The 193535-nt window shown below is 45.8% G+C and carries 158 protein-coding genes, 7 tRNA genes, 1 rRNA gene and 1 riboswitch (1 of these 167 only partly in view); of the genes, 138 read left to right on the top strand and 28 right to left on the bottom strand.

The features are described from left to right. A protein-coding gene (locus FYJ66_RS06705; protein WP_154572745.1) for a LysR family transcriptional regulator crosses the window boundary here: on the bottom strand, positions 1 to 349 show its start. It extends 614 nt beyond the left edge of the window; only the first 349 of its 963 coding nucleotides appear in the window; the start codon lies at positions 347 to 349; the stop codon falls past the left edge of the window. Positions 350 to 475: 126 nt separating this feature from the next. Here FYJ66_RS06705 and FYJ66_RS06710 point away from each other — a divergent pair, with 126 nt between their 5' ends. Next, the gene (locus FYJ66_RS06710) at positions 476 to 1513 is read left to right on the top strand and encodes a YeiH family protein (RefSeq protein WP_154572746.1); all 1038 of its coding nucleotides are present in this window, start codon (positions 476 to 478) and stop codon (positions 1511 to 1513) included. Between the two features lie 7 nt (positions 1514 to 1520). On the opposite strand, the gene FYJ66_RS06715 is transcribed toward FYJ66_RS06710, so the two are convergent. Further along, positions 1521 to 2468, bottom strand: a complete 948-nt coding sequence (locus FYJ66_RS06715; RefSeq protein ID WP_154572747.1) for a LysR family transcriptional regulator — start codon at positions 2466 to 2468, stop codon at positions 1521 to 1523. A gap of 247 nt (positions 2469 to 2715) precedes the next feature. On the opposite strand from FYJ66_RS06715, the gene pckA reads away from it, so the two are divergent. Both pckA and FYJ66_RS06725 read left to right on the top strand, forming a co-directional pair. Continuing rightward, positions 2716 to 4317 (top strand): phosphoenolpyruvate carboxykinase (ATP), encoded by a 1602-nt coding sequence (pckA, locus tag FYJ66_RS06720; protein WP_154572748.1) that lies wholly within the window; start codon positions 2716 to 2718, stop codon positions 4315 to 4317. 158 nt (positions 4318 to 4475) lie between these two features. Further along, positions 4476 to 5045, top strand: a complete 570-nt coding sequence (locus FYJ66_RS06725; protein WP_154572749.1) for a hypothetical protein — start codon at positions 4476 to 4478, stop codon at positions 5043 to 5045. Positions 5046 to 5146: 101 nt separating this feature from the next. On the opposite strand, the gene FYJ66_RS06730 is transcribed toward FYJ66_RS06725, so the two are convergent. Beyond that, complete coding sequence (locus FYJ66_RS06730) at positions 5147 to 5974, bottom strand: hypothetical protein (RefSeq protein WP_154572750.1); 828 nt, start codon at positions 5972 to 5974, stop codon at positions 5147 to 5149. 1605 nt (positions 5975 to 7579) lie between these two features. On the opposite strand from FYJ66_RS06730, the gene FYJ66_RS06735 reads away from it, so the two are divergent. Then, on the top strand, positions 7580 to 8152 hold the full coding sequence (locus FYJ66_RS06735) for a nitroreductase family protein (RefSeq protein WP_154572751.1): 573 nt from the start codon (positions 7580 to 7582) through the stop codon (positions 8150 to 8152). A 357-nt stretch (positions 8153 to 8509) separates the two neighbouring features. Beyond that, on the top strand, positions 8510 to 9463 hold the full coding sequence (locus FYJ66_RS06740) for a ketopantoate reductase family protein (RefSeq protein WP_154572752.1): 954 nt from the start codon (positions 8510 to 8512) through the stop codon (positions 9461 to 9463). Positions 9464 to 9495: 32 nt separating this feature from the next. Here FYJ66_RS06740 and FYJ66_RS06745 read toward each other — a convergent pair whose 3' ends face one another. Genes FYJ66_RS06745 through FYJ66_RS06755 form a run of 3 tightly spaced genes read right to left on the bottom strand, consistent with a single transcriptional unit; the run spans position 9496 to position 11461 of the window. Then, positions 9496 to 10002, bottom strand: a complete 507-nt coding sequence (locus tag FYJ66_RS06745; protein WP_235897385.1) for an HD domain-containing protein — start codon at positions 10000 to 10002, stop codon at positions 9496 to 9498. 2 nt (positions 10003 to 10004) lie between these two features. Then, positions 10005 to 11003 (bottom strand): putative ABC transporter permease, encoded by a 999-nt coding sequence (locus FYJ66_RS06750; protein WP_154572753.1) that lies wholly within the window; start codon positions 11001 to 11003, stop codon positions 10005 to 10007. Positions 11004 to 11023: 20 nt separating this feature from the next. Continuing rightward, on the bottom strand, positions 11024 to 11461 hold the full coding sequence (locus FYJ66_RS06755) for an RrF2 family transcriptional regulator (RefSeq protein ID WP_154572754.1): 438 nt from the start codon (positions 11459 to 11461) through the stop codon (positions 11024 to 11026). Positions 11462 to 11980: 519 nt separating this feature from the next. Between FYJ66_RS06755 and FYJ66_RS06760 the strand changes: the two genes are divergently transcribed. The 3 genes from FYJ66_RS06760 to FYJ66_RS06770 all read left to right on the top strand — a co-directional run bounded on the left by FYJ66_RS06760 (position 11981) and on the right by FYJ66_RS06770 (position 15444). Further along, positions 11981 to 13282 (top strand): O-acetylhomoserine aminocarboxypropyltransferase/cysteine synthase family protein, encoded by a 1302-nt coding sequence (locus FYJ66_RS06760; RefSeq protein WP_154572755.1) that lies wholly within the window; start codon positions 11981 to 11983, stop codon positions 13280 to 13282. Between the two features lie 142 nt (positions 13283 to 13424). After that, positions 13425 to 14390 carry a cysteine synthase A gene (cysK, locus tag FYJ66_RS06765; protein ID WP_465250562.1) on the top strand — a complete coding sequence of 322 codons (966 nt, stop codon included), beginning with the start codon at positions 13425 to 13427 and terminating at the stop codon, positions 14388 to 14390. 169 nt (positions 14391 to 14559) lie between these two features. Further along, complete coding sequence (locus FYJ66_RS06770) at positions 14560 to 15444, top strand: DUF1002 domain-containing protein (protein WP_206157023.1); 885 nt, start codon at positions 14560 to 14562, stop codon at positions 15442 to 15444. A gap of 144 nt (positions 15445 to 15588) precedes the next feature. On the opposite strand, the gene FYJ66_RS06775 is transcribed toward FYJ66_RS06770, so the two are convergent. From FYJ66_RS06775 to FYJ66_RS06785, 3 genes are read right to left on the bottom strand one after another with little or no spacing between them, the layout of a single operon-like run. Next, positions 15589 to 16062 (bottom strand): C-GCAxxG-C-C family protein, encoded by a 474-nt coding sequence (locus FYJ66_RS06775; protein WP_154572758.1) that lies wholly within the window; start codon positions 16060 to 16062, stop codon positions 15589 to 15591. Positions 16063 to 16106: 44 nt separating this feature from the next. Next, the gene (ppk1, locus tag FYJ66_RS06780) at positions 16107 to 18338 is read right to left on the bottom strand and encodes a polyphosphate kinase 1 (RefSeq protein ID WP_154572759.1); all 2232 of its coding nucleotides are present in this window, start codon (positions 18336 to 18338) and stop codon (positions 16107 to 16109) included. Then, positions 18311 to 19213, bottom strand: coding sequence for a Ppx/GppA phosphatase family protein (locus tag FYJ66_RS06785; protein ID WP_154572760.1), 903 nt, complete (start codon positions 19211 to 19213; stop codon positions 18311 to 18313). The genes ppk1 and FYJ66_RS06785 overlap by 28 nt, the downstream gene beginning before the upstream one ends. Positions 19214 to 19377: 164 nt before the next feature. On the opposite strand from FYJ66_RS06785, the gene FYJ66_RS06790 reads away from it, so the two are divergent. The 9 genes from FYJ66_RS06790 to FYJ66_RS06825 all read left to right on the top strand — a co-directional run bounded on the left by FYJ66_RS06790 (position 19378) and on the right by FYJ66_RS06825 (position 34475). Then, positions 19378 to 21504 (top strand): CocE/NonD family hydrolase, encoded by a 2127-nt coding sequence (locus FYJ66_RS06790; protein WP_154572761.1) that lies wholly within the window; start codon positions 19378 to 19380, stop codon positions 21502 to 21504. Between the two features lie 2040 nt (positions 21505 to 23544). Continuing rightward, entirely contained in the window at positions 23545 to 24723 is a 1179-nt protein-coding gene (locus FYJ66_RS06795; RefSeq protein WP_154572762.1) for an MGDG synthase family glycosyltransferase, read from the top strand. After that, positions 24713 to 25441 (top strand): polysaccharide deacetylase family protein, encoded by a 729-nt coding sequence (locus tag FYJ66_RS06800; protein WP_154572763.1) that lies wholly within the window; start codon positions 24713 to 24715, stop codon positions 25439 to 25441. The genes FYJ66_RS06795 and FYJ66_RS06800 overlap by 11 nt, the downstream gene beginning before the upstream one ends. 64 nt (positions 25442 to 25505) lie before the next feature. After that, on the top strand, positions 25506 to 25979 hold the full coding sequence (locus FYJ66_RS09415; protein ID WP_338071172.1) for a response regulator transcription factor: 474 nt from the start codon (positions 25506 to 25508) through the stop codon (positions 25977 to 25979). Positions 25980 to 25985: 6 nt separating this feature from the next. Next, positions 25986 to 26264: a winged helix-turn-helix domain-containing protein gene (locus FYJ66_RS09420; RefSeq protein WP_338071186.1), complete on the top strand. Its 279-nt coding sequence runs from the start codon at positions 25986 to 25988 to the stop codon at positions 26262 to 26264. Positions 26265 to 26269: 5 nt separating this feature from the next. Then, positions 26270 to 27892 (top strand): HAMP domain-containing sensor histidine kinase, encoded by a 1623-nt coding sequence (locus FYJ66_RS06810; RefSeq protein WP_154572764.1) that lies wholly within the window; start codon positions 26270 to 26272, stop codon positions 27890 to 27892. Positions 27893 to 28333: 441 nt separating this feature from the next. Beyond that, entirely contained in the window at positions 28334 to 30991 is a 2658-nt protein-coding gene (locus tag FYJ66_RS06815; protein WP_154572765.1) for a calcium-translocating P-type ATPase, PMCA-type, read from the top strand. 1018 nt (positions 30992 to 32009) lie between these two features. Beyond that, positions 32010 to 32699 carry a response regulator transcription factor gene (locus tag FYJ66_RS06820; protein WP_154572766.1) on the top strand — a complete coding sequence of 230 codons (690 nt, stop codon included), beginning with the start codon at positions 32010 to 32012 and terminating at the stop codon, positions 32697 to 32699. 24 nt (positions 32700 to 32723) lie between these two features. Then, a complete protein-coding gene (locus FYJ66_RS06825; protein WP_154572767.1) occupies positions 32724 to 34475 on the top strand; it encodes a HAMP domain-containing sensor histidine kinase in 1752 nt (583 codons plus the stop codon). Between the two features lie 11 nt (positions 34476 to 34486). On the opposite strand, the gene nadA is transcribed toward FYJ66_RS06825, so the two are convergent. Beyond that, positions 34487 to 35404, bottom strand: coding sequence for a quinolinate synthase NadA (nadA, locus tag FYJ66_RS06830; RefSeq protein ID WP_154572768.1), 918 nt, complete (start codon positions 35402 to 35404; stop codon positions 34487 to 34489). A 253-nt stretch (positions 35405 to 35657) separates the two neighbouring features. On the opposite strand from nadA, the gene FYJ66_RS06835 reads away from it, so the two are divergent. The 5 genes from FYJ66_RS06835 (at position 35658) to FYJ66_RS06855 (ending at position 40097) form a co-directional block, all read left to right on the top strand. Further along, the gene (locus FYJ66_RS06835) at positions 35658 to 36977 is read left to right on the top strand and encodes an L-aspartate oxidase (RefSeq protein ID WP_154572769.1); all 1320 of its coding nucleotides are present in this window, start codon (positions 35658 to 35660) and stop codon (positions 36975 to 36977) included. Between the two features lie 84 nt (positions 36978 to 37061). After that, positions 37062 to 37919 carry a carboxylating nicotinate-nucleotide diphosphorylase gene (nadC, locus tag FYJ66_RS06840; protein WP_154572770.1) on the top strand — a complete coding sequence of 286 codons (858 nt, stop codon included), beginning with the start codon at positions 37062 to 37064 and terminating at the stop codon, positions 37917 to 37919. 64 nt (positions 37920 to 37983) lie between these two features. Next, positions 37984 to 38538 carry a transcription repressor NadR gene (locus tag FYJ66_RS06845; RefSeq protein ID WP_154572771.1) on the top strand — a complete coding sequence of 185 codons (555 nt, stop codon included), beginning with the start codon at positions 37984 to 37986 and terminating at the stop codon, positions 38536 to 38538. Positions 38539 to 38835: 297 nt separating this feature from the next. Beyond that, the gene (locus tag FYJ66_RS06850; RefSeq protein WP_465250563.1) at positions 38836 to 39867 is read left to right on the top strand and encodes an SPFH domain-containing protein; all 1032 of its coding nucleotides are present in this window, start codon (positions 38836 to 38838) and stop codon (positions 39865 to 39867) included. Between the two features lie 32 nt (positions 39868 to 39899). Next, a complete protein-coding gene (locus FYJ66_RS06855; protein ID WP_154572772.1) occupies positions 39900 to 40097 on the top strand; it encodes a type II toxin-antitoxin system antitoxin in 198 nt (65 codons plus the stop codon). A 143-nt stretch (positions 40098 to 40240) separates the two neighbouring features. On the opposite strand, the gene fba is transcribed toward FYJ66_RS06855, so the two are convergent. Both fba and FYJ66_RS06865 read right to left on the bottom strand, forming a co-directional pair. Next, positions 40241 to 41182, bottom strand: a complete 942-nt coding sequence (fba, locus tag FYJ66_RS06860) for a class II fructose-1,6-bisphosphate aldolase (RefSeq protein ID WP_154572773.1) — start codon at positions 41180 to 41182, stop codon at positions 40241 to 40243. A 420-nt stretch (positions 41183 to 41602) separates the two neighbouring features. After that, positions 41603 to 42451, bottom strand: coding sequence for a YitT family protein (locus FYJ66_RS06865; RefSeq protein WP_154572774.1), 849 nt, complete (start codon positions 42449 to 42451; stop codon positions 41603 to 41605). 194 nt (positions 42452 to 42645) lie between these two features. Between FYJ66_RS06865 and FYJ66_RS06870 the strand changes: the two genes are divergently transcribed. The 5 genes from FYJ66_RS06870 to FYJ66_RS06890 all read left to right on the top strand — a co-directional run bounded on the left by FYJ66_RS06870 (position 42646) and on the right by FYJ66_RS06890 (position 47389). Next, on the top strand, positions 42646 to 44328 hold the full coding sequence (locus tag FYJ66_RS06870) for an AMP-dependent synthetase/ligase (RefSeq protein WP_206157024.1): 1683 nt from the start codon (positions 42646 to 42648) through the stop codon (positions 44326 to 44328). Positions 44329 to 44422: 94 nt separating this feature from the next. Beyond that, positions 44423 to 44827: a nucleoside-diphosphate kinase gene (gene ndk, locus FYJ66_RS06875; RefSeq protein ID WP_154572776.1), complete on the top strand. Its 405-nt coding sequence runs from the start codon at positions 44423 to 44425 to the stop codon at positions 44825 to 44827. A gap of 210 nt (positions 44828 to 45037) precedes the next feature. Next, entirely contained in the window at positions 45038 to 45859 is an 822-nt protein-coding gene (locus tag FYJ66_RS06880) for an amino acid ABC transporter substrate-binding protein (protein WP_154572777.1), read from the top strand. Between the two features lie 68 nt (positions 45860 to 45927). After that, entirely contained in the window at positions 45928 to 46575 is a 648-nt protein-coding gene (locus FYJ66_RS06885) for an amino acid ABC transporter permease (RefSeq protein WP_154572778.1), read from the top strand. 58 nt (positions 46576 to 46633) lie between these two features. Next, positions 46634 to 47389: an amino acid ABC transporter ATP-binding protein gene (locus FYJ66_RS06890; protein WP_465250565.1), complete on the top strand. Its 756-nt coding sequence runs from the start codon at positions 46634 to 46636 to the stop codon at positions 47387 to 47389. Between the two features lie 12 nt (positions 47390 to 47401). Here FYJ66_RS06890 and FYJ66_RS06895 read toward each other — a convergent pair whose 3' ends face one another. Further along, complete coding sequence (locus FYJ66_RS06895) at positions 47402 to 48460, bottom strand: threonine aldolase family protein (RefSeq protein WP_154572780.1); 1059 nt, start codon at positions 48458 to 48460, stop codon at positions 47402 to 47404. Positions 48461 to 48622: 162 nt separating this feature from the next. Between FYJ66_RS06895 and FYJ66_RS06900 the strand changes: the two genes are divergently transcribed. The 12 genes from FYJ66_RS06900 (at position 48623) to FYJ66_RS06955 (ending at position 62117) form a co-directional block, all read left to right on the top strand. After that, positions 48623 to 49546, top strand: coding sequence for an alpha/beta fold hydrolase (locus FYJ66_RS06900; protein ID WP_154572781.1), 924 nt, complete (start codon positions 48623 to 48625; stop codon positions 49544 to 49546). A gap of 171 nt (positions 49547 to 49717) precedes the next feature. Further along, positions 49718 to 51034 (top strand): uracil permease, encoded by a 1317-nt coding sequence (gene uraA / locus FYJ66_RS06905; protein ID WP_154572782.1) that lies wholly within the window; start codon positions 49718 to 49720, stop codon positions 51032 to 51034. Positions 51035 to 51064: 30 nt separating this feature from the next. Further along, entirely contained in the window at positions 51065 to 51571 is a 507-nt protein-coding gene (locus FYJ66_RS06910) for a hypothetical protein (RefSeq protein ID WP_154572783.1), read from the top strand. 277 nt (positions 51572 to 51848) lie between these two features. Further along, positions 51849 to 52736, top strand: coding sequence for a 2-hydroxy-3-oxopropionate reductase (gene garR / locus FYJ66_RS06915; protein ID WP_206157025.1), 888 nt, complete (start codon positions 51849 to 51851; stop codon positions 52734 to 52736). A gap of 1 nt (position 52737) precedes the next feature. After that, positions 52738 to 54159, top strand: a complete 1422-nt coding sequence (locus FYJ66_RS06920) for a four-carbon acid sugar kinase family protein (RefSeq protein WP_154572785.1) — start codon at positions 52738 to 52740, stop codon at positions 54157 to 54159. Positions 54160 to 54184: 25 nt separating this feature from the next. Beyond that, positions 54185 to 55489 (top strand): four-carbon acid sugar kinase family protein, encoded by a 1305-nt coding sequence (locus tag FYJ66_RS06925; protein WP_154572786.1) that lies wholly within the window; start codon positions 54185 to 54187, stop codon positions 55487 to 55489. Between the two features lie 45 nt (positions 55490 to 55534). Then, a complete protein-coding gene (gene pdxA / locus FYJ66_RS06930; protein WP_154572787.1) occupies positions 55535 to 56533 on the top strand; it encodes a 4-hydroxythreonine-4-phosphate dehydrogenase PdxA in 999 nt (332 codons plus the stop codon). A gap of 46 nt (positions 56534 to 56579) precedes the next feature. Beyond that, positions 56580 to 57992, top strand: coding sequence for a GntP family permease (locus FYJ66_RS06935; protein ID WP_154572788.1), 1413 nt, complete (start codon positions 56580 to 56582; stop codon positions 57990 to 57992). A gap of 68 nt (positions 57993 to 58060) precedes the next feature. Next, the gene (locus tag FYJ66_RS06940) at positions 58061 to 58900 is read left to right on the top strand and encodes a class II fructose-bisphosphate aldolase (RefSeq protein ID WP_154572789.1); all 840 of its coding nucleotides are present in this window, start codon (positions 58061 to 58063) and stop codon (positions 58898 to 58900) included. A 2-nt stretch (positions 58901 to 58902) separates the two neighbouring features. Beyond that, complete coding sequence (locus FYJ66_RS06945) at positions 58903 to 59430, top strand: HD domain-containing protein (protein ID WP_154572790.1); 528 nt, start codon at positions 58903 to 58905, stop codon at positions 59428 to 59430. A 426-nt stretch (positions 59431 to 59856) separates the two neighbouring features. Further along, positions 59857 to 61347, top strand: a complete 1491-nt coding sequence (locus FYJ66_RS06950) for an APC family permease (RefSeq protein WP_154572791.1) — start codon at positions 59857 to 59859, stop codon at positions 61345 to 61347. Positions 61348 to 61469: 122 nt separating this feature from the next. After that, on the top strand, positions 61470 to 62117 hold the full coding sequence (locus FYJ66_RS06955) for a GntR family transcriptional regulator (RefSeq protein WP_154572792.1): 648 nt from the start codon (positions 61470 to 61472) through the stop codon (positions 62115 to 62117). A gap of 146 nt (positions 62118 to 62263) precedes the next feature. On the opposite strand, the gene mnmA is transcribed toward FYJ66_RS06955, so the two are convergent. Next, complete coding sequence (gene mnmA / locus FYJ66_RS06960) at positions 62264 to 63361, bottom strand: tRNA 2-thiouridine(34) synthase MnmA (RefSeq protein WP_154572793.1); 1098 nt, start codon at positions 63359 to 63361, stop codon at positions 62264 to 62266. Positions 63362 to 63487: 126 nt separating this feature from the next. Here mnmA and FYJ66_RS06965 point away from each other — a divergent pair, with 126 nt between their 5' ends. The 3 genes from FYJ66_RS06965 to FYJ66_RS06975 all read left to right on the top strand — a co-directional run bounded on the left by FYJ66_RS06965 (position 63488) and on the right by FYJ66_RS06975 (position 66802). Next, positions 63488 to 64867, top strand: coding sequence for an aldehyde dehydrogenase (locus FYJ66_RS06965; protein WP_154572794.1), 1380 nt, complete (start codon positions 63488 to 63490; stop codon positions 64865 to 64867). 79 nt (positions 64868 to 64946) lie between these two features. Beyond that, positions 64947 to 65705: a tRNA (N6-threonylcarbamoyladenosine(37)-N6)-methyltransferase TrmO gene (tsaA, locus tag FYJ66_RS06970; protein WP_154572795.1), complete on the top strand. Its 759-nt coding sequence runs from the start codon at positions 64947 to 64949 to the stop codon at positions 65703 to 65705. Next, positions 65705 to 66802 carry a pyridoxal phosphate-dependent aminotransferase gene (locus FYJ66_RS06975; protein WP_154572796.1) on the top strand — a complete coding sequence of 366 codons (1098 nt, stop codon included), beginning with the start codon at positions 65705 to 65707 and terminating at the stop codon, positions 66800 to 66802. Before tsaA ends, FYJ66_RS06975 begins: the two co-directional genes overlap by 1 nt. A gap of 96 nt (positions 66803 to 66898) precedes the next feature. On the opposite strand, the gene FYJ66_RS06980 is transcribed toward FYJ66_RS06975, so the two are convergent. Further along, positions 66899 to 67417 (bottom strand): GtrA family protein, encoded by a 519-nt coding sequence (locus FYJ66_RS06980; RefSeq protein ID WP_154572797.1) that lies wholly within the window; start codon positions 67415 to 67417, stop codon positions 66899 to 66901. Between the two features lie 306 nt (positions 67418 to 67723). On the opposite strand from FYJ66_RS06980, the gene feoB reads away from it, so the two are divergent. After that, the gene (feoB, locus tag FYJ66_RS06985; protein WP_154572798.1) at positions 67724 to 70090 is read left to right on the top strand and encodes a ferrous iron transport protein B; all 2367 of its coding nucleotides are present in this window, start codon (positions 67724 to 67726) and stop codon (positions 70088 to 70090) included. Between the two features lie 167 nt (positions 70091 to 70257). On the opposite strand, the gene FYJ66_RS06990 is transcribed toward feoB, so the two are convergent. Next, a complete protein-coding gene (locus FYJ66_RS06990) occupies positions 70258 to 72039 on the bottom strand; it encodes an aminopeptidase P family protein (RefSeq protein WP_154572799.1) in 1782 nt (593 codons plus the stop codon). Positions 72040 to 72359: 320 nt separating this feature from the next. Here FYJ66_RS06990 and FYJ66_RS06995 point away from each other — a divergent pair, with 320 nt between their 5' ends. From FYJ66_RS06995 to FYJ66_RS07010, 4 genes are all read left to right on the top strand, one after another. Continuing rightward, positions 72360 to 72926: a MarR family winged helix-turn-helix transcriptional regulator gene (locus FYJ66_RS06995; RefSeq protein WP_206157026.1), complete on the top strand. Its 567-nt coding sequence runs from the start codon at positions 72360 to 72362 to the stop codon at positions 72924 to 72926. Then, the gene (locus FYJ66_RS07000; protein WP_235897386.1) at positions 72923 to 75247 is read left to right on the top strand and encodes an ABC transporter ATP-binding protein; all 2325 of its coding nucleotides are present in this window, start codon (positions 72923 to 72925) and stop codon (positions 75245 to 75247) included. The genes FYJ66_RS06995 and FYJ66_RS07000 overlap by 4 nt, the downstream gene beginning before the upstream one ends. Next, positions 75247 to 77109: an ABC transporter ATP-binding protein gene (locus FYJ66_RS07005; RefSeq protein ID WP_154572801.1), complete on the top strand. Its 1863-nt coding sequence runs from the start codon at positions 75247 to 75249 to the stop codon at positions 77107 to 77109. Before FYJ66_RS07000 ends, FYJ66_RS07005 begins: the two co-directional genes overlap by 1 nt. 407 nt (positions 77110 to 77516) lie before the next feature. Next, positions 77517 to 77831 carry a hypothetical protein gene (locus FYJ66_RS07010; protein WP_154572802.1) on the top strand — a complete coding sequence of 105 codons (315 nt, stop codon included), beginning with the start codon at positions 77517 to 77519 and terminating at the stop codon, positions 77829 to 77831. 175 nt (positions 77832 to 78006) lie between these two features. Here the strand turns inward: FYJ66_RS07010 and FYJ66_RS07015 are convergent, their stop codons facing one another. Together FYJ66_RS07015 and FYJ66_RS07020 are read right to left on the bottom strand one after the other, a co-directional pair. Next, positions 78007 to 80568 carry a glycogen/starch/alpha-glucan phosphorylase gene (locus FYJ66_RS07015; RefSeq protein WP_154572803.1) on the bottom strand — a complete coding sequence of 854 codons (2562 nt, stop codon included), beginning with the start codon at positions 80566 to 80568 and terminating at the stop codon, positions 78007 to 78009. A gap of 48 nt (positions 80569 to 80616) precedes the next feature. Further along, the gene (locus tag FYJ66_RS07020; protein ID WP_235897387.1) at positions 80617 to 82269 is read right to left on the bottom strand and encodes a glycogen synthase; all 1653 of its coding nucleotides are present in this window, start codon (positions 82267 to 82269) and stop codon (positions 80617 to 80619) included. Positions 82270 to 82535: 266 nt separating this feature from the next. On the opposite strand from FYJ66_RS07020, the gene glgB reads away from it, so the two are divergent. The 5 genes from glgB (at position 82536) to FYJ66_RS07045 (ending at position 90807) form a co-directional block, all read left to right on the top strand. Next, positions 82536 to 84563: a 1,4-alpha-glucan branching protein GlgB gene (glgB, locus tag FYJ66_RS07025; RefSeq protein WP_154572804.1), complete on the top strand. Its 2028-nt coding sequence runs from the start codon at positions 82536 to 82538 to the stop codon at positions 84561 to 84563. 13 nt (positions 84564 to 84576) lie between these two features. Continuing rightward, positions 84577 to 85764: a glucose-1-phosphate adenylyltransferase gene (locus FYJ66_RS07030; RefSeq protein ID WP_154572805.1), complete on the top strand. Its 1188-nt coding sequence runs from the start codon at positions 84577 to 84579 to the stop codon at positions 85762 to 85764. 12 nt (positions 85765 to 85776) lie between these two features. Beyond that, complete coding sequence (gene glgD / locus FYJ66_RS07035) at positions 85777 to 86904, top strand: glucose-1-phosphate adenylyltransferase subunit GlgD (protein WP_154572806.1); 1128 nt, start codon at positions 85777 to 85779, stop codon at positions 86902 to 86904. Between the two features lie 116 nt (positions 86905 to 87020). Beyond that, positions 87021 to 89060, top strand: coding sequence for a glycoside hydrolase family 13 protein (locus FYJ66_RS07040; RefSeq protein WP_206157027.1), 2040 nt, complete (start codon positions 87021 to 87023; stop codon positions 89058 to 89060). 16 nt (positions 89061 to 89076) lie between these two features. Then, the gene (locus FYJ66_RS07045; RefSeq protein WP_154572808.1) at positions 89077 to 90807 is read left to right on the top strand and encodes a phospho-sugar mutase; all 1731 of its coding nucleotides are present in this window, start codon (positions 89077 to 89079) and stop codon (positions 90805 to 90807) included. A gap of 123 nt (positions 90808 to 90930) precedes the next feature. Here FYJ66_RS07045 and malQ read toward each other — a convergent pair whose 3' ends face one another. Continuing rightward, positions 90931 to 92544, bottom strand: coding sequence for a 4-alpha-glucanotransferase (malQ, locus tag FYJ66_RS07050; protein WP_154572809.1), 1614 nt, complete (start codon positions 92542 to 92544; stop codon positions 90931 to 90933). Positions 92545 to 92687: 143 nt separating this feature from the next. Between malQ and FYJ66_RS07055 the strand changes: the two genes are divergently transcribed. The 23 genes from FYJ66_RS07055 to scfB all read left to right on the top strand — a co-directional run bounded on the left by FYJ66_RS07055 (position 92688) and on the right by scfB (position 120736). Next, a complete protein-coding gene (locus FYJ66_RS07055) occupies positions 92688 to 93926 on the top strand; it encodes a glucose-6-phosphate isomerase (protein ID WP_154572810.1) in 1239 nt (412 codons plus the stop codon). A gap of 15 nt (positions 93927 to 93941) precedes the next feature. After that, entirely contained in the window at positions 93942 to 95072 is a 1131-nt protein-coding gene (gene msrA, locus FYJ66_RS09520; RefSeq protein WP_154572811.1) for a peptide-methionine (S)-S-oxide reductase MsrA, read from the top strand. Between the two features lie 12 nt (positions 95073 to 95084). After that, positions 95085 to 95933, top strand: a complete 849-nt coding sequence (locus FYJ66_RS07065; RefSeq protein ID WP_154572812.1) for a patatin-like phospholipase family protein — start codon at positions 95085 to 95087, stop codon at positions 95931 to 95933. A gap of 68 nt (positions 95934 to 96001) precedes the next feature. Continuing rightward, the gene (locus FYJ66_RS07070; protein ID WP_154572813.1) at positions 96002 to 96514 is read left to right on the top strand and encodes a ferritin; all 513 of its coding nucleotides are present in this window, start codon (positions 96002 to 96004) and stop codon (positions 96512 to 96514) included. A 249-nt stretch (positions 96515 to 96763) separates the two neighbouring features. Further along, positions 96764 to 99196, top strand: a complete 2433-nt coding sequence (gene secA / locus FYJ66_RS07075) for a preprotein translocase subunit SecA (protein WP_154572814.1) — start codon at positions 96764 to 96766, stop codon at positions 99194 to 99196. A gap of 148 nt (positions 99197 to 99344) precedes the next feature. Then, complete coding sequence (gene tnpA, locus FYJ66_RS07080; protein ID WP_154572895.1) at positions 99345 to 99761, top strand: IS200/IS605 family transposase; 417 nt, start codon at positions 99345 to 99347, stop codon at positions 99759 to 99761. Then, positions 99742 to 100881 carry an RNA-guided endonuclease TnpB family protein gene (locus FYJ66_RS07085; RefSeq protein WP_154572815.1) on the top strand — a complete coding sequence of 380 codons (1140 nt, stop codon included), beginning with the start codon at positions 99742 to 99744 and terminating at the stop codon, positions 100879 to 100881. The genes tnpA (FYJ66_RS07080) and FYJ66_RS07085 overlap by 20 nt, the downstream gene beginning before the upstream one ends. A 376-nt stretch (positions 100882 to 101257) precedes the next feature. After that, positions 101258 to 104497, top strand: a complete 3240-nt coding sequence (locus tag FYJ66_RS07090; RefSeq protein WP_154572816.1) for an LPXTG cell wall anchor domain-containing protein — start codon at positions 101258 to 101260, stop codon at positions 104495 to 104497. Positions 104498 to 104880: 383 nt separating this feature from the next. Then, positions 104881 to 105489, top strand: a complete 609-nt coding sequence (locus tag FYJ66_RS07095) for a class I SAM-dependent methyltransferase (RefSeq protein WP_154572817.1) — start codon at positions 104881 to 104883, stop codon at positions 105487 to 105489. Positions 105490 to 105534: 45 nt separating this feature from the next. Next, on the top strand, positions 105535 to 106401 hold the full coding sequence (locus FYJ66_RS07100) for a YwaF family protein (RefSeq protein ID WP_154572818.1): 867 nt from the start codon (positions 105535 to 105537) through the stop codon (positions 106399 to 106401). A gap of 82 nt (positions 106402 to 106483) precedes the next feature. After that, positions 106484 to 107620, top strand: a complete 1137-nt coding sequence (locus tag FYJ66_RS07105; protein ID WP_154572819.1) for a metal ABC transporter substrate-binding protein — start codon at positions 106484 to 106486, stop codon at positions 107618 to 107620. A 10-nt stretch (positions 107621 to 107630) separates the two neighbouring features. Beyond that, entirely contained in the window at positions 107631 to 108362 is a 732-nt protein-coding gene (locus FYJ66_RS07110; protein ID WP_154572820.1) for a metal ABC transporter ATP-binding protein, read from the top strand. After that, positions 108362 to 109213: a metal ABC transporter permease gene (locus FYJ66_RS07115; RefSeq protein WP_206157028.1), complete on the top strand. Its 852-nt coding sequence runs from the start codon at positions 108362 to 108364 to the stop codon at positions 109211 to 109213. Before FYJ66_RS07110 ends, FYJ66_RS07115 begins: the two co-directional genes overlap by 1 nt. Positions 109214 to 109405: 192 nt before the next feature. Next, complete coding sequence (tnpA, locus tag FYJ66_RS07120) at positions 109406 to 109822, top strand: IS200/IS605 family transposase (RefSeq protein ID WP_154572897.1); 417 nt, start codon at positions 109406 to 109408, stop codon at positions 109820 to 109822. Continuing rightward, positions 109803 to 110942, top strand: coding sequence for an RNA-guided endonuclease TnpB family protein (locus FYJ66_RS07125; protein WP_154572821.1), 1140 nt, complete (start codon positions 109803 to 109805; stop codon positions 110940 to 110942). The genes tnpA (FYJ66_RS07120) and FYJ66_RS07125 overlap by 20 nt, the downstream gene beginning before the upstream one ends. Before the next feature lie 279 nt (positions 110943 to 111221). Continuing rightward, positions 111222 to 112301 carry a [FeFe] hydrogenase H-cluster radical SAM maturase HydE gene (gene hydE / locus FYJ66_RS07130; RefSeq protein ID WP_154572822.1) on the top strand — a complete coding sequence of 360 codons (1080 nt, stop codon included), beginning with the start codon at positions 111222 to 111224 and terminating at the stop codon, positions 112299 to 112301. 56 nt (positions 112302 to 112357) lie between these two features. Then, positions 112358 to 113479, top strand: a complete 1122-nt coding sequence (locus FYJ66_RS07135) for an Ldh family oxidoreductase (protein WP_320592769.1) — start codon at positions 112358 to 112360, stop codon at positions 113477 to 113479. A gap of 101 nt (positions 113480 to 113580) precedes the next feature. Beyond that, positions 113581 to 114594: a type I glyceraldehyde-3-phosphate dehydrogenase gene (gene gap / locus FYJ66_RS07140; RefSeq protein WP_154572823.1), complete on the top strand. Its 1014-nt coding sequence runs from the start codon at positions 113581 to 113583 to the stop codon at positions 114592 to 114594. Between the two features lie 149 nt (positions 114595 to 114743). Beyond that, positions 114744 to 116180 carry an acetate--CoA ligase family protein gene (locus tag FYJ66_RS07145; protein WP_154572824.1) on the top strand — a complete coding sequence of 479 codons (1437 nt, stop codon included), beginning with the start codon at positions 114744 to 114746 and terminating at the stop codon, positions 116178 to 116180. 213 nt (positions 116181 to 116393) lie between these two features. Then, a complete protein-coding gene (locus FYJ66_RS07150; RefSeq protein ID WP_154572825.1) occupies positions 116394 to 117464 on the top strand; it encodes a response regulator transcription factor in 1071 nt (356 codons plus the stop codon). A gap of 15 nt (positions 117465 to 117479) precedes the next feature. Then, positions 117480 to 119051, top strand: a complete 1572-nt coding sequence (locus FYJ66_RS07155) for a universal stress protein (RefSeq protein ID WP_154572826.1) — start codon at positions 117480 to 117482, stop codon at positions 119049 to 119051. Positions 119052 to 119091: 40 nt separating this feature from the next. Beyond that, the gene (gene scfA, locus FYJ66_RS07160) at positions 119092 to 119241 is read left to right on the top strand and encodes a six-cysteine ranthipeptide SCIFF (protein WP_154572827.1); all 150 of its coding nucleotides are present in this window, start codon (positions 119092 to 119094) and stop codon (positions 119239 to 119241) included. A 100-nt stretch (positions 119242 to 119341) separates the two neighbouring features. Continuing rightward, on the top strand, positions 119342 to 120736 hold the full coding sequence (scfB, locus tag FYJ66_RS07165; protein WP_154572828.1) for a thioether cross-link-forming SCIFF peptide maturase: 1395 nt from the start codon (positions 119342 to 119344) through the stop codon (positions 120734 to 120736). Between the two features lie 87 nt (positions 120737 to 120823). On the opposite strand, the gene FYJ66_RS07170 is transcribed toward scfB, so the two are convergent. Together FYJ66_RS07170 and FYJ66_RS07175 are read right to left on the bottom strand one after the other, a co-directional pair. Beyond that, on the bottom strand, positions 120824 to 121429 hold the full coding sequence (locus tag FYJ66_RS07170) for an NfeD family protein (protein WP_206157029.1): 606 nt from the start codon (positions 121427 to 121429) through the stop codon (positions 120824 to 120826). A gap of 196 nt (positions 121430 to 121625) precedes the next feature. Beyond that, complete coding sequence (locus tag FYJ66_RS07175; RefSeq protein ID WP_154572830.1) at positions 121626 to 122576, bottom strand: AEC family transporter; 951 nt, start codon at positions 122574 to 122576, stop codon at positions 121626 to 121628. 188 nt (positions 122577 to 122764) lie between these two features. Here FYJ66_RS07175 and rdgB point away from each other — a divergent pair, with 188 nt between their 5' ends. The 6 genes from rdgB to FYJ66_RS07205 all read left to right on the top strand — a co-directional run bounded on the left by rdgB (position 122765) and on the right by FYJ66_RS07205 (position 129928). Then, positions 122765 to 123355 (top strand): RdgB/HAM1 family non-canonical purine NTP pyrophosphatase, encoded by a 591-nt coding sequence (gene rdgB, locus FYJ66_RS07180; protein ID WP_154572831.1) that lies wholly within the window; start codon positions 122765 to 122767, stop codon positions 123353 to 123355. After that, positions 123348 to 124559, top strand: coding sequence for a YihY/virulence factor BrkB family protein (locus tag FYJ66_RS07185; protein WP_154572832.1), 1212 nt, complete (start codon positions 123348 to 123350; stop codon positions 124557 to 124559). The genes rdgB and FYJ66_RS07185 overlap by 8 nt, the downstream gene beginning before the upstream one ends. A 2-nt stretch (positions 124560 to 124561) precedes the next feature. After that, entirely contained in the window at positions 124562 to 125497 is a 936-nt protein-coding gene (locus FYJ66_RS07190; protein WP_154572833.1) for a diacylglycerol/lipid kinase family protein, read from the top strand. Between the two features lie 78 nt (positions 125498 to 125575). Beyond that, positions 125576 to 126067, top strand: coding sequence for a large-conductance mechanosensitive channel protein MscL (mscL, locus tag FYJ66_RS07195; protein WP_154572834.1), 492 nt, complete (start codon positions 125576 to 125578; stop codon positions 126065 to 126067). Between the two features lie 612 nt (positions 126068 to 126679). Continuing rightward, positions 126680 to 128062, top strand: coding sequence for a peptide MFS transporter (locus FYJ66_RS07200; RefSeq protein ID WP_154572835.1), 1383 nt, complete (start codon positions 126680 to 126682; stop codon positions 128060 to 128062). A gap of 75 nt (positions 128063 to 128137) precedes the next feature. After that, entirely contained in the window at positions 128138 to 129928 is a 1791-nt protein-coding gene (locus tag FYJ66_RS07205; RefSeq protein WP_154572836.1) for an aminopeptidase P family N-terminal domain-containing protein, read from the top strand. A gap of 115 nt (positions 129929 to 130043) precedes the next feature. Here FYJ66_RS07205 and FYJ66_RS07210 read toward each other — a convergent pair whose 3' ends face one another. After that, positions 130044 to 131183: a 3-phosphoglycerate dehydrogenase gene (locus FYJ66_RS07210; RefSeq protein WP_154572837.1), complete on the bottom strand. Its 1140-nt coding sequence runs from the start codon at positions 131181 to 131183 to the stop codon at positions 130044 to 130046. A gap of 277 nt (positions 131184 to 131460) precedes the next feature. Here FYJ66_RS07210 and serC point away from each other — a divergent pair, with 277 nt between their 5' ends. The 35 genes from serC to FYJ66_RS07385 all read left to right on the top strand — a co-directional run bounded on the left by serC (position 131461) and on the right by FYJ66_RS07385 (position 170168). Next, complete coding sequence (gene serC, locus FYJ66_RS07215; RefSeq protein WP_154572838.1) at positions 131461 to 132552, top strand: 3-phosphoserine/phosphohydroxythreonine transaminase; 1092 nt, start codon at positions 131461 to 131463, stop codon at positions 132550 to 132552. Next, positions 132539 to 133960 (top strand): D-alanyl-D-alanine carboxypeptidase family protein, encoded by a 1422-nt coding sequence (locus tag FYJ66_RS07220; RefSeq protein WP_154572839.1) that lies wholly within the window; start codon positions 132539 to 132541, stop codon positions 133958 to 133960. The genes serC and FYJ66_RS07220 overlap by 14 nt, the downstream gene beginning before the upstream one ends. A 19-nt stretch (positions 133961 to 133979) precedes the next feature. Then, the gene (uvrC, locus tag FYJ66_RS07225; protein ID WP_154572840.1) at positions 133980 to 135926 is read left to right on the top strand and encodes an excinuclease ABC subunit UvrC; all 1947 of its coding nucleotides are present in this window, start codon (positions 133980 to 133982) and stop codon (positions 135924 to 135926) included. Between the two features lie 116 nt (positions 135927 to 136042). Continuing rightward, the gene (locus tag FYJ66_RS07230) at positions 136043 to 136330 is read left to right on the top strand and encodes a DUF1292 domain-containing protein (RefSeq protein WP_235897388.1); all 288 of its coding nucleotides are present in this window, start codon (positions 136043 to 136045) and stop codon (positions 136328 to 136330) included. A gap of 103 nt (positions 136331 to 136433) precedes the next feature. Further along, on the top strand, positions 136434 to 137813 hold the full coding sequence (locus tag FYJ66_RS07235; protein ID WP_154572841.1) for an NAD(P)/FAD-dependent oxidoreductase: 1380 nt from the start codon (positions 136434 to 136436) through the stop codon (positions 137811 to 137813). 180 nt (positions 137814 to 137993) lie between these two features. Further along, positions 137994 to 138079, top strand: a tRNA-Leu gene (locus FYJ66_RS07240). A gap of 75 nt (positions 138080 to 138154) precedes the next feature. Next, positions 138155 to 138955, top strand: coding sequence for a glutamate racemase (murI, locus tag FYJ66_RS07245; RefSeq protein WP_154572842.1), 801 nt, complete (start codon positions 138155 to 138157; stop codon positions 138953 to 138955). A gap of 222 nt (positions 138956 to 139177) precedes the next feature. Further along, positions 139178 to 139810, top strand: a complete 633-nt coding sequence (locus FYJ66_RS07250; protein ID WP_154572843.1) for a CYTH domain-containing protein — start codon at positions 139178 to 139180, stop codon at positions 139808 to 139810. A gap of 134 nt (positions 139811 to 139944) precedes the next feature. Continuing rightward, positions 139945 to 141279, top strand: coding sequence for a trigger factor (gene tig, locus FYJ66_RS07255; RefSeq protein WP_154572844.1), 1335 nt, complete (start codon positions 139945 to 139947; stop codon positions 141277 to 141279). Between the two features lie 127 nt (positions 141280 to 141406). Further along, positions 141407 to 141988, top strand: a complete 582-nt coding sequence (gene clpP / locus FYJ66_RS07260) for an ATP-dependent Clp endopeptidase proteolytic subunit ClpP (RefSeq protein WP_154572845.1) — start codon at positions 141407 to 141409, stop codon at positions 141986 to 141988. 36 nt (positions 141989 to 142024) lie between these two features. Beyond that, positions 142025 to 143287 (top strand): ATP-dependent Clp protease ATP-binding subunit ClpX, encoded by a 1263-nt coding sequence (gene clpX / locus FYJ66_RS07265; protein WP_154572846.1) that lies wholly within the window; start codon positions 142025 to 142027, stop codon positions 143285 to 143287. Between the two features lie 59 nt (positions 143288 to 143346). Next, the gene (lon, locus tag FYJ66_RS07270) at positions 143347 to 145809 is read left to right on the top strand and encodes an endopeptidase La (RefSeq protein WP_154572847.1); all 2463 of its coding nucleotides are present in this window, start codon (positions 143347 to 143349) and stop codon (positions 145807 to 145809) included. Then, a complete protein-coding gene (gene yihA / locus FYJ66_RS07275; RefSeq protein ID WP_154572848.1) occupies positions 145809 to 146414 on the top strand; it encodes a ribosome biogenesis GTP-binding protein YihA/YsxC in 606 nt (201 codons plus the stop codon). The genes lon and yihA overlap by 1 nt, the downstream gene beginning before the upstream one ends. A 142-nt stretch (positions 146415 to 146556) precedes the next feature. Continuing rightward, the gene (locus FYJ66_RS07280; RefSeq protein ID WP_154572849.1) at positions 146557 to 148182 is read left to right on the top strand and encodes an EAL domain-containing protein; all 1626 of its coding nucleotides are present in this window, start codon (positions 146557 to 146559) and stop codon (positions 148180 to 148182) included. 166 nt (positions 148183 to 148348) lie between these two features. After that, the gene (locus FYJ66_RS07285; RefSeq protein ID WP_154572850.1) at positions 148349 to 148996 is read left to right on the top strand and encodes a TetR/AcrR family transcriptional regulator; all 648 of its coding nucleotides are present in this window, start codon (positions 148349 to 148351) and stop codon (positions 148994 to 148996) included. A 5-nt stretch (positions 148997 to 149001) separates the two neighbouring features. Next, positions 149002 to 149451, top strand: coding sequence for a flavodoxin (locus FYJ66_RS07290; protein ID WP_154572851.1), 450 nt, complete (start codon positions 149002 to 149004; stop codon positions 149449 to 149451). A gap of 59 nt (positions 149452 to 149510) precedes the next feature. Then, positions 149511 to 150680: an iron-containing alcohol dehydrogenase gene (locus FYJ66_RS07295; RefSeq protein ID WP_154572852.1), complete on the top strand. Its 1170-nt coding sequence runs from the start codon at positions 149511 to 149513 to the stop codon at positions 150678 to 150680. A 232-nt stretch (positions 150681 to 150912) separates the two neighbouring features. Then, positions 150913 to 151497, top strand: a complete 585-nt coding sequence (gene hpt / locus FYJ66_RS07300; protein WP_338071179.1) for a hypoxanthine phosphoribosyltransferase — start codon at positions 150913 to 150915, stop codon at positions 151495 to 151497. Between the two features lie 72 nt (positions 151498 to 151569). Then, positions 151570 to 152379 carry a PHP domain-containing protein gene (locus FYJ66_RS07305; RefSeq protein ID WP_154572853.1) on the top strand — a complete coding sequence of 270 codons (810 nt, stop codon included), beginning with the start codon at positions 151570 to 151572 and terminating at the stop codon, positions 152377 to 152379. Beyond that, positions 152369 to 154096, top strand: coding sequence for an MBL fold metallo-hydrolase RNA specificity domain-containing protein (locus FYJ66_RS07310; protein ID WP_154572854.1), 1728 nt, complete (start codon positions 152369 to 152371; stop codon positions 154094 to 154096). Before FYJ66_RS07305 ends, FYJ66_RS07310 begins: the two co-directional genes overlap by 11 nt. Positions 154097 to 154314: 218 nt before the next feature. Then, entirely contained in the window at positions 154315 to 154656 is a 342-nt protein-coding gene (locus tag FYJ66_RS07315) for a hypothetical protein (RefSeq protein WP_154572855.1), read from the top strand. A 342-nt stretch (positions 154657 to 154998) separates the two neighbouring features. Continuing rightward, a complete protein-coding gene (locus FYJ66_RS07320) occupies positions 154999 to 155535 on the top strand; it encodes an NUDIX hydrolase (RefSeq protein ID WP_154572856.1) in 537 nt (178 codons plus the stop codon). Continuing rightward, positions 155536 to 156414 carry a tyrosine-type recombinase/integrase gene (locus FYJ66_RS07325; RefSeq protein WP_154572857.1) on the top strand — a complete coding sequence of 293 codons (879 nt, stop codon included), beginning with the start codon at positions 155536 to 155538 and terminating at the stop codon, positions 156412 to 156414. A 172-nt stretch (positions 156415 to 156586) separates the two neighbouring features. After that, the gene (gene rplS, locus FYJ66_RS07330; protein ID WP_154572858.1) at positions 156587 to 156937 is read left to right on the top strand and encodes a 50S ribosomal protein L19; all 351 of its coding nucleotides are present in this window, start codon (positions 156587 to 156589) and stop codon (positions 156935 to 156937) included. Positions 156938 to 156997: 60 nt separating this feature from the next. Continuing rightward, positions 156998 to 157840, top strand: coding sequence for a ribosome biogenesis GTPase YlqF (gene ylqF, locus FYJ66_RS07335; RefSeq protein ID WP_154572859.1), 843 nt, complete (start codon positions 156998 to 157000; stop codon positions 157838 to 157840). After that, the gene (locus tag FYJ66_RS07340; protein WP_235897389.1) at positions 157840 to 158523 is read left to right on the top strand and encodes a ribonuclease HII; all 684 of its coding nucleotides are present in this window, start codon (positions 157840 to 157842) and stop codon (positions 158521 to 158523) included. Before ylqF ends, FYJ66_RS07340 begins: the two co-directional genes overlap by 1 nt. Positions 158524 to 158534: 11 nt before the next feature. Then, entirely contained in the window at positions 158535 to 159191 is a 657-nt protein-coding gene (locus FYJ66_RS07345) for a ribonuclease H1 domain-containing protein (RefSeq protein WP_154572860.1), read from the top strand. Positions 159192 to 159384: 193 nt separating this feature from the next. Next, on the top strand, positions 159385 to 160257 hold the full coding sequence (locus FYJ66_RS07350; protein ID WP_154572861.1) for a bifunctional 5,10-methylenetetrahydrofolate dehydrogenase/5,10-methenyltetrahydrofolate cyclohydrolase: 873 nt from the start codon (positions 159385 to 159387) through the stop codon (positions 160255 to 160257). Between the two features lie 24 nt (positions 160258 to 160281). After that, positions 160282 to 160959 carry a GTP pyrophosphokinase gene (locus tag FYJ66_RS07355; protein ID WP_154572862.1) on the top strand — a complete coding sequence of 226 codons (678 nt, stop codon included), beginning with the start codon at positions 160282 to 160284 and terminating at the stop codon, positions 160957 to 160959. Between the two features lie 119 nt (positions 160960 to 161078). Further along, positions 161079 to 163763, top strand: coding sequence for a valine--tRNA ligase (locus FYJ66_RS07360; RefSeq protein WP_154572863.1), 2685 nt, complete (start codon positions 161079 to 161081; stop codon positions 163761 to 163763). Between the two features lie 229 nt (positions 163764 to 163992). Further along, positions 163993 to 165264, top strand: coding sequence for a serine hydroxymethyltransferase (locus tag FYJ66_RS07365; RefSeq protein ID WP_154572864.1), 1272 nt, complete (start codon positions 163993 to 163995; stop codon positions 165262 to 165264). 119 nt (positions 165265 to 165383) lie between these two features. Next, the gene (locus FYJ66_RS07370; protein WP_154572865.1) at positions 165384 to 165806 is read left to right on the top strand and encodes a hypothetical protein; all 423 of its coding nucleotides are present in this window, start codon (positions 165384 to 165386) and stop codon (positions 165804 to 165806) included. Between the two features lie 177 nt (positions 165807 to 165983). After that, positions 165984 to 166871 carry an Hsp33 family molecular chaperone HslO gene (gene hslO / locus FYJ66_RS07375; RefSeq protein ID WP_154572866.1) on the top strand — a complete coding sequence of 296 codons (888 nt, stop codon included), beginning with the start codon at positions 165984 to 165986 and terminating at the stop codon, positions 166869 to 166871. 4 nt (positions 166872 to 166875) lie between these two features. Beyond that, entirely contained in the window at positions 166876 to 168222 is a 1347-nt protein-coding gene (locus tag FYJ66_RS07380; RefSeq protein WP_154572867.1) for a DNA methyltransferase, read from the top strand. A gap of 38 nt (positions 168223 to 168260) precedes the next feature. Beyond that, positions 168261 to 170168 (top strand): aminopeptidase P family N-terminal domain-containing protein, encoded by a 1908-nt coding sequence (locus FYJ66_RS07385; RefSeq protein WP_154572868.1) that lies wholly within the window; start codon positions 168261 to 168263, stop codon positions 170166 to 170168. A 136-nt stretch (positions 170169 to 170304) separates the two neighbouring features. Here FYJ66_RS07385 and FYJ66_RS07390 read toward each other — a convergent pair whose 3' ends face one another. From FYJ66_RS07390 to lgt, 3 genes are all read right to left on the bottom strand, one after another. Then, positions 170305 to 171378, bottom strand: a complete 1074-nt coding sequence (locus FYJ66_RS07390; RefSeq protein ID WP_154572869.1) for a ribonuclease H-like domain-containing protein — start codon at positions 171376 to 171378, stop codon at positions 170305 to 170307. 494 nt (positions 171379 to 171872) lie between these two features. Continuing rightward, complete coding sequence (ychF, locus tag FYJ66_RS07400; RefSeq protein ID WP_154572871.1) at positions 171873 to 172964, bottom strand: redox-regulated ATPase YchF; 1092 nt, start codon at positions 172962 to 172964, stop codon at positions 171873 to 171875. 129 nt (positions 172965 to 173093) lie between these two features. After that, positions 173094 to 174536, bottom strand: a complete 1443-nt coding sequence (lgt, locus tag FYJ66_RS09525; RefSeq protein ID WP_154572872.1) for a prolipoprotein diacylglyceryl transferase — start codon at positions 174534 to 174536, stop codon at positions 173094 to 173096. A 292-nt stretch (positions 174537 to 174828) separates the two neighbouring features. On the opposite strand from lgt, the gene FYJ66_RS07410 reads away from it, so the two are divergent. From FYJ66_RS07410 to FYJ66_RS07435, 6 genes are all read left to right on the top strand, one after another. Continuing rightward, positions 174829 to 174905 (top strand) — tRNA-Met (locus tag FYJ66_RS07410). 4 nt (positions 174906 to 174909) lie between these two features. After that, a tRNA-Val gene (locus FYJ66_RS07415) sits at positions 174910 to 174985 on the top strand. Positions 174986 to 174991: 6 nt separating this feature from the next. Beyond that, positions 174992 to 175068: transfer RNA gene (locus FYJ66_RS07420), tRNA-Asp, on the top strand. Between the two features lie 6 nt (positions 175069 to 175074). Beyond that, positions 175075 to 175150, top strand: a tRNA-His gene (locus tag FYJ66_RS07425). A 38-nt stretch (positions 175151 to 175188) separates the two neighbouring features. Further along, positions 175189 to 175263 (top strand) — tRNA-Gln (locus tag FYJ66_RS07430). A gap of 2 nt (positions 175264 to 175265) precedes the next feature. Beyond that, positions 175266 to 175339 (top strand) — tRNA-Cys (locus FYJ66_RS07435). Positions 175340 to 175541: 202 nt separating this feature from the next. On the opposite strand, the gene FYJ66_RS07440 is transcribed toward FYJ66_RS07435, so the two are convergent. From FYJ66_RS07440 to purR, 3 genes are all read right to left on the bottom strand, one after another. Further along, positions 175542 to 176363 carry a PHP-associated domain-containing protein gene (locus FYJ66_RS07440; RefSeq protein ID WP_154572873.1) on the bottom strand — a complete coding sequence of 274 codons (822 nt, stop codon included), beginning with the start codon at positions 176361 to 176363 and terminating at the stop codon, positions 175542 to 175544. 122 nt (positions 176364 to 176485) lie between these two features. Beyond that, complete coding sequence (spoVG, locus tag FYJ66_RS07445) at positions 176486 to 176794, bottom strand: septation regulator SpoVG (RefSeq protein WP_154572874.1); 309 nt, start codon at positions 176792 to 176794, stop codon at positions 176486 to 176488. A gap of 331 nt (positions 176795 to 177125) precedes the next feature. Beyond that, on the bottom strand, positions 177126 to 177941 hold the full coding sequence (gene purR, locus FYJ66_RS07450) for a pur operon repressor (RefSeq protein WP_154572875.1): 816 nt from the start codon (positions 177939 to 177941) through the stop codon (positions 177126 to 177128). Between the two features lie 181 nt (positions 177942 to 178122). On the opposite strand from purR, the gene murC reads away from it, so the two are divergent. The 16 genes from murC to FYJ66_RS07530 form a co-directional block, all read left to right on the top strand. Further along, positions 178123 to 179505 (top strand): UDP-N-acetylmuramate--L-alanine ligase, encoded by a 1383-nt coding sequence (murC, locus tag FYJ66_RS07455; protein WP_154572876.1) that lies wholly within the window; start codon positions 178123 to 178125, stop codon positions 179503 to 179505. Positions 179506 to 179584: 79 nt separating this feature from the next. Continuing rightward, positions 179585 to 180292, top strand: a complete 708-nt coding sequence (locus FYJ66_RS07460) for a DapH/DapD/GlmU-related protein (RefSeq protein ID WP_154572877.1) — start codon at positions 179585 to 179587, stop codon at positions 180290 to 180292. Positions 180293 to 180386: 94 nt separating this feature from the next. Next, a complete protein-coding gene (locus FYJ66_RS07465; RefSeq protein WP_154572878.1) occupies positions 180387 to 181340 on the top strand; it encodes a ribose-phosphate diphosphokinase in 954 nt (317 codons plus the stop codon). A gap of 117 nt (positions 181341 to 181457) precedes the next feature. Continuing rightward, positions 181458 to 182033, top strand: coding sequence for an aminoacyl-tRNA hydrolase (gene pth, locus FYJ66_RS07470; protein ID WP_154572879.1), 576 nt, complete (start codon positions 181458 to 181460; stop codon positions 182031 to 182033). A gap of 44 nt (positions 182034 to 182077) precedes the next feature. Beyond that, positions 182078 to 185446 carry a transcription-repair coupling factor gene (gene mfd / locus FYJ66_RS07475; protein WP_154572880.1) on the top strand — a complete coding sequence of 1123 codons (3369 nt, stop codon included), beginning with the start codon at positions 182078 to 182080 and terminating at the stop codon, positions 185444 to 185446. Beyond that, positions 185436 to 186740 carry an amidohydrolase gene (locus FYJ66_RS07480; protein WP_154572881.1) on the top strand — a complete coding sequence of 435 codons (1305 nt, stop codon included), beginning with the start codon at positions 185436 to 185438 and terminating at the stop codon, positions 186738 to 186740. The genes mfd and FYJ66_RS07480 overlap by 11 nt, the downstream gene beginning before the upstream one ends. A gap of 151 nt (positions 186741 to 186891) precedes the next feature. After that, positions 186892 to 187170 carry an HU family DNA-binding protein gene (locus tag FYJ66_RS07485; RefSeq protein ID WP_077389506.1) on the top strand — a complete coding sequence of 93 codons (279 nt, stop codon included), beginning with the start codon at positions 186892 to 186894 and terminating at the stop codon, positions 187168 to 187170. Between the two features lie 198 nt (positions 187171 to 187368). Beyond that, positions 187369 to 187477: riboswitch (TPP riboswitch) on the top strand. Positions 187478 to 187594: 117 nt separating this feature from the next. Next, on the top strand, positions 187595 to 187789 hold the full coding sequence (gene thiS / locus FYJ66_RS07490) for a sulfur carrier protein ThiS (protein ID WP_154572882.1): 195 nt from the start codon (positions 187595 to 187597) through the stop codon (positions 187787 to 187789). Between the two features lie 3 nt (positions 187790 to 187792). After that, positions 187793 to 188419, top strand: coding sequence for a sulfur carrier protein ThiS adenylyltransferase ThiF (gene thiF / locus FYJ66_RS07495; protein ID WP_338071183.1), 627 nt, complete (start codon positions 187793 to 187795; stop codon positions 188417 to 188419). A 123-nt stretch (positions 188420 to 188542) separates the two neighbouring features. Further along, positions 188543 to 189325 carry a thiazole synthase gene (locus FYJ66_RS07500; protein WP_417281405.1) on the top strand — a complete coding sequence of 261 codons (783 nt, stop codon included), beginning with the start codon at positions 188543 to 188545 and terminating at the stop codon, positions 189323 to 189325. A 9-nt stretch (positions 189326 to 189334) separates the two neighbouring features. Further along, positions 189335 to 189940, top strand: coding sequence for a thiamine phosphate synthase (locus FYJ66_RS07505; RefSeq protein WP_154572883.1), 606 nt, complete (start codon positions 189335 to 189337; stop codon positions 189938 to 189940). A 104-nt stretch (positions 189941 to 190044) separates the two neighbouring features. Continuing rightward, a complete protein-coding gene (locus FYJ66_RS07510) occupies positions 190045 to 190737 on the top strand; it encodes a ferredoxin--NADP reductase (protein ID WP_154572884.1) in 693 nt (230 codons plus the stop codon). Between the two features lie 199 nt (positions 190738 to 190936). Then, a complete protein-coding gene (locus FYJ66_RS07515; protein WP_154572885.1) occupies positions 190937 to 191215 on the top strand; it encodes an HU family DNA-binding protein in 279 nt (92 codons plus the stop codon). Between the two features lie 117 nt (positions 191216 to 191332). Then, positions 191333 to 191575 (top strand): RNA-binding S4 domain-containing protein, encoded by a 243-nt coding sequence (locus FYJ66_RS07520; protein ID WP_154572886.1) that lies wholly within the window; start codon positions 191333 to 191335, stop codon positions 191573 to 191575. 203 nt (positions 191576 to 191778) lie between these two features. Further along, positions 191779 to 192276 (top strand): LytTR family transcriptional regulator DNA-binding domain-containing protein, encoded by a 498-nt coding sequence (locus tag FYJ66_RS07525; RefSeq protein WP_154572887.1) that lies wholly within the window; start codon positions 191779 to 191781, stop codon positions 192274 to 192276. Between the two features lie 517 nt (positions 192277 to 192793). Next, positions 192794 to 193535, top strand: a 16S ribosomal RNA gene (locus FYJ66_RS07530); the annotation flags it as partial.

Genomic DNA, 193535 nt, shown 5'->3' on the forward strand with positions numbered 1-193535 from the left:
GGTGTCTGGCCAGATATGCCGAAACAGCCGGTACAATGGCGTATTCTCCTATGGTCATGGTGACACCTACTGAAACAAGTTCCTTATCTTCGGTGATTGAGGCTAGTTCCTCCTGAATTTTTTCCTCGTCATTAGTGAGAGAGGTCAGCCGCTCATAAAGAATCCGGCCTTCCCTGGTAAGAGAAAGCTGTTTCTTCTGGTAGCTGAAAAGGGAAACACCGTAGTGATCTTCCATGAATCTTATGTGCTGTGTAACGGCAGGCTGAGTTATCCCCAGATGTTTTGCGGCCTTTGTAAAATTCATGTCCCTGCAGACGGTCAGAAAAGTTTCAACTCTGTAATCCAGCATGGCCAGGTCTCCTGTTAATCATAATGAAATTTTATCGATAAATAATAAATGATAATTATACATTTTCGCCGGCCTCCAGTATAATCCCTTCTGGACGAGTAAACAATATATTCTTTGAGGTGAAAAATGGTTAGTATCAGGAAAAAAATACCGGGGGTTATTGTGTGCCTGGCAATTGCTGTGCCTGCGTGGCTGCTGGGAAAGGCGGTGCCTATAATAGGGGGACCTGTATTCGGAATTCTGATTGGAATGGTAATAGCTCTTTTCTGGGAAAACAAGGGTTCAAAGGCCGAGGGAATAAAATGGACTTCCAAGTTCATCCTTCAGGCAGCTGTAGTTCTTCTGGGCTTCGGAATGAATCTTGGAGTTATTCTCCAGACTGGAAAAGAATCCCTGCCTATAATCATATGCACCATATCTACGTCTTTAATACTGGCGTGGGTTCTCCATAAAGCCCTTAAAATTCCGGGAAATATTTCTACACTGGTAGGAGTTGGATCTTCCATCTGCGGCGGTTCTGCAATTGCTGCAACAGCTCCTGTTATTCATGCAGATGACGATGAAGTAGCTCAGGCTATATCCGTAATTTTTTTCTTCAACGTGCTGGCCGCAGTGTTCTTCCCTATGTTTGGACACGCCGTGGGTTTTGATACAACTAGCGGAAACGCCTTCGGCATCTTTGCAGGAACAGCTGTAAACGACACATCTTCCGTAACTGCAGCCGCATCTACCTGGGACAGCATGTGGAACCTTGGTACACAGACCCTGGACAAGGCTGTAACCGTAAAGCTCACAAGGACTCTGGCCATAATCCCAATTACCCTTGTGCTCAGCTTCATCCAGGCAGGAAAAAATAAAGAAGACTCAAAAGAGGCTGGGGGATTCAGCCTGAAAAGAGCCTTCCCTATGTTCATCCTTTATTTCATTATTGCAGCGGTGATCACCACTGTGGCAGCAGGTGCCGGTGTTCCCCTTTCCGTATTCGAACCGGTAAAAAACCTTTCAAAGTTCTTTATTATCATGGCTATGGCAGCCATCGGCCTTAACAGCAACATGATAAAGCTTATTAAAACCGGGGGAAAGCCTATTATCCTGGGAGCGGTCTGCTGGATGGGCATAACAGGAGTAAGCCTGTTAATGCAGCATGTAATGGGCCTCTGGTAAATGGTGACTACAGCTTCGTTTCATAAATAATATTCTTTGCAAATTCTTCCATGGCCCGGCTGATGTACCGGGCTTTTTTCCAGTAAAAATATATGTTTCTGGTTGCGTGTTCACTGTCCAGCTTGTAGAAATACAGGTTGTTTTCGGAAGGGGCTCTAGATAAAAGGAGCTGTCCCACAAAGGCAATGCCGGCACCGGAGCTGGAAATGTTATATGCCGTTTGCTGCTGGTCCAGAACGAAGGCGATGTCAGGGTGGAAGTTCAGTTCCTTGCAAATTCTCATGGCCCTGGAGCCAGTGTCGTTAACTGTTCGCAGGATGATAAAAGGATAGTCCTTGAATTTTCCCAGAGGAACTGGCTGGTATGAAGCTTTTCTGTATGAGCCGTCCCGTATGGCATCTATGGGTATCTGGTATCTGACCAGGTCCTGGTTCACACTGAATGATTCCGGCACTGTGAGGAGAAGCTGTTCTTCTCCTATGCAGTACCTGTCAAAAACTGCTGTGTCCAGCTCCTTGTTGTCCAGTAGAAAATCAATCTTTCCGTCTTTCAGCATGTCCACTAGAACTGCAGATTTTGCCTCGGATAGTGAAATGTCCAGGGCAGGATATTTCATGGAAAACTGGCTGATCATTGGAGGCAGAACCCAGGATGAGAAAAAACTGCTTCCTCCGATTCTCAAACTTCCTGTGTGCAGCTCTCCCATGTCGTTGATGAAAGCCTCAAAATCCTTTTCAATACTCATGATCTGCTCAACTGCGTGTATGTATCTTCTGCCTACAGCAGTCAGGCTGAGAGGCTTGGTGCTCCTGTCAAAAATCGGGTATCCCGTTTTCTCTTCAACACGCCGCACGTTGGCGCTCAGTGAAGGCTGTGAAATATATAAGTTTGCCGCTGCTTTGGAAAAACTTTTTTCCTTGTAAACTTCGTAGACGTATTCCATTCCTCTGAACATATTATCCTCCAGGAATTCTCCAGGCATTCTCCAGCTTATCTGAAAACTTATTATCTGATATATGTTGTCACTTTCAAATTATATAGGTTTGAAGCTATATATACAATAGAAATATATATATTAGCCTATATTAGTACAAGCGAATATACTATATCCGGTTATATAAGATGGTTTTCGGTGGCTGCGGCAAGGGGCTTTTCAGGTAATAGCTGTTGCTGCATACCATTTTCCTGGGGAGGATATTTCAATGTTTTCAACAATTTTCAATAATCTTGAGTCATCGGCGGTTCACCATAATGAAAGTGCCCCGTTTCTGGTAGAAAAAGCTCTGATGAGGAAAGAAGGGGATCTTACGGATACCGGTGCACTGGCTGTCAGAACGGGAAAATACACAGGCCGTTCTCCAGAAGACAAGTATATTGTGGACACAAAAGGAGTTCATAACAAAATCCACTGGGGTTCTGTGAACAGGCCGGTTTCCAGGAAGGTTTTCCGTGAAATCAGAGATGAGATGGTTGATTATCTCCGGGAAAAAGAAGTTTTCGTATTTGATGGTTTTGCAGGGGCTGATCCAAGATACAGGAGAAAGTTCAGAATTATCAATGAGAAGGCATGGCAGAACCTGTTCATACACAACCTGCTCATCAGACCTGATGAGGAAGAACTAAAAGAGTTCGGAGAGCCTGACTTCACCATCCTTTCTGTTCCAGGTTACAAGTGTGATCCGGAGAGATTCGGGATCCATTCTGAAGTTGCTGTGATTATCGACTACGAGGCCCACGAGGCAATTATCGCTGGAACCGCATATGCCGGCGAGATCAAGAAAACTGTTTTTTCCATAATGAACTATGTGCTTCCAGTGGAAGACGGTGTCCTTCCAATGCACTGCTCTTCTAACATGGACCCGGTCACAGGGGAAACTGCGGTGTTCTTCGGCCTTTCAGGTACGGGAAAAACCACACTGTCTGCAGATCCTTCCAGGAAGCTTATTGGAGATGACGAGCACGGATGGTCAAGAGAGGGCATTTTCAATATTGAAGGGGGATGCTACGCAAAATGCATTGATCTGAAGGAAGATGAGCAGCCTGAAATTTTCCATGCAGTAAAATTCGGTGCAGTTACGGAAAACGTAATCGTCGATCCAGATACTGGAGTTCCTGATTTCAGCAACAGAAATCTCACTGAAAATACCAGGGTTGGCTATCCTCTTGATTTCATAAGAAATTCTGAGAAGAAGGAAAGAGGCGGGATCCCTAAAGCTGTAATATTCCTGACTGCAGATGCATTCGGTGTGCTGCCGCCCATTTCCAGGCTTTCAAAAAAGGCTGCCATGTACCAGTTCGTTACAGGCTTTACTGCAAAACTGGCAGGTACAGAACGGGGAGTCAAGGAGCCTCAGCCTACTTTCTCGACTCTCTTTGGGGAGCCTTTCATGCCCCTGAAGGCGGAGGTTTATGCTGAAATGCTGGGCGAACGCCTTGAAAAATACGGCACCAAGGTATATCTGGTAAATACCGGCTGGTCCGGCGGCCCATACGGAGAAGGCCACAGGATGAAACTGGCTTATACAAGAGCCATGATCAGGGCCGCACTTTCAGGAAAGCTGGACAATGTGGAGTACATCCACGATGATCTGTTCAACCTTTTCATTCCGAAGACCTGCCCGGGAGTTCCAGAGGATATCCTTAACCCAAGAAACACCTGGAGAGACAAAACATCCTATGACAAACAGGCCATAGAACTGGCTTCCATGTTCGAGGATAATTTCAGAGAAAAATACCCTGATATGCCTGGCGACATTGCAGCTGCAGGGCCTCATACAGAACAGATGGAATCAGCTGCAGTCTGAAGATCTCAGCGGCTTTTGGCGATATTGACAAAAAACAATTCAATTATTATAATCATAAACAGTTTTATTGCGATTGTCATCGCAGTTTATTACTGGACTTTAAGGCGATAACGGGAAGACATCATCCTGGTTTCGCCTTTTTATTTAAGGGGGTATGTATGGACAAGCTGACACTTGAGGAAGCTAAGAAAATCAACGGAACCATGGTCACAGAGGACCATCTGATATTGCATGCGGCAAATGTTTCTGCTGCCATGGGGGCCATGGCACGTCATTTCGGCCAGGATCCAGAGGAGTGGGAGGCCGTGGGCTGGCTTCACGACTATGATTATGAGAAATATCCTGAAGAGCACCTGGCTCACACAGAAGAGCCCCTTCGCCAGCTAGGTGTACCGGAGGAAGATATCAGGGCAATCCTTGCTCATGGATACTCAATTTGCAACGAGGTTGAGCCTCTTACAGACATGGAAAAAAGCCTGTTTACCGTAGATGAGCTGACGGGCATAGTTCAGGCTGCGGCCCGCATGAGACCTAACGGCATCGTTGACATGGAGCTTAAAAGCTTCATGAAAAAGTGGAAGGACAAAAGATTTGCTGCTAAATGCAACCGTCCCCTGATCCTTCAAGGGTGTGAGATGCTGGGAATGGACATCAAGGAAGTTGCATCAATTGTAATCGATGGTATGAAAGCCCACGCAGAGGAACTGCAGCTTACAGGCAGTAACTAAAGCAATTGACCAATGTTTGGAGCTGGTGTGCTTGAAGTTGGTGCTGCATTGTCTACGCACGTTTAACACTAGACAACATTGAATAAAATCAAAAATAAACGTTAGAAATAGGCCGCTGAGATCGGACTTTCCTTTAATTCTTTTAGTCGCATGGAAATTGTCCTGGAGTCCAGCGGCCTTCGCATTGTTTCGAAGGTCATGACCAGATTCTTCCCCAGAATAATGCCGTTTTTTTCGTAAGATGACAGTTTATCAAATACTTTTTTTGCATATTCACCGTCGTTGACAAGACCGAAATGTTCCCAGTAGGTTACTTGCCGCGTCTTTTTATCATAGATTGTAAAATCAGGAAAAACCTTTCCATATCCTTCTAAAAACACGGGCATTTCATAGTGGTAATCGATTCCAGCATCTTCAAAGATATTCCCCGTATCTCTCTCCGCCTTAGAACGCACACGAACACCTTTTTTTGTATATATTTCAGGATCATCAGGTTTAAATGGCAAGCCTGAATACTTAATGTTCTTCCACTCTTCCAAAGCCTGGTCTGCAGGTGTAACAACTGGATTCACCAGACTTCGTATTCCATCAGGGATTCCGTAAAAAACCGTGTCCGGATCAAACATTCCTTTATCAATCAGGCTCACAATTTTTCTGATGTTGTCCAGCGCTTTCTTCGCCTGCTTCAAAATTTCATCATCATAACGGCGCTGAGCAAGCTGCCGGGCGTACTCAACATTACATTTCTTGATATATCTGAATTTCTCGTCCCCATCAACACGGGCATAATACTGGAAGCCTTTTCCATGAGAATTCGCCTTTACAGTACCAGCAGGAGCCTTCTTAACTTCTTCTTCCTTCATTTCTACCAGCCTGTCCAGCTCGCTGATAACATTCTGAAAATATTCAACAATCAAACTAATATCCATAAACACCCACATCCCTTTCAAAATCAACGTTTAAAAATTTAAACACATCCACCTGCATAGCCCGGCAATAGCCACTCAATTGTCCTCCAATTTCCAGTCAAATCGTTGTTAACGCCATTGTGCAATAGCTTTCATCTGATTTCAATAGCGGAATAAAATTGTGCATTTTAATGTCGGATAAAGGGATTTTTTGGAAAATGTACGCCCACCTGGCGGGCTGCATCTGTGCGGCGTCTGTGCGGCGCCTGTGCTGCGTCTGTGCGGCGTCCATGCGGCGTCCAGATTTGGGATGTGGGGCGGAATGGACGCCATGTGCTGGAGTGGGCGGCGTCCAGATTTGGGATATTGAGAGGAATGGACGCCATGTGCTAGTGAGGGCGGCGTCCAGATTGGTGATGTTGAGAGGAATGGACGCCATGTGTTGGAGTGGGCGGCGTCCAGATTGGTGATGTGTGGCGGAATGGACGCCATGTGCTGGAGTGGGCGGCGTCCAGATTTGGGATGTGAGGTGGAATGGACGCCATGTGTTAGTGATGGTGGCGTCCAGATCAGGGATGTGGGGCGGAATGGACGCCATGTGCTGGAGTGGGCGGCGTCCAGATTGGAGATTTGGGGAGGAATGGACGCCATGTGCTGGAGTGGGCGGCGTCCAGATTTGAGATGTTAGGCGGAATGGACGCCATGTGTTAGTGAGGTCGGCGTCCAGATTGTGGATGTGAGGTGGAATGGACGCCATGTGAGAGTTGGTGTGGCGTCCAGATTGGGGATGTTGAGAGGAATGGACGCCATGTGAGAGTTGGTGTGGCGTCCGGATTGGGGATGTGGGGCGGAATGGACGCCATGTGAGAGTTGGTGTGGCGTCCAGATTGTGGATGTGAGGTGGAATGGACGCCATGTGCTGGAGTGAGCGGCGTCCAGATTTGGGATGTTGGGTGGAATGGACGCCATGTGCTAGTGAGGGCGGCGTCCAGATTTGGGATGTTGGGCAGAATGGACGCCATGTGCTGGAGTGGAGGGCGTCCAGATTGTGGACGGAGGGAGGAATGGACGCCATGAGCTGATGTGGGTGGCGTCTGTGCGGCGTCCAGATTGTGGATGTGGGGCGGAATGGACGCCAGTGTGGTGATGAGGTGGCGTCCAGATCGGGGGTGTGAGGCTGATTGGACGCCATGTGCTGGAGTGAGCGGCGTCCAGATTAATGTTTGAACGAAAATACAATATTCATAATTAATAGATGTTGAAATTATACTAAAATGGTATTAATATAATGCTGTAATATTTAATATTACAGCATTGACAATATAATTTAGTATTAATATTTATAACACGAAGGCCCGGGCGGCAAACCGAAGGCCCGGGCGGCAAGCCTAGGCCCGGGCGGCAAACGAAGGCCCGGGCGGCAAACCGAAGGCCCGGGCGGCAAGCCTAGGCCCGGGCGGCAAACCGAAGGCCCGGGCGGCAAACGAAGGCCCGGGCGGCAAACGAAGGCCCGGGCGGCAAACCGAGGCCCGGGCGGCAAGCCGAAGGCCCGGGCGGCAAACAAAGGCCCGGGCGGCAAACCGAGGCCCGGGCGGTATTTCAGATTTTTTAAAGGGGAGGATTGTTATGGGAATTTTGAGTTCACTTGGGAAGAGGAGAAGTGTTTATCAGATTAATAAGAATCTGCCGGTTTCTGAGGATGAGGTGATCAAGATTATAAAAGAGGCAGTTGTTCTTGTTCCGGATGCTTTTAATATGCAGAGTGCAAAGGTTGTAGTTGCGCTGGGGGATAAGCAGGATCAGCTGTGGGATGGAATTTATGACGCATTTGGCGGCAAGGTAAAGAGGGAGAAAATTGACGGGTTTAAGGCCGGTGCTGGAACCGTTTTGTATTTTGTTGATGAGGATGTGGTAAAGGGTTTGCAGGAGCGGTTTGCTTCATATGCGGATAATTTCCCTATATGGGCGCAGCAGGCAAATGGAATGCTGCAGATTTCTGTATGGACAGCTTTGAGAGAAGTTGGTGTGGGAGCAAATATTCAGCATTATAATCCGGTGATTGATGAGATGGTGAAAAAAATGTTTGATGTTCCTGACAGCTACCGGCTTGTAGCTGAGATGCCATTTGGCGGTATTTCTGCAGAGCCGGATCCGAAGCCTGAGCAGGATCTTGAAGCCAGGACAAAGGTTTTCAGATAGACTTAAATAAATTCAGATAAACTCAAATAAAACCGGATAAACGATATATTCAAATAAATAGAAGATGAACGGTGCAGCAGGATGGGATATTCCGCTGCATCTTTTTGATAGAAAAATTAGTTCGGGTATTCTGGAACAGCTTCGCCGGGCTCTGATAAGGAATATGTGAATTGAGGGGATGATGTGTGGTATTATAATTGGCAAAATATGGGATAAGCTTGTTGAAGAATTCCATGGGAAAGATGGAGGGATGCTGTAGGGACGTTGGAGATATTCCGGAATGTGAGAATTTCCATGGAATCAGGATGCAGTTGAATTGCCTGACCAGGTAATTTGATAAGAAGGGACGGGAGAGAGATGAAATACATGATTGCAGGAGCCGGCGGAACAGGAGGAACAATTGGATTTTTTCTGTCGAAGGCGGGCAGGGATTGTACTGTTATAGCCAGAGGGGAACATCTTCAGGTGATGAGAAAAAAAGGCCTTACTTTACGACGCCTTTGGGATGGGTCTGAAGAGACAGTAAAAGTAAGTGCCATGTCTATGGATGAGTACCTGGCAACTTTAAGAAATCCGGCTGCAGCAGGGCAGGGAGCACCGGATGTGATCTTTGTCTGTGTTAAAGGCTATTCTCTGGAAGGGATGATTCCGTTTATCAGGGAGTGTGCCGGTCCTGATACAGTGGTGATTCCTGTGCTGAATATTTTCGGAACAGGAGCTGCCATGCAAGAAGAACTGCCGGGGTGTTACGTTACGGACGGGTGCATATACGTGTCTGCGGACAGAGAGGCTCCGGGACGCATAGTGCAGCACGGGCCCATACTTCGCATACTTTTTGGAGCAAGAAAGGGACAGGAAGAGCGGAAAATCCTTGATGATATTGCTGAGGATCTGAATGAGTGCGGAATCACAGGCATTAATTCCCGGAATATTGAGAGGGATGCTCTTGGAAAATTTTCTTATGTTTCACCTGCGGGAGCTGCCGGCCTGTATTACCATGGAGTTGCCCGGGATTTTATGCATGAGGGAGAAAAAAGAGACCTGTTTGTTGAAATGATACGGGAAATAGAGAAGCTGGCAGAGGCAATGGGATTCCCTTTTCAGCAGGATTATGTGAAGCTGAATCTGCAGATTATGGACGGGCTGTCTGAAGATGCCAATACGTCAATGCAGAGAGATGTTGATGCAGGGAGACCATCTGAAGTGGACGGCCTGGTTTATCAGGTAGTGAGAACAGGAAAAAAATATGGAGTTTCTCTTCCTGCATATGAAAAAGTAGCGAAAGAGCTGATGAGGCGGGGACTGAAGTAAATCTGCACTATGCGGTGAGAAAAATGATGGTTCTATTTGCGCATGCGCAGGGTCTCGTCCAGAGAACAGAGCTTATCAGCAATACATATTATGGCCGCCTCCTTTGATGCAGGCGGCCTTTTTATGTTCAGGGGCCACATGTGGGTGCGGATGCACTCCTGTTCCTTCTCACTTACATGAAAGTCCCTTGCTGCATTTTCTGCTGCAATGAAGGGGTGGTGATATCCGTGGAGATGGTCTCCGTGACCATGCCAGTCGTACAGATAATAGTCGTGGAGAAGGGCTGCCCGCACCAGAACCTCTTCGTCGGTTTTCAGGTGAAAAAAACGTGAGATGGCAAGGCTCATGGCAGCCACTCTTTTTACGTGCTGGTATGAAGTGACCTTTCCGTGCTGAATGTAGTTGTTCATCTGTAAAATTTTCGGATCACTGAGCATGGAATCCATTAAGGAGTCTGCTGGATTCAGTAATCCCTTGTCCGGTTCGGCAGAGTGTTCTGGTTCACCGGTGGTTTCCTTTGACGATTTGAAAAGTCTCATTGTTAATCTCTTTTTGACTCGGTACGCTGTTCTGTTTGATTTTCTTTATGCGTTTTTGCTTCGGTGCTGTGTTTTTTTAGTTCATCCCGTAAGGCGCTGAGAATTTCTGGGTGGTCTCTGTGGGTCATGTCAGGAAAGGCTCTCAGGAGACGGCCGGTTCCCATGATGCGGTGAGCACTGGCTTTTGCAATAAGTTCCGACCTGCGCAACTTGTACTCCTCTTCCAGCTCCTGCCGCCGGTGGTCAGCAGAGGCTCTAAGCTCACTGCTTTTTTCATAAATATCATCCCGAAGCTGGGCTTCTGCAAGGGCTCCCTGAACTCTTGCTTCGTCCAGGTGCCTGGCAGTACTGATGCTGCTTTCGGCAAGGACATTTGTAAGGCCGTCGCTGAATTTCCGCATTTCTTTTTTTGCTGAATCCAGTTCTCTGATTCTCTTGTTCAGGCCTGCCATAATGAGAACGGATACTATTATATCTGCCAGCAGGCAGCAGTAGAAAACAGCAATGGCAATCCAGCCGTATTTACGGGGAATAAGTGAATTTGTGGCGTCAGCCATGGCGGGCTGGACTATGCGGACAATCAGCAGGATGCCGATGCCCCACAGAATGCTGAATTCGGGACAAATGTAGCCGTTAAGATTAAAGGGCTTGTCGCTGTAGTCCCACCATCTGGCGTGGAAAATTTTGTCCAGGGCGAAGCCACCTATGAGTTCAATCAGGGTGGAGAGAACAACTCCTCCAAGGAAGATAGCAAGGGCGCTGACCTGTCCAATGTCCTGGCTAAGCATACCGTCTTTGTTGGTGGAAAGAAGATGCACCATTATGAAGATTGAAACTACACCGAATCCATAGATAGGACACACAGGTCCGTTGAGGAAACCTCTGTTTACGATCATTCCCTTAGAAACAGCGTGGTATACCACTTCCAGACACCATCCCAGGAAGGAATAGATCATAAAAAACTCAAGCATTTCATAGGTTTCCATACCGAAAATAATCATCGCAACCTCCGGATAGATGTTTAAATATAGGCACCTTCAAAAAACGGCTGAGGAAGATCTGCCAGCTGTCCTATAGTAATAGATGAAAAATACTCTTCTGTAAGATGACCCCATTCCTTCCACATAGAGACAGTAGGACATTTATCTGCCCGAGGACATTTTTCAGAATCAGGCTCCAGACATGCTACAGGGGCAAGATCGTCTGCTTCCAGAATGGAAAGAACATCCCAGACCGTGTAGGCATAGGGATCGCGGGAAAGCTTGTATCCGCCGTTCTTTCCTCTTTTTCCTATTAAAAGACCTTCCCTGACAAGAACCTTGGTGATGGACTCCAGGTATTTTTCAGAAATATCCTGACGCTCAGCAATCTCTTTCAGAGGAGTATAATTGTTATCTCCATGTTGTGCAAGGTCTACCATTTCTCTTATGGCGTACCTGCCTCTAGTTGAAATTTTCATAGAACACCTCTTGCTTATATTCTTTTACTAAAACTAAATAATTTTTTTATGAAAAAACGAAATTACCTATTGACACAGTAGGTTATTACGTTTATTATACCAATAACATACCAAGCGGGTGGGTAATTGTAAAGACCCTACAGGTAAATATTCATAATTTGTTTACAAAACATAAAGGTATGTAGATGTTTATTCAATTAATTGCTGACTGGGAAGGAGAAAGGATCATGCAAGTTATATTTACAAAACTGCTTAGATCAAATTACAGATTTGGACGAATGTTAAGCTCTCGTTCAGATGAGATGGCGAGAAGCTCAATGGAATCCTGTCCTTCCTGTTGTCAGGATCAAGATCGCCCTTAGTCTGTCCGGGAGAAATAACTGACGGAACGTCTCCGCAAAAGCAGCAGGCTACGGACGATGTTTTTTACAAAAGAAAACAGGATACAAAATTTGCATATATTAACAATTCTATGATCAACAGATAGAATGATCAAGATCAAATAATGAGGAGACAACAATGAGCAACAATAACTATAGATTCGAGACACTTCAGCTTCACGTAGGACAGGAGCAGCCTGATCCAGCTACAGATTCAAGAGCAGTTCCTATTTACCAGACAACATCCTATGTTTTCCATAATGCACAGCATGCTGCAGACAGATTCGGTCTGAGAGATGCAGGTAATATTTACGGAAGATTGACAAACTCCACAGTTGATGTATTTGAGAAGAGAATCGCAGCACTTGAAGGCGGTGTTGCCGGCCTGGCAGTTGCATCTGGTGCAGCAGCCATTACATATACTATAACAGCTCTGGCTAAGGCTGGGGATCACGTAGTTGCACAGAAAACAATTTACGGCGGATCTTACAACCTGCTGAAGCACACACTGGCAGACTTCGGAATTCAGACAACTTTCGTAGACGCCCACAATCTTCAGGAAGTTGAAGATGCCATTCAGGATAACACAAAGCTGGTTTACATCGAAACTCTGGGAAATCCAAACAGTGATATTCCGGATGTTGACAAGATTTCAGAAATCGCACATGCTCACGGCCTGCCGGTAGTTGTTGATAACACTTTCGGAACACCATATCTGTTCAGACCTCTTGAGCACGGAGCTAACGTAGTTGTTCACTCTGCTACAAAGTTCATCGGAGGCCACGGAACAACACTGGGCGGAATCGTAGTAGACGGAGGAAACTTCGACTGGGAGGCCAGCGGCAAGTATCCTCAGCTGACAGCTCCAAACGAAAGCTATCACGGCGTATCCTTCGTAGGTGCTGCAGGACCTGCAGCTCTGGCAACATATATCAGGGCAATCATTCTGAGAGATGAGGGTGCTACACTTTCTCCATTCAATGCATTCCTGCTGCTTCAGGGAACAGAGACACTGTCTTTGAGACTGGACAGACATGCAGAGAATACAAAGAAGGTAATCGAGTACTTGGTAAACGAGCCTCTGGTAGAGAAGGTAAATCATCCGTCTCTCCCTGATCATCCGGATCACGAACTTTATGAGAAGTATTTCCCTAATGGAGGAGCATCTATCTTTACATTCGACATTAAGGGCGGACAGAAAGAGGCATTTGAGTTTATCGACAACCTGGAGCTTTTCTCACTGCTGGCAAATGTAGCTGATGTTAAGAGCCTTGTAATTCATCCTTATACAACAACTCACGCAGAGCTTACTCCTGAGGAGCTGGCTGAGCAGGATATCAAGGAAACAACTATTCGTCTGTCCATTGGAACAGAGCACATTGATGACATCATCGGAGATCTGAAGAAGGGCTTCGATGCTGTAAGAGCACTTCAGAAATAGAAGAAATAGATAAGAAATAAGAGAATCAGGGATTTTTATAAACAGGGGTATTTGGACTAGAGTTAATAAAAAATTGTTATATGATGGGTTTGTATAACAGAATTCATATTTTTAGATAATTAAGCAGGGGATGCGCAAATACATGAGTGCATACAAAAGAAAGGAAGTAATCAAAATGGCAAAGGTATATACATCAGCAGATCAGCTTATTGGAAAAACACCACTTCTGGAGCTGACAAATATTGAAAAGGAGCTGGGACTGCAGGCTAAGATTCTGGTAAAGCTGGAGTACCTCAATCCTACAGGTTCTGTAAAGGACCGTATTGCAAAGGGAATGCTGGACGATGCTGAGGCAAAGGGCAAGCTTAAGCCAGGCTCCACAATTATCGAGCCAACAAGTGGAAACACTGGAATTGGACTGGCATCAGTTGCAGCTGCCAGAGGCTACAAAATTATTATCGTAATGCCTGAAACAATGAGTGTTGAGAGAAGACAGCTGATGAAGGCTTATGGTGCTGAGCTGGTTCTCACAGAAGGTTCAAAGGGAATGAAGGGAGCTATTGCAAAGGCAAATGAGCTGGCAGAGCAGATTGAGGATTCATTCATCCCAGGTCAGTTCGTAAATCCGGCAAACCCTGAGTATCACAAGGCTACAACTGGTCCTGAAATCTGGGAAGATACAGATGGCCAGGTAGATTACTTCGTAGCAGGAGTAGGTACTGGCGGAACAGTAACAGGAACAGGAGAGTATCTGAAATCTCAGAATCCTGATGTAAAGGTAGTAGCTGTTGAGCCAAAGGATTCTCCTACACTTTCAGAAGGAAAGGCAGGGCCGCACAAGATTCAGGGAATTGGCGCAGGATTCATTCCTGACACACTGGATACTTCCGTATACGATGAAGTAATCACAGTTTCAAACGAAGAGGCTTTTGAAGGTGGCAGACTGATTGCAAAGAAGGCCGGCGTCCTGGTTGGTATTTCCTCAGGTGCAGCTCTTCAGGCAGCTATCGAGATCGCCAGAAGAGAAGAGAACAAGGGCAAGACAATCGTTGCTCTGCTTCCAGATTCTGGAGACAGATACCTGTCAACACCACTGTTCGAGGCTTAATATAGATCTGGTTGCAAAACCCGGCGGCTTTTTTCTAAAGTTGCCGGGTTTTTACATTGGCAGATAAATCTGTTAATATACACCAATGGTGGTTCATTGTTGAGGGAACCATCTTGACTATTATTGCGAAATCAATATGTCTTTTGAATACAATACAGGAGGAAAGGACATGCCATTGAAAAAAACTGCAGCTATTATTTGCAGCACACTTCTGATCTTTGCTGTAGCCGGATCTGCAGGACTTCCGGCCTATGCTGGACTGATCTCAGGAGATAAACCATATCTGTCCCTAGGTGCAGACCTGACCAGTTCAGAGAAACAGACTGTTTACCAGCTTCTGGGAGTGGACAGCGACGATCTTGACAAATACGGTATTTCGACTGTTACAAACCAGGAAGAACACAAGTATCTGGACAGCTACGTTTCTTCTTCAGCAATAGGAACAAGGGCTCTGTCATCTGTTCTTATTGAAAAGGGAGAGAAGGGAAGCGGCATCCAGGTGGAAACCAAGAACATCACCTACTGTACTGAGGGAATGTACCAGAATGCTCTGGCAACAGCAGGAGCAAAGGACATAAAGGTTACTGTGGCAGGACCAACCCAGATTTCCGGAACAGCTGCACTGGTTGGAGCTATTAAGGCTTATTCAGAAATGACAGGAAAGCCGGTTAACGACAAGACCATAGATGGTGCAGTAGATGAGCTTACCACAACAGGGGACCTGGAGAACAACACGGATGCTGATCCATCAGCAGTTGAGGGAATGATGGCAGACCTTAAGCAGCAGGTAGCTTCCGGCGATGTAAATAAGGAAGATATACCTCAGGCCATTACAGATGCAGCAAATAAGTACGGTGTCAGCCTTACAGACCAGCAGAAGCAGGAGATTCAGGCGCTGCTGGAGAAGCTGTCCGGACTGGATCTGAACCTGAGCGCTCTCAAGAGCCAGGCTTCTCAGCTCCTGGACAAGCTGGGAGACCTGGGCGTCAATAAAGAAAATGCCGGAAACCTGTGGAACAGATTCCTGGCATGGATAAACAGCATTTTTGCTTAGGAAAATTAGTGTGATTCTTACATAGCTTTCAGGCAGAAGAAAACTCCGGAGACCCCCTGAACCCAAGAAAATCCAGAATGATTGACACATTCCCGGGTCGGTTCAGATGAGGTACTCCGGAGTTTTGCGTTTTTGATTAACGAATTACTCTTCCAATATTGAACGGCCTGTTTCTATGGCTGCTATGACCATAGGTGCGCAGACCTTCAGCATCAGCTTTCTTGATTTTATAACTTCCAGATCCTGAGGGTTACCGGGATCATAGTCCATCAGAAGCTCAGGGCAGTTACAACTTCCGAATCTGCTGACAAACTTTTGAAGAAATTCCTTCCTCTTATCAAAAAGAACTGCACGCTGATCCATCTGGTCAGGTTTGAAGTTGCCGTATTTGCATCCTATGGCCATGAGGGCTCCCGTAACACAGCCGCATGTGCCGCCGCAGGTCATGCCGGATCCGAAACAGGAGGCGATTTTCCTGGCCTGGTCAGGATCAATACCGCAGTATGGGGCCAGAGCCCCGAAAACCTGGGCAGCGCAGCAAATTCCTTTTCCAAAATTATTAAATATTTCTTCTTCCTTGCTATCAGTTTTTTCTGGTATTTCAGTTACTTCTTTCATCGCACAACCTCTGTTAATCTGGCCGGCCTCAGGAGCAATAAGACCTAGGACCAAAGTTTTGAGAAATAGTTATCAGTTTCAGGAGAATCTGATTCATTATGAATGGATTTTACCATGAATTCATCCTGGCTGCTGCATATACTTCCTGAGTTGGAAGTGCCGGAACTCCTTGCTGCATTTATTGATGCACCTTGAAGGGTGGTAGAAGGGAGGAGAGCTTTTTTTTCATATGTACCGTCTTTTCTCATTGTGCGGGCTTTTACATTGTCCCTGAGCTGGGTGTCAAGGATGGTCAGAAGCTCTTTCCTGATATACGGATCAGCAACGGGACAGGCTACTTCCACCCGCCTGTTCAGGTTACGGGTCATCAGGTCCGCCGAGGAAATAAACAATTTTGCATTTTCTCCTCTGCCAAAACAGTAGATCCTGCCGTGCTCCAGGTATCTTCCCACTATACTTGTAACATGAATGTTATCTGTATATCCGGGAACTTCAGGAAGCAGGCAGCATATTCCACGGATGATAAGCCTTATCTCAACACCGGCCATGGACGCCTGTGCCAGGGCGTCAATTATTCCCCTTTCAGTTACTGAGTTAGCCTTGATGCAGATGTAGCCCTCCTTTCCAAGGCGAGCCTGCTCATTGATCATGCTTATCAATGAAGATTTTATGCCCAGAGGAGATACCAGAAGCCTTGAATATGTTCCATTTATCCGGGACTCCATAATATTCCGGAAAAAATCATCTGCGTCCTTGCCAATTTCACGGGAGGCGGTCATGAGGGACAGGTCAGTATAAAGCCTGTTGGTGACTTCGTTATAGTTACCGGTTCCTATCTGGGTAATATAATGAATCTCGCCCTCTGTGTTCATGGAAATCAGGCAAAGCTTGCTGTGGCATTTGTATTTTTCCAGCCCATAGAATACCTTGCATCCCGACTGTTCCATTTTTTTTGCCCAGAAAATGTTGTTTGCCTCATCAAACCTTGCTCTCAGTTCCATGAGTACGGTAACATCCTTACCATTTTCTGCTGCTCTGCACAGAATTGATGCGATGCGGGATGGATTGGCCAGCCTGTATATGGTGATCTTTATGGAAAAAACATCAGTCCGGTTACAGGCTTCCACCAGGAGATTCAAAAATGGATCTACGGAATCGAATGGGAAAAAGAGAAGTCTGTCTTTTTCCATGATCTGCTCTACCATGGACTTTGATGTACTAATATCAGAAGGCCACACAGGATCGTATGGCCTGTACAGCAAGGTGTTTCTGTCCTGGGCCGGCAGGAGGCGGATAAGAGCAGATGCGTAATCGGGCTTAATAGGACATTTTTCAATGAAAATCTGTGTGTCTATAATATCAAAAGTTTTTTTAAGCTGAGCAATCATCTGGCTGGAAACAGGCCAGGACACTTCAAGCCTTACTACTGACAGCATGTTTCGCTTGTGGAGAAGGCGGGAAAATTTTTCAAGAAAATCATCGTCGCTGTCATCGAATTTCTCGTCATCAAAACTGAGATCCGCATTTCTGGTAACGGATAAAATACAGGATTCCAGCACTTTATATTTCTTAAAAATCACCTGAGCCATGCCGCAGAGAATATCCTCTGTCAGAATGTACCGTATTCCTTCTCCAGGAAGTCTTACAAATCTTTCGATATTGTCCGGAAGTTTTATAACACCAGTGGAGTGGTGCCCGTTTTTCTCCAGACGGGATGCTACATATAAATCCTTGCTTTTAAACTCAAGGGTATCAGACCCATCCTCCAGAATACCTGAGGAAGCTGCCGGAAGAATGTGCTGTAGAAAATAGTTCCTGACAAAAATCATGTCGGTATTTGTCAGGCCGGCAAATGAAATCCTGGAAATCCCCCAGTCATCAAGCTCTCTGCACAGTCTCTCGTACCTTGAGTACTTGGCCGGCATCATCCTGTGAACCGTCTCATAAATGAGATCCAGCTGTTCGCCTGCATTCATGCCTGTCTTGTTATCTCTTTCATGGGGTGACAGCTGTGCCATGTCTACCAGGCTGCCAACTCTGACCATGAAGAATTCATCCAGGTTGCTGGAGAAGATGGAAAAAAATTTTATTCGTTCCATCAATGGAACGGCTGGATCGCAGGCTTCATCCAGAACCCGCATGTTGAAGCGGAGCCAGCTGATCTCACGGTTTTGAGTATACTTGCACTTATGCCCTTTGGCTTCTGGTATTTTAGATCCCGGGACTTTTTCTTCAGAAGGAGTACAATCTATTTCTGGTGCATTAATCTCTGACATAAATATCCCTCTCTCACACCGTATTTTCCAATTACAATCTCATCAGCATCTAGTCTTTCCACAACGTGCTGAAGAATCATTGTCCCTGGAATTAAGGTGTGTATTCTTTCTGGTTCTGTTTTCAGAATCAGGTCTCTTACAGGGGTACGGCCTTTCACGAAAAAAGCACAGATTTCTTCCAGCTGTTCCCTGGACATAGAGTTGCAGTCAGAAGAGAGGTTGAAGTAGTTCCTTGCTGTTTTCATCAGGGCCCTTGAAGTTCCTCCAGTACAGAGAATCTTTTCTTTATGTGTAAATGGGAAATTACCTTCTTCATCTATGCGCAGATGAAGTTCTTTCTCCATCCTGTCGAAAGACCCCAGCCCGGGAAGTATTTTTTTTACACAATTCTTAAACAGATAAAGAGATCCTACAGGGAAGCTTGCGGAATGTTCAAGGTTACCATTGCTGTAGGTGACCACTTCAGTACTTGCTCCTCCGATGTCAATGTAAGCACCGTCTGAAATGTCATGGTCCAGCATTGCGCCGTAATATCCCAGAGCAGCTTCTTCCCGGCCGCTAATAACCTCAATAGGGTAGCCGGTGGCTCCTTCAATAAAGTGAACTGTTTCTTCTGTATTGCTGATGTTCCTGAGAGAAGCGGTGGCAAAGACCTTCGTGTTCTGAATTCCCAGACTGTTCAGGGTGTTCCTGAATTCTGAAAGACCGCTGCATGCTTTAAGGATTCCCGGACCTGTAAGGCGGCCGTCCTCCACGTATCCCGCAAGACCAGCCATGTATTTCTGCTTGAAAAGTACTTTGAAATCATCATTGCCAAGCTCGTATACTGTGAGCCGCATTGAGTTTGATCCGATATCTATAAGAGCCTGCTTCATGGTAGTGTCTCCTTTCGTTAACACATGATAATAATAGTATATTGCTTTTGTTAAATATGGAAAACAAGTAAGGTTAATTATTAGTAAAAATTTGCTGCCTTTAAGGGAATTTCAGATATAATTGAAGCCGTGGGCCACTACTTGTTTTTATGGAGGTTTATAAAATGGACAATTCATATCTGCAGCTGAAACCTGTATTTGAAAAGGGGCTGGCACAGCCTGTGTTTCCTTTTACTGACGGTAAAACCGGAGAGGACTATGCTCCAGAAAAATCAGCTGTTGTCAGATATTGTGTTTATGTGGAAACAGATTTCGATATGGACGGAGACGGCAAGAAAGACCTGGTAAAGGCGTTTGTGCAGGTACCTGCAGCAGCTGCCGCCGGAACATACAAGGCACCGGCACTGTTTGAGGCCAGGCCTTACACTACAGGAACAAACGATGATGGATATGATCACATGAAAGAAGTGGATCATGGCAATTTCAAACCATTTCAGATGGAAAACCTGAAGAAGGCCTGTGCTGGAAGGAAGGCTGAAAAAGTTGTTTCCGCCTTTGAAGCTGCTGCTTCTGCTGATCCTTCCCAGTGGTATTATCCGGATAAGGGAGGAGATGGAACCAGGCACGGTTATGACAATATTGATGCCTATGATTACTATCTGGTAAGAGGATATGCTGTTGTTGAAAGCTCAGGTATTGGAACCCTGGGTTCAGAAGGGTTTGAATACACAGGCTCCACCTATGAGAGAGATAGTTTCAAAGCTGTGGTGGAATGGCTCCACGGTGACAGAATCGGTTTTGCAGACAGAGAAGGAAAGCTTGAGACAAAGGCAGACTGGTGCAGTGGAAAAGTTGGCATGACCGGAAGATCCTATGCGGGAACAATGCCATTTGCTGTTGCAACTACAGGAGTTGAAGGCCTGGAAACCATCGTTCCAATTGCAGGAATATCTGACTGGTACAGTTTCCTGAATCAGCAGGGTGCCCAGAGATACTGGCCAAAGGAAATGCTGATGAGTTTTCTTTCGTATTTCTGTTCAAGCCGGTACAACGATCCGGAGCTTACTGAGGAAGGGAAAAACAGCATCCTCCAATTCCATAATCAGTTCACCATGGATCAGCTGAAGTGCGGATTCGACTACGACGAGAAATTCTGGGGAGAGGGGAATTACACACTGAACTGGAAAAACCTGAAGTGCAGTGCTCTGATCATCCACGGCCTGAACGACGAAAACGTTTCAACAAAACAGTTCGAGATGATGATGGATTCCTTCCAGAAGGCCGGACAGAATGTAAAGGTCATCCTCCATCAGGGACCTCACTTCACTCCGACCATGGCAAACAAGGGCTACGGAATTTCCGTAGACGGTCAGAACTACGACGACATAGTTAACAAGTGGCTGTCTCATTATCTTTTCGACCAGAAAAACGGTGCATGCAAAATGCCTGCAGTCCTGGTGCAGGACAACAATGACCAGCATCACTGGATAAAGGAAGACCAGTGGCATACAGGTCTCCACACAAAGCTGATATCAGACTCGGAAGGCATGGGCGTAATAGACACAGACTGGGAAAAAGCCTCTCTTACCCCGGAGAACTTCGACCAGAGAATGTCACTTTTTTCCACTAACATGAACCTGCGCCTTGCCACAAAAACCCTTGAGTCACCACTTACGATCCAGGGAACACCAAGAATTGACTTCCGTGGCGCCCTGAAGACAGGGGACGCTGAAAAATCCTTTGAGGGTGAGAACGTCAACGATGCAGATGCTCTGACCTTCAACCTTGGAACTGCTTCTGGAAAAATGGACGACATAAAGCTGACTCTTCTCCTCTGCGATGTCAGCGATGAGCCGTTTAACAGCGTCAGAACTACAGACCCGGAGAGAAATGTGATTCCTGTAAATGTTGTTGAGAAAGACGCCATTGACAACGGTCCAGGCCTGGAAAAATTCGACAGAGTTGAATTCGACGAAAAATCTGCAAATTACAGAATCATTACTAGAGCATATATGGACCTCTGCAATCCGTCCTCAGCCTATGAGCCGGAAACTGCAGCAGAGAGCATTCAGCTGGTTCCGGGAGATTTCCACGATTATCACTGCTACCTGAACGCCACAAGATATACAGTCCAGAAGGGTCACAGGCTGGAACTGGTAATTGGCACAGAGGATCCGGTAAACTGCCTGATTCACAAAAAATATTCAGTTGAACTGGATCTGGGATCTGTGGGCGGTGAGCTGCCAGTAAGCGGAGAAGCAGCAGACTCTTGCAAAATCCAGGTGTTGTAGCTGTATTGTCCAGGGCAGCCGGTTACTAAGGGGATGACCGGAACAACCGGAGTAACTGGTACAATCGGAATAATCGGTACAACCGGATTCTGCGGAATGACCGGTATTACGATATAGCAGAAGTTCACGGATCAATTGGTATTACTGAATTAAGATTAACTTTGGAATGTAGCAAAAGGGGATTCCGGACAGAAGCCCCTTTTGTGTGCGTAAAATAACGGACTCAGGCCCTCACATCCTATGAGTGGAAATGTTGTGGACGCCTCTTTGTAAGACTGCAGGCGTCCAGATGAGCTAATAAGTTTGGAGTGGACGCCAGTCAAATATTGCAGTGGCGTCCATTCCGCCTCAGCCCGTAAGTGGCGTCCAATCCGCCATACAACCCAAATCTGGACGCCACGCCAACACCCAACAGGCGTCCAAATCAGCAACCACCAAGAATCTGGACGCCACGTCGACACCCAACAGGCGTCCAAATCAGCAACCACCAAGAATCTGGACGCCGCCCCAGCCCGTAAGTGGCGTCCAATCCGCCCTACACCTCAAATCTGGACGCCACGCCAACACCAAACAGGCGTCCAAATCAGCAACCACCAAGAATCTGGACGCCGCCCCAGCCTGTAAGTGGCGTCCATTTCGCCCTAGAACTCAAATCTGGACGCCACGCCAACACCAAACAGGCGTCCAAATCAGCAACCACCAAGAATCTGGACGCCACGCCAACCACCGACTGGCGTCCAATCCGCCATACAACCCCAATCTGGACGCCGCGCAAACCATCGACTGGCGTCCAATCCGCCATACATCTCCAATCTGGACGCCGCCCCAGCCCGTAAGTGGCGTCCAATCCGCCCTACACCCACAATCTGGACGCCACGCCGACACCCAACAGGCGTCCAAATCAGCAACCACCAAGAATCTGGACGCCGCGCCAGCCCGTAAGTGGCGTCCAATCCGCCCTACATCTCCAACCTGGACGCCGCCCCAACCACCCACTGGCGTCCATTCCGCCCTACATCTCCAACCTGGACGCCACGCCGACACCCAACAGGCGTCCAATCCACCATAAATCCCAAATCTGGACGCCGCGCCGACACCCAACAGGCGTCCATTCCGCCATAGATCCCAAATCTGGACGCCATCATAATCCCCAACAGGCGTCCAAATCACTCTATAAACGCAATCTGGACGCCGCGTCAACACACAACAGGCGTCCAAATCAGCAATCACCAAGAATCTGGACGCCACGCCGACACCCAACAGGCGTCCAAATCAGCAACCACCAAGAATCTGGACGCCGCGCCAGCCCGTAAGTGGCGTCCAATCCGCCCTGGATTCCCAATCTGGACGCCACGCCAACCGCCCACTGGCGTCCAATCCGCCATACAACCCAAATCTGGACGCCACGCCAACCACCCACTGGCGTCCATTCCGCTATACAACCCAAATCTGGACGCCGCGCCAACACCCAACAGGCGTCCAAATCAGCAACCACCAAGAATCTGGACGCCGCCCCAACCACCCACTGGCGTCCAAATCAGCAACCACCAAGAATCTGGACGCCGCGCCAACACCCAACAGGCGTCCAAATCAGCAACCACCAAGAATCTGGACGCCACGCCAACCACCGACTGGCGTCCAATCCGCCATACAACTCAAATCTGGACGCCGCCCCAACCACCCACTGGCGTCCAATCCGCCATACATCTCCAATCTGGACGCCACGCCAACCGCCCACTGGCGTCCAATCCGCCCTACACCTCCAATCTGGACGCCGCCCCAACCCGTAAGTGGCGTCCTCCAACCAATCCCGTACCCGCCAGTCCCTCAAGTGTCATCACTTAAACCGCCAGTCCCTCAAGTGTCATCACTTAAACCGCCAGCCCCTCAAATTTGAATACCAGACCCGCCAGTCCCCCAAATGTCAATACTTAAACCACCAGAAACTGGTTTTTAAATAATCTTAAGAATCTTGCCAGTCCCTCTTAAGAATGGAACCGTATACTTGTACAGGATAAAGATGACGGGGAGGCATAGGCCATGAATATATTGATACTTACTGCCAGGTTTGGGATGGGTCATATCAAGGCCGCAGAGGCAGTTAAGGAACAGCTGGATGAGGACAGCAGATATGATGAGGTTAAGGTAATAGATTTTGTTGAGTATTTGTTTCCGCATTTAAGCGCATGGATATACAGGAGTTTTAACAGGCTGGTAATGAATCAGACCGGCCTTTATAACAAGGCCATTTCTTTTACGGATAATGTGAGCCTTCTGCCAATGAAGGCATATATTTCCTGGAAAATCGGCCGGTTGATTGAAAGCAGTAATGCCAGCGGGGTGATAGCAATTTTTCCATGCTGTTCCAGGTATATTTCTGTATATAAGGAGTTCACCGGATCAAAGATCCCTCTGTACACTTGCATTACAGACATTCATCCCCATAGTGAATGGGTTGCAGAGGACACGGACGGATATTTTGCGGGAAGCCAGGAGACTGTGCAGCAGCTGGTGAATAAAGGGGTTCCTCGCTCCAGGATTTTTGTTACCGGCATACCGGTGAAAAAAGCGTTTTGCCATGGAAATCAGGAAAATCCGTATGACCGCAGGAACGTTGAAAATGCACCAGAAATTCTGGTAATGGGCGGAGGCCTGGGCCTGGCTTCCAGCAGCCATAAGCTGAACGAACTTCTGGAATCGGCTGCAAAGGATTACGGTGCCAGGGTTACAGTGGTGTGCGGTAGTAACGAGAAGAGAAAAAAAGAACTGGAGGCTGCTCATCCGGAATTTAAGGTAATGGGGTTTGTAAACCATGTGGACCGGCTCATGAAAGACGCTGATGTTTTAATAACGAAGCCTGGGGGCATAACATTGTTCGAAGGAATTTCTTCAGAGACTCCTCTGTTTTTTCTGGAGCCCCGCTTGAATCAGGAAGTTTACAACGCAAAGTTTGCGGAGAAAAACCACGTGGCAAAGGTCATCTGGTCTGCAGAGGATGCAGATACAAAGGAGCTGATGGAATTCATATCAGATAAAGATGAAATCCGCCATATGAAAGAGTCTATGGCAACCTTGAAAAAAGACTGCTACGGCAGCAGAATTGGGGACATCATGTACCTGGACATAAAGAAGAAGCATCATCAGTCCGTAATGGACGGCAGAAATACAGACAATATAGACGATAGAAACAGTGTGGGAATTTTCAGCTATGAGTGTTAGTAAAAAAAATAAAATTCTGGTTGCAGGTATGGCTGCGGCAGCAGGGCTGGGATATTACAGCGTTTTGCCTACTGTGAGAGAGAAGTATCCGTATATGCTGAGAAACAAAATTGCCTGGAGAATGGAGAAAACAGGTGAAATGGAAGCAGGAAAGAAACCTGTTTTCCTGACCTTTGACGACGGCCCCGGACCCCATACAATGGAACTGCTGGATCTCCTTGAACAGTATGATGTGAAGGCAACTTTTTTCATAGTTACGTCCTTTGCTGAAAAGTATCCAGAAACCATAGAACGCATGAAAGAAGAGGGCCACGAAATAGGGCTCCATTCCTATCTCCACAAGAGCGGGCTTTTTGCCAGTCCTGTTTTTACAAGAAAGACATTCCGGCGGTCCCTGGAGATCATGAACAAAATGGATGTACATCCAACGCTTTACAGAGCACCCTGGGGTGAGATCAACCGGGAAACTGTAAGGCAGACTGATAGAATGAACCTCAAGAGAGTGTACTGGACAGTAATGGCAGAAGACTGGAGAGGGGGCCAGAGCTGTCAGGTGACAGCAGAAAAGCTTTTTGCAAGAGTCCATCCTGGAGACGTTATCTGCATACATGATGGACGGGGGAAAAATGACGCTCCCGCAAGAACCATCGAGGCCCTGAAAATGGTGCTGCCAGTGTGGAAGTCCATGGGATACACATTTGAAACTATGAAAAAATAGTTTTTACCTGGCGGAGGTTACGGAAGTAGTTGTTGTAATATAATATAGAAAGCGGTGGTAGTTTATGGCAACTGAAGGCAAAATCCTGCCTGATGGAGGAAGGAATATGAATTACAAGGTTCTGGTTGCAGAAGACGATAAAGATATAGCCAATCTTTTAAAGCTGTATCTTAACAGCAGCGGATATGATGTGAAAATAGCTTCCAATGGGGAAGAGGCATATGACATGGCACTTGAGTGTCCCCCTGACATCGGAGTTTTTGATATCATGATGGACAAGATGGACGGCTACGAGCTGACCATGAAGCTGAGGCAGAAATATACTTTTCCAATAATCTTCCTTTCAGCTAAAAATCTGGATACAGATAAGATCCTGGGCCTTGACCTGGGAGCAGACGATTACATGACCAAACCCTTCAATCCACTTGAAGTAGTTGCACGGGTAAAGTCTAATCTGAGAAGGTATTATCAGTTCAACGATGGTTCCGAACAGGAAAAACAGGAAAAATCCAAGGACGGAGATGTTTACCAGGTATAGGATTTGGTGCTGGACAATGAGGGAAAGACGGTTACCCAGGATGGCCGCCTTGTGGAGCTGACTTCCACCGAATTCAAGATCCTGGCGCTGTTTATGAAAGACCCGGGAAGGGTTTACACAAAACAGCAGATTTGTGAAAACGTAATGGGTGACTATTTTCAGTCAGACGACAACAGCATTATGGTTCATATTTCCAATTTGAGAGACAAACTGGGAGATGATTTCCGCCATCCAAAATACATTAAGAACATAAGAGGCCTTGGATATAAAATCGAAAAGGAATAGCATTCATGGATGTAAGCAAAAAACCGGAACTGCCTATAAAAAGAGGAAGCTTCGTTGCAACAATAATAAGGAATCATATACTTTTTTCGGTGTTCCTGGTGGTCCTGATTTATGTGGTAGTGGTTCTTGTAACCATAAATACCTTTGATTCCAGCATTAACAAGAATGTCAAGAATCTGGCCTCAGATTATTCTGAATCTGCAGAGTTTAAAAATGTGAATATACACAGATATCTGAATGGCAACAGCGGAGCGGTGATCCTGGACAAAAATGGAAAGACTGTTTTTCATACTGGAAGATGCCCGATCAAAGAGTTTACTCCTGATGGACTGAAGCTGATTCCAGCCAGAGACCAGATCGTAGATATAAGTGTAAAAAAAGCTGAAAACGACGACGGACAGCAGGTTATCTTCGTGCGCCGGATATGGACAACTGATCTGTACACGGATTATGTGGATTTTGGTGATGTTGATGTGCTGGATTCAGATCACAATGTAATATATTCCACTAAGTTTTCTGATAAAACCCGATATTCTCCAGATGAATACAAGCTGCTTACTGGAAAACTGGGAAAGGATATCAGCGTAAGAAAGACGGGATTCAAGAAAACATCAGAGAGCACAGGAAAAAGTGAGAAATACACACTGGTTGCATTCAGCCAGCCGGATTCTGTGTCTGCCATGAACAGGCGGGAGAGAAACAGCATCTTCATCATTCTTGGAACAGTGGCCGCATACTTCGCACTTCTGATGATTTTTTCCCTGATAATCTCAAGAAAGGTAAAAACACCTATACATGCCCTGGAGCAGGCTATGAGTGATGTGAGCAGGGGAAAAACCGGCGGTATTATCGTCTATGAAGGACCTACTGAGTTCATGGATATGTGCCACAGTTTTAACACCATGTCAAAGAAGCTGCAGGTGTCAGAAAATGAAAATCAGGAAATGCGGGAAGCCCAGCAGAGGATGATTTCCGGTGTAGCTCACGATCTTAAAACACCTATAACGGTTATACAGGGATATGCCAAGGCCATCAACGACGGAATTGTGGCACCTGAAGATCAGAAAAAATACCTGCAGACCATCGAGGAGAAAAGCACCCAGCTGACGGAGCTGATCAACGAATTTCACCAGTATGCAATGATGAACAGGCCGGAGATGAAATTCGACCTGGAGAAGGTCAATATCTGCGAGTTTACAAGGGAATACCTGGCAGGAAGGTATCAGGAACTGGATATTGAAGGAAGAGAGCTGGAACTGGATATTCCTGATGAGGAAATCATGGTTTCCATAGATCAGTCCCACTTTACGAGGGTTTTCGACAATCTGGTTAATAATTACCTCAGGTATTGCGGCGAAGGGTCTACGCTTTTCTGTTCTATTAAACAGCGGGATGACAAGGTGCTGGTCATCATGGGAGATAACGGACCGGGAGTCAGCGAAAACGTCATATCCACAATCTTTGATCCTTTTGTAAAAGGCGATTCTGCCAGGGCGTCAAGAGGCTCTGGCCTGGGACTGTCAATTGTGAAGGAGGTCATCGAAGGCTGCGGGGGCACCATAGTTTTAACAAAACACCCGAGAAAGCCTATGAACACGGAATTTATTATTACGCTGCCAGTAAAATAGCCGGCCTGTGGCCGGTTGCCTGGGGCGGGTTCAGTGGCTCTCCGCTGTAGTTTAATTCATGAGTACACATCCCGAAAAACTGAGTATACAAAAAAATCACATATTTCTGATAATTTTCATACTTCTTGGTCTGATGTCATGGTACAATATCACCCGTACAAAACGATATTTTTCTAAAATGTCATCAGATAAAAGGGAGTAGTTGGCCGGAGACAGGATTGCTTTCCGGTGGCTGCATTCGTCAGGACGCCGTTTTACGGCCGGGTGCAGCAGTGTTCCAGGCATTCAGATGGATAGCAACGAGACTTTATTGCAGACATGTCTGTGGTGAAGTCTCGTTTTTGTATGTTCTCAATGATGTTAACCATATGTTTTCGTCATGGGAAGAAGGAAAATTACTGGAATTTTGAAGGTTTACTAGAAAGGAAGATTGGGTTAAGCATGGAAGATAAGAAATTTTATCTCGAAAGCTCTGAACAGGTGCTGTCTGACCTTAAGTCCTCACCTGAAGGACTGACCGCCAATGAAGCGGAAGAACGGCTCACCAGGTTCGGACCGAACAAGCTTAAAGAAGAAAAGAAGGAGCCTGCCTGGAAGCGTTTTCTGGCACAGATGAAGGATCCAATGATCATCATCCTCCTGGTTGCAGCATTTATTTCAGCAGTCCTGGATGTTTATCAGGGAACAGTTCCCTACGATACGTTCATAATTCTCTTCGTAGTCATCGTTAATGCCATCCTGGGAGTGGTTCAGGAAAGCAAGGCGGAGGCTGCCATTGAGGCGCTGAAAAAAATGGCCGGGGCCACTACCAGAACTGTCCGGAATGGAGAGACAGTAATCATTCAGAGCACTGACCTGGTGGCAGGAGATGTGATTCTCCTGGAGGCAGGAGACGCTGTACCAGCTGATGGGAGAATCCTGGAATCAGCAAGCCTGAAGGTGGAGGAAGCGGCATTGACAGGTGAATCTGTTCCTGTTGAAAAAATATCTGATGTTCTTTCTGACAAGGGAGAGGATGTGGCTCTGGGAGACAGAAGGAACATGGTTTTCATGGGAAGCACTGTTGTATACGGCCGTGCCAGAGCAGTTGTTACTTCCACAGGTATGGATACCGAAATGGGAAAGATAGCAGATGCTATTTCCCAGGCAAAAGAAGGCCTTACTCCTCTTCAGATAAAATTGGCCCAGCTCAGCGGAATCCTGACAAAGGCCGTTGTGGGAATCTGCGTATTTATTTTTGCCTTTGACGTAATCAGATCCCTGGTGACAGGTCAGAGTCTGGGCATCCAGAACATTCTCAGCTTCTTCATGATTGCTGTTTCCCTTGCGGTTGCTGCAATTCCTGAGGGACTTGTGGCAGTTGTCACAATCGTTCTTTCCATTGGTGTAACCAAGATGTCTGAAAAGAGCGCTATCATCAGGAAGATGTCTGCTGTTGAAACCCTGGGATGCACTCAGATTATCTGTACAGACAAGACAGGTACACTTACAAAAAACCAGATGACCGTCACAAAAACTTATTCTTCTGATGATGACCTTCTTGCCGCTGCTATGGGACTGTGCAATGACGGTGAAATCCAGGCAGATGGAGAAAGTGTAATAGGAGAACCAACAGAAGCTGCCCTTGTGGTCTTCGGAATTAAACAGGGATGTCCTAAGAATGAACTTGAAAAGACCCAGCCGAGAGTTGGAGAGATTCCCTTTGATTCCGGAAGGAAGATGATGACTACAGTTCATCGTAAAGATGGATGCTTCATTCAGTACACTAAAGGCGGTCTTGATGAAATCATGAGCAGATGTACCACAGCTCTTGTTGATGGAAAGGTGGTTCCGCTCACTGACGAAATAAGAGATCAAATTGTAAGAGAAAACAAGAAAATGGCAGACCAGGCCCTGAGAGTTCTGTCCTGTGCCTTCAGGTCTTACGATGAAAAGCCTGAGACATGGACAAGCGATGCCCTGGAAAATAACATGACTTTCATCGGAATGTGCGGAATGATCGATCCGGTTCGTCCGGAAGTTCAGGCTGCCATTCAGGAGTGCAGAAATGCAGGTATTACCCCTGTAATGATAACAGGAGACCACAAGGACACTGCAGTAGCAATTGCAAAAGAACTTGAGATTATTACCGACAGCAGCCAGGCCGTCACTGGCGCTGAACTGAGCAAAATGGATGATGAAGAGTTCAAAAAACGCATCAAAAACATCCGTGTATATGCCAGAGTTCAGCCTGAACACAAGACCAGAATAGTCAAGACCTGGCAGGAGCTGGGCTACGTTACAGCGATGACAGGTGACGGAGTAAATGATGCTCCTTCCATAAAAACAGCTGATATCGGTGTTGGAATGGGAATCACCGGAACAGACGTTACAAAGAACGTTGCCGACATGATCCTGGCCGACGACAATTTTGCAACTATTGTTGCAGCAGTTGCCGAGGGCAGAAGAGTATACGACAACATCAGAAAAGCAATCCAGTTCCTGCTCAGCTCCAACATGGCAGAAGTTCTGTCAGTGTTCTTCGCTTCAGTAATGGGATTCACAGTGCTTCTGCCTACCCATCTTCTGTTCATCAACCTGATTACAGACTGCTTCCCGGCACTGGCTCTGGGAGTTGAAGAACCAGAGAAAAACATCATGGATCGTGAACCCCGGAAAAAGAACGATGGAATTTTTGCCGGCGGAATGGCCTTTGACACAATATACCAGGGCGTAACCGTCACCGTTCTTACCTTGATCGCTTACTTCATTGGAAAATCCGGTGATGCTTCCATCACCGCCAGCGGCTACAGCAGCCTTGGGGTCACAATGGCATTCTTCGTAATGTCAATGTGCGAGATCTTCCATTCCTTCAACATGAGATCAAGAAGAGAAAGCATCTTCAGACTGGGAAAACTTAACGTTCCCCTTCTCCTGGCAATGCTGGCTTCTCTGGCACTCACAACACTGATCGTTGAAGTACCGGCCCTGGCCGCAATGTTCCAGTTCAGATCAGGCGGCCTTGACCCGGTTCACTATGCAATCTCCTTCGGACTGTCAATCCTGGTAGTCCCAGTAGTAGAAATAGTTAAACTGATACAGAGAAAAACCGGCAAATAATAACTCCAACAGCAGGTTCCAGGACAGACAATATCCAAACAAGATTCGTAGAAGGTTTATTCCCTTGGGAGAATAAACCTTCCACATTAAAGAGATGAAGGCAACTGCCCGCTTTCCAGAATTATGGAAAGCCAGGCAGTTGCCTGTTTTATTTTGCGGAATTCCGGGGATATTGGTGGGTGAATTCTGATGTAGCATGGCGTCCAAATGTTGCATGGCGTCCAAATGTTGCATGGCGTCCAAATGTTGCATGGCGTCCAAATGGCGATGAAAGCGTAGATTGGACGCCACATGTTGACTGACGAGGCGTCCAGATTGGAGAAGATGTGCGGAATGGACGCCATGTGATTGAGTGGGTGGCGTCCAGAATTTTAGAGGCGATGGAAATGGACGCCACATTTTGACTGACGAAGCGTCCAGATTAGAGAGAACGGAAAGACTGGACGCCATGTAATCTGGCAAGTGGCGTCCAAATTATGGAGAGCAGCAGGAACAGACGCCGGCGTCCGAGTTGAGTGGCGTCCAGATTGGAGAAGCTGTGCGGAATGGACGCCATGTGACTATGTGTGAGGCGTCCAAATGGCGATAAGAGCGTAGAATGGACGCCAGCGGTGAGTGTGTGAGGCGTCCAAATCGGGGAAGCTGAGCAGAACGGACGCCGTGTGATTGTGCGTATGGCGTCCAAAACATGATAGGCGTGCAGAACGGACGCCACATGTTGACCGACGAGGCGTCCAGAATTTTAGAAGCGAATGAAATGGACGCCACATGTTGACTGTACGCCCACCGATAATTCTTACCTGGCGTCCAGATCTCAATGCCGCCATCTTTAGACGGGTGAAGATATTTTTTTACAAGAATACCGTGTATTTAGTACAATAGCGGAGGCGGGCTTTTGGAAAATTACAGAAGCCGGTGTATTTTACTGTAAGCTTTAAACTTAATAATTTAATAAGAAATTCAACCCGGTTTCCTTAATGGCTGCCGGTTATCCTGTATACATCGAATGGAGGCAGAAATGAAGATACTGATTTGTGACGATGACAAGGAAATTGCCAGAGCAATAGGAATTTATCTGAGAAATGCCGGGTATGAAACTGTTGAGGTCCACGATGGAAAGTCAGCGGTGGACGCGGCAGGGGATCCGGATGTGCAGCTTATAATGATGGACATTATGATGCCTGGAATAAACGGAATTCAGGCAACAGAGGCCATCAGGAAGATCAGGAATATTCCTATAATAATGGTTTCTGCAAAGGGTGAGAGTTATGACAAGGTCAGCGGGCTGGACAGCGGTGCGGATGACTATATTACAAAGCCTTTTGATCCGGTGGAAATGGTGGCCAGGGTGAAGGCGTGCCTGAGAAGATATACTTCTCTGGGAAGTAAGGAAATACGGCCGTCAGTTCTGAAGACAGGAGGACTGGAGCTGGATACGGAGACCAGAGAGGTTCGGGTTGATGGAGAGCCTGTGGTGCTTACGCCAAAAGAATTCGGTGTTCTGGAATACCTGATGGAACAGCCGGGAAGAATTTTTTCGATGGAGCAGATTTACGAGGCTGTCTGGAAAGAACCGGCATACAATTTTGAAAATACTGTTGCAGTTCATATTCGCCACATTCGCGAAAAAATCGAGATTGACCCGAAGAATCCCCGCTATCTGAAGGTGGCCTGGGGTGTGGGTTACAAGATCGAAAAACTAGATTAAGGCTGCTTTGGGAGGCATGATGATATGGATGAAAATATGAATGAGAATGCCAATGAGAATACGAATGAAATTATGAATGAAAACATGAATGAAAACATGAATGAAAACATGAATGAAAAAACTTCTTTTTCGCGGAGGACGGTGGTTTGGGCGGTGTCCAGCATTGCAGCAGTGGCAGCGTTTTTTACTACAATCTGGTTTGCCATGGAGGCGGCTGTAACAGACTGGCTTTTTTCACTGTCATACGATCATTATGAACAAGGGACGGCTGATGTGGTTAAAAATACACTGAAATCCTTCAGCAGGGGAAATAGTGTAAAGCAGATGATACAAATTGCTGTAGTGATGGGAATAGTCACATTGGCAGCAATTGTGGTTTCAATAATCACTTCAGGAAAAAAATCTGAGGGGAAAGTCAGACTGGCTCCTGGAGACCGGTGTTTTGGAGAGATACAGGTTTTTGGAGGAATACTGGCAGGCTGTGCTTACTATCCGGCGGTTCTGCTGATGATTGCCGGAATTACCGGGGCTCAAAAATTCCTGCCTGGAAGGATAACCAGAAGTCTCATTGACAATACAGCTTCCCTGGACGGGGGGATAACCTGGAATCAGATTGTTGACAGGACTGGAGGAATAACAAAGATTGTATCTCCATGGTTTGCCCTGACAATGGGAATACTTATGGTAATTGCCATTACGGTATTTGAACTCTGGGTGATACAGAGCATCACAAGAAAGCTGAAAAACCGCAGCTTCTGGAAGAATACAATAATAGGAAAGCTGCTGTTTGCAGGTAGAAATCTTTTCCAGAGGAGCACGAAGACTCAGCTTAAAATAATGGGGCTGGCCCTGGCAATGATAATTCTTTCCGCTGTTTTCCCCGTAGGAACAATAATTGCAATTGTGCTTGTAATGTGGCAGCTGCCTAAGTATCTGAAAAGATTCAGCGACATTGAGAAGGCAGCAGAACAGACTGCATCAGGAGATCTGACAGTTGAAATGCCCCGGCTGTATAACGGAGATGAGCTGGACAGGCTGTCGGCAAGCATAAATTCAATATCAGATGCTACCAAAATCGCAGTGGACAAAGAGCTGAAGAACCAGAAGATGAAAACAGATTTAATTACCAACGTTTCTCACGATTTGAAAACTCCCCTCACATCAATGGTAACCTATGTGGATCTCCTCAAAAATGAAGGGCTCCAAAGTGAAAATGCAGAGGAATATCTGGATATCATAAGCCAGAAAACCGAAAGGCTCAGAAGACTGACACTGGACCTTTTTGATGCAGCAAAGGCATCAAGCGGGGATCTGCCTGTGGAAATAGGCAGAGTGGACCTGGCATCCCTTGCCAGTCAGAGCGTAGGAGAATTTTCCGATGATTTCCAGTCCAGAAACCTTCAGGTTATCATGGGTGGAGAGGACAGCGTAAATGTAATGGCAGACGGAAGATATCTGTGGAGAGTTATGGAGAATCTTCTCAATAATATAAGGAAATACGCCATGGAGGGAACGAGAGTATATATCGACCTTTCATCGGAAGGAGGAATGGGAAAAATTTCTGTAAAAAACATGTCATCTACTCAGCTTAATGTACCGGCTGAAGAGCTGGTTCAGCGTTTTGCAAGGGGTGACGAATCCAGAACTACAGAAGGCAGCGGGCTGGGCCTGGCCATAGCAAAGGACCTGACAGTACTTATGAAAGGGCAGCTGAAAATTACAGTAGACGGAGATCTTTTCAAGGCTGAGGTAATGCTGCCCCTGGCAGAAGATTAGCTTACGGCTTATTAGCCCCCGAGCTGGATCATGCGGTCAATCGGTTTCCTGGAGAGGGTGATAACTTCTTCTGGAAGCACGATTTCTTCTCCGCCCTTTCCGGCAACGGCATTGTAAACATCCATCAAAGTGGTCATCTTCATGTTGTAGCAGACGCAGTTCTCGGATAAGAGATAGAACTGTTTATCCGGATACTGGAACTGAAGGTGCTGGACAATGCTGGCTTCCGTTCCGATGATGAACTGGCTGGCATCACTTTCTCCGGCGTATTTCATGATTCCCGTGGTGCTTCCCACGTAATCGGCCATTTCTACAACAGAAGGCCTGCATTCCGGGTGAACGAGAAGGAGAGCATCAGGATGGGCAGCTCTCATCCTTTTTACATCGGAGGAGCCTGTTCTCATGTGGGTAGGGCATCCGCCGTTATAAAACTTAAAATTCTTTTCAGGGCACTGCTTCTGTACCCAGTCTCCCAGGTTAGGATCAGGTATGAACAGAATGTTTTTGTCAGGAAGGGCCCTGATAATCTTAACTGCTGAAGAAGATGTAACCACCACATTGACGGCAGTCTTAAGCTCAGCTGTAGTATTGATATAGGCCACTGTAGCGTATCCCGGATTCTCTTCCTGCATTTTAAGGACGTCTTCTCTGTTCATTTCCATAGCCATAGGGCAGCCTGCCACAGGATTAGCCAGGATAACCTTTTTATCTGGAGAAAGAGTCTTGCAGGTTTCAGCCATGAATCTTACACCTGACATGACGATGGTTTTCTGAGGAGTGGCGGCAGCTTTCTTGCTGAGAGCAAAAGAATCGCCGATGAAATCGGCAACTTCCCATATATCCTGGCTCTGATAAGCGTGGGCCAGGATACACACGTCGTTTTTCTTTTTCATCTCTATAATCCGGTCCTGCAATTCTCTAGTGTTCATTTGGAAAAATCCTTTCACAGTTTGTTATTTTACGGCAGATCGTAGTTCTTTTGATATGCATTTGTTATGCGACATTTGTCAGTATAGTTTTACAGATGGATACTGTCAAGACATGTGTATATATTTTCTTTACACCTGTCTTGACAGTAAACTTTTGCAGCAATATAATACGTGACAGTTCAGCGGGAAAGTTTGTACCGGATACCCGCAGACCTTAGAGAAATGGATAATGTTTTTAAAGGAGATACAGAAAATGAAAACTGAAGTCCTCATTATCGGCAGCGGATGTTCCGGCCTCTATGCTGCACTGCAGCTGCCTGGTCACAGGAAAATTACCGTAATAACCAAAGAAGATCTGGAAAGCAGCGATTCCTATCTGGCTCAGGGCGGCATATGCATGCTGAAGAATGACGAAGACTACGACAGTTATTTTGAAGACACCATGAAAGCCGGGCACTACGAGAATGACCGGGAATCTGTGGATATTATGATCCGGTCTTCCCAGGACGTAATTAAAGACCTGATCAATTATGGAGTGAGATTTCAGCGCAATGAAGACGGAACTCTTGATTACACCAGAGAAGGAGCCCATTCACATAAGAGAATTTTGTACCATGAGGACATTACAGGAAAGGAAATAACCAGCCATCTCCTGGAACAGGTCCGTAAGCTTCCAAATGTTCAGCTGCTGGAATATACCACAATGATAGATATCATTGAGAAAAACAACACCTGCTACGGTGCCGTTGTCCGTAAGAAAGACGGCTCTCTGTTCAAGATTGAGGCCGGTGTTACCATAATGGCTACAGGAGGAGTAGGAGGACTTTTTGCCCACTCCACAAATTTCAGACACCTTACAGGTGATAGCCTTGCCATAGCCATTAAGCACGGTATAGGTCTGAAAAACATAAACTATATTCAAATTCATCCTACAACCTTCTACTCGGAGAAGCCGGAGGACAGAAGCTTCCTCATCTCTGAGTCAGTAAGAGGTGAAGGAGCAAAACTTCTGGACAAGAACGGAAACCGTTTTACCAATGAGCTTTTGCCAAGGGATTTGCTGACCCAGGAGATACGGAAGCAGACCAGGAAAGACGGAACGAAGTTCGTGTGGGAGGATCTGCGGCCAATTCCACGGGATGTGCTGGAAAACCACTTCCCTAATATTGTGGAGCACTGCAAGGAAAACGGCTACGACCCGTTTACACAGCCGATTCCAGTGGTGCCTGCCCAGCATTATTTTATGGGCGGCATAAAGGTAGACCATCAGAGCAAGACTACAATGAACCAGCTGTATGCAGTAGGAGAAACGGCGTGCAACGGCGTTCACGGCAAGAACAGACTTGCCAGCAATTCACTGCTGGAGAGCCTGGTGTTTGCTAAAAGGGCAGCCCTTGATATTGAAAACAACTGGAATAAGAACAAGCTTGACCATGAAGCTGTGGAAAAAACAGATCTGGGAGAATACCAGGACGTAGATGCACTGGAGGAGACATATACAAAACTGGTTCAGGATGCAATTGACGCAGCAAATAACGGAAAGCCATCAGGAGCTGAATACAGAACAGCGTAACACCGGGGAATTCCCTATATCCCGGAAAAGGAAATTGATTTTTTCATAAATAACAAAAGAAGAACGGCGAGAGGACAAAAGGAAATGTACGATCCTGTAACTATGAAATTAAACGTTGAACCCCTTATAATATCTGCCCTCAGAGAGGACATTACCAGTGAAGATGTTTCCACCAACTGCGTGATGCCCGGATACAAGGAGGGAACTGTAGATCTGATATGCAAGGAGGACGGAGTGATCTGCGGCCTTCAGGTTTTTGAGAGGGTGTTCACACTTCTGGATGAGAAAACAGAGGCGGTATTTTCCGTTAGTGACGGGGATCTAGTTGAAAAAGGACAGAAGATCGGCACCATTAAGGGGGATATACGGGTGTTGCTTTCTGGGGAGAGGACGGCACTCAATTTTCTGCAGCGGATGAGCGGTATTGCCACCAGCACACGGCGCATGGCTGAACTCCTTGAGGGAACAGGGATAAAGCTGCTGGATACCCGCAAGACCACGCCAAACAACAGGATTTTTGAAAAATACGCAGTCAGAACCGGCTGCGGCAATAACCACCGCTACAACCTGTCAGACGGAGTGATGCTGAAGGACAATCATATCGGAGCTGCAGGGGGAGTTGCTCAGGCCGTGAAAATGGCGAGAGATTATGCCCCATTTGTGCGGAAGATCGAGGTGGAAGTGGAGAATCTGGACATGGTAAGAGAGGCTGTTCAGGCAGGGGCTGATATTATCATGCTGGATAACATGGATCACCAGACTATGGCTGAGGCTGTAGAAATCATCGGAGGACGGGCTGAAATAGAAATTTCCGGAAATGTCACTGCCGAGAAGGCTGGGTCAATAAGGGATCTGAAGGTGGACTTCGTTTCAAGCGGCGCGCTGACTCACAGCTCGCCAATACTTGATCTTTCTCTGAAACATCTGAAACCAGCAGAATAATTGAAAGATGGGTTTCCGGGTATTAAAATAAGATCAGGTTACAGGTTGCATTCTGGAGGTTAGGATGAAGGGAGAAGAGAGAAGAGAAAAAATATTAAAGGCTCTTCGGGAAAGCCGGGATCCCATTTCGGGCGGACGCTTTTCGGAAGCCCTTGGAGTCAGCCGCCAGGTGATCGTCCAGGACATAGCGCTGCTGAGAGCTGGAGGATGTAATATTTATTCCACCAGCAGAGGATATGTTCTGGAGGAGAAGAATCTGGCAACCAGGGTGTTCAAGGTAAGGCATACTGATGAGCAGGTGGAAAAAGAGCTTACAACAGTAGTAGACAACGGCGGTGCAGTGGAGGATGTCTTCGTATATCACAGGGTATACGGGGTAATCCGGGGACAGCTGAACATCCATTCAAGACGTGATATTGCCGAGTATCTGCAGGATATTGAAAATGGCCAGTCCAGGCTTCTGTCCAGGGCCACAAACGGATATCATTATCATACGGTTACCGCAGACAGTGAGGAGATTCTGGACTTAATTCAGGAGAAACTTCAGGAAGAAGGGTTTCTGGCAAAGCTCCAGGATTATGAGCCTGTGGACTTCTGGAACAAGGCAGGGAATATATGATCCAGGGTTGCTGGCATTTGGATGCAGACAGGAAGTAAATAAACAGTAATGATTTAATAAGATTTAATAAGAGACCGGGCAGGTTCGTTGTTTCATAACAACCTGGCCAGTTTTTTTGTTGTTTGGCATTTCTCATGGAATCATGGTTTTAGTGGAGCAAATAGGAGTGAACCGGCTGCAGAATGGATATCTGAAGAAAATGAGAATAAATGATTGACAATATGATATCTGATTGATATCATTCAGATATAAACACAGGGGCTATTATTATAAAGAATTAATTTGAGGAGTAAGGTCATGGAGGAGAAAAAAATGGAAGAGAAGATCTATAAGAGCCGCCGTCTTGGCATGCCAGTGCTGATCCTTGTTCTGGTTCTTTATGGAGCAGCAATCTTTTATGTGGTATCTGTTGCCATTTCAGGTGGCAATGATCATTCCCCACTGTTCATTCTGAGTATACTGTGGATGTGCTTAGGCTGGATGCTATTTATGGGTCTCAGGGTAATCAGACCTCAGGAGGCAGCTGTTCTCACGCTCTTTGGTAAATATGTGGGGACTTTAAAAGAACCTGGGTTCTATTTTGTGAATCCTTTCTGCACAACCTTCAACCCTGCAGCAGATACAAAGCTGAACCAGAGCGGGGATGTAGATGGGGGAAAGAAAAGCATTTTCAAAGCAAAAGGAATCAATGACGAAGGGGCGCAGGCCGGCGGAAGCAAGAAGATTTCTCTTAAGATAATGACCCTGAGCAACAACAGGCAGAAAATAAATGACTGTCTGGGAAATCCGGTGGAAATCGGCATTGCCGTAATGTGGAAGGTAAATGACACCGCTAAAGCCGTGTTTAATGTAGATAATTACAAAGAATATCTTTCCCTTCAGTGTGACGCAGCACTTAGAAATATTGTAAGGATTTATCCATATGATATTGCACCGGGAGTTGACACAACAGGAGATGGTATGGCAGATGAGGGAAGCCTGAGAGGATCCAGCGAGGAGGTTGCACTCCGCATACGCAATGAGATCCAGTCAAGAGTGGAATTTGCAGGACTGGAGGTAATTGAGGCCAGAATAACATATCTGGCATATGCCCCTGAAATTGCGGCAGTAATGCTTCAGAGGCAGCAGGCTTCTGCTATTGTTGATGCCAGGAAGATGATCGTTGATGGTGCAGTGGGCATGGTTGAAATGGCTCTTGAGAGACTCAACGAAAATGGGATTGTAGACCTTGACGAGGAACGGAAGGCAGCGATGGTATCTAATCTGCTGGTAGTCCTCTGCGGAAATCATGATGCCCAGCCGGTGGTAAATTCCGGATCATTATATTAAAATAATATTAATTCTAGGACGGGAAGGTGCAGATGAGTTCTAAAAAGCAAATTCCATTGAGAATAAGTGAGAAACTGTATGATGCTATTGCAGCCTGGGCAGAGGACGACTTCAGATCTGTTAACGGACAGATAGAATATCTTCTTACTGAGTGTGTAAGGCAGCGGAAGAAAAACGGGAAATACGTTTCTGAGCATCTGGACGAACCGCCAGAACTGGATATTAAGTGATATGTACGGTAAAGTGACGGTATTAGATTGATATAGCACCACAGTTAATAAGGAACCAAAAAATAGAACAAGCTCCGGTATCTGATCGATTCAGATACCGGAGCTTGTTAAATTTCGTTTTAATTCTTTCGCTTTAATGCTGCCTAAAAAGCCTTTCCTTCACAGCCCAGAACGTCTTTGATCTTGTGGGCTACGATAGCTTTTACATTTGCTCTTCCAACTTTCAGGTAAGTTCTCGGATCGAACACAGAAGGGTCTTCTGCCAGAGCCTGTCTTACTCCTGCAGTCATTCCCAGGCGAAGATCGGAGTCGATGTTGATCTTGCATACTGCTGATCTTGCTGCTTCTCTCAGCTGATCTTCAGGAACTCCCAGGGCGTCTTTAAGGGCACCGCCGTGTTCGTTAATAATCTTTACATATTCCTGTGGAACTGAGGAAGCTCCGTGGAGAACGATAGGGAATCCAGGAAGTCTGTTTTCTACTTCGTGGAGAATGTCAAATCTCAGGTGAGGATCCGTTCCCGGCTTGAACTTATATGCTCCGTGGCTGGTGCCGATGGCAATGGCCAGAGAGTCAACTCCAGTTCTTTCTACAAATTCCTGTACATCATCAGGGTTAGTATATGAGGAATCTTCAGCACTGACTTTCACATCATCTTCGATTCCTGCCAGAGTTCCCAGCTCTGCCTCTACTACTACGCCACGTTCATGAGCATAGTCAACAACCTGCTTTGTAATAGCAATGTTTTCGTCGAAAGGCTTGCCGGAAGCGTCGATCATTACAGAAGTAAATCCATTGTCTATACAGTCCTTGCAGAGCTCAAAGCTGCTGCCGTGATCCAGGTGAAGTGCAACCGGAAGCTCAGGATACATTTCGAGAGCCGCTTCAACCAGCTTAACAAGATATACTGAATTTGCATATTTCCGGGCTCCAGCAGATGCCTGAAGGATTACAGGAGCCTTAAGCTCCCATGCTGCATCGGTAATACCCTGAACGATCTCCATATTATTTACATTGAAAGCGCCAATGGCGTATCCACCATCATAGGCTTTCTTGAACATTTCTGTTGTGGTAACAAGTGCCATTTAGAATAACTCTCCTTTCTTCCGCCTGTGAGGCGGTCATCTGGTACAGCTCTGAGTTTTTTCAAACCATCTAGTGCAGGCAAGTGTTGATTGCCGCATATACTAAAATTATAGCATACTTAATCTGTTTTCGGACATTAAAAAAGACAGGCGCTACAGCCTGCCTTTTTTCGGCAAATATACTCTCAATGTGACGATTCCGATAGTCACAAGAGCCAGCAGAGTGTACGCCAGATAAACCAGTTTGCCTTCTTCCATAGAGACATCCCTTCGGTCAATAAGAAAAAATAATTACAAATTAATATTAAGTTGAAAAAATAACAAAATCAACACTTCAACTTAAAAAACACAAATTGTGCATTGAAGGGGCAGGCATAATGTAGCAGGTCATCTCAGGACATTTCACTCTTTTCAATTTATTTATTCTACAGGCTTAGGATTATATCTTACTTCGCCTACATTGTAGACGGTGACAAAGGCCTTCGGATCTGTTTTCGACAGGAAGGTCATGAGCTTCTGATACTCGTTCTTATCTACAATCACCAGCACCTCCTGGCGAATCACCTGGTCATAGGCTCCTTTTACCTCGTAAATACTTGCGCCGCTATGGAGTGTGTGAAGAACGTAATCAATAATTTCATCCTGGTGATCAGAAAGAATGCACACTCTCCGTTTGATGTTTCTTCCGAAGATAAAGTGGTCCAGCACAATTCCCTGGAAGTAGGTTCCCAGCACTGAGATCACAACTGTCTTGCTGTCGTAGGCCAGGGCAGCAGTGAGGGCGATGAGAGTTCCCAGTATGGAAAAGGATTTACCAATTTCCATGTGAAAGTACTTGTTCATTATCTTTGTGATAATATCCAGACCTCCAGAGGATGCGTTCAGGGAAAACAGCATGGCCATGGCGAAGCTTACGGAGACTATGTATGTCAGTGCATCCAGGGCCTGGCTGCCAGTAAGAGACTTGTTATCCGGCAGGAGAATTTCATACATCCTCTGGAACAGCGGAATAGCAATAGAAGTATAGACAGTCTTAGCTCCGAATTCCTTTCCTACAAAGATAAATCCTACAACCAGGAGGATCAGATTCATTATCAGCGTCAGAGTGGCCACTGACAGGGGAGTGAAGTTAGTCAGCACAATGGCAAGTCCTGTAACGCTTCCCAGGGCCGTATGGCTTGGCATTAGAAAGAAGAAGACGCAGGTGGCCACAAGGAATGAAGCTATAGTTATAAGAAAGTATTCTTTAATGGTATTTTTTTTGATCAAATCGATCCCTCCATAATCCCGGTGTAACTCCGGCATTTAAAGTCCCGGGCAGTGACTCCGGGAAACGTGCTTGTGAATTATAGCACTATTGGACAAAAGTTTGAACTTTAATTGCCAATCACCGGGGAAAATAGTAATATGTACGGAGTTTCCGGCCTGATTGAGGGGACGGCCGGGGAATATGGAGGTTGATATTGGAAAATTTCAGACAGCTCATTGCAGCTTCGGTGGAACGATATGGAAACAGAACTGCATTTACGCTTAAGGAAGGCAAGGGAAGATACAGGGATATTTCCTATAACAGGTTCGGCGAGGACGTAAGATGCCTGGGACAGGCTCTTCTGTCCAGGGGATACCAGAATCAGCCAGTTGCCATTATCGGAAAGAACAGCTATCAGTGGGTTCTGGTTAACGCTGCAGTGCAGGTTGCAGGAGGCATATCCGTGCCTCTGGACAAGGAACTCAAATATGATGAATTCCTGGAATGCCTGATAAGATCAGAGGTAAAGGCTGTCTTCTACGACAAGAAAGAAAAAGAAAACGTGGAAAAGGCTGTTGCTTCAGGACTGACAAAGGTAGAAGAAGCATTTCCGCTTTTCGGAATAACAGGAGACAAGAAAGAAGAAACTATTTTCGATTTAACAGGTTACGGAAGCGCACTCCTTGGAAACGGAGAAACTGGCATTGATGATGTGGAGATTGACGGAAACAGGACCTCTGTTCTGCTTTTTACCTCAGGAACCACATCCCAGTCAAAGATAGTTATGCTGTCTCAGAAAAACATTGTTTCCAACGTAGACAGTGTAATGCTGCTGAATATCATCCGCGAGGACGACACTAACATTGCTCTTCTGCCTTACCATCACACTTTTGGAGGCACAGGCCAGTGGGTAATGCTGGCAGCAGGAGCAAGAACTGTTTACTGCGATGGCCTGAAGCACATACAGTCCAATTTCCGGGAATATGGAGTGTCTGTTTTCGTCGGCGTTCCCCTGATTGTCGAGACTCTTTACAAGAGAATTAAGAAAACAGTAGAGAGCAAGAAGATGTCCGGCAGGGTAATGGCTCTCAGGCTGATGACAAGAGGCCTGGACAAAGCCGGAATTGATGTTAGAAGGAAGGTTTTCTCAGGAATTCAGGATGCCCTTGGCGGTCACATGAGAATGGTCGTTCTGGGCGCTGCTGCGGCGGATCCTGAATGCATCAAAGCCCTTAACGATTTTGGCATTACCTGCATCCAGGGATACGGCCTCACAGAAACATCGCCGATTCTTTCGGCCGAGAGGCCTGATCACTTGAGATCCGGATCTGTAGGACTTCCTCTTCCGGGAATTGAGATGAAAATTGACATGCCTGATGACAACGGTGTAGGAGAGATTCTGGCAAAAGGAAACAACATAATGGCCGGCTATTACGGTAACAAGGAAGCAACTGACCAGGTTCTGGAAGATGGCTGGTTCCATACGGGGGACCTGGGCCGCCGGGACAAGGACGGATATTTCTACATTACAGGCCGGAAGAAAAACGTAATCGTTCTGAGAAACGGCAAGAACGTATTTCCGGAGGAGCTGGAGCAGGAAGTGTCTCAGCTGCCTTATGTCCTGGAAAATATAGTTCTGGGCGTTCCGGACGGTGGCGACGAGAGAGATCCTGTGGTTACCCTGAAGCTTGTTTACAATCCCGATTCTTTTCCAGGCAAGACCAGTGAAGAAATATACGATCTGGTGAAGAATGATGTGGAAAAAATAAACGACACCACTCCTCCGTACAAGAGAATTCGAAAGATTATGGTAACAGATGAACCGATGATCAAGACCAGCACAGGAAAAGTTCGCAGGTTCATGGAACTTCAGAAGATTACTGAAGAAAATGCGTGATTATTTACTGAGAAATAGGTTATAGTATACCGGTACAGTTATTTGCGAAAGAGATTATTGAGTTCCGTTTTATTCGGGAAGAAGGGAGAACAAAATGGCTGTAGAAAGAACTTATATCATGCTGAAGCCTGACTGCGTGAGAAGGGGCCTCATGGGCAGAGTGATCTCAAGGATTGAGGACAAGGGCTACAAGATCGTTGACGCTAAGATGATGCACCTGACCAGCGAGAAGCTGAGAGAGCATTATGCTCACCTGGTGGACAAGCCATTTTACCCTGACCTGGAGGCATTCATGATGTCAGGTCCGGTTCTGGCCATGATCGTAGAAGGGGAAAATGCTATTCTTGGTATGAGAAACCTCATGGGCGCCACAAAATTTGAAGATGCGGCTGCAGGTACAATTAGAGGAGACTTTGCCAACACCACAACTGAGAACCTTATTCACGGTTCCGACTCCCCGGAGACAGCCGAGGCAGAGATAAAGAGATTTTTCGGCTAAATATTCGGCTAATTAACTGCAACTGCCTTAATGTAAGCAAATTGTATTAATTTACAAAATATTCATGGCAAAATAAAGCCTTGACATAATTGCTTATCTGTCGTAACATAAACATACACTTTACCGCTTTACTTAGTTAAAGCGGTAATATTTTGAAACATTTACTTTACTACGGTAACACACTAATATCATAGAGCAAGGGAGAATGGAATGAAGAGAAAGATTCTGGCACTAGTACTAGTATGCGTAATGGCAGGAACAATGGGTCTTCTCACAGGATGCGGAGCAGGGCAAAGCAAAACAGACTGGGAGTATATTAAGGACAAGGGAACTCTGGTAATCGGACTGGACGACACTTTTGCACCAATGGGATTCAGAGACAAGGATAACAAGCTGGTAGGATTCGATATAGATCTGGCAAGAGCAGTCGGCAAGGAACTGGGTGTAAAGGTTAAGTTCAAGCCAATTGAATGGAAGGCAAAGGAAGCTGAGCTGAAGTCCAAGAACATCGACTGCATCTGGAATGGTATGTCAGCAACACCGGACAGACAGAAGAGCATGTCCCTTTCCAAGAAATACCTTGAGAACAAGATTCTGGTAATGTCCCTGAACCCTTCACTGAATATTAAGAGCGCTGACGAGCTTAAGAATTACAAAATCGGCACACAGGCCGGATCTGCCGCTCTGGAGGCTATTCAGAAGAACTCAAAGTACGATGAGTTTAAGGATAATATTTCAGAGTACGACACATACGACCAGGCTATTCTGGACATGAAGGCAGGAAGAATAGATGCAGTTGCAATTGACCAGGTATACGCTATCTACAATAATGCAAACAAGGACAGACTTTATCAGTCCGACTTTAACTTCGGCGCAGATTACTATGCAGTAGGCTTCAGAAAAGAAGACAAGGAGACTACAAAGAAGTTCAACGAGGCACTGAAGAAGGTTATCGACAATGGACAGGCTGAGGAGATCAGCCAGAAGTGGTTCGGAACAAATATGGTAGTTTTCGAGGGATATAGCAAATAGTCAAGTGAAAAACGGGGCTGGAGCGTTGCTTCAGCCCCGTATATCTGATATTGGAAGAGGACGACACAATGGCCGATTATATTGGACTGATAATACCTGCACTGATGAAGGGAGCTGTGGTTTCCCTGGAGCTGTTCTGTGTGACACTTGTTCTGTCACTGCCCCTGGGCCTTCTGGTATGTCTGGGAGAGAACAGCAGAATAAAAATAATAAGCTGGATTTTCAAAGCATATGTTTTTGTTTTCAGAGGAACTCCCCTGATGCTTCAGCTGTTTTTCTTCTACTTCTTCTTCCCTATAAACATGGGAGTAAGGATGAATGCTTTTACAACAGCCTCTCTTACATTCGTTCTTAATTATGCAGCGTATTTTGCAGAAATTTACAGAGGCGGAATTAACAGCATTGACAAAGGCCAGTACGAGGCGGCCAATTCTCTGGGACTTTCCAGGACTCAGACACTGTTCGGTATCATTCTTCCCCAGACCTTCAGAGTTGTACTTCCTCCCATTTCCAACGAGGTTATTGTTCTCATTAAGGATACTGCACTGGCATCGGCCATAGCTCTGGTTGACATAATGAGAGTTTCAGAGATGATCGTCAACAGGGACGGAAGTCTGGCAGCTTATGTAATCGCTGCAGGAATGTACCTTGTATTCACCTTCTTCATGACAGTAATACTTACAAGGCTGGAGAAGAGGTTTTCGAAATTCGAATAACTCCGCATGGACAGAAGATTTTTTTCAATATAAGCTGATCGGGAGACAAAACATGGCAATTCTTGAGATGAAGAATATAATTAAGGATTTCGGCGGGGTATCTGCTGTAAACGGAGTAAGCCTGTCGGTAGAGCAGGGAGAAACGCTGGCAGTAATAGGGCCCTCTGGATCGGGAAAATCTACTTTGCTGAGGTGCATGAACTGTCTGGAGAAGATAGACAGCGGGGAGATAACCCTGAAGGGTGAGACTTTTGTAAAAAACCAGGCTGGAAAAGCGGTGTACCTGCCGGAGAAGGAACTGAAAAGGATTTCCTCGGAGATGGGAATGGTGTTTCAGCACTTTAACCTCTTTCCTCACATGACGTGTCTGGAGAATATTACATATGCCCCTGTAAAGGTGAAAAAGATGGATAGAGCCAAGGCTGAAGCCAGGGGAATGGAGCTTCTGGAAAAAGTCGGACTGGCGGACAAGCGGGACCAGTATCCTTCCCACCTTTCTGGAGGGCAGAAACAGCGAATCGCTATTGCCAGAGGCCTGGCCATGGATCCTGAGATAATGCTGTTCGATGAACCTACTTCTGCCCTCGACCCGGAGATTACAGGAGAGGTCCTTCAGGTTATGAAAGAGCTGTCAGATGCTCACACCACAATGGTTGTGGTCACCCATGAGATGGGCTTTGCCAGAGAGGTCTCGGACAGAGTAGTGTTCATGAACAAGGGGAAGATAGAAGAAGAGGGTACCCCGGAAAAAATATTCGGCTCTCCGGACAGCGTGCGGCTCAGAGAGTTTCTCAGTTCTGTTGTCAGCGCCTAGTGGCGGATGTATTTACTTTTCATTCTGCCTTGTGGACTTAAGAGCTTCATCCAGGTATTTTTCAAGTTCAAGTATTTGAGCTTCGGTGGTTGCCCAGCTGGTTACGAAGCGGACAGGTGTGGCTTCTTCCAGCTCAGGCCCCCACATTTCGAAACGGACGTTTTCTGACAACTTGTGGATAAGCTTATTTTCCATGAGGAAAAACTGCTGGTTCGTTGGAGAATCGATGTGAAGCTTTATGCCCCGGTCTGTAAAGAGTTTTCGCAGTTCCATGGCCCGCTCAATGCCGTTTCTTCCCAGCTGGTAATAAAGACCGTCCGTAAAGAGGGTATCGAACTGGATGCCTGTAAGACGTCCCTTGGCCAGCATGGCTCCATGCTGCTTTATTATGGTGTAGAAATTGGCAGGGGCGTTTTTCTTTGTAAACACCAGAGCTTCTCCGTTCAGAGTTCCCACCTTCGTTCCTCCGATGTAAAAAAGATCGGCCAGCTTTGAGATCAGTGGAAGATCCACGTCTGTTTCTGCCATCAGGCCGTAGGCCAGCCTTGCGCCGTCAATATAGAGAGGAATGTTGTATTCATGACAGAGGCTGGAAAGCTGGGTGAGTTCTGAGGCAGTGTACAGTGTGCCAAGTTCTGTTGGATGAGAAATGTACACCATTCCCGGGAAGACCATGTTCGGATACGTTCCGTCAGCCCAGAACTGTTCAATGAGGGTGCGGACGTCAGATGCCTTGATTTTTCCATCGTATGAAGGTACTGTAAGAACCTTGTGACCGAGAAATTCGATAGCGCCGGACTCGTGGACGTTTATGTGTCCTGTGGTCCCTGCAATAACTCCTTCGTAGGGCCTTAGCATGGAATCAATGGCGATGGCGTTAGTCTGTGTGCCTCCGCTGAGGAAATATACGTCTCCTTCCGGGCACTGGCAGGCTTCCTTAATCTTTTCTTTTGCTGAAGCAGTAAAAGGGTCATTTCCGTATCCCGGGTACTGTTCTCTGTTAACACGGGCAAAGGCCTCGAGAATTTTTTCATGGCATCCTTCAGTATAATCACATTCAAATGAAAGCATTGGCGGTCCTCCTCCGAATAGTTTCAGAAATTATTTCCCTTTTCTCAAATAAGAGCAAATAAATTCATTACTGTTTTAATATCAATGGACAAAGTATATAATAAAAAACAGTGAACCGCTACGGTGGGGATAGGAAGTTTGACTTTTACAGGAGAGACAGCCATGAAAAGAACTGATACGACAATCCAGTCCACAAACGAAAAGAATCAGCTCCACGTAATAATCTGGGAGCCGGAAGATGATCCAAAGGCTGTGGTTCAGCTGGTTCATGGCATGGCCGAATATATGGACAGGTACCATGAGTTTGCCAGGTATCTTACAGACCGGGGATATGCGGTAATCGGTCATGATCATCTGGGTCACGGAAAGACCGTAAACGACCCATCTGAGCTTGGCTTTTTTGCAAAGGAGAATGGGGACCGCATAGTGATAATGGACATGTACGGTGTTACGAGGCTGGCTCAGAGAAGGTGGCCGGACAAGCCGGTGTTCATTCTTGGACACAGCATGGGTTCCTTCATGGTTAGGAAATACATAACAAAATACTCCGATGAGATCGCCGGTGCTGTTGTAATGGGAACAGGTTTTCAGCCGGCTGCCGCTGCTGATATGGGGATAATGATTACAAATCACCACATCCGGAAACACGGCCACATGTATGTGAGCAAGACAGTGAGCAACATGGCTATGGGAGGATATAACAAAAAGTTCAAACCTAACAGAACGCCGGTAGACTGGCTTTCTGTTAATGAGGAAAATGTGGATCAGTACATGGCTGATGAGCTGTGCGGATTCAATTTTACAGTTTCTGCTTATAACGATTTCTTTCACATTATCAAGGATCTGGCTGAAAGCAGGGACAGTGAAAGAATATCCAGAAGCCTTCCAGTTCTTATTACTTCAGGAGAGGTGGATCCGGTTGGAGGCGTGAAGGCCTGCATGGCACTGGAAAAGAAATACAAGAAGATGGGAATGGAAGATGTTGAGGTGAAGATTTTCCCAGGTGACAGACACGAGATCCTGAACGAAAATGACAAAGACGTGGTGTTCAGGGAAATGGGAGACTGGTTTGACAGCAAACTTTAATGCAGTACGGTAAAGGGGAAACCGGCTGCATGTCTTAACTGTGGCGGCCGAACAATTATTTCAGGCCGCCACTTTTTGCGGCCTGAAAACAGTATTTTTTCTTGCATAAGAATTTTCCGCTTGTATAATATTTTAGGATTTTTTTACTTTGTTAACCGGAAGGAAGGATTTATGGGAACGAGAAGAGTAATAGGTGTAACTGAGAGAGTACCCATCGGGAAGGGAATTCCACTAAGTATTCAGCACACATTTGCTATGTTCAGTGCGTCAGTACTTGTGCCCTTTATTCTGGGTATCAGCCCGGCCATAGCCTTGCTTATGAACGGCATAGGAACGCTTCTGTTTATTCTGATTACAAAGGGCAAGGCTCCTGCATATCTGGGTTCCAGTTTTGCATTTATCTCACCGGCCCTTCTGGTAATTAACGACCCTCACCTGGGATATCAGTATGCTCTGGGAGGATTCGTTATTACAGGTATCATTTTCATGTCCGTTGCTGTTCTTGTAAAATTTGTAGGGGTAAAATGGATTGACGTGGTTCTGCCGCCGGCTGCAATGGGTCCGGTAGTTGCTCTTATCGGTCTTGAACTGGCAGGAAACGCTGCCCAGAACGGAGGAATAGTTCTTACTGATACATATACCCACATAAATCCGAAGTTCGTAATAGTCTTCCTTATCACTCTGCTGATGGCAGTTTTCGGACAGGTTCTCCTCAGAGGCTTTGCCTCAGCCATCGCCATTCTCATTTCCATCATTGTGGGATATGTGGCTGCACTGGCTATGGGAATCGTTGACTTCACTTCACTTAACAGCGAAACCTGGTTTGCGATGCCGAACTTCCTTTTGCCTAAGTTCAATCTTCAGGCAGTGCTGATCATTATTCCTGCATCTCTTACGGTAATATCAGAGCACATCGGCCACCAGGTAGTTACATCTGAAATCGTGGGATACAATCTTCTGGAGGATCCAGGCCTTCAGAGATCTCTGTTTGCCGACGGAATTTCAACCACTCTTTCCGGATTGTGCGGATCAGTTCCTACAACTACCTACGGAGAGAACATCGGAGTAATGGCAATTACGAAGGTATACAGTGTATGGGTAATTGGGGGAGCAGCAGTATTCTCCATCATGCTTTCATTCATTGGAAAAGCTTCCGGGTTGATTCAGACCATACCGGCTCCTGTAATGGGAGGAGTAAGCTTCCTGCTGTATGGTATGATAGGAGCCTCTGGAATCAGGCTTATGGTAGATTCAAAAATTGATTACAGCAAACCGAGAAACCTGGCTCTCACTTCTGTAGTATTTATTACAGGACTTTCCGGAGCATTTATCCAGATGGGATCTGTGAAGCTCACTGGAATGTCTCTGGCAACAGTTGTAGGAATGGGCCTGGGCCTGATCTTCTACGTTCTGGACAAGCTGGGTCTGACTAACGACAAAGAAGCAGAAGAGGCAGAGAAAGAGTCAGGAGCAAAGGCAGAACAATAATAAACTAGTACATCTGAAGGATATAAACAAATGAGCAATTTTGACAGGATTACAGGAGTACAGAAGAAGAGCATCAGAAACCATGGGATAATTGCAGTTGTTCTGATTCTGATCGGAGTAGTGGTATCTATTGGAAAACAGGTATCAGGATATATTTCGGCCATTCTGGGTGTTATTCTCCTGATTACAGTATGGTCTCAGTACAAATCTTATTCCCGTGAAATCAATAAGGTAAGAGACAATCTGGAACAGTTCAAAAAAGAAGTTGATAATGGAAAGGTATATGATGCTTTCGGGGTAGTACTAACTCCCAACTACGCAGTTGTTGAAGGAAGAGAGCTTCATATATACAAACTGAAGACCATGAAGAAGTTCGAGGTTGGAATTGAAGAGAAAATAAGAAAGGCTCTCTTCCTTACAGATAAAGAGGGAAAAAGATATCAGATTGCAGAGACATACACAGGAGACGGCCGTCAGGAGCAGTTCGATATTCTATACGGCGATCTGAAAGACTATTTCAGAAAGAGACACAGATAGAATCTGGTGACTGCTGAGTATTTTTATGAAAAATCGTGGATAATCCATCATGGATTAACGTAAGTTTAACGATGTTATCTGAAACCTGCCAATTGCGGCAGGTTTTTTGTTGTAATACACAAAATGAACAGGGCTGTGTTTGATGTACATAACAATAAACATTTAATTGCCTTGTTCGAAGTTTGATGGTTCTGTAAAATATATAAAGAGAACGTGTAAAGTGTATATGCATGTATGTTCGAACCTGCATGCATTTCTGGAAAGGATGTACATAGATATGAAATTAGGCTTTGTGGGTCTGGGAATTATGGGACGCCCTATGGCGAAACATCTGGTTCAGGCAGGATATGATGTAATGGTAACCGATCTGAATCAGAACCTGGTTGATGAACTGGTTCAGATGGGTGCATCTTCAGGCAGCTACAGCGAAATGGGCAGTCAGTGCGACATCGTCATGATGATTCTGCCAAATGCGTCCATAGTGAAGTCTGTAATTTTCGGTGAAGACGGAGTGGCATCATCCATGAAGGAGGGGGGCATCATTATCGATCACAGCTCCGTTACACCTGTTGAGTCAAAAGAATGCTATGATGCTCTGAAAGAAAAGGGAATCGGATTCCTGGATGCCCCTGTATCAGGTGGCGAGCCTGGAGCAGTTGCCGGTTCACTGGCAATAATGGTCGGTGGAGATGAAGAGGTATTTGCAAAGGCAGAACCTTATCTTCAGGCCTATGCAAGTTCTGTTCTGAGAATAGGTGAGTCAGGAGGAGGCAGTATTGCAAAACTGGCCAACCAGATTATCGTAAACAACAATATTGCTATTGTCTCTGAAGCCCTTGTATTCGCAAAGAAGGCAGGAGCTGATCCAGAGAAAGTTTACCAGGCAATCAGAAGCGGACTTGCAGGTTCTTCAGTACTTGATGCCAAAGCACCTATGATGATCGATCACAATTTCGTTCCGGGCGGCACCATCAAGGTAAATCACAAGGACATTACAAATGTAATTAAGACGGCTCATTCCATTGATGTTCCTGTGCCATATACAGCACAGCTCTACGAAATAATGCAGTCCCTTAAGGTTCACGGACATCTTGGTGACGATCACGCCGGCATAGTACAGTATTTCGAGACCCTGGCCGACGTGTCTGTCGAAAAGGAGAAGTAAGATGAGCATCAGTACCAGCATTTTGAACAGTTATAAAAAGATTCCTGAAACTGAAGTTGACAAACTGCTGAGTGAAGAAATCAGACTTAATGACAAGAAAATCGTAGTTCTTGATGATGACCCTACTGGAGTACAGACAGTTCACGACATTTCAGTCTATACAGACTGGGATCTGGATAGCATGAAGGCAGGGTTCATGGAGGAGAACAATCTCTTCTATGTTCTTACAAACTCAAGAGGATTCACGGCAGAGGAGACTACCAAAGCTCACAAGGAAATAGGAGAAGTTGTCCACAAAGCCGCTGAAGAAACAGGTAGAGACTATATTTTTATAAGCAGAAGCGACAGTACGCTGAGAGGTCACTACCCCCTTGAAACCATGATTCTCAAGGATGCTTATGAAGCCAATACAGGAAGAAAGATAGACGGAGAGATACTCTGCCCGTTCTTCAAGGAAGGCGGCAGGTTCACTATCGACAACATACACTATGTAAAGTATGGAGATGAGCTGGTGCCTGCCTGCGAGACAGAGTTTGCCAAAGACAAGACCTTCGGCTATTCTGCTCTCACAATGCCTGAATATGTTGAGGAGAAAACAGGGGGACGCTATAAGGCAGAGGATGTAACCTGCATTTCTCTGGAAGACATCCATAACTGCGATTATGACAAGATCCAGGAACAGCTCATGGCTGTTAAGGATTTCAACAAGATAATAGTAAATGCTGTGGATTATGCCGACATTAAAGTGTTCTGTGTAGCACTGTTCAGGGCCATGAGAGCCGGGAAGTCCTTTATGTTCAGGACTGCAGCAGCAATCGTAAAAGTAATGGGCGGTGTATCCGATCAGCCTCTTCTCACCAGGGAAAAGATGGTGGTTAAGGAGACAGATAACGGAGGCATCATCGTAGTTGGATCCCATACGGAAAAGACCACTAAACAGCTGGAGTGCCTGAAGTCCATGGACAATATTCTCTTCGTTGAGCTGAATGCCGGACTTGTAACAGATCCTGAGGCTTTCGCTGAAGAGGTGGACCGCTGCCTGTCTGTTGAAGAAAAGGCAATCAGAGAAGGAAAGACTGTATGCTGCTACACTACAAGGAAGCTTATAACAGCTGATACTGGAGATAAGGAGGACGAGCTGAGACTTTCAGTCCGGATTTCCGAGGCAGTTCAATCACTGGTTGGAAGGCTTTCAGTAACACCAAGTTTTGTTGTGGCAAAAGGTGGAATCACATCAAGTGACGTTGGCACTAAGGCCCTGAAGGTAAAAAAGGCCAGAGTACTTGGACAGATCATGCCGGGAATTCCAGTGTGGCAGACAGGAAGTGAGAGCAGATTCCCTCTGACTCCTTATGTTATCTTCCCTGGAAACGTTGGTGATGTGGAGACACTGAGAGATGCAGTTCAGGTGCTTATGAAGTAGCTGAATCTGATTTTGGAGAATAATAATGTCTGAATGTATAGTAATAGCAGATGATCTCACTGGAGGAAATGCCACCGGTGTTCTGCTGAAGAAAATGAAATATGTTGCTCACACAGTGCTTAACATAGATGCAATAGATCCTGACACAAGGGAGAGGGGAGACTGTCTCATATATCCGGCAAACAGCAGAGGAATGTCCCCGCAGAATGCCTATGACACAGTGTACAGTGCCTGTAACAGTCTTAAAGCAGAGGAGGTGCTCCTTTATTCGCACAGAATAGACAGCACCCTCAGAGGAAACCTGGGCATGGAGACTGATGCCATGCTGGACTGCCTGGGAGATGATTACATGGCTATTGTAGCTCCCTGCTTTCCTGCAACAAACAGGATAATCTGTGGAGGATACATGCTTGTTAACGGCATTCCTCTTCACAAGACAAATATTGCTATCGATCCTAAATGCCCGGTTACCACCTCTGATGTAGCGAAGATCTTCCGAAATCAAAGCCAATATCCTGTGGAATCCATGGATATCTCTGATTTGATGCAGGGAAGCTCCTACATTGCAGGCAGACTGACTGACATGAAGGAAAAAGGAGCAAGAACTGTAACTTTCGACTGTATTACACAGGAAGACCTGGACCTCATTGGAGATGCAGTTATAGAGAGCGGACTCAAGATAATCGCAGTGGATCCTGGAGTGTTTACTGCAACCATGGCCAGGAAACTGATAAAACCTAAGGAAGACACAGTGGCCAGCAGAATTCTGGCCGTAGTAGGCTCTGTTAATCCTAATGCCAAGACTCAGATGGAGCAGCTCTGGCTTTCCCAGAAGACAAACTCGGTTATGGTAGATACGGGACTTCTCATGAAAAGCAAGGAAGATAGAGAGAAGGAAATCGGAAGAGTAACTGAAGAGATCCTTGCAGCTGCAGATAGCTATCAGGTTTCCACTGTTTGCGGAAACGGGATTTATCCTGAGAACCGGATAGATTTCAGCGGATATATGAAGAAGCACAACTGCACTTTGGATGAGGCAACTGAAGTGATTAACAGTGCATTGGCTGAAATTGCATACAGAGTCTTTGATAAGGACAGATCCTTCCGGGCCATGTATACCAGCGGCGGAGATGTTACCATTTCAGTTTGCAGAAGGTTTAATACCAGTGGCCTCAGACTGAGAGATGAAGTACTTCCTCTTGCAGCTTATGGTAAATTCCTTGGAGGAGAATTTGACGGAGTTCATATTATCACCAAGGGAGGCAGTCAGGGTGGACCTGATGCAATAAACCAGTGCATTACTTATTTGAAGGAGAAGCTTTATATTTAGTTATAAGTTTTTTCAGTTGACAGAGAATTGCGGATTGGAGGAAAAATGGCAAAGCCACTAATTGCGGTCACAATGGGTGACCCTGCAGGAATCGGTCCTGAAATTGTTGCAAGAACTATAGATGACAAGGAGATATTCAATATCGCCAGATGCATCGTAATCGGAGACAGGAAAATCATGGAGAAGGCCATCCAGATTGTAGGGGCTGACCTGAAGATCCATGTTACAGATAACCCGGCTGAAGGTGATTACAGCGAAGGGGTACTTAACCTGATCGACCTTGATAATATCAACATGGATCAGTTTGAATACGGCAAGGTCAGCGCAATGTGCGGTCAGGCTGCCTATGATTACATTGCAAAAAGTATTGAGATAACCATGTCCGGTCAGGCAGATGCTGTAGCTACCACACCGATAAACAAAGAATCCCTGCACGCTGCGGAGGTGCCATTTATCGGTCATACAGAAATTTTCGGAGCTCTCACAGGGACAGAGGATCCTCTGACAATGTTTGAGACAAACGGCCTCAGGGTGTTCTTCCTTACAAGACATAAATCTCTGAGAGATATGCTGGATGACATAAAAAAGGACAGGATAATCGACTATGTTCAGAGATGCACCGAAGCACTGAGAAAGCTGGGTGTAAATGAAGGAACCATGGCTGTAGCAGGGCTTAATCCACATTCAGGAGAACATGGACTTTTCGGATGGGAAGAGGTCAATGAGATAGCTCCTGCCGTAGAAGAGCTGAAGAAACAGGGCTACGATGTAGCCGGACCTGTGCCGGCAGATTCTGTTTTCCACCAGGCTGCCATGGGAAAATACAACAGCGTTTTGTCTCTTTATCATGATCAGGGTCACATTGCAACAAAGACTCTGGATTTTGACAGAACGATATCAATTACTAACGGAATGCCTATTCTCAGGACTTCCGTTGATCATGGAACGGCCTTCGACATTGCAGGAAAGGGCATAGCCGGAGCCGTCAGCATGAAAGAGGCCGTAAGGCTCGCTGCGAAATATGCACCGTATTTCGTCAGGTAGAGATTTATAAGATATAGGTTATGAACTGTTATTATGGGAGGAAAAAATGGTTTATGGTCTTGATGGACAAAGGATGCTGATCGCATTGCTGATCGGTATCGCATGTCTGATCTTCATGGTTTTGAAAACCAAGATTCAGGCATTCCTGGCACTTATCGTTACAACTGTTATTGTTGGTATTATCGGAGGCATGCCTCTTAATACTGTTACAATTACAGTGGACGGCATTGAAAAACCTTTCGGAATTGTAAATTCCATTACTACCGGTTTCGGAGGAACCCTGGGAAGCATCGGTATTATCATCGGATTTGGTGTAATGATGGGTCAGATATTCGAGTGCTCCGGAGCCGCCAAGCGAATGGCATATACGTTCCTTCACTTGTTTGGCAAAGGTCGTGAGGAAGAAGCTCTGGCCTTCACCGGATTCCTGGTATCAATTCCTATTTTCTGCGATTCAGGATTCATCGTTCTTTCACCAGTTGCAAAGGCTCTTTCTGAGACAACAAAGAAATCAGTAATCGGACTTGGCGTAGCTCTTGCTTCCGGACTGGTTATTACCCACTCACTGGTTCCGCCAACACCTGGCCCTCTGGGAGTATGCGGTATTTTCGGAATCGATGTAGGTAAATTCATTCTGATGACACTGGTTCTGGCAATACCTATGGCAATCGCCTGCATCTTCTATTCAAGAAAGCACCTGGCAAAGAAGTTCTACAGAATACCTGACGGGGAAGGTGAAATCGTAGAGATGCCTTATCAGGAGCCGGATTATGAATCAGCATTCAACATGGATATGGAAGGAGTCCCGGGAGCATTCGAGTCATTCCTGCCTCTGATTCTGCCTATCATTCTGATTCTTATCAACACAGTTGCAACTGCCCTTGGACACACAACTGGTGTCATGCAGGGACTGGTATTCCTGGGACAGCCTATTGTGGCAGTAGGCATCGGCCTTCTGGCAGCAATCTTCACTCTTGGAAGGAAGTTCGATAGAAACACTCTTCTTCAGGAGATGGAAAAGGGTATGGCATCCGCAGGCATCATCATGCTGGTAACCGGTGGCGGCGGTGCTCTGGGACAGATCATCAAGGATTCCGGCCTCGGAAACTATATGGCAGACGGTATGGCTAAGGCTGCTATTCCAATCATCATTCTTCCGCTGGTAATCTCTACAGCAATGAGATTTATCCAGGGATCCGGAACAGTTGCTATGACCACCGCTGCATCTATTTCCGCACCTATTCTGGCCGCAGCTAATGCAAACCTTTTCCTGGGTGCAATCGCCTGCTGCGTAGGTTCACTGTTCTTCGGATACTTCAACGACTCTTACTTCTGGGTAGTAAACCGTACACTGGGAGTATCTGAGGCTAAGGAGCAGCTGGAAATCTGGTCTGTTACATCTACTATCGCATGGGCAGTAGGAGTAATAGAGGTAATAATTCTCAGCATTGTGCTATAATACAAAAGCGCTTATTTGAGGCTGCTGCCTTTGGCGGCGGCCTCTTTTTAACAGAAAGGTAAATAACAATGTCACTGGTTACTACAGGAAAGCTGGTCGAAGAGGCCCATATTAATGGAAAATGTGTTCCTGCATTTAATGTGGGTAGCATGGAAATGGTAAGAGGTGCAGTGAAAGCAGCAGAGGAACTTAATGTACCGATTATCATCCAGATTGCTGAAAGACTTCTGAAATATTCACCTCTTGAGCTGATGGGTCCCATGATGGTTCAGGCTGCAAGAGAATCCAGGGTAGATATTGCTGTAAACATGGATCACTGCAGGGATCTTGCCGTAATGAAAAGAGCCCTTGACTATGGATTTACAGGTGTTATGTACGACGGCTCCACAGATCCTTATGAGGATAACATCAGAGGAACTATTGAAGCTGTTAAACTGGCATCTTCCTATGGCGCATCTACAGAAGGAGAGCTGGGGCTGGTTGGCGGTTCTGAGGACGGATTAAGCGATCATGGAATCAAATGTACTAATCCTGATCTCTCCAGAGATTTTTGTGAAAAAACTGGTATTTCATGTCTTGCGGTGGCTATCGGCAACGCCCACGGAGACTATCCAACAGCGCCGGAGCTGGCCTTTGATGTTCTGGAGCAGATCAACATGAAAGCCGGAAAACCCCTGGTCCTCCACGGAGGCAGCGGCCTTACAGATGAGGACTTCCAGAAGGCTGTTTCTCTTGGAATCAGCAAAATAAATATTGGTACAGCCAGCTTCAACAAGGTCACTCAGTCCGCAGGTGAATACCTTCAGGAGCCGGGAAAACATACATTTTTCCAGATGAGCACAGCCATGACAAATGGAATGTATCTTAACGCACTCAGACACATTAAAGTTTTCAACAGCATGGAGTAATAATGAAAATAATCGATAAGGCAGAACAAGAGAAACTTTTTTCAATGTATGAAACTCCTGAGCACGTTCAGCTTCACTGCAACGAGGTGGCCAGGGTGGCGGGACTTATTGGAGAGGCTCTTAATGAAAAAGGTTATCATCTTGACATCCAAAGGATACGGGGAGCCGCAATGGTTCATGACCTTGTAAGAGTACAGAAAGATCATGACATTAAAGGCGGAGAGATACTGGATAAGATTGGATATCATCCTGAAGCTGAACTTGTCCGCCATCACATGAAGTATTATCCATTCAGCAGTATCAGCAATATTAACGAGCAGGATGTGCTCTGCCTTGCCGACAGACTTGTAAAAGAACACCAGTACGTAGGCCTTGATGCAAGAATGGACTATCTTATTCATAAGCCGGGATGTACACCTGAGATGGAGAAGAGGATCCTCAAAAGCAAGGAACACACAGCAGCTTTCATAAGAGGAATAGAATCCGTCATAGGTGAGAGTCTGGATGACCTCTGCGCCCAGAACCGGTAACTTACGGAGGTACAGTAAGCATAAGAGAGTATTTATAAGGCATTACAAGTTAAAAATATCAGATACCTGAAAGACACAAATCCACAGAGCCCTGGGGCAAAGTGGATTTTTTGTTTGCACGAAAATGTATTTTTGTTAATTGCCTGCCATAGATATTGACAAAGAGACTACATCATATTATATTTATGTTGTCACTAAGAGACAACATAATAGGTTTAATGTGTGGTCTTAATTGAAACGTTTAAAGTGAATCACCGAAATAGACAGTCAGGTTATGATTCCTGAATCTGGGACGTTGAAATGCATCATGTTTATAATCAACCTGCCGCTGATGAGTCACATCTGTGAAATATCAACAGCTGCTGAAGTGTAACAACTGGTGATGTTTCTTGTAAGACAGATGCATTAGTAAAGAGAGGTATGGAGATGAACGACGGAAATGGTAATTCGAATTTTAATAAGGTCCTTGGTTCTTCGGACATTCTCGTTATTGCTTTCGGAGCAATGATCGGATGGGGATGGGTAGTATCTGTAGGCGACTGGATTGAGAGAGGTGGTGTTCTTGGAGCTTCTCTCGGATGGGTAGCAGGAGGAATCGTAATATTCTTCGTAGGACTCACATATGCAGAGCTTACTCCTGCCATGCCGAAATGCGGAGGCGAGCATGTATTCAGTTTCCGGGCCATGGGTCCAAACGGGTCTTTTGTCTGCACCTGGGCCATCATCCTTGGGTATGTAAGCGTTGTATGCTATGAAGCATGCGCACTTCCAACAATAATCTCATATATTTTCCCTGGGTTCCTGAAGGGATATATGTACACAGTTGCAGGATTTAAAGTTTATGCTACATGGGTAGGACTGGCCATGGCAGTGGCCATATTCATGACCTGGATTAATATTCTTGGTGCCAAGACGGCAGCCAGGCTGCAGACAGTCCTTACTGCAATAATTGCCACCGCGGGAATTATTCTTATAGCTGTTGCAGCCATTAAAGGCGATTACGCAAATGTTCAGACTCATCAGTTCGTCGGAATGGGTTCAGGCTCTGCACTGAAGAGCATCTTAAGCATGGCTGTCATCACACCTTTCTTCTTCATCGGATTCGACGTAATACCTCAGGCTGCTGAAGAGATAGATCTGGAGCCGAGAAAGATCGGAAGAATGCTTCTTTTGTCAATTATCTGTGCTGTAATTTTCTATGCTCTTATCTGCTTCGGAGTAGGAATGCTCATGAGCAACACAGAGATCAAAGCTTCAATGAGTGGAACAGGACTTGTTACAGCAGATGCGATGGCAAAGGCCTTTAACATCAAGGCCCTTTCATCTGTGATGATTCTCGCAGGTGCCTGCGGAATAATCACCAGCTGGAATTCCTTCCTTATAGGCGGAAGCAGAGCTATGTGGTCCATGGCAGATGCATGCATGATACCAAAGACTTTTGCAAAGCTTCATCCGAAGTACAAGACACCTGTAAATGCACTTCTTCTTATCGGTACAGTTTCAGCTATTGCTCCTCTGGCAGGACGGAGGATGCTGGTCTGGATAATGAATGCCGGTAACATGGGCTGCTGCCTTGCCTACTGTATGGTGGCAATATCATTCCTTATTCTCCGTAAGAAAGAGCCTGATATGCCAAGACCTTACAAGATCAGACATGGAAAGCTGGTGGGAGTGATGGCGGTTATCCTGTCTGGTGCCATGATTGCGATGTACATCATACCAAATTCAGGAGCCACACTTTCAATCCAGGAGTGGGGTATGGCCGGAGGATGGTTCGTACTTGGAATCATATTCTACGTGGGAATGAAGCATAAGTATGGTGCCAGCTTTGCCCACCATGCCAATGCGGTAATGGATGCTGTTAAGGAAAGCATGGATGATGATGACGATCTGTCGATTAACGAAATGATGTTTTGATTATATACAGCCGTTTATCGTCTGACTGAAAAGCTCCTGTTTACTTGATAGCATAAAAGTTTTACAATAAGTCTTAGTGTTTCCTGAAGGGCAGGATCCGCATATAGAGAAGAGGGGCGAATATGCAGAAGACATCGATGCCGAGATATCAACAAATTGCCGTTGATATTGCCGACAGAATTGCAATGGGCAAATACGGAGTAGGGAAGAAATTGAGCGCCAGAACCGATTTGGCCAGCAGTTTCAATACCTCACCGGAGACAGTCAGAAGAGCAGTAAATATTCTTGAAGACGTAGGGGTTGTAGAGATAATTCATGGAAGTGGTGTTTACGTTCTTTCCACAGAGAAGGCAAAGGATTTTATACAGAATCACCATGACGTACACGATTCCAGAACTACTATTGCAGCACTGCTGGAGTGTGTGAAAAGACAGGAAGAGGAGCTCAATAATCTTACAAAGCTGGTAAACGACCTGGATATTCAGAGCAGGAGAACATACTATGCCTTTCCGTTTTCTCCTCAGGAAGCTACCATTGATGATGACTGTGATTGTATAGGTGTAACCTTGGGCAACCTTCAGCTTTGGAACAGAAGTGGCGCCACTGTAATAGCCATTAAGCACGGAAGCGAATACAACGTAGCACCTGGACCGGATGCGGTAATAACCATTGGAGATACTTTGTATTTCATAGGTGAAGATGATTCCAGACAGAAACTGCTTCAGATTCTGTGGCCAAAGAGGAAAAACAAAAGAAACAAGGCTTTGTAGACTTGTGCTTTGAGGTTTCCCCATATCTTAGAAACAAGAAACCATGCAGCCGTGAACATATCAAGGCTGCATGGTTTTCTATTGGGCAGATTTCTTTAAGCAATACAGTTTTGTATTCTGGATTCTGAATCCTGAATTTATCTTCTCTACTTGATTATCCCCCCGCCGATTACCACATCACCATCATAGGCAACTGCGGACTGACCTGGAGTGATGGCTCTCTGGGGTTCATCAAAGTGAATATGTACACAGTTGTTTTCCATTGGAGTGATAGTTGCAGGAGATTCATGATGCTTGTATCTGATTCTCACGTCGGCTTTCATGGAAGAACCGGGAGCTTCACAGGCAATCCAGTTGAAATCCTTTACTTCGAAATCAGTGGACATCAAGTCTTTGTTATAACCAAGTATCACCTTATTGTTTTCAACATCAATGCCAGTTACGTACATCGGCTGTTTGAGAGCCAGTCCCAGGCCTTTACGCTGGCCTATAGTGTAGTGGATAATCCCCTTATGGGTACCAAGAACATTTCCCTCCTGATCTACGAAATCTCCGGAAGGATAGCTCTTTCCAGTATGTCTGCAGATGAAACCGGCATAGTCTCCATTAGGAACAAAACAGATATCCTGACTGTCGTGTTTTTTTGCGTTTATGAAGCCCTGCTCCATGGCAATTTCTCTGGTATGCTCCTTTGTCATATCTCCAAGGGGAAACAAGGTGCGGGAAAGTTCTTCCTGGGTAAGAGAATAGAGCACATAACTCTGGTCTTTTGTAAGATCCCTGGCCTTCTTAAGCAGATATCTTCCGGAACCCTGGTCGTATTCGATCTTCCCGTAGTGACCGGTTACGATATAGTCTTCGTACAGCATCTGGGCTCTGACCCAGAGGGCCCGGAATTTCATGTATCTGTTGCAGTCTATGCAGGGGTTAGGAGTTGACCCTGTTTCATAGGCGTGTACGAAAGGGTCAATAACAGTTTTCTCAAATTCGTCTTTGAAGTTGAAGACATGATACTGAATGCCAAGCTTAAAGGCCACGCTTCTTGCGTCTTCTACATCTTCCAGACTGCAGCAGGTGTGGCTGTTACATGCAATCATTTCATTGTCGTATAAATTCATGGTCACGCCTCTTGTGTCGTATCCGGCCTTAACAGTCAGATATGCTGCAACTGAGCTGTCTACACCTCCGCTCATGGCAACAAGGGCCCGCTTTCCATTTTTCTGTATATCATTTAAATTATCCATTGTTTTCACATCCTCTCTGAGTGTCCCATTCTATCACAAATTGAATCTTTCTGTGATATACTGAAACCATATTTTACAGTTTGCATGAGACTTACAGAAGGTTTCATAATGCCGGGAGGCGTAACAATGGAAAAATCGGAAATTATCAGAATAAGAAACACTCAGAAAGAGTTTTTCAATACAAAGAGAACTCTTAAAGTGAGATACAGAATATCGGCACTCCGGACACTTAAGCTGTCTATCGAAAGGCATAACGACGAAATATGCCGGGCTCTTCATGAGGATCTGGGAAAGAGCAGCACCGAGAGCTATATGTGCGAGATTGGAATGGTTCTCCACGAGATAAATTACATGATCAGGAAGACACCTGCCTTTGCTGCGCCAAAACCAGTTCATACACCTTTAGTTCAGTTTGCGGCATCCAGCTACATTAAAGCATCTCCACTGGGAACTGTTCTGATAATGAGCCCGTGGAATTATCCGTTCCTGCTGACAATGGGACCGCTGGTGGATGCAATTGCCGCCGGCAACACAGCAATGGTCAAACCAAGTGCATATTCGCCGGCTACCAGCGGTATTATTAAGGAAATTCTCGAAGAATGTTTTCCTGAAAGGTATGTTGCTGTGGTAACAGGAGGAAGAGCAGAGAATCAGTATCTTCTTGACCAGCAGTTTGATCACATCTTTTTCACAGGAAGCAAGACCGTAGGAAAACTAGTGATGACAAAGGCTGCTGAACATCTTACGCCTTTCATTCTTGAACTGGGAGGAAAGAGCCCTTGCATCGTAGACAAGACAGCAAACATCAAGCTGGCGGCCAGAAGAATTGTATTCGGAAAGCTTCTGAACTGCGGCCAGACCTGTGTTGCCCCTGACTACATCTACTGCCATGAAAGCGTAAGGGATCAGCTGGCTGATGCCATTGTTGATGAGATAATCAGGCAGTATACCTCCGATGCCATTTCCAATCCTGATTACGGAAAGATTATTAACGAGAAACATTACAACAGGATTATGGGACTGATCTCCGAAGAGAAGACAATTTTTGGCGGCGAAGGAGATAAAGACAAGCTGAAGATCAATCCTACTGTTATGACTAAGGTTACATGGGATGATCCGGTAATGCAGGAGGAAATATTCGGACCCCTTATTCCTGTACTTACGTTTACAGATGTGGATGAGGCCATTGAAACCATTAATAGTCACCCACACCCACTGGCTCTATATGTTTTCACAGAGAGAAAAAAGACGGCAAGGAGATTTCTTAACGAATGCCAGTTCGGAGGAGGCTGCGTAAACGATACTATAATCCATCTGGCCAGCACCAGTCTTCCTTTCGGAGGAGTAGGGGAAAGCGGCATGGGATCCTACCACGGTTATAACGGGTTCAAGGCCTTTTCACACTTCAAGGGGATAGTAGACAAGAAGACCTGGATGGATATGCCCATTAGATATCAGCCTTACAGCAAAGGTGCGGAAATTCTGCTGAAGATTTTCATGAGATAGACGGCTGAAAGAAAAAGCTGAAGAGAAGTAACACACAACCGGTATTCGGGAAACTGGGGGAAAGGAACTGATTTTTTCCATGAAAGACGCTTCGGAAAAGGATATTATTGCCGGCGGAAAAGGTGAATGTTCTGAAGATGACAGAATTGAAATCTCACCGGTGGCGCGGATACATACGGACTTTGGAGAAAAGTACGGGATTCCCAGGCAGGCCGGGGTGGTTCCGGACCTTCGGGGAGAAATCGTTTTCACGCCGGAGTTCAGGGATGAGAACTGCCTCAGAGACATGGAAGGATTTGACTACTTGTGGCTGATCTGGGGTTTTTCAGGAAACAGGGACAGGGGCTGGTCTCCGACAGTGAGACCTCCAAGACTTGGAGGAAACAAGCGGGTTGGAGTTTTTGCATCACGGTCGCCGGTCAGGCCTAACTACCTGGGACTGTCCTGCGTAAGGCTCATTGACATAAGGAAAGACACTGAAAATGGCACGACCCTTATTGTGGGCGGAGGAGATCTCATGGATGGAACGCCTATTTACGATATTAAACCATATGTGCCATATTCAGATTCAAAACCTGATGCCAGAGGTGGATTTACTGAAGATCAGTGGCCGGTTCTTGAGGTGGTTATTCCCCGGGAGCTGGAAATGAAGATTCCACCGGACAAGAGGAAGGCATTGCGGGGAGTTTTGTCCCAGGATCCAAGGCCGGGATACAAGAGAAATGACACAGGAGTACATGGAATGGTCTTCGGGGAAAATAATATTCGTTTTGCAGTAGAAAACGGAGTCCTTAGGGTTACGGCTGTGGAAGAAGCTGAGAAAGTGGGGCGAAAATAATGAAAAACAGAGTAAGAGATGAGCTCCTGGGAGAACACAAAAGCTACGCTGAGAATACGCCTGCAGCTACAGAAGACACCCTGGACTGCAGCCTTGGTATTAATCCCTACGGCTTTCCTGATGTTGTGGAAGATGTAATCAGAAATTTTGATGTAAAAAGGTTATATCAATATCCCCACAGTACCGAGGCAAGAGAGGCAGTTGTGAAATACTGGGAGGATTATGCTTTCATCGAGCCGGAGAATGTGGTCCTGACCGATGGCAGTGTCACTGCCCTTTTTCTCCTGGTAAACGTCCTTTCCAGACCAGAGGCCGAGATGGTGTGCTTTATGCCTACCTTCACTGACATGGTGGAGTACGCCAGAACCATGGGCATGAAGGTTCACGGTGTGAATTCTCTCGAAGAAGAGAATTACCGGGAAAATGTGGATCGGCTAATGGATGCAATAACAGAAAACACTTCTCTCGTCTATATTGATAATCCAAACAACCCAACAGGCCAGAGCCTGTCTCTCCAGGAGATGAGGAAGGTTCTTGAGAAGTGCGAAAAGCTTGGGGTATACTGCCTCATCGACGAGGCCTACGCCGACTTTCTCCCCAGAGAAGAATCGGCGGTAACTCTGGGGCCGGATTACCACTGCATGATAAGTGTAAGAACTTTTTCGAAAGGATTTGGACTGGCCGGTGCCAGGGCAGGATATATTATAACTAACAAGGAACTTGTAAGTTATATAGCAAGGGTCAGCAATCCTTACATGATGAACGAGATCTCCCGGGCCCTTACCGCAGCAGTCCTCAAATACAAGACACAGCCTGAAGAACACGGAATGGATTTTTCCATAATAAAAGGGGCTCTGAGAGATGCCTGCGGGCAGAGAATAATAATGGCGGAAACTGACGACAGAGTGCCGATCTGCCTGCTGAGGCATGCAGATGAAAACGTGGATCTCCAGCAGCTTCTGCTGGACCGTGGAATCATCACCTGCAGCGGGGCGGAATTCGAACCTCTGGAAAAGAACTGTGTAAGGCTGAGAGTTCCGGCCATCAGCGATGCAGGTATTCTGATAGAAGCCTTCAAGAAACTGGGCCGCAAGTAGAAATGCAGAATCCTTATAGATAAACAAAAAGTGTATCCGCCAGTTCAGCTGATCACAGTTGTTTCTGACGGATATACTTTATTAATTTGCTTTATTCTACTTTTCCCGGGACTTTTCTTCTGCAGATTTTTTCTTCAGGGCTCGCTGGCCTCTGGCGTTGGTGTTCATGCTGTTTCTGTATACAACAAAACGGTCGTACAGGTACTCAGAAACCAGGTTGCACCCCATGGTAACGAAGAGTACTGCATAGTCGTTCCAGTGGGCTGATTCTGAAAGATAATTTCCCCCAATTGTGGACAGTGGAGTGAACACACAGTAGAAAAGAAATACAAGGAACATGGCCTTTGGAACGTTATTTGAGGACTTAAATGTGAATTCCCTGTTCAAAGTAAAGTTCCAGAGTACTGAAAGAACCAGTGCCACCAGATAGCAGGGCCAGTATTTGAACGGGGTGAGAAGCTTCATCAGTGTAAATGAAACTGTCTCTATTATTCCGGCAGAAGCGGAAAAAAGGGCAAACTTTACTACCTGGCTTCTCGTTTCTTTTGCGTCAGGAACGTAAGGCTTTTCTTCCGGAGAGTGGTAAGTGGTGTTGCTGTCTGTGTTTTTACTCATATCAGTCACTCCATGTCAGTCACAAGTATCTCAATAAAAACAATTTTTCCTTATGAAAAAATTATGACACTGTGAGGGCGTTATTTCAAGGGATGGAACAAAAGACGCAAAACGGGAAATCAAATAAGAAGAGGAAAATCAGGACTGATTTGGTTAATTATTCCCGGTAAAAATTGATGTAAAAATGTTATTGGATTATAATTAGAAGTCACTAACTAAAGATTAATAAGAAATATGACGTTCTTTAAGTAGAAAGGAATAACTGCAATCTCAATATGGCGGTTGCAGAATTCAGGAGAGATAATAATGATCACATTGAGGGACCTGAAGATTGGAGAAAAAGGAAGGATAACTAAGGTAGGGGGAGAGGGAGCTCTCCGCCAGCACTTCCTGGATATGGGCCTGATACCGGGGGCATCTGTGCAGGTGGAAAAATTTGCACCTATGGGAGACCCTGTTCAGGTAAACATTCATGGATACAGTCTTACCCTGAGACTGGATGATGCAGGAAGGATAGGTATTGAACCTCTGGGTGATGAAGAAATTCTTTCCCAGGAAACAGGAAAAGGAAGAAGAAGAGATATAGACGATACTGACCATCCTGGACTGGGAGAGGGAGGTAAGTATCACGTGAAGGAAGGGGAGAATCCTCTGCCTGATGATATGACTCTTACATTTGCCCTGGCTGGAAACCAGAACTGCGGAAAGACCACTCTCTTCAACCAGCTCACAGGTTCAAACCAGCACGTAGGCAATTTCCCAGGAGTAACAGTGAGCAGGAAAAGCGGCCCTATCAGGAACCATGACAAAACAGATGTAACGGACCTTCCGGGAATCTATTCCATGTCTCCATACAGCAGAGAAGAAATTGTTACCCGGGATTACATCATCAACCAGAAGCCAACGGGAATCATCAACATTGTAGATGTAACAAATATAGAGAGAAATCTGTATCTCACCATGCAGCTTATGGAACTGGATGTGCCAATGGTGCTGGCCCTTAACATGATGGACGAGCTCCAGGGAAATGGCGGGTCTGTGGACATTAACGAAATGGAAGGAATGCTGGGAATTCCTGTAGTTCCTATTTCCGCTGCCAGAAACCAGGGCGTTGATGAGCTCATAGAACACGGAATACACGTGGCCCACTATCAGGAAAAACCAGGCAGAATAGATTTCTGCGGTGAAGATGATTTCGGGGGAGCGGTCCACAGGTGTCTTCATGCAATAATGCACTTCATTCAGGATCATGCGGCAGCTGCAGGAATTCCGGTGAGATTTGCTGCCACAAAGCTGATTGAGGGTGATGAGCTTGTTTCAGAAGCTCTTGGCCTTGATCAGAATGAAAAGGAAACTATAGAGCATATTATCAAGCAGATGGAAGATGAGCGGGGCCTTGACAGAGCTGCCGCAATAGCAGACATGAGATTTTCATTCATTAGAAAACTTGTGGATGCCACAGTAATAAAGCCTCACCAGAGTAAAGAATCAAAAAGATCTGAGGCAATTGACAGAATCCTTACAGGAAAATACACGGCTATTCCGGCCTTCATCGGAATCATGGGAATCGTTTTCTGGCTGACCTTCAACGTTATTGGGGCGGCGCTTCAGAACTGGCTTCAGATGGGAGTAGACGGCCTTATTTCGGTAACGGGGAAGGCTCTTCAGAATGCTGGTGTTGCCAGCCCTGTGAGATCCCTGATTGTCGATGGAGTGATGACAGGGGTGGGAACTGTAATCAGCTTTGTGCCTATTATCGTCACACTGTTTTTCTTCCTGTCAATTCTGGAAGACTCCGGATATATGGCCAGAGTTGCCTTTGTCATGGATAAACAGCTGAGAAAACTGGGCCTGTCGGGAAGAAGTATTGTGCCAATGCTGGTGGGGTTCGGTTGTACTGTTCCGGCAGTAATGTCCAGCAGAACTCTGCCATCTGACAGGGACAGGAAAATGACCATCATTCTCACACCATTTATGAGCTGCTCAGCGAAGCTGCCGATTTATGGGTTCTTTACGGCCGCATTTTTCCCGGGAAAAGGAGCTCTGGTGATGATTGCTCTCTATCTCATAGGCATTTTTGTGGGAATAGTGGCAGCGCTGATCATGAAGAACACCACCTTTAAGGGAGAAGCCGTTCCATTCGTTATGGAGCTTCCAAATTACCGGCTGCCGGGCTGGAAGGGAGTGCTGAGGCTTTTGTGGGACAAGGCAAAGGACTTTCTGGAAAGAGCATTTACAGTGATTTTTGTAGCAAACATTATCATCTGGTTCCTCCAGAACTTCACATTATCTCTCCACATGACGGCTAATCCGGAGAACAGCATGCTTGCTGCCATTGCAGGTCTGCTGGCTCCACTGTTCATTCTGCCTGGATTTGGAAACTGGAAGGTGACCACCGCTCTGATAACAGGATTTATGGCAAAGGAAAGCGTTGTTTCCACTCTTACGATTCTTTATGGTTCATCGGCTGGCCTGTCTGGATCATTGACGGTGTCTTCTGCCATGGCCTTGCTGGTCTTCTGCCTTCTGTATACGCCATGTATTGCAGCAATTTCTGCCATCAGAAGCGAGCTGGGTGGAAAGATTGCTGCCGGTCTGGTAGTCTGGCAGTGCCTGATTGCCTGGGTATGCGCAGTAATCGTCAGGTTTGGGCTGCTGGCTCTTGGGTTTTAATCAGGAAAAATTATCTTTGCATATATCGAACAGGCAGGATCCTATTAGATGAAAAAACCGCTCTGACCATTGGTTTAACAATGATCAGAGCGGTTTTTATCAATGCGTATTATTCCGCAGACCCCAGGGGCGAACACAGGTCTGTGTTCAGCTGCAGAGTAAGATGCTTACTTCTGGATAGGTTCTGTCTCGATCTTTACGAAATCAGCAAGCTCTTCGTCCAGCTTGTCCAGAATTGTATCTCTAACCAGCTGGTTATAAGCGTTCAGCCATGCAACTTCTTCAGCTGTGAGAAGATCAGGGTTGATAGCCTTTCTCTCGTAAGGAACGAAGGTGATAGGCTCGTTTACCAGGTATCCGTTCTCATCCTCTTCGAACAGAACTTCGTTTTCAATTCTTACACCGAACTTGTGATCCAGGTAGAGACCAGGCTCATCGGACATTACCATGCCGGCCTTGATCTCAATAGGTGTAGGAACACGTCTCAAAATGTTTGGTCCCTCATGAACACCCAGAACGTGTCCGATGCCGTGGCTCAGACCGTGCTTGAAGTCCATGCCCACATGTCTCAGAGGCTGACGGGTAATGGAGTCAAGGTTGATTCCGTTCATGTCAGGTGTGAGCTTGGCTGTTGCCATTGCGATGTGAGACTTCAGAACGTATGTGTAAGTGTCCTTCATCTCTTGTGTAATCTCGCCAAGGGCAATAGTTCTGGTGATGTCTGTTGTACCATCCATGTACTGACCGCCGGAGTCTACAAGAAGGAATCCTTCAGGAGCCAGAGCCTTGTCAGTTTCAGGTGTAGGAGCATAGTGGATGATGGCACCGTTCTCGTTGTATCCGGAGATAGTTTCGAAAGACAGATCGAAGGCGCCCTGCTCTCTTCTGCAAGCTTCAAGATAGTCAGCAGCCTTAATCTCTGTGAGAGGCTGTTTTTTTACGGCGTCCTTTACCCACTTGATGAACTTCACCATAGCGCAGGCATCTTTGATGTGTGCTCCAATGGTGCTGCGGATCTCGGTCTCGTTCTTGACAGCCTTCATCATGGCAACAGGTGTTGCATCTTCGATGATGTCTACGTTTCCGGACACGCTGTTTACAAGGGTGAAGTTGGCTGACCATGGATCCAGCCAGAGCTTGCTGTCCTCAGGCAGCTGGCCAACAGCCTCATAAATTTTTTCATAAGGCTCAACCTTTACATAGCTCAGGTTTTCAGGCAGCTTCTTTCCTGGGAGATCGTCCATAGCTCCGTCCATTACGAACAGCCTTACGTCATCCTTTTCCTTGCCGATGAGAAGGAAGGAGAAGAACACAGGAGTATAGTCAATATCTCCGCCTCTCAGGTTGAGAGTCCATGCTGTCTCCATAAGGTCGGTGAGCAGCAGGTAATCTGCGTCTTTCTCTGCCATTTCTTTCCTGATATCAGCTAGCTTCTGGTCTGCTGTACGTCCTGCGTTTTCATCAGGGAATACCCAGATCTTGCTAGGCTGGATGGCAGGTCTGTTTGTCCAGATCTCACCAACAAGGTCTTTGTCAGACTTGATGGTTACGTCCATCTCTGTCAGTTCATCTTCGATTGCCTTACCGGAAGCAGAAGGAAGAACTCTTCCATCAAATCCCAGTACGAATCCCGGCTTCTTCTTTGCCAGGTCGATGAGGAACTCATCTACAGTTGGAACACCAGGTTCAGCCATTCTCATGAGCTGGATGTCTGATCCTGCCAGCTGTGTTTCAGCCTGAAGGAAGTATCTTCCATCTGTCCACAGATAAGCGCCTTCATCGTCAACGATCAGCTCACCGGACTCACCGGTAAGACCGCTCATGAACTCACGGGCCTTGAAATAATCATTTACGTATTCTGAACTGTGGAAATCTCCGGAGGGAACATAGTATACGTCGATACCGTTCTCTGCCATTTTCTTTCGAAGTTCAACTACTTCTTTTTTCATAATTGCACCTCTGCTATCAGCATTAGAAACAAATGTATTTATCCTGGTGAATGGATCGTGCTTTTCAAAACACTGTTCATTCACACTTCATGAATTATAGCACACTTGTTTATCAGTGAACAAAAACAAACAAGGAAGATTATGAAATTCATGTGTTAATTATTGACCATTTTATGCAGCAATTTGTACGGAAAAACAAATTGACATTGATAAATAGAAAGAGTAAGATAGTTGCTGCTGTAAATACTTAACAAATGAAACTATTTACTGTGATAATATTTTACGACCGGCAATAGTTCCGGTCATACATGGAGGAAATTTTGAATCAGTACCACAGAAGACTTATGGATATTGTTTATGAGATCCGTAAACTTGACATCTGGAAACTGGAATCTGAACTCAACCGCCAGGAAAGCTATGTGATGAGGGCTATTGACGGATGCAGCCGCACGAATATGCCGGAATGGCAGGACGTTAACAAGAGTATGTTCAAGACAGGAAAGTCGGAACAGAATATTGAAAAATGCCGGGAGGAGTTCTTGAAAGTTTCCGGCGAACCGGGGCAGGGAACCAGACCCGTAAGGGTTTCGGAGCTGGCTATTGTTGCCAGAATGCAGATGCCTGCTATTTCCAGGGCCCTCAGCTCTCTGGAAAAGAAGGGCATGATATCCAGGCATACGGACAGCAGCGACAGAAGGCAGACCATTGTGGAGCTGACCCCTCAAGGCCGTCAGTTTATCGTCAAGGCCGCGGAAAAGATGGATGAGTACATGGACGATATTTTTTCCGCATTCACTGAAGAAGAGCAGGAAGAGCTGATCAGACTGCTGACAAAAATGAAGGATCAGGCAGCAATTCAGCTGGAGAACAGGAGGAACAGAGCTTGAGGAATCTTATCAGAAATATGAAACCATACAAGGGCCTGATATGTATAATGCTGGTCCTTCTCATGGTACAGGCATGGGCAGACATGTCACTGCCACAGTATACGTCAGATATTATTGATACGGGCATTCAGAACAAGGGTGTAGAACACATCCTTCCTGAAAAAATCCAGGATGACGAGTATCAGATGGCTCAGATATTCATGGACAATGGCCAGAAGACCTCCTGGCAGAAGGCCTACAAGAAAACTGACGCTGAGAAAGATGGAAAGGTCATCTACAAGAGAAAGAATCTTTCTAAAGAAAAACTGGATAAGCTGGACAAGGAACTGCTTACACCGGTGGTTCTCACATATCAGCTGGGACACATGCAGGTAAAGCAGTATAAAGAAGTACTTGTTCAGTCTATGGAGAAGAATCCAGGATCGGCTGCCATGGCAGGACAGATCAGTTCCATGTCCATAGAGCAGATAAGCAAAATGCCGGGAGTCAACATCAGAACTTTCAAGGCAGAAGACCAGAATGGAAAGACGAAGACTTATGTTGATGCCAGACCTTCTGTCCAGGCAATGATTCAGTCTGGCGCCATGGATCAGAATGCTATCCACAAGATGAAAGAACAGAACAACAAGATAGTAAATAAGACCGGAGACCAGACCCTTAAATCCATGGGAATAGCCTATGCCGCAGATTGCAGCAAGAAGGCGGGAATGGATATGAACAAGATACAGATGGACTATCTCTGGCACTGCGGACTGATTATGTTCATGATGGCAGGTCTGATGATGGTAATGTCTGTATTGGTTTCATTCTTTGCATCAAGAGTAGGTGCCAATATCGGACGGGATCTGAGAGGCCAGGTTTTTTCCAGAGTAATGAAATTCTCCAGTGCGGAAATGTCAAAATTCCACACATCCTCTCTGATTACCAGAGCCACCAACGACATCCAGCAGGTGCAGATGGTTTCAACTATGCTCCTCAGAATGGTCCTTTATTCTCCGATTCTGGCTGTCTGGGGCATCGTTAAAGTTGCAGAGACAAAGGCACATATGAATTACGTCATTGTTGGCGGCGTAATGGTAATCGTATTCATGGTCATGATCCTCATGGTTATTGCAATGCCTAAGTTCAAGGTTATGCAGAAACTGGTGGACAAGCTTAACGGGGTTTCAAGGGAAATCCTTACCGGACTTCAGGTAATAAGAGCTTTCGGCCGGGAAGATGTGGAGGAAGCCAGGTTTGATCAGGCAAATCTGGAACTGAAGAAGACACAGCTTTTCACAAACCGTGTGATGACCTTCATGCGCCCGATAATGATGCTCATCATGTACACTCTTACAGTAATTATCACCTGGGTAGCTGCTCACAGAATTGACAGCGGAGACCTTCAGGTTGGAGCAATGACAGCATTCATTACATACTCAATGATCATTGTCATCTCATTTATGATAATTACAGTAATGTCCATTCTCCTTCCAAGAGCGGGCGTTGCTGCCGACAGAATCAGAGAAGTAATCGATACAGAACCTTCAATAAATGAAAAGGAAGAAGCCAAGGAACTGAAGGTCACAGACGGAATTGTGGAATTCTCCCATGTTGATTTCAAGTATCCTGATGCCGAGGAAAATATCATCACAGATATAAGCTTTACTGCAAAACCGGGAGAGACTACGGCTATTATCGGAAGCACGGGATGCGGAAAGAGTACACTGGTCAGCCTTATTCCAAGGTTCTACGATGTAACAGGAGGATCCATTAAGATTGACGGTCAGGACATCAGAGATGTGACAATCAAGTCTCTGAGAGACGCAATCGGATTCGTACAGCAGAAGGGTGTACTTTTCTCCGGAACGATTTCATCAAATTTGAAATTCGGCAACGACCAGGCCTCTGATGAGGTGGTAAAATCTGCAGCTGATACTGCCCAGGCCAGTGATTTCATAGAAGAAAAAGAAGAAGGCTTTGACAGCTTCATTTCCCAGGGGGGATCCAATGTATCCGGAGGACAGAAGCAGAGGCTGTCCATAGCCAGGGCAATTGTTAAAGACCCGGCTATTATGGTATTCGACGACAGCTTTTCAGCTCTGGACATGAAGACAGATGCCAAGCTTAGAAAGGCTCTGGACAAGAAAGTAAAGAACACAACGAAAATCATCGTTGCCCAGAGAGTAGGTACAATCCTTCACGCAGAGCAGATCCTTGTTCTCGATGAGGGAAGAATTGTCGGCAGGGGAACTCATGAACAGCTGATGAAGAGCTGTGATGAGTACAAACAAATTGCAGAATCCCAGCTTTCAAGCCTTGAGCTGGAAGGGAGGGCATAATGGCAGATAATAATAACAAGTATCAGGCACCAAGGAAGAGACGAGGCGGTCCTCACGGCGGCGGTTTTGTAGGTGCAGAAAAACCAAAGAATTTCAGAAAGTCCATTGGGGACATTCTGAATTACATGGGCAAATACAAGATTGCAGTTTTCATAGTCATGATCTTCGCCGCTGCATCAACGATATTTCAGGTTGTTGGTCCTAAGGTAATGGGCCATGCAACTACTGAGCTGGCAGAAGGCCTCATGAGAAAAATTCAGGGCACAGGATCCATTGACTTCGGAAGGATAGGCCAGATTCTCTTATTCACTCTGGGACTGTATCTCATAAGTGCAGCCTGCAATTTTATTCAGGGCTGGATAATGACGGGAGTTTCCCAGAAGGTGGTCTATAACCTGAGAAAAGAAATTTCCCAGAAGATTGACAGGATGCCTGTTAAATACTTTGAGAAGCAGCCTTACGGAGAGGTTCTCTCAAGGATAACCAACGATGTTGACACCCTGGGAATGGGACTGAATCAGAGCATCACATCAGTAATCACATCTATCGCCACACTGGTGGGTACCATCGTAATGATGCTGACCATTTCACCACTGATGACGCTGATCGCTCTCATAACCATTCCTGTATCCGGGGGACTGATCGCACTGATAGTCAAATTTTCCCAGAAATATTTCAAGGAACAGCAGGACTACCTTGGTGTAATAAACGGCCAGGTTGAAGAAAGCTTTGCCGGCCAGCAGGTAATTAAAGCATACAACAGAGAAGAAGAGACTCTTAAAGAGTTCAACAAGGCCAACGATGTGCTCTTTGAGTCTGCATGGAAGTCCCAGTTCCTCACAGGAATGATGCAGCCAATGACTATCTTTGTGGGAAATCTGGGATATGCCGGAGTGGCAATTTCCGGAGGAATTCTGGCTATCAAAAAGATAATAGGCATTGGAGATATTCAGGCATTCATCCAGTACGTAAAGAACCTGACGGAGCCTCTTCAGACCATTGCCATGGTAATGAACCAGGTTCAGTCCATGGCAGCTGCCGCAGAAAGAGTTTTCGCCTTCCTCAGGGAGGAAGAGGAGGTAGCAGAAGCTTCTGAACCTGTTAAGGTTTCAAATATTGAAGGCAGAGTAACCTTCAACCACGTGGCTTTCGGATACAAAGAGAATGAGCCGGTTATCAAAGACTTCAGTGCAGTGGCTGAACCAGGCCAGAAGATTGCCATAGTGGGACCTACAGGCGCAGGAAAAACCACCATGGTCAAGCTTTTAATGAGATTTTACGATGTTAACAGCGGCTCCATCACCTTGGACGGCCACGATATAAGGGATTATACAAGGCATGACCTGAGATCCAATTTTGCCATGGTTCTCCAGGATACATGGCTTTTCCAGGGAACTATTATGGAAAATATCAGATACGGCAGGCCGGAGGCTACGGATGAAGAGGTTATCCAGGCTGCGAAAGCTGCCAGAGCACACAGATTCATCAAGACTCTTCCTGGTGGATACAACATGGAGCTTACAGAGGATGCTTCAAACATTTCTGAAGGACAGCGTCAGCTCATTACCATTGCAAGAGCCATGCTTGCCGATAGAAGAGTATTGATACTGGACGAAGCAACCTCCTCAGTCGATACTATGACAGAGGAAAGAATCCAGGATGCAATGGACAGGCTTATGCACGGAAGAACCAGCTTCGTAATTGCTCACAGGCTTTCAACCATCAAGAATGCAGATACTATTCTTGTGATGAATCACGGAGATATTATTGAACAGGGCACCCATGATGAGCTTTTGGAAAAAGGCGGTTTCTACGCAGACCTTTACAATTCACAGTTCGACTCTGTGGAAGAAGCCTCGTAAGCCAGAAGCATTGGCTGGAATACCGGTATAATTGTCTACGATTTTTATTCATAATATACATACAGGAAAAAGATTCCGGTTATCAGGCCAAATAAGACAGTATTGTCAAAAAACGAACATTTGATATCGTATAATTACCATGAAGCGAAAATATTGCGACAACAAATAGGCTGCTAAAGTCTCTAAACAGGTATACTTAGACAAAATCCATGCATAATTATAAAACTTATGTATGATTGTTTCCGTTATGGTATAATTTAAACGGTTATTCTAGATGTTTTTTATCCAATGGAGTCAACATTATAAATTTACTGAAAACACATATAAAAGTACATGACAGACTCCGATTACCGTGTAGAATTTGAGGAAAGAATATCATTTATTTAAGATCTGGAGGGTATTGAGACATGAGCGCAAGAGCTAAGGAAACTACGGCTGTTACCATGCGCCTTCCTAAAGAACTTGTCAGCCAGTTTGATGAGTTTGCCGGAAACATGGGAGCAGACAGAAAAACTTTGGTGCAGATGTTCATGAAGAAGTGTGTGGATATCCAGAAGCTTCCTTTTGACACATCTGTAAATGGTGAACCTTCTGCAGTTGAATCAGCTGCATCAAGAGATGATCTCAGGAGAGCCATCAGAAACATCCTTGCAGAGGATGAGGCTGCTGACAAGTTGTCAGCGGCAATGACCAAAGCGTCATTTGAAGATGATGAGGAATAGGAAATAATCATTTGCTGAACCGGTCAGTTTGGGGGACGAGCGGTTCACGGAATGAAGATGAGTTTCCTGTTTCTGAAGGTGATATGAAATCACCTTCAGAAACTAAAAGAGACTGAAGGACTTGTGGGGGAGTCTTTCAGCCTCTTTTGTTTTTGCATATTTCGCAGAAATTCCCTTATTTCAGTACTGGCTGGGAGTGCCAGATCTTTTCTGCATAGTCTTTGATACTCCTGTCAGCAGAAAATCTCTCAGCATAGGCTGTATTTACTACCGACATGAAGTTCCACCGGTCTCTGTCTTCATAGGCGGCAGAAAGATCATCGTGTGCCCTGCAGTAATCCTTGAAATCCATGAGACACATGTACGGATCTGCAATGCTGTATGTAGGATTCAGCAGATAATCCTTTATATTGCTGAACTCAGTGCCGCTGAATCCTATCTCCAGCCTGTCAACAGCCTGTTTCAGCACAGGATCTCTTTCGTATACGGCTCTTGAATTATAGCCGCTGCGCAGGTTCCTGTATACTTCCTCCGCAGTCTGACCGAAGATGAAAATATTTTCCGGACCAACGGCCTGTCTGATCTCCACATTGGCTCCATCCAGGGTACCAATGGTTATTGCACCGTTGATCATCATCTTCATGTTACCAGTGCCGCTGGCTTCTTTTCCGGCCAGAGAAATCTGTTCAGAAACATCTGCTGCAGGCATGAGTTTCTCCGCCGTGGACACACTGTAATTTTCCAGGAAAACAACTTTCAGCTTGTCTGACACTGCCGGATTGTTGTTTATCTCCTGGGCCAGCTTGTTCAGAAGGAGAATTATGAACTTGGCATGATAGTAAGTTGGAGCTGCCTTTGCTCCAAAGATATATGTTTCCGGACGCATATCCACACCAGGATTTTCCAGAATCATCTGATACCTGGAGATTATTCTCAGAGCATTGAGAAGCTGTCTCTTGTACTCGTGCATTCTCTTTGCCTGGACGATGAAAACAGAATCAGGATCCGGAGCGAAGCCCATTGTCCTGTTGATGTAGTTGGAGAGACGTACCTTGTTGTCTCTCTTTATCTTGTCCACCTTGTCAAGGACATATTTGTCTGACCTGAAGGCTGCAAATTTCTCCAGCTGGCTGGAGTCAAGCCTGTACTCGCTACCAATGCACTCATCTATAAGGGAGGCCAGGGCAGGGTTGGACTGGCAGAGCCAGCGCCTGAAGGCAATGCCGTTTGTTACATTGGTGAATTTGTCCGGGTCAGCCAGATAATAATCGTGGAAAACATCGTCCTTCAGAATCTGGGAGTGGAGCTGTGATACACCGTTGACCTTGTGGGATCCGATAACCGAGAGATTTGCCATGCGCACCTGCTGGTCACCCAGTATGGACATGTAATCTGTTTTTCCTGTATCTCCCGGGAATTTGCGGAAAGCTTCAATCCTGAAGCGGCGGTCGATTTCCTGTATGATGCTGTATATTCTAGGCATCATCGACTGAACCAGGGCAGTATTCCATTTCTCCAGGGCCTCTGCCAGCACTGTGTGATTGGTGTAGGAAACCGTGTTTGAAACGATGTGCCATGCTTTATCCCATCCCATATCGTAATCGTCCATGAAGATCCGCATCAGCTCTGGTATCACCAGGGCAGGGTGGGTGTCGTTAATGTGTATTGCTGTTTTCTTGTGGAAGTTGTCCAGGGTTCCATAGAGGTGGAGCTGATCTCTCACGATGTTCTGGCATGATGCAGATACCATGAAATACTGCTGTTTCAGTCTCAGTTCCTTTCCTTCAGGAATGTTGTCAGCAGGGTAGAGAACCTTTGTGATCATCTCTGCGCTGTTGGTGTTTCTTGCCGCATTAGTGAAGTCTCCATTGTTGAAGGCGTTCATGTCGAAGGAAGCCGAGTTTCTGGCAGACCACAGTCGAAGCTTGTTTACAGCAGTAGTTTCTGATCCGGTAATGAAAATATCATATGGAACGGCTTCCACAGTCTGAGGATGCTGGAGGCTGTATTTCAGTTTTCCATCTTCCCAGTACTCGTGGTATTCACCGTAGAATGAAACTGTAAAAGTATCGTCTTCTCTCGGATTTAGCCACACTCTGCCTCCAGGCAGCCAGTTGTCTGGAAATTCCACCTGCCAGCCGTCTACAATCTTCTGGCGGAACAGACCGTACTCGTAGCACAGGGAGTAGCCGGTTGCGTCATATCCCTGTGTGGTCAGGGCATCCATGAAGCAGGCGGCCAGTCTTCCCAGTCCTCCGTTTCCAAGACCGGCATCTGGTTCCTCGTCGTATAGAGCCTCTGGCTCTATGTTCAGCTCTTTGAGAAGGCCCTTTACAGTTTCAGTCTGTCCCAGGTTGTACAGGTTGTTCTTCAGGGACTGGCCCATGAGGAATTCCATGCAGATGTAATAGATTTTTTTTGTTTTATCTGTTGAAAGCTGGACGGATTTCCGTTCTTTGTTGTATTCGAGGCGCATTTCCCCCAGTTCTTTATTAATTACCTGAGAAATGGCTTTGTATAACTGGGAGGTATCTGCTGTTTTCAGATCTGTGTGCAGTATGTTTGTCAGATATTGTTCTACATTTTCCCTGAAATATGCGGGATTGGAATATCTGGCCTTTATCTTGTCTCCTTCATGGGATTGCTGAAGGGCAGGACTTCCAGTACCCGGGGACTCAGGTTTTACAGCCTCAACTGCTTTCAGATCCGAGCTTGTCTTATGTGTTTTTTTCTTCATTATGATTAATTCCTCCGGTACCAGCACAGTACCATTTATTTTTGTGCCTTATTCTGTAATGACCTGTTTATAAAGCTTCAGATACTCAGCAGCCGATGCATTCCAGCTGAAGTCCAGGTCCATATCATGCTTCATGAGAGCTTCCCAGTCATCCCTCTGGTACCAGCGGTCCAGAGCATTTGTAATACCATTGTACAGATCTTCACCTGTGAACTGGCTGAAGACAAAACCGCTGCCATCTCCCAGGGTGCAGTCTGTAATAGTATCAGCCAGGCCGCCAGTCTGACGGACTACAGGAATATTTCCGTAGCGGCATCCTATCATCTGTGTAAGGCCGCAAGGTTCAGACCTTGAAGGAACCAGAAGGATGGAACCGCCGGCGTATACCATGTGGGACAATGGAGCGTTGAACTGTATAAGAGCTCTTACCTTATCCTGATGGCGCTCCTGAAGACCTCTGAAAAAGTCTTCGTAATGACTTTCACCTGTGCCAAGGATAATGAACTGAATGTCCCTTGAGGCCAGAAGGCTGTCCATAATCTCCATCACCAGATCTATGCCCTTAGGAGGAACAAGTCTTGAAATCATGGTAATAACAGGTACGTCTTTTTCAGGAAGGCCAACTGCGGACTGAAGGGCTCTGCGGCATTCATATTTTCCGGAAAGATCTGAAGAGCTGTAGTGAGCAGCTGTATAAGGATCCTTAGCCGGATCATAGAGCTGGGTGTTGATGCCGTTAACAATACCGCTTATCTTTCCGCCGTTCTTGCTGATGATAGGCTCCAGACCAAAGGAATTAGCAGGATCAAAAATCTCCCGGGCGTAGGTAGGGCTTACTGTGGTAATTGCGTTGGCACATTCAAGTCCGCCCTTCATCAGGTTGATGCAGTCACCATACTCAAGAACGTGGTTTTCTGAGTTAGGCAGTCCGATTATGGAATCCAGTGCATCAGTAGAATACTGTCCCTGGTACTCAATATTATGAATTGTGAAGACGGTTTTCAGATATTCTCTTCTTACAAGGGAGTTCTGGAATACAGGAACCAGAGCAGTCTGCCAGTCGTTGCAGTGAATGATATCAGGGTAAAAACCGGCTATCTCCATTGCTTCAAATACGGCCCTTGAGAAATAACTGAATCTTTCTCCGTCGTCGTAGTAGCCGTACAATCCTGCCCGTTTGAAATAATACTCGTTGTCTACAAAATAATATGTGACATTGTTCTGCTTCATCTCAAAAAGACCGAGATACTGGCGGCGCCAGGCCACAGGAACTGTTCCCGTTCCCATGAACACCATCTTGTCCCGTACAGACTGAGGAACCTTCTCATATAGAGGCATGATTACACGGCAGTCCACACCACTGTTTACAAGAGCAGCAGGAAGAGATCCGGCAACTTCTCCCAGGCCCCCTGTACTTGCGAAAGGCACACATTCAGAGGTTGCGAAGAGAACCTTCAGCTTGGCCTCTTTTGGAGCAGCTTTTCTGGCCGGTGACCTTTTCGTAGTTTTTCCTGAAGCCGTTGATTTGCTTCGGGAAGCAGTTTTTCTCTTTGTGGAAGTTCCGGTTTTGCCTGCAGCGGCCTTTTTCTTGCTGGAAGCCTTAGTTCCTGCAGTCTTCTTCCCGGAAACTTTAGTTTCTGTCTCTTTAGTTTCTTCTGTTTTTTTGCTTATTTCTTTCTTTCCTTTTGCTTTTTCAGCCATTATCATTCTCCTCTCTCATAAAGAATATTATGGGAGCCTTTGCCCTCTTTCCAATGAAAATTGTGCAATATGCAGCTGAGTTTAATGATCAGAATGTTATTCGTAATTATACTACACATAAAAGGGCCCTGGTATTTTAATATCAATACATTGCAGAATTTACGAAATCCTTTACTGTGACATTAATTGCATTAATATTTGTAATGGAATATTATTAGTTCAAGAAGTTACTGTAATTCTGCCCAAATAACGGGAGGCGGTGTAGTATGTCTGAAGTTGCTTCCGAAGTTACCGGCGGAAATGCCGAGCACAGATATTTATTTCACAAGGGCTGTGACCACAGAGCCTATGATTATTTTGGCGCACATAAGGTTTTTTACCAGGAAAAAGAATGTTACGTTTTCCGGGTGTGGGCGCCAAGAGCCCTTTCTGTATCCCTTGTAGGCACTTTCAACAACTGGGATCTTTCAGCAGATGTAATGACTACTGTTGAAGACGACAAAGAGATATTCCAGATTTTAACCCACAAGGTTTCAGGAGGAGATCTGTACAAATTTGCCATAACAACAGATGACGGAAGAGTTCTCTATAAGGCAGATCCATATGGATTTGCATCTGAACCTGATGTGGAAGGTCAGATGAACATGAGAGCCTCTGTTGTAAGAGACATTTCTGTTCCTTACCGGTGGCATGACCGGGAATGGATACGTGACAGGGAATCCCGGAACCCGTATGAATCCGCCATGAACATTTACGAGGTTCATCTGGGGTCATGGCGTCATCATGAAGATGGCAGCTGCCTTACCTATAGAGAGCTGGCGGCAGAACTGGTTCCTTATGTTAAGGAAATGGGATACACTCACATGGAACTGCTCCCTGTAATGGAACATCCTTATGATGGTTCCTGGGGATATCAGGTCACCGGATATTACAGCCCTACTTCAAGATACGGAGATCCAGAGGGATTGATGGAACTGGTGGACAGCGCTCATCTGGTGGGTATTGGCGTAATCCTTGACTGGGTGCCAGCCCATTTTCCAAAAGATGAATTCGGCCTTGTGGAATTTGACGGCCATCCCCTCTATGAGTATACGGACCCTCTGAAAATGGAACACAAGGGATGGGGAACCAGAGCCTTCGATTTCGGAAGACCTGAAGTAGTCAGCTTCCTGGTATCCAATGCCTATTATTACTGTGACCTTTTCCATGTAGACGGTCTGAGAGTGGATGCAGTTGCGGCTATGCTGTATCTGAATTACGACAGGCCTGACGGAGAGTGGACTCCTAATGAAGACGGGGGAGTTGAGAACAAGGAGACTATTTCCTTCCTTCAGAAGCTGAACAAGGATGTACAGACAGATCACAAGGGCGTTCTTGTGATCGCAGAAGAATCCACTGCCTGGCCAGATGTTACAAAACCACCTTCAGTAGGAGGCCTTGGCTTTAATTTCAAGTGGAACATGGGATGGATGAACGATGTACTGGAATACTTCAGCACCGATCCCCTGTTCAGAAAAGGCATACACAATAAGCTGACTTTTGCCATTACATATGCGTACAGCGAAAACTACATTCTTCCTATTTCCCATGATGAAGTGGTTCACGGAAAGAAATCACTGCTGGACAAAATGCCCGGGGAATACGAAGACAAATTCAAGGGCCTGAAGAGTTTTCTGGTATACATGTACACCCACCCGGGGAAGAAGCTGACCTTTATGGGCACAGAGCTGGCTCAGTTCATTGAGTGGGATGAGAAGAGAGAACTGGACTGGATGCTCCTTGACTACGATGCCCACAGGGATGTACACAGGTTCGTCAAGACGCTGAACAAGTATTACAAGGAAACTCCTGCACTCTGGCAGACCGATGATACTTTTGATGGATTTAACTGGATTGACGCTGACAATGCATCAGACAATGTATACACATATTTCCGTTCTGCAGATGAGAAACCGGAAGCCGGTAATGAAGCCGGGAGCAAACACGGAAAGAAATCCGGAAAAAAAGAAGAAATGCGTCAGCAAGTGGTTCTTACGGCCCTTAACCTTTCCGGCCGGGATTTTGAAGAATACGATATAGGTGTTCCTCAGGGGTCAGGCTATATGGTCATGATCGATACAAATGGGACCGAAGATACATATTCAGATGAATCAAAAAAGGGCCGCAAACATAACAAACATAAACTGAATAATAAGATATATCCTGTAAAGAAAGGTGCTGTCAACGGATATGAGAATCACATAACCGTTAAGCTGCCTTCATTATCCGCTGTTATCCTTGAACGGATCTATTAGAAAGGAAAAGAGCATGAACAGAAAGAAGCAATGTGTGGCTATGTTGCTGGCTGGAGGCCAGGGAAGCAGACTGGCGCCTCTTACATCAAACATCGCCAAGCCTGCCGTAAACTTCGGCGCAAGATACAGGATAATAGATTTTTCCCTGTCTAACTGCGTTAATTCAGGCATCGACACAGTAGGCGTTCTGACCCAGTATCAGCCCCAGGAACTCAACGATTATCTGGGTACCGGCCGTCCGTGGGACCTGGGACTCAGGTTCGGAGGCCTTCACGTACTGCCGCCTTATCAGGCCGTAAAAGGAGGGGACTGGTTCAAGGGAACGGCAAACGCCATATACCAGAACCTGGGCTTTATTAAGAGATATGACCCTGATTATGTTCTGGTTCTTTCGGGAGATCACATTTACAAGATGGACTACTCCATCATGCTGAAGGAACATATTGAAAATAATGCAGATTGTACCATTGCTGTAATCGATGTTCCTCTGGAAGAGGCCTCCAGGTTCGGTATCATGAATACTGACGACAAAGGAAGGATTCTGGAGTTTGAGGAGAAGCCGGCACATCCGAAGAGCACTCAGGCTTCCATGGGCGTTTACATTTTCAGCACCAGCAAGCTCATTAAGTATCTGGAAGAGGATGAGGCAGATCCTGAATCTTCCAACGACTTTGGCAAGAACGTTATTCCGGCCATGCTGAGAGACGGGCAGCGTCTCTTCGCGTATCTCTATAAGGGATACTGGAGAGATGTGGGAACTTTGAAATCTTTCTGGGAATCCAATATGGATGCCATTGGAGATAATCCTGAACTGGTTCTAAACGATCCGGGCTGGAAGATCTTCTTCCGCCATTCATTTAACAGGCCACAGTATGTTGGTGAAGGGGCTTCTATAAGAAATTCCGTATGCGGTGATGGCAATGATGTGTACGGTTCAGTGGACCACTCGGTTATCTTCAACAAGATAACTATTCAAAAGGGCGCTGAGATCAAGGACAGCATTATTATGAGCTCTGTCAAGATAGAAGAGGACAGCAGTGTTGAATACGCTATTGTTGACAGAGGGGCTGTGATCAGTAAAGGGGCACGCATCGGAGGCAGCAGAGATCAGGACAAGCTCACTGTGATTGCTAGAGATGTGGTGATCGGACCGGGGGCAGTGGTCGAACCCGGAGAGATAGTTACAGAAGACAGGCTGTGAGAGGAGGACCCCATGGTAAAGAATAAACTTGCCGGCATTATTTTTGGAGATTCCTATGATGTGGATCTGAAGGAAATGCTGGAGATGCGCACGCTGGCAGGGGTGCCTTTCGGTGCAAGATACAGAGTAATAGATTTTCTGCTTTCCAACATGGTGAATGCAGGAATAAAGAATATCGGAGTGATAACAACTCAGAAATACCTGAGCCTGATGAAGCATGTAAGTGCAGGGGCTCCATGGGATCTGGACAGGAAGAATTCCGGACTGACCTTCCTTCCACCTTTCAATTCCGAAAGCATCAAGACAGTATACGAAAACAGGCTGGAGGCTTTGCAGGCCAATATTTCCTGGCTCAGTGATGTTGAAGAGGAATACATCCTTATTACAGGATGCAATTATGTGGGAAATCTGGATTTCAGCAAGATGCTGGAAGCTCACGAAAAGTCAGGCGCCATGATAACGGCCCTTTATACCAGGCATTTCATGAACAAAAAAGACGGCCTGAAGATGACCGAGTTTGACGTTGAAGAAGGGGGAGTTATTAAAGACTGCAGGATTGCCACCGACCTTATTCAGGGCATGGACATCGGTCTGAATGCCTATATCATGAAAACAGCTGACCTGGTAGATTGTGTGGAAAAGACTATCAGAGAAGGTCAGAAAAGCTTCCGCCGCAACATACTAATGCCGGCCATAAGCCACTACAAGGTTCTGGGATACGAAGCCAAGGAAGAAATACTTTTCCTGGACGACATTTCATGTTATCTGAAGAGCAGCATGGCCCTTCTGGACAAGGATGTAAGAGATTCCATCTTTGCTCACGATGACAGACCTGTGATGACAAAGGTAAAGGACAGCCCGCCAACCAGGTATGGTGATGGCGCAGTTGTGGAAAACTCCATTATTGCCGATGGTGTGATAGTTGAAGGAACAGTAAAAAATTCTATTATTTTCCGCGGGGCTGTAATCGGCAAGGGTGCGGTTGTAGAGAACAGCGTGGTTATGCACGAGAGCAACGTTGGTGAAAACTGCCACCTGAACTACGCAGTGGTCGACAAGAAAGCTGCCATCCTGGGAGGAAGGACCCTTTCAGGATACATCACCCATCCATTCTACGTTGAACACGATGGAGTTGTATAATTATCTGGAAAAATAATATGTCTTTCAGTCCCCGGGGTTGCAGGGCTGAGGGACCTGTGGCCGGCACTTTTGCCGGCTTCTTGCGTAATGAGATATACTGCAGCATCAGAGGGCAAATGGACATACAGAAGATTATTTTCAATCCGGGAAATGAGAGATTCAGAAAACCTCCAGGGGCAATAAAATCTGGAGAGATATTGAAGCTCAGATTATATGTGGGAATAGATCTGGAACCCAGGTCAGTAAAGGTGGTTTTCAGATACGACCGTCATACCCAGCCTGCCGTGTACGAAATGGAAGGAACGGAGAGGACATCAGGAGGACAGTATGTGGCCTGGGAAGGAGCTTTTCCCGTCTTTGATACGGGCCTCTACTGGTACTACTTCATTGTTGACACACCAGCAGGGGAGATCAGCTTCGGCCCTGAAGGCATGGGAAACCAGAGAGACAGCTGGAATCAGGGGAGCTGGCAGCAGACTGTATATAAAAGAAAATACGATGTGCCTCAGTGGCTGCAGGGCGGTGTGATATATCAGATTTTTGTCGACCGGTTCTGCCGTTCCAGTGAATGCCAGGAGCTGGAAAATAGACTTTATATAAAGCCCACTGCAGGATCTCCCGCCAGAAAACTGCACTGGAACTGGAGTGACATGCCTGACTACAAGCCCCAGAACGGCCAGATAATGAACAATGATTTTTTCGGCGGAGACCTTAAAGGAATAGAGTCAAAGCTGGATTATCTTCAGGACCTGGGAGTAACCTGCCTCTACCTGAGCCCCATTTTCAGAGCTTATTCCAATCACAAATACGATACGGCGGACTACATGGAGATCGACCCTCTTTTCGGAACGGGAGAGGACTTCCGTGAGCTCTGTGAAAAAGCTGAAGAGAAGGGTATACGCATAATACTGGACGGGGTGTTTGCTCACACCGGCTCTGACTCCGTATATTTCGACAAGGAAGAGAGATATGGAGACGGCGCCCTTCATCATGAAGACAGCAAGTACCGGGACTGGTATATTTTTACAGGCACAGGCCATGGAGGACCGGGATACGAGACCTGGTGGGGAATATCAACTCTGCCGAAACTGAACAAAAACAACAGAGCTTTCAGAAACTTTATCTGCGGTCCAGATGGAGTGGCCAGAAGGTGGCTTAGAGCCGGAGCTTCTGGATGGAGGCTGGATGTGGCAGATGAACTTCCTTCTGATTTCCTGAGGCTCCTTACAGAGGCCGTAAAAGAAGAAAAACCTGATGGTCTGGTGCTGGGGGAGGTTTGGGAAGACGCATCTTCCAAGGAAGCCTACGGCCAGCGGAAAAACTATTTCGAAGGCGACAAGCTGGATTCTGTTACGAATTATCCATTTAAAAACGGCATAATCCAGCTGGTGAGAAATGGTGACCCTGGGGAGCTAAGTGAAAAGGTGAGCACACTTTGCCAGAACTATCCCCCTGAGGTCATGAACTGCACCATGAACATCCTTGATTCCCACGATACGACCCGGATTCTCACTGCCCTTGCAGGAGAGATCCCTCCAAACGAAGGGGACAGGGACTGGATGGCATCGGCTCATCTCAGCCCAGAAGAAATGGAACGGGGAAGGAATCTCCTTAAGATTGCCTCAGCTATTCAGATGACCCTGCCAGGCGTTCCCTGTATCTATTACGGTGACGAAAGGGGCATGGAAGGATATTCTGATCCCTTTAACCGGGCAACTGTAAACTGGGACAATGCAGACCAGAATCTGTTAGAATGGTACAAGAAAATCATTTCCATCAGGAAAAATCACCAGGTATATGTGAGCGGGAAGTGCGAGACAGTAGCGGAATCCGCAGGCCTGTACGCTTTTCGCAGATTTTTTCCAGATAATGATGAACCGGAGAATAATCAGCAATCCGGAATCAGGGAAGCACTGGGAAAAACTTCAGAAGCAGGAAACAGAAGATCCGTTATTACTGCGGCTAATTGCGGCCAGTCAGTGGAGAGCATGTCCCTCACAGGAAGATGGAAAGATCTGATTACCGGCAAGATCCTTACAGGGAGAACCGATGTTTTGCCAGGGGAGATTCTGATCCTGGAGGAACAGCCGGAGACATTGGGCACAGATATAAAAAGGACAGGCCCCAGGAAGACAAGTAATTACTGCCATATTTAATATTCAGGAGAGAAAGATGAACTACAAAGATGAGTATTTGAAATGGATGAACAGTCCGGTGGTGGACGAAGATACTAAGGCTGAGCTGAAGGCAATTGAGAATGATGAAAATCAGCTGAAACTGAGATTCTCGGGAATGATGAGCTTCGGAACCGCAGGATTGAGAGAGGTTATGAGAGCAGGTCTCAACGGCATGAATATCTATACGGTAAGATATGCAACTCAAGGCCTGGCAGACCTGATAAATTCCTGCGGAGAGGATGTGGGAAGTGGAGTGACTATCTCCTACGATTCCAGGCACAACAGCTGTGAATACGCACGTCAGTCGGCTGCCGTTCTTGCCGCCAACGGCATACATGTAAATATTTTTGACGAACTGAGACCTACGCCGGAGCTGAGCTTCGCCCTGAGATACACAGGATCTATTGCAGGAATAAACATTACTGCCAGCCACAACACTAAGGAATATAACGGGTACAAAGTCTACTGGTCAGATGGGGCACAGCTGCCTCCAGAGCATGCAGCCCAGGTTTCTGCATCCATGGAGAGAAATGATATTTTTGATGATGTAAAGACCATGGATTTCGAAGAAGGTGTGGAGAAGGGTCTGATAACTCTCATAGGCAGCGAAATAGACGAGAAATATCTGGAAAAGGTTATGGAGCAGTCCGTAGGTTCCCGATATGTGGAGCAGGCTGCCGGAGATTTTACGATTATATACACACCTTTCCACGGAACAGGATACAAGCTGGTACCGGAGGTTCTGAAGCGCCTGGGAATGAAACACGTTCTCACGGTTCCGGAACAGATGGTGATCGATGGAGATTTCCCAACTGTTAAGTCTCCTAATCCAGAATACATAGAAGGTTTCGCTAAAGCCATTGAGATGGCCAGGGAGAACGACGTAGACCTGATTATCGGAACTGATCCAGATGGAGACCGCTGCGGCGTGGTAGTCAGAAATGGTGATGACTATGAAACCCTCACTGGAAACCAGATCGGTGTTCTTCTGCTGGACTATCTGATTACAGCCAGAAGGGAGCAGGGAACTCTGGCACCGAACAGTGCTGCAGTAAAGAGCATCGTTTCCACCACAATGGCCAATGCAATTTGCGAGGCAAATGGAATTAAGCTTTTTGAAACCCTTACTGGATTCAAGTACATCGGAGAGAAGATTAAGGAATTCCTTGAAACCGGCCAGTACACCTTCCTATTCGGATTTGAGGAGAGCAACGGATATCTGGCAGGAACCTATGCCAGGGATAAGGATGCAGTTGTAGCGTCCATGCTCATTGCCGAGATGGGATGCATGTACAGGACGAAGGGTATCAGCTTATATCAGGGCATACAGGCTCTCTATGAGAAATACGGATTCTTTAAAGAGGGGGTTACTTCAGCGTCATTCTCCGGCCTGGAGGCCAAGGCAAAGATGAATTCCATCATGGAAGGTCTGAGAAATGACCCTCCTGAAAAGCTGGGACTGAAAGTAGAGAGGATAAGGGACTACAGTACAGGAAAAATCCTGAACGTGAAAGACGGAAGTACTGGAGAAACAGGGCTTCCTGAAAGCAACGTCCTCTTCTATGACCTTGAAGGTGGCTGCTCCCTGATAATCCGTCCTTCTGGCACAGAACCGAAGATTAAGCTTTATGTAATGACCAGAGGACAGTCAGAGAAGGAAGCACAGGAGCTGTATGATCTGGTAAAAGCAGCAGGAATGGAGAAGCTGGGAACCGGCCAGAAGTAAGATGTGCCTGAAAGAGAGGGGATATGACAGATTAAACAGGCAGGACAAAAGATAAAATGAATCAGGAGCCGTCGCAATTATTAAATGGGGCGGCTCCTTTTATAGTGCTTCGTTTATAGTCATTTATTTCCTGGATCGGCCGGACTGCTTTGCCAGCCTGGCTATGGACCGGGCCAGATCTTCAGTAAAGAGGCTGCGGTTCATCCGCCAGCTCCAGTTGATTCCCACTGTTCCCGGGGTGTTTATTCTCCCTTCTGTGCCCAGGAGCAGGTAATCGCCTATTGGAATAATGCACAGGAAGGCCTTCGACATCAGTGCTCTCTGAACCATTGCAGCTGCAACGGAGCGGGGGCTGAAAAAAGGGGCTCTGCAGTTCTGGGACTCGTGAATACCCTGGCCCTGCCTGAGCCACCGGGTTACGAATTTCTTTCCGTTGTGGTCCAGCTGGTCATACCATCCGGCGGTAGTATCATTGTCGTGAGTTCCTGTATAGACAACGCTGTTAACAGGAATATTTTCCGGAAGGTAGGGATTATGAGGATCTCCGTCAAATGCGAACTGAAGGACTTTCATGCCTGGAAGACCTGCATCTTCCACCATTTCTTTTACGTCTTCAGTAATAAATCCCAGGTCTTCGGCAATCAGCGCCGTGTCTCCAAGAGCCTGGTGCAGGTGGCGGAAGAAGTCTGTACCAGGGCCCTTCTCCCATTGTCCTTCAGAGGCTATGCCCTTATCTGCAGGAATGGAAAAATATGAGCTGAATCCTCTTGTGTGGTCCAGCCTCAGTATGTCGAACTGCTGCAGGTTGTGACGGATGCGGGAGATCCACCAGCTGTAGCCCTGGGCCTTATGAACCTCCCATTGGTAAAGGGGATTGCCCCACACCTGTCCATCTGGGGAGAAGCCGTCAGGAGGAGCACCGGCAACATTCTCCGGTATCCTGTTTTCATCTAGCTGGAAAAGCTCAGGAGAAGCCCAGCAGTCGGCACTTTCGAAGGACGCATAGATGGGAATGTCTCCTACTATTGAAATTCCGCGGCTGTGGCTGTATTCCATTATCTTTTTCCACTGGGTGAAAAACAGGAACTGCAGCCATTTCACGTATTCCAGCTCCTGCTTGTGAGAAGTCTCGAAATCTTTCAGGGCCTTTGCTCTCCTGAATCGCAGGCCGGAAGGCCATTGGTTCCAGGCATAGGATCCTGTGAAATCTGCAATGGTCTGGAAAAGTGCATAGTCGTCCAGCCAGAATTTGCTGGCCTTGAGAAAGGCATCAAACTGTCCGTCAGGAATGAAGCGGCTGAAAGCCTTCCGGAAAACATAATCCCGGCCCTTTCTGACAGCCTTGTAGTTTACATTATCCTCAGCAGATTGAGCCCCACCAGATGAAGCAATGATCTGATCCATTTTTTCCATTTCTTCCTCAGTGACCAGGCCCCCTTCAAGAAGCTGCTCAGGATCAATGTAAATTGGATCTCCTCCGAAGCATGTCCTGGGCTGGTATGGAGAGTCGTAATCTCCTGCAGGATTCAGGGGAAGAATCTGCCAGCAGCTCTGGCCTGACAGGGCAAGCATGTCTATGAAATGGCGGGCTTCCTTGTCAAAACATCCGATTCCATGGGGGGAGGGCAGTGAAAAAACCGGCATCAGAACGCCGGCCTGCCGTTTCATCCAGCCAGGGGAGTCCCCATCCTTACGGGCCTTTGAAATTTCTTTTTTTAGTTCAGGGGGAAAGCTCATGGTCGTACCTCCGGGTGTTATATGTTCGCAAAATATGATACCACAGGTTAGACATTCAGCGGCTCAGATATTATAATAATTCGACGGCGTTAATGCCGGCAAAGCCTTGAAATCAAGTTGTAAGAAAGCAGAGGTGTTATTCAGTGGATATTAGAGTTGATATTTCAAATTCCGGAATAGATAACAGCGAAATCGCGGGATGCAGAGAGAGAGCACAGGCTGAGCTGAAGAAGCTGTGGACAGGGGAACTCCATTTCACCGGATGGGTGAAAGATCCATATGAATTTACAGATGAAATGATAGATGAGCTGCAGGAAACAGCAGAGAAAATCAGGAAAGACAGCAAGTATTTTCTGGTACTGGGAGTAGGTGGATCCTTCATGGGGGCGAAGGCGGTAATCGACCTGCTGGAGCCGGAAGGTGACAACAATACGAAGGTTATTTTTGCCGGATATAATTTCAGCGGCAGATATCTTCACCAGATAATGAATACAATAGGCGACTCAGATTTCTCTATCTGTGTTATCTCCAAGTCAGGAAGCACAACGGAAACTCTAAGCGCCTATGGAATTTTCAAGGAGCTGATGATCAGGAAATACGGACCTGAGGAAACGGCCCGCAGAACATATGTGGTAACTGAGCATAAATCCAGCTTCCTCTTTGACCAGGCTTCTGCCGAGGGAGCAAGGATTTTCGACCTTGCCCTTGATATAGGCGGAAGATATTCTGTTCTCACTCCAGTGGGACTTCTTCCTGTAGCCGTTGCAGGAATTGATATAAGAAAAATTATGGAAGGCGCCAGGAGCCTGGCTTCTGAAGAGGCATTCAAGGGAGAGGCACTGGATTACAGTATTGTACGGAACCTTTTCTATGAGAAGGGCAAGAAGATTGAGGTCTTTGAATTCTTCGATCCATATTGCGCATATTTTGGAGAATGGCTGAAGCAGCTTTTTGGAGAAAGTGAAGGCAAGGACGGCAAGGGACTTTTCCCTGCATCACTGATGTTCAGCAGGGATCTTCACTCCATGGGACAGTTCCTGCAGCAGGGCACCCAGTGCTTCTTCGAAACATTTATTACAGTGGACGAGCCGGGAGAGGACGTCCAGATTCCGGATAGCGCTATGAAGCCTTTTGCAGGTAAAACTATTGAGAAGATCAACAAGTGTGCTGTTAACGGAGTTGCAGATGCTCACACCAAGGCCGGTATTCCAGTTGTAAGAATATCTGTGCCTGAGATGAACGCCAATGTTCTCGGTCAGATGCTCTACTTCTTCGAGACTCAGTGCGCAGTTTCTGCACTTCTTTCAGGAGTGGACCCATTTAACCAGCCTGGTGTGGAAGCTTACAAGAAGGAAATGAGAAGCTATATAGAAGCTCTTTAATAACAGGAGATAATATTGAAAACTATTTATTTAGCAGGAGGATGCTTCTGGGGCGTCCAGAAGTTTTTTGATCAATTCGACGGTGTTGTGAGCACAGAGGCGGGATATGCCAACGGAGATACAGACAATCCCCGCTATGAGCAGCTTTACAGAACCGGCCATGCCGAAACTGTGAAAGTGGATTATGACGAGAGCAGAATAACTCTTACAGAGCTGCTGGACTTTTATTTCTCTGTCATTGACCCCACTTCCTTGAACAGGCAGGGTGCAGATACTGGCACTCAGTACAGGACTGGTATTTACTATGTGGATGAAGACCAGAGACCTGTCATAAGAGCAGCGCTCAAGAAGGCCAGCAAAGAATATAACCAGCCAATAGTAGTGGAATTCCAGCCACTGAAGGACTTCTGGAGGGCAGAAGAGTATCACCAGAAGTACCTTGACAGAAATCCCGGTGGATACTGCCATATTTCAGGAAACGCTTTCCGCATGGAGCACAAACGCAAAAAAAGATCTATGCGCATCTACCTGCTGCGCCACGGAAGGACGGATCTCAACAAGGAGAGAAGGCTTCAGGGGAGAATGAATATTCCCCTTAACGAAACTGGCGAGCAGCAGGCTCTGGAGATGAGGGACATTGTCAGAGAAAAGGGAATCGTTTTTGACAAAATTTACTCCAGTCCTCTGGAGAGGGCTGTGAGAACCTGTGAGCTGGTTACCGGCGTGGACAGGTCAGATTTCACTATTGACGACAGGCTTGCTGAAATGTCCTTCGGACCTATAGAGGGGCAGCGGTATTCGGATCTTACAGACGACCAGAAGTATTTTTTCACAGACCCGGGAAAGTACAAGCCTCTTGGAAATGGCGAGACTTACCAGGAACTTACAGAGCGCATCATGGGATTGATGAACGAGCTGAAAGATACTGAACCTGGGAAGAATGTGCTTCTGGCATCTCACGGAACTGCCATCCATGCAGTGCTGGCGGCAATACGGGATAAGGATATTGAATACTTCTGGGATGAGAATGTGGGAAATTGTGATATTACCTTCATCGACGTGGTGGACGGAGAGTTCCTGATCAGAGATGAGAAGCTGACTGTTCCCTCAGGTCTTATTCCAAGGGGAGTATCTTTCAACAAATAGAAGGGGTGTAGAATGATTGGAATTATTGATGTAGGCGGGGGACTCAGGGGAATTTTCGGAGCCGGGGTCACTGACTTCCTGATGGACAGAGGAATCATGTTCGACTACTGCGTGGGAGTTTCTGCTGGAAGCGCCAATATGGCCAGCTATCAGGCGGGGCAAATGTTCAGAAATTACGATTTCTATACAGAATACTGCTTCAGAAGCGAGACCATGAGCTGGCACAATTTTGCCAAGACCGGTTCCTATGTAGATCTTGAATACACTTACGGTGAACTGTCCAGTCACGACGGGGAGTATCCGCTGGATTTCAAGAAGATGATGGACTGCCCTGCGCCATTTGTAGTGGTTGCAACTAACGCTGAGACAGGAGAGCCGGAGTATTTTACAAAGGATGATATGAAGCAGGATGATTACAGTGTGATCATGGCTTCTTCCACCGTGCCGGTTATCAACAAGCCATATGAAATCGGCGGAGTCAAATACCTGGATGGAGGACTCAGTGATCCTATTCCGTACAAGAAAGCCTTTGAAGACGGCTGTGATCACCTGGTAGTTGTTTTGACCAGGCCGGTGGATGAATGGAGAAAGCCGGCGAAGGACGAGGCATTTGCCAAGATTCTTAGCCTCACCTATCCAGCTTCTGCAGAGTGCCTTTCTAACAGAGCTGATACATACAACAACCAGCTGGCTGAGATCATGCAGCTTGAGGAAGAGGGAAAGGTGCTGATAGTTGCTCCTGACGATATCAGCGGACTTCAGACTTTAACCAGAAACATTGACCAGCTGAAAGGTTTATACAGAAAGGGACTGGTTGCTGCCCAGGCCATTCCGGACTTCCTGGAAAAGAACAGACATTAGACTTTGAGCGGCAGCGGATTTGTTATATGATAATGTAAAATACTGACTATACCGAAAGGAGAAATAATATGCTCGACAGAAATGTATACAAACTGATCAATGACCAGATCAATGCTGAATTTTATTCAGCCTATCTCTATCTTGACTTCTCAAATTATTACTATGATGAGGGTCTGGATGGATTCGGCCACTGGTATGATATTCAGGCTCAGGAAGAAAGAGATCACGCAATGCTTATGAGAACCTATCTTCAGAACAACGGTGAGAAGGTAGTGTTCAACGAGATCGCAAAGCCTGACAAGGAGTACAAGAGCCTGGGAGATCCCCTTAAGTTCGGACTGGAGCACGAGCAGTACGTTACATCCCTCATCAACAAAATCTACAAGGCCGCAAAGGATGTAGATGATTTCCGCACAATGCAGTGCTTCGACTGGTTTGTTAAGGAGCAGGGAGAAGAAGAGAAGACTGCTGACGACATGATCAAGAAGTTCCAGCTTTTCGGCAGTGATCCTAAGGGCCTTTATGCACTTAACCAGGAGCTGCTCACAAGAACATATGCAGCACCGACACTGGTTCTGTAAACTGGTGTAATCCAGTGCTGAAGCCTGGACTTCCATCACTTTAGTTAACCGGGAAAAATTCAACAGCCGGACTCGTTTAATATGACGGGTCCGGCTGTTCCTGTGTGCAGGGGTTTTACGAGTTCACTGACAGGTGGTTCACGTTAGTTAATGTTGATGTATAATACTACCCGCTGATGTTATTAAGCATCAAATGCGGATACAATAAGGGTATTCGTTTCCTGCCGAAAACCAGAAAGAATTTTTGCAATGAATTTTAATCAGAAAAAAGACCTGAAATCAGCTATGGAGCAGGTCCGGATAATCAACAGCCTGGAAGAAAGAATCAGAAACTTTGAGCCAGAGGATTTTCAAAATGCCACCAGAAATTTCAAGCTCCGGCTCAGCAGGGGGGAAACTCACAGGGATATTCTGCCGGAGGCCTTTGCTGTCTGCCGTGAAGCATCCAGGAGAGTTCTTGGAATGCGCCACTTCGACGTCCAGCTCATTGGAGGAATCACACTGGACAGAGGAGATATTGCGGAGATGATGACCGGGGAGGGGAAAACTCTGTCGGCCACAACGGCAGCATATCTCAACGCCCTGGACGGGAAAGGGGTTCACGTCGTTACTGTAAACGACTATCTTGCCCGGAGAGATTCAGAGACCATGGCACCTTTGTTTTCATATCTTGGAATGACCACAGGATGTATTCTCAGCGGAATGGAACCTGGTGCCAGAAGAGCTGCATATGCCGGGGATGTTACATATGGCACAGCTAACGAGTTCGGATTTGATTATCTCCGGGATAACATGGCGGATGACAGGAAGGAGCAGGTACAGCGGGATCTTCATTACGCCATTATTGACGAAGTGGATTCTGTCTTGATCGACGAGGCAAGGACGCCGCTGATCATTTCAGGGCCAGATCCTTCAAGATCAGAGGATGAATATCTTAAAGCTGATGAATTCGTCAAGGGCCTTAGTGCTGATGATTATGAAATCCAATGGAAGGAAAGGCAGGTCAGCCTGACTGAACAAGGAGTTTCAAAGGCTGAGAACTATTATTCCCTCGGCAATCTTTCAGATCCGGAAAACATGGAGATATGTCACTACGTTCTTCAGGCCCTCAGAGCCAATCTAATAATGGCCCGGAATATTGATTATATTGTAAAGGAAAAAGAAGTTTTCATAGTCGATGAGTTTACGGGGAGGGTGATGGAAGGAAGACGGTTTTCAGACGGTCTTCACCAGGCAATAGAGGCAAAAGAGAGAGTCACCATAATGCCGGAGAACAGAACCCTGGCTATGATCACCCTGCAGAACTACTTCAGGATGTACAGAAAGCTTTCGGGAATGACGGGAACAGCCAGAACAGAGGCCGACGAATTCAGAGAAATCTACAATATGAACGTTCTCACTGTTCCCACAAACAGACCTGTAAAGAGAATCGACTGCCCTGATCAGGTGTTTATTTCGGAAAAGGCAAAGTGGGAGGCCGTTGTAGATCTTATTGAGAAGACCAGCCGCCGGGGCCAGCCTGTTCTGGCAGGCACAACCTCAGTGGAGAACTCGGAATATCTGTCACTTCTATTGAGAAAAAAGCACATCGTCCACACCGTCCTTAACGCCAGGAACGACAGGAAAGAAGCTGAAATAATCGCTCAGGCAGGAAGGTTCGGAGCAGTAACTGTAGCAACAAACATGGCCGGCCGGGGAACCGATATCCTTCTGGGAGGGAACCCTGATTTTCTCATAAAATCAGTTTCCTCCCGGAAGAGCCTTACGTCTGCAGATAAGAGAAAGCTTGTCCAATATTGCAAGAAACAGCGCCAGCGGGTGATGGAGCTGGGAGGCCTGCTGGTTATAGGCACGGAGAGGCACGAGTCCAGAAGAATTGATGACCAGCTGCGGGGCAGGGCAGGCCGCCAGGGAGATCCGGGAAAAAGCGTTTTCTATGTGTCCATGGAGGATCAGCTACTCCAGAGATTCAGCAGGGACGAGGCCGGAAAGATATCTGCCAAGCACAGTTCAGAGGAGAAAGGACCAGTTTCATCACGATTAATCACCGCCCTCATCGAAAACACCCAGAAAAAGGTAGAAGGCAACAACTACGCAATAAGAAAGAATGTTCTAAATTACGATGATGTGCTGAACCAACAGAGGAAGATCCTCTACGGCCAGCGCCAGAGAGTTCTGGAAGATGAAGACATTCAGAATCAGGTTGAGGAAATGATCGGAGAGACTGTTGAGGCCCTTGTAAAAAAAATGACCTCAGTGTCGAGATTCCCCGAGGAATGGGACTTTCAAGGTCTTGCAGAAGATTTGGGCCACGCCTTTAAAAACATCAGAATCGTAGTTCCTGAGACTGAAGAAGACAAAATGAAATTTACGGAGGAATCTGTGACTGACAAGTTGAGCAGGTTCCTGATCAACAATTACAGAGCCAGGAGAAATACCGGATCTCAGGTGTTCAGCATGGTTGAGAAAAAGATATTGATCACGGTAATTGACCGGTGCTGGACAGACCATCTGGAACAGATGGAGGTAATGAGAAAAGGTATAGGCCTTATGGCTCTTGGACAGAAAGACCCGGTTACGGAATATGCCAGGAATGGAAAGAGGCTGTTTGAAAGGATGAATGAAAGAATCTGCGCCGAGACAGTGAAGCTGGTCTTTCAGATAGAGGTGGAGCTTCTCTAGAATTTAACTAGCCGTGAGCAAGAAATCCCCCACCTCTATAGGTGGTGGGATGAATTGCGATAAACACGGCGTTTTTTTGACTTTTGTACCTCATGTTGTTATAATTAAAACATATTCAGTCGTAAATATTATAAAGATTGTAACTACTATGAAATTAGACAATAATAATCATTCAGTATTCGTGCTGCATTATCATCTTATCATGTGCATTAAATATCGTAATAAAGTGATAGATGATAAAATCTCAAATCGCCTCAAGGAAATCTTTGAGAAAATAGCTCCTTCCTATAACATCACGTTAGAGGAGTGGAATCACGACACAGATCATGTGCATATACTGTTTCGAGGACAGCCTAATACAGAACTAAGCAAATTCATCAATGCTTATAAATCCGCAAGCAGCAGGCTGATCAAGAAAGAGTATCCTCAGATCCGTAAATCATTATGGAAAGAAATGTTCTGGTCGCAGAGCTTTTGCTTGTTGACCACAGGCGATGTTACAGCAGATATTATTAAACAATACATTCGATCTCAGGGTAAGAAAGATGCCAAACAAAACAATTAAGTACAGGATATATCCTACAACTGAACAGTCTGTTATGTTTGCTAAAACCTTTGGCTGCTGCCGCAAGGTCTATAATCTTATGCTCTCCGATAAGATTGAAGGGTATAAACAAACTGGCAAATTTCCCACTGTAACACCTGCTAAATACAAGAAAGATTATCCTTATCTCAAAGAGGTGGATAGTCTTGCTCTTGCTAATAAGCAAATGGACTTGCAGGCGGCTTTCCGCAATGCTTTCAGTAAGTCCCGTAAAAAGAATAACGGGTTTCCAAAATTCAAATCCAAAAGGCATAGTCGCAAAACATATACCACGAACAACCAGAAAGGCACTGTTGCCATCATAGACAACAGATATATCAAACTTCCAAAGATCGGAAAGGTAAAAGCTGTTATTCACCGTACCGCTCCTGATGGTTGGGTTATTAAGTCTGCTACCGTATCTCAGGAATCAGATGGTAAATACTATATCTCTGTACTCTTTGAATTTGAAAAGGCTGTAAAATTTTATGCGGCCGACAAATCGAACGCTATTGGCCTGGACTACGCTTCTGATGGCTTATACGTAGACAGTAATGGCCATGTTGGAGCAAACCACAAATACTATCGCGAGAGCCACAAAAAGCTTGCTAAAGCACAGCGTAGGTTGTCGCGTATGCGAGGATCTAAGAAGCATGAAAAAAAGTCCAATAATTACATGAAGCAGCTTCTTAAAGTCAATAAAATCCATAGACATATCGCAAATCAACGTTTGGACAATCTGCATAAAATATCTACCGAAATAGCCAATCGGTACGATGTTGTTTGTGTAGAGACTTTGAATATGCAATCTATGGCCAATCATGGCTTTGGAAACGGCAAAGCTACTCTTGATAACGGATACGGGATGTTCTTATCTATGCTTGAATACAAGTTATCTGACAGGAATAAATATCTCGTCAAGGTGGACAAGTGGTTTCCATCATCACAGATATGTCATCGTTGCGGAACGCTCCATCCCGAGATGAAGAACTTGCAAATCCGCAAGATGAAATGTGATTGTGGCCTTGCGATCAGCCGCGACCAGAATGCTGCTATCAATATTCTGAACGAAGGATTACGGCTCCTTACTGAAGGAGCATAAAACTAAATATATAGTAGGGATGGAATAGCCCAAACTTATACGCCTGTGGACATTGTGTAAGACGTTAAGTTGCGTATCATCGTGGCTGGCGCAGTAGTGGTTGAAGCAGGAAGCTCCGACTTCTATAAGTCGGAGTAGTTCACGGAGGCAGGTTTTAAGGAAGATATGGTTCCGGATACAGGAACAGCCGGCTACGATGAAACAATAAGTGACACTTTTGTGAAAAATTGAATACATTTCGTTAAAACGTGTACTTCTCACCCAAATGGTATTGAAAATAATATACGGGGGGGGGGGTACACTATTTTTGTATATATTAAGGCAAAAACAATTATATAATTTCTTTTGTAGCTTTTTACGTTTATAGGAGTGTTAGATGATGACCAGCTCAAATTCTACAATGAAAAAAATTGGTGTGGCCGGAGCCCTCACTGCATCTATGGTCACAGGTATGGCAGGTGGCGTTTACGCTGATGTTGTCCCTGCAGATATTACTCAAAATGCCGGGACTCAGGCAGAGCAGACTGTTGAAAATGTAAAACATGTAAAGCCATCTACTAAGGCAGAGGCTAAGACAGCTCTTGATAAGAGCAATGAAAAGCTGAATCAGAAGAAAGCAGATAAGGATACTGCCGAGCAGGCTTATAATGACTCTTTGACTAACCGAAACAAGGCTAATGATAGCTATAACACTGCTGTACAGAACAGAGAAACAGCTGAGAAAACAGCGGATGACGCTTTCAATAACCTGGTAAATAACCAGAATGCAAAGCTGACAGAGGCTCAGAAGGCAGAGAAGGAAGCTAAGGATAATTATGATTCCGCAGTTCAGAAACAGACTGAGGCAAAGACAGCTCTCGATAAGGCTACTGCCAATAAGGAAGCCGCTGACAAGGCTCTTGCTGACGCAGAAGCAAAGTATCCTAACGCCGATCAGACCATTAAGAGCGATCAGACCGCAGTAGATAACGCTAAGTCTGAAAAGGCAAAGGCTGACCAGGATCTGGCTTCCGCTAAGGCAGCTCTCGCAGAAAAGCAGAATACAGCAGCAGCTCTCAAAACAAAGCTGGATACAGCTCAGACTAATCTGAATAATGCCCAGAATGCCATTACCTCCGCTAATAATAATGTAGCAGCTGCTCAGACAGAGCTGGACAGCGCCAAGGCAACTCTTGCGTCCCTGACAGAAGGAAACGAGGAGTATGCAGCAGCACAGCAGAGAGTAACAAGAGCAGAGAACGGCCTCGCCAGCGCAAAGGATGCATATAACCAGGCGGTAAGTGCAAGAGACGGGCTCGTAAACGAGAGAGCAGCTCTCCAGTCCCAGTATGACCAGGCAGTAGCAGAATCTGCTCAGTATACTTCTCTGGTGAACACTCTGACAGAAAAGCAGGGTGCTGCAGCTGCTAAACAGGGAGAGGCAGAGAAGGCTCAGTCCGCTAAGGATGCCGCAGATAAGAAGCTCGCCGATGATCAGGCTTCCCTCGAAGAACTGAAGACTGCACAGGCAAATGCGCAGACTGAACTGAATAATGCTCAGAAGGCTTATGAGGACGCAACAAATAAAGTAAATGAAGCGAAGACACAGCTCTCGCAGGAGAGGCAGAACGCTCTTGACACCCTGAACAATGCCAAGGAAGCCTACAATAAGGCAGGAGTTTCCTTCCTTGACTCTGTGCAGACCAGAGCAACAGTTGAAGACTGGCTGAATGCGATCAAAAACAGTAACATAAAAATTACAGCTACGGATCATCAGATCAATAACCTGAACGAGGGTATCGACGAGGAATTCCTCTATGGATGGTCGGATAAGTGGGGCACATATGATGGAGCACTCTCTGTAGAAGGGCTGAACCATGCAGCTGACCTTATCACTCTCTGTAACCAGAGAAGGGCAGCTGATGTGAATGACAAGGGAGAAGCATCTCACGCGCCTCTTAAGATCTCTCCTGACATGATGATCCAGGCTGCAATGGCCGCAATGGTCGGTTCCAAAGACGACAGTGACCATATCCTGTTTAGATATATGGACAAATCATTCAATAATATGTACGAATCAAGCTCTGAATGCCTCGCATTCGGATGGGATGATCCGTATGCCGGGTGGATCGATCAGGAGAAAGGTACAAGTTACGACGGACACTATCAGGCTGTGACGGGAACTTATAACCTTACGGGTCTCTCCTTTGGATATGGCGGACATTTCGGAAACGTCACTGCCCAGGAGTTCGGCTACTCAGAGTACGCTCTTCCAAATGCAAAGAGCTACACTCCGGAAGAGTTCAAGGCAGCTCTTGCGAACCACGTCTCTGCTTTGAAGGCAGCTCTCGACAAGGCTCAGGCTGATTACAACAAGGTTATGGCAAACAACTACACTCCTGACTACCTGAAGACAGCTAACGACAATCAGTCCGCAGCTAAGAAGGTAGCAGACACCGCTAAGACCGGTCTTGATAACGCCGCAAAGAACGTTTCAGATAAGACAGCCGAGATCACAGCAGATCAGACTGATGTAGCCAGCAAGGAAGCAGCTCTCAAAACAGCTCAGGACGCTCTGACAGCAGCTCAGAATGAGGAAACGGCAGCTCAAAAGGCAGTGACAGATTACGAGAAGGCTAACCCTAACCTTGCCGCTAAAGTAAAGTCCGCAAAGGATGCACTGGACGCAAAGGATAAAGAGATAGCCTCTGCAGAGAATGACATCAAGGATACAGAAGGATTCGTCAAGGAAGCACAGACCGAACTGGATAACGCCAATGACGCCATGAAGGTGTTCGACAAGAATATCCAGAACGCAAGAGATAGTGTTGCTGACAAGACAAACAAGCTGAATGACGCTAAGGCAGCTCTCGATGCCGCAAATAAAGCAGCTGAGAAGCCTGTTGCAGACGCAAAGGCAGCTGCAGAAACATATGAGAACGCTGTAAATGATGTTAAGACAGCAGATTCCGCAGAGAGGTCAGCTGAGAAGACAGCTTCCGACAAGGATGCAGCCCTCAAGGCAACTGAGAAAACTCAGGCAGATGATCTTGAAGCGATGAAGCCTCTTCTGGACGCAAGGACAGCCGCTGATAACGCTAAGGTGGGTCTTGAAAAGGCTGAAAAGGCAAAGGCTGATGCTGACAGCAATGTAGCAGAAAAGGAAAAGGCTTATAACGATGCTGTAGCAAATAGAAAGACAGCAGAGAGAAAGCTTCTCTCCGCTCAGAAGGTAAGAAGAGAGGACCCTTCCACATACAAGGAAGAGTTCCCTGAACTGGTTACTCTGGAACAGAATGTTACAGATGCCAGAAAAGCAGAGGCAGATGCTAAAACTGCACTGGACGAGGCTCAGAAGGATCTCCAGGAGAAGGACGTTGCCTTCGCTAACGCCAAGGCAGATTATGCAGAAGCTCTGGCAGATTATACAATTGCAAAAGCTGATTACGACAGCTTCGTAGATGCCGAGAGAAAAGCCGAAGAAGCAAGGAAGGCAGCTATGGCTAAGGTAGCAGCTGTGAACAACAGCAGGGCTCCTAAGACGGGAGACAGCACAGATCTCGATCTTGCCGCTCTTGGTCTTGCCGGAGCAGCAGCGGCACTGGCAGCATCCAGAAAGAGAAAAACAGAAAGATAGGTAATTTTATCTGCTATCATGACATGGAATGTAACGTGACAACAGTTTGAAGTCGAAAATTCCGCCGCACAGTACAAGGTCCACCTTGCGATTTGTGCAGCGGAATTTTCTTTTTATTTGATGAGAGGAAGCCTTACAGCGGGATTCGTCCCGAACCACAGTTTCCGCTGTAAAACCGGATCAAATTACATCGGAAATTCCCAAGAACCCAAAATCCCGCTGTAAGGCAATCCCCATGAAAATTTCAAAATCCCGCTGTAAGGCATTTCCACCACCCCATCCATCTTGCCGTAAACTGTCTTTTGCCATAGAATAGACCAATATATATAGAAGTTACAGATGATCACGATGATGATCTAAATCGAAAATACAGGGAGGAACTTATGACACAGAAGAAAGACTATAATCCGGCTAATCCTGATCAGGGCAACGGCCGCACCATGCTTGAGAGAATGAACAACAGTCATCAGTATCTGAGAGACCAGTTTTTTCCCATGATTCCATGGAAAGATGAGATGACCATGCTGGACGTTGGCTGCGGCGGAGGAGAGACAGTAAGGCAGATGCTTGGGATGAGCAGAGACAGCATAGTCTACGGAATAGATTACTCAGAGACGGCTGTGGAATATTCAAGGGAGAATAATAAGGACCAGCTGAACAGCCGTGTTTTTATTGAACAGGCTGATGTGGCATCCCTGCCGTTTGACTCAGATAAATTCAACATTGTAACAGCCATGGAAACCACTTATTTCTGGCCTGACGTGCCGGCAGGAATGAAGGAGATTCACAGAGTCCTGAAAGACAAGGGCGTTTTTGCAATTATCCTGGAAGCAGTTACACCTGGCCTTCACCAGGACTGGGACAGGAGTTACGGAGAAATAAACATATGGACTGTTGAGGAGCTTACGAAGATGCTGAAAGATGCCGGTTTCAGCAGTGTGTCAGCTCACCGGGGCACAGAGGATTCGGCTCTGATTCTCGGATATAAATAATAAATACGAATAATACAGTTAAAGTAATGATTACATTGTGAAGCCATGTACGACTTATTCAAATATGTAAACAGAACTGGATACGACCAGATATACAATTCCCTGTCACCGGAACACGCAGCCATTTTTCTAGGATTTGTTCTGGGCTTTGTTCAGATGCTCAGAATTTCCAGGAAACCTGGCAAAGAGAAACTCCTGAGAAGACTGGAGAAAATCTCCCTGTTTGTGATGGCATCAGGACAGGGAACCTATTTTGTATGGTTCTACATTACAGGAACCGGCGGAGACAAGTGGCCTCTTTATGCCTGCCGTATAGCCAGCATCCTGCTGCTCTTTACATATTTTGTGCGGTGGATGCCCCTGGAGCAGTTCTCAATATATACGGCCCTCTATGGAGGCATAAGCTCTATATTCTACTCATCTCCAAAGCCCTTTGCTTTCCCCCATGTAACGAGAATTGCATTTTTCATGACACACATAGGGCTGGCTTATTCAGCACTGCTGCGCATTCTCAATCACGACGAGGAAATAGACAGACGTTCTTTAAGGGGAGCACAGATTATAAACAGCATAATGATAATTGTTGTACTGACAATAGACATGTTATTCGATTGGAATTACATGTTCCTCATGACGCCACAGCTTCCAACAGGTTATCTTAACGTGCCTCTTCCTCACTATCTGCAGTTCCTGACTACCATTGGAGTAATCGCAGTGTATTTCTTTGCTGTGTTTGCTGCCTGGCTTTTCGCAAGGTTTCTGCAGCAAAAGTTCAGCCCCATGCACTATAAATGGGAAAAACTAGGACCTTCAGTGCGTAAGTCTTCCACACCTGTGGCAATAAGGCGGATACAGAACAGGCGCAAACAGAAAACAGAAGAAGACGACAAAAGTGACATCACAAAGGCATGACAATAACAACTTGATTTTTCCATGAGTTAAGTGTATCTTACTAATACTGATGCAGTTAAGTAAGAAGCTTGAGAGGTAATTCTTGACATACAGAAAAAACAAAAAAAATAATACAGATGATAAAGGCAGGACCAGCCGGGGACACAGAATCCTTCCCGGGGTTCTTGCCTTTATTCTTATGCTTTCCATGGTGGTTCTCACTGGATGCACCAATGCCGGCCAGGAAAAGGAAAACAACTCCGGTTCCGGGGGAACTGCGGCTGTTCAGAATGAAGCCTCTGGCACCAGTGAGAGCAGTTCAGGCAGAAAGCTTAAGATAGTCACAACATCCTTTGCAGCCTGGGACTGGACCAGGCAAGTTCTTGGAGACAGAGCTGATGACGCAGAAGTCACATATCTTCTGGACAACGGAGTTGACATGCACAGCTATCAGCCAGATGCTGCAGACATCAGCAAGATCCTGGATGCAGACCTTTTTATTTATGTAGGAGGCCCTTCCGATAACTGGGTCAGCAAAGTCCTGAAAAGCAGCTCCAATCCTCCTGTTACAGTGAACATGCTGAAGGTCCTGGGTTCTGGAGTAAAACTTGAGGAGAGAGTCAAAGGCATGGAAGAAGAGGGAGAGGACCATGAAGGCTCAGAAGGCCATCACCATTCTGACGGTCACGACCATTCAGACCTGGAATACGATGAGCACGTGTGGCTGTCCCCGGAAAACGCCATTCTTTTTACAAATACCATTGCAGACCGCTTGGAAGAAATGGATCCATCTAATTCTGCAGCCTACAGAAAAAACGCCGCTTCCTACGACAAGAAACTGGAAGATCTGCAGAACGACTTCAGAAATGCAGTTAATCAATCCCCTCATAAGACAATAATAGTAGGAGACAGGTTCCCCTTCAGATATTTGACTGACGAGTTCGGAATAAAGTACTATGCCGCCTTTGCCGGCTGCTCGGCAGAAAGCGAAGCAAGCTTCGACACAGTTATTTTCCTGGCAAATAAAACGGAAGAGCTTAAAGTGCCAATGGTCCTCAGAACCGAGACAGGCCTGGACAACCTGCCTGAAACAATAATCAAAGCTTCGGGCCGGAAAAACGTGGGAATCGGAGTTCTGGATTCCATGCAGTCAGTGAGACACCAGGAAATGGACCAGGGTGTAACATATATTTCTATAATGAGAAATAACCTGAGAGTAATAAGAAAGGCTCTTGGATAAGAGGTAGTATATGCCACAGATAGAATGCAAAAACTTAACACTTGGTTACGAAAACATACCGGTAGTCAGAGATCTTTCTTTTTCAGTAGAAAAAGGTGATTACCTCTGCATAGTCGGCGAGAACGGCGCGGGAAAATCCACCCTCATGAAGGCTCTTCTTGGCCTGCACAAACCTATGTCAGGCCAGATAATAAGAAGCGATGAGCTGAACAAGGGGACAATCGGCTACTTGCCTCAGCAAACTGACATTCAGAAGGATTTTCCAGCTTCAGTGGAGGAAATAGTCCTTTCCGGATGCCAGGGAGGATCGGGATTCAGACCTTTCTACAGCAAAGCCCAGAAGGCCAAAGCCCGCATCTGCATGGAATGGCTGTCCATCGGCGGTCTGAGAAAATCCTGTTACCGGAACCTGTCCGGGGGACAGCAGCAGAGAGTTCTCTTTGCCCGGGCTCTGGCAGCATCTGGCGACCTGCTGGTCCTGGACGAACCTGTCACCGGCCTGGACCCGGTAGTAACAGGAGAAATGTACAACCTGATCAAGCACATCAACAAAGTCCACAAAGTCACAATCATAATGGTGACCCACGACATGGAAGGAGCACTGAACAACGCCGACCACATCCTTCACCTGGGGGATCAGGTGTTTTTCGGTACCGTCCAGGACTACCTGGAAACAGAAGCAGGAAAAGGCTTTGCCTCAACTGCAGGAACAGAGACCAGCACAGAAGGGAGCGCCAATTAATGAACGGAATTTCAATGGCAATGGAATATCTTAGAATCTATCCATTCGTCCGCTATGCAGTGATTGTGGGAGTACTTGTATCCTTAGCCGCATCCCTGCTGGGAGTAACACTTGTGCTGAAGAGGTTTTCCTTTATAGGAGACGGCCTTTCCCACGTAGCTTTCGGAGCCATCTCCATAGCCACAGTAATGCATTTTACCAGCTATGTGCAGTTTACACTGCCGGCCACAATTCTCTGCGCTATTCTGATCCTGCGGACGGGCAGAAACTCGAAAATCAACGGAGATGCGGTTATTGCAATGCTTTCTGTTGCATCCCTGGCCGTCGGATACATGATAATGAATGTTTTCGGAGCATCCTCCAACCTTTCCGGAGACGTGTGCACAACCCTTTTCGGATCCACATCGATCCTCACATTGTCGGCAACAGAGGTGAGGTCCACCGTAATTCTGGCCATAGTCGTTGTGGGGATTTTCATTCTCTTCTACAACAAGCTGTTTGCAGTAACCTTTGACGAAGACTTCGCCAGAGCCAGCGGCGTTCATACCGAAGCCTATAACATGCTGATCGCAACTGTTGTGGCCGTTGTAATAGTTATTGCCATGGATCTGGTGGGATCCCTGCTGATCTCTGCCCTGATTATTTTCCCGGCCCTTTCAGCCATGAGAATATTCAGAAGTTTCAGATCCGTAACCATCTGTTCAGGAGTTCTGGCGGTGGTCTCTTCGCTGATCGGGATGCTTCTTTCCATTGTTGCCGGTTCACCTGTAGGTGCCACTATTGTGTGCACTCAAATCGTGATGTTCGCCATCTGCTGGGCAGTGGGAAGCGTCAATTCCTCAAGAAGTTAACAGAAAATATGAAGCTTCGGCAGAGTTTTGTCTCATGCCGGAGCTTTTTAACTAGCCGTGAGCAAGAAATCCCCCACCTCTATAGGTGGTGGGATGAATTGCGATAAACACGGCGTTTTTTTGACTTTTGTACCTCATGTTGTTATAATTAAAACATATTCAGTCGTAAATATTATAAAGATTGTAACTACTATGAAATTAGACAATAATAATCATTCAGTATTCGTGCTGCATTATCATCTTATCATGTGCATTAAATATCGTAATAAAGTGATAGATGATAAAATCTCAAACCGCCTCAAGGAAATCTTTGAGAAAATAGCTCCTTCCTATAACATCACGTTAGAGGAGTGGAATCACGACACAGATCATGTGCATATACTGTTTCGAGGACAGCCTAATACAGAACTAAGCAAATTCATCAATGCTTATAAATCCGCAAGCAGCAGGCTGATCAAGAAAGAGTATCCTCAGATCCGTAAATCATTATGGAAAGAAATGTTCTGGTCGCAGAGCTTTTGCTTGTTGACCACAGGCGGTGTTACAGCAGATATTATTAAACAATACATTCGATCTCAGGGTAAGAAAGATGCCAAACAAAGCAATTAAGTACAGGATATATCCTACAACTGAACAGTCTGTTATGTTTGCTAAAACCTTTGGCTGCTGCCGCAAGGTCTATAATCTTATGCTCTCCGATAAGATTGAAGGGTATAAACAAACTGGCAAATTTCCCACTGTAACACCTGCTAAATACAAGAAAGATTATCCTTATCTCAAAGAGGTGGATAGTCTTGCTCTTGCTAATAAGCAAATGGACTTGCAGGCGGCTTTCCGCAATGCTTTCAGTAAGTCCCGTAAAAAGAATAACGGGTTTCCAAAATTCAAATCCAAAAGGCATAGTCGCAAAACATATACCACGAACAACCAGAAAGGCACTGTTGCCATCATAGACAACAGATATATCAAACTTCCAAAGATCGGAAAGGTAAAAGCTGTTATTCACCGTACCGCTCCTGATGGTTGGGTTATTAAGTCTGCTACCGTATCTCAGGAATCAGATGGTAAATACTATATCTCTGTACTCTTTGAATTTGAAAAGGCTGTAAACTTTTATGCGGCCGACAAATCGAACGCTATTGGCCTGGACTACGCTTCTGATGGCTTATACGTAGACAGTAATGGCCATGTTGGAGCAAACCACAAATACTATCGCGAGAGCCACAAAAAGCTTGCTAAAGCACAGCGTAGGTTGTCGCGTATGCGAGGATCTAAGAAGCATGAAAAAAAGTCCAATAATTACATGAAGCAGCTTCTTAAAGTCAATAAAATCCATAGACATATCGCAAATCAACGTTTGGACAATCTGCATAAAATATCTACCGAAATAGCCAATCGGTACGATGTTGTTTGTGTAGAGACTTTGAATATGCAATCTATGGCCAATCATGGCTTTGGAAACGGCAAAGCTACTCTTGATAACGGATACGGGATGTTCTTATCTATGCTTGAATACAAGTTATCTGACAGGAATAAATATCTCGTCAAGGTGGACAAGTGGTTTCCATCATCACAGATATGTCATCGTTGCGGAACGCTCCATCCCGAGATGAAGAACTTGCAAATCCGCAAGATGAAATGTGATTGTGGCCTTGCAATCAGCCGCGACCAGAATGCTGCTATCAATATTCTGAACGAAGGGTTACGGCTCCTTATTGAAGGAGCATAAAACTAAATATATAGTAGGGATGGAATAGCCCAAACTTATACGCCTGTGGACATTGTGTAAGACGTTAAGTTGCGTATCATCGTGGCTGGCGCAGTAGTGGTTGAAGCAGGAAGCTCCGACTTCTATAAGTCGGAGTAGTTCACTATCATAATAGACTTCGGTATAGCCTAAAATCCCGTACCATGGTAAAATACAACAGATACGGGTATCTTGAGACACTAATGACAGGGAAGACAGCTGGTGGTTGACTTAGCGTCTGGCCTGGAATAGGAGAGACTGATGAGAGAATTAATCCGCAAACTGGATTCTCAGAAGGAACTGGACAGAGAAGAACTGGTTTACATGCTGTCCCACAGAAACGACAATCCGGAAGACAGGGAGTACTTGTTCCAGCTGGCCAGGGAAAGGGCTATTGAAAACTACGGCCATCAGATCTATCTCAGGGGACTTATCGAATTCACAAATTATTGCAAAAATGACTGCTATTACTGTGGCATCCGGGCAGGCAACAACAAAGCCGAAAGGTACAGGCTTACAGAGGACCAGGTAATGGACTGCTGTGATGCCGGGTATGGTTTCGGTTTCCGGACCTTCGTCCTTCAGGGAGGAGAAGATCCCTGGTACACCGACGACAGAATCTGCCATATGGTAGCCAGAATCCGGGACAAGTATCCTGACTGCGCCATAACACTTTCAATTGGAGAGAAGGAGAGAACTTCATATCAGAAGTTTTTTGATGCCGGTGCCGACAGGTACCTCCTCAGACACGAGACTGCAGATCCCTGCCATTACAGAAAACTCCATCCGGAGGCTCTTTCCATAGAACATAGAAAAAAGTGCCTTCGTGATCTGAAGGATATCGGCTATCAGATAGGGGCTGGTTTTATGGTGGGTTCACCATATCAGACCTATGAGAACCTGGCTGATGACTTCCTTTACCTGAAGGAGCTTCAGCCCCACATGATAGGAATAGGCCCATTCATCCACCACAGTGACACACCTTTCAGAGACATGGCTGACGGAACCCTGGAGATGACACTTTTCTGCCTGGGAATGCTGAGGCTCATGTTCCCAAAGGTGCTTCTGCCGGCTACAACAGCCCTTGGCACCATCGATCCTCTTGGAAGAGAGAAGGGGGTGCAGGCAGGTGCCAATGTGGTTATGCCAAGCCTTTCCCCTAAAGGCGTGAGAGGCAAATACCTGCTGTACGATGGAAAGATCTGTACGGGTGAGGAAGCGGCAGAGTGTCACCACTGCATGGAAATGAGAATGGAACGCATCGGCTACAAGACCGTCTCAGCCCGGGGAGATTACAAGGGCTGGAGCAGAGGGGCTGCCGGAGCCTGTGATGAACGATAATATTTTTTTATAATATTATATAAAGATTTAGAAGAGAAACGGAAAGAGGTAGACCAATGGAAATGGAAAAAGATACCAGACCTTTTGTGAGCTTTGACCTTATCGTTGACTTTATGAAGCAGGCCTTCGTAAAGCTGGGAGTTCCAGAAGAGGACGCAGCAATCTGCGCTGACGTTCTTATTGAAAGCGACAAGAGGGGAATTGAAAGTCACGGTGTAAACAGGTTCAAACCTATCTACGTTGACAGAATCAACAAGGGAATCCTGAACCCTAAGACAAAGATCGATGTAATCAGGGAGTTTCCAACTACTGCCGTTCTTGATGCTAATGACGGAATGGGAATGGTTGCAAGCCACAAGGCCATGGAGATGGCCATTGAAAAGGCAGGAAAATACGGCACAGCCTGCGTAGCAGTCCGCAATTCTTCCCACTACGGAATTGCAGGATACTGGGTCAGCATGGCAACAAAGGCCGGAATGATCGGAATAACTGGAACAAACGCAAGACCGTCCATAGCTCCTACTTTCGGAGTAGAGAATATGATGGGAACAAACCCTCTGACAGTGGGAATTCCTACAGATGAAAAGTATCCATTCCTTCTGGACTGCGCTACTTCCATTATCCAGAGAGGAAAGCTGGAGTTCTATGACAGAATCGGCAAGGAAACACCTGCAGGCATGGTTATCGGAAGAGACGGAACAGCTCTCACCGACACACATTACATACTGGAGGCTCTTACAAATAAGGAAGCTGCCCTTGCACCTCTTGGCGGAATCGGTGAGGAGATGGGCGGATACAAGGGATACGGATATGCGGCTATTATTGAAATCCTTTCAGCAGCCCTGGCCGGTGGCCGTTTCATGAAGGATCTTACCTGCTACAATGAGGATGGCAGCCTGAGACCTTACCACCTGGGACACTTCTTCATCGTAATTAATCCGGAAATGATGATCGGCGAGAAGGAATGCAGACATATTGCCGGAGAGATCGTAAGAGGACTGAGAAACTCTCAGAAGGCTCCTGGTCATGACAGAATTTATGTTGCCGGTGACAAAGAGTGGGATGCTTATGAGTACAGGAAGGACAAGGGAGTGCCGATGGCAGAAGCTGTTCAGAAGGAGTTCATCCAGGTAAGAGACAGCCTGAATATCCCGGTAACATTCCCATTTGAGAAATAGCTTGTTTATGGACAGCCGGGAGGCTTTCGTGTTTCCTGGCTGGTATCTACAATAAAATTGTTTTTTCGGCAGGCTGAAGGGCCTGCGGAAAGGGGGGACCTATGACAAAGGTTGCAATTAACGGATTTGGTAGAATCGGACGTCTTGCATTCAGAAAGATCGTAGGAATGGATGACATTGAGGTTGTTGCCATAAACGACCTGACTGCACCGGAGATGCTGGCATATCTCCTGAGATTTGACAGCGTTCAGGGTACATTTCACGGACATGAGGTGTCCAGCACAGAGGATTCAATCGTTGTAGATGGAAAGAAGATCCGCATCTACAGTGAGCCTGATGCTTCAAAGCTGCCATGGGGAGAGCTGGGAATAGACCTGGTTCTTGAGTGCACAGGCTTCTATACATCAAAGGCAAAGGCTCAGGCACATCTTGATGCAGGAGCAGGAAGAGTGCTGATTTCTGCACCGGCAGGAAACGATATGAAGACTATCGTTTACGGTGTAAACCATGAAACCCTCACTTCTGAGGACAGAATCGTTTCAGGTGCGTCCTGCACCACAAACTGCCTGGCACCAATGGCAAAGGCTCTTGCAGGATACAGAGAGCTGAGAACAGGATTCATGACCACAATCCACGCATATACAGGAAACCAGAAGATTCTGGATGCTCCAGATAAGGGAAACAAGTTCAGAAGATCAAGAGCTGCAGCAATCAACATCGTTCCAACAACTACAGGAGCTGCCCAGGCCATTGGAAATGTTATTCCTGAGCTGGCAGGAAAGCTCATCGGATCTGCTCAGAGAGTTCCTGTAGCTACAGGTTCCATTACAATCCTCGATGCTACTTTGAAGGATATGACAGACACTGTAACTGTAGAAGGCATTAACGAAGCAATGAAGGCAGCTTCAGATCAGTCCTTCGGATACACAGATGAGCAGATTGTTTCTACAGATGTAATCGGAATGAGCTATGGTTCACTTTTCGATGCAACTCAGACTCTGGCACAGAAGTGCGGAACTCATATTTATGAGGTAAGAGTAGTTGCCTGGTACGACAACGAGATGAGCTATGTAAATCAGCTGGTTCGTACAATGCGGCACATGGCTTCCCTGTAGTCTGCAGTCAGAGACCGGTATAAACAGCAGCAGATGAATGAGGAATGCTGTGACCGGATGAATTGGGTTTTTCATTTTACATGCTGTAACATATTTAAAACTTTTACACTATTTCACTTGAAGTATGAGCAGGAGAAGGAAGTAGAGAGATGGAAGTAAAGGAAGCAAGAGAATACGTGGTAGAGAAGCTGGATTACGCGTTCAAGCCGAGGACAATTGCTGTAATCGGTGCCAGCAGAAATGAGAAAAAGGTAGGATTCAAGGTTATTCAGAGTCTCAGAAACAGCGGTTACAAAGGAATAATCTATCCTGTTAATCTGAATGCCACAGAAGTAGGCGGACTTAAGGCATACAGATCTGTAAAGGATATCCCTGGAGATGTTGATCTGGCTTTTGTTGCACTGCCAGCAGTTGGAGTGTTTGACGCTCTGAAGGAGTGTGTTGCAAAGGGTGTTAAGATCGCTGTAGTTTCATCTTCAGGATTCAAGGAAGTTGGAAATGGAGATCTGCAGAACGAGATTACTGAGTACTGCAGAGAGAATGAGCTGCCATTGATCGGACCAAACCTGGTAGGAATCGGAACACCTTATTTCGACTTTAACTGCGGATTCGTTCCTTACCTTCCGAACAAGGGACCTGTTGCTCTGATCTCCCAGTCCGGTTCAAACCTGTTGGCTGCTCTGGGTTCATCCCAGATTGACCACTTCGGAATCAGCATGTTCGTAGGACTTGGAAACAAGGCCGACGTAGATTTCTGCGAAGTAATCAAATACGCTGACAAGGAGCCTCACACAAAGGCCATTGCTGTATATATTGAGGCTCTGGACAGCTATGAAGCATTTAAGAAGGCATGTCTGGAGGTAGACAAGCCGATTACAGTCATCAAAGTCGGAGCTTCCCACATCGGAGTAAAGGCTGCTTTTGCCCACACTGCATCTGAGAACAGAGGCCACGACAATGATTCATATGACAAGCTGTTTGAAGAATCTGGTGTTATCAGAGAGAGAACATGGATGGAATTCCTTGATACATCCCTGGCACTGGGCAGCATGCCTCCACTGGAGGGAGATAATGTTGTTATGATCACAAACGGCGGCGGTGCAGGCCTTCTGGCTTGTGACCAGTTCGAAAGACTGGGAATGCCTCTCCACGAGTTGAAGTACATCTCTCCTTCACTGAGAGAGGACATCAGAAAGTACATGCCTGCATTCGGTTCACCTCTCAATCCTGTAGATATCAGCGGAACTGCAACATCCGACATGTACGGCGGAGCTCTCAAAATTGCTCTGGAAGATGAGAACGTAGACGGAGTTGTGGTTTCCGTCTGCCCTACAGCCGTTACAGACGTTCCTGCCATTACTCAGACAGTTATCGCAGTTTACGAGAACTACAAGGGAAGAAGAAAGCCTTTCATCATGGAGTGCCAGGGCGGATTCGAGTGCAGAGAGGCCATTCAGAAACTGAGAGACAAGGGCATCCCTGCTTATGCAACTGCTGAACAGGCAGTAAATGCAATGGTAGCTCTGAGAAGATACGCTGAAATCAGATCACAGAAGGCTTCCTTGAGAGAGGCAGCTGATCTGTAAAAATAAGATTTGCTCCCCTTGTTATTACAGGGCGGATGAGAGCAGATCGATAATTTCTTCTGAAGCATGTGAAAATCGAAAATAGTATCATTTGTATCCGGAGAAGCCATATTGTATTTCTCCGGATACGGTGTTATTTGGATAAGCCCGTCTTTGTCTGAATTCTAACTGTCAGATGGCGCTTTAATAATTCTATTAAGGAGCAGGTTGTCTATGGACAAGTTCAAAAAAATCATACCTTTGATGCTGGTGTTTATCGCTTTGCTTGCATTCTTTTCCGGTCAGTGGCTAATTGCCGGAATATGCGCAATCATTGCCGGTTCTATCTGGTCTGTTGTTGGAGGAAAGAGCTTCAATGACAGAAATCTTTATCTGAAAAAGATTGATGTTTCAGGGAAAATGACCATTGAGGGCCTCTATGATAAAATAAAGGACATGGAGACTCCTTTCGGAAAACCATGGATAGCCCACCATGAGCAGTGGGAAGGCAAGGTCATCGTTTTCGGACCGGGGATGTTCAAGGATTATGTGGTAATAAGCAAGAAGGGGAAATCCCTGTATTTTACAGACAGTACAGTTCTTGCCCACCTGAAGCCCTATGAGCACGACATGTACCGGTTCGACAATGTGGCAGATATTTCCAACATGGAGGTAACAGCAAAAAGGTACTGCGGATTTGCTTCTTACAAGATGATTGCCGCTGTAATGCTGGAAGACCTTATGGACCTTGTGGAGAAGGTGGACAAAAACGGAGATTACCCGGTACCGGAGTCTATGGATATTTACAGGCTTTTCCACTATGATACTTCTGACGGTATAGTGAGAGATGAGCAGGACAATGAATATGCCATCTGCAAGGCTGTTTATGAACCTCTCAAGGTCACAATAACAGATATGGACGGAAACAGTCTTGGAACTGTTGATGGAGATCCTGATGCCAGATCTCCTAAACTGGCCAGACACTGGCCTGTAACAATTGAAGGACAGGACGAGGGAAGCTTCGCCCGCCTTAAGGGGGGAGCAGACGGATATATCCTGAAGTGCAGCCTTGGTGAGTTCAGCGCCAGAGCTTTCAGAGCAGTGAGAAAAGGAAACCTTTCCTGTAACTACAGAATTACGAGAAACGGCGAAACTGTAGCTATTTACGGAGCAAACGGTCAGATAGAGTTTTCCGACGGCCGAACCGTTCAGAACAACGTTATCTGTTCTTTTAACGATGATTATCTGACTATGTATATTATTTTCTCAGAGTTTATAATGACTCTGAACAAGTTCATCAAGTAATGGAGGTAGTACCATATGAGAAAAATCCTCGTACCAGTAGATGGTTCAGGAAGGAGTCTTAAAGCAGTTGACCAGGTCAGGGCATCTTTCGCCCCGTCAGCCTTTGAGGTCGTACTTCTCATGGTCCAGGAAAACGCAGAACAGCCCCTGACTGAAGAGCAGTCAGAAGAGATCTATTATAAGCTGGCGGACAGACTGGGAAAAATCCAGAAGAAACTTGATGGCTACAAGATAGAAAAAAGAGCATCAATTGGTAAAGCAGGAGAGAAGATTCTGGCCTGTGCACGGGAAATTGATGCGGACATGATAATTATGACAAAGTCCACTTCGTCTACTAATGAAGTGAACAGAGCTATAGGAAGCACTGCATCTTTTGTAATAAGAAACAGCGACTGCCCTGTCATGCTGGTTCCTGAGAACGTTAAGTCAGGACCTTCCGTTTATCATGGAATGGTTATCAGGAAGGCTTCAGGCACCATTACTCTGAAAGGACAGCTGAATTTCAAGCAGACCGAGTGTCTCCTTCCAAGCGTGAAAGGAAAAAGTGTCTACAGAATCGAAACCCTTAAGGGCAGCGTTCGCTATGTGAGAAAAGCATATGATCCGGAGACCCTGTCCTGGGATCTTCCGCCGGAAAAAGGAGAGCACCAGCTCATACAGATCAACGAGGGTGAGATGATCTACATTCCTGTCAACATGGACGAAAGTACAGGAAAGGCAGACAGAATAAGGATCATCAACCGGTCAATGAGAAGTGAATCCGTGTTCCGGTTCAGGATAATGACTGTTGCCCAGGCAGAAGCTGAAGCAAGAGCCCGGGAGATAGAGGAGTCCAGGGCCGCAGAGGAAGAAAGTAAGCAGGCAGAAGCCGAAACAGCAGAGGAAGAAAGTAAGCAGGCAGAGGCTGAAGCAGCAGAAGAAGCAAGGAAGCAGGCTGAGGCCCAGGCAGCAGAAGAGGCAAGAAGAAAGGCGGAAGCCGAAGCAGCGGAAAAGGCCAGGAGGCAGGCAGAAGCTGAGGCAGCGGAAAAGGCCAGGAGACAGGCGGAAGCCGAGGCGCTGGAAAAAGCCCGCAGACAGCTTGAAGCTGAAGCCGCAGAGGAAGCCCGGAAACAGGCAGAGGCAGAGGAGGCCTTAAAAGCCTTCACTGAAGGTGGAACACCAACACCGGAACCGGAAGTAAAACCTGAGGCTGATGAAATAGATGAATTTCAGGAGATTCCTCTGGAAGAGGACAAAAAGGATGATGACCACCAGTTTGACACTCAGGGCCTGTCTTTTAACTTTGAAGACTATCTCAATGACAATATGAAGGCAACTCTTGGAAACGCCTTTGACTTCAACCTTAATTCGGAATCTGATGATCTGCCTGAAGCAGGTGGCGAGACCGGTGGACAGAAGGAAGATACATCGGAGCTTATATTCCAGCCTGACAGCCTGAATGAAAATGAAGGCGGAGAGAATAATCAAGAAGAAGGTCAGGAAGAGGACATGGAGGAAATGTACAGGAAACTCCAGGATGCTTTTGCCAAATACGATGCCAAAGCTGCAGAGCTGGAAGCAGAGAAAGAAGAATTGACAATTGAGTAATATTTTGTTAATGTAAAATGTAATTCAGGAGGAAACGACTATGAACAGAATCAAGACAATTTCTACTAGAAACCTTGCTAAGAGCGTTGTTACAGGCGGATGCGGCGAGTGCCAGACTTCTTGCCAGTCTGCAAGCAAGACTTCATGCAGTGTTGCCAACCAGCATTGCGAGCAGATCAAGGAGAAGTAGTTGATCCGATGATCGTGCGCTGCTTCGGCAGCGCTTTTTTCTTGGAATTCTCATTACGCAGGAGAAGAAAAAATTTTAGAAAGCACAGGAACAATAATACATGATTCATCAGTATAAACTTAACGGTTATAACATTGTAATGGACGTGGCCAGCGGCTCTGTCCACTCTGTTGATGATGTGGCATATGATATCATCGAAATGAAGGACCGGGGCTGGACAGATGACGATATTACAAAGGCCATCACCGGGAAATATCCAGAAGTAACCACTGGCGACGTGGAAGAGACTCTGGAGGACATTCGCCAGCTTACAAAGGACCAGCTCCTTTTTTCAGAAGATCCCTTCGAAGGAGTTGCCGGTGAGCTGAAAATGAAACAGTCAGTGCTGAAGGCAATCTGCCTCCACGTAGCTCACGGATGCAACATGGACTGTGAATACTGCTTTGCTGGAAAAGGCGATTACAATAACAAGAAGGGAATCATGTCCCTTGAAGTAGGCAAGAGGGCACTGGATTTCCTGGTGGAGAACAGCGGGAACAGAAAGCACCTGGAAGTGGACTTTTTCGGAGGAGAGCCTCTTCTTAACTGGGATGTGTGCAAAGAGCTGGTTAAATACGGAAGAGAGCTGGAGAAGACACACAATAAAATCTTCAACTTCACCCTTACTACCAACGGCGTTCTCATTGACGATGATGTAATTGATTTTTCAAACAAGGAAATGGGCAATGTGGTTCTCAGCCTTGACGGAAGAGAAAAAACCCACGACAGAATGCGTCACGCCAAAGATGGAAGCGGAACCTACGACAGAATAATAGGAAATTTCCAGAAGCTGGCGGCGGCAAGAGGACAGAAGCAGTACTACGTAAGAGGAACCTACACAGCATATAATAAGGATTTCGCAGCAGATGTCATTCAGATGGCGGATCTGGGATTTAAGGAAACCAGCATTGAACCTGTAGTTTCAGACCCTGATGTGCCTTACGCTCTTCACAAGGAAGATATTCCACAGCTGTGCAAGGAGTATGAGAAACTGGCAGTGGAGATGCTGAAGAGGGAAAAGGAAGGAAATCCTTTTAACTTCTATCATTACACTGTTGATCTTACAGGGGGACCATGTATCTACAAGAGGGTAGCCGGATGTGGAGTTGGAACTGAGTATCTGGCGGTCACTCCAACAGGAGATCTTTATCCTTGTCATCAGTTTGTGGGAGACGACGAGTTCAAGGTAGGTGATATCTGGAATGGCATTACGGAAACAGAGATCATAGACCAGTTCAGAAACAGGAATAATCTCTATACAAGGGATAAGTGCAAGAACTGCTTTGCCAGACTTTATTGTTCAGGAGGCTGCTGCGCTAACAACTATCATTCAAACGGTGATATCAATCAGGTTTATGACTTCGGCTGTGAGCTTCACAGAAAGCGTATTGAATGCGCTATCATGATGAAGGTGGCAGAGGAAGACATGAAACTGGAGTCGGAAAAGGACGCATAACAAAACAGCATTCCCGCCCCAGATAATGGGGTACGGGAATGCTGTTTTTGTGGTTCTTCAGGCTTATAGGACAAAAAACGTGTTTTGTTAATCCCAGTCAGCCTGGTCTGCTTCCTCCGGCAGAACGACGATCCTTGAGCCGCTGACGGCGGTCGCCTTCACCCGGGCACCTGCCGGAATGACTTTTTTTGAGATGACCTTTACTTTTTCCCCATCAAAATCAGCAAGTCCCTTGCCGTTTATCTCGCCGACGGCCGTTCCCGTGCGACCTGCGAATTTTGATTCCAGGGCCTCCCGCCTGTTGTCTGCGGCTGTGCTGATCAGTATCTGGATTGCGATGGTGATCAGGACGAGCACTGCGGTCATAATTGGCGACAGCATGAGCAGGGCTATGGCGATGGACACGATGATGGCGCCGTTCGCATTTGAGCCGGCGCTCTGGGATCTGCCGTACCAGAACGGGAGGTCCAGGTGCCTTTCCACGGCGAAGATCACGATGGCGTAGATGTAGAGCAGCAGGCCGATGATGTGCAGCCACGAACCGGAAAGCGAGTAGTTGGCTGCGGTTTCCCCGGTGCGGGTATCGACTCCAAGGGCCTCTATAAGGGCTGGGATCGCGAGTCTGAAAAGACAGGTCAGCACGATTATTCCGATCACCTGACTCGGTCTGATGTGTTTGGAAAAGCGTTTCATTAGACACCTCCGTTTCTGAGAGGTCCACTCTGAGAGGTCCACGGGCTCGCGGCGGCGCCTGAATCTGTTTGTGCCAGCCGGTGCCGTTGGCGGTTGCCAGTGCTGTGGACTCTCTTCCTGATCCCACATATATCACAAAAAAACTTCGGTGTAAATGAAAAAAAAGCACATTTTTCGGATATCCCTCTCCCTTGCATTAGAGGAAAAGCTTTGTGAGAACGATCATCCACACTGGAAGGGTCACTATGGAAATGAGGGTGGATGTTGCCACGCATTCTGCCATCAGGCCGGAGTCCCTGTTTTCTCTTGCGGCCAGTGCAACGCTTATTACAGCTGTAGGGAAGGTCATGCAGAGGACGCTGGCCAGTTTTACTACAGGCGCTACTGGAAGAGGAAGCATGATGAGCAGGGTGATTACAGGCACGATGACCAGCTTCATCAGGGATGTAAAAAGAATCTTCGGGTTTGTGAAGTGGTCGGTGAAACGGCCTTCAGTCAGCTTTATTCCCACGATTATCATGGAAACCGGTATGCATACGTTTGCCAGGGTGGTTACGATGTTGAGGGCGTACTCAGGCAGCTTGATGCGGGCAAAGAGCATGATGATGGAAACTACTGCGGAGATTGTCAGAACGTTGATGAAGGGAAGAATGGCCTTTCTGAATGTGACTTTTCCGTTAAATTTCTTCAGGCCGAAGTTAAACTGCATGATGGCCATGATGTAGAGATAGAGATTGAAGGCGATGTTCTGAATAACCACGTAGTAAAAAACTGTGTCGCCAAAAACAGACTGAGCTATTGGAAAGCCCATGAATCCTGAGTTGCAGGCCGTCATTCCAACAGCGAGAACATTGGCCTTAGCCTTGTCTTCCATTCCTGTGCGACGTGAAATCCAGAGGGTCAGTGCAGACATAAGGATAAACAGGGCGATGGACAGGAAAAATGTGATAAGGGTATTGCGAAAAAGGCTGTCGTTCAGCCGGCGGCTGGTAATAGATGATATCAGCAGGCATGGAGATGCTATGTTGAGCACCAGCATATTAAGAGCAGGCACCGAATCCTGACGGATGAGGCCGCCTTTGCAGGCGAAAAAACCCACTCCTATATAAATGAAAACCACTAGAACCTTGCTGATAATTACTAACATGTGATAAACCACCCTTTATTGATAATGATATTTATGAAATTTCACAAAAACTGTTTTTATAATACTCCTTAAACGTTTATCTTTGCAACCGCTCATGATATAATCAATAAGATTATTTCTGAATATTTGAGGATACATTTGCTTTAAGGAGCAGATTTAATTTTAAATAGAAGGACCGGACAGTAGAAATGAACAAAGTTATTCTGGCCTCACGTAACGAGGGTAAGATACGGGAAATCGGAGAAATTCTCAGCAAGTTTGGCATGGTTGCCGTCTCCAGAGATGATTATGGAATCGACAAGTTTGAGGTGGAGGAAACAGGAGAGACCTTTGAGGAGAATTCCTATATAAAAGCAAAGGCAATACTGGATATTGCAGGAGTTCCTACCATCGCAGATGACAGCGGCCTTGAGGTTGACTGCATAGGGGGCAGGCCGGGAGTGTATTCCGCCAGGTTTGCCGGACCAGGCTGCACTCCTTATGACAATAATGTTAAACTCCTGGGACTTATGAAGCATATTCCGGAAGAGGAAAGAACTGCCAGATTTGTTTCTGTTATAACCATGCTGTTCCCTGATGGGAGAAAGCTGGTTGCAAGAGGGGAGTGTAAAGGAAGAATCGCAGAAGAGATGAGAGGTGAGGGTGGATTTGGTTACGATCCACTGTTTATCCCTGAAGGATTCAGCAAGACTTTCGGAGAAATGACTGCCGATGAAAAAAATTCTGTGAGCCACAGAGGAAGGTCTCTGGCAAGGCTTGAGGAGATGTTAGGTGAATAAACTGAAGGAGCTGAAAGAAAAGGCTCGTTTTCACAAGATGAGCTGTCATAACAGGTCCGGAAGGGAGAAACTTAATAAGGATAAGTTCATAAGAATGGGGTTTCACATCTGGAGGCAGTTTGACGATCCTTACTACACCGGATTTGCTGCTCAGATAGCCTACTTTTTCTTTATGTCCAGCATGCCTACTATGGTGGTTCTGTCTCAGTTCCTGGGACTCTTCGATGTATCCCTGGATGTTATCAGAGACTGGCTGGATTCACATGTGGCAACTGAGGTCAGCAGCTTTGTAATGGGTCTTTTTACCGCATCGTCGGTGAAGCTGACCAACATAGTGCTGACTGTGCTGGCTTTATGGGCCGCATCTGGATTGGAGTTTTCCCTTGCAAGGCTGACCACCTATTCCCTTACTGAAGGAACTTACAGGTTCAGTTTCTGGAGTGAAAGGCTGAAGGCAATTCCGACAGCTATTATGACCATAATGGCCATTGCTTTTACCCTGTCTATATACGTATACGGCGAGGAACTATTCCTCAAAATCGTATCAAACAACCATGTGGCAAGACTTCTGGTAGCCATGAGACTGCCTATAGCCGCAGGACTTTTTTTCCTGATGCTGATGATGAACTATTATATTCTGCCGAGGGTAAAAGTGCCGCTGAAATGCATTATTCCGGGAACGGTTCTGGCTATGCTGGGAATCATGCTGATTACGTTTTTTTACGCAATCTATATTTCCTATATTGCAAATTACAACATCCTCTACGGAGCTTTTGCCAACATAGTTGCTCTCATGCTCTGGTTTTATCTGATTTCCTGGGTTCTTTGCATCGGAATGATGTTCAACAAGGCCTGGGATGATGTAATGGGAAGAAATCTTCTCACCAGGGACAAGATTATTCATTATATTGAAAAGCAGATGGGCGATGACAAAAGCGACTACAGGAAGCTTATAATCACAGATGAAGACGATGAAGATGGAAATCCTGAAACTATTGCTGTAAAAATGAGCAGGCAGTTTGTGCGGGGATACAGCGAGGAAAGAGATCTGGAGATCCAGCGGAGAAAAAGAGAGCGGCAGCGCCAGGCAGAGGAGTATGTGCGCAATGCCATTGAGGAAGCGAAGAAAAACGCCACCAAGGATAAAATCATTGAACCGGTTATTTCGGCCAGTGATGATGAGGAAGATGGCAGGATGAACTGATTATGACAGAAAAAAATATTGAATTGACAACAGACAGAAAAAAACTTCTTTTTATTCTGAATCCGAAAGCAGGCACCATGCAGGCTGTAAGATATCTGGCAGATATTTTGCAGATTTTCAGTGACGCAGGTTATCTCACATCTGTTTTGATGACTGCAAAATCAGGAGATGCAAGAGATTTTGCTGCGGCCTATGCCTGGGACATGGACAGGATTGTCTGCTCAGGCGGTGACGGAACTCTAAACGAAGTAATTGAAGGGGTGCTTTCTGTAAAATCCACAGTGGAAATCGGATATATTCCGGCAGGAAGTACAAATGACTTTGGTGCAAGTGTGGGGCTTCCAAGGGGAATTACTGATGCGGCTTATGTTGCTGCTAACGGGAAACCAATGAAGCTGGACGTAGGTTCATTCAACGGCCGCTACTTCTCCTACGTGGCTTCCTTCGGTGCCTTTACAAGCACATCTTATTCGGTTCCCCAGAACCTGAAAAACATAATGGGCCATACTGCCTACATGCTTCAGGGAATCAGGGATGTAATCAACATCAAACCTGTAATGGCAAAGTTTATAGTGGACGAGGGAACTCCAAATGAACGGATCTTCCAGGGAGAATATATCTTCGGTGCTGTTTGCAATTCCACTTCTGTAGGCGGACTGCTGAAACTGGATAATTTCGATGTTGATATGAATGACGGAATGATGGAGCTTCTACTTATTCAGAAGCCGAACAATCTGATTGAGCTGAACAACATCGCAATCTCTCTCCTCGACGGGCAGCTGAAGGCCAGCGAGATTACTTTTTTCAGCGCAAGAAATATCGACGTGAGGATAGAACCGGGAACTCCGTGGACTCTTGACGGTGAGTACGAAAAAGGCGATACGAACATTGAAATCAGAACTATCCGGAGCGCCGTAAATCTTATAACTGACAGATAAGTCTAATATTATATAAAAGAAGAATGCATTTTGCAGGAATGGTATTGCCTGATGTAATCTGAAGGGGAGAGTTTTATTATGAAAGACGAGAAAAAGAAGGGGTTCATAGCTGAATTCAAGGAGTTTATTTCAAGAGGAAATGTGCTGGACATGGCTGTGGGCGTTATTGTAGGTGGTGCATTTACTGCCATCGTAACTTCGCTGGTAAACGATATTCTCATGCCGCTTATTGGACTGCTCACAGGCGGCGCTGATTTCAGCTCCCTGAAAGTCACAGTAGGAAACCCTATTGGAGATGTGGCACCGGCAACAATTAACTACGGCATGTTTATTCAGCAGGTTGTAAACTTCCTGATAGTTGCCTTCGTGATTTTTGCGGTTATTAAATCCATCAACAAATTCAGAAGAAAAGATGAGCCGGCTGAAGAGCCAGAACCAGAATCAGAGACACCGGAAGAAGTTCTGCTCATGAGAGAGATCAGAGATCTTCTTGCCGGAGGAGAAACTGCAGATGCAGTAAGAGCGAAAATGTCCGCAGAAACATCAAAAGAGACAGATGTAGAAAATTAGTAAAAGCAGAAATAATTAAAAAAATAGAATTGAATAGAGAATAGACGGAATTCCGGGGAAGGCAGTTTGCCTTCCCTTTTTTGTGCTGCTTGCGGGGGCGGATGAGGGGAGATGAGGCGAGATTCCAATTCAACTTTATTCCAGTCCGTAAAGGTCCGGGGCCCTCTGCCATAGCCATATAAATCCCAAAATTATCAATCAATTAACAATTTTGTATGTTTGCATAAAGAAATCAAAATTAAAATATGTATAAACATAAATAAAATATTCATACCGGCGATTTCCTTACAGCGAAGCCGAACTTTGAATACTAAATGCAAAATACACCAAATGGATAAAGTAATCAATTTATGTATTTATATACACACAAAAATCCGTATTGACAATAGGCGAATAAAATGGTAATACCCTTGAAAATAAAGGGATAAACCACAATAATTACCTGGATGAATCTACTTTTGAAAAATATATACATACAAAAACAAAAGTTTTGATTTACAATTATATCGCCTGTGTGATAAACTACTGTCGAAATGGTGAATGAATATCTTTGGATATTTATTCAAAACGCATTTATTACGTTAATGTTTGTTAGCTTTATGGAGGTACGAAATGCCTGAAGCAAAAACAACTAAGACCAAGTACCCGTTTGCGTTCTGGGTATGCGGTTGCACAGAGATCTTCGAGAGAATGGCTTTTTATCTTGGAAGATCCCTGATCCTGGTGTTTGTTGCTGCATCGGTAACTACAGGAGGTCTTGGCCTTTCCGATATTACCGCAGCAAAAATGCAGTCAAATCTGACAGCATTTTCCTATTTGCTGGCTATCCTTGGAGGATATCTGGTTGACAGGTGGCTTCCGCCTAGGAGAACAACTCCTATTGGAATGCTCATTGTAGCCACTGGATATTTCTGCGGATCTATTGCTCATTCTGCTGGAATGGTTTACGCAATGATATTCTGCGTTGCATTCGGACTGGGCCTCTTTAAGACAGGACCAATGGTAGGCAGAATCGTTAGAACAGAGGATCTGAAGTCAGCATATTCCATCCGTTACTCACTGGTAAACATCGGCGGACTGATCGGACCTCTCCTGGCAGGCGTTCTCTATCAGCAGGTTTTCGCACATGGTGATATTCTGGGATTCCGTCCTTGTTTCAGGCTGGCAAGCATCGTAATGGTTGCAGGAGCAGTTTGGTTCACTCTTGGAATGCACTTCAAGGGTGGCGATGCAGGAAAGAAACCTTTCAAGGCTGAGAAGACTCAGGAAGAGCTTGAAAGAGAAGCTGCACTGAAAGCTGCCAACAAGGAAGTAAAGCTTACTCTTAACAGCAACGAGAAGAAGCGTATCTGGGCAATTATCCTCATTTCTGCTTTTCAGATTATTTTCTGGCTGTTCTGGTATCTTGCATACCTGCCAGCATATTATCACTGGGGAACAAACATGACCTGGAAGGTTGGATCCTTCACTATTCCGCAGACCTGGTTCGATGCTGTTAATGCTCTGTTCTGCATTATTTCAGGACCTCTCACAGCTATTCTGTGGCACAAGCTGGAATCACGTCCTCAGGGAGACATGAGCTTGTTCAAGAAGCTGGGAATCGCACTGGCATTCCTGGGATGCGGCTACCTGTTCTACGCTGGCATGGATGCATTCCGCGGAAATGGAAAGCCAAGCTGCCTGTGGCTCATAATTTTCCTGCTGTTCCTCACCCTCGGAGAAATGTTCTTCTCACCTCTTGGAAACGCATTCATCGCCGAGTACGCTCCAAGCCGTCTCATGGGTGTTATGCAGTCTGTATGGGGACTGGGACTCTTCTTCGCAGCTAAGCTTTACGCAAACGTATACGCAGCTGCATTTGGCGGAAAGTTCACATTTGTACATGCCTGCATAGGTGTTGCTGCAGTTGCCTTCGCCTGCACAATTGTACTGTTCATCATGGATAAGCCTCTCCGCTCACTGGTTGAGAAAAAGGAAGAATCCGTTGAGGCATAGTATTGTATCAATACGAGAAAAGATACTCCGCTCTGCCGTAAGGCAGGGCGGTTCTTTTGAAAGGAGTGTAAGCAAATGAGTAGTGTTCCTGAAAGACTTAAGGCTCTTCGCAGCAAGATGGAAGAGAAGGGAATAGATTATTACATTGTTCCTACAGCAGATTTTCATCAGGATGAGTATGTAGGTGAGCACTTTAAAGCCAGAGTTTTTATTACCGGATTTACAGGTTCCGCCGGAACGGCAATGATCGGAATGGATGATGCCCGCCTCTGGACTGACGGAAGGTATTTCATCCAGGCTGAGAAGCAGCTTAAGGATACCACTGTTCAGCTGATGAAGATGTTTGAGCCGGGATATCCTACGCTCACTGAATTCCTTATGGATCACCTGGAAGAAGGACAGACAGTTGGTTTTGATGGAAGAGTGGTTTCAAAGGATGAGGGAGATGCTTATGCCGCCGTTGCTGAGAAGAAACACGGACACATTAAGTACGACATTGATCTCATAGATGAGATCTGGAAAGACCGTCCTGCCATGTCCACAAAGCCTGCATGGCTGCTTCCTGTAAAGTATGCAGGAAAGTCCGCTGAGGAAAAAATCAGTGACATCCGTGAGAAAATGGCAGGGGCAGGAGCTGATATTCATGTGGAAACAACACCTGATGATATATGCTGGACCCTTAACCTGAGAGGCGACGATATCGACTATTTCCCTCTGATGCTCTCATACGCTGTTATTACACCAGATGAATATCATCTGTATGTTGATGAAGTTAAATTGAATGATGATCTGAAGAATTATCTGGCAGATCTCGGTGTAACCCTCCATCCATATAACGATGTATATGAGGATGTGAAGAAAATTACCGAGGATCATAAAGTGATGATCGATCCCCACAAGGCAAACTATGCACTCTACAGCAATATTTCACCAGAGGTTTCTAAGGTGAACTGCATGTGCCCTGAGGAGATGTTCAAGACTGTAAAGAATCCGGTGGAAATAGAGAATATAAAGAAGGCACAGGTTAAAGACAGTGTCGCTCACATCCGCTTCATGAAGTGGCTTAAGGAGAATGTTGGGAAGACAAGAATCACTGAAATCAGTGCATCTGACAAACTAGATGAATTCCGGAAGGAAATGGGCAATTACATCAAGCCGAGCTTCGAACCTATATCGTCCTATGGGGAGCATGCAGCAATAGTTCACTATGCTCCGACACCGGAGACGGATATTGAGCTGAAGCCGGAAGGCATGCTTCTTACTGATACAGGGGCAGGCTTCTGGGAAGGATCTACAGACATAACAAGAACCTATGTACTCGGACCTGTAACCCAGAAGATGAAAGAAGATTTCACGCTGGTTGCCATAAGCAACCTGTCTCTTGGAAATGCAGTTTTCACATATGGAATCACAGGCGTTGCTCTTGATAACCATGCCAGGAACCCATTCTGGAAGCGCCGTCTCAATTTTAATCATGGAACAGGTCATGGAGTGGGATATCTTCTGAACATTCACGAAAGCCCTGCCAGCTTCCGATCAAGATTTGTAGAAGGAGATACTGCAATCCTGGAAGAGGGAATGATCATCACAGACGAGCCGGGCTTCTATGTTGAAGGATCTCACGGCATCCGCCTGGAAAACGAACTCCTGGTGTGCAGCGACGTTACTAACGAATTTGGTAAATTCATGCACATGGAGCCTATTACATGGATTCCATTTGATCTGGATGGAATAGATCCTGACTTCATGTCTTCAGAAGAAAGAGAAATGCTGAACGACTATCATAAGAAGGTCTATGAAATCACTTCACCGTTCCTGAACGAAGAAGAACGGCAGTGGCTGCAGCATTACACAAGAGAAGTATAATTGAGCGAATCAGGACTGACCCGGAATTCGCAAAATTACGCAAAAAACTCCTCCCGAAAGGGAGGAGAATTTTTTTTTACAAAAGAGTTGCTGCCGTAAAAGCAGCAGACATACCTTAGCCGATAACTCTGACCTTCAGTACGCCGTCAATCTTCTCAAGTGCAGAAGTATCAGTGCCTTCGCCAATCAGTGCGATTGCATATCCATACTCGGTTCTCTTCTTTCCATCTGTAAGGCCGCATACATTGTCAGCGCCTACAGCTTCTTTAACAGCGGAAGAAATGTCTTCGATTCCCTTGTAGAGAATGCAAGCCTTAACAGTGCCTTCCTTTGGATCAACAGTTACAGCCGGGAAGTTTACGGAGTTTCTGATGTTTCCGTTCTCAAAGTAATCCATCAGTTCGTCAACAGCCATAGCTGCGCAGTTGTCCTCTGCCTCTGCAGTGGAAGCTCCCAGGTGAGGTGTTGCGATTACACCAGGAACGTTGATCAGGTTCTCGTCTGCCAGGTCTGTCATGTACTTGCTGATCTTGCCGGACTTAACAGCTTCAAGAACGTCTTCCTCAACAATCAGGTCAGGACGTGCATAGTTCAGGATAACGGCTCCGTCCTTCATGTGGCTGATCAGTTCCTTGTTGATCATGCCCTTTGTTGCAGGCAGTGAAGGAACGTGAATGGAAACATAGTCGCAAACTTCAACCATCTCAGGAATGCTGTCATACATCTTGCAAGGTGCTGTAAGCAGAGGAGAAACAACTACGGAGTTACCTACTACGTTCATTCCCAGAGCGTGTGCAGCGTTTGCAACCTTTGCACCGATAGCTCCCAGTCCGATGATTCCCAGAGTCTTTCCTGAAATTTCTGTACCTTTGAACTGTTTCTTGCCTTTCTCAACCTGTGCAGCAACATCTCCTTCAAGAGAATCTGCCCAGGTAATAGCTTCATAAGTGTTCCTTGCTGCCATAATCAGTCCACCGATTACCAGTTCCTTAACGGCGTTTGAGTTGGCACCCGGAGTATTGAAAACAACAATTCCACGATCTGCACATTTATCAAGTGGAATATTATTTACGCCGGCTCCTGCTCTTCCGATGGCCAGAAGGTTGTCGGAGAAATCCATGTCGTGCATCTTGTAGCTTCTTACCACGATTCCTTCAGCTTTGTCCAGGTCATCGGTAAGCTCATAATTGTCTGTAAGACGATTGAGACCTACCTTGGAAATGTTGTTCAGGGTTCCGATGTAATACTTCTGCATTTCTTATTTACCTCCTATGTTCTCTTCGTGAGAGAATCTGTATTCCAGATGTGAACATCACAATCCGGTCCGGTGATCATCCTCAGGAAAAAATCAGACCGCAGGCGAAGGCCGGCGGCGGGCTCTCGCAAGCCCGTGTTGATATTCCTCTTTCCCTTGAAATCACTGAATTAACCCAAGTAAGTATAACATCTTGCTCCTTTACTTTCAACGTTATTAGTGCTACAATCCTTATGCTGTTTAGACACTTAAACAAAAAGTATGGAGGTATAGTCTAATGTCTAAGTATGACCGCGTGTATAACTTTTCAGCAGGTCCTTCAGTCCTTCCTCTGGAGGTTCTGGAGAAGGTTCAGAGAGAGCTTTTGAACTACGACGGAACAGGTGAGTCCGTTATGGAGATGAGCCACAGATCAGCTGAGTTCCAGAAGATCATCGACGATGCAGAGAAGAACCTGAGAGATCTGATGAATATTCCTGATGATTACTATGTGCTCTTCCTTCAGGGAGGCGGTACACTTCAGTTCTCCATGGTTCCAATGAACCTTATGAGAAAGAATGGTAAGGCAGATTATGTTATTACCGGAAACTGGGCAAAGAAGGCATTCCAGGAAGCTCAGAAGTTCGGAGACGCCAAGGCCATCGCTTCTTCTGCTGAGTCCAACTTCTCTTACATTCCTAAGATTACAAAGGATGACATCAGAGAAGATGCTGACTATGTTTACATCTGCACAAACAACACAATCTACGGAACACATTACAACACAGTTCCTGATGTAGGTGATAAGATTCTGGTTGCTGACATGTCTTCCTGCATCCTGTCAGAAGAGGTTGACGTTACTAAGTACGGCCTCATTTATGCAGGTGCCCAGAAGAACATCGCTCCTGCAGGTGTTACCATCGTTATCGTAAGAAAGGACCTGGTAGGTCAGGCTGACGAGAAGACTCCTATCTATCTCGATTATGCTACTCATGCCAAGAAGGGCTCAATGTACAACACACCTCCATGCTTCTCAATATATGTAGCTGGCGAAGTGTTCAAGTATATAAAGAGCATCGGCGGAGTTGCAGAGATGCACAGAAGAGACGTAAAGAAGGCAGGAAAGCTTTACGACTATCTTGATCAGAGCAAGCTGTTCAAGCCTGCAGTTGCAAAGGAAGACAGGTCCCTCATGAACGTTACATTTGTAACTGGAGATCCTGAGCTGGACAAGAAGTTCGTTGCAGGAGCAAGAGAGAGAGGAATGATCAACCTGGCAGGACACAGATCAGTTGGCGGAATGAGAGCATCTATCTACAATGCTATGCCGGAAGAGGGCGTTGACGCTCTGATTGCATACATGAAGCAGTTCGAAGATGAGAACCTGTAAGACAAAGAGACTTGAAATTTTCCCGGCGGGGAAGCTTAATAAACGCAGCATGATGGTGGCCATCTTGTCAGTGCTCACTGCATTGACACTGATGACCACCATCAGTGTTACTCCGGCGTTTGCAGAAGATGCACCGGCACCTTCTGCAGAGGCCGCTGTTGTTATGTCCGCAACTACGGGAGAAGTGATTTATTCCAATCACGGAGACCGGAAGCTGCCTATGGCCGGTGCAGCTAAGCTGATGACTGCCATGGTGGTGCTGGACAACATGCATAATTACAAGGAGCTGAAGAACAAGATTCAGATAGACTCTGTTTCCGATGATCAGGGAGACCTTTTTCAGAAAAATGAAACAGTGTCTGTTAACGACCTCCTTTATGCCCTGTTGATAAACGATTCCGATGAAGCAGCCTATGCCCTGGCAGTATATTCTTCCGGTTCCGTTGCAACATTTACAGGACAGATGAATCAGAAAGCATCTCAGATGGGATTATTAAATACAAAGTTTACCAATCCTTCTGGTGCAAACGAAGAGGGACAGTATTCCACTGCTGTAGATACAGGCAAGATGCTGAAAGCCGCCATGAAGTATCAGAAGATCAGGAAAATTCTGGGTCTTACTTCATACACTATGAAGGCCACTGATATGTCTCAGGAAAGGACTCTTACCAGCAGAAATGAGCTTCTAACAGGCGGTGAAGACGGCAGCCTTAAGCTAAGCGGAATTGAAGGCGGAATACTGAGCCATGAAACAGTTCCCCCATCTACAGATGAGGGAGGAACTCCGGTGGATTCCACAGTTTTTGCTGTTATTGGAGAGCGGGATGGAATGGCTGTAATGACCATTCTTATGAACGAGCCTGACAACAAGAGAGTGGAAGATGCCACCAACCTGATGAACTATGGATTCAAAAATGTAACGAAAAAAATAATCAGTAAAGAAGGAGTGGAGAAGGGAAAGGTCAGAGTCCGCTACGGTGAGGAAACAAGAGTTCCCGTTTACACTGCTTCAAAAGGTTATGTATATATTCCTCCTGAAGGAAGCAATTCTCTGGTCCAGGTAAAAACAGATATTTACAGCAGCCTGAAGGCACCTGTAAAGGCCGGAACAAAGGCGGGAGAGCTGAAGATATATGTTGCTGACGAGTACCAGGGATCTGTAGACCTGATTGTTAAACAAGATGTTAAGACTGGATGGTTCCCGTCATCCATCTATATTTCAAACAGGGCTACAATCATAATATGCGTCATTTTGCTGGCGATTTTTGCTGTTTTCCTCAGGATAATCCAGATAAGAAGACGCAATATCAAGCGGAAAAAGGCTCGCAGAAAGGCCAAAGCCATGGAGATTGCCAGGAGGCAGCTGGAAATAGAAGAAGACCGCAGGAAGAGAAACTGGTATTTCTGATGGTGCGGAACGGTGACAAATGTTTGATATAGAAGCTGAACTGAAAAAACTACCGAAGACCCCGGGCGTCTACATGCATAAAGACAGCCTGGGGCAGGTTATATATGTGGGAAAAGCCGTAAATCTGAGGAACAGAGTGCGGTCATATTTTCGCAGCCAGGGACAGGCAGACCCCAAGGTCAGGGCAATGGTAGCCAACGTGGCCGAGTTTGATTACATTAATTGTGCTACAGAAATGGAAGCACTTATTCTTGAATCAAACCTCATCAAGAAATACATGCCTAAGTACAACATTCTGCTGAAGGATGACAAAACCTATCCATACATTGCGGTCACCCTGAAAGAAGAGTTTCCCAGGGTAATCAAAACCAGGCTCCTCAAGAGAGACGGCAGCAGGTATTTCGGACCCTACTCGGACAGCGGCGCAGTCAGCCGAATTCTTAAAATGCTGGACGAACTTTATCCTGTTAAGAAATGCGAAAGGCTTTCCTTCCCCGATAATTTCCGGCCATGCCTGAACTACCACATAGGAAAGTGTACCGGACCATGTACCGGCCTCCAGTCAAAAGAAGATTACATGGAAATGATCAACCACATTCTCCAGATTCTTGAAGGCAAAGACAGGGAGTTAATAGAGCATCTTAAAGAACAGATGTATAAGGAGTCGGAAAAGCTTAACTTCGAGGAGGCCGCAAAATACCGGGATTACATTAAATCCCTGGAGATCCTTGGAGAAACCCAGCGGGCTACCATGATCGGTGAAAGGGACAAAGACGTTTTGATTCCTCTTGCAACAGAAAAGAACACAATCGTGGTTCAGTACAAAGTGAGAGATGGAAAGCTCACAGGAAGAGAAGTCTTCTACATGGACAGCGGAGCTGAATCCGGCGACAAAAAAGCTCTTCTGGACGCTTTCATCAAACAGTACTATCTCACATCAATGAGACTTCCTAAGGAAATCCTTTTGCCTGTTCACATAGATGACCAGGAGCTGATCTCACAGCTGCTGGACAAGACGAATGAAGAAAACTACAAAGAAAAGAGAGACGTAAATCACAGGACCAGGATTCTCGTCCCTGAAAGAGGTGACAAGAAAGCCATACTTGACATGGCTGTGTCAGATTCTCTCCAGCTCCTGAAAGATCTCGACCTGAGGGCTGCAAGAGATGCGGAGAGGAAGCAGGCCCTGAAGGATAAGGTGGAAAAAATAATTGTCCGCGCTGCGGAGATCAGCGGCTCAGAGCCATATCTCATAAACGAGGACGATGACAGAGAGTACCGTGTTGAGGCCTATGATATTTCAAATCTCAACGGCCTTGACATGGTAGGAGCAATGGTGGTCTATGAGGGCAGGCGCCCTATAAGGAAGGATTACAGAAAATTCAGAATAAAAACTGCAGATGCCGGCGATGACTACGGAAGCTTGCAGGAGGTTATATACAGAAGGCTGAAAAGAGGAAAGGGAGGAGATCCCGGATTCGACCACTTCCCTGACATTTTCTTTATTGACGGAGGTCTGGGGCAGGTCCACGCAGTTAAAAAGATTGTGGACGCCTTCAGAATGTCAATTCCTGTGGTTGGCCTAGCAAAAGATGATGTTCACAGAACAAGGGCCATAGTCTTTGAAGACGGCAGTGAATATGACCTTAAGGGAGACAGCATGCTCTTCAGCTATGCCGGTACCATACAGGAGGAAGTTCACCGTTTTGCAATAACCTTCCAGAAGGACAGGAGGGGCAAGAGGATGATCGAATCGGGCCTGGAGAAGATACCGGGAGTTGGGCCTAAAAGAAGACAGGCCCTTCTCAGTCATTTCAGAAGTGTTGATGCCATAAAAAAAGCTTCCTACGATCAGCTGATGGAAGTTGATGGAATGAATTCAAAAGCTGCAGAAAGCGTTCTCAGATATTTTTCCGGACAATCGACTGCAGGCAGAGTACCTGAAAAAGGCCCGCGGCTCCATTAATCTGAATCAGCCTGTTTAGAAAGCTTGCATTAATGGCCTATCCATGATACATTTACGTGGAGTTGTTGCCTGATTGGTGACAGAAAGCTATTAATTATACAAAAGGAGAAACAAACATGTCTGAGGAACTGACTAAGGACCTGGAAGAAGAACTCGATGAGGATGAAGAGTATATAACACTGGAGTTCAACGACGGAACAGCAGTTGACTGCTTTATCATCGGAATTTTCGATCTCGAAGATAAGGAATACATCGCCCTGGCACCTGATGACGGAACCGACGATGTATACATTTACGGATATCAGGACAATAACGATGAGACCTTTGAACTTCTTGATCTTGATGAAGAAGAGTTCAACGCAGCAGTTGCTGAGTTTGACAAGATCATGGAGGATCAGGAATAGTCACAGATTATTCATTGGCAGGAACCCTGCCATTATTGAGATTTGAGAGTAGGAGCCGTCATACTTAATGGTATGACGGTCTTATTGTGTGCGGAGGACTAGAATGAAAGATTACGACGTAATAATAATAGGGGCAGGAGCCGGAGGGGTTTTTCTGTCTTACGAGCTCACTAAGCAGAATTCCGGCTGCAAGGTACTTATGATGGACAAGGGAGCGCCCCTGGAGCAGAGAATCTGTCCGATTAAAGCCGGCAAAACAGAGAGATGCATCAAGTGTAATCCCTGCCACATCATGAACGGATATGGCGGAGCAGGAACCCTTTCTGACGGAAAATACAACATTACCAATCAGTTCGGAGGAGATCTTCACGAATACGTAGGAGACGACAAGGCCATGGAACTCATGGAATATGTAGACAGCGTCCTGTGCTCCTTCGGAGGGTCAGAAGCAAAGCTCTACAGCACTGGAAACTCTGACCTGAAGAGACAGTGCCTGCAGTACGACCTCCACCTCCTGGATGCAAAGGTAAGACATCTGGGAACAGACAGGAATGTTAAGATCCTGGGCCAGATCTATGATTACATCAGCAAAAAAATTGATATTAAACTGCGCACTGCTGCGGATACCGTTGAAAAAAAGGACGGACGCTTCATTGTTACAGACGTGAAGGGTGAGAAATACTCTGCTTCCCAGGTGATACTTGCCACCGGAAGATCGGGATCTAAGTGGATATCCAGCGTCTGCCGTTCCTTCGGTATTGAGCAGGTCAGCAACAGAGTGGATATAGGTGTGAGAGTAGAACTGCCGGCAGCAATTTTCAAGCACATTACTGATCAGGTATACGAAAGCAAAATTGTCTACCAGACAAAGCAGTACAATGACAGAGTTCGTACATTCTGCATGAATCCTTATGGTGAGGTTGTATCAGAGAATACTAACGGCATCATTACAGTAAACGGTCACAGTTACGCTGATCCGGCCCTCCATACTGATAACACCAATTTTGCACTGCTTGTATCCAACCACTTCACCGAGCCCTTCAAGGACAGCAATGAATACGGTGAATCCATAGCAAAACTTTCTAACCTCCTTGGAGGAGGCGTTCTGCTTCAGCGCTTTGGAGACCTGGTTAAGGGAAGACGAAGCAGCGAGAGGAGAATGAAGAAATCATTTACCGTCCCTACACTTAAGGCTACTGCCGGAGATCTCAGCCTGGTTATTCCTAAGAGACAGCTGGACGATATTATCGAAATGATATATGCACTGGACAAGATAGCTCCGGGAACAGCAAACGAGGATACACTCCTTTATGGTGTTGAGGTAAAGTTCTACAATTCCGGAGTTCCAGTAGACAGCAATCTGGAAACCTCAGTAAAAGGCCTTTACGCCATTGGAGACGGGGCAGGCATAACCCACTCTCTTTCCCAGGCTTCAGCCAGCGGTGTTTATCTTGCAAGAATTCTGAACGACATATATAAATAGAATAGATTAACTGAATTATGCAGGTTATAATGGTTTTCAGGAGAGGGTGATAAGCTCTCTCCTGAGACTAAATCAGACAAAAATTAAAAAATCGAAAAAATCTTAAAAAAATGACTTTACAAATGTCGAATATTCGTGTATAGTATCACTTGTCGTTGCGAATACGACAAGCCACGTTGAGCGGATGTGGCGGAATTGGCAGACGCGCACGGTTCAGGTCCGTGTGACCACAAATCATGTGGGTTCGAGTCCCACCATCCGCACCAAGATCCCCCTTGCTCGTGCAAGGGGGAATTTTTTATCGCAAAATGCATTTTGATTTCAGATAGAGGAGACCTTCCATGGATAACAGACCAATTGGGTTCTTTGACTCGGGAATAGGCGGATTAACCAGTGTTATGGCTCTTCATAAGGAACTGCCCCTGGAACACGTAATTTTTTACGGTGACACAGCAAGAACTCCCTATGGATCAAAATCACCGGAGACAATCAGAGAGTTTTCAAGGCAGATTGTTAACTATCTTGTCAGTAAAGATGTAAAAATGGTGATAATCGCCTGCAATACAGTTACTGCCATGGCGCTTCCCATGCTCAGGGAACTTCACCCGGAACTTCCTATACTGGGAGTGGTGGAGCCTACAGCAAAGAGGGTGGCAGAGGATGGATGCAGGAAGGTTGGCATAATAGGCACAAAGGTGACTATTAACAGCAACGTATACCCGGATACTATTCACCGGTACGATCCTGGAGTGGAAACATGCAGTCTGGCATGTCCTGCCTTTGTTCCCCTGGTGGAAGAAGGAATTATCGACAACCAGATAATGGATCTGACAATCAGATATTATATGGACGATTTTGTATCAGAGAATCATATTGATAAGCTGGTTCTGGGATGCACCCATTATCCGCTGATCGCTCACCGGATTAAGAAGCTTTATCCGGAAATGGAATTTTACAGTTCGTCGGAAGAGGTCATAAAAGAAGCTAAGGTCATTCTGGAAGAAAGAGATGCTCTGGCAGAGGAGAACGATATGCCGGACAGATACTATGCCAGCGACCTTTCAGACAACTTCATGAGGATGACCGATGCCCTTACCGGAAGGAAGGATGCAAGAATAAAGCTGAAAAAGCTTGAATATTAGATAAAATTCCGGATTTTTCACAGGATGAGAAATGTATTTCAAAAATACCGGAACTAAAGGGGGGTTAAAGACCCTTTCAATTGACAATAACTGTTGATTTATGTAGAATAACACGGTATATTCGTGAAACGGGGCGCTTTGTGTGTCCGGGAAAGGAAGAAACACCTTGTTTTCCCGGGATTACGGAGCTTTACCATTATAAACAGGAGAGTAATCTTATTCATGGAGACAGAATTCAAGTACAGGCTTGAGGACAGGAACCAGATTCCGGAGATCCTCAACGACCCGATGCTGGATCCCTTCGTTAACAGAGACAATCTGGAAGATATCATGATGCATGCTGTTTATTTCGATACTGAGGACCAGGATCTTAGAAAGGCCGGTATCGCATACCGCATCAGATATGAGAATGACAGGATAACAGCTACTATCAAGTGGGACAACCACGTTGAAGAAGGGCTTCATTCCAGGGAGGAATTCAACCTGGTAATAAATGATGAGCGTTTTGCTGAGAATCCGGATATAGGTGCCTTTGAGTCCAGTGATGCCTACGATGTACTTCTGAAGGCAGCAGGTGAGAAGAAGCTTCTCAAGCTGGTGGAAATGGAATTCAGAAGACAGCTTATTAAAGTTGATACAGGCAGGTCTATGAGTGCACTGTCCTTTGACGACGGAGTCATTCACGGACAGAACGGAGACAGCAAGATCCTTGAGATGGAAGTTGAGTGGTATCACGGCGATGAAGAAGATTTTCGTGATGTTGCAGCAAAGATAGCAGAGAAGTACGACCTTAAGCCGGAAAATGCTTCCAAGCTTCAGAGAGGCTTCACATCGGACATCCGTGACAGCTATTAGAATAGAGGCCAAAGCTCAGGAGAACAACAGGGAGACCAGAACCAGAAGGCAAGATTTTCCTGAAATACGGGCTGAGAGGTCAGAAGGTAATAACAGTAGTAATCAATTAAAGCAGAGATGCAGGAGGACAATAAATGAAGGCTACATTCATTGAGAAAACAGGAGACAGCAACAAGTTTGAGATGAACTTCTCCGCAGAGGAGTTCGAGAATGCTTGCAGCAGAGCATATAAGGCAAACAAAGACAAATTCCGCGTTGACGGATTCCGTAAAGGAAAGGCTCCAAGAAAGCTGATCGAGAACATGTACGGACAGGACATTTTCTATGAAGAAGCAATCAACGATCTTCTTCAGTCCGGATATCCACAGGCACTGAACGACCTTGACCTTGATGTTATCGCTCAGCCTCAGCTGGATGCTGATGAGATCAAGAAGGGTGAGGATGTTGTTATCAGAGCAACTGTTCTCTGCTTCCCGGAGAGAGAGATCAAGGACTACAAGGGCGTTGAGGTTGAGAAGCAGTTCAAGACTGTTACAGATGAGCAGCTGAACGACAGACTGGAAAGAGAGCGCAAGAGAGGCGCAAGAATGGAGACTGTAGAGGATCGTCCTTCTCAGAACGACGATACAGTAATCATCGACTTCACTGGATACAAGGATGGTGAGGAGTTCCAGGGCGGCAAAGGCGAGAACTTTGAACTGAAACTTGGTTCCGGACAGTTCATTCCAGGATTCGAAGATCAGCTTATTGGCAAGAATGCCGGAGATGAGGTTGATGTTAACGTAACATTTCCTGAGAAGTATCAGGCTGAGGAACTGGCAGGAGCAGATGCTGTATTCAAGGTTAAGATCCACGAGATCAAGACAGAGATCCTTCCAGAGCTGGATGACGATTTCGCCAGCGATGTAAGCGAGTTCGACACTCTTGAGGAGTACAAGGAAGACCTGAAGAAGCAGATGCAGAAGGAAGCAGACGACAGAGCTGTTGAGATCATGAAGGACAGACTGCTGGAGAGCGTTTACAAGAATAACGGTCTTGAGCTTCCTGAGCAGATGATCGAGAATGAGACAGACAGCATGATTCAGGAGCTCCAGCAGCAGCTTCAGTACCAGGGCCTGTCCCTTGACCAGTACCTGCAGTTCTCTGGTACATCCATGAAGGATCTGAGAGCTCAGACTAAGGAAGATGCTGAGAAGAGAGCAGCTTCCAAGGTTATTCTGAGAGGTATCATCAACCAGGAGAAGATCGAGGCTACAGAAGAGGAAATCGAGAAGGAAATCGCTGACTTCGCTGAGCAGTATGGAAACACTGTTGAGCAGGTTAAGAACATGATTGGCGGAGATACAAGATACTTTGCTGACGATGTTCAGACAAGAAAGGCAATTGATTTCATCTACGACAATGCTGTACAGGTAGAGCCTTCTGAAGAGGAGAAAGAAGAGCCTGCAAAGGAAGAGTCCGATAACTAAGGAACATCCTGCAGGTCAGGAGTTTAATTAATAGAACCAAGCCTGCTGAAAAAGATGGACGCGGCTCCGGCAATGACCGCGGGGCCGTGTCCAAATTTGTATATTTAGAAGAAAGTGAGGGCATCCAATGAATATGATTCCCTATGTAATAGACCAGTCTGGAGCTGGAGAGAGAAGTTACGATATATACTCAAGACTTCTTAAAGACAGAATCATTTTTATCGATGAAGAGATTACAGATCATACAGCAAGCCTTGTAGTTGCACAGCTTCTCTATCTTGAAGCTGAGGACCCGGAGAAGGACATTAATGTATACATAAATTCCCCGGGAGGTTCTGTAACTGCCGGCATGGCTATTTACGATACAATGAGATATGTAAAACCAGATATTTGTACCATCTGTATGGGCCTTGGGGCAAGTATGGGATCCTTCCTTCTGTCATCAGGAACCAAGGGAAAGAGATTTGCCCTGCCTAACGCAGAGATTATGATACATCAGCCACTTGGCGGAGCCAGCGGTCAGGCTACAGATGTAAAAATTCACACAGAATGGCTGCTTAAGACAAGAGAGAAATTAAACAGGATACTGGCAGAGAATACTGGCAGAGACCTGGAGACAATAGAAAAAGATACGGAAAGAGATAACTTCATGTCAGCTGAGGAGGCTGTAGAATACGGACTTATAGATAAGGTCGTAGAACACAGGTAACTCAAGAAAAGCAGACAAGATTTAGAAAGGCAGTATATGGATAATAGAGACTCAAACAACAGAAGAACAGAACTTATCTGCTCCTTCTGCGGAAAATCCAGCAGTCAGGTCAAGAGAATCATTGTGGGACCTGATGTTAATATCTGCAACGAGTGTGTAGAACTCTGCGAATCTCTGATTTCAGAGGACAACCCGGGAATCCCGCAGATGGACACTAAGCTGCCGAAGCCGGAAGAGATTAAAAAGGAACTGGATTCCTATGTTATCGAGCAGGAAGATGCTAAGGTTTCTCTGGCTGTGGCAGTTTATAATCACTACAAGAGAATAAAATATCTTGAAGAGCACCAGGATGACAGGGATAAATCTGTTGAAATACAGAAGAGCAACATTCTCATGCTGGGACCTACAGGAAGCGGTAAAACTCTGCTGGCCCAGACCCTTGCAAGAACATTGAATGTGCCTTTTGCAATCGTCGATGCCACATCCCTCACCGAGGCCGGTTATGTTGGAGAAGATGTGGAGAACATCCTTCTCAGACTATACCAGGCAGCAGATGGAGATCTGGAGCGGGCTCAGAAGGGAATCATCTACATAGACGAAATCGATAAGATCGCGAGAAAGTCCGAGAACACATCTATTACAAGAGATGTAAGCGGCGAAGGGGTTCAGCAGGCTCTTTTGAAAATAATCGAGGGCACAGTAGCCAATGTTCCACCTCAGGGCGGAAGAAAACATCCTCTTCAGGAGTTTATTCAGTTTGATACAAAAGATGTTCTCTTTATCTGCGGTGGAGCCTTTACAGGCCTGTCCCAGATAATAAAGAGAAGACTGGGAGATAAGATCATCGGATTCAATTCCGAATCAGATGAGGCAGTTAAGGATGATCACGACATTCTTTTGAAAGTGGAACCTGAAGACCTGCTTAAGTTCGGCCTGATTCCGGAACTCATCGGCAGACTTCCGGTTATAGTTTCCCTTTCAGAGCTGACAGAGTCTGCTCTGACCAGAATCATGAAAGAACCTAAAAATTCCCTGATCCGCCAGTATCAGGCCCTCTTTGCCATGGACGATGTTGAGCTGGTAGTAAGTGATGATGCGGTTACAGCCATTGCGAACAAGGCCATTCAGCTGAAGACAGGAGCAAGAGGTCTCAGGGGAATCTTTGAGAAAATGATGACTGCTATTATGTATAAGATTCCATCTGCAGAAGGTGCGGAGAAATGCATAATCAACAGAGATGTGGTGGAGAATGGTGCCGAACCGGAGCTTATTGGCAAAGATGGAAAATCCATCGCATAGTCTTCACATTTAACACTACTTTTTAAGTTAACATAACAGCCTGAACAAAGGAGGCCCATATGGAAGATAAAAGAATATTGAGCCTCGATGAACTGGAAGAAATTGCTGAGGACAGAGAGAATCAGGAAGCTGAGGCCCCAGAGGAAACAGAGGCTTCAGAGACTCCTCACACTCCCTACATCCCTTTAAGGGGACAGTGTTTCTTTCCTGACACCATCGTAGGCTTTGACATAGGAAGAGATATGTCTCTCAAGGCCGTGGAAGAGGCCATGAGCGGAGATAAATACGTTGCTGTTACAACTCAGAAAGACACAGCTGTAAACGACCCGTCTAAAGATGATGTATATCAGACAGGTGTTCTCATCCGCCTGAAACAGATAGTAAAGCGTCATGAGGATTACGTAAGGGTTCTGGCCAGCTGTGAACAGAGAATCTGGGTAAAGGATATTTTCAGAGAAGATGGGATGCTTACCTGCACCTTCAATAAGCTGGAGGACTACTATGCGGGAGACAGCCTGAACATCGAGGCGCTCATCAGGGTACTGAAGCAGTATTATTTCAAGTACATTGATATGAGCAATGCCGGTGAGGCGGCTGCCCGTGCTCTCATTGAAGGTGTTGATGATCCTGCTGCTCTCTGCAATATTATTGCAGGAGAAATTGAAATCGGCTTCGAGGAGAAGCAGAACCTTCTGGAAACAAATTCTCTGACAGCAAGAATTGAGCATTTGATAGATATCATCAACCGTGAGAATCAGATTCTGGCTCTTACCAAGAGAATTAACAATAAGGTAATTCACAACCTCAACAGAGGCCAGAAGGAGTTCTATCTGAGAGAACAGATGGAGGTTATCAAGGAAGAGCTTGGTGAAGGTGATGATGATCAGGAAGAGATCAACAAGTGGATCGAGAAACTTGATGCACTGAAGCTTCCTGAGAAGACAGACGCAAAAATACGCAAGGAAATAACAAAATTTTCCAAGACAAACCCTATGAGCCCTGATGCCAACGTAAGCAGAACCTACATCGAGACAATTCTTGAGTTACCATGGCACAATTCGTCAAAGACGAACATTAACATCAAGAGGGCTGAAAAAATTCTGAATGAGGATCACTACGGCCTTGAAAAGGTGAAGGAAAGAATCCTTGAGAACCTGGCGGTAATGCATCTGACTAAAGAGATAAAAGGCCCGATTCTCTGCCTTGTAGGCCCGCCGGGAGTAGGAAAGACTTCAATTGCCAGATCCATTGCAAGGGCTACCAACAGAGAATTTGTAAGAATGTCTCTGGGTGGAGTAAGGGATGAGGCTGAGATCAGAGGTCACAGAAGAACTTATGTAGGTGCCATTCCTGGCCGCGTGATTAACAGCATTATTGAAGCAGGAACGAACAACCCTCTCTTCCTCTTCGATGAAGTGGACAAAATCGGAAGCGATTTCAGAGGCGATCCGGCTTCAGCTCTCCTGGAGGTTCTGGATCCAGAGCAGAATAAGGAGTTTACAGATCACTATCTGGAGATTCCTTTTGATCTCTCAAAGGTGATGTTCATTACTACGGCAAACACCACAAGCACCATTCCAAGACCGCTTCTGGACAGGATGGAGGTTATTGAGGTCTCCAGCTACATTGAGGAAGAGAAGGTTAAGATAGCTGAAAGATATCTTATTCCTAAGAAGATGAAGGAATATGCAATTAAAAAGTCTCAGCTCAGCTTCTCTGAATCGGCTATCCGACAGATTATAAATGGATACACCAGAGAGGCAGGAGTTCGTAATCTGGAGCGTCAGATTGCTGCTGCCTGCAGGAAGGTTGCCAGATTCATCGTTACAGAGGACAAGAAAAATTACACTATTACTTCCAGGAATATTGAGAAGTTCCTTGGCAGAAGGATATTCCTGGATGATGTAACGGAGAAAGAGCCTGCTGTAGGTGTAACCACAGGTCTTGCATGGACAGCAGTAGGCGGTGTAACACTTTCTATAGAGACTGTGATCATGCCTGGTGGGGGCAAGATGATTCTTACTGGCCAGATGGGCGATGTCATGAAGGAATCTGCCACAGCAGCTATGGGATATATTAAATCCCTCAGCGATGAGTACGGAATTCCAGAAAGCAAGTTCAAAGATCATGACATTCAGATCCACATTCCGGAAGGAGCAACACCTAAAGACGGACCTTCGGCAGGTGTGACAATGTGCACAGCACTTTTCTCAACGCTGACAAACCGTCCGGCCAGGAGAGATGTGGCAATGACAGGTGAGATTACTCTGAGAGGACGAATCCTGCCAGTAGGTGGAATCAGAGAGAAGGTTCTGGCTGCATACAGACAGGGAATAAGGGAAATCCTTATTCCTGCTGAGAACAAGGCAGACCTGGAGGATATTCCGTCATCTGTAAGAAAGAAAATAAGTTTCCACTTCCTGACAGAGGCAAGGCAGGCCTTCGAAATAGTGCTGGGAGAACCCCTGCCTGAAAAGGAAGACAAGGAAGACAGTGAAACTTCTCAGGATGGAGAGAACTAATGATCATTAAAAAATCTGAACTGGAGGCCATAGGCACAAAGACAGAGCAGTTTCCTGCACCGGACAAGGTTGAGATAGCTTTCGCAGGACGTTCCAACGTGGGAAAGTCTTCTCTTCTCAACCTGCTCACCGGCAGGAGAAAACTGGCCAGGGTAAGCGGCAGTCCCGGTAAGACCAGGACTATCAATTTCTATCTGTGCAACGACCAGTTCAGGATAGTGGACCTGCCTGGTTACGGATATGCCAGGCTTTCCAAGAGTCAGCAGGAGAGCTGGGGAGCTATGATGGAGAACTACCTGGAAAACAGGGAAAACCTGCGGAAGGTAGTGCTTTTGGTAGATATACGCCATAAGCCCAGCGCCCAGGATGTTCAGATGTACGACTATCTGAAATACTACGGCCTGGACGGAATCGTGGTTGCAACTAAATCCGACAAAATCTCGGGAAACGAGAGGCAGAGAAACCTTGCGCTCATAAGGAAGACCCTGGAAATGGATAAGGACGATATTCTGATTCCAGTGTCTGCCCTGAACCGCAAGGGGCATGAAAAGCTGCTTGACGTGATGGAAGAGATTGTTGAATCAGCAGGGACTGAGGAAAAATAGGATACAAAAAAGCGGGGTGTGAAGCCTCGCTTTTTCAGTTAATAATATGCAAATGATAAATGACCGTGTGTTGTTTATTTTCTCAGATGGTATTATCATACTATTACAGTTGAGGGATTTAGGGAGAGAGATTAAGGGATAGATGGACAGAGAAATACGTAATGATTACATAATATCACATTTTGATGAAGCACTGGAGAAAGGCTGGATCAGACCTTATTTTCAGCCTATCATACGGACGATTACAGGAAGCTTTGCAGTTGCCGAGGCTCTGGCCCGGTGGCAGGATCCGGAATACGGAATGCTAATGCCTGCGGATTTCATGCCTGTACTGGAAGAAAATGACCTGGTATATAAGTTAGACTGCTTCATGCTTACTGAAGCTTTGAGGATTCAGAAACAGAGAATGGATGATGGCCTGCAGGTAGGGACGATTTCCGTGAATTTCTCCCGCAGTGATTTTGACGTAATGGACATTGCTTCTTTTATACAGGAGCAGGTTGAGAAATACCAGGTTGAAAGAGACCTTATCTGGCTGGAGATAACAGAAAGCACCTTGGTAAAAGACAAGGACAGAATGATCTCCGTTGTAAAAAATCTGCGGAAATCGGGATTCAGTGTCTGCATGGATGATTTCGGCAGCGGATATTCCTCACTGATTTTCCTCAATGACTACACATTGGATGTAATCAAACTTGACATAGGATTTCTCAGATCTTTTTCACCTGTTTCAAAGGAGATAATGAGAAGTACTGTGAACATGGCTAAAAACCTGGGGATAAAAACTCTGGCAGAGGGAGTAGAAAAAGAAGAACACGTTAAGTTTCTCCAGGAGATCGGATGCGACATGATGCAGGGTTATTACTTTTCTGTTCCGTTACCTGAAAAAGAAATGAAAGGTTTCATCGAACAGAATCATGTGGCAAAAGAACCTGTACAATGGAAGAGGTTTTACGATGCAGCCGATGCCCATGTGATAAACAGCGATGTTCCACTAGGAGTCTTGGAGTATGATGGTGACAGTGACACCTATCATTATCTCTTTGTCAATAAAAAACAGATGGAGCAGCTCAGGAGCATCGGCCGGAGAAGCCGGGATGAATCGGAATTTATTCTGAACAGTTCTCATTTTCCAATGCACGAGAAGTTCCGGGCCCTTACCGAAAATGCGGTTTCGAAAGGCGAAACTGCTGTAATGTATTTTCCCGATAATTCATTTTATGTACGTCTTTCATTCCGCATGGTGGTGAAGCAGGAAAACCGTGTAATCCTTACTTCTTCACTTGTAAATATAACTGAGGACAGAACACGAAAAACAGGAGAGATTATAGACAGATCAACAGAGGATATTGCTCTTCTGTTTGAAGACATTCACGTTCTTGATCCCGATAATAATTCAGCTGACAATGTGCTGAATAACTTCGGCATCGACGGCGGAATGAAGAAAAACGACGACCTGAGGAAAGGTCTTGAAATATTCTGCAACACCATGGTTCATCCTGATGACAGGAAGCGGTACGCATTGTATGCAGATGCTGACACCATGAAGGAGCGCCTTCACGATTCACCTGGCGGAATATTGAGAGATTATTTCAGGATCCTTCGACCAGATATGTCCGGGGATCAGAAATATCTCTGGATGGAAATAGACCTTCTTCTCATCCCGAGGACCAACGACAGCAAGATACTTTCGTGCATAAAGAGTGCCCATTCGACATCGGGGATCGCGCCGGTAGGCAGGGCTTTGACAGAACAGTCGCAGGGTTAGTCCCTGCGGCTTTTTTTGATTTGTGAGACTGGGACAGTCGGTGGAGCTGGCACCCCGGTCGGGAATACCATAGGAAAAAATATATGAAATTATATTGACATGACGTCAGATAACTCTTATACTGCGGTTACTGACACGATGTCAAATAGATTCGGGAGGAGGTCCAATGGCAAAGGTATCAAGAGAAGTGACAGAGAAAAGGCCCGAAGAGATAATGGATGCTTGTGTGAGGCTCCACGAGACCATGAGCTTCCGCGACATAAATCTGAAGGAGATCAGCGGTGAGACCAGTATTTCCAGGCCTTCGATCTACAATTATTTTCAGACGAAGGAGGAGATACTCCTGGGTGTTCTGGAGCGCGAGTACCGGAGATGGGATGACGACCTCAGACAGATAATACGGAACCATCAGGAAATGACCGAAGATGAGCTTGCCAGGGCCCTGGGGGAGAGCCTGGAGGACAGGAAACTACTTCTGGAGATCCAGGCTACGGATCTTTATGAGATCGAGGAAAACTCGAGACAGGATAAACTCAACGATTTTAAGAAAGCCTTCCTTGCGGTGATCGACAGCGTAGATGGAGTCCTGAAGAAGTTTTTTCCGCGAATGACCGACGAGGACAGGATGGATTTCACATACGAGTTTTTTCCTTTCATGTACGGGATATATCCGTATGCATTCCCCACTGAGAAACAGATGAAAGCTATGGATTCGGTGGGCCTGAAGGTAAGAAGAACGACCGTGAAGGAACTGGTTTACAAATGTGTCCTGCAGTTGCTCAGGGGCACTGGAGGAAAAGAAGAAGGAAGGTAAGAACAATGAATAAAATGATCGCATATTATTCGGCAAGCGGAGTCACTGCAGAAAAGGCGAGGGAGCTGGCGTCAGAGATCGGTGCTGATGTGCACGAAATCGCACCCGCAGAGAAATACACTTCGGCAGATCTGGACTGGACGAACAGGAAGAGCCGCAGCACTATGGAGATGAAGGATCCGTCATCGAGGCCTGAGCTGGCGGAGAAGACCACGGACCTTTCGCAATACGATACCGTATACATTGGATTTCCTATATGGTGGGGCGTTGCTCCGAGAGTGATCAACACGTTCATCGAAAACAACGATCTTGCGGGGAAGAAGATCGGGATATTCGCCACGTCCGGCGGATCCGGGATCGGTGCTGCCATAAAGGATCTTCAGAGGAAATACCCTGGTCTGGACATCCGTGGAGGCAAGCTTCTTAACGGCAGTGTAAATGGAGACATCCTATAGAACGGGTATCGGGGATGAGAATAAGAACAACGAAATAAGGACGACGAAAGGAGAAAACGATGTTAGGAAATTTTACGTATTGTAACCCTACAAAGCTGTACTTTGGCAGAGGGGCCGTGGAATCTCTGAAGGAAGAGCTTCAGAAATACGGGGATAACGTTCTGCTGGTATATGGCGGCGGTTCCATCAGGAAAAACGGAATATACGACGAGGTCGTTGCAGTGCTCAGAGAAGCGGGTAAAAAAGTGACAGAGATACCCGGAGTAATGCCAAATCCAACGATAGATAAACTGAGAGAGGGAATCGCCATAGCCAGAGACAATAAAACTGATCTGATCCTCGCTGTGGGAGGCGGTTCTGTCATCGACTATTCCAAGGCTCTGTCGGTATCTGTAAACTGCCATGAGGACCCGTGGGACAAATATTTCATCCGCTTTGAAGAGCCCACATGTGAGACACTTCCTGTTGGAGCAGTCCTCACCATGGTTGGTACGGGTTCCGAGATGAACTCCGGATCAGTCATCACGAATCCGGAACAGAAGCTGAAGATCGGACACGTGTTCCAGGACGAGAAGATAATGCCGAGATTTGCCATCCTTGATCCTGGCTATACACTGACCCTTCCGCGCTACCAGATGGTATCCGGCATATACGACATATTCAACCACATCTGTGAGCAGTATTTTTCCGGGGAGGACGACAACACCAGCGATTACATAAGCGAGGGTTTGATGAGAAGCGTCGTCCACTCAAGCCGTATAGCAGTAAAAGACCCTCAGGACTACGAGGCCAGGAGCAACATAATGTGGACCGCGACCTGGGCCCTGAACACACTGATCGCAAAGGGCAAGAGCACAGACTGGATGGTGCACATGCTGGGACAGTCTGCAGGCGCATGTACAAATGCCACTCACGGAATGACACTGGCCGCCGTATCACTGCCTTACTACAGACATATCATGAATGACGGACTGCCAAAATTCGCGAGGTTCGCTGCAAACGTCTGGGACATTCCTTCGGAAGGGAAGACTGAGAAGGAGATGGCGGAGGCCGGACTGAGTGCCATGGAGTCCTGGATGAAAGAACTGGGATTGGTTATGAACCTGACAGATCTGGGAGCCACTGAGGAAATGATTCCAGATATGGTAAAGGGAACCATTGTTCTGGATGGAGGCTATCGCAAGCTTGATGGAGCCGAAATTGAGGAAATATTCAGAGAGTCCCTTTAACTTGTCAAACTCTTCAGGAAACAATTATTGTTCATGCAGGTAATTCTGCAGAGACAAATGAAATGAAATTTCCCATCACCATGAAATCCCCGCCGGGGTTCTATGGTGATGGGCTTTTTTTGCAATAACAATCCTCATTGCGTATAATATAACAATAATTGATATTGTATAATCTGTATTGAATATATGTATCAGATAAGAATATTGCTCTCAGATAACAAGGAGATTTTAAATGGCAGAGGAAGCAAAGACACCTGCAAAGAATAACCAGAAGGAGTTTATGGAGAAGGAACCAGTAGGGAAAATCCTTTTCACGGAGAAACAGATAAGAGAAAGAGCCAGAGAACTGGGAAGGCAGATTACAGAGGACCTGAAGGGAGAGGATGAGCTTATTGTCATCTGCACACTGAAGGGTGCTGTTATGTGGATGACCGACCTGGTTAAAGAAATCGGCATGGATACAAAGCTGGAGTTTGTCATTGCCGGAAGCTACGGCTCAGGTACAACTTCATCAGGTGTTGTTACAATCAAGCTGGACGTTGAATCCAACCTTTACAAGAAGAACGTCCTGGTAATTGAGGATATCGTCGATACAGGAAATACACTGAGCTTCCTTATGGGCAAGCTGAAAGAAAGAAATCCTAAGTGGCTTAAGGTATGTACTATGCTGGACAAGCCATCAAGAAGGACCACAGGATTCAAGGCAGACTATGTTGGCTTTGAGGTAGAAGATCTGTTTGTAGTTGGTTATGGACTGGACTACGATCAGAAGTACAGAGGCCTGCCTTACGTAAGCTATCTGCAGAGCGAGGAGTAGGATAATCTCAGGCGAAAGCCGGAAAAAAGCTGACTTTCACAACTGCCGGAGGAATTGCTACGGGGAGGAAATATGTTTTTTGACAGCGACCTGCATATTCATACAACTTATTCCGACGGAGACATGACTCCTGAGCAGCTGGTGGACAGATATATTTCGAATAAGTACTCAATTATCGCGATAACAGACCACGACGGCGTGGATGGGTCTGCTGTCGCGATTTCTTATGCTCGGAATAAGCCCATTACCGTACTTCCGGGAATAGAGCTGTCTACAGAAGATCAAGAAGGCAACAATGTCCACATGCTGGGATACAGCTTCGACCTGGAGAACAGTGAGCTTAAAGAGGAGCTTCTGAATATTAAGGTTGAAAGGGCAAAGAGAAACGACAGGCTCCTCAGGGCTCTTGTGGATATGGGGTATCAGATTTCCATAGATGATCTTATCCGGGTAAACGAAGGAAATTATATTGGGAAACCTACGTTTGCCAAAGTCCTTCTGGGAAAAGGTTATGTAAGGTCGGTAAGCGAGGCTTTCGACAGAATATTCGCAAGACCGGAGCTGAGCCGGATAAAGACGGTGCACATGAGCTGTGAAAAAGCAATTTCTCTTATTCACAGGGCCGGAGGTCTGGCGGTAATGGCTCATCCTATGGAGCTCAGAGAGGAAGGACAGAACAGGAAGGAGTTCATGGTCTATATAGAAAAGGTCATCCGGACTCTTATGGACCAGGGCATTGATGGAATTGAATGCTGGCATCCTTCAGCCAGTTATCTTGAGTCCAAGTGGCTCAGGGATTTTGCCAGGAATAATAATCTCATAGTTACAGGGGGATCTGATTTCCATTCGGACGATGAAAGGAGGTTCAGAGATGAAAATTAAATTCTGCGGAGCCAGTACAGGAGTTACAGGTTCCTGTCATCTGCTTTCCACTGAAAACCACAATCTTCTGCTGGACTGCGGACAGTTTCAGGGAGGAAAGTCACAGGATAAACTGAATTTTGAAGATTTTCCTTTTGATCCTTCAAAGGTGGAGGCCATGATTTTGAGCCACGCACATATAGACCACTGCGGAAGGATTCCTCTCCTTGTAAAAAGAGGGTTCAAAGGCCCCATTTACTGCACCAGAGCAACGGCAGATCTGCTGCCTATCATGCTGAAGGACAGCGGATATATTCATGAAAAAGAAGCTGAGTGGGCCAGCAGGAAGGCTCAGAGAAAAGGCCTTCCTCCGGTGGAGCCTCTATATACAGTGGAAGATGCTGAGGCCTGCCTGCCTCTGGTAGTTCCTGTAAGATATGACCAGATAATAGAACTCAACCAGGATATGGCCATATGCTTTAACGATGCAGGTCACATTCTTGGATCCGCAATGACAGAAATCTGGGTGAAAGAATCAGGAAAAGAAACAAAGATTATTTTCTCAGGGGATATCGGCGTTGAGGGAAGGCCTATTCTAAGAGATCCCACGACCTTCAAAAAAGCCGATTACGTAATAATGGAGAGCACCTACGGAAACAGGCTCCATCCTGACAATGCCCTGAGCATAAACGGCCTGCTGGATGCGGTTCTTAGAACTGTAGACAGAGGGGGTACCGTAGTAATACCTTCATTTGCTGTAGGCAGAACCCAGGAAATGATCTACGAACTAAACAAAGTTTATGACGAGAATCCGGCCATGGCTGAACGCCTTAAAGACATCATGGTATACATCGACAGTCCAATGGCCAACGCAGCCACTGAAGTTTTCAAGAAAAACGTGTCGGATTTCGATGATGAGGCAAGGGCGTATATAGCTTCTGGAGATCATCCTCTTGAATTCAAAAACCTCAGGTTTACCCAGAATACCGAGGATTCCCAGCGGCTAAACATGGATGACAAACCTAAGATTATCATTTCAGCCAGCGGAATGTGCGAGGCCGGCAGGATAAAACATCACCTTAAACACAATCTGTGGAATGAGAAAAACACTATTGTTTTTGTAGGATACCAGGCAGAAGGAACTCTTGGAAGAAAGATTGTAGAAGGGGCCACCAGCGTAAACATCTTCGGAGAGGAAGTCATGGTGAAAGCCGAGATCGTAAACCTGGAAGGCTTCTCTGGACATGCAGACAGAGACGGTCTTACTCACTGGGTATCAGCCTTCACTAACAAACCGAAGATTTTCCTGGTTCACGGAGAAGATCAGGCTAAGAAGGATCTGGCTTCCCATATGGAAGAAGAGCTGGGCATCCAGCCTGTAGTAATCACCGAGAACTCAGAGTTCAGTCTGGCTCCAGGCCACGGCGAAGATGCTGGTACGGAAAAAATAGGTGTCATCGGCGGAGGTGCCGGGGAATTTGAATCAGATCTCCTCAGCGACGAAGAGATACAGAGCATCCGGAACAAGATCACTTCCATTAACGAGAATATAGATGACGCCCTTCTCAGTGCAAAACTCATGACTGGAAGCAGAATCGGCCAGGATAAGCTGATCAGGCTGAACAATATAATCAGTGAGCTTAATGCCAGCACTGTAGAGCTGAGAGAGCTGGCCCTGGAGAACCCGGAGCCTGATACTAGAATGTCCCCTTTCAGCAGCGACGATGAACCGCAATAAGAGGAAAATTCAGAAACCTTTAAGAGTATGTTCAGGAGGACATTTTAATTCATCAGTCCCTTTATCGGACAATTAAATATCCAATTTTACTTAACCAGTAGACAAGGAAAGACTCCTCGTATATCCTGCAACCAAGGATATACGGGGACTTTTTTCTGGCTTAATTCAAGGGGTGCAAATGGCCAGATACCGGCGTTTCATGTTTCAGGAGGGGGAAGATGAAAGAGTATCAGATCAGGATGGAAGGATACAGACTTCCTGAGGAAGTCTATCACCAGTGCCTTTGGATCGTCAGGGACATGGAGCGGTCCATAGGACTTTTTGCCAGCTTCATGGCTGGAGACAGGGGAGAGCTGCCACTACAAGTATCCTCAGCAGGTCATAGAATCTGTGCAGTATCCCGGGCACTGGAGATGGTTCCTGCTGAGTACAGGCAGGGGATAATCGATTCAATCCTGAAGAGAGGGGGCGGCTTCAGGGATTACGCCCATGAGAACACCTGGAAAAGATGGAAGCAGCGCTTTATCTACGGAGTTGCCGTAGAAATGGGGCTGGTGTGAATAAATAAAATTTTGCAATTTTTTTACGAAAGAATATGTACTGCAGGGGAACAAGTAAACCAGTAACATCATTACTGAAGACGGCTATGGTAATGTCTTCATAAACTACAATTTATTAAAAAAGGGACGCACGGGAGAAGAGTTGCTTTAAGGAGCAGCTCTTTTTCCACTTCACCGGGAGCACCGGAAAAATCCTTGATAATAACAGTATATTGGTCACATGAGTTTACGGTAATATCTTTAAAAGACTGTTGAATAATGCTAGAATGTAACAGATTGGATAATTATTTATTGTAATGTAAAACAGGATCGGAAATCCGGTTCACTACTGGGAGTTCATTCATGGCATTTGAAGAAAAGACCATTGACAGCCAGCTCATATACAAGGGGCCGGTTTTCAATATAAGAAAATATAAAGTTACTGCAACTGGCAATCAGGTGACCTACAGAGATGTTGTTGAACACAGCGGCGGTGCAGTGATAGTTGCAGTGAAGGACAATGGCAATGTGCTCCTGGTGAGACAGTTCAGAAAACCTGTTGAGCGGGTGATGGTAGAGCTTCCGGCAGGAAAGAGAGACCCGGGAGAAGACCCTGAAACTACAGCTATCAGAGAACTGAAGGAAGAGACCGGGTATACTGCCGGTTCCATCCGCTTTCTAACAGCTATTCATACCAGTGTGGGATATTCTACAGAATTGTTGTATATCTATCTCTGTAAAGATCTTACTCCCGGAGAAACAAACTTCGACAGTACTGAAGATCTTGATCTCATGGAACTTTCTGCTGATGAAGCTTTAGAGAAGGTTATGAGCGGAGAGATTACAGACTCAAAGACCGTAGTGGGGCTGCTTTTTGCAAGGCAGGCGGGAGAGATCTAGATGGAAGATTTTAAAGCTTATCTGATAAATGAATGTCATAAGGCGGACAACACTGTCATTGCCTACATGCGTGACATAGGGGCCTTTGAGAAGTTCCTGAAAACAAGAGGAGACAAAACTCTCCTCCAGTGCAGGGACAGCGATGCCATTGCCTATGTTTACGCCCTTTCCAATGACAATAAATCGAAAGCGACCATCAATCGTAAGATATCATCCATACGTGCTTACTATGACTATGAGATCGGCGAAGGCAATCTGGAATCAAATCCCTTTTCAGACATCAAATCCACAAGAAATGACAAAAGAGATATTGAATTTCTCACGTTAGACGAGGTGGAGGCTTTGCTGGAGGCTCCTGACGAGTCTCCAAAGGGACTGAGAGACCGGGCTCTTCTGGAATACATGTACGGAACGGGAGCAAGGGTCACAGAGGTTGTGAGGCTTACATTCAGAGACATGAATCTCAGGATGGACATTACAACATGCAAAGACGGAAAAGGTGAAGGACGTATCGTTCCTATTGGCACCTATGCCCACAAGGCATTGATGAAGTATATTAATCAGGCCTACAACGCTATTAAGGGAGATATCCGGTCTGAGGACGATTACGTATTCATTAATTTCAGGGGAAGGCCTCTGACCAGACAGGGAATCTGGAAGATTCTTAAAGAGTACGGCAGGCAAATCGGAATAGAGGACAAGATGACGCCTCAGATTCTGAGAGACACCTTTGCAGTCCACATGCTTCAGAACGGGGCGGACCTGAAATCCCTTCAGGAACTTATGGGCTTTGAGGACATGTCGGTGGGCATTGCTTATCTTTCTGTGTTGAAAGTAAGGATCAGAGATGTTTACAAGAAAACCCATCCCAGGGCCTAGCAAAAAAAAATCAAGAAAATTCCAGGCAACGCTTGCATGTGAATATTGGATATGATATGATTTTGAAGTTATTACGGGCGGTCCTCTGGCCATGTCAACGGAGCTTTTAAGAGCCGGTCAACATCATAAATAAGGGAGCTACGAGCGTCTACGAGGGAAAGGAGGAATAACAATGAATATCATCGATTCAGTAACAAAGGATTACAAGAAGCAGGATGTTCCTGCATTTAACGTTGGAGATACAGTAAGAGTACACGTTAAGATCGTTGAGGGCCAGAGAGAGAGAATCCAGGTCTTCGAGGGTTACGTACTGAAGAAGCAGAACGGCGGAATTTCCGAGACTTTTACCGTTAGAAAGCTGTGCCAGGGCATTGGTGTTGAGAAGACATTCCCTGTACACTCTCCAAAGGTTGCAAAGATTGAACTCGTGAAGAGAGGCAGAGTCAGAAGAGCTAAGCTGAACTACATGAGAGAGAGAACTGGTAAGGCTGCAAGAATCAAGCCTGCTAAGGAAGTTAAGTAGTACGGACTTCAAATCTACCGGCCGGAATGGGCCGGTTTTTTTTATAGAAAGCAGGAAAATATGTCAATTCAGAACATTAACTGGTATCCTGGCCACATGAAAAAGACCAGGGAGATGATTACAGAAAACCTGAAACTGGTGGATCTTGTAATCGAGATCGTAGACAGCAGGATCCCGGTATCCAGCAGAAACCCTATAGTTCATGAGCTTATCCAGAACAAGGACAGGGTGGCCGTGCTGGGGAAGGCAGATCTTTCTGACAGCCGTGAGACAGAGAAGTGGTGCTCCTATTTTAACAGCCTGGGTTATTCAGCTCTGGCCATGAACACCAGATCCGGAGAGAACCTGAAAAAACTTTTCAAAGTTCTGGATCAGTACCAGCAGAAAAGAGACAGGGAAAAATCAAACAAAAGGCCGCTGCGCATAATGGTCGTAGGAGTTCCCAATGTTGGAAAATCCTCCCTGATTAACAGAATGACAGGAAGGAAGAGCACAAGAACAGGCGACAGGCCTGGTGTGACTAAAGGAAAGCAGTGGGTCAGCCTTCCAAATGGCATGCAGCTCCTGGATACTCCCGGAATTCTCTGGCCTAAGTTCGAGGATCCTGATGTAGGCCTCAACCTGGCTTTTTGCGGCAGCATCAAAGACGAGATACTGGATGTACCGGACCTGGCCCTGGAGCTTATTAAAGTCCTTCAGTCCAGATATCCGGAAATGCTAATAAGCAGGTACAAGCTGGAGGGCCTTGAGGAAGAGGCTCTTGCTAACATGGAGGCAATAGCCCTTAAGAGAGGATTTATTTTCCCAGGTAAAAGAATAGATTATGAGCGTACAGGACGGACTGTTCTGGACGAGTTCAGGTCGGGAAAAATAGGAAAGATTACACTGGAGCAGGCAGATTAATGGGAATGACAAAAGCTGAAAGGCTGGAACGGGATATCAGACTTATGGATGAGATGAAGGAGCACGAAGAGGAGCTCCGCTCCTCCGGCCTGCTTCTGGTGGCCGGCATGGACGAAGCAGGCCGCGGCCCCCTTGCCGGGCCTGTAACTGCGGGGGCCGTCGTGCTCCCTCCTGAATTCGCCGTCCCCGGAATCAACGACTCAAAAAAACTGACTCCCAAGAAGCGCCAATATTTCTACGATATCATCCGGGACGGCTCCCTGGCCTTCGGCCTTGGCTGGGCCACCCCCGCCGAAATCGACAAGGTCAACATCCTGAACGCAACAAAAATGGCAATGAAGCGGGCGGTGGCCGCAGCCAATGAAATGCTGAAGCAGAAGAACCTGGATTCCATACAGGTTCTTCTGATAGACGCTGTCCACATAGATGACCTGGATATTCCACAGGAATCCTTCATAAAAGGAGACAGCCGCTGCTATTCTATTGCTGCTGCATCAATCCTGGCAAAGGTGGCCAGGGACAATTACATGGAAGAACTGGACAAAATTTATCCGGGATACGATTTCGCATCCAATAAAGGCTACGGAACAGCCGCTCACTATGACGGAATCCGAAATCTGGGAATAACACCGGCCCACAGGAAATCTTTTCTCAAAAACTTCCAGGAGAAGCACAACAGATAGAAGGAGAAGTAATGGCAAAAAAGTATTATGCAGTCCGGACCGGAAGGAATCCGGGAATATACAGAACCTGGGATCAGTGCAAAAAACAGGTTATGGGATATCCAGCCGCACAATATAAGGGATTTGCCACAGAGGAAGAGGCACAGGCCTTTATGAACGGCGGCGAGACAAGAACCGCAGGAGACCAGGCCGGCAACAAGGGCACTAAGCTATCTGCAGACTTTGAACCAGATATGTCAAGGGTTCCTGAAGGAGCAGCCCTTGCCTTTGTAGACGGAAGCTATGATATTTCCACTCACAGATACGGATGCGGAGCCGTCATACTCACTAAGGAAGGACAGCATACCATCAGCAAAGCTTTTGAATCCAATGAAGAAAGCAGTCTCAGGAATGTGGCCGGAGAGATTATGGGCGCCGTTTCTGCCATAGAATGGGCCATAGAAAACAATCTTAAGTCCCTGACCATTTATCACGACTATATGGGCGTGGGAATGTGGGGCAGAGGAGAATGGAAAACCAATCTGGACATGACCAGATGGTATAAAGAATTTGTAGAAGATGCCCGTTCTTCTATTGAGATAAACTTTGTAAAAGTACCTGCCCACTCAGGAGTGAAGTACAACGAAATGGCAGATCAGCTGGCAGGAAAAGCCCTGGGGATAAAATAATTGCCATCTGTCAGGATGGGCGTATCAAAGCATGAAAAAGAGCTCATTAGAAACAGCTTGTGAAATACAGCGGTTTTTAATGAGCTTTTCTGTTGATTTCTACATGTTCCTATGGCCGCTCTATGTTATAATGTAGCGGTATGATTGCAGAAAAGGCTCTTTCTGTTAAGGAATTCAGGAAAGGTTGATAAAAATGCACAGAATAATAAGTGGTAAACCGGTAAGAGATCAGATTAATTCTCAAGTATCAGAAGCAGTTGCAAAGCTGAAGGCAGAAGGTGTGGTGCCGGGCCTGGCAACTCTGCGAGTGGGAGAGGATCCTGGTCAGAAGTACTATGAGAGCTCTGTGATCAAACAGACTGGCAAAGCCGGCATCGACTGCCGCACGGTGGTCCTTCCTCCTGAGTGCCCTCAGGAAGAAGTGGAGAAGGAGCTGATCAAGCTCAATGAAGACCCTTCTATCAATGGCATTCTCATGCTCATGCCTTTTCCAAAACATCTTGATTCAGACAGGCTGGTGGCACTTCTGGATCCTTCAAAGGACATAGACGCCATTACAGACAAATCTTATGCGGGCTTGTTCCAGAACAAGAGAGATGGATTCTTTGCCTGCACAGCAGAAGCTTGTATGGAAATGCTGAAATACCATGATATCCCGGTAAAAGGTGCAAGGGTTGCCATAGCCGGAAGAAGCTTGAGAGTGGGAAAACCTCTTATGCTCATGATGATGAACGCCAACGCAACTGTTACCGTATGCCATACAAGAACCAGAAGAGAAGATATGGAGCAGATTTTCAAAGAATCTGATATCATCGTTCTGGCTACAGGAGTGACAGAAGGATACGACAGCAGTCTCTTCAGAAACGGCCAGGTTATCGTCGATGTGGGCACTGGTACCGGCAAAGATGGAAAGATGGCAGGAGATTTTGACGTGAAGTCTCTTGAATCCAATGAAAGCCTGACAGACCTTACTTATACGCCTGTTCCGGGAGGCGTTGGTTCAATTACAACTGCACTGCTGCTAAGACACCTTACAGAAGCGGCCAGGGAGCAGAACCGGAAATAAACTTACAGAAAGCAGATGATTAATATGGGAATTTCGTCGTATATCAGAGAGGAAAGGGCGCTGACAAACCTTCCGGATGATCTGATAAACAGTGAAGAATTTGCCAGAGAGCTGGACGATATAGAGCTGACCTACAGGTCGGCTCTCAGCGAAATAACAGCTAAGCTTGATATTCTGAGCAATAACTTCAAAATGATGAATTCTTACGTTCCTATTCATCACATTCAGGGACGTTTGAAGACTTTTGACAGCCTTATGGAAAAGGCAGGACGGTACGGCATAGAGGATCCCCTCCACAATCTGAATGTGGTCAGGGAACAGGTCTACGACATTGCCGGTATCCGGGTAGTGTGCAACTACCGTGAAGACATATACACAATTTCACGGCTCCTGATGGATCAGGAGGATGTGCGCACAGTTAAAGTAAAGGACTACTGCAAGAATCCAAAACCCAGCGGTTACAGAAGCCTCCATGTGGTGGTGGAAATCCCGGTGTTCCTGGTGGACGGAAAGAAAATGGTGCCTGTTGAAATTCAGTTCAGGACCATTGCTATGGACACCTGGGCGAGCCTGGAACATGATCTTAAGTACAAGAACAAAGGCGCTCTCAGTGCTGATGTGAAGGATCAGCTTCAGGAATGTGCCAGCACCCTGGCTGATGTAGATGTGCAGATGGAGAGAATACGACACAAGGTTTTTTAGAAAAGTAACTGTTATGCAAAAATAATCCCGGCTATGCCGCCGTAAGCGTGGGAAGAGAGAATTGCTTTTTTCGGAGTTTTTGCATATGCAAATAAAAATTGGAACCGGAGAGGAAAAGTATGAAGAATCTTAGTAAAACCTACGATCCTAAAGCTTTTGAGGACCGCATCTATGAGATGTGGGAAGAAACTGGATCATTCAATGCAGATGTTGACAGAGACAAGAAGCCTTTTACCATCGTTATGCCGCCGCCTAATATCACAGGCCAGCTCCACATGGGACACGCTCTTGACCAGACACTGCAGGATATTCTGATCAGATACAAGAGAATGGAAGGCTACAGTGCTCTCTGGGTACCAGGCAGCGACCATGCCAGCATCGCAACAGAGGTAAAGGTTGCAAACAAGCTTAAGGAGGAAACAGGCAAGGACAAGAAGGAATTCACAAGAGAAGAGTTCCTGAAATACGTGTGGGACTGGAAGAAGGAATACGGCGGACGTATTACCAGACAGTGCCGGAAGCTGGGAGATTCCTGCGACTGGAGAAGAGAACGCTTTACCATGGATGAGGGGTGCAGCAGGGCTGTTAACGAGTTCTTCATCCGCCTCTATAACAAGGGAATGATTTACAAAGGCAACAGGCTGATAAACTGGTGCCCATCCTGCAAGACAACACTTTCAGATGCTGAGGTAGAGCATGAGGATAAGCAGGGTAAATACTGGTATTTCCGTTATCCTGGTGCAGACGGCAGTCAGGGAATTGTAGTTGCTACATCCCGTCCTGAAACTATGTTCGGAGATGTGGCCATTGCTGTCAGACCAGATGATGAGAGATACAAAGATCTTATTGGAAAAAATGTAGTACTTCCTCTGGTAGGCAGGGAGATTCCTGTAGTTGGGGACGAGTATCCTGATCCTGAGAAGGGAACTGGTGCAGTAAAGATTACGCCGGCTCACGACCCTAACGACTTCGAGGTTGGAAAGAGACATAATCTTGAAATCATGAGCTGCATTAACGATGATGCAACTATGAATGATCTGGCAGGCCAGTATGCAGGCATGGACCGTTATGAGTGCAGAAAAGCATGGGTAAAGGCTCTTGATGAGGCAGGATACCTCGTTAAGACTGAAGACAAGGTTATTCCAGTTGGAGAATGCTACAGATGTCATACAGTTATTGAGCCGATGATCTCTGATCAGTGGTTCGTTAAGATGGAAGAGCTGGCAAAGCCTGCAATTGAGGCTGCCAAGAATGGTGACATCAAGCATGTTCCTGCCAGGTTCGAGAAGGTCTATCTGAACTGGCTGAACGACATTCACGACTGGTGCATCTCAAGACAGCTGTGGTGGGGCCACAGAATTCCTGCCTACTACTGCGATCAGTGCGGTGAAACAGTGGTGGCTGCTGAGATGCCTGAAAAGTGCCCTAAATGCGGATGCACTCACTTCACTCAGGATGAAGATGTTCTTGATACATGGTTCAGTTCAGGTCTGTGGCCTTTCAGCACTCTCGGATGGCCTGACAAGACTCCAGAGCTCGACTACTTCTATCCGACTTCCGTAATGGTTACAGGATACGACATCATATTTTTCTGGGTAGTAAGAATGGCGTTCTCTGCTCTTGAGGTAACAGGAGAAGCGCCTTTCGAGTATGTCTTCCTCCACGGCCTTGTAAGAGATCAGCAGGGAAGAAAAATGAGCAAGTCTCTGGGCAACGGAATCGACCCTCTGGAGGTCATCGACCAGGTGGGAGCCGATGCTTTGAGATTCATGCTCTGCACAGGTAATACCCCTGGAAATGACATGAGATTCATTCCGGGAAGACTGGAAAATTCCAGAAATTTTGCAAATAAGCTTTGGAACGCATCAAGATTTACTATAATGAACCTGGTGGGAGAAGATGATCAGTTCCTCCCTATGGCAGACCAGGAAACAGCTGTTCTCAGAGATGAAGACAAATGGATGCTCACCAGAGTGAACCAGGCTGTAAAATACATTACGGATTCTCTTGACAAGTTCGAGCTGGGACTGGCAGCACAGAGGGTATACGATCTCATTTGGAATGAGTACTGTGACTGGTATATCGAGCTGATTAAGAGCAGACTGTATGGAACAGACGAAGAGGATAAGAAGACCGCAAGGTTCGTTCTTCAGAAGGTGCTGAAAGATCTGCTTAAGCTGCTCCATCCTTTCATGCCGTTCATCACAGAAGAGATATATGGATATCTTCCAAAGGATCCGGCAACAAAGGATAACCCAAACAGCCTGCTGATAAGAGCTCAGTGGCCTGTATATGATCCGGAAATGGATTACGGAGAGGCTGTTTATAGAATCGAAACGGCAATGGAAATCATCAAGGCTGTAAGAAATATCCGTGCAGAGGCAGATGCTGCTCCTGGCAGAAAGCTGACCATGGAAATCAGAACAAGCGCTCTGGCAGATGTTATTCCTGAGATTCAGTCTTATATAAGGAATATGGCCAATATTACAGATATTAAGGTTATTCCTGCAGATGCCACAGCTGCTGACGATGCTATGACTGCAGCTGTAAAGGACGCAGAAATTCTCATTCCTCTCCAGGATCTTGTAGACTTCGATGAGGAAATCAAGAGACTTGAGAAGGAGCAGGCAAGGCTTCAGTCAGAGGTGGAGAGAGTAGAGAAAAAGCTGGCAAACAAGGGATTCGTCAACAAGGCTCCGGAGAAAGTAGTCCAGGAAGAGAGAGAAAAAGGCGAGAAATACAGAGACATGCTGGAGACTGTTGAGAAACGACTGAGCGTAATGAAGAAACAGGCAGAAAAATAAGCCGCTTTAAGATGGAGATATGGGGTTGTATCTTCATTGAGCTGTGGCCCGGAGTACAGATGCTGCCTGGAGGGGCTGTGCTGTACACAGGTAACACTTACTAAGTTATTGTGGCCGGAAGAAGATTGAATAATGGAGTTCAGACTTCCGGCTGTAATATTTTTCAAGTTTATATTTTAGCCTGAAAAGGGCATAGGTTATCATTCATTTGAAAGGATGGGTTATCGAAATGTTTGACAGAAACGGAAATGACAACAGCACCTACAATCAGACAGACATCGCTGAGATCCGCAAGGTTTCTCCAACGGTGGCTGATCTGGTAGAAGAAGAGTATAACAGGCAGAAGAACAACGTTGAGTTGATTGCTTCGGAGAACTATTGTTCTGAGGCTGTTATGGCTGCCTGTGGCAGCTGCCTGTCATGGAAGTATGCCGAAGGATATCCTGGAAAGCCGGTTACAAGACATTCAGGAAACAAGGGCAGATATTACGGCGGTACACAGATCGTTGATAAGCTGGAAGAGTACTGCTGCGATAAGTGGAGAGAAGTTTTCAACACAGATTATCATGTAAATGTTCAGCCACACAGTGGTTCTCAGGCCAACTTTGCTGCATACAAAGCAGTTCTCAATCCGGGAGACACCATCCTTTCACTGAGCCTGGACGATGGCGGACACCTGACACATGGTTCTTCTGTAAACTTCAGCGGAACTCTGTACGATGTACATTTCTATTCAGTAAAAGATGATGGATACATCGACATGGACGACGTTGAGAAGAAGGCGAAGGAACTTCACCCTAAGCTGATTCTCACAGGTGCAAGCGCATATTCCAGAACTATTGATTTCCCAAGATTTGCAGAGATTGCCAAGAGCGTAGGAGCTCTGTTCATGGTAGATATGGCACATATCGCAGGTCTGGTAGCAGGAGGAGAGCATATCTCACCATTCGGATATGCCGACATCATTACTACAACAACACACAAGACACTGAGAGGACCAAGGGGCGGTCTGATTTTCTGCAGAACTGAGTTTGCAAAGGCTGTAGACAGCGCAGTATTCCCTTATGCACAGGGCGGCCCTCTGGAGCACATCATTGCAGGAAAAGCTGTTTGCGCTGAGGAGGCGCTGAAGCCGGAGTTCAAGGAATACGCACACCAGGTAGTAGTAAACTGCAAGGCTTTCTGCGACGAGTTCCTGAAGATGGGATATAAGGTAGTAACTGGCGGTACAGATAATCATCTTTTCCTGCTGGATCTGTCTGATCACCCATTCAGCGGCAAAGACCTGCAGAACAGACTGGATGAGGTGGGAATAACACTGAATAAGAACTGCGTCCCAAATGAGAAGCGTTCTCCATTCCAGACCAGCGGAGTAAGAATCGGAACAGCTCCTATGACAACAAGAGGATACAAGGAAGAGGACTTCATCAAAGTCGCTCACAGAATCGACGAGGTTGTAAAAGAGCTGGATGACGAGAAAGCTGCGGAGGCTCAGGCATAATAATTCTTTCGATCTGATGAATTTTTCACCGGGGATTACATACATGGTGAATTGTCATTGAACAGCACAACTATCTGTTGTATAATTTCCGAAAGAAGCAAGATAAGGAGGAAGCCGCCATGGTTAAATTACTGGTAGGACACAAGGGCAGCGGGAAGACTAAGACAATGATCCAGCTGGCTAACAACAGCGCTGAAGAGGGCAAAGGGAGCACGATCTTTATCAATAAGAATTCCAGGCTGATTTACGACCTTGACTACAGGATCAGGGTAGTCTGCATGGAGGATTTCGTGCATATCACTAATGAAGATGAATACATTGGATTTATCTTCGGAATCATCAGCTCTGACAACGACATCGATACTATTTATCTGGACGGCGTTATGAAGCACGCAGATTTCTCCCTTGAGGTACTGCCAAGCTTCATCAACAAGATCAAGGATATTTCAAAGGATTATGGCATTGACTTTGTTGTAAGCATCAGTGCTGAGCTGGAGGAAATGATAGGCGTTGACTTTGATGGCTGCCAGATTCTTAACTGATCTGGGCTCAGTGGACTTCATTATTTAATAAGGCGAATCAGGCTCCGGTTTAACCGGGGCCTTTTTCTGAGTAGGAATTTATCAGCTGTAAAGTAAATTTGCAAAGAAGAGGGAACAGACAGTACAATGGTGGAAAATTCCACGAAAAATCACGAAAAGAAAGAATGGGAAAAACAAATGAAAGATTATATAGTAAGAGCAACAGCAGCAAATGAAATGATACGCGCATTTGCTGTTAGTTCCACAGGAATTGTAGAGGAAGCAAGACAGCGCCACACAACACTTCCTGTAATAACGGCAGCCCTTGGAAGACTTCTTTCTGCAGGCGCAATGATGGGTGCAATGATGAAGGGCGATGATGATATTGTTACCCTGGGCATAAGAGGTGATGGCCCGGCCCAGGGACTTACAGTTACTGCAGACAGTCACGGAAACGTAAAGGGATATCCTTTCCAGCCTTTTGTTGATATTCCAAGGAAGTATGCGGGAAAGCTCGATGTAGGCGGAGCAATAGGAAATGGAACTCTCACAGTAAGCATGGATCTTGGGTTGAAGGAACCTTACAGTGGACAGGTGGAACTTCAGACAGGGGAGATAGGTGATGACCTGGCGTATTACTTTACTGTTTCAGAACAGACTCCTTCGGCTGTAGGACTTGGCGTTATGGTGGACAGGGACCAGCATGTTAAAGAGGCAGGGGGATTTATAATCCAGATGATGCCGGATGCATCTGAGGAAGTCATTTCTGCCGTAGAGAAGAGCATAAGCAGAATAGATTCTGTTACCTCAATGCTTGAAAGAGGCATGAGTCCCGAGGATATCCTTGAAGAGATTCTTGGGGGACTGGATCTCCAGATTACAGAGAAAAGGGATATAAGGTTCCACTGCAATTGTTCAAAAGAGAAGGTTGCATTCGCCCTCGCAACCATTGATCCAAAAGATATTCAGGAAATGATCGACGATGGAGAGACAATAGAGGTAAAGTGTCACTTCTGCAACAAGACATATAATTTTACAATAGAAGATCTGAAAGAGATCCAGAAAAACAACAAAAAAGGAGAATAGGCCAGTGAACGAGCTAATGCAGCTTAACAGGGGGCTGGAACAGGGTCTGATACTTGCGGAAACCCGGCTGGAAGAAATGTCTGAAAAGACCGGAACGGCCAGCAAAACCAGATTCTTCAGGTCTGAAGACCATCTTTTTGATAGGGGCCAGGGAGATCCGTCAATTATCACTTTAGGGGACAACATGGAATACATGCTGTGGCTTCTTGAAAACGGTTTCGAAGGGAAGATCCAGCTTATTTACATAGATCCGCCCTTCTTTACAAAAGCCAAATATGACGCCACTGTAGAGCTTCGTGATGACAGGGGCAAGAGCAGGAAGGTCAGGCATCTTGCATATGACGACACCTTCGAAAGAAGCCTGGAATACTACATCAGAAATATTACCAGCCGCCTGTATTTAATGAAGATGCTCCTTTCTGACACTGGATCCATATACATTCATCTGGACTGGCATTCTTCCCACTATGTTAAGGTGGTTATGGACGAGATCTTCGGGTATTCCAGATTTATTAATGAAATAATCTGGAAATACAAGTCCGGGGGCAGCACTAAGAAACACTTTTCCAGAAAGCACGACACCATTCTTGTTTACAGCAAGACGGACAAGTACTATTTCAATGTTCCCAAGGAGAAGTCGTACAACAGGGACTTCAAGCCATATCGTTTCAAGGGGGTAAGTGAGTATCAGGATGATAACGGCTGGTATACACTGGTGAATATGAAGGATGTCTGGTCTATCGACATGGTAGGAAGGACCTCTGGAGAAAGAACCGGATATGCAACTCAGAAACCAATGGAACTCATGGCTCGTATACTTGAGGCCTCCAGCAAAGAAGGAGACCTTGTAGCAGACTTCTTCTGCGGTTCGGGATCTTTTCTGGAGGCAGCCCAGCGAATGGGAAGAAGATGGATAGGCTGTGATACAGAAGAAATGGCTGTTTCCATGGCGAAGAAGAGGATAAGCAGCATTGATGGTTCATATGTTTGTATGAAGGATGTTGACAGAGATGACCAGGAACCTGTAAAAGGATGCCTCAAGCTCAACATGGTTTCCAGAGACGAACTGGAAAACGGTAAGAGCTTTTTCACTTTCTCCCTGGACAAATTTGTTCCTCAGGTAGATGAGGGGCACATTCCTCTGAAGGACAGAAGTTTCATCCACGATCTCATAGAAAATGATCCGGTAAGCCTGCTGGACTATATTATTGTGGATCCTTGGTATGACCAGTCCTTTGGAGCTGAGATGGCTGTCACAGATGATTTTGACAACATAAGATTTATTTCCAGAGGCAAAATTGCATTTATTGCGGTAGATGTTTTTGGAAAAGAATATTTCTATGAAATGTAAGATTTCTTCGTATAGAGAACTTGTGGAGGGTTTCAGGTATGTCTCTTACCAGTACTGAAATGCGCCTTAAGGCTTTGAGAAAAAAGATGGCGGAGAGCAATATTGATCTTTACATGGTTACCAACGAAGATCACCATTTGAATTATTTTCCGCCAGAGTATTTTCACCAGCTGAAATATCTCACGGGCTGTCCGGTCAAGGACGGTGTGCTTCTGGTAACCCAGGAGAACGCCCACTTCTGGACTGTGGATTCCTTTGGAGCTGCAGCCAGGGAAGCCTTGAAAGACACCGAGATAGTGGTGCACATTAAGGATAATCCGGATGACGAGATCTCAAACCTGACTGATTTCTTCAGAGCCTTCTCCGCTGCTACCATGCAGGAAATATTAAATGGAGATATTTCAACTAGTATCGACTGGGAAGAAGGGGAACTGGACGTTAAGGCCGAAAAGAAAACACTGATAGGTTTTGATGGAAGATGTTTTTCATTTGCCTTTCTTGACGGCATAATCAGGGAAATGGAAACACCTTATCAGATGGGAGCGGTGAATATAAGCCCTACAATAGATCTGGTTGGAGAGATATGGAAAGACAGAGGGGAGCTGAGACCTGGCAATGTCTATCTATATCCAGAACTTCCTGATGAAGACAAGTCTATGATACGCCACAGCGACCGGCTGGAAGAGAGGGAGAACCTCAACAGTATTGCCGGAAGACTGAGCCTCATCCGAAAGAAGATGATGGGGGTTGCACCAGAAGCAGGACTTCCTGTTATCGATCTGGATGACATTTCATGGATTTTCGGAATCGGAGGAGAGGGTGGAGATTACGGCAGGCTGCCCCTTGCCTACGCTTACATTACCATGAATGAAGCCCGTCTCTATCTGCCTCAGGGAAGCTTCAGCGGGAAGACCAGAAGTAAGCTTGAAGAAGCAGAGGTGGAAATATGTGATTATGGACAGTTTTATCAGTCCATGGAAAACATCAGGGAAGAGCGGGTCATAATCGATCCTGAGGCATGTAATGCATCACTGGCCCTTAACTTCCTTTTCGAATCGGAGGTAGGCGTAATATCCGGAGCAAATCTGATTTCAGGAGAAAGGGCAGTACTCAGTCCAGAACAAATGGGAGGAGCCAGAAAAGCAGCCCTCCTTGATTCCATAGTTATGTGTCAGCTCATGAAATGGATGGATGAAGGTTCTGGTAAAGAAATCAGCCTTGAAAAGGTAAAGGAAAAAATTAATCAGTTTCGTGATCCTGAGACCTTCGTCTCAGAGTCAAGGCCGGTGGAGCTGGAAAAATACGGCAATTCGGTTATGGTAAGGTTTGGCAGCAACTACGTAAATGGAACATCTACTCTTGCAAGAACCATAGCTTTAGGAAAACCTGATCCCGGGGTGGTATATTTCAACACTGTAGCTGTAAAGGCTTTTATGAATGTGGATGCCAGCATTTTTCCAAAGGGGATACTGGACAGCCAGTTTGATTGTATATTCAGAAAGAGCTTCTGGAATGCTATGTTTGATTATGAAGGGCCCTCAGGCTGGAATATTGGCAGCAGAACAGCAGCGGCATCTGGTCCATTGTGGCTGGACTGGAGCAATCCAGATGGAGGAACGGAGATAAAATGTAATATGGCAGTTGCCCTTTGTCCACACTGGGGTGATATTACCCTGGAAAGCTGCTATATTTTCCGTTCAGCAAACAAGATAGCCGAATCGGTGGCACCAGATCGTTCTAAGTATATACCGAAGGGAATGATAATTTCAGAGGCTACTACATTAGCACCCTTTGATCCAAGACTAATTGACTTTAAAATGCTTTCCTACAGGGAAGTAATGGAGCTGAAAGATTATAATGACTCAATTATTGATATTTTCAGCCAACTGGAAGATGAGGACATGGTCAAATGGCTTAAGAAAAGGTTTGAAATCAGAATACGATAAGTAACAGCAGGGGCCCCCATTATGTTGTCCCAGCTGCCGTATTCCAGATTTCTGAACCATTGAATAACATGAATACATGGAAAAAGGCTGCAGATCAAGAGAAATGCAGCCTTTTAAAATGTTCTTAAAGTGCTCTTTATTGTTTCAGCAAATCGTTTCTCAGCCTTTCAGCAACCCATACGGACAGAGAATTAACTTCTGTGTCTTTCATTATGCCGTCCTCGGCAAGAACAAGAAATCCGTTGACATATCCGGGCAGATCTGAAAAATACGAAAGGTTATCAAGTTCTGGATCAAATATGGTAAGATCTGCGAATGCCGAATCACCTTTCCTGATAACGGGGATGTCAGCTGTAAAATCTGATGTCTTTTCCCGGAACTCTCCGGCTATGTCCTGGGGGTCAGAGGAGAACTTTACGCCGTTGAAAGGCCCCCCTGATCCCGTATTAATGAGCCTGGCACAGTTCTGACTGCCTGTAACCTTAAGCCGGCCTTTTGAGGGCCTTGGCCTTACTGTGAGAAGGCCTCCGGCTGCAGGTAGTCCTGTTTTCCCAAGAGCAGCCTCAGGGATAATTCCAGCCTTGAGGATGGACGTAAAATCCGTTGCTGTTAGTGTACAAAAAAGCTTGTACAGCTGTAGAACATCTTCCCGGTTATGTGTCAGTATTATTTTTTCCTTCACCGGACTTCCGTCTATAACATACTCCTTGAACAGCTTGACGCTTTCACGACCTGTGATTATATCTCTTCTTGAACCGCCTATACCGAAAAAATCTTCAACATTTTTCTGAGAAATAGAACCAATTTCCCCAGGAAGAATGGAATATGTCCGGAGAAAACGGTAAAGGTCAAAATCATAGTAGGCGGCAGAATAGGGAAGGTGACATCTGTCAACTCTCTCCTGGGTAAAGGGCACATCAAAACTTGCACCATTGTAAGTTATGAGATAGTCAATGGCTCTGTCATTCATGTGATTTACAGTGGCTTCAAGAACCTGATCTTCTTCAAAGGGAGATTCGGCAAGGAATTGAGTTATCTCGGCTCCTCGTTCATCAGGTATCAGCATGGCAGTAAGAATGATTCTGTCGCTGGTGCGTGAAAGACCTGTGGTTTCAATATCGTAAACACATGGAGTAAGGTCATCAAACCATCTCTTCGTTATTGATCCCATTTCATGGGAAAATGAATATCTGCGTGTAAATTTTTTCATAGGGTAATGATAACCTATGAATGGGAAAAGTACAAAATAATTTAATGTTGAAAGAGGGAAGGAAAAGGGAAGGTGGATTATAATATTAAGACATGGAATAATGCAAAAAAGAAAAGAAACCGCAGGGGAGCAGTTTCTTTCCGTAAAAAGGGTATTGGGACTAGAGATTATAGAGATTATCAGGGAGATAATCTCTATAAGTATTATAGCCAAGTCAAGGAGGAAAATCAATAAAATATCTGAAACGATGACATCATAAATAGAGCTTGCGATGTCATATAACTACAAAGATGAATAAAAAACAGATTGTAAAAATTCGTACAGTATGAAATTGGATTGTTAAAATATAAGGTTTTAACAATTTGTATACTGTTCTAACCAATCACCTGTTTTCAGTCATATATTTGAACATAATAAATCCGGCAGGTGCAAACAATATTTTGCATCTGCCGGCTATAGTTTTTAATGAAAAATGTATATTTCTGATTGACTGTTTAGACATTGAAGAGGAAATGTATTACGTCGCCGTCTTTCACTACATAGTCCTTGCCCTCTGATCTTATCAGGCCCTTTTCTCTGGCTTTTGCCAGGGAACCGCCGCAGGAGATTAAATCATCGTAGGAGATGGTCTCCGCACGTATAAAGCCTTTTTCAAAATCAGAGTGGATCTTTCCGGCAGCCTGTGGTGCCTTTGTGCCTTCTTTTATAGTCCAGGCTCGGACTTCCGGCTCACCTGCAGTCAGATAGGAGATAAGGTCCAGAAGTCTGTAAGATGCCTTGATCAGCTTATCAAGACCTGACTCTTCTATGCCAAGGTCTTCCAGGAATGCCTGACGCTCATCATCCTCCAGTTCAGCCATCTCTGCTTCAATCTCTGCACAGATGGTTACACAACCAGAACCTTCTTCAGCGGCATATTCCTTTACAGCCTTAACGTATTTGTTGTCTTCGTTTCCAATATCGTCTTCGGAAATGTTTGCAGCGTAGATTACTGCCTTTGATGTGAGAAAATCATAAGACTTCATAAATTCCTGCTGGTCTTCATCTAACTCCAGGGTACGGAGGGGCTTTCCAGCTTCCAGCCATTCCTTTGCCATTTCCAGTGTTTTAAGGTTGCCGGCCTGTTTTTTATCTGCTTTCAGACTCTTTGTAACCTTAGCGATAGCCTTTTCGATTACCTCAAGATCAGCAAAGATGAGCTCCATGTTAATGGTCTCGATGTCGTCTACAGGATCAATATGTCCGTTTACATGGACAATGTTTTCATCTTCAAAACAGCGTACAACATGGACGATAGCCTGTGTCTCTCTGATATGACCAAGAAACTTATTGCCCAGACCTTCGCCTTTGGAAGCTCCTTTTACAAGACCAGCAATATCGCAGAACTCAATAGTTGTATAGATAGTCTTTTTCGAATTATATATTTCATGGAGTACCTGAAGCCTTTTGTCAGGGACTGTAACCACACCAATATTTGGCTCTATGGTGCAGAATGGATAATTTGCCGCTTCAGCACCGGCCTTTGTAATGGCGTTGAAAAGGGTGCTTTTGCCTACGTTTGGCAGACCGACTATACCAAGTTTCATAAATTGATAATCTCCTTAATCTGTGTTTAAAACTGTGTTCTGGATTTGAAATACCTGGACACAACTAGTAAGTATAACGTTTTCATCCCTGAGTGGCAAGAATGAACGCTAGGGGCAGCCAGATATTATCTACTCTTCCTCATCGTAGCTGTGCCTGTTTGCTCGTCCTCTTCCTCTTACGTAGAAAGATGGATCAGAGTCTTCTTTCCATTGAGATTCACTGGAACTGGAGTCCTCACTTCCAGAAGAGGACTGGCCGAAGGCCCTGTCTATTTCGCTGGATGTTTCAGCTGCCTGCTGGAAGTACTTGTCCTCCAGGGTGGTGTCCTGATATTTTTCTGCTTCTTTGTCCAGCTGATGCTGAAGCACCTCATCTGTTTGAGTTTCCTTGGAAATAACTTTCTCAAGTTCTGCTTCTACGGCCTTGGCCACAGCCTGGGCTTTATCTGCTTCTTTCGGTTTTGTATTAAGGACAGGTTTTTCATCAAAATCAGGCATCAAATAATGGCTGGAATCGGTTTTTTCGTTTACCGGGCTATCCAGTGTAATTACGTTTTCTTCTGCCTCATCAATTCCGGAGAAATCGAATTCGCCTGTGGTATCCAGATTCTCGTCAGGGGCCTTTACTACTGTAAGAGTTTTTTCCTTGTTTAGTTTCATCTCTTCAACAGGATCTGTGAAAGGAGCCTTCGAAGATTCATTAACCTCAGCTGATTTATCAAGACTTTCTCTTTCAGCTTTCTTTGCTTCTTTTTTAGCCTTCTTTTCTGCTTTTCTTTCTGCTTTTTCAGCTTTTTTCTTTGTTGATGTTGAAGCAACAGCTGTGTTTCCTTTTTTTCCTGCTCTTGATTTGCACACAATGAATAAAATCAGAGAGAAGATGAAAAAGGCAACGCTGATTACCTGTGCCTGTCTGAAGGGTCCGATCATCAGGCTGTCAGTCCTAAGGGATTCAACAAAAAACCTCTCCAGGGAATAGAGCATGCCATATAAAGAGAAAATTTTTCCCCTGAAGGATCCATTTCTGTCAATAATGATAAGAAACAAGAAGAGGGCGAAACACCAAATTGATTCATATAGAAATGTTGGATGTACCTTCTGGCCGGCAACTTCAATTGCCCAGGGAAGATTAGTGGGAGTTCCATGAGCTTCACTGTTAAAGAAGTTGCCCCAACGGCCGATGGCCTGTGCAAGGGCTACTGATGGTGCAAGAAGATCAAGAAGTGATAGAAAATCCACTTTCTTGAGGCGGCACATTATGAATACACCCAGGATTCCGAAAATCAAACCTCCGTGGATGGCAAGACCGCCTCCACGAATATTGAAAATCTCGGAAAGATTATTTTTGTACAAGTCCCAGCTGAAAATGACGTAATAGGCTCTGGCACCGATTATTCCGAAGGGAAGGAGCCAGATAGCGGCATCAAGGACATTTTCCTGTTCTATGCCATGTTTAGGGGCTCTGATATAACTGATGATGACGGCAAGAACTACTCCCAGGGAAATGAGGATTCCGTACCATCGGATGTCTAGTCCTGCAATAGTAAAAGCTACAGGATTTGGTGCTGTCATGATGAATTCCTCCAATATATTAAAATAAATATGGTACAATAAAAGATGTGTTAATGTTGGAAATACAGAGGCAGGAAAACTGATCTGAAATAATTATTTCCAAACTTTCAAAAAAGTATGTGCATTTTGCTTCACACTGTGGTAGTATATCACAAGTGCGGTGAACGAACCACGTTTCTCTTGAAGGTTCGGACACTGCACAAGCGAATGAAAAATTGTTAAAAAAAGGGGTTGACACAAAAGGCCCACAAGAGTAAAATAACATTCGCAGTCCTGATGACAGCAAACATTTGGCGGCGTAGCTTAGCTGGCTAGAGCGTTCGGTTCATACCCGAAAGGTCGGTGGTTCGAGTCCACCCGCCGCTACCAATTTGGACGCTTAGCTCAGCTGGGAGAGCATCTGCCTTACAAGCAGAGGGTCATAGGTTCGAGCCCTATAGCGTCCACCAATTTATGGCCGGGTAGTTCAGTTGGTTAGAATGCCAGCCTGTCACGCTGGAGGTCGACGGTTCGAGCCCGTTCCCGGTCGCCAATTGCGGTGGGTATCGTCAAGCGGTTAAGACACAGGGTTGTGGTTCCTGTATGCGTGGGTTCGAATCCCACTACCCACCCCAATTTATAAATGGGGTGAGGATAATTAAATAAGTAATGATGGGGTATAGCCAAGTGGTAAGGCAACGGATTCTGATTCCGTCATGCGCAGGTTCGAATCCTGCTACCCTAGCCAATGGCGACATAGCCAAGTGGTAAGGCAGAGGTCTGCAAAACCTTTATCCCCAGTTCAAATCTGGGTGTCGCCTCCATAACAGAAGGGGTTCAGCGTATGCTGGGCTTCTTTTTTTCGGAGGAGTAAGGTGGAAAACCACGGCATGTTGTAGCGTTGAAACAGGGCCTTCGGGCTCTGTTTTTTTATATATTTTTTGATACTGTTAAATCACCTCAAACAATAAATCCATGCCGGCAGGGCATGTATTTATAAAAACAAACATAAGACTAAAGCTGCGTCTAGCTTTCTCTTTTCTTTGCAGCGCTCTTAGTATTTTTTCTTAATTTAATGCGGCGGTCGTCTACTGAACCAGCCTTGCGGATCTTGTAGGATCTGTATGGAGAAAGCAGGGCTCCCAGTCCCTTGTTATAAAGCATGAAACCGTAGACAGAATAGAAAGCATGGGCATTCATGGATTTGAAGGTCCATCCTCGTTCCTTTCCGCCGCAGGTGATTGGAACACCTTGCCGAATGGCATCTATTAAATCATCGTTAGATCTGATTTCAGCATCTATGTCTGTATATCCCATTCCAACATATTTGTAGTCGTGAGAATCAGATCCGCCGAAACCAGGCTTCATATACTCATATGTAAGGGCGTCAGACAATCTGTTGGCTTCTTTTGATTCACAAGAGTTGAAGGCTTCAATGAAATCGAAGTCATTCAATATTGATGCGTCTTTTTTCAGCCGGTGAAAAAGCATGGCACTTGAGCTGCGGATTCCGAAAGGATGGGCAGGACCAAGAATGCCGTCGTATTTGTGTACCAGCTCAATCAGGGAGTTAACAGACATTCCTCTTATTGATAGAGCTTTGATTTCTACACCATCAGGCATGATGACAATAAAATGGCCAGCGTCTCTAGTATCGTACTCGATACCTTTCAGAACGACAAAATCCGTCTCCCTGCTAAGTGGAGTTTTCTTCCATACATTGTATCCATCATATGAATCATGGTCGGTAACCAGCATTCCCTGGTATCCTTTTTCGGAAAGAAGCCTGACATAATCAGTAATGGATACTTTTGCATCAATAGAACCATATTTTGTATGACAATGCATATCAAATCTCAAATTGATGTCACCTTACTTTCCAGATCAATTTATTCACTGTGATCATGCATGTATTATATTAGGTTTCCTTGACAGCTGTATGAAACTATTGAAACTTTATGGGAATAAAATCACTCTTCTTTATATACATCTGAAAGTTCCATCTCCGGATTGGATTCAAGAATTTCCTTTACTCTGTTATATTCTGCAAAAACTGCGGTCTTGATCTTCTCCCTGGTTGTGGAGGAAAGGGGATGAGCAATATCTCTGAATTCTCCCTTGCCTAACTTCTTGCTGGGCATTGCAATGAACAGTCCATTGGCGCCGTCAATCAGCTTAATATCATGCACCGCAAATTCTCCATCCATTGTTATTGATACTATGGCCTTCATTTTATCCTCATCGCAGATTCTGCGTACTCTTACATCTGTGATTTCCATTACAGACCGCCTTTCCGTACCACTAAGAAAAACAGTGCATCGTGCACGTGGTTTGATTAATTATAAACTGCATAATTTACTTCATCAATCTGACATTATTAATGTCAAAAAATAATACATTGCACAATGAATGCCGTGGAAACGGTTGATTAAAGATGAAATAATTAGTTCATCAAGGAATGTAGTTCTGGATAAATGAATTCAAAAAATCCTGCCGTGAAGGGAACTTCATAGCAGGAAAGAAGAATTTTTATGTGAAAATCTAAGAAAACCCTAATACCGAACCATGTTTTATGGACATTGTCATAAAATAATCAATGTGAAGGGCTGTTTAATACCAGTTATCAATTGAGTTAGGGGAAACCTTTATTGTTTTGTTTTCCTCATCAATGTTGTCAAGGTAAACGATAGGGAAGTAGTTGGAGATTTTTTTCTTCTCCGGTTCTCTGGAGGCCATTGCCACCCCCGCACCATTTACCGTTATGTTGAACTCAGACAGTATTTCCGTCAGTCCTTTGAGACTTCCGCCGCCTCTCATAAAATCATCAATAATTATGGCGGAAGCACCGTTGTTCACAGCCCTCTTTGATATGGACATCTTCTGTATGCGTTCATAGGATCCGGAAAAATAGTTTATGCTGACAGTGGAGCCTTCGCTGTATTTAGGTTCTCTTCTTACTACGACCATTGGAACGTTCAGCATGAGAGCAGTCATTTCTGCAAGGGGTATTCCTTTTGTCTCCACAGTTACCACATAATCAGCTTCAGTGTCCCTGAAGTAGTGAGCCAGAATGAGAGCCATGTCTCTTATCATGTGGCTGTCAAACATAATATCCGAGGTGTACAAAAATCCGCCGCCCAGTATTCTTGAAGGGTCCATGAGCTTATTGCACATCTGTTCCTGGAATGCGGAGGCTTCTTCAGAAGAAATCCCCGGCCTCATTCTGATACCGCCGCCGACACCTGGTATGGTTTCTATAAAACCGTGACCAAGTTCCCTGGTAATCTCGTCAGCAGCCTTTATATCTTCACTGAGGCTGGATTTAGCTATATCGAATTTTTCACAGAAATATCTGGAGGGATAGATTTTGTTTGGGTTCAGGGACAGCTCTGTTAAAAGAGCGGCCACACGCTTATTCTTTTTCATACATGTTCCTCCGTTTTTTATTTATTTTAAATATTGAACGAAGAATGTCAATTTGTTCTTTATTGTACGGAATTATGGTGAAAAAATAAGTATACTGTTGAACTCATTTCTATATTTCTTGTAAAGGTTTTAGAAATGGAATATAATAATTCCGCATGATTTGAATTTGGAGGTGCAGATATTGACAGATATCTCAAAATATAAAAGGATACATTGTCTTGGTATTGGCGGAATCGGCTTGTCCGCAGTAGCCGAGATTCTCAATAACGCCGGTTACATTGTTACCGGAACAGACATGAAGAAGTCTGAGGTTACAGAACATCTGGAGAGCATTGGAATAAAAGTTTACTACAAACACGCTCCCGAGAACGTAGAGGGTGTGGACCTGATTGTTTATTCAGTTGCTGTTGCAGATGATAATCCGGAGATGGTCAGAGCAAGAGAGCTGGGAATCCCTGAGATCACAAGAGCTCAGATGCTGGGTGCCATTATGGAACATTTTCAGGAAAGTGTTGCCATTTGTGGAACTCATGGTAAGACCACAACTACGTCGATGATTTCTCTTATCTTGAGGAATGCTAATTACAAGCCTACCATCCTTGTCGGCGGTAATGTTCCGGAGATTGACGGAAACGTAGAGATCGGTGAACACAAGTATTTCGTAACAGAGGCCTGTGAGTATATGGACAGTTTCCTGAATCTCAGACCTTCTCTTGGGGTTCTTCTTAACATCGATTCTGATCATCTTGACTATTTCAAGGATATCGATCATATTAAGGCTTCATTCAGACAATTTGTCACACAGATTCCTGAGGACGGCACCGTAGTTGCATATGGAGAGAATCCTTTTGTAAAGGAAGTCCTCAGAGGCGTAAAGAACACTATTACATACGGTTACTCAGAGGGAAATAAGTATTATGCAGAGAATATTTCCTTCGATGAGTCCGGATATCCTGAGTACGACATCTGCAGCAACGGAGAAACCCTGTGCCATATTCACCTGGGTGTACCTGGAGAACACAATGTGCTGAACTCTATGGCTGCCTATGCAACCTGTCATTTCCTGGGAGTGTCTGATGAAGTAATCTGTGATACCCTGATGAATTTCCACGGACCACATAGAAGGTTTGACTTCATTGGTGTGACTGGCAATGGAGTTAAGGTAATCGATGACTATGCACATCATCCTACAGAGATAAAGGCAACTCTTAAAGCTGCCAGAAACGTTAAGCATAACAAGCTCTGGTGTATTTTCCAGCCTCACACATATACGAGGACAAAGGCTCTTTTCGATCAGTTTGAGGATGCGTTTACAGATGTGGACACACTTATTGTGACCGACATATATGCAGCCAGGGAGAAGGACGTATACGGAGTTTCTTCCTACAAGCTGGTTCAGGCAATGAAGGAGAAACATCCTGAAATGGATATCAACTACATTCAGGATTTTCCTGATATTGCCAGATTCATTACAAGGCATGCAGGTAAAGACGATATCGTCATTACAATGGGTGCCGGAGATGTGTATAAAGTAGGAAAAATCATACTGGGAACTGCGGAGTAACAGGAATTCCCCGGGAATGCCGCCAGTTGCCAAGGAATGAAATCTTTTTTTCCAAAAAACAAAACAGATAGGAAGCAGAATGAATATAGAAGAGTATAGAGAACGTGAAAAAGCCAGACTTGAGGCTAACAGAAAGAGACTGGAAGATGATGGGGTAGAGTTCGTTGACATCTACTCCGCATATATCGATGAGTCAGTAGTTATAGAAGCCGGAGCTCTTATTGGACCAAATGTTACCCTTCAGGGAGACACAGTTATCAGATCAGGTGCTCACATAGGCCAGTCATCGGTAATCAGAAATTCTGAAATCGGATGCAGAACAGATGTTGAAGCATCGTATATTTATGACAGCAAAGTTGGTGAGGACACTCATGTAGGGCCTTTTGCTTATATCAGACCGGGCAGCACCATTGGAGATGGATGCAAGGTGGGAGATTTTGTGGAAGTAAAGAATTCCAGCATGGGCAATGGAAGCAAATCCAGCCATCTTACCTACATCGGTGATGCAGATGTGGGAAAGAATGTTAACCTGGGCTGCGGCGTTGTTTTTGTTAACTACGACGGGGCAAAGAAATACAGAAGCACAGTAGGTGACGATTCTTTCGTTGGGTGCAATTCCAACCTGATCGCACCGGTACACCTGGGAGAAGGTGTTTATGTAGCTGCAGGCACTACTATAACTGAAGATGTGCCAGATGATTCCCTTTGTATTGGAAGATCCAGACAGACAAACAAAGAGGGATGGGTAAAAAAGAGAAAGATTCTCAAGAAGGATCAGGATAATTAATCACAGCCTTAGAGCTATACAAATCTGGTAGATACCGTATGCGGTTTTTACATACAATGCACTGGAGACAATACACATAGGGGGATTCATTCAAATGGACAAAGACGTATTTGCAAATATGAAACTCTTCGCAGGTAACGCACATCCGGAACTTGCAAAAGAGATCGCCGACATCATGGGTGTAGAGCTTGGTAAGGCCACGGTCAACAAGTTCAGCGACGGAGAGATTTCAGTCAGCATCTGGGAATCTGTCAGAGGCAGAGACTGCTTTATCATCCAGCCTACAGGTGATCCGGTAAACGACAATCTTATGGAGCTGCTTATTATGGCTGACGCAATGAAGAGAGCCTCTGCAGGAAGCGTCAATGCCGTTATCCCTTATTATGGATATGCCCGTCAGGACAGAAAGGCAAAGGCAAGAGATCCAATCACATCTAAGCTGGTGGCCAATATGCTGACAGCTGCAGGTGTGGACAGGGTGATTACAATGGATCTTCATGCTAATCAGATTCAGGGATATTTCGATATTCCTGTTGACCATCTGCTGGGAATGCCTATTCTCTGTCAGTATTTCATGAAGAAGGATCTGGATGATGTTGTAGTTGTATCACCTGATCACGGAAGTGTTACAAGAGCAAGGAACATGGCAGAAAAGCTGAACTGCCCGATTGCCATTGTTGATAAGAGAAGACCTGAGCCTAACAAGAGCGAGATCATGAACATCATCGGAGATATCAATGGAAAGAACTGCATTATTCTTGATGATATGATCGACACGGCTGGCACTATCACAAATGCTGCCAATGCAATTAAAGAGATGGGCGCTAAGGAAGTATATGCTTGTGCAACACATGCAGTACTTTCAGGTCCTGCTATTGAAAGAATCGAGAAGAGTGCAATCAAGGAAATGGTACTTTTGAACACACTGCCTATTCCTGAGGAAAAGAAGCTTGATAAGATGAAGTTCCTGTCAGTTGCACCGATTTTCGCAGAGGTTCTTACAAGAGTTTATACACACGGCTCAATCAGCGACCTGTTCGATAAGTAGGTTGTCAGCAGCGGGACGAAACAGTATGTCCGTAATAGCATGATAAAAGGGTAATATGAGAGGCAACGGGTTCAAATGGGTCCGTTGCCTTTTGTGAATTAATGAGGATACAACTATATGTATATAATCGCAGGCCTGGGAAATCCGGGAGCAAAGTACGATAAGACAAGGCACAACATGGGCTTCCATGTTATAGATATTCTGGCAGAGAGATATGGAATAAGTGTTAATAAATCTCAATTCAAGGCACTGACAGGTCAGGGAATTATCAGAGGGAAAAAGGTTCTCCTTGTTAAACCCCAGACCTTCATGAACCTTAGCGGTCAGTCCATCTCTCAGGTCATGAACTTTTACAAAGCTGATCATCAGGATCTGATGGTGGTATACGATGATCTGGACCTTCCCCTTGGAAATATAAGACTTCGTAAATCGGGAGGGCCGGGAACCCATAATGGAATGAGGTCTGTTGTGGGAGAACTGGGATATAAGGATTTTCCCAGACTAAGGCTTGGAATCGGAGCTCCGGAAAAAAGTTCAATGGTCAATTTCGTAATCGGGAAGGTTCCGAAAGAAGAGCAGATACAGCTGAACCAGGCTGCATCACTGGGAGCCGATGCAGTTGAAGACTATATAGAATCAGGCATTGACCTGGCCATGAACAGGAACAACACGAAGCGGGACAAAAGCGAATAGCCCTTTAATCTCGCAGAGTGACAAGAATTTTTCACGGAGAGAAAATGAAGAAAGAATATTGTGGCGTCACCGGCAGCAGAATCGCTTATTACGGTTCTAAACTGGCGGAGAAAAACAAAAAAACTCTAATGATCGTTTCAACGGAGAAGGCCGCCGGACTTATGGCTAGTGACCTGTCTTTTTTCATGCCCGAAGGAACAAAGATCTTCACCATGCCGGAGGAAGATGACATCCGCATTGTGTACGAGGCAAGGGATACAGATGGGCTGGCAAAGAGGATAACTGCACTGGATGGACTTACAGGACCGGATCCGGTAATCGTGGTTGCACCTGTTTCGGCAGCCATGAGAAAGCTGGAGAGAAAAGAGCGGTTTGCTGCATCTGTACAGCATCTGAAGACAGGCCAGATATGCGATCCGGATGAACTCAGAAACGCTCTTGTAAAAGGAGGGTATTCACCTGCGCCGGTAACGGAAAATCCAGGAGAGTTCAGTGTGCGTGGAGGAATAATAGACGTGTTTCCTCCGGGAAATGAATATCCGGTGAGAATAGAGTTTTTTGATGATGAAATCGATTCCATCAGGACTTTTGATCCTGAGAACCAGAGATCCGTTGATAACCTGGATGCAGTGAGACTCTGTCCTGCTGCAGAGATAGTTCCGGACAGAGATGAGCTGAACAGCGCTCTGGAGAAAATCCTCAGTGAGTATGACAGCAGAATTCAGGAATGTATGGATCAGCATGGTGATGAAGATGTTGAAGACGGCCGGATTGACAGATTAAAGGATATCAGGAACAGGATCAGCGAGCTTTTCACAACAGGTGCAAGCCCCAGAATATTCGGGGATTATATGAATTATTTCAATGAAGGTGACAACTACCTGTGGGATTACCTGGATGACGGGCTTCTCATGGTGTCAGATCCGGACAGGGTTATCCAGTCCATCCCTGAATATCAGGATAAAGGGGCTTTTCTAAAGGCTTTTGAACGGGAAAATATTGCAACATTCACACCTTTCCAGTCGGGAAGTGAAAACAAAACTGGTGATTTTGAGACAGTTTCCGTTCAGGGAAGGCAGGCCTCTTCGTACAACGGTCAGCTTCAGCTATTTGCCAGTGACATGAAGTACTGGCTGAGCAGGGGTTATAAAGTAAAAATAGTAACTGCATCAGGTGACAGATCCGAAAGAATCAGAGAGTATCTGAATGATTCTGCTGTACGGGGCTCCATTTCCTACGAGGTGGGGGATCTCAGCTCCGGAATGGTTATACAGGACGAGAAGCTGAGCATCATAACTGAAGGTGATATTTTTCCGGACATAAAGAAACGGAGAACGAAAAAACACCGGAAGGGAAAGAACTCCATCGATTTTGCAGACCTTCAGAAAGGCGACTATGTGGTACATGAAACCCATGGTATAGGAAGGTTTGAGGGAATCGTTTCTCTGGAAAGAGGAGGAGATTCCAGTGATTATTTGAAAATCCACTACGCCGGCAGCGATGTTCTTTACATCCCCACGGAACAGCTGGACATAGTACAGAAATATATTGGAAACGAGGGGGAAGCCCCGAGACTTTCAAAGCTTTCTGGGGGAGATTGGCGGAATGCAAGGCAAAAAGCAAGAAAAGCCATAGAGGCCATTGCTGAGGACCTTGTAAAACTCTATGCCCAGAGGCAGGAAGCCGGTGGCTATCCATTCTCTCAGGATACGGTGTGGCAGAAGGAATTTGAAGATGAGTTTCCCTACGAAGAAACTGATGACCAGCTTCAGGCAATCCACGAGATAAAAGAAGATATGGAAAAACCTCTGCCTATGGACAGGCTCCTTTGCGGAGACGTGGGATATGGCAAAACAGAAGTGGCTGCAAGAGCCATTTTCAAGTGCCTGGCAGAAGGAAAGCAGGCTGTCCTTCTGGCACCTACCACACTGCTGGTGGATCAGCACTATCACAATCTGAAAGAGAGGCTCAGCAATTATCCATTTAACATCGAAATGCTTTCAAGGTTCAGAGACGAGGAACAGCAGAAAAAAATAATTCAGGGACTTAAGAACGGAAATATTGATTTCGTTGTAGGAACCCATCGCCTCCTGTCTAATGATATCAAATTCAAGGACCTTGGCCTTCTCGTAATCGACGAAGAACAGCGGTTCGGAGTTAAGCACAAAGAGAAAATCAAGATGCTCAGGAAGAGCGTAGATGTTCTCACTCTTTCTGCTACTCCGATTCCAAGGACTCTTAACATGTCGCTTACAGGAATCAAAGATATCAGCATGATAGAAGAACCGCCAGGAGACAGACTGCCTGTTCAGACCTTTGTTACTCCATATGATGAAGACCTGATCTCCAGCGTAATCTCAAGAGAGCTGTCCAGAAATGGTCAGGCTTATGTAATATCAAACAGGGTTCGTGGAATCAAGGATATTGCAGAAAACATCCAGCATCTTGTACCGGAGGCCAGGGTTGCCGTAGGTCACGGTCAGATGGGGGAGAAGACCCTGGAAAACGTTATGATAGATTTCACCGAAGGAAAGACAAACGTCCTGGTGGCAACAACCATCATTGAAAATGGAATCGACATACCAAACGCAAATACGATTATTATTTTAAATGCAGACAGATTCGGCCTGTCACAGCTGTATCAGCTGAGGGGCAGGGTTGGCAGGTCAGATAAGCTGGCCTACGCATACCTGATGTACGATCCGCAGAAACAGCTTACTGAAATTGCAGAAAAAAGATTGAGCACCATCAGGGAGTTTACGGAATTCGGAGCAGGGTTTAAAATATCAATGCGCGACCTGGAACTGAGAGGCGCAGGAAACGTGCTGGGAGAAGCTCAGAGCGGTCATATTGCGGGAATAGGTTATGAGCTGTACTGCAAGGAAATAGACAGGGCAGTCAGAAAGCTGAAAGGAGAAACCGTAACAGAGACCAGGGCAGAAATCACCATCAATCTGGATTTGCCGGCAAAGATCCCTGAATCATATATTTCAGATGAATCCCTGAAGCTTCAGGCATACAGGAAGATCGCAAGGATCTGGACCAGAGAAGACGCAGAAGACGTTATTAACGAGCTTATTGACAGATTCGGAGATATTCCTGATACAGTCATGAATCTTATTAAGGTTGCAGAGATCAGGAGCGCAGCTGAAAGAATAGGAGCTGAGGAGATTAATATTTCAGGCAGGAAAATCAGGGTTAACTTCGGAAGTGAGAACCATGTCAACGCCTATGTGCTGGTAATGTCCAAACAGGAATTTGGTCAGCGCCTTGCCATCAGAAGTGGCGACAACCCGGAACTTGACTTTTTCCCTGAAAAAAATAAACCTATTGCAGATCAGGTCCTTGGCCTTATGGAGACACTTAACGAAAAGGCGGAAGAATTTCAGTCAGGAGGAGAAAATGCTATTTGAAAACATCGGAATACTGGACGAAAATTTCAACTATAAACCAGATAAGTATGTTCTGACCTTCGGAGACAGGATTGTTTATATCGGAGATAAAAGGCCTGAAGGAAAGGCTTACGAGGGAAATCTGGGACCAGTATACGACGGAAGAGGAAAAGTTCTAATGCCTGGATTCTATAACGCCCATGGCCATTCTCCCATGTCACTGCTGAGAGGTTATGGAGAGGGACTGCCTCTGGACCGTTGGCTGAACGAGAGAATTTTTCCCTTTGAAGCTCAGCTGGACGGAGATGCGGTATATTGGGGAACAATGTTGAGCATGGCGGAATCTGCCAGGTTTGGAATAGTTTCCACAACTGATATGTACATGTTTGTGGATGATATGGTAAAAGCCTATATGGAAAGCCGCATGAAAGCAAACGTCAGCAGGGCCGTTACTAATTTCGGACACGAGAAGCCGGAAAATCTTCAGTTTTATAAAGACATGGTTGACGTTATCAAGATGTATGATGGTTTTGGAGAAGGTAGAATTAAAGCAGATGCCGGTCTCCATGCAGAGTACTCAAACGATGATGATACAACTCTTCTGGTGGCTGAAACAGCCAGAAAGTACGATGTAAACATGCACGTTCATGTTGCTGAGACAAAGTTTGAAACGGAAGGGTGCAGGGAGAGGCATAATGGCAAGTCGCCAGTAGAATATCTGGATTCTATGGGTATTTTTGACCAGAACACAACTGCTGCCCACTGCGTATGGCTTACGGATGAAGACAGAAAGATTCTTGCATCAAAGAATGTTACTGTTGCCAGCAATCCTGTCAGCAATATGAAGCTTGCCAGCGGATTCTGCAATGTTCCGGAACTGTATAAGGCAGGAATAAATGTGGCAATTGGAACAGACGGGCCTTCAAGCAACAACAGCCTGAACTTTTTTGAGGAAATGAAGGTATTTGCTCTTCTTGGAAAAGCAGTAAGCGGTGATGCGGCAGCCATGGATCCCCGTAAGGTGCTTTACAGCGCAACAAGGGCTGGTGCCATGGCTCAGGGAAGAAGGAGCTGCGGACTTATAAAGGAAGGATGGCATGCAGATCTGATAGTAGTCGATCTGGATACAGTAAACATGCAGCCAATAGAAGATGTTCCAACGGCTCTGGTGTTTTCAGCTGACGGTAAAGATGTTCTTCTGACTATGGTTGACGGCAGGGTGATATATAATAATGGAGAATACGACACCATTGATGTGGAGAAGGCAATTGCTATGACAAAGGAAGCCAGAATAAGAGTGGGAGGCAGAGTATAGTTCCCGAGGATAATGGCGGATTACTCTGTCCAGAAAGTGATGAAAGGGCTAAAATCGTTGAAAAATACGACAAAATTTGATGTATGTTGTTGACACTTTCAGAAGGCGTTCGTATAATAGTAGCAGTTGAATCTCACTAAGGAGGAAAGTTATGAACAAGGCCGAGTTGGTAAGCAAGGTTGCAGATAAGACTGGATTCAAGAAGAAGGACGCAGAGGCTGCTCTGGACGCAGTTCTTGGAACAATAGAGGAGTCACTGGTAGCTGGTGACAGCGTAAGACTCATCGGTTTCGGAACATTCGAGACCAGATCCAGAAAGGCAAGAAAGGGCAGAAATCCTCAGAAGCCAGATACTGTTATCGATATCCCTGCTTCAAAGGCACCTGTTTTCAAGGCCGGAAAGTCCCTGAAGGATGCTGTAAACAAGTAGTGTAACATGCTTGTGATTAAAGACGGATGGCTTAAGGCTGTCTGTCTTTTTTAGATGTGATCTTTAGTGAAAAGACGTTTAAGCCGGTGGAGTACGAAAGCTTTAGCTTCAAGACAAACCTCCGGTGGTTTGGGTTACCGGTGTCCTTGACAATCTGTTCACAGGAGATTATTATTTCCGTTGGGATGACAACTGAATAGTTTTATCAAAGGAGTGCCCTGAACTGGGCTGAGATATGGCGAGCAGACATAAATCCTTATTACCTGATCAGAGTAATTTCTGCGTAGGGATGATATTAACATACACGGTCCGCATTGCTACTCTGCAGTGCGGATTTTTCTTTTGTGAGAAAACGAAGACAGGGGCGTTCCAGATGAGTTTATCAGCTTTTATTATATTGGATCGGAGGGACAGATAGATAGAAATGGTTAAGATAAATGGAGAAATGACGGATGCCGCCGGTGCCGTGCTGGAGGATATCCTGGTGGAAAAGGGCTTTAACATGAAGTTCATCGCCGTGGAGATCAACGAGCATATAGTAAAAAAGGCGGATTATCCGGAGACCATCCTGCAGGACGGTGACACGGTAGAAGTGGTATCCTTCGTGTCGGGAGGTTAGAGAGTGGTAACGGAAAAAGAACTTTTTGAGGCGTTGGCCTCGAGGCATACGATAGAGGGCCAGAAAAAGATATCCCGCGCCTCGGTGGCCATATGCGGCCTCGGAGGACTGGGCTCCAACGTGGCCATTCACCTGGCCCGGTGCGGCGTAGGCCGCCTCCATCTGCTGGACTTCGACAGAGTTGACCTGCCTAATATCAACCGGCAGCAGTACCGCCTGGATCAGATTGGAACACCAAAGGCCGAGGCTCTGAGAGACGAGCTGAGGGACTTTGCCCCTTATATAAACATAGTCACAGATCAGGTGAAGCTGACTCCGGAAAACATTCCGGAACTGCTGAAGGACGATGAATACATTGTGGAGGCCTTTGACAAAGCTGACCAGAAGGCAATGCTATGTAACGTTGTTCTTGAAGAGCTGCCTGAGGCAGTTCTGATTGCGGGTTCCGGCATGGCAGGATACGGAAAGAGCAACGAGATACAGACCCGCCGCGTATCATCCCGATTCTACATCTGCGGAGATGGAGAGACTGGGCTGGAGCAGGCCGGTACCCTTTTTTCCCCGAGGGTGGCAATATGCGCAGCCCATCAGGCGAACCTGGTGATTCAACTAATCATGGACGGGGAGTAATACAAAGAGAGGTGGCCGCATAGTTACGTGTGTGGCTGATGGAAAAAAGACGCCGCGGAGAATCGCCGGCGCATGATGAAAAAGGCCGATGCAGATTCATGGAGTCGGCTAGAGGAGGAGAAAATGGCAGAAGAAATGAAAAAAGACAGCTGGGAGCTGGGAGGACACAAGTTCACATCCAGGTTCATCCTGGGATCTGGAAAATATTCATTTGATCTGATTAAAGCGGCAGTGGAAAATGCCGGTGCAGAGATTATCACCCTGGCTGTAAGACGGACGAATACCAAGGATCCTGAGAACATACTGAACTATATTCCTGACGGCGTAACTCTGCTCCCTAACACCTCAGGTGCAAGGACCGCAGAAGAGGCCGTAAGAATAGCAAGGCTTTCCAGGGAGCTGGGCTGCGGTGATTTTGTGAAGTTAGAGATAATGAGGGATTCAAAGTATCTTCTGCCCGATAACAACGAAACCGTAAAGGCCACTAAGATCCTGGCGGACGATGGCTTTGTGGTGATGCCCTACATGTATCCGGACCTCTACAGTGCAAAGGCGCTGGTGGATGCAGGTGCTGCCTGTGTCATGCCTCTAGCCGCACCTATCGGTTCTAACAGTGGCCTTCAGACGAAAGCATTCATCCAGATCCTCATCGACGAGCTGGAAGTTCCGGTAATTGTGGACGCGGGAATCGGCCGCCCATCCCAAGCCTGCGAGGCAATGGAGATGGGAGCTGCCGCCATCATGGCAAACACCGCCATAGCAACGGCCGGGAACGTGCCTGAGATGGCATGTGCCTTTAAAAATGCCATCGAAGCGGGCCGTAAGGCCTACCTGGCCGGCATGGGGAGAGTCCTCCAACGCGGCGCGTCATCCAGCGATCCCCAGACTGGATTTCTGAGAGGCTAGGATTTAGAGATGAAGGACCAGCAAAAATTTATTTGCATCACAAATCGAAAACTTGTAAAAGGTGATTTTCTCTCATGGCTCCAACTGATCCTGGATTGCGGCGTCAATGGTCTGCCGGCCCCGGACTGGCTGATCCTGAGGGAAAAGGATCTTCCTCCATCAGATTACATGATTCTAGCTCATCGGGTAATTGACCTGTGCAGCGCAAAAGACAAACTCTGCCTTCTTCACAGCTGGCCGGATGTTGCGCGGGAGCTGGGCTGTAAGAACATCCACTTACCTCTCGAAAAACTGCGTCAAATGAACAGTGAAGAAAAAAGTTTTTTCCGCATTCTTGGCGTCAGCGTTCACAGTCCGGAGGAGGCCAGAGAAGCCCGGGCCCTTGGAGCAACTTACGTGACCTTTGGCCATGTTTTCGCCACCGATTGCAAAAAAGGGCTTGAGCCCCGGGGGCTTGACAGTCTCGGTGCCTGCTGCGCCGGCGTGGACTGTCCGGTCTATGGGATAGGTGGAATCAACGAAAAAAACTATGGGGACTGCATGAAGACCGGCGCTGCCGGAGTCTGTGTGATGTCTGGGTATATGAGCGTTACCAGTTCTAATGGGTCAAAATAAACAGTATCTTTTTGTATTTTATTGACATTACCTGTTTATTAATTCGACATAAATGGTACAATATAGAAAACATTGGTGTTGACCATACAGAAAGGAAGTGTGTCATGGAATTCAGAAATGCGATACTAAAAGAAAAGAAGCAGATTGCTCATGATTCATACAGTTTTAAGATGACAGTTCCAGAAGGTTATTCATGGAAGGCCGGTCAGCATGTGATGTGGCGGATTCCAGGATACGAAGTGGATGAAGGAGACAGGGATACCAGGGTATTTACCATAGCATCGGCTCCTGAAGATGGTTTTCTGATGTTTGCTACCAAGATTGGAGAACTTCATACCAGCTTTAAGGATATACTTCTTAAAAAGATAGAACCGGGAGATACGATTCAGGTAGCAGAGCCTCTGGGATCCTTCGGATTTAATCCTGAAAAAGTAAAATCTCTTATAATTGTGGGTGGAATCGGCATCACACCAATAAGATCCATAATGCGTCATGAGCTGGATTCTCACAAAAACGGACATAAAATACACATGCTGTTTTCTGAAGCTGGCGGTGATCACCCATTTGGTGACTTCTTCCGTGAAGCTGACGCAAAACTGGAGGATTTTTCGGTGGAATTTGTCACTGAAGTAGATGTTTTCACTGGGAAAACTGCAGAATACGCCAAGGCCAATGGAAACGAAGCTGAGTACCTTATTGCCGGTTCACCGGGAATGAACGCAGCTTTCACAAAACAGCTTCAGGAACTTGGCATAAAAGATTCTAATATTGTTAAAGACGAATTCTTCGGATACTGATGGGCTTGAATTTGATTTAGTTCAATTCGATTCAATTCAATGGGAAAACCTTGTTACCGAAAGTAAAATAATTATTTCGGTTGTTTTTTACCTTAAACAGATCAGAGCTTCTTCTTAAATATGAGCAAACCCAGTTATTGACAGTATTAGAAGGCGTTCGTATAATAATACAAGTTAAAGCTCATTAAGGAGGATAGTTATGAACAAGGCTGAGTTGGTAAGCAAGGTTGCAGATAAGACAGGATTTAAGAAGAAGGATGCAGAGGCAGCACTTGATGCTGTTCTGGGAACAATAGAAGAATCATTAGTAGCAGGAGACAGTGTAAGACTTATTGGATTCGGAACATTCGAAACCAGATCCAGAAAGGCAAGAAAGGGCAGAAATCCTCAGAAGCCAGATGCAGTTATTGATATCCCGGCTTCAAAGGCACCTGTATTCAAAGCCGGAAAGTCTCTGAAGGATGCTGTAAACAAGTAGTCTGATTAACTTGGAGTTATTGGCAGACGGCCTGGTGCTGTCTGCTTTTTTATTATTTAAGTTTAATCGTCATTATTATTTAAAGCCTGAAAAAGAATATACGAAAAGGAGAGAGAAATGCGGCTGGATAAATTTCTGAAGAATTCAAGAATAATAAAGAGAAGGACAGTTGCAAAAGAGGCATGTGAAGCAGGCCGTGTCCAGGTAAACGGAAAAGAAAGTAAACCAGGAACAGAATTGAGCGTTGGAGACAAAATAACAGTTACTTTTGGAAACAGTATTTTAAACGTTCAGGTAACAGAATTAATTGAATCTCCCAGAAAAGAAGATGCACAAAAAATGTATATCGTAATAGATTAAAATAATTGCAGGTTATTAACAGCGTAATCCACAGGGTTATCCACCGAAACATGCCTTTAGCTTGTGCAAAAGAAATTCATTAACGAGATAACACGATTTATAACAGAGGAAAATAAGCCTATTACATTGTAAAATCTATACATAACATCTCCGGAGAAAAACAGGAACAGCGTATTGAATATTTGGAAAGATGAGGGATATTTATGTATAGAGAAAAAACTAGGGAAATCTGTTACAGTGACACAGAGTATATTTCAGTGGTGACAAACAATATCTGTTCAAGGATTCATATCAGCGATATTGCCATGGCCGAGCAGGATGGAAGGAAACTGCTTATTGTCCTTAAAGATGGAGAAGAATTTTCATGTTATGCAAAGCTCAGCGACATTAGCCAGGCACTGGACAAATACGGACTGTATAAAGTAATGGAGAGCATGTACATCAGCTTTGATGCTGTCAATAAGGTAGAGGATAGAGAACTCAGCTTCTTCTGCGGAAAGACATGTACATTCGGGAGAAACAATTTTATTAAGATGAGACAAGCGTATAAGAAGTATCTGAGAAGCTTTCCTCCATACACGGTGGATGTTCCTATAGAAGATGCGGAATATGCAGAAGCCGTGAAAAACGAGGATTTTCAGAATTACATATATTCACCGGAGGTCTTATCAGAAATAGCGAAGGGATTTGCACGGCAGTAAATCATTTATAGACAAATCTGTAAATACAAATAATGTGTAAACACAGTTAATAGTGTATGCTTGTAAATATATCAAATCAGGCTATGTTAAAAAATATATAATATTTCTTAAATATCTCTTTACGACAAAATAATATTATGCTAATATAAATAAGCCGTTCGATGAACGGCATTTATTATACAGCAAGTTGAACAATACAAGATGACATTTGATTGATTGTTCGAAGAAATTCAAATTAATTTCAAAAAGTCCTTGACATGTTCGATAAAGAGCCGTATAATAAACAAGCTGTCGCACAGAGCGGCAACAGCACATTGAAAACTAAATAGTACAAAGAAACCAGTCGAAAGAACTGTAGCAATACAGACTTAAGACAATGTACATAGCAATCATGAGATGGTAAGTCGAATGGTTCACGTACAATTCTTTAAAAACAATGATTTCGAAATGAGATCGAGCGCAAAGCGTCAGATCTGAAATCAGGATCGATTTAAATGCCGAAAGGTTTTAAATACAAATTATAAAGAGTTTGATCCTGGCTCAGGATGAACGCTGGCGGCGTGCCTAATACATGCAAGTCGAGCGAGAAATTCTTTAATGAATCTTCGGAGGATTTAAAGAATGGACAGCGGCGGACGGGTGAGTAACGCGTAGGCAACCTGCCTCACACAGAGGGATAGCCATTGGAAACGATGAATAATACCTCATGAAACCGGAACAACACATGTTGATCCGGTCAAAGATTTATCGGTGTGAGATGGGCCTGCGTCTGATTAACTAGTTGGTGAGGTAACGGCTCACCAAGGTGACGATCAGTAGCCGACCTGAGAGGGTGATCGGCCACATTGGAACTGAGACACGGTCCAAACTTCTACGGAAGGCAGCAGTAGGGAATCTTGCACAATGGGCGAAAGCCTGATGCAGCAACGCCGCGTGAAGGATGAAGGCCTTCGGGTTGTAAACTTCTGTTCCCGGGGACGAAGAAAGTGACGGTACCCGGGCAGCAAGCCCCGGCTAACTACGTGCCAGCAGCCGCGGTAATACGTAGGGGGCAAGCGTTATCCGGAATTATTGGGCGTAAAGAGTGCGTAGGTGGTTATGTAAGCGTGAGGTTTAAGGCAGTGGCTTAACTACTGTTCGCCTTGCGAACTGCATAACTTGAGTGCAGGAGGGGAAAGCGGAATTCCTAGTGTAGCGGTGAAATGCGTAGATATTAGGAGGAACACCAGCGGCGAAGGCGGCTTTCTGGACTGCAACTG

This window comes from Allobaileyella intestinalis, assembly GCF_009695865.1.
GTDB lineage: Bacteria > Bacillota > Clostridia > Peptostreptococcales > Anaerovoracaceae > Allobaileyella > Allobaileyella intestinalis.

Excerpts from the sequence above, each read along its gene's own strand:
- FYJ66_RS07085 (WP_154572815.1), top strand. The coding sequence starts at position 99,742 with ATGCCAAACAAAACAATTAAGTACAGGATATATCCTACAACTGAACAG.
- FYJ66_RS07345 (WP_154572860.1), top strand. The coding sequence starts at position 158,535 with ATGGCAAAAAAGTATTATGCAGTCCGGACCGGAAGGAATCCGGGAATA.
- rdgB (WP_154572831.1), top strand. The coding sequence starts at position 122,765 with ATGAACAAAGTTATTCTGGCCTCACGTAACGAGGGTAAGATACGGGAA.
- FYJ66_RS06760 (WP_154572755.1), top strand. The coding sequence starts at position 11,981 with ATGAGCAACAATAACTATAGATTCGAGACACTTCAGCTTCACGTAGGA.
- purR (WP_154572875.1), bottom strand. The coding sequence starts at position 177,941 with ATGAAAAAGAATAAGCGTGTGGCCGCTCTTTTAACAGAGCTGTCCCTG.
- tnpA (WP_154572895.1), top strand. The coding sequence starts at position 99,345 with ATGAAATTAGACAATAATAATCATTCAGTATTCGTGCTGCATTATCAT.
- glgB (WP_154572804.1), top strand. The coding sequence starts at position 82,536 with ATGTCTGAAGTTGCTTCCGAAGTTACCGGCGGAAATGCCGAGCACAGA.
- clpP (WP_154572845.1), top strand. The coding sequence starts at position 141,407 with ATGAATATGATTCCCTATGTAATAGACCAGTCTGGAGCTGGAGAGAGA.
- pth (WP_154572879.1), top strand. The coding sequence starts at position 181,458 with ATGTATATAATCGCAGGCCTGGGAAATCCGGGAGCAAAGTACGATAAG.
- FYJ66_RS07100 (WP_154572818.1), top strand. The coding sequence starts at position 105,535 with ATGTACGACTTATTCAAATATGTAAACAGAACTGGATACGACCAGATA.
- spoVG (WP_154572874.1), bottom strand. The coding sequence starts at position 176,794 with ATGGAAATCACAGATGTAAGAGTACGCAGAATCTGCGATGAGGATAAA.
- feoB (WP_154572798.1), top strand. The coding sequence starts at position 67,724 with ATGATCACATTGAGGGACCTGAAGATTGGAGAAAAAGGAAGGATAACT.
- FYJ66_RS07205 (WP_154572836.1), top strand. The coding sequence starts at position 128,138 with ATGAGTAGTGTTCCTGAAAGACTTAAGGCTCTTCGCAGCAAGATGGAA.
- ylqF (WP_154572859.1), top strand. The coding sequence starts at position 156,998 with ATGTCAATTCAGAACATTAACTGGTATCCTGGCCACATGAAAAAGACC.
- FYJ66_RS07290 (WP_154572851.1), top strand. The coding sequence starts at position 149,002 with ATGAATAAAATGATCGCATATTATTCGGCAAGCGGAGTCACTGCAGAA.
- FYJ66_RS06845 (WP_154572771.1), top strand. The coding sequence starts at position 37,984 with ATGAAGGGAGAAGAGAGAAGAGAAAAAATATTAAAGGCTCTTCGGGAA.
- FYJ66_RS07145 (WP_154572824.1), top strand. The coding sequence starts at position 114,744 with ATGGAAGTAAAGGAAGCAAGAGAATACGTGGTAGAGAAGCTGGATTAC.
- lon (WP_154572847.1), top strand. The coding sequence starts at position 143,347 with ATGGAAGATAAAAGAATATTGAGCCTCGATGAACTGGAAGAAATTGCT.
- FYJ66_RS07045 (WP_154572808.1), top strand. The coding sequence starts at position 89,077 with ATGAACTACAAAGATGAGTATTTGAAATGGATGAACAGTCCGGTGGTG.
- hslO (WP_154572866.1), top strand. The coding sequence starts at position 165,984 with ATGAAAGATTATATAGTAAGAGCAACAGCAGCAAATGAAATGATACGC.
- FYJ66_RS07010 (WP_154572802.1), top strand. The coding sequence starts at position 77,517 with ATGAGCGCAAGAGCTAAGGAAACTACGGCTGTTACCATGCGCCTTCCT.
- FYJ66_RS07170 (WP_206157029.1), bottom strand. The coding sequence starts at position 121,429 with ATGAAACGCTTTTCCAAACACATCAGACCGAGTCAGGTGATCGGAATA.
- FYJ66_RS07440 (WP_154572873.1), bottom strand. The coding sequence starts at position 176,363 with ATGCATTGTCATACAAAATATGGTTCTATTGATGCAAAAGTATCCATT.
- clpX (WP_154572846.1), top strand. The coding sequence starts at position 142,025 with ATGGATAATAGAGACTCAAACAACAGAAGAACAGAACTTATCTGCTCC.
- secA (WP_154572814.1), top strand. The coding sequence starts at position 96,764 with ATGAATTTTAATCAGAAAAAAGACCTGAAATCAGCTATGGAGCAGGTC.
- FYJ66_RS06980 (WP_154572797.1), bottom strand. The coding sequence starts at position 67,417 with ATGAGTAAAAACACAGACAGCAACACCACTTACCACTCTCCGGAAGAA.
- FYJ66_RS07285 (WP_154572850.1), top strand. The coding sequence starts at position 148,349 with ATGGCAAAGGTATCAAGAGAAGTGACAGAGAAAAGGCCCGAAGAGATA.
- cysK (WP_465250562.1), top strand. The coding sequence starts at position 13,425 with ATGAGTGCATACAAAAGAAAGGAAGTAATCAAAATGGCAAAGGTATAT.
- tsaA (WP_154572795.1), top strand. The coding sequence starts at position 64,947 with ATGAAAGACGCTTCGGAAAAGGATATTATTGCCGGCGGAAAAGGTGAA.
- FYJ66_RS07460 (WP_154572877.1), top strand. The coding sequence starts at position 179,585 with ATGAATATAGAAGAGTATAGAGAACGTGAAAAAGCCAGACTTGAGGCT.
- FYJ66_RS06820 (WP_154572766.1), top strand. The coding sequence starts at position 32,010 with ATGAAGATACTGATTTGTGACGATGACAAGGAAATTGCCAGAGCAATA.
- FYJ66_RS07150 (WP_154572825.1), top strand. The coding sequence starts at position 116,394 with ATGGACAAGTTCAAAAAAATCATACCTTTGATGCTGGTGTTTATCGCT.
- FYJ66_RS06955 (WP_154572792.1), top strand. The coding sequence starts at position 61,470 with ATGCAGAAGACATCGATGCCGAGATATCAACAAATTGCCGTTGATATT.
- FYJ66_RS07320 (WP_154572856.1), top strand. The coding sequence starts at position 154,999 with ATGGCATTTGAAGAAAAGACCATTGACAGCCAGCTCATATACAAGGGG.
- FYJ66_RS06835 (WP_154572769.1), top strand. The coding sequence starts at position 35,658 with ATGAAAACTGAAGTCCTCATTATCGGCAGCGGATGTTCCGGCCTCTAT.
- tig (WP_154572844.1), top strand. The coding sequence starts at position 139,945 with ATGAAGGCTACATTCATTGAGAAAACAGGAGACAGCAACAAGTTTGAG.
- hydE (WP_154572822.1), top strand. The coding sequence starts at position 111,222 with ATGAGAGAATTAATCCGCAAACTGGATTCTCAGAAGGAACTGGACAGA.
- mnmA (WP_154572793.1), bottom strand. The coding sequence starts at position 63,361 with ATGGATAATTTAAATGATATACAGAAAAATGGAAAGCGGGCCCTTGTT.
- FYJ66_RS07030 (WP_154572805.1), top strand. The coding sequence starts at position 84,577 with ATGAACAGAAAGAAGCAATGTGTGGCTATGTTGCTGGCTGGAGGCCAG.
- ndk (WP_154572776.1), top strand. The coding sequence starts at position 44,423 with ATGGCTGTAGAAAGAACTTATATCATGCTGAAGCCTGACTGCGTGAGA.
- FYJ66_RS07200 (WP_154572835.1), top strand. The coding sequence starts at position 126,680 with ATGCCTGAAGCAAAAACAACTAAGACCAAGTACCCGTTTGCGTTCTGG.
- FYJ66_RS06965 (WP_154572794.1), top strand. The coding sequence starts at position 63,488 with ATGGAAAAATCGGAAATTATCAGAATAAGAAACACTCAGAAAGAGTTT.
- FYJ66_RS07015 (WP_154572803.1), bottom strand. The coding sequence starts at position 80,568 with ATGAAGAAAAAAACACATAAGACAAGCTCGGATCTGAAAGCAGTTGAG.
- FYJ66_RS07070 (WP_154572813.1), top strand. The coding sequence starts at position 96,002 with ATGCTCGACAGAAATGTATACAAACTGATCAATGACCAGATCAATGCT.
- ychF (WP_154572871.1), bottom strand. The coding sequence starts at position 172,964 with ATGAAACTTGGTATAGTCGGTCTGCCAAACGTAGGCAAAAGCACCCTT.
- malQ (WP_154572809.1), bottom strand. The coding sequence starts at position 92,544 with ATGAGCTTTCCCCCTGAACTAAAAAAAGAAATTTCAAAGGCCCGTAAG.
- FYJ66_RS07090 (WP_154572816.1), top strand. The coding sequence starts at position 101,258 with ATGATGACCAGCTCAAATTCTACAATGAAAAAAATTGGTGTGGCCGGA.
- fba (WP_154572773.1), bottom strand. The coding sequence starts at position 41,182 with ATGGCACTTGTTACCACAACAGAAATGTTCAAGAAAGCCTATGATGGT.
- FYJ66_RS07370 (WP_154572865.1), top strand. The coding sequence starts at position 165,384 with ATGGTTAAATTACTGGTAGGACACAAGGGCAGCGGGAAGACTAAGACA.
- FYJ66_RS07510 (WP_154572884.1), top strand. The coding sequence starts at position 190,045 with ATGGAATTCAGAAATGCGATACTAAAAGAAAAGAAGCAGATTGCTCAT.
- FYJ66_RS06800 (WP_154572763.1), top strand. The coding sequence starts at position 24,713 with ATGAGTGTTAGTAAAAAAAATAAAATTCTGGTTGCAGGTATGGCTGCG.
- FYJ66_RS06935 (WP_154572788.1), top strand. The coding sequence starts at position 56,580 with ATGGTTTATGGTCTTGATGGACAAAGGATGCTGATCGCATTGCTGATC.
- FYJ66_RS07020 (WP_235897387.1), bottom strand. The coding sequence starts at position 82,269 with ATGGCTGAAAAAGCAAAAGGAAAGAAAGAAATAAGCAAAAAAACAGAA.
- FYJ66_RS07365 (WP_154572864.1), top strand. The coding sequence starts at position 163,993 with ATGTTTGACAGAAACGGAAATGACAACAGCACCTACAATCAGACAGAC.
- FYJ66_RS07325 (WP_154572857.1), top strand. The coding sequence starts at position 155,536 with ATGGAAGATTTTAAAGCTTATCTGATAAATGAATGTCATAAGGCGGAC.
- mscL (WP_154572834.1), top strand. The coding sequence starts at position 125,576 with ATGAAAGACGAGAAAAAGAAGGGGTTCATAGCTGAATTCAAGGAGTTT.
- FYJ66_RS06950 (WP_154572791.1), top strand. The coding sequence starts at position 59,857 with ATGAACGACGGAAATGGTAATTCGAATTTTAATAAGGTCCTTGGTTCT.
- uvrC (WP_154572840.1), top strand. The coding sequence starts at position 133,980 with ATGTTTGATATAGAAGCTGAACTGAAAAAACTACCGAAGACCCCGGGC.
- thiS (WP_154572882.1), top strand. The coding sequence starts at position 187,595 with ATGGTTAAGATAAATGGAGAAATGACGGATGCCGCCGGTGCCGTGCTG.
- FYJ66_RS07065 (WP_154572812.1), top strand. The coding sequence starts at position 95,085 with ATGATTGGAATTATTGATGTAGGCGGGGGACTCAGGGGAATTTTCGGA.
- FYJ66_RS07315 (WP_154572855.1), top strand. The coding sequence starts at position 154,315 with ATGAAAGAGTATCAGATCAGGATGGAAGGATACAGACTTCCTGAGGAA.
- FYJ66_RS07155 (WP_154572826.1), top strand. The coding sequence starts at position 117,480 with ATGAGAAAAATCCTCGTACCAGTAGATGGTTCAGGAAGGAGTCTTAAA.
- FYJ66_RS07115 (WP_206157028.1), top strand. The coding sequence starts at position 108,362 with ATGAACGGAATTTCAATGGCAATGGAATATCTTAGAATCTATCCATTC.
- FYJ66_RS06945 (WP_154572790.1), top strand. The coding sequence starts at position 58,903 with ATGAAAATAATCGATAAGGCAGAACAAGAGAAACTTTTTTCAATGTAT.
- scfB (WP_154572828.1), top strand. The coding sequence starts at position 119,342 with ATGATTCATCAGTATAAACTTAACGGTTATAACATTGTAATGGACGTG.
- FYJ66_RS06730 (WP_154572750.1), bottom strand. The coding sequence starts at position 5,974 with ATGGATATTAGTTTGATTGTTGAATATTTTCAGAATGTTATCAGCGAG.
- FYJ66_RS06725 (WP_154572749.1), top strand. The coding sequence starts at position 4,476 with ATGGACAAGCTGACACTTGAGGAAGCTAAGAAAATCAACGGAACCATG.
- pckA (WP_154572748.1), top strand. The coding sequence starts at position 2,716 with ATGTTTTCAACAATTTTCAATAATCTTGAGTCATCGGCGGTTCACCAT.
- hpt (WP_338071179.1), top strand. The coding sequence starts at position 150,913 with ATGGCAGAGGAAGCAAAGACACCTGCAAAGAATAACCAGAAGGAGTTT.
- serC (WP_154572838.1), top strand. The coding sequence starts at position 131,461 with ATGTCTAAGTATGACCGCGTGTATAACTTTTCAGCAGGTCCTTCAGTC.
- FYJ66_RS06770 (WP_206157023.1), top strand. The coding sequence starts at position 14,560 with ATGCCATTGAAAAAAACTGCAGCTATTATTTGCAGCACACTTCTGATC.
- FYJ66_RS07095 (WP_154572817.1), top strand. The coding sequence starts at position 104,881 with ATGACACAGAAGAAAGACTATAATCCGGCTAATCCTGATCAGGGCAAC.
- FYJ66_RS06850 (WP_465250563.1), top strand. The coding sequence starts at position 38,836 with ATGGAGGAGAAAAAAATGGAAGAGAAGATCTATAAGAGCCGCCGTCTT.
- FYJ66_RS06825 (WP_154572767.1), top strand. The coding sequence starts at position 32,724 with ATGGATGAAAATATGAATGAGAATGCCAATGAGAATACGAATGAAATT.
- nadA (WP_154572768.1), bottom strand. The coding sequence starts at position 35,404 with ATGAACACTAGAGAATTGCAGGACCGGATTATAGAGATGAAAAAGAAA.
- FYJ66_RS06810 (WP_154572764.1), top strand. The coding sequence starts at position 26,270 with ATGGATGTAAGCAAAAAACCGGAACTGCCTATAAAAAGAGGAAGCTTC.
- FYJ66_RS06920 (WP_154572785.1), top strand. The coding sequence starts at position 52,738 with ATGAGCATCAGTACCAGCATTTTGAACAGTTATAAAAAGATTCCTGAA.
- nadC (WP_154572770.1), top strand. The coding sequence starts at position 37,062 with ATGTACGATCCTGTAACTATGAAATTAAACGTTGAACCCCTTATAATA.
- FYJ66_RS06815 (WP_154572765.1), top strand. The coding sequence starts at position 28,334 with ATGGAAGATAAGAAATTTTATCTCGAAAGCTCTGAACAGGTGCTGTCT.
- FYJ66_RS06710 (WP_154572746.1), top strand. The coding sequence starts at position 476 with ATGGTTAGTATCAGGAAAAAAATACCGGGGGTTATTGTGTGCCTGGCA.
- pdxA (WP_154572787.1), top strand. The coding sequence starts at position 55,535 with ATGGCAAAGCCACTAATTGCGGTCACAATGGGTGACCCTGCAGGAATC.
- FYJ66_RS06885 (WP_154572778.1), top strand. The coding sequence starts at position 45,928 with ATGGCCGATTATATTGGACTGATAATACCTGCACTGATGAAGGGAGCT.
- FYJ66_RS06940 (WP_154572789.1), top strand. The coding sequence starts at position 58,061 with ATGTCACTGGTTACTACAGGAAAGCTGGTCGAAGAGGCCCATATTAAT.
- mfd (WP_154572880.1), top strand. The coding sequence starts at position 182,078 with ATGAAGAAAGAATATTGTGGCGTCACCGGCAGCAGAATCGCTTATTAC.
- FYJ66_RS07360 (WP_154572863.1), top strand. The coding sequence starts at position 161,079 with ATGAAGAATCTTAGTAAAACCTACGATCCTAAAGCTTTTGAGGACCGC.
- FYJ66_RS07465 (WP_154572878.1), top strand. The coding sequence starts at position 180,387 with ATGGACAAAGACGTATTTGCAAATATGAAACTCTTCGCAGGTAACGCA.
- FYJ66_RS07310 (WP_154572854.1), top strand. The coding sequence starts at position 152,369 with ATGAAAATTAAATTCTGCGGAGCCAGTACAGGAGTTACAGGTTCCTGT.
- glgD (WP_154572806.1), top strand. The coding sequence starts at position 85,777 with ATGGTAAAGAATAAACTTGCCGGCATTATTTTTGGAGATTCCTATGAT.
- FYJ66_RS06790 (WP_154572761.1), top strand. The coding sequence starts at position 19,378 with ATGGACAATTCATATCTGCAGCTGAAACCTGTATTTGAAAAGGGGCTG.
- FYJ66_RS06795 (WP_154572762.1), top strand. The coding sequence starts at position 23,545 with ATGAATATATTGATACTTACTGCCAGGTTTGGGATGGGTCATATCAAG.
- uraA (WP_154572782.1), top strand. The coding sequence starts at position 49,718 with ATGGGAACGAGAAGAGTAATAGGTGTAACTGAGAGAGTACCCATCGGG.
- FYJ66_RS07295 (WP_154572852.1), top strand. The coding sequence starts at position 149,511 with ATGTTAGGAAATTTTACGTATTGTAACCCTACAAAGCTGTACTTTGGC.
- FYJ66_RS07210 (WP_154572837.1), bottom strand. The coding sequence starts at position 131,183 with ATGCAGAAGTATTACATCGGAACCCTGAACAACATTTCCAAGGTAGGT.
- FYJ66_RS06755 (WP_154572754.1), bottom strand. The coding sequence starts at position 11,461 with ATGAAAATTTCAACTAGAGGCAGGTACGCCATAAGAGAAATGGTAGAC.
- FYJ66_RS07500 (WP_417281405.1), top strand. The coding sequence starts at position 188,543 with ATGGCAGAAGAAATGAAAAAAGACAGCTGGGAGCTGGGAGGACACAAG.
- FYJ66_RS07505 (WP_154572883.1), top strand. The coding sequence starts at position 189,335 with ATGAAGGACCAGCAAAAATTTATTTGCATCACAAATCGAAAACTTGTA.
- FYJ66_RS06745 (WP_235897385.1), bottom strand. The coding sequence starts at position 10,002 with ATGAGACTTTTCAAATCGTCAAAGGAAACCACCGGTGAACCAGAACAC.
- scfA (WP_154572827.1), top strand. The coding sequence starts at position 119,092 with ATGAACAGAATCAAGACAATTTCTACTAGAAACCTTGCTAAGAGCGTT.
- FYJ66_RS07480 (WP_154572881.1), top strand. The coding sequence starts at position 185,436 with ATGCTATTTGAAAACATCGGAATACTGGACGAAAATTTCAACTATAAA.
- FYJ66_RS06910 (WP_154572783.1), top strand. The coding sequence starts at position 51,065 with ATGAGCAATTTTGACAGGATTACAGGAGTACAGAAGAAGAGCATCAGA.
- FYJ66_RS06855 (WP_154572772.1), top strand. The coding sequence starts at position 39,900 with ATGAGTTCTAAAAAGCAAATTCCATTGAGAATAAGTGAGAAACTGTAT.
- gap (WP_154572823.1), top strand. The coding sequence starts at position 113,581 with ATGACAAAGGTTGCAATTAACGGATTTGGTAGAATCGGACGTCTTGCA.
- FYJ66_RS07005 (WP_154572801.1), top strand. The coding sequence starts at position 75,247 with ATGGCAGATAATAATAACAAGTATCAGGCACCAAGGAAGAGACGAGGC.
- FYJ66_RS07390 (WP_154572869.1), bottom strand. The coding sequence starts at position 171,378 with ATGAAAAAATTTACACGCAGATATTCATTTTCCCATGAAATGGGATCA.
- FYJ66_RS07350 (WP_154572861.1), top strand. The coding sequence starts at position 159,385 with ATGCACAGAATAATAAGTGGTAAACCGGTAAGAGATCAGATTAATTCT.
- FYJ66_RS06895 (WP_154572780.1), bottom strand. The coding sequence starts at position 48,460 with ATGCTTTCATTTGAATGTGATTATACTGAAGGATGCCATGAAAAAATT.
- FYJ66_RS07305 (WP_154572853.1), top strand. The coding sequence starts at position 151,570 with ATGTTTTTTGACAGCGACCTGCATATTCATACAACTTATTCCGACGGA.
- FYJ66_RS06785 (WP_154572760.1), bottom strand. The coding sequence starts at position 19,213 with ATGAAGCAGGCTCTTATAGATATCGGATCAAACTCAATGCGGCTCACA.
- FYJ66_RS07515 (WP_154572885.1), top strand. The coding sequence starts at position 190,937 with ATGAACAAGGCTGAGTTGGTAAGCAAGGTTGCAGATAAGACAGGATTT.
- garR (WP_206157025.1), top strand. The coding sequence starts at position 51,849 with ATGAAATTAGGCTTTGTGGGTCTGGGAATTATGGGACGCCCTATGGCG.
- yihA (WP_154572848.1), top strand. The coding sequence starts at position 145,809 with ATGATCATTAAAAAATCTGAACTGGAGGCCATAGGCACAAAGACAGAG.
- FYJ66_RS07110 (WP_154572820.1), top strand. The coding sequence starts at position 107,631 with ATGCCACAGATAGAATGCAAAAACTTAACACTTGGTTACGAAAACATA.
- FYJ66_RS07385 (WP_154572868.1), top strand. The coding sequence starts at position 168,261 with ATGTCTCTTACCAGTACTGAAATGCGCCTTAAGGCTTTGAGAAAAAAG.
- FYJ66_RS09415 (WP_338071172.1), top strand. The coding sequence starts at position 25,506 with ATGGCAACTGAAGGCAAAATCCTGCCTGATGGAGGAAGGAATATGAAT.
- FYJ66_RS07250 (WP_154572843.1), top strand. The coding sequence starts at position 139,178 with ATGGAGACAGAATTCAAGTACAGGCTTGAGGACAGGAACCAGATTCCG.
- FYJ66_RS07135 (WP_320592769.1), top strand. The coding sequence starts at position 112,358 with ATGGAAATGGAAAAAGATACCAGACCTTTTGTGAGCTTTGACCTTATC.
- FYJ66_RS06925 (WP_154572786.1), top strand. The coding sequence starts at position 54,185 with ATGTCTGAATGTATAGTAATAGCAGATGATCTCACTGGAGGAAATGCC.
- FYJ66_RS07125 (WP_154572821.1), top strand. The coding sequence starts at position 109,803 with ATGCCAAACAAAGCAATTAAGTACAGGATATATCCTACAACTGAACAG.
- lgt (WP_154572872.1), bottom strand. The coding sequence starts at position 174,536 with ATGACAGCACCAAATCCTGTAGCTTTTACTATTGCAGGACTAGACATC.
- FYJ66_RS06975 (WP_154572796.1), top strand. The coding sequence starts at position 65,705 with ATGAAAAACAGAGTAAGAGATGAGCTCCTGGGAGAACACAAAAGCTAC.
- murI (WP_154572842.1), top strand. The coding sequence starts at position 138,155 with ATGGATAACAGACCAATTGGGTTCTTTGACTCGGGAATAGGCGGATTA.
- FYJ66_RS07235 (WP_154572841.1), top strand. The coding sequence starts at position 136,434 with ATGAAAGATTACGACGTAATAATAATAGGGGCAGGAGCCGGAGGGGTT.
- FYJ66_RS07485 (WP_077389506.1), top strand. The coding sequence starts at position 186,892 with ATGAACAAGGCCGAGTTGGTAAGCAAGGTTGCAGATAAGACTGGATTC.
- FYJ66_RS07355 (WP_154572862.1), top strand. The coding sequence starts at position 160,282 with ATGGGAATTTCGTCGTATATCAGAGAGGAAAGGGCGCTGACAAACCTT.
- FYJ66_RS07190 (WP_154572833.1), top strand. The coding sequence starts at position 124,562 with ATGACAGAAAAAAATATTGAATTGACAACAGACAGAAAAAAACTTCTT.
- FYJ66_RS07175 (WP_154572830.1), bottom strand. The coding sequence starts at position 122,576 with ATGTTAGTAATTATCAGCAAGGTTCTAGTGGTTTTCATTTATATAGGA.
- FYJ66_RS06880 (WP_154572777.1), top strand. The coding sequence starts at position 45,038 with ATGAAGAGAAAGATTCTGGCACTAGTACTAGTATGCGTAATGGCAGGA.
- tnpA (WP_154572897.1), top strand. The coding sequence starts at position 109,406 with ATGAAATTAGACAATAATAATCATTCAGTATTCGTGCTGCATTATCAT.
- FYJ66_RS07340 (WP_235897389.1), top strand. The coding sequence starts at position 157,840 with ATGGGAATGACAAAAGCTGAAAGGCTGGAACGGGATATCAGACTTATG.
- FYJ66_RS07220 (WP_154572839.1), top strand. The coding sequence starts at position 132,539 with ATGAGAACCTGTAAGACAAAGAGACTTGAAATTTTCCCGGCGGGGAAG.
- FYJ66_RS06990 (WP_154572799.1), bottom strand. The coding sequence starts at position 72,039 with ATGAAAAAAGAAGTAGTTGAACTTCGAAAGAAAATGGCAGAGAACGGT.
- FYJ66_RS07040 (WP_206157027.1), top strand. The coding sequence starts at position 87,021 with ATGGACATACAGAAGATTATTTTCAATCCGGGAAATGAGAGATTCAGA.
- FYJ66_RS07280 (WP_154572849.1), top strand. The coding sequence starts at position 146,557 with ATGGACAGAGAAATACGTAATGATTACATAATATCACATTTTGATGAA.
- FYJ66_RS07520 (WP_154572886.1), top strand. The coding sequence starts at position 191,333 with ATGCGGCTGGATAAATTTCTGAAGAATTCAAGAATAATAAAGAGAAGG.
- rplS (WP_154572858.1), top strand. The coding sequence starts at position 156,587 with ATGAATATCATCGATTCAGTAACAAAGGATTACAAGAAGCAGGATGTT.
- FYJ66_RS06900 (WP_154572781.1), top strand. The coding sequence starts at position 48,623 with ATGAAAAGAACTGATACGACAATCCAGTCCACAAACGAAAAGAATCAG.
- FYJ66_RS07525 (WP_154572887.1), top strand. The coding sequence starts at position 191,779 with ATGTATAGAGAAAAAACTAGGGAAATCTGTTACAGTGACACAGAGTAT.
- FYJ66_RS07230 (WP_235897388.1), top strand. The coding sequence starts at position 136,043 with ATGTCTGAGGAACTGACTAAGGACCTGGAAGAAGAACTCGATGAGGAT.
- FYJ66_RS06750 (WP_154572753.1), bottom strand. The coding sequence starts at position 11,003 with ATGATTATTTTCGGTATGGAAACCTATGAAATGCTTGAGTTTTTTATG.
- FYJ66_RS06740 (WP_154572752.1), top strand. The coding sequence starts at position 8,510 with ATGAAATACATGATTGCAGGAGCCGGCGGAACAGGAGGAACAATTGGA.
- FYJ66_RS06775 (WP_154572758.1), bottom strand. The coding sequence starts at position 16,062 with ATGAAAGAAGTAACTGAAATACCAGAAAAAACTGATAGCAAGGAAGAA.
- FYJ66_RS06735 (WP_154572751.1), top strand. The coding sequence starts at position 7,580 with ATGGGAATTTTGAGTTCACTTGGGAAGAGGAGAAGTGTTTATCAGATT.
- ppk1 (WP_154572759.1), bottom strand. The coding sequence starts at position 18,338 with ATGTCAGAGATTAATGCACCAGAAATAGATTGTACTCCTTCTGAAGAA.
- FYJ66_RS06715 (WP_154572747.1), bottom strand. The coding sequence starts at position 2,468 with ATGTTCAGAGGAATGGAATACGTCTACGAAGTTTACAAGGAAAAAAGT.